General features: G+C 64.1%; 191 protein-coding genes, 1 tRNA gene and 2 pseudogenes (1 of these 194 cut by a window edge). 87 read left to right on the plus strand and 107 right to left on the minus strand.

All coding sequences use genetic code 11. The features are described 5' to 3' along the window. Together AC6LJY_RS02645 and AC6LJY_RS02650 are read left to right on the plus strand one after the other, a co-directional pair. Positions 1 to 762, plus strand: partial view of a sensor histidine kinase gene (locus AC6LJY_RS02645; protein WP_498135229.1) — the 3' portion only. Its footprint begins 666 nt before the window's first position; only the last 762 of its 1,428 coding nucleotides appear in the window; its start codon lies beyond the left edge, outside the window; the stop codon is at positions 760 to 762. Further along, complete coding sequence (locus tag AC6LJY_RS02650) at positions 759 to 2,060, plus strand: sigma-54-dependent transcriptional regulator (protein ID WP_498135230.1); 1,302 nt, start codon at positions 759 to 761, stop codon at positions 2,058 to 2,060. The genes AC6LJY_RS02645 and AC6LJY_RS02650 overlap by 4 nt, the downstream gene beginning before the upstream one ends. Positions 2,061 to 2,118: 58 nt before the next feature. On the opposite strand, the gene AC6LJY_RS02655 is transcribed toward AC6LJY_RS02650, so the two are convergent. The 3 genes from AC6LJY_RS02655 to AC6LJY_RS02665 all read right to left on the minus strand — a co-directional run bounded on the left by AC6LJY_RS02655 (position 2,119) and on the right by AC6LJY_RS02665 (position 5,722). Continuing rightward, positions 2,119 to 4,551, minus strand: a complete 2,433-nt coding sequence (locus tag AC6LJY_RS02655) for a mechanosensitive ion channel domain-containing protein (RefSeq protein ID WP_498135330.1) — start codon at positions 4,549 to 4,551, stop codon at positions 2,119 to 2,121. Positions 4,552 to 4,733: 182 nt separating this feature from the next. After that, positions 4,734 to 5,171 (minus strand): GNAT family N-acetyltransferase, encoded by a 438-nt coding sequence (locus AC6LJY_RS02660; protein WP_498135231.1) that lies wholly within the window; start codon positions 5,169 to 5,171, stop codon positions 4,734 to 4,736. Positions 5,172 to 5,272: 101 nt separating this feature from the next. Then, the gene (locus AC6LJY_RS02665) at positions 5,273 to 5,722 is read right to left on the minus strand and encodes a YMGG-like glycine zipper-containing protein (protein ID WP_120156891.1); all 450 of its coding nucleotides are present in this window, start codon (positions 5,720 to 5,722) and stop codon (positions 5,273 to 5,275) included. A gap of 239 nt (positions 5,723 to 5,961) precedes the next feature. Here AC6LJY_RS02665 and AC6LJY_RS02670 point away from each other — a divergent pair, with 239 nt between their 5' ends. Beyond that, positions 5,962 to 7,047, plus strand: coding sequence for a calcium:cation antiporter (locus tag AC6LJY_RS02670; RefSeq protein ID WP_485802916.1), 1,086 nt, complete (start codon positions 5,962 to 5,964; stop codon positions 7,045 to 7,047). Between the two features lie 4 nt (positions 7,048 to 7,051). Here the strand turns inward: AC6LJY_RS02670 and AC6LJY_RS02675 are convergent, their stop codons facing one another. Continuing rightward, complete coding sequence (locus AC6LJY_RS02675; protein ID WP_314362664.1) at positions 7,052 to 7,318, minus strand: hypothetical protein; 267 nt, start codon at positions 7,316 to 7,318, stop codon at positions 7,052 to 7,054. Positions 7,319 to 7,442: 124 nt separating this feature from the next. On the opposite strand from AC6LJY_RS02675, the gene AC6LJY_RS02680 reads away from it, so the two are divergent. Together AC6LJY_RS02680 and AC6LJY_RS02685 are read left to right on the plus strand one after the other, a co-directional pair. Then, positions 7,443 to 7,835: a phage holin family protein gene (locus AC6LJY_RS02680; protein WP_046803858.1), complete on the plus strand. Its 393-nt coding sequence runs from the start codon at positions 7,443 to 7,445 to the stop codon at positions 7,833 to 7,835. Then, positions 7,810 to 8,301: a hypothetical protein gene (locus AC6LJY_RS02685; RefSeq protein WP_498135232.1), complete on the plus strand. Its 492-nt coding sequence runs from the start codon at positions 7,810 to 7,812 to the stop codon at positions 8,299 to 8,301. Before AC6LJY_RS02680 ends, AC6LJY_RS02685 begins: the two co-directional genes overlap by 26 nt. A 10-nt stretch (positions 8,302 to 8,311) precedes the next feature. Here AC6LJY_RS02685 and AC6LJY_RS02690 read toward each other — a convergent pair whose 3' ends face one another. Then, on the minus strand, positions 8,312 to 9,091 hold the full coding sequence (locus AC6LJY_RS02690; RefSeq protein ID WP_046803856.1) for an AraC family transcriptional regulator: 780 nt from the start codon (positions 9,089 to 9,091) through the stop codon (positions 8,312 to 8,314). Positions 9,092 to 9,189: 98 nt separating this feature from the next. On the opposite strand from AC6LJY_RS02690, the gene AC6LJY_RS02695 reads away from it, so the two are divergent. Next, on the plus strand, positions 9,190 to 10,155 hold the full coding sequence (locus tag AC6LJY_RS02695) for a DMT family transporter (RefSeq protein ID WP_498135233.1): 966 nt from the start codon (positions 9,190 to 9,192) through the stop codon (positions 10,153 to 10,155). Between the two features lie 74 nt (positions 10,156 to 10,229). Here the strand turns inward: AC6LJY_RS02695 and AC6LJY_RS02700 are convergent, their stop codons facing one another. Beyond that, positions 10,230 to 10,889 (minus strand): acetoacetate decarboxylase family protein, encoded by a 660-nt coding sequence (locus tag AC6LJY_RS02700; protein ID WP_498135234.1) that lies wholly within the window; start codon positions 10,887 to 10,889, stop codon positions 10,230 to 10,232. Positions 10,890 to 11,039: 150 nt separating this feature from the next. Next, positions 11,040 to 11,924, minus strand: a complete 885-nt coding sequence (locus AC6LJY_RS02705) for a LysR family transcriptional regulator (RefSeq protein ID WP_485857233.1) — start codon at positions 11,922 to 11,924, stop codon at positions 11,040 to 11,042. Positions 11,925 to 12,031: 107 nt separating this feature from the next. Here AC6LJY_RS02705 and AC6LJY_RS02710 point away from each other — a divergent pair, with 107 nt between their 5' ends. After that, positions 12,032 to 13,588: an MFS transporter gene (locus AC6LJY_RS02710; protein WP_498135235.1), complete on the plus strand. Its 1,557-nt coding sequence runs from the start codon at positions 12,032 to 12,034 to the stop codon at positions 13,586 to 13,588. Between the two features lie 74 nt (positions 13,589 to 13,662). Here AC6LJY_RS02710 and AC6LJY_RS02715 read toward each other — a convergent pair whose 3' ends face one another. The 8 genes from AC6LJY_RS02715 to AC6LJY_RS02750 form a co-directional block, all read right to left on the minus strand. After that, entirely contained in the window at positions 13,663 to 13,842 is a 180-nt protein-coding gene (locus AC6LJY_RS02715) for a hypothetical protein (protein WP_046803852.1), read from the minus strand. A gap of 250 nt (positions 13,843 to 14,092) precedes the next feature. Beyond that, entirely contained in the window at positions 14,093 to 15,508 is a 1,416-nt protein-coding gene (locus tag AC6LJY_RS02720) for an amidase (RefSeq protein WP_498135236.1), read from the minus strand. Continuing rightward, the gene (locus AC6LJY_RS02725; RefSeq protein ID WP_046803851.1) at positions 15,493 to 16,506 is read right to left on the minus strand and encodes an ABC transporter ATP-binding protein; all 1,014 of its coding nucleotides are present in this window, start codon (positions 16,504 to 16,506) and stop codon (positions 15,493 to 15,495) included. The genes AC6LJY_RS02720 and AC6LJY_RS02725 overlap by 16 nt, the downstream gene beginning before the upstream one ends. Next, entirely contained in the window at positions 16,503 to 17,576 is a 1,074-nt protein-coding gene (locus AC6LJY_RS02730; protein WP_498135237.1) for an ABC transporter ATP-binding protein, read from the minus strand. Before AC6LJY_RS02730 ends, AC6LJY_RS02725 begins: the two co-directional genes overlap by 4 nt. Before the next feature lie 9 nt (positions 17,577 to 17,585). Then, entirely contained in the window at positions 17,586 to 18,497 is a 912-nt protein-coding gene (locus AC6LJY_RS02735; RefSeq protein WP_046803849.1) for an ABC transporter permease, read from the minus strand. 19 nt (positions 18,498 to 18,516) lie between these two features. After that, positions 18,517 to 19,452: an ABC transporter permease gene (locus AC6LJY_RS02740; protein WP_046803848.1), complete on the minus strand. Its 936-nt coding sequence runs from the start codon at positions 19,450 to 19,452 to the stop codon at positions 18,517 to 18,519. A 35-nt stretch (positions 19,453 to 19,487) separates the two neighbouring features. Further along, entirely contained in the window at positions 19,488 to 21,071 is a 1,584-nt protein-coding gene (locus AC6LJY_RS02745; RefSeq protein ID WP_498135238.1) for an ABC transporter substrate-binding protein, read from the minus strand. Between the two features lie 57 nt (positions 21,072 to 21,128). Beyond that, on the minus strand, positions 21,129 to 22,568 hold the full coding sequence (locus tag AC6LJY_RS02750; RefSeq protein ID WP_498135239.1) for a M81 family metallopeptidase: 1,440 nt from the start codon (positions 22,566 to 22,568) through the stop codon (positions 21,129 to 21,131). Between the two features lie 406 nt (positions 22,569 to 22,974). Here AC6LJY_RS02750 and AC6LJY_RS02755 point away from each other — a divergent pair, with 406 nt between their 5' ends. After that, complete coding sequence (locus AC6LJY_RS02755; protein WP_498135240.1) at positions 22,975 to 24,222, plus strand: D-amino acid dehydrogenase; 1,248 nt, start codon at positions 22,975 to 22,977, stop codon at positions 24,220 to 24,222. Between the two features lie 29 nt (positions 24,223 to 24,251). Beyond that, positions 24,252 to 25,694, plus strand: coding sequence for a M81 family metallopeptidase (locus AC6LJY_RS02760; protein WP_498135241.1), 1,443 nt, complete (start codon positions 24,252 to 24,254; stop codon positions 25,692 to 25,694). A gap of 48 nt (positions 25,695 to 25,742) precedes the next feature. On the opposite strand, the gene AC6LJY_RS02765 is transcribed toward AC6LJY_RS02760, so the two are convergent. Further along, positions 25,743 to 26,462: an IclR family transcriptional regulator gene (locus AC6LJY_RS02765; protein ID WP_240434178.1), complete on the minus strand. Its 720-nt coding sequence runs from the start codon at positions 26,460 to 26,462 to the stop codon at positions 25,743 to 25,745. 179 nt (positions 26,463 to 26,641) lie between these two features. Here AC6LJY_RS02765 and AC6LJY_RS02770 point away from each other — a divergent pair, with 179 nt between their 5' ends. The 4 genes from AC6LJY_RS02770 (at position 26,642) to AC6LJY_RS02785 (ending at position 30,190) form a co-directional block, all read left to right on the plus strand. Continuing rightward, a complete protein-coding gene (locus tag AC6LJY_RS02770; protein WP_046803843.1) occupies positions 26,642 to 27,610 on the plus strand; it encodes a Bug family tripartite tricarboxylate transporter substrate binding protein in 969 nt (322 codons plus the stop codon). Positions 27,611 to 27,683: 73 nt separating this feature from the next. After that, complete coding sequence (locus tag AC6LJY_RS02775) at positions 27,684 to 28,367, plus strand: RraA family protein (protein ID WP_498135242.1); 684 nt, start codon at positions 27,684 to 27,686, stop codon at positions 28,365 to 28,367. A 2-nt stretch (positions 28,368 to 28,369) separates the two neighbouring features. Next, complete coding sequence (locus tag AC6LJY_RS02780) at positions 28,370 to 29,311, plus strand: NAD(P)-dependent oxidoreductase (protein ID WP_498135331.1); 942 nt, start codon at positions 28,370 to 28,372, stop codon at positions 29,309 to 29,311. A 132-nt stretch (positions 29,312 to 29,443) separates the two neighbouring features. Continuing rightward, positions 29,444 to 30,190, plus strand: a complete 747-nt coding sequence (locus tag AC6LJY_RS02785) for a hypothetical protein (protein WP_498135243.1) — start codon at positions 29,444 to 29,446, stop codon at positions 30,188 to 30,190. Positions 30,191 to 30,268: 78 nt separating this feature from the next. Here the strand turns inward: AC6LJY_RS02785 and AC6LJY_RS02790 are convergent, their stop codons facing one another. Next, positions 30,269 to 31,192, minus strand: coding sequence for a LysR family transcriptional regulator (locus tag AC6LJY_RS02790; RefSeq protein WP_319301333.1), 924 nt, complete (start codon positions 31,190 to 31,192; stop codon positions 30,269 to 30,271). Between the two features lie 133 nt (positions 31,193 to 31,325). Here AC6LJY_RS02790 and dsdA point away from each other — a divergent pair, with 133 nt between their 5' ends. From dsdA to AC6LJY_RS02805, 3 genes are read left to right on the plus strand one after another with little or no spacing between them, the layout of a single operon-like run. Beyond that, positions 31,326 to 32,732 carry a D-serine ammonia-lyase gene (gene dsdA / locus AC6LJY_RS02795; protein ID WP_498135244.1) on the plus strand — a complete coding sequence of 469 codons (1,407 nt, stop codon included), beginning with the start codon at positions 31,326 to 31,328 and terminating at the stop codon, positions 32,730 to 32,732. Positions 32,733 to 32,734: 2 nt separating this feature from the next. Beyond that, entirely contained in the window at positions 32,735 to 33,721 is a 987-nt protein-coding gene (locus AC6LJY_RS02800; RefSeq protein WP_104142085.1) for a Bug family tripartite tricarboxylate transporter substrate binding protein, read from the plus strand. An 11-nt stretch (positions 33,722 to 33,732) separates the two neighbouring features. Then, positions 33,733 to 35,295, plus strand: coding sequence for an amidase (locus AC6LJY_RS02805; protein WP_498135245.1), 1,563 nt, complete (start codon positions 33,733 to 33,735; stop codon positions 35,293 to 35,295). A 58-nt stretch (positions 35,296 to 35,353) separates the two neighbouring features. Here AC6LJY_RS02805 and AC6LJY_RS02810 read toward each other — a convergent pair whose 3' ends face one another. Next, positions 35,354 to 38,104, minus strand: a complete 2,751-nt coding sequence (locus AC6LJY_RS02810) for a sensor histidine kinase (protein WP_498135246.1) — start codon at positions 38,102 to 38,104, stop codon at positions 35,354 to 35,356. Then, positions 38,097 to 38,936: a response regulator transcription factor gene (locus tag AC6LJY_RS02815; protein ID WP_498135247.1), complete on the minus strand. Its 840-nt coding sequence runs from the start codon at positions 38,934 to 38,936 to the stop codon at positions 38,097 to 38,099. The genes AC6LJY_RS02810 and AC6LJY_RS02815 overlap by 8 nt, the downstream gene beginning before the upstream one ends. A 466-nt stretch (positions 38,937 to 39,402) precedes the next feature. Here AC6LJY_RS02815 and AC6LJY_RS02820 point away from each other — a divergent pair, with 466 nt between their 5' ends. From AC6LJY_RS02820 to AC6LJY_RS02830, 3 genes are read left to right on the plus strand one after another with little or no spacing between them, the layout of a single operon-like run. Next, entirely contained in the window at positions 39,403 to 41,046 is a 1,644-nt protein-coding gene (locus AC6LJY_RS02820) for a ShlB/FhaC/HecB family hemolysin secretion/activation protein (RefSeq protein WP_498135248.1), read from the plus strand. Between the two features lie 24 nt (positions 41,047 to 41,070). Further along, complete coding sequence (locus AC6LJY_RS02825) at positions 41,071 to 55,746, plus strand: filamentous hemagglutinin N-terminal domain-containing protein (RefSeq protein ID WP_498135249.1); 14,676 nt, start codon at positions 41,071 to 41,073, stop codon at positions 55,744 to 55,746. Positions 55,747 to 55,755: 9 nt separating this feature from the next. Further along, positions 55,756 to 56,514: a SapC family protein gene (locus AC6LJY_RS02830; protein ID WP_498135250.1), complete on the plus strand. Its 759-nt coding sequence runs from the start codon at positions 55,756 to 55,758 to the stop codon at positions 56,512 to 56,514. Between the two features lie 156 nt (positions 56,515 to 56,670). Here the strand turns inward: AC6LJY_RS02830 and AC6LJY_RS02835 are convergent, their stop codons facing one another. After that, complete coding sequence (locus tag AC6LJY_RS02835) at positions 56,671 to 57,453, minus strand: aldolase (protein ID WP_498135332.1); 783 nt, start codon at positions 57,451 to 57,453, stop codon at positions 56,671 to 56,673. A gap of 196 nt (positions 57,454 to 57,649) precedes the next feature. Here AC6LJY_RS02835 and AC6LJY_RS02840 point away from each other — a divergent pair, with 196 nt between their 5' ends. Further along, a complete protein-coding gene (locus AC6LJY_RS02840) occupies positions 57,650 to 58,666 on the plus strand; it encodes a helix-turn-helix domain-containing protein (protein ID WP_498135251.1) in 1,017 nt (338 codons plus the stop codon). A gap of 15 nt (positions 58,667 to 58,681) precedes the next feature. On the opposite strand, the gene AC6LJY_RS02845 is transcribed toward AC6LJY_RS02840, so the two are convergent. The 5 genes from AC6LJY_RS02845 to AC6LJY_RS02865 form a co-directional block, all read right to left on the minus strand. Beyond that, positions 58,682 to 59,995: an MFS transporter gene (locus AC6LJY_RS02845; protein ID WP_046803833.1), complete on the minus strand. Its 1,314-nt coding sequence runs from the start codon at positions 59,993 to 59,995 to the stop codon at positions 58,682 to 58,684. Then, entirely contained in the window at positions 59,973 to 60,641 is a 669-nt protein-coding gene (locus AC6LJY_RS02850) for a glutathione S-transferase N-terminal domain-containing protein (RefSeq protein ID WP_314362724.1), read from the minus strand. Before AC6LJY_RS02850 ends, AC6LJY_RS02845 begins: the two co-directional genes overlap by 23 nt. Positions 60,642 to 60,835: 194 nt before the next feature. Next, a complete protein-coding gene (locus tag AC6LJY_RS02855; RefSeq protein ID WP_498135252.1) occupies positions 60,836 to 61,726 on the minus strand; it encodes an NADP-dependent oxidoreductase in 891 nt (296 codons plus the stop codon). Between the two features lie 38 nt (positions 61,727 to 61,764). Next, positions 61,765 to 62,193, minus strand: coding sequence for a nuclear transport factor 2 family protein (locus tag AC6LJY_RS02860; protein ID WP_498135253.1), 429 nt, complete (start codon positions 62,191 to 62,193; stop codon positions 61,765 to 61,767). 29 nt (positions 62,194 to 62,222) lie between these two features. Then, positions 62,223 to 62,651, minus strand: a complete 429-nt coding sequence (locus AC6LJY_RS02865) for a DoxX family protein (protein ID WP_448705073.1) — start codon at positions 62,649 to 62,651, stop codon at positions 62,223 to 62,225. 93 nt (positions 62,652 to 62,744) lie between these two features. On the opposite strand from AC6LJY_RS02865, the gene AC6LJY_RS02870 reads away from it, so the two are divergent. Further along, positions 62,745 to 63,665, plus strand: coding sequence for a LysR family transcriptional regulator (locus AC6LJY_RS02870; RefSeq protein ID WP_485857219.1), 921 nt, complete (start codon positions 62,745 to 62,747; stop codon positions 63,663 to 63,665). 193 nt (positions 63,666 to 63,858) lie between these two features. Beyond that, positions 63,859 to 64,065, plus strand: a pseudogene (locus AC6LJY_RS02875) (alpha/beta hydrolase); the annotation flags it as partial. A 139-nt stretch (positions 64,066 to 64,204) separates the two neighbouring features. Here AC6LJY_RS02875 and AC6LJY_RS02880 read toward each other — a convergent pair. The 5 genes from AC6LJY_RS02880 to AC6LJY_RS02900 form a co-directional block, all read right to left on the minus strand. After that, positions 64,205 to 66,187, minus strand: a complete 1,983-nt coding sequence (locus tag AC6LJY_RS02880; protein WP_498135254.1) for a glycosyltransferase — start codon at positions 66,185 to 66,187, stop codon at positions 64,205 to 64,207. Next, positions 66,162 to 67,118 (minus strand): glycosyltransferase family 9 protein, encoded by a 957-nt coding sequence (locus tag AC6LJY_RS02885; RefSeq protein ID WP_314362729.1) that lies wholly within the window; start codon positions 67,116 to 67,118, stop codon positions 66,162 to 66,164. The genes AC6LJY_RS02880 and AC6LJY_RS02885 overlap by 26 nt, the downstream gene beginning before the upstream one ends. Before the next feature lie 169 nt (positions 67,119 to 67,287). Then, positions 67,288 to 68,508: a serine hydrolase domain-containing protein gene (locus tag AC6LJY_RS02890; protein ID WP_498135255.1), complete on the minus strand. Its 1,221-nt coding sequence runs from the start codon at positions 68,506 to 68,508 to the stop codon at positions 67,288 to 67,290. Between the two features lie 208 nt (positions 68,509 to 68,716). Beyond that, positions 68,717 to 70,024, minus strand: a complete 1,308-nt coding sequence (locus AC6LJY_RS02895; protein WP_498135256.1) for an ATP-binding protein — start codon at positions 70,022 to 70,024, stop codon at positions 68,717 to 68,719. After that, positions 70,017 to 70,718: a response regulator gene (locus AC6LJY_RS02900; protein WP_104142070.1), complete on the minus strand. Its 702-nt coding sequence runs from the start codon at positions 70,716 to 70,718 to the stop codon at positions 70,017 to 70,019. The genes AC6LJY_RS02895 and AC6LJY_RS02900 overlap by 8 nt, the downstream gene beginning before the upstream one ends. A 305-nt stretch (positions 70,719 to 71,023) precedes the next feature. Here AC6LJY_RS02900 and AC6LJY_RS02905 point away from each other — a divergent pair, with 305 nt between their 5' ends. Then, complete coding sequence (locus AC6LJY_RS02905) at positions 71,024 to 71,842, plus strand: class I SAM-dependent methyltransferase (protein WP_498135257.1); 819 nt, start codon at positions 71,024 to 71,026, stop codon at positions 71,840 to 71,842. A gap of 51 nt (positions 71,843 to 71,893) precedes the next feature. Here AC6LJY_RS02905 and AC6LJY_RS02910 read toward each other — a convergent pair whose 3' ends face one another. Genes AC6LJY_RS02910 through AC6LJY_RS02935 form a run of 6 tightly spaced genes read right to left on the minus strand, consistent with a single transcriptional unit; the run spans position 71,894 to position 77,568 of the window. Then, complete coding sequence (locus AC6LJY_RS02910; RefSeq protein WP_498135258.1) at positions 71,894 to 72,859, minus strand: Bug family tripartite tricarboxylate transporter substrate binding protein; 966 nt, start codon at positions 72,857 to 72,859, stop codon at positions 71,894 to 71,896. Between the two features lie 29 nt (positions 72,860 to 72,888). Further along, complete coding sequence (locus AC6LJY_RS02915; protein WP_498135259.1) at positions 72,889 to 73,809, minus strand: alpha/beta hydrolase; 921 nt, start codon at positions 73,807 to 73,809, stop codon at positions 72,889 to 72,891. 14 nt (positions 73,810 to 73,823) lie between these two features. After that, complete coding sequence (locus AC6LJY_RS02920; protein WP_314363416.1) at positions 73,824 to 74,261, minus strand: Rid family hydrolase; 438 nt, start codon at positions 74,259 to 74,261, stop codon at positions 73,824 to 73,826. 7 nt (positions 74,262 to 74,268) lie between these two features. Continuing rightward, a complete protein-coding gene (locus AC6LJY_RS02925; RefSeq protein ID WP_498135260.1) occupies positions 74,269 to 75,747 on the minus strand; it encodes a 2-hydroxymuconic semialdehyde dehydrogenase in 1,479 nt (492 codons plus the stop codon). Between the two features lie 51 nt (positions 75,748 to 75,798). Next, the gene (locus tag AC6LJY_RS02930) at positions 75,799 to 76,611 is read right to left on the minus strand and encodes a DODA-type extradiol aromatic ring-opening family dioxygenase (protein ID WP_498135261.1); all 813 of its coding nucleotides are present in this window, start codon (positions 76,609 to 76,611) and stop codon (positions 75,799 to 75,801) included. A 33-nt stretch (positions 76,612 to 76,644) separates the two neighbouring features. After that, positions 76,645 to 77,568, minus strand: a complete 924-nt coding sequence (locus AC6LJY_RS02935) for a DODA-type extradiol aromatic ring-opening family dioxygenase (RefSeq protein ID WP_314363378.1) — start codon at positions 77,566 to 77,568, stop codon at positions 76,645 to 76,647. A 251-nt stretch (positions 77,569 to 77,819) separates the two neighbouring features. Between AC6LJY_RS02935 and AC6LJY_RS02940 the strand changes: the two genes are divergently transcribed. Continuing rightward, the gene (locus tag AC6LJY_RS02940) at positions 77,820 to 78,377 is read left to right on the plus strand and encodes a MarR family winged helix-turn-helix transcriptional regulator (RefSeq protein WP_498135262.1); all 558 of its coding nucleotides are present in this window, start codon (positions 77,820 to 77,822) and stop codon (positions 78,375 to 78,377) included. Between the two features lie 248 nt (positions 78,378 to 78,625). Next, entirely contained in the window at positions 78,626 to 79,807 is a 1,182-nt protein-coding gene (locus AC6LJY_RS02945; protein WP_314363375.1) for an MFS transporter, read from the plus strand. 81 nt (positions 79,808 to 79,888) lie between these two features. On the opposite strand, the gene AC6LJY_RS02950 is transcribed toward AC6LJY_RS02945, so the two are convergent. Further along, positions 79,889 to 80,923, minus strand: coding sequence for a LysR family transcriptional regulator (locus tag AC6LJY_RS02950; RefSeq protein ID WP_498135263.1), 1,035 nt, complete (start codon positions 80,921 to 80,923; stop codon positions 79,889 to 79,891). A gap of 142 nt (positions 80,924 to 81,065) precedes the next feature. Here AC6LJY_RS02950 and AC6LJY_RS02955 point away from each other — a divergent pair, with 142 nt between their 5' ends. The 9 genes from AC6LJY_RS02955 (at position 81,066) to AC6LJY_RS02995 (ending at position 90,322) form a co-directional block, all read left to right on the plus strand. Beyond that, on the plus strand, positions 81,066 to 81,467 hold the full coding sequence (locus AC6LJY_RS02955; RefSeq protein ID WP_104142056.1) for a RidA family protein: 402 nt from the start codon (positions 81,066 to 81,068) through the stop codon (positions 81,465 to 81,467). A 152-nt stretch (positions 81,468 to 81,619) separates the two neighbouring features. Beyond that, positions 81,620 to 82,519 carry a helix-turn-helix domain-containing protein gene (locus AC6LJY_RS02960; protein ID WP_498135264.1) on the plus strand — a complete coding sequence of 300 codons (900 nt, stop codon included), beginning with the start codon at positions 81,620 to 81,622 and terminating at the stop codon, positions 82,517 to 82,519. Positions 82,520 to 82,646: 127 nt separating this feature from the next. Next, the gene (locus AC6LJY_RS02965) at positions 82,647 to 84,332 is read left to right on the plus strand and encodes a thiamine pyrophosphate-binding protein (protein WP_498135265.1); all 1,686 of its coding nucleotides are present in this window, start codon (positions 82,647 to 82,649) and stop codon (positions 84,330 to 84,332) included. An 84-nt stretch (positions 84,333 to 84,416) separates the two neighbouring features. Beyond that, entirely contained in the window at positions 84,417 to 85,418 is a 1,002-nt protein-coding gene (locus AC6LJY_RS02970; protein WP_498135266.1) for a Bug family tripartite tricarboxylate transporter substrate binding protein, read from the plus strand. A 107-nt stretch (positions 85,419 to 85,525) separates the two neighbouring features. After that, positions 85,526 to 85,843: an NIPSNAP family protein gene (locus AC6LJY_RS02975; RefSeq protein ID WP_046803815.1), complete on the plus strand. Its 318-nt coding sequence runs from the start codon at positions 85,526 to 85,528 to the stop codon at positions 85,841 to 85,843. 173 nt (positions 85,844 to 86,016) lie between these two features. Beyond that, on the plus strand, positions 86,017 to 86,913 hold the full coding sequence (locus AC6LJY_RS02980) for a LysR substrate-binding domain-containing protein (protein ID WP_104142319.1): 897 nt from the start codon (positions 86,017 to 86,019) through the stop codon (positions 86,911 to 86,913). Between the two features lie 186 nt (positions 86,914 to 87,099). Continuing rightward, complete coding sequence (locus AC6LJY_RS02985) at positions 87,100 to 88,293, plus strand: CoA transferase (protein ID WP_314363413.1); 1,194 nt, start codon at positions 87,100 to 87,102, stop codon at positions 88,291 to 88,293. Further along, positions 88,290 to 89,237: a hydroxymethylglutaryl-CoA lyase gene (locus AC6LJY_RS02990; protein WP_498135267.1), complete on the plus strand. Its 948-nt coding sequence runs from the start codon at positions 88,290 to 88,292 to the stop codon at positions 89,235 to 89,237. Before AC6LJY_RS02985 ends, AC6LJY_RS02990 begins: the two co-directional genes overlap by 4 nt. A 98-nt stretch (positions 89,238 to 89,335) precedes the next feature. Beyond that, positions 89,336 to 90,322, plus strand: a complete 987-nt coding sequence (locus AC6LJY_RS02995; protein WP_046803813.1) for a Bug family tripartite tricarboxylate transporter substrate binding protein — start codon at positions 89,336 to 89,338, stop codon at positions 90,320 to 90,322. A gap of 23 nt (positions 90,323 to 90,345) precedes the next feature. Here the strand turns inward: AC6LJY_RS02995 and AC6LJY_RS03000 are convergent, their stop codons facing one another. Then, entirely contained in the window at positions 90,346 to 90,744 is a 399-nt protein-coding gene (locus AC6LJY_RS03000) for a sensor histidine kinase (protein ID WP_498135268.1), read from the minus strand. 106 nt (positions 90,745 to 90,850) lie between these two features. Here AC6LJY_RS03000 and AC6LJY_RS03005 point away from each other — a divergent pair, with 106 nt between their 5' ends. The 3 genes from AC6LJY_RS03005 to AC6LJY_RS03015 all read left to right on the plus strand — a co-directional run bounded on the left by AC6LJY_RS03005 (position 90,851) and on the right by AC6LJY_RS03015 (position 92,120). After that, positions 90,851 to 91,153 (plus strand): autotransporter outer membrane beta-barrel domain-containing protein, encoded by a 303-nt coding sequence (locus tag AC6LJY_RS03005; RefSeq protein WP_219991088.1) that lies wholly within the window; start codon positions 90,851 to 90,853, stop codon positions 91,151 to 91,153. A gap of 78 nt (positions 91,154 to 91,231) precedes the next feature. Then, positions 91,232 to 91,618, plus strand: coding sequence for a DUF6152 family protein (locus AC6LJY_RS03010; protein ID WP_314363357.1), 387 nt, complete (start codon positions 91,232 to 91,234; stop codon positions 91,616 to 91,618). Positions 91,619 to 91,634: 16 nt separating this feature from the next. After that, a complete protein-coding gene (locus AC6LJY_RS03015) occupies positions 91,635 to 92,120 on the plus strand; it encodes a DUF6644 family protein (RefSeq protein ID WP_314363354.1) in 486 nt (161 codons plus the stop codon). 24 nt (positions 92,121 to 92,144) lie between these two features. On the opposite strand, the gene AC6LJY_RS03020 is transcribed toward AC6LJY_RS03015, so the two are convergent. The 6 genes and pseudogenes from AC6LJY_RS03020 to AC6LJY_RS03045 form a co-directional block, all read right to left on the minus strand. Next, on the minus strand, positions 92,145 to 93,566 hold the full coding sequence (locus AC6LJY_RS03020) for a DUF1254 domain-containing protein (RefSeq protein WP_498135269.1): 1,422 nt from the start codon (positions 93,564 to 93,566) through the stop codon (positions 92,145 to 92,147). Positions 93,567 to 93,657: 91 nt separating this feature from the next. After that, positions 93,658 to 94,473, minus strand: coding sequence for a hypothetical protein (locus AC6LJY_RS03025; RefSeq protein WP_498135270.1), 816 nt, complete (start codon positions 94,471 to 94,473; stop codon positions 93,658 to 93,660). Between the two features lie 103 nt (positions 94,474 to 94,576). Then, positions 94,577 to 94,705, minus strand: a pseudogene (locus AC6LJY_RS03030) (lipid IV(A) palmitoyltransferase PagP); the annotation flags it as partial. 209 nt (positions 94,706 to 94,914) lie between these two features. Continuing rightward, positions 94,915 to 98,004 (minus strand): efflux RND transporter permease subunit, encoded by a 3,090-nt coding sequence (locus tag AC6LJY_RS03035; protein WP_498135271.1) that lies wholly within the window; start codon positions 98,002 to 98,004, stop codon positions 94,915 to 94,917. After that, on the minus strand, positions 98,001 to 99,110 hold the full coding sequence (locus AC6LJY_RS03040) for an efflux RND transporter periplasmic adaptor subunit (RefSeq protein WP_498135272.1): 1,110 nt from the start codon (positions 99,108 to 99,110) through the stop codon (positions 98,001 to 98,003). The genes AC6LJY_RS03035 and AC6LJY_RS03040 overlap by 4 nt, the downstream gene beginning before the upstream one ends. 79 nt (positions 99,111 to 99,189) lie before the next feature. Next, entirely contained in the window at positions 99,190 to 99,804 is a 615-nt protein-coding gene (locus AC6LJY_RS03045; protein WP_120156942.1) for a TetR/AcrR family transcriptional regulator, read from the minus strand. An 89-nt stretch (positions 99,805 to 99,893) separates the two neighbouring features. On the opposite strand from AC6LJY_RS03045, the gene AC6LJY_RS03050 reads away from it, so the two are divergent. The 5 genes from AC6LJY_RS03050 (at position 99,894) to AC6LJY_RS03070 (ending at position 105,386) form a co-directional block, all read left to right on the plus strand. Further along, positions 99,894 to 101,354, plus strand: coding sequence for an efflux transporter outer membrane subunit (locus AC6LJY_RS03050; protein WP_498135273.1), 1,461 nt, complete (start codon positions 99,894 to 99,896; stop codon positions 101,352 to 101,354). 195 nt (positions 101,355 to 101,549) lie between these two features. Beyond that, a complete protein-coding gene (locus AC6LJY_RS03055) occupies positions 101,550 to 102,242 on the plus strand; it encodes a hypothetical protein (RefSeq protein WP_314363334.1) in 693 nt (230 codons plus the stop codon). A gap of 306 nt (positions 102,243 to 102,548) precedes the next feature. Continuing rightward, on the plus strand, positions 102,549 to 103,415 hold the full coding sequence (locus AC6LJY_RS03060; protein ID WP_046803800.1) for an RNA ligase family protein: 867 nt from the start codon (positions 102,549 to 102,551) through the stop codon (positions 103,413 to 103,415). A 10-nt stretch (positions 103,416 to 103,425) separates the two neighbouring features. Further along, positions 103,426 to 104,562 (plus strand): AAA family ATPase, encoded by a 1,137-nt coding sequence (locus AC6LJY_RS03065; RefSeq protein ID WP_314363329.1) that lies wholly within the window; start codon positions 103,426 to 103,428, stop codon positions 104,560 to 104,562. Positions 104,563 to 104,705: 143 nt separating this feature from the next. Next, the gene (locus tag AC6LJY_RS03070; RefSeq protein ID WP_498135333.1) at positions 104,706 to 105,386 is read left to right on the plus strand and encodes a substrate binding domain-containing protein; all 681 of its coding nucleotides are present in this window, start codon (positions 104,706 to 104,708) and stop codon (positions 105,384 to 105,386) included. A 43-nt stretch (positions 105,387 to 105,429) separates the two neighbouring features. Here AC6LJY_RS03070 and AC6LJY_RS03075 read toward each other — a convergent pair whose 3' ends face one another. Continuing rightward, a complete protein-coding gene (locus tag AC6LJY_RS03075) occupies positions 105,430 to 106,338 on the minus strand; it encodes a LysR substrate-binding domain-containing protein (protein WP_314363327.1) in 909 nt (302 codons plus the stop codon). Positions 106,339 to 106,440: 102 nt separating this feature from the next. On the opposite strand from AC6LJY_RS03075, the gene AC6LJY_RS03080 reads away from it, so the two are divergent. Beyond that, a complete protein-coding gene (locus AC6LJY_RS03080) occupies positions 106,441 to 107,607 on the plus strand; it encodes an enolase C-terminal domain-like protein (protein ID WP_314363324.1) in 1,167 nt (388 codons plus the stop codon). Between the two features lie 38 nt (positions 107,608 to 107,645). After that, on the plus strand, positions 107,646 to 108,626 hold the full coding sequence (locus AC6LJY_RS03085) for a tripartite tricarboxylate transporter substrate-binding protein (RefSeq protein WP_046803795.1): 981 nt from the start codon (positions 107,646 to 107,648) through the stop codon (positions 108,624 to 108,626). A gap of 306 nt (positions 108,627 to 108,932) precedes the next feature. Here the strand turns inward: AC6LJY_RS03085 and AC6LJY_RS03090 are convergent, their stop codons facing one another. Further along, positions 108,933 to 109,523 (minus strand): TetR/AcrR family transcriptional regulator, encoded by a 591-nt coding sequence (locus AC6LJY_RS03090; protein ID WP_498135274.1) that lies wholly within the window; start codon positions 109,521 to 109,523, stop codon positions 108,933 to 108,935. Positions 109,524 to 109,630: 107 nt separating this feature from the next. On the opposite strand from AC6LJY_RS03090, the gene AC6LJY_RS03095 reads away from it, so the two are divergent. Continuing rightward, positions 109,631 to 110,386, plus strand: a complete 756-nt coding sequence (locus AC6LJY_RS03095) for an SDR family oxidoreductase (protein ID WP_314363317.1) — start codon at positions 109,631 to 109,633, stop codon at positions 110,384 to 110,386. A 21-nt stretch (positions 110,387 to 110,407) separates the two neighbouring features. Here AC6LJY_RS03095 and AC6LJY_RS03100 read toward each other — a convergent pair whose 3' ends face one another. Continuing rightward, a complete protein-coding gene (locus AC6LJY_RS03100; RefSeq protein ID WP_498135275.1) occupies positions 110,408 to 110,821 on the minus strand; it encodes a hypothetical protein in 414 nt (137 codons plus the stop codon). Between AC6LJY_RS03100 and AC6LJY_RS03105 the strand changes: the two genes are divergently transcribed. The 12 genes from AC6LJY_RS03105 to AC6LJY_RS03160 all read left to right on the plus strand — a co-directional run bounded on the left by AC6LJY_RS03105 (position 110,820) and on the right by AC6LJY_RS03160 (position 122,910). Continuing rightward, on the plus strand, positions 110,820 to 111,569 hold the full coding sequence (locus tag AC6LJY_RS03105) for an NADPH-dependent F420 reductase (RefSeq protein WP_447991494.1): 750 nt from the start codon (positions 110,820 to 110,822) through the stop codon (positions 111,567 to 111,569). The genes AC6LJY_RS03100 and AC6LJY_RS03105 overlap by 2 nt on opposite strands. Before the next feature lie 630 nt (positions 111,570 to 112,199). Continuing rightward, positions 112,200 to 112,487: a co-chaperone GroES gene (gene groES / locus AC6LJY_RS03110; RefSeq protein ID WP_006221616.1), complete on the plus strand. Its 288-nt coding sequence runs from the start codon at positions 112,200 to 112,202 to the stop codon at positions 112,485 to 112,487. 37 nt (positions 112,488 to 112,524) lie between these two features. After that, complete coding sequence (gene groL / locus AC6LJY_RS03115; protein ID WP_104142010.1) at positions 112,525 to 114,165, plus strand: chaperonin GroEL; 1,641 nt, start codon at positions 112,525 to 112,527, stop codon at positions 114,163 to 114,165. A gap of 289 nt (positions 114,166 to 114,454) precedes the next feature. Beyond that, positions 114,455 to 115,378, plus strand: a complete 924-nt coding sequence (locus AC6LJY_RS03120) for a YihY/virulence factor BrkB family protein (protein WP_219991103.1) — start codon at positions 114,455 to 114,457, stop codon at positions 115,376 to 115,378. A 127-nt stretch (positions 115,379 to 115,505) separates the two neighbouring features. Next, positions 115,506 to 116,483, plus strand: coding sequence for a LysR substrate-binding domain-containing protein (locus AC6LJY_RS03125; RefSeq protein WP_046803789.1), 978 nt, complete (start codon positions 115,506 to 115,508; stop codon positions 116,481 to 116,483). Positions 116,484 to 116,657: 174 nt separating this feature from the next. Further along, the gene (locus tag AC6LJY_RS03130) at positions 116,658 to 117,209 is read left to right on the plus strand and encodes a 3-hydroxyanthranilate 3,4-dioxygenase (RefSeq protein ID WP_120156957.1); all 552 of its coding nucleotides are present in this window, start codon (positions 116,658 to 116,660) and stop codon (positions 117,207 to 117,209) included. Positions 117,210 to 117,237: 28 nt separating this feature from the next. Further along, a complete protein-coding gene (locus tag AC6LJY_RS03135; RefSeq protein WP_314363290.1) occupies positions 117,238 to 118,239 on the plus strand; it encodes an amidohydrolase family protein in 1,002 nt (333 codons plus the stop codon). Between the two features lie 57 nt (positions 118,240 to 118,296). Further along, complete coding sequence (locus AC6LJY_RS03140; RefSeq protein WP_498135276.1) at positions 118,297 to 119,472, plus strand: ABC transporter substrate-binding protein; 1,176 nt, start codon at positions 118,297 to 118,299, stop codon at positions 119,470 to 119,472. Positions 119,473 to 119,512: 40 nt separating this feature from the next. Further along, on the plus strand, positions 119,513 to 120,433 hold the full coding sequence (locus AC6LJY_RS03145; protein ID WP_498135277.1) for a branched-chain amino acid ABC transporter permease: 921 nt from the start codon (positions 119,513 to 119,515) through the stop codon (positions 120,431 to 120,433). A 10-nt stretch (positions 120,434 to 120,443) separates the two neighbouring features. Beyond that, complete coding sequence (locus AC6LJY_RS03150; RefSeq protein ID WP_498135278.1) at positions 120,444 to 121,430, plus strand: branched-chain amino acid ABC transporter permease; 987 nt, start codon at positions 120,444 to 120,446, stop codon at positions 121,428 to 121,430. Continuing rightward, a complete protein-coding gene (locus AC6LJY_RS03155; protein ID WP_498135279.1) occupies positions 121,427 to 122,203 on the plus strand; it encodes an ABC transporter ATP-binding protein in 777 nt (258 codons plus the stop codon). Before AC6LJY_RS03150 ends, AC6LJY_RS03155 begins: the two co-directional genes overlap by 4 nt. Beyond that, complete coding sequence (locus AC6LJY_RS03160) at positions 122,200 to 122,910, plus strand: ABC transporter ATP-binding protein (protein ID WP_498135280.1); 711 nt, start codon at positions 122,200 to 122,202, stop codon at positions 122,908 to 122,910. Before AC6LJY_RS03155 ends, AC6LJY_RS03160 begins: the two co-directional genes overlap by 4 nt. A gap of 10 nt (positions 122,911 to 122,920) precedes the next feature. On the opposite strand, the gene AC6LJY_RS03165 is transcribed toward AC6LJY_RS03160, so the two are convergent. The 9 genes from AC6LJY_RS03165 to AC6LJY_RS03205 all read right to left on the minus strand — a co-directional run bounded on the left by AC6LJY_RS03165 (position 122,921) and on the right by AC6LJY_RS03205 (position 132,992). Then, positions 122,921 to 123,973: an Ldh family oxidoreductase gene (locus AC6LJY_RS03165; protein WP_498135281.1), complete on the minus strand. Its 1,053-nt coding sequence runs from the start codon at positions 123,971 to 123,973 to the stop codon at positions 122,921 to 122,923. 12 nt (positions 123,974 to 123,985) lie between these two features. Next, on the minus strand, positions 123,986 to 125,506 hold the full coding sequence (locus AC6LJY_RS03170; protein WP_498135282.1) for a mannitol dehydrogenase family protein: 1,521 nt from the start codon (positions 125,504 to 125,506) through the stop codon (positions 123,986 to 123,988). 164 nt (positions 125,507 to 125,670) lie between these two features. After that, positions 125,671 to 127,206 carry a UxaA family hydrolase gene (locus AC6LJY_RS03175; RefSeq protein WP_314363275.1) on the minus strand — a complete coding sequence of 512 codons (1,536 nt, stop codon included), beginning with the start codon at positions 127,204 to 127,206 and terminating at the stop codon, positions 125,671 to 125,673. 40 nt (positions 127,207 to 127,246) lie between these two features. Continuing rightward, a complete protein-coding gene (locus AC6LJY_RS03180) occupies positions 127,247 to 128,113 on the minus strand; it encodes a fumarylacetoacetate hydrolase family protein (RefSeq protein WP_046803778.1) in 867 nt (288 codons plus the stop codon). A gap of 79 nt (positions 128,114 to 128,192) precedes the next feature. Beyond that, positions 128,193 to 128,939 (minus strand): SDR family oxidoreductase, encoded by a 747-nt coding sequence (locus AC6LJY_RS03185; RefSeq protein ID WP_498135283.1) that lies wholly within the window; start codon positions 128,937 to 128,939, stop codon positions 128,193 to 128,195. Between the two features lie 14 nt (positions 128,940 to 128,953). Then, positions 128,954 to 130,363, minus strand: coding sequence for a TRAP transporter large permease (locus AC6LJY_RS03190; RefSeq protein WP_046803776.1), 1,410 nt, complete (start codon positions 130,361 to 130,363; stop codon positions 128,954 to 128,956). A gap of 57 nt (positions 130,364 to 130,420) precedes the next feature. Continuing rightward, the gene (locus AC6LJY_RS03195; RefSeq protein ID WP_185975361.1) at positions 130,421 to 131,065 is read right to left on the minus strand and encodes a TRAP transporter small permease; all 645 of its coding nucleotides are present in this window, start codon (positions 131,063 to 131,065) and stop codon (positions 130,421 to 130,423) included. Between the two features lie 84 nt (positions 131,066 to 131,149). Further along, positions 131,150 to 132,124, minus strand: coding sequence for a sialic acid TRAP transporter substrate-binding protein SiaP (locus AC6LJY_RS03200; RefSeq protein WP_046803775.1), 975 nt, complete (start codon positions 132,122 to 132,124; stop codon positions 131,150 to 131,152). Between the two features lie 133 nt (positions 132,125 to 132,257). Beyond that, positions 132,258 to 132,992: a FadR/GntR family transcriptional regulator gene (locus tag AC6LJY_RS03205; protein WP_046803774.1), complete on the minus strand. Its 735-nt coding sequence runs from the start codon at positions 132,990 to 132,992 to the stop codon at positions 132,258 to 132,260. Between the two features lie 167 nt (positions 132,993 to 133,159). Here AC6LJY_RS03205 and AC6LJY_RS03210 point away from each other — a divergent pair, with 167 nt between their 5' ends. Genes AC6LJY_RS03210 through pyrF form a run of 3 tightly spaced genes read left to right on the plus strand, consistent with a single transcriptional unit; the run spans position 133,160 to position 135,752 of the window. Then, complete coding sequence (locus AC6LJY_RS03210; RefSeq protein ID WP_006221640.1) at positions 133,160 to 133,558, plus strand: diacylglycerol kinase; 399 nt, start codon at positions 133,160 to 133,162, stop codon at positions 133,556 to 133,558. Positions 133,559 to 133,606: 48 nt separating this feature from the next. Then, positions 133,607 to 134,926: an NAD(P)/FAD-dependent oxidoreductase gene (locus AC6LJY_RS03215; protein ID WP_498135284.1), complete on the plus strand. Its 1,320-nt coding sequence runs from the start codon at positions 133,607 to 133,609 to the stop codon at positions 134,924 to 134,926. Positions 134,927 to 134,933: 7 nt separating this feature from the next. Then, positions 134,934 to 135,752 carry an orotidine-5'-phosphate decarboxylase gene (gene pyrF / locus AC6LJY_RS03220; RefSeq protein WP_120156969.1) on the plus strand — a complete coding sequence of 273 codons (819 nt, stop codon included), beginning with the start codon at positions 134,934 to 134,936 and terminating at the stop codon, positions 135,750 to 135,752. Here pyrF and AC6LJY_RS03225 read toward each other — a convergent pair. From AC6LJY_RS03225 to ribBA, 6 genes are all read right to left on the minus strand, one after another. Then, positions 135,736 to 136,311 carry a CinA family protein gene (locus AC6LJY_RS03225; protein ID WP_046803773.1) on the minus strand — a complete coding sequence of 192 codons (576 nt, stop codon included), beginning with the start codon at positions 136,309 to 136,311 and terminating at the stop codon, positions 135,736 to 135,738. The two genes, pyrF and AC6LJY_RS03225, sit on opposite strands and share 17 nt — an antisense overlap. After that, positions 136,308 to 136,814 carry a phosphatidylglycerophosphatase A family protein gene (locus AC6LJY_RS03230; protein ID WP_046803772.1) on the minus strand — a complete coding sequence of 169 codons (507 nt, stop codon included), beginning with the start codon at positions 136,812 to 136,814 and terminating at the stop codon, positions 136,308 to 136,310. The genes AC6LJY_RS03225 and AC6LJY_RS03230 overlap by 4 nt, the downstream gene beginning before the upstream one ends. Positions 136,815 to 136,904: 90 nt before the next feature. Continuing rightward, on the minus strand, positions 136,905 to 137,870 hold the full coding sequence (gene thiL, locus AC6LJY_RS03235) for a thiamine-phosphate kinase (protein WP_314363262.1): 966 nt from the start codon (positions 137,868 to 137,870) through the stop codon (positions 136,905 to 136,907). Between the two features lie 139 nt (positions 137,871 to 138,009). Next, positions 138,010 to 138,519 (minus strand): transcription antitermination factor NusB, encoded by a 510-nt coding sequence (gene nusB / locus AC6LJY_RS03240; RefSeq protein WP_006227614.1) that lies wholly within the window; start codon positions 138,517 to 138,519, stop codon positions 138,010 to 138,012. Continuing rightward, positions 138,488 to 139,018: a 6,7-dimethyl-8-ribityllumazine synthase gene (ribH, locus tag AC6LJY_RS03245; RefSeq protein WP_046803770.1), complete on the minus strand. Its 531-nt coding sequence runs from the start codon at positions 139,016 to 139,018 to the stop codon at positions 138,488 to 138,490. The genes nusB and ribH overlap by 32 nt, the downstream gene beginning before the upstream one ends. Next, a complete protein-coding gene (ribBA, locus tag AC6LJY_RS03250) occupies positions 139,015 to 140,205 on the minus strand; it encodes a bifunctional 3,4-dihydroxy-2-butanone-4-phosphate synthase/GTP cyclohydrolase II (protein WP_498135285.1) in 1,191 nt (396 codons plus the stop codon). The genes ribH and ribBA overlap by 4 nt, the downstream gene beginning before the upstream one ends. Positions 140,206 to 140,353: 148 nt before the next feature. Between ribBA and AC6LJY_RS03255 the strand changes: the two genes are divergently transcribed. The 9 genes from AC6LJY_RS03255 (at position 140,354) to AC6LJY_RS03295 (ending at position 150,332) form a co-directional block, all read left to right on the plus strand. Continuing rightward, positions 140,354 to 141,190, plus strand: coding sequence for an HAD-IIB family hydrolase (locus AC6LJY_RS03255; protein ID WP_498135286.1), 837 nt, complete (start codon positions 140,354 to 140,356; stop codon positions 141,188 to 141,190). A 13-nt stretch (positions 141,191 to 141,203) separates the two neighbouring features. Then, positions 141,204 to 142,019, plus strand: a complete 816-nt coding sequence (locus AC6LJY_RS03260; RefSeq protein WP_046803767.1) for an IclR family transcriptional regulator — start codon at positions 141,204 to 141,206, stop codon at positions 142,017 to 142,019. 155 nt (positions 142,020 to 142,174) lie between these two features. Further along, on the plus strand, positions 142,175 to 143,173 hold the full coding sequence (gene phnD, locus AC6LJY_RS03265; protein ID WP_046803766.1) for a phosphate/phosphite/phosphonate ABC transporter substrate-binding protein: 999 nt from the start codon (positions 142,175 to 142,177) through the stop codon (positions 143,171 to 143,173). A gap of 6 nt (positions 143,174 to 143,179) precedes the next feature. After that, entirely contained in the window at positions 143,180 to 143,950 is a 771-nt protein-coding gene (gene phnC / locus AC6LJY_RS03270; RefSeq protein ID WP_046803765.1) for a phosphonate ABC transporter ATP-binding protein, read from the plus strand. After that, positions 143,947 to 144,831: a phosphonate ABC transporter, permease protein PhnE gene (phnE, locus tag AC6LJY_RS03275; protein WP_498135287.1), complete on the plus strand. Its 885-nt coding sequence runs from the start codon at positions 143,947 to 143,949 to the stop codon at positions 144,829 to 144,831. Before phnC ends, phnE (AC6LJY_RS03275) begins: the two co-directional genes overlap by 4 nt. Further along, complete coding sequence (gene phnE / locus AC6LJY_RS03280) at positions 144,828 to 145,652, plus strand: phosphonate ABC transporter, permease protein PhnE (RefSeq protein WP_498135288.1); 825 nt, start codon at positions 144,828 to 144,830, stop codon at positions 145,650 to 145,652. The genes phnE (AC6LJY_RS03275) and phnE (AC6LJY_RS03280) overlap by 4 nt, the downstream gene beginning before the upstream one ends. A 217-nt stretch (positions 145,653 to 145,869) precedes the next feature. Then, entirely contained in the window at positions 145,870 to 147,528 is a 1,659-nt protein-coding gene (locus AC6LJY_RS03285; protein ID WP_498135289.1) for a CYTH and CHAD domain-containing protein, read from the plus strand. Between the two features lie 368 nt (positions 147,529 to 147,896). Continuing rightward, complete coding sequence (locus tag AC6LJY_RS03290) at positions 147,897 to 148,091, plus strand: hypothetical protein (protein ID WP_104141982.1); 195 nt, start codon at positions 147,897 to 147,899, stop codon at positions 148,089 to 148,091. A gap of 36 nt (positions 148,092 to 148,127) precedes the next feature. Beyond that, complete coding sequence (locus AC6LJY_RS03295) at positions 148,128 to 150,332, plus strand: phosphocholine-specific phospholipase C (RefSeq protein ID WP_498135290.1); 2,205 nt, start codon at positions 148,128 to 148,130, stop codon at positions 150,330 to 150,332. A gap of 120 nt (positions 150,333 to 150,452) precedes the next feature. Here AC6LJY_RS03295 and ftsY read toward each other — a convergent pair whose 3' ends face one another. Next, on the minus strand, positions 150,453 to 151,544 hold the full coding sequence (gene ftsY, locus AC6LJY_RS03300) for a signal recognition particle-docking protein FtsY (RefSeq protein ID WP_498135291.1): 1,092 nt from the start codon (positions 151,542 to 151,544) through the stop codon (positions 150,453 to 150,455). On the opposite strand from ftsY, the gene AC6LJY_RS03305 reads away from it, so the two are divergent. The 5 genes from AC6LJY_RS03305 to AC6LJY_RS03325 all read left to right on the plus strand — a co-directional run bounded on the left by AC6LJY_RS03305 (position 151,427) and on the right by AC6LJY_RS03325 (position 154,684). Next, complete coding sequence (locus AC6LJY_RS03305; protein ID WP_498135335.1) at positions 151,427 to 151,675, plus strand: hypothetical protein; 249 nt, start codon at positions 151,427 to 151,429, stop codon at positions 151,673 to 151,675. The genes ftsY and AC6LJY_RS03305 overlap by 118 nt on opposite strands. A gap of 311 nt (positions 151,676 to 151,986) precedes the next feature. Then, a complete protein-coding gene (gene rsmD, locus AC6LJY_RS03310) occupies positions 151,987 to 152,553 on the plus strand; it encodes a 16S rRNA (guanine(966)-N(2))-methyltransferase RsmD (protein WP_498135334.1) in 567 nt (188 codons plus the stop codon). A 58-nt stretch (positions 152,554 to 152,611) separates the two neighbouring features. Next, positions 152,612 to 153,115: a pantetheine-phosphate adenylyltransferase gene (gene coaD / locus AC6LJY_RS03315; protein ID WP_046807920.1), complete on the plus strand. Its 504-nt coding sequence runs from the start codon at positions 152,612 to 152,614 to the stop codon at positions 153,113 to 153,115. 106 nt (positions 153,116 to 153,221) lie between these two features. Beyond that, entirely contained in the window at positions 153,222 to 153,473 is a 252-nt protein-coding gene (locus tag AC6LJY_RS03320; protein ID WP_006221659.1) for a YfhL family 4Fe-4S dicluster ferredoxin, read from the plus strand. Beyond that, positions 153,470 to 154,684 carry a benzoate/H(+) symporter BenE family transporter gene (locus AC6LJY_RS03325; protein WP_046807921.1) on the plus strand — a complete coding sequence of 405 codons (1,215 nt, stop codon included), beginning with the start codon at positions 153,470 to 153,472 and terminating at the stop codon, positions 154,682 to 154,684. Before AC6LJY_RS03320 ends, AC6LJY_RS03325 begins: the two co-directional genes overlap by 4 nt. Positions 154,685 to 154,696: 12 nt before the next feature. Here AC6LJY_RS03325 and AC6LJY_RS03330 read toward each other — a convergent pair whose 3' ends face one another. Further along, on the minus strand, positions 154,697 to 155,083 hold the full coding sequence (locus tag AC6LJY_RS03330; RefSeq protein ID WP_046807922.1) for an MOSC N-terminal beta barrel domain-containing protein: 387 nt from the start codon (positions 155,081 to 155,083) through the stop codon (positions 154,697 to 154,699). Continuing rightward, positions 155,080 to 157,578, minus strand: a complete 2,499-nt coding sequence (locus tag AC6LJY_RS03335) for an AsmA family protein (protein ID WP_498135292.1) — start codon at positions 157,576 to 157,578, stop codon at positions 155,080 to 155,082. Before AC6LJY_RS03335 ends, AC6LJY_RS03330 begins: the two co-directional genes overlap by 4 nt. A gap of 418 nt (positions 157,579 to 157,996) precedes the next feature. Here AC6LJY_RS03335 and AC6LJY_RS03340 point away from each other — a divergent pair, with 418 nt between their 5' ends. Both AC6LJY_RS03340 and AC6LJY_RS03345 read left to right on the plus strand, forming a co-directional pair. Next, positions 157,997 to 159,595, plus strand: a complete 1,599-nt coding sequence (locus AC6LJY_RS03340; protein WP_046807924.1) for an MDR family MFS transporter — start codon at positions 157,997 to 157,999, stop codon at positions 159,593 to 159,595. Positions 159,596 to 159,598: 3 nt separating this feature from the next. Then, positions 159,599 to 160,039, plus strand: coding sequence for a MarR family winged helix-turn-helix transcriptional regulator (locus AC6LJY_RS03345; RefSeq protein WP_314355582.1), 441 nt, complete (start codon positions 159,599 to 159,601; stop codon positions 160,037 to 160,039). Positions 160,040 to 160,072: 33 nt separating this feature from the next. Here AC6LJY_RS03345 and AC6LJY_RS03350 read toward each other — a convergent pair whose 3' ends face one another. Together AC6LJY_RS03350 and AC6LJY_RS03355 are read right to left on the minus strand one after the other, a co-directional pair. Further along, on the minus strand, positions 160,073 to 163,585 hold the full coding sequence (locus AC6LJY_RS03350; RefSeq protein ID WP_498135293.1) for a hybrid sensor histidine kinase/response regulator: 3,513 nt from the start codon (positions 163,583 to 163,585) through the stop codon (positions 160,073 to 160,075). Between the two features lie 77 nt (positions 163,586 to 163,662). Next, entirely contained in the window at positions 163,663 to 166,383 is a 2,721-nt protein-coding gene (locus tag AC6LJY_RS03355) for a hybrid sensor histidine kinase/response regulator (protein WP_498135294.1), read from the minus strand. 197 nt (positions 166,384 to 166,580) lie between these two features. Here AC6LJY_RS03355 and AC6LJY_RS03360 point away from each other — a divergent pair, with 197 nt between their 5' ends. Further along, complete coding sequence (locus tag AC6LJY_RS03360) at positions 166,581 to 167,255, plus strand: response regulator (protein ID WP_448706727.1); 675 nt, start codon at positions 166,581 to 166,583, stop codon at positions 167,253 to 167,255. Here the strand turns inward: AC6LJY_RS03360 and AC6LJY_RS03365 are convergent. The 16 genes from AC6LJY_RS03365 to AC6LJY_RS03440 all read right to left on the minus strand — a co-directional run bounded on the left by AC6LJY_RS03365 (position 167,252) and on the right by AC6LJY_RS03440 (position 184,513). Next, a complete protein-coding gene (locus tag AC6LJY_RS03365) occupies positions 167,252 to 168,511 on the minus strand; it encodes an EAL domain-containing protein (protein ID WP_498135295.1) in 1,260 nt (419 codons plus the stop codon). The genes AC6LJY_RS03360 and AC6LJY_RS03365 overlap by 4 nt on opposite strands. A 66-nt stretch (positions 168,512 to 168,577) precedes the next feature. Continuing rightward, positions 168,578 to 169,276: a response regulator gene (locus AC6LJY_RS03370; protein WP_448706729.1), complete on the minus strand. Its 699-nt coding sequence runs from the start codon at positions 169,274 to 169,276 to the stop codon at positions 168,578 to 168,580. 137 nt (positions 169,277 to 169,413) lie between these two features. Further along, positions 169,414 to 170,895, minus strand: a complete 1,482-nt coding sequence (locus AC6LJY_RS03375; RefSeq protein ID WP_498135296.1) for a metal-dependent hydrolase family protein — start codon at positions 170,893 to 170,895, stop codon at positions 169,414 to 169,416. A gap of 79 nt (positions 170,896 to 170,974) precedes the next feature. Further along, positions 170,975 to 172,588 carry a Na+/H+ antiporter gene (locus AC6LJY_RS03380; RefSeq protein WP_498135297.1) on the minus strand — a complete coding sequence of 538 codons (1,614 nt, stop codon included), beginning with the start codon at positions 172,586 to 172,588 and terminating at the stop codon, positions 170,975 to 170,977. A 141-nt stretch (positions 172,589 to 172,729) separates the two neighbouring features. Next, a complete protein-coding gene (locus AC6LJY_RS03385; protein ID WP_498135298.1) occupies positions 172,730 to 173,956 on the minus strand; it encodes a beta-ketoacyl-[acyl-carrier-protein] synthase family protein in 1,227 nt (408 codons plus the stop codon). Beyond that, a complete protein-coding gene (locus AC6LJY_RS03390) occupies positions 173,946 to 174,359 on the minus strand; it encodes an acyl carrier protein (RefSeq protein ID WP_448706733.1) in 414 nt (137 codons plus the stop codon). Before AC6LJY_RS03390 ends, AC6LJY_RS03385 begins: the two co-directional genes overlap by 11 nt. A gap of 166 nt (positions 174,360 to 174,525) precedes the next feature. Beyond that, positions 174,526 to 175,716 carry a fimbrial protein gene (locus AC6LJY_RS03395; protein WP_498135299.1) on the minus strand — a complete coding sequence of 397 codons (1,191 nt, stop codon included), beginning with the start codon at positions 175,714 to 175,716 and terminating at the stop codon, positions 174,526 to 174,528. After that, the gene (locus tag AC6LJY_RS03400) at positions 175,707 to 178,220 is read right to left on the minus strand and encodes a fimbria/pilus outer membrane usher protein (RefSeq protein WP_498135300.1); all 2,514 of its coding nucleotides are present in this window, start codon (positions 178,218 to 178,220) and stop codon (positions 175,707 to 175,709) included. The genes AC6LJY_RS03395 and AC6LJY_RS03400 overlap by 10 nt, the downstream gene beginning before the upstream one ends. Further along, a complete protein-coding gene (locus tag AC6LJY_RS03405; RefSeq protein ID WP_448706736.1) occupies positions 178,217 to 178,969 on the minus strand; it encodes a fimbrial biogenesis chaperone in 753 nt (250 codons plus the stop codon). The genes AC6LJY_RS03400 and AC6LJY_RS03405 overlap by 4 nt, the downstream gene beginning before the upstream one ends. A gap of 90 nt (positions 178,970 to 179,059) precedes the next feature. Next, positions 179,060 to 179,596 (minus strand): fimbrial protein, encoded by a 537-nt coding sequence (locus tag AC6LJY_RS03410; RefSeq protein ID WP_448706737.1) that lies wholly within the window; start codon positions 179,594 to 179,596, stop codon positions 179,060 to 179,062. Positions 179,597 to 179,830: 234 nt separating this feature from the next. After that, on the minus strand, positions 179,831 to 180,364 hold the full coding sequence (locus AC6LJY_RS03415; RefSeq protein ID WP_498135301.1) for a fimbrial protein: 534 nt from the start codon (positions 180,362 to 180,364) through the stop codon (positions 179,831 to 179,833). Positions 180,365 to 180,418: 54 nt separating this feature from the next. Then, the gene (locus tag AC6LJY_RS03420) at positions 180,419 to 180,826 is read right to left on the minus strand and encodes a hypothetical protein (protein WP_448706739.1); all 408 of its coding nucleotides are present in this window, start codon (positions 180,824 to 180,826) and stop codon (positions 180,419 to 180,421) included. Positions 180,827 to 181,013: 187 nt separating this feature from the next. Beyond that, a complete protein-coding gene (locus tag AC6LJY_RS03425; RefSeq protein WP_498135302.1) occupies positions 181,014 to 182,402 on the minus strand; it encodes an amino acid permease in 1,389 nt (462 codons plus the stop codon). 158 nt (positions 182,403 to 182,560) lie between these two features. Further along, on the minus strand, positions 182,561 to 183,103 hold the full coding sequence (locus tag AC6LJY_RS03430; RefSeq protein WP_498135303.1) for a fimbrial protein: 543 nt from the start codon (positions 183,101 to 183,103) through the stop codon (positions 182,561 to 182,563). A 261-nt stretch (positions 183,104 to 183,364) separates the two neighbouring features. Continuing rightward, positions 183,365 to 183,703: a hypothetical protein gene (locus tag AC6LJY_RS03435; RefSeq protein WP_498135304.1), complete on the minus strand. Its 339-nt coding sequence runs from the start codon at positions 183,701 to 183,703 to the stop codon at positions 183,365 to 183,367. A gap of 162 nt (positions 183,704 to 183,865) precedes the next feature. After that, positions 183,866 to 184,513 (minus strand): response regulator, encoded by a 648-nt coding sequence (locus AC6LJY_RS03440; protein ID WP_498135305.1) that lies wholly within the window; start codon positions 184,511 to 184,513, stop codon positions 183,866 to 183,868. A 1,177-nt stretch (positions 184,514 to 185,690) separates the two neighbouring features. Between AC6LJY_RS03440 and AC6LJY_RS03445 the strand changes: the two genes are divergently transcribed. The 4 genes from AC6LJY_RS03445 (at position 185,691) to AC6LJY_RS03460 (ending at position 187,510) form a co-directional block, all read left to right on the plus strand. Continuing rightward, positions 185,691 to 185,915 (plus strand): hypothetical protein, encoded by a 225-nt coding sequence (locus AC6LJY_RS03445; protein WP_498135306.1) that lies wholly within the window; start codon positions 185,691 to 185,693, stop codon positions 185,913 to 185,915. Between the two features lie 383 nt (positions 185,916 to 186,298). Beyond that, on the plus strand, positions 186,299 to 186,706 hold the full coding sequence (locus tag AC6LJY_RS03450; protein ID WP_498135307.1) for a hypothetical protein: 408 nt from the start codon (positions 186,299 to 186,301) through the stop codon (positions 186,704 to 186,706). A gap of 121 nt (positions 186,707 to 186,827) precedes the next feature. Continuing rightward, positions 186,828 to 187,034, plus strand: a complete 207-nt coding sequence (locus tag AC6LJY_RS03455; protein WP_498135308.1) for a hypothetical protein — start codon at positions 186,828 to 186,830, stop codon at positions 187,032 to 187,034. Positions 187,035 to 187,057: 23 nt separating this feature from the next. Continuing rightward, positions 187,058 to 187,510, plus strand: coding sequence for a hypothetical protein (locus tag AC6LJY_RS03460; protein ID WP_498135309.1), 453 nt, complete (start codon positions 187,058 to 187,060; stop codon positions 187,508 to 187,510). A gap of 272 nt (positions 187,511 to 187,782) precedes the next feature. On the opposite strand, the gene AC6LJY_RS03465 is transcribed toward AC6LJY_RS03460, so the two are convergent. The 21 genes from AC6LJY_RS03465 to betI all read right to left on the minus strand — a co-directional run bounded on the left by AC6LJY_RS03465 (position 187,783) and on the right by betI (position 211,581). Next, a complete protein-coding gene (locus tag AC6LJY_RS03465; RefSeq protein WP_498135310.1) occupies positions 187,783 to 188,823 on the minus strand; it encodes a restriction endonuclease in 1,041 nt (346 codons plus the stop codon). Between the two features lie 165 nt (positions 188,824 to 188,988). After that, entirely contained in the window at positions 188,989 to 189,981 is a 993-nt protein-coding gene (locus tag AC6LJY_RS03470) for an Abi family protein (RefSeq protein WP_498135311.1), read from the minus strand. A gap of 204 nt (positions 189,982 to 190,185) precedes the next feature. Next, on the minus strand, positions 190,186 to 193,176 hold the full coding sequence (locus AC6LJY_RS03475) for a type I restriction endonuclease subunit R (RefSeq protein WP_498135312.1): 2,991 nt from the start codon (positions 193,174 to 193,176) through the stop codon (positions 190,186 to 190,188). Continuing rightward, complete coding sequence (locus tag AC6LJY_RS03480) at positions 193,173 to 194,399, minus strand: restriction endonuclease subunit S (protein WP_498135313.1); 1,227 nt, start codon at positions 194,397 to 194,399, stop codon at positions 193,173 to 193,175. Before AC6LJY_RS03480 ends, AC6LJY_RS03475 begins: the two co-directional genes overlap by 4 nt. Next, a complete protein-coding gene (locus tag AC6LJY_RS03485; RefSeq protein ID WP_498135314.1) occupies positions 194,392 to 196,032 on the minus strand; it encodes a type I restriction-modification system subunit M in 1,641 nt (546 codons plus the stop codon). Before AC6LJY_RS03485 ends, AC6LJY_RS03480 begins: the two co-directional genes overlap by 8 nt. Then, positions 196,020 to 197,522: a type I restriction-modification system subunit M gene (locus AC6LJY_RS03490; RefSeq protein ID WP_498135315.1), complete on the minus strand. Its 1,503-nt coding sequence runs from the start codon at positions 197,520 to 197,522 to the stop codon at positions 196,020 to 196,022. The genes AC6LJY_RS03485 and AC6LJY_RS03490 overlap by 13 nt, the downstream gene beginning before the upstream one ends. 288 nt (positions 197,523 to 197,810) lie before the next feature. After that, positions 197,811 to 198,680 carry a site-specific integrase gene (locus tag AC6LJY_RS03495; protein WP_498135316.1) on the minus strand — a complete coding sequence of 290 codons (870 nt, stop codon included), beginning with the start codon at positions 198,678 to 198,680 and terminating at the stop codon, positions 197,811 to 197,813. 182 nt (positions 198,681 to 198,862) lie between these two features. Next, the gene (locus AC6LJY_RS03500; RefSeq protein WP_342066279.1) at positions 198,863 to 199,699 is read right to left on the minus strand and encodes a hypothetical protein; all 837 of its coding nucleotides are present in this window, start codon (positions 199,697 to 199,699) and stop codon (positions 198,863 to 198,865) included. Then, on the minus strand, positions 199,635 to 199,832 hold the full coding sequence (locus AC6LJY_RS03505; protein WP_342066246.1) for a helix-turn-helix transcriptional regulator: 198 nt from the start codon (positions 199,830 to 199,832) through the stop codon (positions 199,635 to 199,637). Before AC6LJY_RS03505 ends, AC6LJY_RS03500 begins: the two co-directional genes overlap by 65 nt. A gap of 123 nt (positions 199,833 to 199,955) precedes the next feature. Then, positions 199,956 to 200,816, minus strand: coding sequence for a hypothetical protein (locus tag AC6LJY_RS03510; protein ID WP_498135317.1), 861 nt, complete (start codon positions 200,814 to 200,816; stop codon positions 199,956 to 199,958). Further along, the gene (locus AC6LJY_RS03515) at positions 200,813 to 201,982 is read right to left on the minus strand and encodes a tyrosine-type recombinase/integrase (protein WP_498135318.1); all 1,170 of its coding nucleotides are present in this window, start codon (positions 201,980 to 201,982) and stop codon (positions 200,813 to 200,815) included. Before AC6LJY_RS03515 ends, AC6LJY_RS03510 begins: the two co-directional genes overlap by 4 nt. A gap of 218 nt (positions 201,983 to 202,200) precedes the next feature. Beyond that, a complete protein-coding gene (gene ychF, locus AC6LJY_RS03520) occupies positions 202,201 to 203,292 on the minus strand; it encodes a redox-regulated ATPase YchF (RefSeq protein WP_046805048.1) in 1,092 nt (363 codons plus the stop codon). Positions 203,293 to 203,387: 95 nt separating this feature from the next. Beyond that, positions 203,388 to 204,167, minus strand: a complete 780-nt coding sequence (locus tag AC6LJY_RS03525; RefSeq protein ID WP_498135319.1) for a CPBP family glutamic-type intramembrane protease — start codon at positions 204,165 to 204,167, stop codon at positions 203,388 to 203,390. Continuing rightward, positions 204,164 to 204,763 (minus strand): aminoacyl-tRNA hydrolase, encoded by a 600-nt coding sequence (pth, locus tag AC6LJY_RS03530; protein WP_104141975.1) that lies wholly within the window; start codon positions 204,761 to 204,763, stop codon positions 204,164 to 204,166. The genes AC6LJY_RS03525 and pth overlap by 4 nt, the downstream gene beginning before the upstream one ends. 97 nt (positions 204,764 to 204,860) lie before the next feature. Continuing rightward, on the minus strand, positions 204,861 to 205,472 hold the full coding sequence (locus AC6LJY_RS03535; RefSeq protein WP_046805051.1) for a 50S ribosomal protein L25/general stress protein Ctc: 612 nt from the start codon (positions 205,470 to 205,472) through the stop codon (positions 204,861 to 204,863). A 148-nt stretch (positions 205,473 to 205,620) separates the two neighbouring features. After that, entirely contained in the window at positions 205,621 to 206,571 is a 951-nt protein-coding gene (locus AC6LJY_RS03540; RefSeq protein WP_006227587.1) for a ribose-phosphate pyrophosphokinase, read from the minus strand. Between the two features lie 140 nt (positions 206,572 to 206,711). Next, positions 206,712 to 206,788 (minus strand) — tRNA-Gln (locus AC6LJY_RS03545). 1 nt (position 206,789) lies between these two features. Further along, positions 206,790 to 207,689, minus strand: coding sequence for a 4-(cytidine 5'-diphospho)-2-C-methyl-D-erythritol kinase (gene ispE, locus AC6LJY_RS03550; protein WP_046805135.1), 900 nt, complete (start codon positions 207,687 to 207,689; stop codon positions 206,790 to 206,792). A 32-nt stretch (positions 207,690 to 207,721) separates the two neighbouring features. Continuing rightward, the gene (gene betA / locus AC6LJY_RS03555; RefSeq protein WP_219991117.1) at positions 207,722 to 209,395 is read right to left on the minus strand and encodes a choline dehydrogenase; all 1,674 of its coding nucleotides are present in this window, start codon (positions 209,393 to 209,395) and stop codon (positions 207,722 to 207,724) included. 78 nt (positions 209,396 to 209,473) lie between these two features. Then, positions 209,474 to 210,940 (minus strand): betaine-aldehyde dehydrogenase, encoded by a 1,467-nt coding sequence (gene betB / locus AC6LJY_RS03560; RefSeq protein WP_046805053.1) that lies wholly within the window; start codon positions 210,938 to 210,940, stop codon positions 209,474 to 209,476. A gap of 17 nt (positions 210,941 to 210,957) precedes the next feature. Next, positions 210,958 to 211,581 (minus strand): transcriptional regulator BetI, encoded by a 624-nt coding sequence (gene betI, locus AC6LJY_RS03565; protein ID WP_498135320.1) that lies wholly within the window; start codon positions 211,579 to 211,581, stop codon positions 210,958 to 210,960. Positions 211,582 to 211,867: 286 nt separating this feature from the next. Here betI and AC6LJY_RS03570 point away from each other — a divergent pair, with 286 nt between their 5' ends. Beyond that, positions 211,868 to 213,454, plus strand: coding sequence for a BCCT family transporter (locus tag AC6LJY_RS03570; protein WP_498135321.1), 1,587 nt, complete (start codon positions 211,868 to 211,870; stop codon positions 213,452 to 213,454). A gap of 90 nt (positions 213,455 to 213,544) precedes the next feature. Here the strand turns inward: AC6LJY_RS03570 and lolB are convergent, their stop codons facing one another. Further along, a complete protein-coding gene (gene lolB, locus AC6LJY_RS03575; RefSeq protein WP_498135322.1) occupies positions 213,545 to 214,135 on the minus strand; it encodes a lipoprotein insertase outer membrane protein LolB in 591 nt (196 codons plus the stop codon). 11 nt (positions 214,136 to 214,146) lie between these two features. Further along, complete coding sequence (locus tag AC6LJY_RS03580; RefSeq protein ID WP_104141967.1) at positions 214,147 to 216,033, minus strand: tetratricopeptide repeat protein; 1,887 nt, start codon at positions 216,031 to 216,033, stop codon at positions 214,147 to 214,149. Here AC6LJY_RS03580 and mutM point away from each other — a divergent pair. From mutM to AC6LJY_RS03600, 4 genes are all read left to right on the plus strand, one after another. Beyond that, entirely contained in the window at positions 216,032 to 216,859 is an 828-nt protein-coding gene (gene mutM / locus AC6LJY_RS03585) for a bifunctional DNA-formamidopyrimidine glycosylase/DNA-(apurinic or apyrimidinic site) lyase (RefSeq protein WP_498135323.1), read from the plus strand. The two genes, AC6LJY_RS03580 and mutM, sit on opposite strands and share 2 nt — an antisense overlap. 136 nt (positions 216,860 to 216,995) lie before the next feature. Beyond that, a complete protein-coding gene (locus AC6LJY_RS03590) occupies positions 216,996 to 217,949 on the plus strand; it encodes an MBL fold metallo-hydrolase (protein WP_046805058.1) in 954 nt (317 codons plus the stop codon). A 116-nt stretch (positions 217,950 to 218,065) separates the two neighbouring features. After that, positions 218,066 to 219,745, plus strand: coding sequence for an FAD-dependent oxidoreductase (locus AC6LJY_RS03595; protein ID WP_498135324.1), 1,680 nt, complete (start codon positions 218,066 to 218,068; stop codon positions 219,743 to 219,745). A gap of 19 nt (positions 219,746 to 219,764) precedes the next feature. Further along, positions 219,765 to 219,965, plus strand: a complete 201-nt coding sequence (locus AC6LJY_RS03600; RefSeq protein ID WP_046805060.1) for a DUF2783 domain-containing protein — start codon at positions 219,765 to 219,767, stop codon at positions 219,963 to 219,965. A gap of 38 nt (positions 219,966 to 220,003) precedes the next feature. On the opposite strand, the gene AC6LJY_RS03605 is transcribed toward AC6LJY_RS03600, so the two are convergent. Beyond that, positions 220,004 to 220,918 carry a LysR family transcriptional regulator gene (locus AC6LJY_RS03605; RefSeq protein ID WP_314355574.1) on the minus strand — a complete coding sequence of 305 codons (915 nt, stop codon included), beginning with the start codon at positions 220,916 to 220,918 and terminating at the stop codon, positions 220,004 to 220,006. Between the two features lie 162 nt (positions 220,919 to 221,080). Between AC6LJY_RS03605 and hmgA the strand changes: the two genes are divergently transcribed. Further along, positions 221,081 to 222,379 carry a homogentisate 1,2-dioxygenase gene (hmgA, locus tag AC6LJY_RS03610; protein ID WP_314355573.1) on the plus strand — a complete coding sequence of 433 codons (1,299 nt, stop codon included), beginning with the start codon at positions 221,081 to 221,083 and terminating at the stop codon, positions 222,377 to 222,379. Positions 222,380 to 222,414: the final 35 nt, after the last annotated feature.

The raw sequence follows: 222,414 nt of genomic DNA on the forward strand, positions 1-222,414 counted from the left end.
GAACTCAAGGAACTGCTGTCGGCCTACAACTGGATGGTGCAAAGCGCGCAGCAACGCGAAGCGCTGACCGAACGCAATGCGCGCATCGAACGCGAAGCGGTGTTGGGGCGGATGTCGGCCGCGCTGGCCCACGAAGTGCGCAACCCCCTGGGCGGGCTGCGCACCGCCGTGCAGACGCTACGGCAATTCGGCGAACGGGAGGACGTGCGCAGCGAATCCCTGGGCTTTATCGAACGCGGCGTGCAGGCGCTGCAAGCGGTGGTGGACGCCAGCCTGCGTACCTTTCGCCCCGGCGCCGCCCTGCTGCACCAGGAAGATATCGCCGACATCCGGCTGATGGTGGGCGCACAGGCCAACCGGGCGGGCGTGCGCGTGGAACTGCATTGCGAAGGCATGCAGGACCGCCGTCTGGCGCTGCCCGCGGGCGCCGTGCGGCAGGTGTTGCTGAACCTGGTGTTGAACGCCATCCAGGCCTCGCCGCGTGGCGAACTGGTGCAGGTGTTTGCGCGCGCGGGCCGCCAGGCACTGACCTTGCACGTGGCCGACCGGGGCAACGGCCTGCCGCCGGCCGCCAAGCGCGCGCTGATGGGCGCAGCCACCGACGGCGACGGCATGGGCCTGGGCATCGTGGCCGATCTGACTACAACCATGCACGGCCGTTTGCGCGCAACCCGCATGGCAACCGGCATGGCGACCGGCATGGCAACCGGCACGCGCATTTCCGTGCGCCTGCCCTACGGTCCACAGGAAGATACGGCGTGAACGACATCCAGGTTTTGCTGATCGAAGACGATGAACTGCTGGGCGGCGCGCTGCTTCAACGCCTGCGGCTGGAAGGCATCACCACGCAATGGGTGCAAAGCTGCGCGCAGGCGGTCGAAGTGTTTCGCCGGACCCGCATGCGTCCGGCGTTCCTGTTGGCCGACATCCGGCTGCCGGACGGCTCCGGCGAAGATCTTTACCGACGCTTGATCCCGCATCTGTCCAACACCACCGTGGTGTTCGCCACCGCCTATGGCGACATTGCGCAGGCCGTGCGGCTGGTGTCGGCGGGCGCGAACGACTACCTGACCAAGCCGTACGACACCGATGCGCTGGTGGCCCGCATCCGATCGGTCATCGCCGCGCAGCCGGCCGGCCAGCAAGACGAGGTCTTGGAGAACCCCTACGCGCTGCACGATGAAACCTATCCTTTGGCGCAAGAGCTTGAACGGCTGGCCACCAGCGCCCTGCCCGTGTTGCTGGAAGGCGAAACGGGCTCGGGCAAAGACCGCGCCGCCCGCTATGTACATGCGCGCTCGGCCTATGCGGCCGGCCCCTTCGTTGCCGTCAATTGCGCCACCTTGGCGTCGGACCTGATTGAAAGCCTGTTGTTCGGCCACGTGAAAGGCGCCTTCAGCGGCGCCGGGGCCGCGCGCGACGGGCTGTTCTCCCAGGCGGAGGGCGGCACGCTGTATCTGGACGAAGTGGCCGAGCTGACACCCCGGGCGCAAGCCGCGCTGTTGGGCGTGCTGGAAAACGGTCAGTATCGTCCGCTGGGCGACAGCACCGCGCGCCACACCCATTGCCGCATTCTGGCCAGCACCTGCGCCGACCTGCCCGCCGCGATGGCGCAGGGTACGTTTCGCGCGGATCTTTTTTATCGGCTGGCGGTGGCAAGGGTCGCGGCGCCACCGCTGCGCGAGCGGCCCGGTGCGTTGCCCAGCCTGGCACGGGCGTTGCTGGCCGCGCAATCCGCCACGGGCGCGACGCTATCGCCCGATGCCATCCAGGCGCTGCACGACCACCCCTGGCCAGGTAATGTGCGCGAACTGAAAAACCGTATCGCGCGCGCGGTCGTGATGGCGGACGGCGCACACGTCCATGCCGAGGACCTCTTCCCGGAAACCAAGCTGGCCGATAAGCCAGGCCTGGCCACCACGCGGCTGGACGCCGAGCAGCGCGCCATCCAGCAAGCCATTGCAGAGTCCGGCGGCCATATGGGCTTGGCGGCAAAGCGGCTGGGCATCTCGCGCACCACGCTATGGAAAAAGCTGCGCGCGGCGCGGGATGGCGGGTAGAGGCGCGCGGGCCGACAGTCCCGTCGGTGACATCCGCGCGCGGGGGTAGCCCTCTACCCTACGCGCGCCGCGTGCCTGGCTCCGGCGATTCCGCCCGGGCGCCCGCCTCCTCCAGCCCTTCCTCTCGCGCCTCAAGCTCGTTGCCCAACACCTCTGCCGAATCGTCCTGACTGGTTTCCGGCTTGAAGCGGCGTCGAGTATGCCCGGCGGCGCGCGCGTCCTGGCCGTCGTCCGGCCGCTCGGCTTGGAGCGTGACGTTGGCCGCCGGCGCATAGCCGCGCTTGTCCTGCCCGAAGTACACCACCGTGTGCGGGTACGGCAGCTCGATACCGGCCGCGTCGAAGTGCTTTTTCAACAAGCGGTTATAGCCGCGCTGCACGGCCCATTGCATGCCCGGCGTGGTCTTGATGAGGATGCGGATGGTGACGCCCTTGTCGTTGACGGCGGTAACGCCGGCCACCGTCATTTCCTCCAGGATCTCGGGGCCTAGCACCGAGTCGGTCATCAATTCGGCGAACGCCGCGCGCAAATGCTCGATGGCGTCGTCCACGCTTTCGCGGTGCGCGATGGTGTATTCACCTAAGTGATACGAGAAGTCACGCATGTGATTGGCGACCACATCCACCGACGAGAACGGCACCAGGTGGTAACCGCCGTCCAGCGTGCGTATGCCGACCGAACGGATCGTCATCTTCTCCACAGTGCCGAACACGCCGGCAACCTGCACCACGTCGTTTTCGTTCATGCCGTTTTCAAGCTGGATGAACACGCCCGTGATGATGTCCTGCACCAACTTCTGCGCCCCAAAGCCGATGGCCAGGCCCACTACCCCGGCGCCCGCGATCAGCGGCCCGACGTCGATGCCGATCTGCGACAACAGCACCATCAGCGTCATGGTGACGATGACGATCAACGCGGCATTGCGGAACAGCGACAGCAGCGTGCGTTCGCGCGCACTGGGCATGCCGCGTCCTTCGCTTTGGCTCAGGCGGTGTTCGATGATGCTGGCGATAACGGTCCAGGCCAGCGCCGCGATCAGCAGCACGATGACCACGTTGACCACCATCTTGATGGCCGCCCCACCGGCGTCAGACGACAGCCAGCGCGACAGGTCGAAGGCGTGCCAGGCGTCCAGCACCAGCAACACGATGACGATGCGAATGATCCAGCCCACGCTTTTCAGCATGGCGGGCACATAGGCGTTCACGCGCGCTTCCAGCATGGGCAGGCGCCGACGCAGGTCGTCGGACAGCCGAATGGGCTTGGCCATTACCGTGTTCAGCAACAGGATCAGCAGGCTGCCCACGCCGATGACCAGCAGGGTCTGCGCGGTGGCGCGCGCCATGAAGGGCAGCGCGTTGGTCGGGTCGATCTGGCTGACGATGAGCAGCACGGTGAAGTAGCCGATGCCCAGCACGTGCCAGATGCGCGACAGGAAGTGCAGCCGCGACCCCATGAACGTGGCCGCGTTGGCGGCATGATGGTTCATGCGATCACGCACCGAATGGCGGTTCTGCCAGATGATGCGCACGGCGTACACGTACACCACCAGCATGATGACCATGCTGGCCAGGCGACCCAAGGCGGGCGACAGCGCTGCCGAGATCACCGGGTCCACCAGCAGCGTGCCATAGCCCGCCGCCGCGACCACGCGCACCAGCCACGCGTTCCAGTACCGGGCCAGCTCGTCGGACATGGGCAGCAGGCGCAGGTGCGGATGGCGCACCGCGAATACCGTGCGGATCAGCACCTTGACGATTTCCACCGCCACGAAGGCACGCAGGAATACGGCCGCCAGGGTGTCCAGCGTGCCGCGCTCGGGCGTGCCCCACAGGGCCGCCGCCCCACCCGCCATCGCGGCCAGCAGCACAACGCCGGCATCGATGGCAACCGCGCCCACGATGGCGCCCAGGCGCCGGTACAAGGCCCGCATCGAGGCAGGCGCGCGGCGCGCAGTGCCGGGGTCGTGAACGGTCGCCGCCTCGGAAGGGCTGGCATGTTCAGCCACCCAGCGGTCGATGCGCGTATAGATGCGCATGGCGATCATCCGCAGCAGCAGATAGGCAATGACGGTTGCCAAGCCCGCCAGCAGCAACGGCAGCAGCGCATTGCCGGCAGTGGCGCCGTCCATCCGCAGGCTGCGCCCCGAGGCCAGCGCGCGCATATCGTCCACGCCCTGCCCCATGTCGGCGGCCACGCCGGTCAGGAACTGTTGCACGCCATCGGCCATGCGTTCCTGTAAACCGGGCTTGGTCGGGGCCTTGGGGGAAGTGGCCGCACCCGGCGCGGCGGATGCGGCGGGCGGCTTGCCGGCCGCCTGCGCCCGTAACGCATCGACCAGCGCCTTGCGTGCCTCGGGATTGTCCAGCAGGTCGGCCAACGCATCGGGCGCCAGCGCGGATGCCGATGCGGCGGGCGGCTGCGACTGGGGTTGCAGCGGCGACGCCGCGAACGCCTGGGCCGGCCAGTTCAACAACACGCAACTGAGCATCACCACCAGCAGCCACACCGCCTGCCATGGCCTCGCGCGTCGGTGCCGCCAAAGGCGCGCGGACTCTTCGCGGGGCGGATAAAAAAGGGATGCTGTCGTTGCGAATCGAACCACTAATAAAACTCCTCTGCGATCAAGGCCAGGAACGCGGCGCGCGATCGCAGGGACAACGCCGCCATGGGCTAAATGATAAAGCCCAGCCGCTTCATCAGATATTTAGGCGATTCTTCATACCCTTGGCGGTAGTAGAAGCGGTGCGCATCCCCGCGGCGTTCGTGGCAATGCACTTCGATGCGGTCGCAGCCGCGCGCGCGGGCTTCTGCTTCGGCCGCCGCTTCGAGTTGACGGCCGACGCCCGCGCTGCGGGCCCGGTCGTCAACGCAGAAATACGCGATGCGGCAGAAGTCGCCGGGCAGCGCCAGCTGGATCATGAAATGCAGGTTGATAAAGCCCAGCAATTGTCCGGCATCGTCGTGAGCCACCAGCAACAGGGCATCGGGATGCGCCGATAGCAGGGCGATTTTTTCCGCCATGAAGGCGGTGGTGCCGGGATAGCCCAGTTGCGCCAGCAAGGTGGCGATGGCGGGGCCGTCCTGGACGGTGGCGGGGCGTAGGTGCATGTCGGTTTCCGGGCGGCGTGTGCAAGACTGCGCGGAAATTTATGACGGCATCGTGTCCGCCTCATGACAAGCGCGCGGCCCCGCGCCCCCGGCACCTTCAATCAGGGCGTGACCTGATAGCCGCGCTGCTGCATGCAGCTGGTGTATGCGGACGACGCCGCGCTGCTGGTCTTGGCCTGCTCGCGACGGTCCTGCCGCTGGCGCGACCCACCCACCACGGCGCCGGCCACCGCCGCGTCCTTCGCCTGGTTTTGACGGTATTCCTGCTTGACGTCGTCGTCCATGCGGTCATAGGCCTCTTCGTGCTGCTGGCCACGCGCGCCGGCCACTGCCGCGCCCGCGACAGCGCCCGTGGCGGCGCCGCGCGCACGACCGCCAGACTGCGTGGTGTCGGTGGTGCCGGTGCCCCCCGCCTGGGACTGGCAGGCGGCGACGTCTTGCTGTGTGGTTTCAGGAGACTGCCCTTTCATCGGCGTAATGGTCTGTGCGGTAGCGGTCAGGCCGATGGTCGAGAGCAGCAAGGCAACGCAGGGAATGATGGACTTTTTCATAGAAAACTCCACGTGCGGTTAAGAACCCTGGACCTTGCAATGTAGTCCCGCATGCCGTGCTTCGGCCCATGTCCGGAATACCCAATATTGGGTATGGCGATATGGGGCGGCACGCCGCTTGACGGCTCCGCGCACGGCGCGAAAAGGCCGCGGCTAGCAAGCGCCATACCTGACGATACGCCCGGACGGCTGGCTGATGACATGCTAGGCTGGCACTATTTCCCGCCCGTCCTACCCAGATGAAATCCTTTCTCCAGTCCGAGAAGTTTCTACTCTTGGCGTGCGTCATCGCCGTTGCCGGATACGCCGTCGATTCACAGCTGCGCGACGTTGGCCGAATGGCCAGCCTGGCGGAAACCACCATCCTGATCGCCGCCATCCTGTGCGCCTCGTTAAGCGTGGCGCGCCATGCCGAGCGCATCGCGCAAAAGCTGGGCGACCCTTACGGCAGCATGATCCTGACGTTGTCGGCGGTGCTGGTGGAAGTGATCGTGCTGGCCATCGTGTCGTCCAAGGGCGGCTCGCCCACGCTGGTGCGCGACAGCATCTACTCGGCCGTCATGCTGGACATCAACGGGATCCTCGGCGTGGCCGCGTTGATTGGCGGATTCAAGCATGGCGAACAGGCCTACAACGATGATTCCGCGCGCACCTACAGCGTGATGATCCTGACTGCCGTGACGGTGTCGATGATCGTTCCGGAATTCGTGCCGCAAGCCAGCTGGCGCGCGTACAGCGCCTTCACCATCGTGGCGATGTTGCTGCTGTACGGCGTATTCCTGCGCATGCAGACCGGCCCGCACAGCTACTTTTTCAGCTACAGCTATCCGGAAAAGAAAACGCGCCGCAACCTGCCCGCGGCGGCGCAGACCAGTTGGCGTCCGTCGGCCGCGATCATGGCGGCCGGCATCATCGCGGTGGGTTTCCTGGCGGAACTGATGTCGCATTCGCTGGACCGCAGCCTGGAAGGCGTTGATGTCCCAATCGGCCTGATTGCCTTGATCGTGGCGGGCATTTCCGCCGCGCCCGAGATGCTGACCGCCCTGCGCGCCGCCCTGGCCAACCGCATGCAATCCGTGGTGAACATCGCCTTGGGCGCGTCGCTGTCCACGGTGATCCTGACCGTGCCCGCCATGGAGGCCATGGCGTTGATCTCTGGCCAGCGCATCGTCATGGCAATGACGCCGCTACAGACGCTGATGATGCTGGTGACGTTGCTGGTCGCCGCCATCAACCTGAATGACGGCCAGACCAATGCCATTGAAGGCATGACGCACTTTGTGCTGTTCGGCGCCTTCCTGATGCTGCTGTGCTTGGGTTTGTAGGACTTTAAAACCGCTGATGCTGCCCAAAGGGCACCTCGGCGTCGGTCGGCTTTTCGAAGGTGGGCGCCTCGCCGTTCAAGTCCGCCGCGTGGATGCGCGCCAGCCGCGTCGCCTCGTCAATTGCCGTCTGCGCCGACGAGTACTTGGTTTCGATGGCGATGCGTTCGCCCGGCTGGGGTTCGCCGGCAAACGTCAGCGTATAGCCGATGCGCCATGCCCCGCCCTCTTCAACGGGCCGCTCGATCTGAAAATCCCACTTTGGCTTTTCCATGATTCCTCCTGTTGAAACGCCCCATGCTACCGCGATTGCATGCGGCAAAAAATGGTCCCGGCAGCGCGGGCGACGGGCATGGCAATTGCTGCACAGCGGCTTTCACGGCCCCCGAGGAGACGCCATGATTTCCGAACGATTGCGCAGGTTGCGGCACATCGCGAAATTCGCTGCGGAACGTTCCGGCGATTACGTAGAGCTGGTGGGCATCGAGTTATCGCTGTACCGGGGCGCGTTGATCTCCACGCTGATCAGCGGGGTGGCATTGGTGTTCTGCGCCCTGGGCACGTTGGGGTTCATCTCGGTTGCCGCCATCGTCACCTTCTGGGACACCGAATACCGCATGCTGGCCGCGTGGCTGGTTGCCGCCGCCTGGCTCGTGGTGACCCTGATTTCGCTTGCCATCGCGCGCTACAACGCGCCCAAGGGTTCGCCCTTTGCCGAACTGAGCCACCAGGTCCGACTGGATACCGCCGCCGCACGGAGCCACTATGCCCAAGACCACCACCCAGGCTGATAAAGACGCGCTCTTGGCCAAGATGGAGCGCGACCGGCAGGTACTGCGCCGCGCCGGCATGGCAAGCGCGCGTTCGCCCTCGTTTGGCCAGGCGGGCGCGGCGTGGGCCAAGACCACCGCCCTGGCCGCCGGCGCGGCGCTGGGCTGGCCACCATTTCTGAAGCAACCGCTGCGCGCCATGACGGTGGTGGCGTTGCGCTCCCGTGTCGCCGAACTGCTGGACCGCCGCAATACCCGACGCGTCAGCGGCATCTTGCCCGCGCCCGAGGTTGAGCGATTGACGCGCTTGATCGCGGAGCTGCGCGCGTCGATGGCGCGGCTGGAAGCGCTGGGGCCGGAGGTGACGACGGGCGCGGATGCGATAGGAGCCGAGCGCCTGCGCATGCAGCTGGACGAGCACGTGCAGCGGCTGCGCGCGTTGCAAGACGGGATGTCGGCGGATGCCAGCAAACCCTTGCCACCTTGAACGGCTGCTGTCACCCCTGCCGGTAGAACGCTGCCGGTGACACGCCAAAGTGCTTCTTGAACATGGCCGCGAACGCACTTTGGCTGGTGTAGCCGTGTTCCAGCGCCACATCCACCACGCGCGCCCCGCCGGCAAGATGCTCCAACGCCAAGAGCAGCCTCGCCTGCCGTCGCCACTGGCCCAGGCGCATGCCCGTCTGTTGCAGAAACTGCCGATGCAAGGTGCGGGTGGACAGGTGCAGCCGGGCCGCCCATTCGTCTAACGTCAACGCCGCGTCCGGCTGGCGCATCAGCGCATCGCAAAACTTGCGCAGCCGCGCGTCCGCCGGCATGGGCAGATACAGCGGCAACACCGGCAGGCTGCGCAATTCCTGCAATAGCAGGTGCAACAAATGCCAATCGCGCGAGCCGGGGCGCTTGGGCGCGGCGACATCCATGTCGACCGCCGCCACAATCAACTCCCGCAGCAAAGGTGAAATATCCAACACGCAACTACGCGCGGGCAGTTGCGCCGTGGCGCGGCTGTCGACGAACACGGTGCGCACACGCACCGCGCCGCTCATGCGCACCGAATGCGCCACGTCGGCCTCCAGCCAGACGCCGCGCGTGGGCGGCACCACCCACCTGCCGCCCTGCGCTTCGATCGTCATCACACCCTGGATGGCATAGAGCAACTGCGCCCGGTCATGGTGGTGGGGCGCGATGACATGGCCGTGCGGGTAATCCACCGCCAAGGCGGCGGCGGGCGCGCCCGAGGCCACGAATGCGCTGTAGAAAGGGGAATCTTCCATACGTTCAGATTGGCAGTTTTGCGATAACTGGCGACATAGTAGCGCCAGACGGACGCGGCGGCGCCCGGCACCATGAACGGCTCGTTTCGGAGACCTTCATGTCCATCACTTCCCTGCTCTTTCCGTTCATGGCCATCGTGCTGTGGGCGGGCAACGTCATTGTTTCCAAGTTGGCCGCGTCGGCAATTTCGCCCACGGCCATCACCTTCTATCGCCTGATCCTGGCGCTGGCGCTGATGTCGCCCTTCGTGCTGCGGCCGCTGCTGCGCAACTGGGCGTCGGTGCGGCCGCACCTGGGCAAGATGGCGATCAGCGGCCTGCTGGCCATGGCGCTGTTCCAAAGCCTGTCGTACCGCGCCGCCGAAAGCACCACGGCCACCAACATGGCCATCGTGACCGCGCTGGTGCCCTTGCTGACCGCCATCCTCAGCGTGATCGTGCTGGGCGAAGCGCTGACCGTGGGCATGGCCGTGGGCGGCGTGCTGTCTTTCGTGGGCCTGTTGTACCTGGTGGGCCAGGGCGACATTGCCGCCATCGCGCGCAACGGCGTCCACGCAGGCGACCTGCTGATGCTGCTGGCCTCGTTGTCGTATGCGCTGTACGGCGTGCTGCTGCGCCGTTGGCGCCTGACCATTCCGGCGTGGCAGGCGGTGTACCTGCAAGCCATCGCGGCACTCGTGTTCATGCTGCCGTTCTTCGTGATGCTGCCGGCGGGCACCGCGTCGCTTGACGCCCGCACCCTGCCGCTGATCGGCTACGCCGGCATCGGGTCGTCCATCCTGTTGTCGTTTTGCTGGATCCAGGGCGTCAAGCACCTGGGCCCCAACCGTTGCAGCATCTTCATCAACCTGCTGCCGGTGCTGACCGCCGTGCTGGCCGTGGCCATGCTGGGCGAACAGATGCACGCGTATCACGTCATCGGCGGCAGCATGAGCCTGGTGGGCGTGCTGATCGCGCAGACGGTGCATCGGCCGCTGCATGCGGGCGCGGCCCCCTCAAGGCTTGCCGCGCAAGGCAGTGCGACGCTGCCGGCCGCGGCCGCCCAGGCACGTCGCGCGCGCTAGCGCTGATCATGGTCTGGCGGGTACGACGCTTGCGTGGGCGGCGCGTATCGCAAGCGCCAAGGAAGCCCATGACGCTACACGCCGAAGCGCGCCGACAAGCTTTCCAGTCGCGCGCTGGCCAGCGGTTCACGGCCCGCCAGGAATGACAGCGGACCGTCCGGCTCGAAAAACCATCGCGCGGCGCCGCGACTCATTCGACCGCGCAACATACAGCGCGTGCGGATGGGGCCCGAGTCGCCGTCTTGTATCGTCCAGAGCGGCAAGCGCACCGGCACCCGCAAGCGCGACGGCGGCTGATATTGCAGCGTTGCCACCCGCCGGCCATCCACCGTCATCGACGCCGTGGCGCCGTCAGCAAACCCGGGCGACGGGCCGTCAGACGACCCGGCCTGGAACACACCCATGCGCTTCGGAATTCCCCATAGCGTTCGGCCACCCGCCGCCGCCGCGTCGTCGTCCACCCAGATAGGACCGACGGTACACGCCGGTGCCACGACGCCCGACGATTGCACCGCCACGGCAAAAAGCAGTTCGTTATAGGCCAGCGTACCGCCGGGTTCGTAGCGCGCCCACACCGTCGCGCACAGCGCCTGGCGACCCAGCGACACGAGGCGCGCGCCGTTGGCCGCCGCCACCGGCAGCGCATCCAGCGGCACGCGCCAGATGCTGATCAGCGCCGAGCCCTGCAAGGACCACGGCGCGCGCGGAAACGGTGTTGCGGCTGGTGTAGACATGGGCGTTGCTCTCGGGTGTAACGGACGCAGGCCTGAGCCGGGCAGCGGCACGTTGCATGGCAGGGATTTGCCGGTGCAAGGCGCTTGCAGCAAGCCGTGTGCCGGGCAATGCGCGGCGCGGGCGTCGGCCGGCTACGGCCCCGGCTACGGCTACTGTGGTGCATCCCCGCAGCGCTGTCCCATGAAATCCACAAACACCCGCACCTTGGGCGACAGGTTTCGGTTCGACGGCCACACCAGCTGGAAGCGCCCCGCGCCGTCGGTGTGTTGTGGCAGCACCTCTATCAGCTGGCCCGTTGCCAGCGCATCGCGCGCCAGGAAATCCGGCATGCAGCCGATGCCGAAACCTTGCATCACCGCGCCGCGCAGCGCTTCCATGTTGTTGCACGTCAGCGCGGTACGCAGCCCGGGGCCGGGGTCCGCCAGGGGCCAGCGCTGGACGTTTCCAGAATTCGGAAAGCGGAAGCGAACCGCGGCATGCGCTTGCAGGTCAACGGGCGATTGCGGCGTGCCGTGCGTCGCCAAATAAGCGGGGCACGCGCATAGCAACATCCGAAACCGGCTCAACGGCCGGGCCATCAGGCGGGAGTCGGGCAGATCACCGCTGCGGATGGCGACGTCGACCCGTTCGCCGATCAAGTCAACCACGCGATCATTGAAATCCAGGTCAAGCTCAACGCCGGGATAACGCGCGGCGAATTCCGGCAGTACCGGCAGCAGGAAGTGGTAGCTGATCAGCGGCGCGCTGACGCGCAGGCGGCCGCGCGGTTCGTCGCGCGTGCTGGACAGCATGGCGTGAGCGTCATCAAGATCGTCAAGAATGCGTTTGCAGCGCTCGAAGTAAAGCCGGCCTTCTTCGGTGAGCTGCATGCGGCGCGTGCTGCGCTGGAACAGTCGCACGTGCAGATCCCGTTCCAGGCGGGCTACGGCCTTGCCCACGGCGGAGGGCGACAGCCCCAGGTCCCGGCCCGCGTCGGCAAAGCTGCCCAGCTCGGCGCTGCGTACAAAGGGCATGAGAGCGGCAAGTCGATCCATGTCGATTCAAGAATATTGTTCCGTAATGACCGGATTATTACCCCATTTATCGGCGGCGTCCGCCCGATTATCTTGAAATCCCTTTCCTTGGATTTCGACAATCAACGATGAGCAAGCCCGTTTCAACCTCTTGTGGGGCGCAGCAGTGGGTGCTTGCCGCCGTATGCCTGGGTGCGCTGGTCATGCCGCTAAGTTTCACGGGTCCGGCAGTCGCGCTACCCGCCTTGGCGCAGGCGCTGCATGCCGGTCCGGAGGCGCTGGCCTGGGTCACTAATGCGTTCATGCTTGCGTTTGGCAGCACCTTGTTGGCAGCCGGCGGTCTGGCTGACCGGCATGGGCGCCGGCGCGTCTACCTGTGCGGCGCAGCGTTATTCGTGCTGGCGTCGCTGGCGCTGATCGCGGCGCCGGGCATCGCGGTGTTCAACCTGTTGCGGGCAGCGCAGGGTTTGGGCGGCGCGGCAATTCTGTCGGCGGGCGCGGCGGCGCTGGCCCAGGAATTCGATGGTGCTGCACGCACGCGCGCCTTCAGCCTGATGGGCACGAGTTTCGGCGTGGGCCTTTCGTTCGGGCCGATCCTGTCGGGCTTGCTTGTCGCGCAACTGGGCTGGCAAGGCGTGTTCGGCCTGACGGGTTTAATGGCGCTGGCGGCGCTGGGCCTGGGATGGCGCTACCTGCGCGAATCGCGCGACCCTGACGCGGGCAGGCTGGATTGGGCTGGCGCGATCACGTTTTCGGGCGCCCTGGCGTTGCTGACGTGCATGGCGCTGCGGGCACCGGCCGCCGGGTGGACCCATCCCGGCACCTTGGGATTGCTGGCCGCTTGCGTGCTGTCGTTCACCACCTTCGTAATGATCGAATTACGCTCCAAGCGGCCATTGCTTGATCTGACGCTATTTCGTCATACGCGGTTCGTGGGCATTCAGCTCTTGGCCGCCGCGCCGGCGTACGGCTTCGTGGTGCTTTTGATCTTGCTGCCCGTGCGTTTTATCGCGGTGCTGGGGCTGGACGAAGTTCATGCCGGCCTGCTGATGACCGCCTTGTCGGCCCCGCTGATGGTGATGCCGATACTGGCCGGGCGCCTGGTGCAACGGTTTTCGGCCGCGAGCCTGTGCGCCATCGGCCTGCTGGCAAACGCCATCGGCCTGGCATGGTTAAGCCAGGTAACGCTACAGGCCGACGTGTCCGCCAGTGTGTGGCCGATGCTGCTGATCGGCGCGGGCATCGGCCTGCCTTGGGGGCTGATGGACGGATTGGCGGTAAGCGTCGTGCCGAACGAGCGCGCCGGCATGGCGGCCGGCATTTTCAGCACGTCGCGTGTGGCGGGCGAAGGTCTGGCGCTGGCGATTGTCAGTGCAGTACTGGCCGCACTGACAACCCATTATCTTTCGGCGGCCGCACCAGAGCGGGCAGCAACAGTGGGGGCAGCGGCCCAGCGCCTGGTGGCGGGCGACGTTGCAGGCGCGATGACGCTACTGCCGTCAACGCCGCATGCGGCGCTGACCCTGGCATCGGGGCAAGCGTTTGCCGCATTGCTATACGTGCTGTGCGCCGTCACCGTTGTCACGGCGGTGGCGCTTTACGGATTCATCGGCCGGGAAGATCGCAGCGGTGTCGCACCGATACCCGCGCGTGGCCCACGTTGCGCGGGCGCGGTGGGTGATTGAAGGGAAGGTGTTGACGATCAAGGTGCCAGAGGGCGATCACCACGGCATCGCAGTCGCCCCTCCATGGCACGCCGTCACGACGGCGCATCCACCTCATTCTTTTCCTTCTCCTTCTTCTCCTTTTTTTCTCCATCGTAGTGAGACTTGATGGCGAGAAACATGCCCGTGCCCAACACCAGAAGCTTGAACGTACCGAAGACTACAGGGACCCAAAAGTTCATCATTTCCTCAAAACGCTGCTTCAGCAGCCTCATGTACTACTCGTGCCAGGCAAGTCGATCGGCAAAGCGTGCGACATCCGCGACGCGGATCATGATACGTGCGCCGGACGACCCATGCACTTTCAGAATTATCCCGTGATCCTGATCTACCGATCTGCACCGCATGAAAACGCTGCCAACTGCACCGTTTTTCTCGGCCGGCCCCGCTTGGCGGGCGTCTCGCGCATGATCGCCACGAACGCGTCGATGGATGGGTTGGGGTTGTCGGGGTGCCGGGCGGCGGCTAGGCCACCGCTTGAACAAAATCCCGCGCCGCGCGCAGCAACCGCGCTTCGCTGCCCGCCGCGCCCAGCAGTTCCAGGCCAACCGGAATGCCGCTCGGCGTGAAGCCGATGGGCAGGCTCAGGGCAGGCAAGCCGGTAACCGAAGCCAGCAGCCCGTTGCCGCCGGTCTGTGCTTCGCCCAGTTGTACCGGCCCACCCCGCACGCTGGGATAGGCCAGCATATCGAAGTCGCCGGACGCCATGGCTGCGAGGGCCTCGGCGCGAATTGCGGCGGCACGGGCCAACGTTGCCTGACGGCCGCTGCCGTCCGGATCCTGCATCGCATTGCGTTCGCGCAAGACCGTCATGACTTCCGGATGCGGGTAGGCGCCGTCCAGGATGTCGCCCAGGCTGCTCACCGGCACGTCGGCGTCACGCAGGCACTGCGCCAATGCGTCGCGAAATTCGTAGCCCGTGACGTTGGCGGCGGAAAGGCGCGCGTCGTCGATAGCCAGCGGCGCCTGCCGCACCGACGCACCGGCCGCCTGCCAGCGCGCCAATGCCGCCTGCACATGCGCGGAGACTTCCCGCTGCGCCGCACCGCTGCCGAACAAGGCATTGACGGTGCCGATGCGCCAGTCGCTACGCTTCGGTTGCGACGCCGCATCGCCGTCGTCGCGGCCGGCCATGACCGACCAAAGAATCTCCAGGTCATCCACACAACGCGCCATGGGGCCTACCGTGTCCAGCGTGGGCGACAGGGGCACCACGCCGGCCGTGCTGCATCGCCCTGCCGTGGGCCGCAACCCCAGCACCTGGTTGAACGCCGCTGGGATGCGGATGGAGCCGCTGGTGTCGCTGCCGATGGCGGCCGCCGCAAAGCTGGATGCCACGGCCACCGCGCTGCCGCCGCTGGACCCGCCCGGTACACGCGTGGCGTGATACGCGTTGCGCGTGCGGCCGGACATCGACGACACATTGGTGATGCCGCAGGCCAGTTCGTGCAAGGTCGTTTTGCCCAGTACGATTGCGCCTGCCTCGCGCAAGCGCCGCACCACGTCGGCGTCCTGCCGGGGCAGCCGCCGCGCCAAGGCGCGCGAGCCGGCCGTGGCCGGCATGCCGATGGCGTCGATGTTGTCTTTGAACAGCAGCGGCACGCCGTGCAGCGGGCCGCGTACCACGCCCGCGCGGCGCTCGGCATCGCGCAAGGCAGCCTCGCTGGCCGCCTGGGGGTTCAAGCAGATCAGCGCGTTAAGCGCCGGCCCGGCCTGGTCGTACGCCGCAATGCGCGCTTGATACGCGCGCACCAGGTCGACGGCCGTCAAGCGCCCCGCCCCCATCGCCGCCTGCAACGCGGCGATGGCTTGCCCGAACACCGCGTCATCGTCAGGCAGCGGCCCGGCCAGCAATTGCGGCATGTTCATCGAAAATGGCACGCCACCCACTGCTGGCCGGTGGCGGACGCCACGGGCCGTTCCGTCAGCGCGGGCTGTGTCTCGCGGCAGATGGGCTGCGCCAGCGGGCAGCGCGTGTGAAAGCGGCAGCCGCTGGGCGGGTTCGCGGGGCTGGGCGGATCGCCTTGCAACAGCTTGCGCTGCGCGGGCTTGTGCGGATTGGGCACCGGCACGGCCGACAGCAGGATCTCGGTGTACGGATGCCGGGGCTGCGAGAACAAGGTGTCGCGGTCGGCCACTTCAACGATGCGGCCCAGGTACATCACCGCCACGCGATGGCTGATGTGACGCACCACCGCCAGGTCATGCGCCACGAACAGATAGGCGATGCCCATCTCTTGTTGCAGGTCCATCAGCAGATTGATGACCTGCGCCTGCACCGATACGTCCAGCGCGGACACGGGCTCGTCGCAGACGATCAGCTTGGGCCGCAGCGCCAACGCGCGCGCAATGCCCAGGCGCTGGCGTTGCCCGCCCGAGAACTCGTGCGGAAATTTCTTCATGGCTTCGGGGCGCAGGCCGACCTTGTCGAACAGCCAGGCCAGCTCGTCCACGCGCGCGCGGCCGCCCGACATCGGGTAGTTGCGCAGCGGCTCGCCCACGATATCGCCCGCCGTCATGCGCGGGTTCAAGGACGCATAGGGGTCCTGGAAGATGATCTGCATATCGCGACGCCGGTTGCGCATCTGCTCCGGCGTCAGCGCCAGGATCTCTTCGCCTTCCAGTTTGACGGAGCCGGACGTGGGCTGGATCAACCGCAACACCGACTTGCCGGTGGTGGTCTTGCCGCAGCCCGACTCGCCCACCAGCGCCAGCGTTTCCCCACGAGCAACGCTGAACGACACGCCGTCTACCGCCTGCACGACTTTACGGCGCGGCGTGAACCAGCCGCCCGCGCCGGGGTAGTGCATCTTCAGGTCGCGCACGTCTAGCAACGGCGCCGTCGATGCAACCACCGGCGGCTGAGGGTGGGCGCTCATGCTTGAACTCCGGTCAGGGTGGCGCCGGGCGCCACGGAAGTCGCGGCCAGCAGGCCGGGTTGCGCCGCCACGCGCGCCACTTCATGGCACGCCACCACATGGTCGACGCCATGCGTGGATAGCTCGGGCGCTTCAACGTGGCAACGCGGCGTGGCGTACGTGCAGCGCGGCGCAAAGCGACAGCCTTTGCCCAGTTCGCTGGGCGCGGGGACCATGCCGGGAATTTCGGCCAGGCGTTGCGTCGAGGCGTTCATGGACGGCATCGACCCCATCAGCGCGCGGGTGTACGGATGCAAGGGGCGGTCGAACAGTTCGGTGACCGGCGCTTCCTCGACCTTGCGGCCGGCGTACATCACCGCCACGCGGTCGCAGCATTCCGCCACCACGCCCAGGTCGTGCGTGATCAACACGATGCCCATGCCCAGCGTCTTTTGCAGGTTGCGCAGCAGGTCGACAATCTGCGCCTGGATCGTCACATCCAGCGCGGTGGTGGGCTCGTCGGCAATCAGCACTTCGGGGTTGCAGGCCAGCGCCAGCGCGATCATCACGCGCTGACGCATGCCGCCGGATAGCTGATACGGGTACTCGTGCACGCGGCGTTCGGGCTCGGCAATCTGCACCAGGCGCAACATCTCTTCGGCACGGCGGTACGCGTCGCGGCGGCTCAGCTTCTGATGCACCATGACCGTCTCGGCAATCTGCCGGCCCACGGTCAGCACCGGGTTCAGCGACGTCATCGGTTCTTGAAAAATCATCGAAATCCGGTTGCCGCGGATCTGGCGCATCTGCTTTTCCGTGAGGCTGAGCAGGTCGGTGCCGCGATAGCGGATCTGGCCGCCGGCAAAGCGCCCGGGTGGCGTCGGCACCAGGCGCAGGATAGACAGCGCCGTCACGCTCTTGCCGCAGCCGGATTCACCGACCACGCCCAGCGTGCGCCCGGCGCGCACCTGATACGACACGCCATCGACCGACCGGACGGTGCCCGAGACGGTGTCGAAGTAGGTGCGCAGGTTGTCGACTTCAAGCAGCACGTCGCCAGGGGCAACGGCGGTGGCGGGGGATAGGGCCATGGCGTCCTCCTAGCGTTGGTTGGTCAGGCGCGGGTCCAGCGCATCGCGCAGGCCGTCGCCCATCAGGTTGATGGCCAGCACGGTGATGGCCAGCAGAATGCCGGGGTAAAGAATGGTGTAGAAAGCCACGGCCACGTAGTTGCGCGCGTCGGCCATCATGTTGCCCCAGCTGGGCACCTGGGCCGGCACGCCGACGCCCAGGAACGACAGCACGGCTTCCGTCAGCACGGCGGTAGCGGCGATGAAGGTTGCCTGCACCACCAGCGGCGTCACCATGTTGGGCAGCACATGCCGGCGCAGGATGACGGGCAGGCGCGTGCCGATGGCATGCGCCGCCTCAACGTACAGTTGCTCGCGCAAGGTCAGAGCCAGCGAGCGCACCAGCCGCACCACGCGCGGCACCTGCGGAATCGCGATGGCGATGATGACCGTAGTCAGGCTGGCGCGAATGACGGCCATCAGCGCAATGGCCAGCAGGATGTCGGGAATGGCCATCATGCCGTCCATGATGCGCATGATGATGGCGTCGGCCCAGCGCACAAAGCCGGCCAGCAGCCCCAGCACCACGCCGATCACGCTGGCCACCAGCGCCACCACGATGGCCACGACCAGCGACACGCGCCCGCCCCAGACCACGCGGCTGAACACGTCGCGGCCCATCGCGTCGGTGCCGAAGTAATGCTGGGCCGAAGGCGGCTTCAGGCGCTGCAAGGGGTTGATGGTGATGGGGTTGTGCGTAGCGATCCACGGCGCGGCAATCGACAGGCCCGCCACGATCAGCAGCAGCACCAGGCCGATGATCAGCGTGGGATGCTTGCGCACCCAGCGCCAGCGCCGGCCGCTGGCCGTGAGGGCCTCGTGCAGCAGGATGGGCGCAGCGGGCGCGGTGGGCACGCTGGGGGAAATCAAATTTTCTGACATGGTTCTTTCCCGCGACGGCTCAATAACGGATACGCGGATCGAACAGCCGGTAGCTGAGATCGATCAACAGATTGATCAGCACGTAGGCGCCCGCCGAAATCAGCAGCACGCTCTGGATGACCGGGTAGTCATGGTGCTGGACGGCGTCGATCACCAGCCGGCCGATGCCCGGAATAGCGAACACGGTCTCGGTGACGACCACTCCGCCGATCAGCAAGGCGATGCCCACGCCCACCGTGGTGGCGATGGGAATGGCGGCGTTGCGCAATGCGTGTTCCAGCACCGGCAACACCGCCAGGCCCTTGGCGCGCGCCGTGCGGATGTAGTCTTCGTGCAGCACTTCGACAACGGTGGCCCGCGTCATCCGCGTGATCAGCGCGATGTACACCAGCGCCAGGTTGATACACGGCAAGGTGAGGTTGCGCAGCCATGGCCCCACGCCGCTGGACAGGCTGACATAGCCCTGCACCGGCAGCCATTGCAGCTTGACCGCAAACCCGTAGATCAGCAGATAGCCCACCAGGAACACCGGCAACGAAAACGCCAGCACCGAAAACAGCATGACCAGGCGATCGATCCAGGTGCCGGCGCGATATGCCGCCAACACGCCCAGCGGCACCGCCACCAGGATCGATACCAGCATGGTGATGGCGGCGATCGACAAGGTGGGCTCCACCCGCTGCGACAGCAACTGCGTCACGGGCACTTGCGTGAAGATCGACGTGCCCAGGTCGCCTTGCATCAGCTTGGCGGCCCACAGGCCGAACTGCCGCCACAAGGGCTCGTCCAGGCCCAGCGCCGTATGCAGCTTGGCGATGTCCTCGGCCGTGGCGAAGTCGCCGGCGATCAACGCCGCCGGGTCGCCGGGCGACAGGTGGATCAGCAGGAACACGATCACTGCCACCACCGCCATGACGGGCACGATGGCAAGCACGCGCCGAATGATGTAACCCATAGTTGTCTCGCGTATCGGTAACGGCGGGCGCCGGATTACTTGTCCAGCACCCAGAGGTTCGGCAGGCTCCAGATCTTGTCCGTGTTCTTCAGGCTGTTATGCGCGGCAAACGCTCGCGAATACTGGCCGATGGAAATGGCGGGAAAGACCTCGTAGGCGCGCTCCTGAAACAGATCCAGCACGCGCTTGCGTTCGTCCGAACTGGTGGCGGCAATCCACTGTTCGCGCAGTTCGTCCAGCTTCTTGTCGCACGGCCAGCCCGGCAGGCTGTTGCCGCACACGGCGCCCAGATACGTATTGCTGATGGGCGAGTCCACGTTGAACTCGGACGCGGCCGACAGGAAGATGTTCCAGCCGCCCTTGTCCAGCGTTTCCTTGCGCGCACGGCGTGCGGTCAGCGTGGCCCAATCCATCGACTGGATGTCCAGATTGACGCCGATGTCCTGCAAGGCCTGGATGGCAACCAGCGTTGCGGAATTCAGATAGGCCAGGTCGGTCGGCAACAGGATGGCAAGCTTTTCGCCCTTGTAGCCGGCTTCGGCCAACAGCTTCTTGGCCAGCGCCGGGTCAGGCTTGGCGTAAGGCGCGGCGCCCGCCGTGCTGTCGTTGGGACCGCCGCAGATGAAGACCGTGGCGCAGTACTTCATGCGCAGGTCGTCCGGGTACCCCATGGCAGCCGTGAACTTGTCCTGATCCACCAGATGCGCCACCGCCTGACGCGCCTTCGGGTTATCAAACGGCGGCATCGACTGGTTCAGGATGATGTAGCCCTGCGCGCGTTCCAGCACGCCGATCTTGACGTTCTTGTTGGCGCGTAGCGCGTCGATGTAGTCGGCGGGCGCTTGCTCGATCATGTCCACTTCGCCGTTGGTCAGCGCGGCGGTGGCGCTGTTGGAGTCCGGCAGCACACGCCATTCCACGCGCGGAATATGCGGCGTCTTGTCGCCCGCCAGGCCGTCGGCCGCCATCTTCGGCCCCAGGTAGTGCGGGTTCTTTTCGAACACGATCTTGCTGCCCGGCACCCATTCATCGCGCTTGAACACGTAAGGGCCGGAGCCCACCACTTCGGTCAGCGGCTTGGTTGCCGGCTGCGACGCCAGCCGCTTGGGCAGGATGAAGGCGGGGTAGCTGGACACCTTGGCCAATCCGTCCAGCACCAGGTCAAAGGGCTGGTTCAGCGTCAGCTTGAAGCGGCTGGCGTCCAGCGCTTCCCACTTGCCGCCGGCGCGTGTGATGGCTTGACCGATGTTGTCGCGCGCGGACCAGCGTTGCAGCGATGCAATCACATCGTCCGTCGTCACGGGCTGGCCGTCGCTAAATTTCAGGCCGGCCAAGAGCGTGAACGTCCACGTCTTCTTGTCGTCGCTGGCCTCGTATTTTTCGACCATCTGCGGCTGCGGCTTGCTGTGCGTGTCCATCGCAAACAGCGTGTCGTACACCATGTAGCCGAAGTTGCGCGTGATGTAGGCGGTGGTGAAGGTCGGGTCCAGCACCTTCAGGTCGGCGTGCGGCACAATGCGCAGGGTCTTGGCCGGCTGCGCGCTTGCGGGCACGGCGCCCAGGGTGCAGGCCAGGCCCAGCGTGGCGGTCGAGATCAGGCAAAGCAGGCGGTTTTTCATCGCACTAGGTTCCCGTCAAATAAGTGGATTCGCCGGCGGCCATGCGCCGGCGGGATCTTAAAGCGGCCACTTCGGCAGCCGGATGTTGCGATACGTCAGCGTCTTCCAATCCGGCGTCGCCACGCCCTTGCCACCCACATAGATGATGTGGCGCGCGACCTTTGAAAACGAGGCGTGGAAATGCTGCGCGGACTTGACCACCACGATCTTGCAGGCCGATAGATCACAGCCCAGCTGGGTGAACAGGTCCATGTTGATGGCCTGGTTACGCACGGAAGTCAGCACGATCTGTACGCCCTGGGCCTGCACCAACACGCAGTCGCCCATCGGCGCCGGTGCGCCGGACAGGCCGGTCATCACCAGGTCCGCCTTCACGGCAAGCACGGTGCAACGCAGGTCGATCGGGTCGCCTGACAACGGGCCGACCTTGCCGCCGATGCGCAGGTCAAGTTCGGCGCCCACGCCCGCATCGAAGGCGATGCGCGCGGCCACCGGGTCCCACAGCGGGCCCAGCGCCACATTGCTTACGCCGCGCTCAAGCACGCGTTGCAGCACGAAGGTGGCGTCACCGGGCGCGCCGCTGCCGGGGTTGTCGGGGCGGTCGGCCAACACCACCGGGCCACCGTCGAACGCCAAGGCTTCGTCCAGCGCTTCGTCGACGCTGCGGTACGGCACCATCAGTTGTTCGCGCATGCCGATCAGTTCATCGGCAAGCGCGCGTGCAAGCGTCTGCGCGGCGGCGGCGTCGCCATCGGCATAGACCAGCACCTTGGTGCCCATCTCGGGCACGTCGCCCGTGGCGAAGCCCTGCGCGGCCGATATCGACAGAATGCCGTCGCGCCCTTCCAGCGCCTTGATACGGCTGACAAAGCCGCGCGCCGGCTCGCGCGTGGTGTGCATGGGCACGATCATGTGGCAATCGATCAGCGCCGCCACGGGACGCGTGCGGCCCGCGTGCGCGTCCAGGCACAGGGCCAGCAGGTCTTCGGCGCGTTCGCGGATATCGGTGTGCGGGTATTCCTTGAACAGCACCAGTACCGTGGCCTGTTCCACCATCAGCGGCGTCAGGTGCGCGTGCGGGTCCAGCTCGGCGCCCACCGTTACGTCGGGGCCGACCAGTTCACGCACACGGTGCAGGATGTCGCCTTCGCAATCGTCATAGCCATCGGCCACCATTGCGCCGTGCAGGCCCAGCAGCACCATGTCCACCGGCATCGCGGCGCGCAGGTCGGCCAGGATCTGGTCGCGCAAGGTTTCGTAGGCGGCGCGCGTGGTGATGCCGCCGGGCTGCGCGGAAGCCACCAGGCCGTCCACCAGCGTCCAGCCTGCTTCGCGGCCTTGCAGGCGCGCCACGAAGAGCGGCGCACCGGCGAAGGTGACGGAATCGGGATGCGTGCCGGCCGGGTAGTAGTCGCGTTCCTGAAAGGCCGCAAGGCTGGTGGGCATGGGTGCGAAGGTGTTGGTCTCGGTGCCCAGACCGGCGCAGAAGACCTTCATGGCTGCGCTCCGGGACAGGCTGGCGCAAGCGCCACGGCTGCCGTGGCGTTCCGGTAAGACGTCATCATTTCCCCTTGTATAGGCCGGCTATGTCGTCAGCGCCTGCGTGTTCGGCATGGCGTTGCGTTCCGTAAGCGGATCATCGGCGGCACACCGGCGCGGCACAAATAGCTAACGTGGGCCTATGGATAACCCAAGGTTATGGTGTGGGCGCTTTTGCCCTGAAAACGCAGGGAAAACGCAGAAAAAGCGAGGTTGATGCGCACCACCGCTAGGGAAAACGATAGGGCGGCAACGCCGCGCGGGCGCACATATCGCAAGGTTATGGATGGGACGCGATTTGGAATTTGCCCGGCCCCGGTGCGCGGATCAGAATCGTGCCCTACCTGAACCTACGAGGCGAGTCATGCGGGTATGCGTAATTGGGGCGGGCGTGGTCGGCGTTACGACGGCGCACCTGTTGGCGCGGGCGGGACACGCGGTGGTTTTGGTGGACGAACGGGCAGAGCCCGCGCTGGGCAGCAGCTTCGCCAACGGCGGGCAGCTCAGCTATAGCTATGTGGCGCCGTTGGCGGGACCGGGCGCGTTGGCCGACATGCCGGGCTGGCTGTTCCGACGCGATTCGCCGCTGCGCCTGCGCTATCGCTTCGACGTTTCGCAATGGTTGTGGCTGGCGGGCTTTTTGCGCGCGTGCCGCGCCTCGGTGTCGCGCGCGTCCACCGCCCAATTGCTGTCCCTGTCCTACCTCAGCCGCGACACGCTGCACGCGATGCTGGCGGAGGCGCCCATGGATTTCGGCCTGTCAAAAACCGGAAAGCTGATTGTGTACCGCGATGCCGGGCAACTGGACAAGGCCGCGTCGCTGGTGCGTTACCAGGCGGCTCACGGCACCGACCAGCGCGTGCTGTCACGCGACGAAACGCTGGCGGCGGAACCGGCGCTGGCCGGCATGGGTGCGCGCATTGCCGGCGCCGTCTACACGCCCAGCGAAGAAACCGCCGACTGCCATCGCTTTACCGACACCCTGTTTCAGCGGCTGCGGCGCAACGCCAACGTCAGCGTCCACATGAACACGCGCGTGCAACGGCTGCGGCGCGAAGGCGGCCGCATCGTCGCGGCGCAGACGGATGCCGGCGACCTGCAAGCGGATGCGTTCGTGGTGGCCTCGGGCATCGGCAGCCGGCCGCTGCTGGCGGCATTGGGCCAACGCGTGCCGTTGTATCCCTTGAAGGGCTATAGCCTGAGCGTGCCGATCACGGCGGACACCGCCGATATTCCCGCCATCAGCGTGACCGATTACGAACGGCGCATCGTCTACGCGCGCCTGGGCAATGTGCTGCGCATTGCGGCCATGGTCGACATCGGCGCCAAGCATGGCGAGGTTGACGCGTCGCGGATGGCGACGTTGCGGCATCAGGTCAAGGAAGCTTTTCCGCGCCTGGACCTGTCGCGCGCGCAGGCCTGGGCGGGCGTGCGGCCGGCCACGCCGACCAGCAAGCCGCTGATCGGCAAAAGCCGCGCGGCCGGCAACCTGTGGCTGAACATCGGCCAGGGCGCTTTAGGGTTCACGCTTGCCTGTGGCAGCGCCGCCTTGCTGACCGCGCAAATGAACGGCGAACCCGTGCCGATCAACGCCGCGCCCTTTCAACCGTAGGCGCCGCGCGCGCCCCCAGGAGCCGTCCCATGCGTATCTTCACCGGCGCTCTCGCCACCGAGACCAACACGTTTTCCCCTTTGCCCACCGGCCTGGCCGCGTTCACGTCGCGCGAGTATCTGCGCGCGGGCACCCACCCCGATCACATGACGTTTTACGGCGGGCCGCTGTGGGTCGCGCGACAGCGCGCCGCGCAACAGGGCTGGACGGTGATCGAGGGCCTGGTGGCCTCGGCGCAACCGGGCGGCACCACCACGCGAGCCGCCTACGAGACATTGCGCGACGAACTGCTGGCTGACCTGCGCGGGGCCTTGCCGGTGGACATGGTGCTGCTGGGCCTGCATGGCGCGATGGTGGCCGACGGCTATGACGATTGCGAAGGCGACATCCTGCGCCGTGTGCGGGAGCTGGTCGGCCCCGACGTAACGGTCGGCGCCGAGCTGGACCCGCACGCGCACCTGACGCCGTTGATGGTGGAGCAGGCGACGGTGCTGGTGCTGTTCAAGGAATATCCACACGTTGACGTCTACGAGCGCGCCTGTGAACTGGTGGACCTGTGCCACGCGGCCCACCAGCGGCGGCAGCATCCCGTTGCCGCGCTGGTCGATTGCGACATGGTCGTGCCGATGCACACCACGCGCGAACCGGCGCGCGGTTTTGTCGCCCGCATCAAGGCGCTGGAAGGGCGCGACGGCATTCTGTCGGTGTCGGTCGCGCAAGGCTTCGCCACGGGCGACGTGCCCGAGATGGGCACCAAGGTGCTGGTCTATGCCGATGGCGACGCCGCCGCCGCGCAGACGCTGGCGCGCACGCTTGCCGACGAACTGATCGGCATGCGCGAACAACTGATGGTGCCGTACCGCGGCGTGGACGAAGCGCTGGACGAAGCCTTGGCGTTTGGCGAGGGTCCCGTTGTGCTGGCCGACCGGTCCGACAACCCGGGCAGCGGCGCGGCCGGAGACTCCACCTATCTGCTGGCGCGCATGCGGGAACGCGGCATCCGCAACGCGGCGCTGGGACCGATGTGGGACCCGGTGGCCGCCCGCATCGCCTTCGATGCGGGCGTGGGCGCCGAGCTGGACCTGCGCATCGGCGGCAAGGTCGGCCCGCTGTCGGGCGCGCCCGTGGACGCGCGTTGCCGCGTTGTGGCAACCCACGCCGATATGTTCATGACGGGCAATTCCGGCACGCGCATCGCGCTGGGCGACTGCGCGCTGGTCGATGCCGACGGCATCCTGATTGCATTGGTGTCACTGCGCACACAGGCCTATCACACGGACCTGTTCACGCAGTTGGGATGCGACCTGACGGCGCAACGGCTGATCGTGGTGAAGTCGGCCCATCACTTCCATGCGCAGTACGCGCCCTTGGCGCGCGCCGTGGTGTACGTGGCCGCCCCCGGCTCGGCCAGCCCCGACTGGCGCAGCCTGCCGTACCGCAAGATACGGCTGCCCAAATGGCCGATCGGGTGATGCTGGCCCCGCGGATGTTTGCCGCCTCAGAGATGCCCAGCCCGTGCCCTAACCCGCGCCGCCTTGCCGCGCGCCCATCATCGACCGCGACAGCCGGCTGGCCGTTGAAAGAATGGCTTCTTTATGGCCCAGCAGCACCGCTTCGTTCAAGCGCGAGATCGGGCCAGAGATGCAGATCGCGCCCAGCAGGGTCCAGTTGATGCCGTAGACCGGCGCCGAAATGCTGGAGACTTCGGCGTCGCGCTCGCCCAGCGAAATCATGTAGCCGGCACGTCGTACGGCCTCGTACTCGTCGCCCGCCTCGCCTGAAAACGCCAGCAGCACGCGGCCCGGGCTGCCCAGGTTCAAGGGCAGCGCCGCGCCAACCCGAACGTGGTGGCGGATGGACTTCGGGCCTTCGACACGCGCCATGCAAATCCGCTGATTGCCTTCGCGCACATAGAACGTTGCGCTTTCCCCTGTGGCGCCGGACAGCTCGCGCAGCACGGGCTGCACCAATTCCTGCACGTTGAACGTGGCCTGGTAGCACGCGCCCAGCCAACCGGCCGCGCGCGCCAGGCGCCACGTGCCGTCCGGCCGCTGGGCCAGGTAGTCGTCCATGGCCAGGGTGCGCGCCAGGCGCAGCACGGTGGACCGATGGCAGCCCGTGCGGCGGCTGAGTTCAGCCAGCGTCAGGTGGGCGTCGTCCACACCGAAGGCCTCCAGGATGCGCATGGCGCGCCGGACGGCGACCACGCCGTCTTCGGCGCCGTCGGCGTCATTTTCTATTCCTGCGCTGCCGCCGCCTTCGCGGTCTTTGCCGTCATTGCCGTCGTCGTTCAAGCCTCGCCCCCCAGTCTTTTAAATCAACCGCCGTACGAAACGTGTTCCGTACTGCGAACCTGGATTGTATTAGGCGGAACACGCTCGCACAATGCGCGGATCAAAACAAAGACTGGAGACAAACCATGAAAGTGATTGCGCGCGTGTTGTCGGGCCTGGCGCTCGTTTGCGTGGCGGGCATCAGCGCCGCCCAGGGCTACCCCGACAAACCCATCCGCCTGATCGTGCCCTTCCCTCCGGGCGGCGGCACCGACGTGCTGGCCCGCGAAGCCGCGCTGAAGGTGGCAAAGAACACCGGCTGGAACATCGTCACGGAAAACCGCCCGGGGTCCGGCGGCAATATCGGCGTGGACGCGGTGGCGAAGTCGGCGGCGGACGGCTATTCGCTGGTGCTGGGGCAGACCAGCAACCTGGCCATCAACCCCACGCTGTACGCCAAGCTGCCCTACGACCCGGAAACCGACCTGTCCGCCATCGGCCTGATTGCCGACGCGCCGCTCGTGCTGGTGGTGCCGGCCAATTCGCCGTTGAAATCGTTCAAGGACATGATCGCCGCGGCCCGCGCCAAACCCGAGGCGCTGAACTACGCCAGCTCGGGCAACGGCACCGTGGCCCACCTGGCCGCCGTGCAGTTGCAGAACGCCGCCGACATCAAGCTGACGCACGTGCCGTACAAGGGCGCCGCCCAGGCGTCCAACGACCTGATCGGCGGTCAGATCGACATGTACCTGTCGTCGGTGCCCACGCTGATCGGCCACGTGCGCAACGGCAAGATGCGCGCGCTGGCGGTGACCTCGGCGCAACGCGTGCCCGACATGCCCGACGTGCCGACCATTGCCGAAAGCGGCTACCCCGGCTTCGAGGCCGTGACGTGGTTCGGCCTGGCCGCGCCGGCCGGCGTGCCGCAGGACATCGTGCAGCGTCTGAACGCGGAATTCAACAAGGCGCTGCAAGCGCAGGACCTTAGTACGAAGTACCAGGAACAAGGCGCGCGCGTGCTGACCAGCACGCCTGAACAATTCGCCAAGCTGATCCATGACGACCGCATCCGCTGGGGAAAGATCGTGAAGGACTCGGGCGCCCGCGTCGAATGAGACCCAGGCCGCGCAGGCACCGCCCGGCCAAAAAAACCGAACCCAACATCGTCTTCTTCAGACAGGAATTTCCATGGCAAACCCCGACATCATCAAAGACTTTTCCCGCGTCCCGGCCGACATCGTGCGCCGCGCCGCGTCGTTGCAGCCGGCCATCCTGGCCGATGTGGCGGGCCGGCGCGGCGCGCTCAGTGGCCGCATTCGGCCGCTGGACCCCGGCATGAAGCTGGCCGGCACCGCCTTCACCGTTGAGGTGCGGCCCGGCGACAACCTGATGATTCACGCGGCCATCTCGCTGGCCAGGCCCGGCGACGTGCTGGTGATCGACGGCAAGGGCGACCTGAGCGCCGCGCTGATGGGCACCATCATGATGACCGCCTGCCGCCAGCTGGGCATCGCCGGCGTGGTGATCGATGGCGCGGCGCGCGACACCACCGAAATCATCGACATGGGGTATCCGGTATTCGCGGCCGGCGCCAACCCCAACGGCCCGACCAAGAACGTGCCCGGCCGCATCGGCCACCCCGTCTCGGTGGGCGGCGTGACGGTCCACCCCGGCGACTTCATCATTGGCGATGCCGACGGCGTGGTCGTCGTCGAGCGCGAAAAAATCGAAGGCTTGCTGCCCGCGGCGGAAAAGAAAGTGCGCGACGAAGCCGCCCGCATCGCCGCCATTCAGGCCGGCGACACCGCAGCCACCTGGCTGACGGCCGCGCTGCGCAGCGCCGGCGTGCTGAAGGAAGGAGAGGCGCTGTGACCATGCCTGCTGCGCCTAAACCGGCGTTGGTCGTTACCGCCGCCGACCTGGCCACCGAAGCCCTGGCGCTGCTGGACGGGTTCAACATCGTCTACGCGGGCAAGGCGCCGTCGGAAGACGACATCGTGGCGCTGTGCCGCCAGCACGATCCGGTGGCCATCATCGTGCGCTACAGCAAGGTGGGCGCCGCCGCGATGGACGCCGCGCCGTCTTTGCGCGTGATCTCCAAGCACGGCAGCGGCACCGACACCATCGACAAGGCTGCCGCCGCGCAACGCGGCATCGAGGTCGTGGCGGCGGCGGGCGCGAACGCGGCGGCCGTGGCCGAGCACGCGCTGGCGCTGCTGCTTGCCGCCGCCAAATCGGTGGTGCCGCTGGATGCGCGCATGCGGGCGGGCCATTGGGACAAGGCCACGCACAAAAGCGTGGAGCTGGACGGCAAGACGGTCGGCGTGGTCGGGCTGGGCGCCATCGGCCGGCGCTTTGCGGCGATGGCGCACGGCATGAACATGCGTGTCATTGGCCACGATCCCTATGCGCAAGACCTGCCGCCTTATATCCAGAGCGTGGCGTTGCCCCGCATCTGGCAGGAGTGCGATGCCGTGTCGTTGCACTGCCCGCTGACGGACGACAACCATCATCTGGTCAACGCCGACACGCTGGCGCAGTGCCGGCCCGGCGTGATCCTGGTGAACACCGCGCGGGGCGGCCTGGTGGACGAAGCGGCGCTGCTGGCCGCCGTGCGTAGCGGCCAGGTGATGGCCGCGGGCCTGGACAGCTTCGCCGTCGAACCCATGACGGCGGGACACCCGTTTCAACAGGAGCCCCGCATCCTGCTCAGCCCGCACATCGGCGGGGTGACCCGCGCGGCCTACGTGAACATGGGCGTGGCGGCGGCGCGCAACGTGCTGGCGGGTTTGGCCCGCAGCGGGGCGGCGGTTTAGGCCACGGCGCCGTCCCACGGCGCCGTCTTCATACCCTCCGGACCGCGTCGTCGTGGCGCCTTGACGGCGCCGCACCGCCCGCCCCCAGCTGCGGTATAAACGAACCCCCTTCGTTTCCAAGCAGGCGCCGCCTTGTCGCAAACATTCGGAGCACGTCGATACTTCTTTGCCACGGCCAGCGTCATCCGCCATCAGGGCCGGGCCATGCTGGCCGCCGCGCCGTGGTCGCTCGCGGCCTTTCTGTTGTCGCTGCCATTCGCCATCCTGGCCGCGACGCTGGCCTGGACCGGTAGCGCGCTGTATTTGTTGCTGGCGCTGATCAACCTGATCGCGTTCGCGCGCGTGACGTTCGCCTGGCATCGTGTCGTGGTGCTGGGCAGCGGCGCCAACCCCGACGCCACGCGCGGCGGTTCGGCCGAGGCGCGGCACCTGATGGTATTCAGCGTGCTGGTGCTGATCGTGGCCGTGCTGGCGCGCGCGACGGGCGACCTGCCTTATGTGCTTTACATGATGATGAACGGGCCGGGCACCAACAAGTTCCTGGCGGCACTGGTGCCGGCCGTGCTGGTGGTGTGGCTGCCGGTGCTGTTTTGCGTGGCGGTGTTGGCCTTGAGCCTGCCGCGCACCGCCGTCACGGGCGACGCGAGCTTGCAAGGTATCCGCGCCGCCATGCCTTATCCGCGCTGGCCGCTGGTGTTGGCCCTGGCCGTGCTGGTCAGCCTGGGCGGCTTTGCCCACAGCGGGCTGACGGAATATCTGCACTACGCCACGAACGCAGGGCTGTTGTGGACCGCCGGGTATGTCGTGCTGTTCGCGGTGATGACGTTCGTGGTGGCGGCGATGGTGGCGGTGGCGTATCGGGATGGCGTGCGACGCTGATCCGCGCACTGATCACGGCGCACTGATCACGGCGCAGCGGTCACCGCGCATCAATCGCCGCACATCAATCGCCGCGCATCAATCCACCACCCCGCCCTCCGCTTCCAGCTGCGCTCGCAGGCTGGCGATGAACGCCTTGGCGGCCTCGGGCAGCACGCGTCCGGCCAGCGTCTGGACCTCGAAGTGGCGTTCGTTCATTTCGCGGTCGCGCAGCGGCACGGCCACCACCTGCTTGCCGCGCAACCGATAACGGATTGCCAGTTCCCCGCAGAACGCCACGCCGCCGCCCGCCCCCGCGAACGCCACCAGCGCATCGACGCTGCGGCTGGAGAACACGGGCTCGCACTGCAATTGCTGGCGGCTGCAACTGATGTCGATCAACTGCCGCAGCGTGGAATCGGCGTCGGGCAACGCCAGCGGATACGCCATCAATTGCGCCAGCGACACTTCGGATTGCGCAGCCAAGGGATGGCCCGCCGCCACCACCGCGCGCACCGGCGCGGGCATGCGCAATTCCACGCGCACGTCTCGGTGTGAGGTCAGGCTGAGCGTGATGCCGATATCGGCCGCGCCGTCGCGCACCCGGACAGGAACTTCACGCTGCGAGCACACATCCAGCGTGAAACGAATGCCTGCATATTGCTTGCGAAATTCCGCGATGGCGGCGGGCACCACGTCGTGCACGAAACCCTCGGTGCACACGACGCGCACCAGCCCCTGACGCAGGCCGCGCAGGCTCATGATTTCACCGGTCACGCGGTCCACGTCCTGTTGCGCGCGCTTGGCGTGCGCGGCCAACAATTCGCCGGCCGCGTTCAGCGCCATGCCACGCGAGCGGCGCTCGAACAGCAAAGTGCCCAGCTCGCGTTCCAGCCGGGCGATCTGGCGGCTGACGGCCGACGGCGCCACTTCCAGCCGCTCGGCCGCCACGCTGACGGAGCCGCAGCGCGCCACTTCCAGGAAGTAGCGCAGGGCCATTTCTTGCAGAATCTGGGGGTTCATCGGGTTTGCCCTTGGTTTGCGCAAAACGCAACAGACAATTCTATCAATTCATATTGCGGCAACGTTAAGGGCGAGCCTAGGATGTGACCGTTAGATGACGTCTTCTGGACGCCCCCCTTAGGCAAGCGCAGTCATGATCCCGTCCCCCGCTTCTGTTTCGTCCCTTTCCTTGCAGGCGTTGCGCGCGGCGCGGCCCGTGTTGTGGACTCGCCCGGCCGTGGGGCTTGCCCCCGTTGCCGCCCCCGTCGCCGCGCCCACCGTTGCCCCCTTCAGCCTGGCCGATGTGCAAGCCGCGCAGGACCGCTTCACGCGCTTCGCACCGTTACTGGCGCAGCGCTTTCCAGAGCTGCAAGCCACCGCCGGCGTGATCGAATCGCCGTTGCTGGAAACCCCCGCCATGCAGGACGCGTTGGGCCTGCCCAAGGCGTCGGGGCGGTTGTGGATCAAGGCGGATCACGCGTTGCCCGTGGCGGGGTCGATCAAGGCGCGCGGCGGCATCCACGAAGTGCTGGAATTCACCGAAAAGCTGGCCCTGGAACGCGGCCTGATCGCGCCCGGCGATAACTTCATCAAGCTGGCCTCGCGGGAGGCCCGCGCCTGTTTCTCTGAATACCAGGTAGCCGTGGGCTCAACCGGCAACCTGGGTTTGTCCATTGGCGTGATTGCATCGGCGCTGGGGTTTCGGGCCGCCGTGCACATGTCGGCGGACGCCAAGGAATGGAAAAAAACCCGGCTGCGCGCGCGCGGGGTCGAGGTGGTGGAACACCCCGGCGATTACGAAAAAGCCGTGGCGGCCGGACGCCGCCAGGTCGAGGCCGACCCCAAGGGTTACTTCGTTGACGACGAACGCTCGGCCTCGCTGTTCCTGGGTTATGCGGCAGCCGCGCTGGCGCTGCGCGAGCAGATGGCGCAAGCCGGCATCGTGGTCGACGCCGAGCATCCGCTATTTGTCTACCTGCCTTGCGGCGTGGGCGGCGCGCCGGGCGGCATCGCCTTTGGCTTGTCGTTGCTGTTCGGCGCGCACGTGCACTGCTTCTTTGCCGAGCCGGTCCAGTCGCCGTGCTTTCTGCTGCGCATGATGGCCGGCAATGGCCAACTGCCCGGCTTGCCGGTGCCGCCGTCGGTCTACGACATCGGCCTGACTAACCAGACCGAGGCCGACGGCCTGGCCGTGCCGCGCGCGTCGGACCTGGCGTATGCCGCCGTGGGCGACCTGCTGGCCGGCGTCTACACCGTGGCGGACGATACGCTTTACGGCGACCTGGCGCGCCTGCATGACAGCGAAGGCCTACGCATCGAGCCCTCGGCGGCAGCGGGCTTTTCTGGCCCGCGCCACTTGCTGGGCAGCGTCGCGGGCCAACACTGGCTGCGCCAGCGCGGCTTGCTGCCGCACCTGCCGCGTGCCACGCATCTGGCCTGGACCACGGGCGGGCTGTTCGTGCCGGCCGAAGAATATGAGCAATTCCTGAGCCGCGGGCAACGACTCGCGGCCGACCCTCAGGCGCCGACACAAGCGCCTTCTCTCCACCACTCTCGTTGAGCATGACCATGAAGACTGCCTTGATTGCCCTTGGTGTCACCCTGGCGGGCACCCTTGCCGCCTCTGCCCCGGCCGCCGCCCAGACCGGCTACCCCACGCGCCCCGTCACGCTGGTGGTGCCCTTTCCGCCCGGCGGCGCCACCGACGTGCTGGGCCGCGTCATCGCGCAAAAGCTGGGCCAGGAATTGGGCCAGACCGTGGTGGTGGAAAACCGCGCGGGCGCGGGCACCGCAATCGGTGCCGGCTTCGTCGCCAAGGCCGCGCCCGATGGCTACACGTTGCTGGTCAGCTCGGGCACCACCTTCACGGTCAACCCGGCCATCCAGAACAAGCTTCCGTACGATCCGGTCAAGAGCTTTGAACCGCTGGGCATCGTGGGCCGCACCGGCCTGGCGCTGCTGGCCAACCCGCAGGTGCCGGTCAAGGATCTGAAGGAACTGGTGGCCTACGCCAAGGCGCGCGACAAGGAGCCGCCGGCCTACGGTTCGTTCGGTGCCGGCACCACCGCGCATTTTGTCGGCGAAGCCTTCCTGTCGGCCGCCGGCATCAAGATGATTCACGTGCCCTACAAGGGCAGCGCCCCCGCCATGACCGACCTGATCGGCGGCCAGATCCCGTTCTCGGTCGACACCGTGGCGGCCGCGCTGCCGCAAAGCAAGCAGGGCAAGGTGCGCGTGCTGGCGGTGTCGGCCCCCACGCGTTCGGCCTTCCTGCCCGACGTGCCGACCTTTGCCGAACAGGGCTATCCGTCGGTGGCCATGGACACGTGGTTGATGTTCACCGCGCCGCGCGGGCTGCCCGCCGACGTGAAGACCAAGCTTGAGACCGCCTTGCGCGCCACGGTGGCATCGCCGGACGTGCGCAAGAGCCTGGAGGCGCAGGGCTTTGAAGCCGCGTTCTCCAGCGCGGCCGAAGGCGAAGCGCTGATCCAGAAGGAACTGCCGCAGATGCGCGACGTTGCGCAGCGCGCCAATATCAAAATCGATTGAAGGAAGTTTTCATGACCCTGGACGATTCCCTCGTCTCGCTGTCGGCCGTGGAGCTGCGGCGCCTGATCGGCGCGCGCCAGCTCTCGCCGGTGGAATTGCTGGACGCGTGCATCGCGCGTATCGAGGCGGTCAACCCGTACATCAACGCCGTCACCGCCACCGCGTTCGAACGCGCGCGCCTGGAAGCGCGCGCCGCCGAACAAGCGGTGATGGCAGGCGACGCGCTGGGCCTGCTGCACGGCCTGCCGCTGGGCGTGAAAGACCTGGAGCCCACCGCCGGCCTGTTGACCACCTTCGGGTCGCAGATTTATCGCGACCACATCCCCACCGAAGACGTGACGCTGGTGGCGCGCCTGCGCCGCGCCGGCGCCATCGTCACCGCCAAGACGAACGTGCCGGAAATGGGCGCGGGCGCCAATTCGCGCAACACCGTGTGGGGCGCAACCGGTAACCCGTTCAACCCCAACCTGAATGCCGGCGGATCGTCGGGCGGGTCGGCCGCCGCGCTGGCCAGCGACATGTTCCCGGTCTGCACGGGGTCGGACACGGGCGGCTCGCTGCGCATTCCGGCGTCCAAGTGCGGCGTGGTGGGCTTTCGCCCTTCGCCGGGCGTGGTGCCCAGCGTGCGCAAGCTGCTGGGCTGGACGCCGATCTCCGTCGTCGGCCCGATGGGCCGCACGGTGGCGGACGCGTGTTTGCAAATGGCGGCCAGCGCCGGCCCCGACGCCGGTGACCCGCTGAGCTATCCGCTGGACCCGCTGCAATTCTTGACGCCGGGCATGGCCGACCTGGGCCGCCTGCGCGTGGCCTACACCGAAGACTTCGGCCAGTGCGAGGTGGACGACGGCATCCGCGCCACCTTCCGCGCCAAGATCGCGGCCATGCGCCATCTGTTCGCGGCCTGCGACCCCATCGAGCTGGACTTCGGCGAGGCCCATCGCTGCTTTGACGTGCTGCGCGCCGAGGCCTTCGTGGCGGGCATGCGCGACGCCTACGAGAAAGACCCCAACAGCCTGGGCCCCAACAGCCGCGCCAACTTCGAGATGGGCGCCGCGATGAGCCTGAAGGATTGCGCCTGGGCGCAAGCCGAACAGACGCGCCTGATCAAGCGCTTCCAGCGTGCCTTTGACGACTACGACCTGATCCTGTCGCCCACCACGCCGGTGTCGCCGTTTCCGTGGACGCAGCTGTACGCTGAATCCATCAACGGCCGCCGCCAGGAAAACTACTATCGCTGGCTGGCGCTGACGTATGTGGTGACGTTGACCACGCACCCCGCCCTGACGCTGCCTTGCGGACTGGACCACCAAGGCATGCCGTTTGGCATGCAGATCGTCGGGCGCTTTCGCGGCGACCGCGAGGTGCTGGCGGCAGCCCAAGGCATGGAGCAGGCCTTTGCCGGCAACGCCGAACTGCAACGTCCGCGTCCGGACCTGGCGGCATTGAAGCCCGCCAGCCCGTCGCTGACATCGATCGTGACCGTGCCGCCGGATGCGGCGGCCGCCACAACGGCGGGCGTACCCGCGGCGGGCGAACCCGCTGGAAAATCCACGGGCAACGTGTCGGCGGTATAAGCCGACGCGTCACGCAGGGGCCGGGCAACCGGCCCCTTTGCGTTTCCGGCGCGGTCGTTCAGCCGGCGCGCATGGTTTCGCACAGCTTGCGAATCGCCCCGATGTCGCCCTGTTTTGCCAGGCGTTGCAGCGCCGCGCAAAAGTCCTTGAATGCCACATTGCGCGCCTGCAACGCGCGCGACCAGTCGATCAGGTCAGAGATGGCGCCGCTATCCAGCAGCACTTGCACCTGCGCCAGCTCGGCGCCGGACAAACGCGGCGCAAACGTGGGCGATGACGCAGGCTCGCCCTCGTCGCCGACGGCCTTGATCGTCAGGTTCAACAGCCTGCCCAACACATGCCGCAACTCGACCAGGCTGATGGGCTTGAGCAGGCTGGCGTCATAGCGCGCGCCGCCCAAGGCCAGGGTGTCGTGCGGGGTGGCCGACACCGCCACCACGGGCAGGTCCGGCCAGCGCGCGCGCGCCGCCGCCAGCACCGCCGAGCCATCCACGCCTTCCATCCGGTGGTCGGTCAGGATCAAGTCGGGGCGCCGCGCGTCCTGCGCCTCGATGCGCGCCACCATGCCCCGGCCATCGGCTTCGCTGTCCACTTGAAAGCCCATGCTGGCCAGTTCCTCGACCAGGAATTCGCGGATCTCGGGCGTATCCTCGGCCAGCCACAGATGCTTGCCCGACCCGTCCAGCGTTGGCAGCACATGCGGCGCGGCGGCGATGTAGTGATGCGAAATGCGGGACTCGTCCATCTTCCTGACCGGCAACGTCACGCTGATCAAGGTGCCCAGGCCCACGTGGCTTTCCACACGGATATCGCCGTCCATGCGCTCCACCCACTGCTGGACGATGGCCAGGCCCAGCCCCACCCCCGGCTGGTTATCGGCGGCCGCGAGCCGGTGGAAGGGTTCGAAGATGCGCTGACGATCGCACGGCGCGATACCGCAGCCCGTATCGCGCACCGACAACACCAACTTCCCCGCAGCGTCGACAGCAGCAGGGCCAGACGCCGCGTAATCGGCCGTCAACGTCAGCACGCCGCCCCGGGTGAACTTGGCCGCGTTGTCGATCAGGTTGGACAACACCTGCCGCACGCGCTTGCCGTCCATTTCCAACACGGCGGGTACCGAGTCCGACACGCGCAATACAAACTGGTTGTTATGGCGGGCAGCAATGGGCGCCGATTCCTTGGCCACGGCATCCAGCAAGGCGTGCACGTATTCCGGCGATACGCGCAGCGCCTGGCCGCCGACGCCCGCCGCGTAATCGATCAGGTCGTTCACCATGCCCAGCATGTGATCGGCGCTGCGTCGAATGATGGCGCCGCGCGGCGCATCGTCGCGCCCGCCCGCCTGGATCAGATCCGCGAAACCGATGATCGAGGTCAGCGGCGTGCGCAGGTCATGGCTGATGCGCGCCAGGAAGTCCTGGCGCACGCGGCCCGCTTCGTCGGCCTGGATCAATGCTTCCTGCAAGGCCTGCGTGCGTTCCCTGACGGCGTAATCCAGGCGCTGGTGCTCGCGTTCACGCGCCTGCGTGAGCTCGGCTTGGACCGCCAGCTTTTCCTGCCGATGCTGGCGCGTTCGTCCGTGCACCAGCACGGCCAGCATCAGCGACACCGACAACAGGTCCCACGCCACCTCGGGCCCGCCTTCCCACCGGCCGGGCAGCAGTCCGTTGATGAATGCCAGCCGCAGGAACAGGCAGGCGCAATACACCGCGAACGACAGCAGGAAGATGCGCGCGTTGGCATGCCCGCGCCGCCAGCCATCAGCCATGGAAACCGGCCAGACCAGCCCCCACAGGAAGATCAGCCCGACCAGCGCCTGCGCGCTGGCGCGATACTCGCCAAACGCCGCCCAGACCGAGCCCACAAGGCCCACGGCGATCAGCGCGCCGTACACCCAGCGCCACAACCGCACCCGATGCAGATCGGCGAACAGCATGACCGAGAACCCGAACACCGTGGCCGCCAGCGTGCCCAGCACACTGGGCGCGCGCAACACCACTTCGCCGCCGCCCGTCACCACATAGCGGTACAGCAAGCCCTGGTACGAAATGCTGTAGAGGATTTCGGTAATGATGGCGGCGGACAGCAGCAGGAACACCAGGTCGCGCTGGGCCACGCCCAGCACCCCCGTGTAGATCACCACCATCAGCAGCGCGCCGATCAGCAGCGCCAGCACCAGCGTGCCGCGCTGCGCCGCGCCCACGAACGCGCCCGGCGTCCACAAGGTGGGTTCCATGCTGATGGCCGAGCGGCTTTGCACCCGCACCAGCACCGTCATGCGTTCACCCGGATTGAGCAGCAGCGCGGCCACGGACACCGACGACGGCACTTGTCGCGATGCGAGCGGCTCGCGGTTGCCTGCCAGGATGACTTGGGAAGGCTCCCGCTGTCCGGCGGGATACAGATAGAACCGCACGTCTTCCAGCCTGGGGACGCCGAACGACAACCAGCGTTCAACAAAGCCCTGCGTGGGGTTGCTGACGTCCAGCTTCAGCCAGTACACCGATTTCGAAAAGCCCCGATTCAGCCAGGCGGGCGCCACGGGCTGCCAGGGCCCGTCCAGGATCTGGCCGACGTCCTTGGACGCGGTCGTGTCTTCCTGCCCCAGCAATTCGTGGTTCAGGGGCAGCTTGCCGGTCACGGCGTTCAAGTCGACGACGGGCGTTGCAGGCGGTATGGGCTGTGCGTGCACGGGCGACATCACGCATGACAGGACCCCTAGCAACAGCAACAACAACGGCAACATCAACGGCAACATCACGTTCAACGGCAGCCTGCCCGGCAAGCCCAGGCGGCGATCATGCATAAGGATCATGCTCCTGGCGCAAGGCCGTGGGGGGCATGCCGAAGCGCTCGCGAAAAGCCGTAGAGAAATTACCCCGATTGCCATAGCCCACCGCCTGCGAAATGGCCTGGATATCCAGGCTGGTTTCGCACAGCAAGCGGCGCGCCTCGCGCATGCGCTCTTCGCGCAGGAATTCAAAGACCGTCGTGCCGGCGCAGCGCCGGAACGCCTGGTTCAGCCGGCGCGCGTTCGTGTTCAGCGCCTGCGCCAGCGCCATCAATTCCGGTGTGTGGTCCAGCCGTTCGCGCAGCAGCTTGCGGGCGGCGCGAAACAGCACGCCGTCCAGCGTCGCACCGGCCGCGGCGGCCGAGGTGCCATCGTCCGCATGGATTTCGGCCACGGTGGGAACAGGGGTCGGCGTGGCGTTGGGCGTGGCCCCTACCCGCAGATGAATCAGCAGGCGCAGGCGCACTTCCTCGAAGTCGAAGGGCTTGGCCACGTAATCCACCGCACCGGCCGACAGACCCGCCACGCGTTCGCCGGGCAGGCTAGCCGCCGTCAGGAAGATGACGGGGATGCCGCGCGTGGCCTGGTCGGCTTTCAGCAGGCGGCAGGCGGCCAGGCCGTCGCACACCGGCATGGTCACGTCCATCAGGATGATGTCCGGCTGCACCAGCTGCGCCTTGCGGTAGCCGTCATTGCCGTCCTCCGCCACATAGACGCGGCAGTCCTGGCTGGTCAGGAAATCGACCAGCAGCATGCGGTCTTCGGGGCGGTCCTCCACGACCAGTACGCGTAAGCCCGCGAGCTGGCCCGGAGCCATCGAAAAGAAGGCGTCGTTCATGCCGCGCATTCTTTCATGCTGGCCCGCTTTAGCGTTGGTAACACGAGACAAATCCGGGCCCTGGACTCGAATAATTTTCCTTGCGGCAAACCTGCCTGACATTCCAGCAAACCTCGGTAATGGAATATTTGCGTACTTACGATAATGTTTGTTACAGCGCGAAACTGGTCGGCGAAGGGATGTTTTCGTGTCGTTGTGGCGTTGCCGCCACAGACCCACGACACCGGGATTCCCCTGTATTTGCCCGCTCTACCGGTGACGGCGTCACGAGCGTAGGCATATCCCAAGGCTTGGAAGTTGCAAAAATTCTGTGTACCCAAGCGTGACAAATATGTCAAATAGCATCTATTAAATCCGAATGTAACAAGCCGCCGTCCGAGTACTCATGCGCCGTTTATCCCGATTTTGCCGCCCCGTTGTCCTCTGCCTCTCCCCCCTTTCCCTGCATGTCGGCCTGGCCTTAACGGCCCTGGCGTTGGCGACCAGCCCCGCCGCCGCGCAAAGCGTGCGCCCGCAGTTGCCGTCCGCCGCCGAGCCCGGCCGCGCCCTGCCCCAGCCGGCCATGCCGGAAAGCATGACCACCGCCCCGGAAGTGACGGTGCAGCAGGGCAGCGCGTCCGAGGCCCCGGTGGGCGCCGACAAGCTGAGCTTCACGCTGGCCAACATGCGGGTGGAAGGCGTGACCCACTACGCGCCCGAGACCATCAGCGCGTTCTACCAGGGGCTGGTCGGCAAGACGATCACCGTGGCCGATGCCTTCAAGGTGGCCAACGACATCGAACTGCTCTACCGCAATGACGGCTACGTGACCACGCGCGTGATCGTGCCGGCGCAGACAGTCGATGGCGGCGTGTTCCGCATCGTGGTGGTGGAAGGCTATGTGTCGGACGTGAAGTACGACGGCGATATCGGCCCCGCCCAAGCGGCGGTGGAAAAGCTGGTGCAGCGCCTGCGTGGCGTGCGCCCGATCAACGTGGCCGAAGTCGAACGCCAATTGCTGCTGGCCAATGACTTGAACGGCCTGGTGGTGCGCGCGTCGCTGGAGGCCTCGCCCAAGGAAGTGGGCGGCTCGGTGCTGGTGGTGCATAGCGAACGCAAGCCGGTCGATGCGCGCCTGGGCATTGATAACCGTGGCTCGCCCTACCTGGGCTGGAGCGAAATGACCGGCCAGGTCACGCTGAATTCGTTCGGCGCCCGCGCCGACACCTTCACGCTGAGCGGCCGCCTGGGCTTTCCGGCCTACCGCAGCCAGGCCGTTGCCGCCAACTACGACATGCTGGTCAGCGACAGCGGCATGACCTTCGGGCTGGCCGCCAGCTACGCCAAGAGCGAGCCGGGCCGCGACCTCGCCCCGCTGAACGTGGCCAGCGACGTGCAGGCCTACACGGCCACCGTCACCTATCCGCTGATCCGCTCGCGCCTGGAAAACCTGCGCGCCTTCGGCATGTTCGACGTGCGCAACGTGGCTACCGACATTACCGAGACGCCCTTTACGCGCGACCGGCTGCGCGTGCTGCGCGCGGGCCTGAGCTATGACCGCACCGACAGCTGGAACGGCATCACCGCCATTCGCGGCACGGTGCACCAGGGCCTGGACGCGATGGGCGCCACACAAGAAGGCGCCGAGCTGGCCTCGCGCGCCAAGGGCCGGTCGGACTTCCTGAAGCTCACCGCCGAACTGACGCGCCTGCAACAGCTGACCGATCGCCTGTCGCTGGTGGCCACCTTTGCCGGCCAGTACAGCGCCAGCCCGCTACTGGCCAGCGAGGAATTCGCGCTGGGCGGCCCCAACTTCGGCCGGGGTTATGACGATGGCGAAATGTCCGCCGATTCCGGCCTGGCCGGCTCGCTGGAACTGCGCTACGCCGTGTCCACCGACAACTTCCTGCCGCACGGTGCGCACGTTTATTCGTTTGTTGACGGCGGCCGCATCTGGTCGCGCAGCGAAAGCGCGCCGCTGACGCGCGCCAACGTGTCGTCCATTGGCGCGGGCATGCGCGCCAACCTTAACAAGACCCTGTACGCAACGTTTGAAGTGGCCAAGCCCACAAGCGGCGACGTCCTGACCCAGGGCAACAAGAATCCCCGCGTATTTTTCAGCATCTCGGCGCAGTACTAAGCAGCGAACGACAAGAGACCGACCATGAATCGCAAATCCCGCAGCCTCGCCCAATCCGCTCGCCGCATGCGCATAAAGAAAGACACCGCCCTGCCCGCGCTCAGCACGCTGGCCGTGCTGATCGGCTCGCTGGCCTCCGGCGGCGCGCACGCCAACCCCACCGGCGGCAACGTCGTGGGCGGCGCCGCCACCATCAATGACCGCGGCAACGGCACGCTGGACATCAACCAGTCCAGCGGCAAGGCGATCATCAACTGGAAAGACTTCAGCATCGGCGCCAACGAAACGGTCAACTTCCGCCAGCCCGGCGGCAAGAGCGTCACGCTGAACCGAGTGGTCGGCAACGACCCGTCGGCCATCTTCGGCAAGCTGAACGCCAACGGCACCGTGATGCTGGTCAACCCGAACGGCGTCGTGTTCGGCAAGGGCGCGCGCATCGACGTGGGCGGCCTGGTCGCCACCACGGCAAACATCAGCGACAAGGACTTCCTGGCCGGCAACTACAAGTTCAACCAGGCATCCACCAAGGCCAATGCCCGGATCGTCAACGAAGGCACGATCACCATCAAGGACAGCGGCCTGGCCGCGCTGGTGGCGCCGTCGGTCAGCAACTCGGGCGTGATCCAGGCCAAGCTGGGCCGCGTGGCGCTGGCGGGCGCGAACACCGTCACGGTGGACTTCCAGGGCGACGGCCTGCTGTCGTTTGACGCCACCTCGACCGTGGGCGAACTGCCCAAGGACGCCAGCGGCAAGCCGGTATCGGCACTGGTCACCAACACCGGCGTCATCCGCGCGGACGGCGGCACGGTGCTGATGACGGCGCGCGCCGTCAAGGGCGTGATCGACAACGTCGTCAATACCGACGGCATCATCAGCGCCCAGTCGGTGGGCACGCAGAACGGCAAGATCGTGCTGTCCGGCGGCGACGCCGGCACCGTCAAGATCGCGGGTACCGTCGACGCCACGGGCGCCGGCGCGGGCCAGCAAGGCGGCAAGGTCGTCGTCACCGGTGAACACGTGGACGTGGCGCGCGGCGCCGCCATCGACGTGTCCGGCGCGGCGGGCGGCGGCGAGATCGCCCTGGGCAGCCTGGGCGTTACCCCGGACGACGGCTCGGCCGCGTTCAGCGGCAAGTCGTCCACCGTCAAGGTGGCGGCGGGCGCCACGCTGAAGGCCGATGCGCGCGTCAACGGCAACGGCGGCAGCGTCACGATGTGGTCCAACGAGGCCACCGCCTTTGCCGGCAGCCTGTCGGCACGCGGCGGCGAGCAAGGCGGCGACGGCGGCTTTGCCGAAGTCTCCAGCAAGAAGAACATCGGCCTGACCGGCTCCGTGGACATGCGCGCGCCCAAGGGCAAGACCGGCCTGTTGCTGATCGACCCGACCGACCTGCGCATCGTCGATTCCGGCAGCGGCTCGGGCGCGCTGGACGGCAGCGCGGGCGACGGCATGCTCAACAGCGGCGACGCCAACGCGGCCAACAACACCGTGTCGCGCGGCCTGTTGGAAAGCCTGGCCGGCACCACCAACATCAAGCTGGAAGCCACCGGGCAGATCACGATTGCGGACATGGCCGCGATCAACCTGAAGACGACCTCGGGCAACAGCTTCACGCTGCGTTCGACGCAAACGGGCGGCATCCGCTTCGAGAATTCGAACACCGAAATCAGCACCCAGGGCGGCGCCATCACGCTGGAAGCGCTGGGCGTGGGCAGCACGCTGAGCAACATCGGCAAGCTGACCAGCCGGGGCGGCGCGATCACGCTGAACGCCACCGGCGACATCAACCTGGCCAACGTCATTGACGCCGGCAGCGGCGCGGCGCTGGTCCGCACCAGCGCGGGCAGCATCCGCAACGTGGGCGGCGCCAACCAGGTGGTGGCGGGCAACACCGTCACCCTGGACGCCAGCGGCGGCAACATCGGCGAGGCCGGCAACGCGGTCAACACCCAGACATCGCGCCTGGCGCTTGCCACCGGCGGCAACCTGTTCGCGGCCAACCGCTCGGTACTGAGCACGCTGGACATCACCAGCCGCCACGCGCAACCGGGCGTCAACAACACGTACCAGCTCACCTCGGCGGGCGGGCTGGATTTCTCGCTGGCAGACAACGGCGGCTATCAGCTGAACTCGGTCGTGCAAGACGGCCTGGGCTTCTCGTTCACCGGCGACCGCACGATCCGCGTGGGCACCGTCTCGTTGGGCTCCGGCACGCTGGCGCTGACGTCCACGGCCGGCGACATCCTGGCCAGCAACATCCCGGGCAGCATGAGCGCCGGCAGCATCGCGCTGAAGGCCAGCGGCAGCAACGGCAACAACGGCGCCATCGGCAGCGCCGGCCAGGCCCTGAACACGCAGACCGCCACGCTGACGGCCGCCAGCGGCGTCGGCGGCGTATACCTGAACAACACCGGCGCGCTGAACCTGCGTTCCGTTGAAACCACCGGCCCGCTGTCCGTGTGGAGCAGCGGCCACCTGACCGTGGGCGCCATCAAGGCGGGCGCATCGACCTCGTTGGCCTCCACCCTGGGCAACATCGTGGACGACGGCGACGACGCCACCACGATCTCGACCAACACGCTGGCCTTGTCGGCGCAGAACGGCGCCATCGGCGCCGCGTCGCGCAGCCTGAAGACCAACGCCGGCAACGTGTCCGCCACGGCGGGTCCGGGCGGCGTGTACCTGGACAGCAGCAACACCAGCCTGACCATCACGCAGGCCCAGGCGGACAACGCCGCCATCGCAATCACCGGCGCGGGCAGCGTGTTGGCCAACAACGTCAGTTCCGGCGGCGGCGCCGTCAACCTGACGGGCAACAGCATTTCCGCCGGCCAGGTCAGCGCGGGTTCGGGCAACGTCACGCTGACCGCGCGGGCCGGCAACATCACGGGCACGTCGGCATCGCTCATCACCGGCAACGTCGTCACCCTGCTGGCGCCGGCATCGAACAGCAGCTACACCGTGGGCACGACGGGGACCTACCTGCGCACGGCCGCGGGTGAACTGCACGCCACGGGCGGCAGCATCTACATCAACCAGGCCCAGGGTTCCGTGCTGCTGGATGACCTGAAAGCCTACAACGGCATTTCCGTCATCGGCGTGGCGGACCTGACCGCGAACAAGGTGGACGCCGGCCTGGGCACCCTGTGGCTGAACGCCCAGGGCGGCAACATCCTGCGCGCCAATGCCAACAGCGAACTGCTGGGCAACGCCATCAACCTGCAAGCGCAGCAGCACATCGGCACGGCGGGCGACCACATCAAGACGGCCACGACCAGCCTGACGCTGGGCAGCGGCGGCGACATCTACGTCGACAACCCGGGCAAGACGCTGACCTACCTGGCCGTCAGCAACACCCACGCCGACCCGCTGCGCAAGAACGTCCTGCAAGTCTCCGCGCCCTTCCTCGCGTTCGACGTCAACGACGATGTGGGCAATGCGTATGAATTGAAGCAGGTCTATAGCTCGTTGCTGAACCAGTTCGTGTTCAGCGGCGACCAGACCCTGAAGCTGGGCAACATCCGCGCCGGCAGCGGCGTCACGCTGACGTCCACCCAGGGCAGCATCCTGGATGACGGCATCGCGGACACGCGCGTCACCGCCAGCTCGGTCAGCCTGACCGCCGCCCAGGACATCGGCACCAACGCCGATTTCGTCTCGGTCAACGCGCCGCTGCTGTCGCTGGACACGCGCGGCAACCTCTACGCGACCAACATCGCCGACCTGAACAGCTTGACGGTGACCGCTCGCCACAAGGGGCCGGACGATCACTACGTGCTGGACGTGCGCGCCCCGTCGCTGCTGTTCAACATTACCGACGATGCCACCGGCCACACCATCCACCAGGTGCGCGACAGCAACTCGGTGACCTTCAACTTCGCCAGCGACCGCGACATCACGGTGGGCAGCATCGACGCCGGCTACAGCGGCGCCATCACGCTGAACACCACCGGCTCCATTGCCGACGACGGCAACAAGAACACCCAACTGCTGGCCAATCTGGTGAGCCTGTCGGCCGGCCGCGCCATCGGCGCCACCGGCACCGGCTATCTGGACATCCTGACCAGCAGCCTGTACGGCTCGGCCGGCAATGGCGGCTTCTACGTCCAGTTGCCCAAGCCCACGGGTTCGAGCAACACCACCGGCGTCATCACGCTGAACAACATCACGGCCACCGACGCGGTGCGGATCGACGCGCGCCAGGGCGACCTGCTGGTGTCCGGCACGGTGCGCAGCGCAAACGGCGACGTCACGATCAACGCGGCCAACGGCTCCATCCTGGGCAACGGCTCGGGCAATGTGTACGCGGGCGGTGGCGATATCTCGTTGACCGCAACCGGCTCCATCGGCGGCAACTACGGCGGCGGCGTGCGCTATGTGGGCGTGGGCGGACCCAGCCAGGTCAACGTCCTGGCCAACGCAGGCGGCGACCTCTATCTGAACGGCACCTACGGCAACATCAAGCTGGCCTCGGTAACGGCAGGCGGGCAGCTTGGCTACACGCAAGGGAACGGCACGACTCTGATCGGCAACGTGCAGGCCGCCGGCCCCGCGTCGCTGGCCAACAGCGCGGGTTCCATCCTTGACGATGGCGACGCCGCCACGAAGATCCAGGCCAGCAGCATCGCGCTGTCGGCCGCCGGATCGCTGGGCGCGGCCGGCGCCGCGCTGACCTTGCAGGCCCCGGACGTCAGCCTGACCAGCGGTGGCGACATCACCGTCAACAACGAGACCGGGCTGACGCGCCTGGCCGTCACGCGCAATGGCTACGTCTATGGCTCGTACGCGATCACCGCACCGAACCTGTCGGCCTTCACGCTGACGGACGACGCCAACGGCATCCACCTGAAGGACATCGCCAGTTCCTCCGACCTGGATTTCGGGTTCACGGCCAACGGCAAGAACCTGTGGGTTGGCAACATCGATGCCGGCGCGGGCGGCAAGGTCAGCCTGATCGCGGGCGGCAACATCGCCAACGACGACCTGGCCAACCCCGGCACGATCCGCGCGGCGAATGTCGCGTTGACGGCGGGCGCCAGCAGCTCGATCGGCTCGTCGGCCACGGGCGGCACGCTGGCCCTGGCCGGCACGTCCGCGTTGAGCCTGTCGGCGGGCATCGACTTCTTTGTCGCCAGCGACACCGTGCTGCGCAGCCTGGCGATCAACAGCCAGCGCGCGTCCGGCGCCACCAGCACCATCGCCATCGGCGGCGGCGCGGGCCAGACCATCCGCATCACCGACGACGGCACCACGCAGTACCTGGAACAGATCACGGGCGGGCTGACGGACTTCAGCTTCAGCGGCCGCAAGAACATCCAGGTGGGCGCCATTACCGCCAGCAACCTGGTCAGCCTGACCACGGCCTATGGCGGCGTCAATTCCAGCATCACCAGTGACGCCGGCTCCGGCCGCATCACGGCGGGCACGGTCAAGCTGTCGGCCACCGGCAGCGACAGCTACACCGCGCGCGATGCAAACACCGGGGCCATCGGCGCCGCCGGCCGCGCGCTGCGCACCACGACCGCCAACCTGGCAATTACCAACAACGGCGACATCTTCCTGAACAACGGGAACCAGGCGCTAAGCAGCATCGACCTGAACCTGAGCCGCCGCGATGCGGGCAGCACCACCAACTTCGACACCAACGCCTATGCCTTCAGCGGGCTGGGCGGCCAGACGCTGTCGATCGCGGGTGGCACCAGCCTGACGATCGCGGCAGACATGAACGGCGCCGCACTGGCCGTCAACGCCGATTCCGCCATTGCCACCGGCACGATCAATACCGGCGCCGCGGGTTCCGTGACGCTGACCTCGCGCTACGCCAACACGTCGTTCCTGCCAACCATCAGCCGCAGCTCGGGCGTGATTACCGGCAACAACGTCAGCCTGAACGCGCTGGGCACGAACGGCAGCGTCGCCGCTTCGACCAGCGCGAACAATCTGTCGATCGCGTCGGCGGGCAACGTGTCCGTCTCCAACGACAAGCAGCTGACGTCGCTGTCGCTGACCGCGAACCACGCCAGCTCGAGCGGCTCGCAGAACAATTCGTACAGCATCTCGGCCACCGGCCTGACGTTCTCGCTGAGCGATTCGACCGGCACCTCGGGGCTGACGCTTAGCAACGTTTCCACCGCAGGCAACCTGGCGCTGTCGATCTCGTCCGACCGCGCGCTGACCGTCAACAATGTGGCCACCGGCGCGGGCGGCTCGGTCACGCTGGGCAGCAACAGCAACATCTACGGCAACAGCAGCAGCGCCAGCAGCCCCAACATCACCACGGGCGCGCTGACGCTCAATGCCAGCTCGGTCACGGGTACGTACAACACCAACCAGCCGCTGTACGTCAGCGTGGACAAGCTGTCCTCGAACCTGCGCGGCAGCCTGTGGATCTCGAACAACAAGACCCTGACCCTGGGCAACAACAACGTCGCCAGCTCCGCGCAGGTGAACGTCACCAACGGGTCGATTCTTCAAGGCGCGGGCAGCAGCTTCGTCGCCCCCTCGCTGACGTTGACCGCCACGCAGTCCATCGGCGCCGCCGGCAATGCGGTGCAGGCCGACACGCGGCAACTGACCACGCAGACCGGCAAGGATCTGTACCTGAACAACGCGTCGAACCTGTTCAGCCTGAACGTCACGGCCAATCACGCCAACCCGTCGGCGGACAACGTGGTGCAGGTCGCGGCGCAGGGCCTGACGTTCAACGTCACGGACACCGGCGGCTACAACCTGTTTGACGTGCGCGACACCACCGGCCTGAACTTCTCGTTCTCCGGCGACCGCACGGTGTACATCGGCAACATCGACACCGGCCCCGCGCATGCCGTCAGCCTGGCCGCCAACGGCGCGGGCAGCAACTTGCTCAACCTGTCGCCCGCCTCGCACGTGACGGGCGATTCGGTGTCGCTCTTTGCCACCGGCCAGATCGGCTCGGGTCCGGCCGACAAGATCAACACCACCACCAGCGAGCTCTACCTGACGAGCGGCAGCCACGTCTACGTGAACAACGACGTCGACCTGGCCAGCCTGTCGTTGTATGCAACGGGTGTCGCGCCTTCGACCTACGACGTCACGTCGAACGAATTGCTGTTCGATGTGGTGCATGACGGCCGCCTGCAAGTCAACAATGTCCGCGACAACACCGGCCTGAACCTGATGCTGTCCAGCAACGTTGGGCAGGACATCGGCATCATCGACACGCAGTCCACCGGCACGGTGCGCCTGTCCAGCAACAACAGCATCCTGGGCAGCGCCGATGACAGCCAGCGCATCACGGCCGCCCAGGTTTCGCTGACCACGCAGGGCTCGGGCGCCATCGGCGGCACGGGCCGCGAGATCAATCTGTCGGCCCCGCTGCTGAACATCCAGAACGCCGGCGACGTCTATATCGATTCCAACCAGCACATCGATGCGTTGTCGCTGTATTCGACGGGCAGCGGCGCGCGTTCCTACAGCATCAATTCCCCGACGCGCGACGGCCAGGGCAACATCGGCTTTACCGCCACCGACGGCGGCAGCGGCAGCACGGCCGGCCTGGTGCTGGGCAACATCACGGACGCGGGCGGCCTGAACCTGACCGTCAGCAGCGACCGCAACGTCACCGTGGGCACCATCAACGTCGGCTACGACAACGTCTCGCTGACCTCGCGCAATGCGTCGCTGCTTGGCGATGGCGATGCCAACACCAAGATCGATGCCGCGTCGCTGAACCTGACCGCCAACGCCGCCATCGGCGCAAGCGGCGTTGGCAACGCCATCGACACCCGCGTCAGCACGCTGAGCGGCCGCGCCGTCGGCGGCGGGGCGTTCATTACGGTGGAAGGCAACACCAGCCTGCCCAGCCTGACCTCGACCGGCGCCAGCTCGGTCAGCAACACCGTCGGCGACATCGAGCTGGGCTCGGTCAACACCAACGGCAACAGCTTCACCGTCAACAACTCGGGCGGCTCGATCCTGAGCGGCACGATCAGCAACGCCACCACCGTCACCCTGACGGCCAATGGCTCGATCGGCAACAAGAGCGCCATCCGCACCACCAACCTGAGCTCGGGCGGCACGACGATCGTCAACCTTAGCGCCACCAAGACGGCCACGGCGGACGGCAGCATCGCGCTGATCGAAACCTATGGCCTGCAGGCCGCCTCGGTCACCGGCGACGGCAGCATCACGCTGACCGCCGATACCGCCCGCGGCGGCCGCGACCTGGTGGTGGGCAACATCAGCACCAGCAATGGCGCGGTCGCGTTGTCGACCAGCACGGGCAACATCGTCGGCGCAAACAACAGCAACCGCATCACCGGCAACAGCGTCACGCTGACGGCCGACTACGGCTCGTCGCGCAGCATTGGCTCGGGCAACGCCAATCGCATCCATCTGGACACGCCGTCGCTGACGCTGAACACCCCGGGCAGCATCTACGTCGACAACCTGGCTGACCTGACCGACCTGACCATCAACCGCAACAACGCGCAGGGCAACCAGTACGGCAGCTACGGGTTCCTGACCATCGACGCCCAGAACCTGACGTTCAGCGGGGCCGACACCAGCAACAACACCGCGCTGACCATCGTTCGTGACACCACCGGCCTGAACTTCACGTACCAGGCCATCGGCTCGATCACGCTGAACGACATCGACGTCACGGCCAATGGGTCGGTCAACCTGTCGACCAACCCCTACTACTACACCGGCGGCTCCATCCAGGGCATGACCGGCACGTCGAAGATCACGGCGGGCAACCTGACGTTGTCCACCGGGTCGGGCGACACGCCCAACGCAATTGGCTCGTCCACCCGCGCCCTGAACACGCAGGTCAAGAACATCGCGGCCACGGCCTCGGGCGGCATCTGGTTGAACCAGGCGGGCTCGATCAACCTGGGCAACCTCAACGCAGGCGAAGACCTGTCCGTCACGACGACCACGGGCGACATCCTGGTCGGCTCCGTTCGCTACGGCAGCAACAAGACGCTGACGCTGAATGCGCAGAACGGCAGCATCCTGGACGGCGGCGGCGCCATCTCCGGCTCGGGCACCGGCGCCATCACGCTGACCGCCAAGAACGGCATCGGCACCACCGACGCGGCGATCAAGATCGCGGCCTTGAACAACGCCGTGTCCGCCAGCGTCACCGGCGCCGGTTCGCTGTACCTGGACAGCGTCGGCAGCATGCAAGGCGGCCTGAGCACCTCGGTGGCCAACGGCGAAACGCGCATCACGTCGTCGGGCAGCCTGTTCCTGACCAGCATGACGTCGGGCACGGACGCAGCGGGCAACGGCATTTCGGTGAAGGCGACGGCGGGCAGCATCTTCGTCAAGAACGTGCAGGCCGGCGCCACCCAAGGCCAGGTCACGCTGAACGCCGAGAACGGCGCCATCCTGGCCGACGTGGGCGGCGCCAATATCAAGGCGTACGGCGTCGCGTTGAACGCGCGCAGCGGCATCGGCGTCGACACCGCCAACGGCCGCATCAACGCCAGCGGCCAGCGCGTCGAAGCGACCACGCTGGGTGGCATGTATCTGGCGGCGGACAACAACGCCGTGTACTCGTACCTGTCGGGCGGCACCATCGACATCGCGGCGGCCGGCAACCTGCAAATCGCCAACGCCGTCGCCAGCAACGGCAGCGGCACGATCAAGATCGTGGGCAACGGCACCAACAGCCAACTGGTGGCGGGCAACATCGACGCGGGCACGGGCACGGTCAACATCGACTACAGCAAGACCGGCAGCACCATCGTTGACGACCGCGAGGAATCCACGCGCATCATCGGCAACTCGGTCACGCTGAAGGCCGGCGCGGGCATCGGCGGCGCCGAAGGCTCGGCCGACAACGTGCAGACGACCGCCGCCTTCATCAACGCGGAAGTCACCGGCAACGGCTCGATCTTCCTGGACGACAACCGCGCGGCCGGCACCACGCTGAACGCCATCGCTACGCAGAACGGCGCCATCGGCATCACCACCGCCGGCCCCACGCTGGTGAATAGCGCCGTCACCAAGACCAACTCGGCAACCAACGACATTTCGATTGCCACGTCCAACGGCGACCTGTTGATCAACACGATCGACGCCTTGGCCTTGGGCGACGTCACCCTGAAGGCGGCCGGATCCATCCTGGGCGCGATTCCCGGCAACCTGGTCTTCGGCAACAGCCTGACGGCCACGGCGGGCGGCAGCATCGGCACGGTGGGTAACCTGGCGACCGGCCTGGGCGGCATCGCGCTGCGCACCAACGTTGCGTCGCTGGGCGACCTGACCACGGGCGCCGACGGCGCGGTCATCGCGCTGAACAACGTGGGCACGCGCGCTTTGACGCTGAACGGCGACGTGACACAAACGGGCGACAACAGCTCGGTCTACCTCCGTTCGTCGGGCGACCTGGACGCGCGTTCGGGCCTGTCCAATACCGCCGACAACGTGCTGCTGTCCTCGAACGGCACGCTGACGGTGGCAGGCACGGGCGTGCAGGCCAACGACACCATCACCCTGGTGGGCCTGCAAGACGTGGTGGCAGCGGGCGCCACGCCGCGCAACATCATCGCGCGCGGCGATACGCTGAACGTCACCAGTGGCGCGGCGGGCGGCAACACGGCGCTGACCACTGAAGTGGCCAACGCCAACGTCAACCTGACCGGCGTCACCACGCCGGCCAACCTGACGCTGAACAATACCGGCGCGCTGACCGCCTCGTTGTCCACCGCCAACGGCAACATCACCGCCAACGCCACCGGCACGCTGGACGTGTCGGCCACGGCCGCCGGCAACAACCGCGGCATCGACCTGAGCTCGCAGCATGGCGACGTGGTGGTCGGTACCATCAACGCTGGCGCTGCGAACGGCACGGTCGTGCTGGCCGCCGCCGAAGGCTCGTTGGTGGCCCTGGGCAGCAACGTCACGACCAACAGCCTGGACCTGACCAGCAAGAACGGCATCGGCGACAGCAACGCCGCCTTCACCACGTCGGCGCGCTATCTGAAGGCCAACGTGCTGGGCGCCGGCGACATCGTCGTCGAGGCCACCGGCCCGCTGACGCTGGGCAACATTGCGACGGCGGACGGCAGCATCCAGATCGCCGCCGACGGCGACCTGATCAGCAGCGTTGGCCTGACCGCCGGCAATCACGGCGACGTGTTGCTGGGGTCGTCCTCGGGCAACGTCGGCATCAACCACGCCATCACCAACAGCCAGGTCAACAACCTGACGGTGATCGCCGCGCAGATCGGCACGGCAGCCGTCGACACCGCCGGCGCGCAAACCTACAACGGTAGCGTCACGCTTGGCGGCGACCTGACCGGCGCGTCCATCGACATCTCGGGCAACGCCACGCTGACGGGCGGCAAGCGCACGCTGACCGCCAACGGCGACGGCGGAAATGTCAACATCTCGGGCGCGCTGAACGGTGGCAACCAGAAAGCGGTGATCGTCGCCAACGACGGCAACGTCACGCTGGGCGGCAACGCCGTCAACCTGGCCGGCCTGAGCATCGACGGCGCCAACATCAGCCTGCAAAACGTCGCGACCAGCGGGGCCCAGCAGTACAACGGCGACACCACGCTGCGCGGCCTGTACACCACCGGCAACGGCGCTTTCGGCGTCGATGGCGACACCGTGTTGGCTGGCGGCGTCAACGTGTACACGGGCAACGGCGCGGTTACGTTCACGGGCGACGTCTCGGGCGCGAACGCGCTGACCGTTCTGACGGCCGGCGCCACCACCTACGGCGGCGCGGTCAACACCGCATCGCTGAACCAGGTCGGCACCGGCGTCACTGCGCTTAACGGCGGCAGCGTCACAACGACCGGCATGCAGTCCTACAGCGCCGCTGTGGTGCTGGGCGCCGACACGACGTTGAGCGGCAGCAGCGTCACGCTGGCCGATGGCGTAGACGGCGCGTACGCGCTGACTGTGGACGGCCCGGCCACGCTGGCCGGCGCCATCGGCGCCAACACCAAGCTGGCCAGCCTGACCGTCAACGGCCCCGCCACGCTGACCACCGGCAGCATCGCCACCACCGGCAGCCAGCACTACCAGAACGACGTCACGCTGGGCAGCGACCAGTCGCTGTCCACCACCACCGGCAACGTCGCGTTCGACGGCGCGCTGATCGGCGGCCGCAACGTCGTGATCAACTCCACAGCGGCGGGCGACATCAGCTTTAACGCCGTGGGCACCGCGGGACAACGCCTGGGCAACCTGACGGCCAACACCGCCGGCGCGACTACGTTCAACGGCGCGGTATACGCCGCGTCCGCGCAGACGGACGCCCCCGGCACGGTCGCGATCAACGGCGGCCTGGTCGACACGACGGGCACGCAAACCTTCCGCGAACGGGTCTCACTGGGCGCGGATACGGTGTTGAAGGGCAGCAGCGTCAACCTCTTGGGTGGCGGCAACGGCAAGCACGACCTGACCATCGACGGCGACGCCGTGTTCAAGGGCGCGTTCGGTGCGCAGGACGCGCTGGCGAGTCTGACGGTGAACGGTACGTCAAGCCTGGACGGCAGCATCGGCACGACCGGCAAGCAGTCGTACAACGGCGAGGTCACGCTTGACGGCGACGTTGCGTTGACGACCCAAGGCGGCAGCATCACGTTCAACGACAAGGTCGCCAGCAGCCAGGGCGACGGGCACGATCTGGCGCTGTCGGCCGGTGCGGGCAGTGTCACGTTTACGGACGCCGTGGGCGACGACGCGGGTGGGCGACTGGGTGACATCACCATCGCCAGCCAGGGTGCGACCGCGCTGAACGGCGCGGTGTACGCGGCGTCGGTCACGTCGGACGTAGGCGGCACAATCGGCATCAACGGCGGGCTGGTCGACACGACCGGTGCGCAGTCCTACGGCGAACGCGTGGTGCTGGGCGGTGACACCGTCCTGAAGGGCAGCACGGTGGGCCTGTTGGGCGGCGCCGACGGCTCGCATGAGCTGACCATTGACGGCGACGCCGTGCTGAAGGGTCCGATCGGTGCACAGAATGCGCTGGCCGGCCTGACGGTGAACGGCAAGTCCACGCTGGGCCAAGGCAGCATCGCGACCACGGGCGACCAGTCGTACCAAGGCGCGGTCACGCTGGGCGGCGACGTTACCGTGGCCAGCCGCGACGGCGACATTCGCTTCAACGACGCCGTTGACGGCGGGCACGACATGACTGTGTCGGCCGACAAGGGCAACGTCGAGTTTGCAGGCCCGGTCGGCCAAGGTTCGCGCCTGGGCAACCTGACGATCAATGCGTCGGGCGACACCGTTCTGGACGGCCCGGTCCGCACCGCGTCGCTGCAAACCAGCGGCAACGGCGACCTGCTGATCAACGGCGGTTCGGTCGACACCACGGGTTCGCAGCAGTATGGCCAGCACGTGATCCTGTCCGGCGTGGACACCACGCTGACCGGCACCAACGTGCAACTGAAGGCCGGCGTGGACGGCACCGAGTCGGGCCAGCAAGGCCTGATCATTGCCGGCAACGCCGACATCCAGGGCGACATCGGCGCGACGACGCCGCTGCGCGGCCTGGCGATCGAAGGCACCACCACGATGGGCCCGGGCAAGGTCGTCACGACCGGCGACCAGGTCTACACCGGCGCGGTGACGTTGACCGGCGACCGCGACCTGACCAGCACCACGGGTTCGGTCGTGCTGGGCAGCAAGCTGGACGGCAACGGCAACAACCTGGCCATCAACGCGGGCAAGAACGTGCAGGTGGCGGGCGACGCCACCGGCCTGGGCTCGCTGACGCTGCGCGCCGTGGACACCATCGTGTTCAACGGCGACGTCAGCGCCTACCGCGTGCAGCAGCTGGAAGCCAAGTCCGCCAGCTACAACGGCAACGTGCGCGCCTCGGGTCCTGACGGCATCGACATCAAGGGCGGCAAGGTCGCGTTCGGCAAGGACGTCACCGCCGACACGGGTCCGATCCGCATCACCAACACCGACCCGACCGGCACGACGACGTTCGCCGCCGGCTCGACGGTGAAAGCCGCCACGGGCTTCACGCAAACCGGCGGCGCCGGGCTGACGCTGCCCGCGCAACTGCTGGTGACCCAAGGCCCCATCAACCTGGGCGCACCCGCCACGCTGCAAGGCGCGAATGCCACCATTAGCACCAACGGCGACATCACCGCGGTTGGCCTGATGGGCCCGCAAACGGCGTTGACGCTGGCCGCCGGCCCGTTGGGCGCGCTGCGCATCGGCCTGAACGACGCCGATCTCAGCCACAAGCTGAACGTGGCCTCGTTGACCGTTCCGACCGCCGGTTCAGCCGACGTGTGGGGCACGGTGGGTGGCAAGACGGGCGCCGTGGCGGCCGCTTCCATCAAGAGCTCGCTGGTGGGCTCGCCTTATTACCTGAACGGCACCACGTGGGGTCCGACGGGCGTCATCGACCGCCTGTCCGCCATCACCGCGCCGCAGCCGGTCATCCCGACCACGCCTACCGCGTCATCTTTGTTCCGTGGTACGGTCCCGTCTGATAGTTTCGGCCCGGACCCGTTGGGCGCCTACGCCGATCCGCAGGTGCTGAAAGTGGCCTCGGCCACCTTCAACTGGCAACTGCCTTCCGGCGACAACGCCATGCTGAACGTTCCGAACGGCAACACGTCGGTACTGCAAGCCCCAGCCGCCAATCCGCAACAACCCGTCGCCGAAGGCAGCCCGTCTTCCGACGACGAGCGTCGCGACAACGACGCGCAATCCCGCACTCTTTGATTCGACACCATGACTACGCAGACTTCGCTTCCCCTGTTCTACGAACAACCCCGTCCCCTGGCTGCCGGCGTGCACGCCAACCTGTCGCTGGCCGGCAACACGGGCTTTGCCTATGCCGCCACCACCAACGCCGTGCCGTTGGTGGCCACCGAGCTGCCGACCGCCTGCCGCCACTTTCCCATCGTCTTCACTGACGGCGATCAGCCCACGCCCGTCGCGGTGCTGGGCGTGCGCGGCCAGGAAAACCTGTTCGTCGACGCCGACGGCCAATGGCGCGCCGGCACCTACATCCCGGCTTACGTGCGCCGCTATCCCTTCATCTTCATGGAGAACGAAGACCGCAGCCAGTTCACGCTGTGCGTCGACGAGAAGGCCGCCTCGGTGGTCGAAGGCCGCGACAATCCGTTCTTCGACGAAGCCGGTGAGCCCACCGACCTGGCCCGCAGCGCGCTGGAATTCTGCCGCGACTACCAGAACCAGCACGCCTACACGATGGAGTTCGCGCAGGCCCTGGCCGCCGCCGATCTGCTCATCGAGAACCGCGCCGACATCACCCTGCCCGATGGCCAGCGCCTGGCCATGTCCGGCTTCAAGGTGATCGACGAAGCCAAGTTCAACAAGCTGCCGGACGACGAGTTCCTGCGCTGGCGCGCCAATGGCTGGCTGCCGCTGGTGTACTGCCATCTGCTGTCGATCAACACCTGGCCCGCGCTGATTAACCAAGTGCAGCCGACGGCTGCGGTTGAGGAAGGCGCCGCCGACGCGTAAGCAGTGTCGTGGTGGATCAAAAAGGCCGGCCCGCTCTTTGCGGCCGGCCTTTTTTGTTTTGAGGCGGCCCTTTGGTCTGGGGCCGTTTCGCTGCGGTCTTGTTGCGGTCTTGTTGCGGTCTCGTTGCGGTCTTGTTGCGGTCTTGTTGCCTTTCGCCTAGGGCTTTGCGTATGCCTGCGCAATGCCCTGCCGTTCGATACGACGCGCAAACATGGCAAAGCTGGCTCGCACGATGCTGGGCTTGAGCAGAAAGTCGTGCGACTCGGCCGCCAGTGCATCGTCCACCGGCTTCACCTCGCCGTAGGCGGCAGCGGCCAGCAATTGATTACGCGCGGCGCGCTCGATCAGCACCGACAGATACAGGGTTTCTTCCACAGAAGCGGTGGCCGCCAGGAACCCGTGGTTGGCCAACAGCACGCAGCGCTTTTTGCCCAAGGCGGCGGAAATGATTTCGCCCTCCTGGTCGGCGATCGGCAAGCCCGGCCATTCCTTCAGATGTGCACAGTCGTTGTGAAACGGCGTCGCGTCCATGTGCGACACCACCAGCGGGCGCCCGGTCATGGCCAGGGTCGACACATAAGGCGGGTGGGTATGCACGATGCAGCGCACATCCGGCCGGTTGCGATAGACCCAAAAATGAAACCGCACGGCGGGATTGGGCGTGCCCTCTCCTTCCAGCACGTCCATGTCGTCGTTGATGCGAATCACCGTGTCGGGCCGGATCTCGTCGAAGGCCTGGGCCAGCGCCGTCGTGTAGTAGGAGCCGTCATCGTTCTTCACGGTGATCTGCCCTGCCAGCGTCTCCGAGTGCCCTTCCCTTGCCAGGATGCGGCAGCTTAGGGCGATTTTTTCCCGCACGTTCCAGTTGCCAAAATCCAGCTTGTCGGCCGAGCGCTTGAAAAACGCGTCGGACTGCATTGCCTTGTCATCCACACTCATCTCCTGAAGCCTTGCCGGGTGGCACACCCTTGCCATTACATCCGGCAGCGGTTTTCCGGGCCTTGCCCCCAACTGCACAGGGCTTGTCCTAGAGTGCCAGGGCCTAGGGTAAACGGCAGGTGCGTGCGCGATCAGCGTCGATACAATGATTTCGCGGGCGCTTGGCCCGCCCAGAAAGTCGGGTTCATCCATCGACATGCAAGCCGTCCCTTCGCTTCCGCCTGCCGCTTCCCAGCAAGAGCCGGACCTGAATTTCGCCCCCCGTTTTCGTCCCTTTTACGAGGCCGAACTGTCCGGCTATCAGGCGCGGCTGAACAAGCTGGTGCTGCCGGGAGACTTCCTGCCGCTGACCCTGCAACCGCGTCTGCATTTGCAGGCATGCCGCCTGCGCGCGGGCGGCCTGGCCGTGAACCTGGAATCCACGCCCATGACGGTGCAGCACCGGGCCGAACACGCGGCCGATGCGCTGCGGGCGGAATTCCTGGCCAGCTTCATCATCGAGGGACACGGCACCATCAGCCAGAACGGCGCGAGCCTGCCCGTGGAAACGGGCGACATCATTTTTCGTACCACCGCCCTGCCTTCCGAAGTGCGCATGCTGACGGACTCCAGGCTGGTCGTGATCAAGGGGTCCTTGCTGAACCTGCTGGGCATGCACTTGCAGGATATCTCGCAGTTCACGGCGCAACGCGCGGCATCGACGCTGCCGATGGTGCGCACGGCCCACCACTGCCTCGGGCATGTTTTTTTTGAGCAGCCCGACGCCGCCAGCCCCACGTCCAGCATGTTTGCGGAACAGGCGCTGATCTCTTTGCTGGCGGCCATCTACACCAGCCAGGCGCTGGAGCAATTGCCGACCACCGAGCGCGGCCCCATCGAAAGCTGGCAGGCGATTACCAGCTACGTGGATACGCACATCACCGACAACGACTTGTCCGTGGCGGCGGTGGCGCGCGCGCTGCGCGCTTCCAGCCGCTGGGTGCATCGCTTGTTCCAGATGCGCGGCATCCAGTATGGCCAGTACGTGCGCGAGCGCCGGCTGCAACTGGCCCGCAGCGCACTGGAAGATCCGTGCAGGGCGCATGTCCCCGTCAAGGACATTGCGCTGGCCTGTGGGTTTCAGGACGCCAGCCACTTCAGCCGATGCTTTCAGCAACGCTTCGGCAGCCCGCCGAACAAATATCGTGCGGCGGCGCTGGCGCGGGATCAGTAATCGGCCGGCTGAAGATCAGGGCGCGGAGCGTGCCCGGGTGGTGGGCTTCATCAAGAACGCCGACGTGCCCGCAACGACGCCCAGCACCGCCAGGTACGCGCCCACGGGCACGATGCTATCGAACCGAGCCACCAACATTGCCGACACCATCGGCGCCAGGCCACCCCCGATTGCGGCGGAAAACTGCACGCCGATCGACAGGCCCGAGTAACGCAGCTCTGGCGGAAACTGGGCCGCGTAAAGGCTGGACTGAGGCGCAATCATCATGGCGTAGTTCAGGGCCATGGCGACGAACGCGGCCACGCTGTAAGCAAACAGCGAGCCGCTGCCCACGGCCATGAAAATCGGCACTGCCATCACGGCCAGCAACAGCCCACCCCATCCGCAAACGCGTCTTGCGCCGAAGCGGTCGCCCAACATGCCGAAGACGGGAATGGTGAACGTCATCACCGCCGCGCCGTAAAGCAGCGCTTGCAGCGCGTCTGATCGGCTAAAGCCCAGCGTGGATACCGCATACGACACGGAGAACACGAGGAAGGTGTAGATCAACGTCACTTCGGCCAGCTTGCATCCCACGCACAGCAACAACGCCTTGCCATGCTTGCCCAGCAATTCGGCCACGGGCAGTTTTACCTGCGTCTGCTCGGCCTTGACGCGGGCGAAATCCGGCGACTCGTCGATGCCACGGCGTATCAATATCCCCACCACGATCAACACCGCACTGGCCAGGAACGGCAGCCGCCAGCCCCACGCCAGAAAGTCTTCTTCAGGCAGCCGCGTGACCAGGGCGAAGGCGCCCACCGACAGCAGGATGCCCAGCGGCGACCCCACTAAAGGCAGGCTGCCAAACAAGCCCTTCCATCGCGGTGGCGCGTGTTCCACCGCCATCAGCATGGCACCGCCCAGTTCGCCACCAAACGACAGGCCTTGCCCGATGCGTAGCGCCACCAGCAAGATCGGCGCCCACACGCCAATTTGCTCGTAGGTGGGCAACAGCCCGATCAGCACCGTACAGATGCCCATCATGAGCAGGCTAAGCGTCAGCATGGACTTGCGCCCGATGCGGTCCCCGAAGTGCCCGAACAGGATCCCGCCGATGGGCCGCGCCAGCATGCCGCTGGCAAAGGCGGCAAACGCCGCCAGCGTGCCGGTCAAGGGGTCGAACTGCGGGAAGAAGAGCTTATTGAAAACCAGTGCGGCGGCGGTGCCGTACGCCAGAAAATCAAACGCTTCAACGGCTGTGCCCACTACCGTGGCCACAGAGATTCGAAGCAGGTTCGGCTTTTTTCCAGCCCCTACGTTCACGTCAGGTCGAGAGATCGCTTCCATGTTTTTCCCCAGTGTGTTTTGTGTTGGTGTGTTGTGGCGCGACGTAACCCGGCAGTTCTTCGATGCGCCGGCGCCAAGCCGACAGGGCGGGATAGCCGTCCAGATCGATGCCGGCCTCTTCTGCCAATGCCAGATAGCCATAACAGGCGATGTCCGCGACGCTGCGTACGGTCGCCAGCCAAGGGCTGACGCCAAGGCGCTTTTCCAGCTGGTGCAACAGCCGATCCGTTCGCTGCTCCAGCCCCTGCACATCAAGCAGCGCTTCACTGACGCCCAGGTGATGCGCGGCCTCGGCATGGCTGACCACCTTGGTCAGCCGCAACGGCTGCAAGCTGTTGGCAATTTCGTTGGCCGACACCGACAGCCACGCGTGCATCTGCGCGCTATGAGGAAGCGGCGCCAGCCACTGCGGGGCGTGCTTCTGCGCCAGGTACATCAGGATGGCGTGGCTGTCCCAAACGGCCAGACCCTCGTCATCGATCGCCGGGACCTGCCTCCACGCGCTGATGCGTTCGAACGCCTCGGTCTGGTTCTTGCGCGCCAGCACATCCATGAACTCACGCCGATAGGGCAATGCGATCAACGCCAGGAAGAGGCGCACCTTGTAGCAATTGCCGGATCGGGGATGGTCGTAGAGCGTAATCATGGGGAGCGGGGCCGGATGCCTGTCAGATAGCCTGCACGGGGAGATGCAGGGAATCTTAGGGGCGCCCGCTCGGGGGGAATTGACAAGACGCGCACGGCGATTGACCGGAAGCGACAGGCGTTGGCGGTCGGAAGCCGGCAACGGGACGCTTGCCGACCTGCCGCTGCCGACAAGCGCCTTCGCACCCCGTCGCGTCAAGCCGACATATCAAGAATGACCTTCCCGCGCACGTGGCCGCCCATGCTGCGTTCGAGGGCACGGTTTGCCTCCGCCAGGGGAAAGGCCGAATCCAGATGGGCGTGCAGACCACCGGATGCGTATAGCGCCGCCAGATCCGTCAACAGCTGCCCGTCGGAGCGGGTTGTGAAGTGCTTTCCGGTTGCCCCCGCCGGGATGTCGGCATGGTCGGTGTCCGGCCGGCTGACCGTCGACACCAGGGTGCCTCCCTGCTTCAGTACCGACCACGAACGCGCCTGCGTGCTTGCGCCGACCAGATCAATCACAAGATCAACCTTGGGCACCTGCTGGGAAAAGTCGCCTGCCCGATAGTCGATGAATTGCGTGGCGCCAAGTTCAAGAACATAGTCGCGGTTGCTGGCCGACGCGGTGCCGATCACCTGCGCGCCCGCCAGGCTGGCCAACTGAACCGCTGCGCTTCCCACCCCTCCGGCCGCCGCATGAATCAAGACCGACTGGCCCGATTGCAGCGCGCCGTGTTCGTGTAGCGCCTGCCAGGCCGTAAGCGTTGCCGCGGGCATGGCGGCCGCCTGGGCAAAACTCAGCCCCGCCGGCTTTCGCGCCAGCCGGGCCGCATCGACGACTACCCTGCTTGCGTAGGCGCCAACGATGCCGATGAAGCCCATTACCTCGTCCCCCGGCGCCAACGTAGTGACATTACGTCCGACGGCGACGACGGTACCGGCGGCATCGACGCCCGGGGTGAACGGCAGCGCCAGCTTGATGAACGCCTGCATCGAGCCGCTGACGATTTTCCAGTCAATCGGGTTTACCGCCGCCGTGGCGACGTCGATCAAAACTTCGTTTTCGCCGGGGACGGGATCGTCCACTTCGGCCAGGGTCAGCATGTCGGGGGTGCCGTAGGCAAACACACGGATGGCTTTCATCAGATGCTCCTTGAAGGAACGCCCACAATCGGGGCATCGAAGGCCAACGCGGCCTTCACCGGATCGAAGTACTCACGCAGCCGGGCAATACGCCCGTCGCGCACGGTCAAAAACACCACGTACTCTTGTTGATAGTGCCGTCCCGTCGCCGCAACCTTGCCTTCCGCCTGCACTCGGACGACGGCATGGTGCGCGTCGTCGGTGGCGACGATCTGGGTATCGAAGAAGCGGAAGTCGCTCACCGCGTCCACGAACCAACCCGCGTGGCGCAGGACGGCATCGCGGCCCTCAAGTTGCAACGGGTGGCCCAGGCTGGGCGCATAGGGCAGGTCCCACACGATGTCGTCATGAATCAGTGTCTGCCACGTCGGGTTGTCGTCAACCAGCAATTGCAGGTGTTGCCGTAGCAGTTCTGTCGCGATGGTCATGATGGTTTCCTTTGTTCCGGTGGATGCGATCAGGCCAGCGCGCGCTTGGCTTGCGCACGGCGGTTGTCCACGCTGAAGCCGCCTGCGCCGAATGCCACGACCTGTAGCAGGCCGCCTGCCATGGCCAGGTTCTTCAGGAAATGAAACATCTGGTTCTGGTCGGCCAACGCATGGTGGAAGATCAGCGCGGTCACCAGGGCGTAAACGGCCAACAGCAGGGCGGTCGGCCGCGTGCGGTAACCGACTATCAGCAACAGAGAGCCACCCAATTCCAGCGCCGCGGCGGCCACCAGGCCCAGCTCCGGACTGGGCAGCCCCAGCGACCCGATATAGGCCAAGGTGGCGCCGGGGTCCATCAGCTTGCCGATACCGCTAAGCAGGAAGATTGCCGCGATGAAAGCGCGGCCGATAGCCGGGATGGCTGGGTGGGCATTGAGGTTCGAGGTCATGTGAATCATCCTTTCCAAAGAGTTGATGTCCGCAGAATAGAGACTTGACAGGTATCCACATAGCCTATATTTCTAGATGCAATCCATCTACTTCATCGATATATGCTCGACGCCGTTTCGTTAGACCAGTTGCGCACTTTCATTGCCGCCGCTGACGAAGGAAGCTTCTCAGCCGCGGGCCGCAAACTCAGGCGTGCCCAGTCGGTGGTCAGCCACACGCTGGCGAATCTTGAAAACCAGCTTGGCGTGCGTCTCTTTGACCGCAATGGCCGCTATCCCCGCCTGACCGAAGAGGGCGCCGCGCTGTTGGCGCAAGCGCGCCTGGTGGTCGGCGGCATGGACGGGTTCAAATCCAAAGCCCGCGCGATTGCCGAGGGGCTGGAAGCTGAACTGTCGGTGGTGGTGGACGTCATGTACCCCATGGCATCGTTGACGGACACCGTTGGCGCTTTCCGCCAAGCGTTTCCGCACACGCCGCTGCGGCTGTATGTCGAAGCCCTGGGCGCCGTCGTGCAACCGGTGCTGGAACAGGCTTGCCGGCTTGGCATCAGCGGTTCGATGCCGGCGGTGCCGGATCTGCTCGACGCAGAAAAGCTGTTGGACGTGCCCATGTTGACGGTGGCCGCACCGTCACACCCGCTGGCGTCGCATCAGGGTCTTATCCGCACGCGCGACCTGGAGGAACACGTGCAACTGGTGCTGACAGACCGCACCACGCTGACCGAAGGCGCGACATTCGGCGTGCTTTCGCCCCAGATCTGGCGGCTTGCCGATCTTGGCGCCAAGCACGCGTTCTTGCGTGCCGGCTTCGGATGGGGCCACATGCCCACGGAAATGGTGCAGTCGGACCTGGAGGCCGGCGCGCTGGTCAAGTTGCGCATCGAGGCTTTTCAACCGCGCACCCCGCCCATCGCCATGTTCGCGATCTACCGGAAAGACACGCCACCGGGGCCGGCGGGCAGATGGTTCCTGAAGCGGCTGAAGGGGCCACCGGAAGAGACGGCGCACGCGCTGGGTCGGTAGATAAGGGAAATACCGCCTGTTTTGCATCGCTGTATCCGTCTGCCGGGACGGTACATTGCGACACCCGACACCATCGCGCAGTCCCTATAAATCGTTCGCAGCCCGTCCAAACCCGCGAACTTTTTCAGGAGCTTTCACGATGACCAAACCCACTGACCCGCAGCGCCGCCGCCTGCTCGCCACCACATCGACACTGGCCGCCGCTCCGAAGATCACCGTACCCACGATCACGCTGGAAGGGGACGCCAGCGGTGCCCCGCACCCGCCACCCGCCGCCTACGCCAAGCAGTTCACGGGCAAATACCAGCACCGCACGATCACCGGCGGTATCGGTCACAACCTGCCGCAAGAGGCGCCGCGGGCGTTCGCCGACGCGGCGCTACAGGTGGCGGGGCGTTGACGGGAATCGGCGCCGACGGGCTGGCCGAACCTGCACACGTTTGCAGAGCGTCACACCGTGATTCATTGCCTGGGCTTTGCAGCATCGAGGACGCAAAGTGATCGGTCGTCGCGCTGCAATGGCCTTGCCATCCCGCCCGTCACGCCACATTGACGGCCTCCTGACCCGCCGGCGTTTCCACGATGTCGTTGACGAACGCCGCTACCCGCGCGGTCACGTCGTTGCGTTCGAGGGCAAGCGGGGTCATTGCGTTGCGGTTGTCGTCCAGCAAATGCAGGGACACGTTTGCGTTGCAGGCGCGCTTCACAATGTCGAAGGCGTTCGAGACCGAGGCGATGTCATCGTTGCGCGCGTGCAAAACGAGGCACGGGGCGCGCAATATATGCATCCGTCGCCATACCGACACCGCGAGTTTTCGCGCCTGGGCCAGCGACCACCAGGGGATGCGGGGCAGCGACGTGTCGCGGTTCGCAATCACGCGATGGCGACCGATGCGCAGAGTATGCAAAAGCGTATGCAAAAGCGGCAACAGCAAGCCCAGCCTCGCGTAGCGCCGCAAGCCTGGGCCGTCGTGACGGAACACGGGGGATAGCGCCAGTACGCCGGCCACGTGCAGCGGGCGTTCCTGCGCCAGGGCCAGGGCCAGCATGGCGCCGACCGCCTGTCCGCCCACCACCAGGTGGTCGACGCGGCTTGCCAGCAGGTCGGCACCGCGCCGCACGCTTGCAAGCCAATCCAGCCAGCTTGTGCGCACCAGTTCATCCAGCGTGCCGCAATGACCGGCCAGCTTGACAGCCAGCACGGTGTAGCCGCGACGGTGCAACCCCAGCGCCAGCGCACGCATGTCTTCCGGTGTGCCCGCCAGGCCATGAACCAGCAGGATGCCCGTGCGGCCGCGCGCGCCTGTGCCGGTCAACAAATAGTCGTGCGCCTGTACCTCCAACGGTTCGATATAGGCCGGGACGGCGCACACGGCTGACGGCGAACGGTAAGCACCCGCGCGCAAGCCCGGCTCCATGGCGCGGCGGTACGCGTCCAGCGTGTGGAACATCTTTTCGCTCAGCCGGAAATTCGTCTCGGCGTATGTCCGGGCGCGGGTCACGACCGCCTGCGCATCGCAGGCGTTGCGTCGGATTTGCAGGATGCGGTCGACATAGCCCGCGATGTCACCCGGCGCGGCCAGCCAGCCGGTCTGGCCGGGCACGACAATTTCGGGCAGGCCGCCGACGTCGCTGGCGACAACGGGCCGGCCCATGGCGTAAGCCTCGGGCACCACGCGCGACCAGGCTTCCGCTGCCGAGGGCACCAGCACCACGTCCGCCGCCCGGATCATGTCGGGCACATCGGTGCGGTGTCCGGCGAACACCGCGTGGTCCGAGATGCCCAGCTCTATCGCCAAACGGTAAAGCTCGTACGCATAGGCGCGGGTGGCGGCGGTGGGCATGCCCACGACGAGAGCCACGGCAGGCACGCCCAGCGCGCGCAGTCGATGCACCACACGCAGCAGATCGGCCTGGCCTTTTTCCGGACGCAACATGCCCACGGTGGCAATGACGTATGCCTCGTCCGGGGCCGGCATCTCCAGGCCTCGGCGAATGCGCAATGACGCGTCCGCGTCCTCGGCCTGGCGGAAGAACTCGTCGCCCGCCCATTCACCCACGACACTGATGCGGTCGTCGCGAAACAGCCGCGCCGCCAGCAGTTCCTGCTTGCCCACGTTGCTGGTGGCGATGACGTGATCGCAGCCGAAGCGCCATTCCAGCCGCCGGCGTGGCGACGTGCGCATGGGTTTGGCGAAATGCCGGGTTCGAACCACCGCGCACAGGTCGCGGCACAGCGCGGCGGCTTTACCGTCGGCGCGACTGTGGCTGTCGATTACCTGGATATTCAATGCCTTCACCGCGCGGCGCAATGCCAGCACGGTCGACGGCGTGTACGCCGGCTTGAAGTCGATGTCCACGGTTGTCAGGTTGCGCTCGCGCGCCGCGCCACTGACGGCGCTACCCGAGGGTGCTGCGATAGCTACGTCGTAGCCATGCCTTTGCAGCCAACTTGCCTGTTCCAACGTGCGAAATTCCAGCCCGCCAAGACTGGGTTCAGCCAGCGTGTGCAGGATGCGCATGATGCTCCAGTACATTGCGGCAGGCAGCCAGGACCTCGTCGGGCGTGATGGCGTTGATGCCGTCCTGAGGGCGGCGCGGCACCACAGCGGCCGAGCCGGGCCGCTGCCAGAACCACTCAGGATTCGTTTCGTTGAAAATGCCCACGTAGGGCACACAGGCGCCTTGCGCGATATGCGAGGGCCCGCAGTCGTTGGCGACCACCAGGCGCGCGTGCAGCATGATGGCGCTTAGCTCTGGAATCGAGCGGCAATACGCAACCGCAAATTCCGGCCGCTGCATCGCCTGCAAGGCGTCTCGCTCAGCGGCCTCTTGCTGGCCCAGCACGAAGAGGAAGCGGGCGCCCTCGCCCATCACGCGCTTCAGGCCGTCTGCCAACTGCACATAGTTGGCCAGGCTCCATCGCTTGAACGCGCCCGAACCGCCGCCGGGAATCATCACCACATCGGCACTTTGCGCGGTGCGCAAATGCGAGCCCGCCAGCGCTTCAAAACAGGCGCGCGGCACGCGCTCAACGTCAAAGGGACGATAGGAAGCCAGCATGTTCAAGTTGGCCTGCCCGATATATTCGGCGATGTTCTTGCGGTGCCAATGCGTCCACACGATGTCGGTCAGCCGTCCGTGGCGAAAGCCCAGGCGGATGGGCGGCAAGCGCAGCAGATTGACCAGGCCGAAACGTTCGCTGCTGTGATGCAGGCTGACGGATACCTGCGTCTCTTTTTTCAGGCAGCGCAGATAGCCGCCAAGTGTCGAGGTGCGCACGAATTCATCCACCCACGGCAGCGCCTGGTAGAACGCGCCCACATCGTCACGCGCAACCACGCTGATTCGTCGAGACGGCCACCATTCTTTCAGCTGATATAGCGTTGGCATGGCAACGATCTGGTCGCCCAGCTTTTGCTGGCTTCTGACATACACCACGATTTCCGACATCGGCGTCCTCCATGCTTGTCAAAGCGGCCGATTGGCCGCAGGCGGCAATGTATCGAGACGAGAGCGGAAAAGTTCTCGGATCTCATTAACCTTTGTAAAGAAAGGTACGAGGGCACTTAAAACGTCTACACAATTTATCAGACGCCCCGCCTGCCCACACGTACGTTTTTCATCCCTGACCGGCGCCCTGCCGGGCCTGGCGCATCATGCGCATCGCCAGGGTGGCCACCGCCGCCACCAGCGCCTCGCTGGAATCCGAATTGCCCATGACCAGCACCGCCAGCTTGTCCTGCGGCGCCAGCACCCAGCGCGAATGAAACGCTTCCGTCGCCCCGCTGTGTTCGCGCAGGGACGTGGCGGTGACCACGCCGTCGTCACAGGGCGCGGCCAGCCACGACAAGGCGAATCGGCAATCCAGGTCCAGCCCGTCGCCCGCCACCGTTTGCAGCCCCAACAGGGTTTGTGCGGATTGCGCCGTCAGCACGCGCCGGACATCGGCGCTGACTTTGGCGCTGACTTTGGCGCTGACATCTGCGCTGACATCGGCGCTGACGGCGGCGCTGACGTCGACATTGACCTCGGCCCTGCCTCCGGGATTTCCCGCAGCCCGGCTTCCGTAAGCGCCGCCCGCGAACAACATGCTGCTAAACCGCGCCATCTCGGATGCGCTGACCCATAACCCGTCCGCCGCCTCGTTGGGCTGTGGCGCTTCCGGCCAAGGCCGGCCGCGCCGGTAGCCCACCGCGCGTTGCTCCAGCATGCGCTCGTGCGGTCGAAACCCGGCGCGCGGCATGTTCAAGGGTTGAAGAATTGTGCGGCGCACATAGGCGTCGAACGGCTCTTCGGACACGTGCGCCACCATGTCGCCCAACAAGGCGTAAGCCATGTCGGCGCGGGCGCGGCCCATCGTGTCTTCCAGCGTGCCGGGATGCAGATTCAGCAAGCTTCGTGCCGTGTAAGGCGCGGCGCCCATCCACTGCATGGCGTTGCGGCGCGGCTCGACGTGCCAATCGGGCAAGGCGCCCGCAGCCGGCGCGTCCAGCGACAACCGGCCATCGTCGGCAGCATGCAGCACACCGGCCGCCGTGACGATTTTGCTGATGGCGCCCACGCGATACAGCGTGTCCCCGGTGGCGCGGCGGTGCCGCGACGCATCCGCCACCCCAAAGCCCGTGCTCCAGACTATGCGCTGGTCCTCAACGATGGCGATCGATACGCCGGGCACCTTGGTCAGGGCCATGTCGTAGGGAATGCGCTGGGTCAGGTAGCTCACGACCGCCGCGTAATCGCCTTTGGCGATCGTGGCGGGCGCGGCGGGCGGCAGCGTCTGGCAACCGCCGCCGGCAAGCAACAGCGATCCGATGGCGACCAGGCGGCTTAGCGAAAACATGGAGGACGCATACCCTGCGAAAGAGGAATGCCGTGATGCTATCCATGCCGCGTCGCGGGATCTTTCCCGGTTTGTATGGAGTTTGTGAAGATCTTTGTCGTGACGCGCGCGACCTCGTCGGCGGCGCGTTCGGTCGGGCCGCGTTCGGTCGGGCCGCGTTCGGTCGGGCCGCGCTCGGCCGGGCCGCGCTCGGCCAGACAGCGCCAGGTCAGGCGGCGTTCCAGCTGATCACGAAGCGGGCGCCGCCCAGGGGGCTGTCGGCCACCTGCGCGGCGCCGTTGTGCCAGTGCGCCACGCGGCTGACGATGGCCAGCCCCAGCCCCGTGCCGCCCGTGTCGCGCGCCCGGCTTTCGTCCAGCCGGATAAACGGTTCAAAGATTCGTTCGCGGTCGGCGGGCGGCACGCCGGGTCCGTCGTCGTCCACCGTCAGCACATAGTGCTGCGGGGCCGGGCTGGTCAGCCCGACCTGTACCCGTTCGCCCGCGTGCCGGATCGCGTTTTGCAGCAGGTTGAGCAAGGCGCGCGTCATGTAGCGCGCGTGCAGGTGGACGTCATCCGAGTCGCACCGCGTCACCTCGCAATGCACGCCCAGCAGCTCGGCCTCGAACGCGGCATGCTGCACCACGGCATCCAGCCAGCCGCGCGCGTCCTGCGCTTGTAACGGTACGTCTGCACTCTTGTGCTGCAAGCGCGCATACATCAGCAGTTCCGAAGCCATGCTGTCCAGCTCGGCCACGTCGCTTTTCATGTCCTCGACCAAGCGCTTGCGCGCCTCCGGGTCCGCCTCGCGGTCGATCATGTCCAGCTCGAACGACAGCCGCGCAATGGGCGTGCGCAGTTCGTGCGACACCGCGTTGGTCAGTTCGCGCTGATTGCTGATCAGCGCGGCAATGCGATCCGACATCTGGTTGAACGTATCGCCCAGCCCACGGATGCTGGAATAGCGCGACAGGCGGGCGCGCGCCTGCAAATCGCCCTGCCCCATGCGGTGCGCGGCGGTTTTCAGCGCTTCCAGATCGCGCCAGATCGGCAGCGCCCACACCAGCATGAAGCCGCACAGCAGCAAGCCCAGCGCGGTGTAGATAGCCACGATCACCCAGGTGCCGACAAGCGGCTCGGGCGGCATCTTGACCATCAACCACTGCGCGCCCGGCCCGGGCAGCGCGGACACGAAGCTCATCTGCTTGTCACGCAGAAAGAAGCCGCCCGCTTCGATGGTTCGCCGCTCGTCGTCAGTCAGCGCGAAGTCGGGCGAGTTGTAGTCGGCGGGGTCCATCACCCGCAAGGCCAGACCGTAATGCGGGGCCAGGGTATCGCGCACATAATCGCGGCGCGCCTCGGGCGGCACATTGGCCAATTCCAGCTTCAGGCTGTGCAGCTGCCCGCGCACTGCTTCGCGTGTGTAGTTCGCGGTCTCGGGCTCGAAAAGGTAATTGGCCACCCGATCGACCACTTCGTTCGACAGCACAAAACCAATCGCCAGCACCACGAAGATGCGCAGAACGAACTTAAGCATCGCCGAGCTCGTGCGCCTTCGGAGAAAACAGGTAGCCCTTGCCCCAGACGGTCTTGATACGTGCCGGGTCGCGCGGGTCATCGTCCAGCTTGCGGCGCAGTTTGCTGACGCACACGTCCACACTGCGGTCCAGGCCATTGAATTCAATGCCGCGCACCGCGTTCAGCAGATCGTCGCGCGTCAACACCTGGCCGGCCTGGCTGGCCAACGCCCACAGCATCTCGAATTCCATGGTGGTCAGATCGACTTCCACCCCGGCAAGGGCCACCGAACGCGTCTGGCGGTCAATCGACAGCGGACCGAACGCCAGTTGATCCGGCTGCGCGTCCGTCTGGTTGTGGCGGCGCATCAAGGCGCGAATGCGCGCCAGCAGCACGCGCGGCTCCACGGGTTTGATGACGTAATCGTCGGCGCCGGACTCCAGCCCCAGAATCTGGTCCAGATCGTCTTCACGCGCGGTCAGCATCAGGATGGGCGCGGAAGAAAACGCGCGCAGGTCGCGGCAAACCTGCAAGCCGTCGCGGCCCGGCAGCATCAGGTCCAGGATGGTGATGGCCGGGTCATGGCGCCGAAACGCTTCCACCGCCTGGTCACCGCGATAGGCCTGGGCGACCTTAAAACCGTGTTGCTCCAGAAACTGCGCAATCAGGCGCGAGAGCTTCGGATCGTCTTCAACTAACAAGGCCTTGATCATGGTGTCGGGACAAGAGGAGATCGGAAGATAACGGACCGGATGGCAATGGCTACCGGCATTTTTGCCCGGCAAGCATACACCGAATAAAACGGTGCCTCGGCGCCCCCTTCTTGAGGGTGGCAACGCCATGAAAGTGGCCCAGGCCGCATCGGAAACGGGATTTTCAGGCGTACTATCGTTGGTGTTCATGCATGCGCGTAAAGCCATCACTACAAGGCGGGCGGCATGACGTCGTCGCACACAGCGGCAACCGCGCCGCCCACAACTTCGGGCGGCCTTATCGACCTATTGTGGAGTCGATCATCATGAACACGTCCAGTGGCGAACGCGCCTTTGCCGGACCCATTCCCCAGCTATACGAGCGGTATCTGGTGCCGATGATTTTCGACGGATATGCGCGGGACATAACGCGGCGAGTCGCCGCCCTGGCCCCGTCATCCGTGCTGGAAATCGCCGCGGGCACCGGGGCGGTCACACGCCATCTGGCGGCCCAACTGCCCGCCGGCACCTCCGTCGTATCGACCGATCTTAGCCAGCCGATGCTGGAACATGCCATGAGCCTGGGCACGAGCCGCCCCGTCACGTGGCGCCAGGCCGATGCCATGAAGCTGCCCTTTGCCGATGGCGCTTTCGATGCGGTGGTATGCCAGTTCGGCGCCATGTTCTTTCCGGATAAGGCGGTGGCTTTCTCCGAAGCGTACCGGGTGCTGCGGCCAGGTGGCGCATTCCTGTTCAACGTGTGGGATCGCATAGAAGACAACGAATTCGCCGACTGCGTCACGCAGGCAATGGCTGCGCTGTTCCCGGCAGACCCGCCCCGGTTCATGGTGAAAGTGCCGCACGGCTATTACGACCAGGCGCAGATCCGCAGCGCGCTGGCGGCGGGCGGGTTCACCGGGGCCATCACCTTCGATACGATTGCCATGCAAAGCCTGGGCGAGTCACCCCGCAGCGTCGCCGTCGCCTATTGCCAGGGCACGCCAATGCGCGCCGAACTGGAAGCGCGCGACGCCGGCATTCTGGAGAAGGCAACGGACGTTGCCGCTTCGGCGATTGAAGACCGCTTTGGCCCGGGCGGCATCACGGGCAAGATTCAGGCGCACGTTGTTGTGGCGACGCGATAGGCAGTCCCCCGGCGTGTTCGCTCCCCGCGTTCGCCACCCGCGTTCGCACCCCTACTCTGCCCTGGCCCCCGACACCTTGACCGTCTCGGCCCACCGTTTGGTCTCGGCCGCGATGAATGCCGTAAATGCTTCCGGCGTCGAGCTGATCGGGTTCAGCGACATCGCGGCGTTGGCTTGCACAACTTCGGGCGTCTTCAACGCCTGGCCGATCGCCTCGTTCATGCGATTGATGATGGCCTGCGGCGTGCCCTTGGGCGCCACGACGCCGCCCCAGGCCACCGCTTCAAAGTTGGGAAACCCGGATTCGGCCATCGTCGGCACGTTGGGCATGGTGGGCAGACGCTTGGGGCTGGTGACGGCAAACGCTTTCAACGTTCCGTTGTTGATGAACTGCTGGACGCCGTTCACGTTATCGAACATCACGTCGACCCGGCCGCTGACCACGTCGGACAGCGCCATCGACCCGCTTTTGTACGGTACGTGCGTGATATCCAGGGCGCCGACCGCTTTCATCATTTCACCGGTCAGGTGGCTGCCCGAGCCCACCCCGGTTCCCGAGGCGAAGTTCACCTTGCCGGGGTTCTGCTTCACATAGGCCATGAACTCTTGAATTGAATTCGGCTTGAAGTCCTTGCCGGCGACAAGAATATAGGGGTTGTCGAAGAGCAAGCCGACGGGTGCGAAGTCTTTGATCGGGTCATAGGGCAGGCTGCGATAGAAGCTGGCATTGACGGCCAAGGTGATGTTGTTGCCAAAGCCGAACGTGTACCCGTCCGGTGCCGCCTTGGCCACCGTGCGGGTGCCCACGATGCCGCCCGCGCTGGCCAGGTTTTCCACGATCACCGGCTGCTTCAGTATTCGCCCGATCTGCTCGGCGACGGGACGCGTCGCCACGTCGGGGCCGGACCCCGCAGCATAGGGAATGATGAGCTTGATGGGCTTGTTCGGCCAGGACTGCGCCTGCACGGCCGTCGACAAGGTAAGGGCCAACAGCGCCAAGCATTGGGAAATTTTCATCGGATTCTCCGGGTCTTCCTAAACAGGGCTCATCCCTGCATGATTTGAATCAGGCGCTTCATCCAGGGCGAATCCGCCTGCCCTGCCGCGATTGCCGGCGCAAAATGATCTCCCGCTAACACCATGGTTTCCACGGGCCGACCCAGCCGACGCAGCTCGGCTTCCATCGTTTGATTGCCCTTGATGATGCGAGGCAGGTCCTCCCGGGCGTACGCCAGCAACATCGGCGGCGTGTCCTGATTCACCCGACACACGGGGCTTGCCGATTCGGCCTCCGATACGTCATCCAGCAGGTTCTGATGCGTGCGCTCTTCGCCGCTGCCCGGCGTGCGTTCGGGATACCGGATATCCAGCGGCGCACACAGGGGCAAGCACGCAATGATCGACGACGCGGGAATACCGTGGCGGTGCAGGCCTTGCGCGCTTAATGCGGCAAGCGTCATCAGATGACCACCGGCGGAATGGCCTCCCACCGCGATGCGAGCGGGGTCTGCGCCATATTCGTGAATGTTCCGGACCACCCACGACAGCGCGGCATGGCAGTCGTCCAATAGCGCCTGCCATTTGAAGCCTGGCGCGAGTCGATACGATATCGAGACAAACGTAATGCCCGCGGCGACCAAGGCAGGAGCCATCAACGCCACCCATTCCTTGTAGCCATTCGTCCACGCGCCGCCATGGGCGAAGACCAGGATCGGGCTGGTTTGCCCCGCTTGTTTTCGGCTTGGGTACACGTCAAGTTTGTGCGAGGCAGTGTCGCCGTATTGAATGTCGGCAATGCGTTCGCAGCGCTGTACCGCCGCAGCCGAAAGCGCCAACGCCGCGCGTGCGTAGTCCTCGGCTTCGGCGGGATACAGCGGGGGTTGTGGGGCAAGATTGGCAAAGCTGATGTCTGTTGCCGACGCTTGGTGAGCGATCTTGGCCGGCTCTTCGGGGTGTTCGGGGATCACGATACGACCTTTCTCTAAGCGTTGGAACCAATCGGCTTGTACGCCACGGCCTTGATTTCGATGCGCAGCAGCGGATGCGGCAGCTGGTGCACGGCGACGGTGGTTCTGGCGGGGCCGTCGTAGTCGAAGTACTCGGCGTAGACCTCGTTGTAGCCCTTGAAGTCGCCCATATCGACCAGGTACGTAGAGACTTCGACCAAGTCTTTCAGGCTGGCGCCCGCGCTTTCAAGAATCGCCTTGATGTTCTCGATGACAGCGCGCGTCTGCGCGCGGATGTCGGCGTCCAGCACGCCCATGGCGTCGGCGTCGGCGCCTGCAAAGCTGTTGTCGGGGCGGCGCGAACTGGTGCCCGATACAAAGAGAAAGTCTCCGGCACGCTTGATGTGCGGGAACTTGCCGCGTGGCTGCGCGCGCCCTTGGACGACGGCGGAGGACAGCTTGCTTTGGGCCATGGGTTTCTCAGTCATTGACGGCGTCCGGTGCATCCACGTGAATGCAAACGTTGGTGAGTTCGGAGTAGAAGTTCAGGGAATGCAGCCCGCCTTCGCGGCCGATGCCCGACAGGCCGCTGCCGCCAAAGGGCGTGCGCAAGTCTCGCAGGAACCAGGCGTTGACCCAGGCGACGCCTACGTTCATGGACTGCGCGACGCGGTGTGCCTTGTTGACGTTGCTGGTCCAGATGGTGGCCGCCAAACCATACGGCGTCGCGTTGGCGCGACGGATGACTTCCGCTTCCGAATCAAACGGCGTGACGTGGCCGATGGGGCCGAATATTTCTTCCGACACGCATCTGGCGTCATCGGCCAGGCCGGCGATCAAGGTGGGCTCGACCCAGAAGCCGCCATCCAGCGCGTTGCCAAAGTTTGGCGTGCCACCGCCCACGATGAATTGCGCGCCCTCTTGCCGCGCCAGCGCGTAGTAGCTCAGCACCTTGTCGCGATGGGCGGCCGAAATCACCGGTCCCATGTCGGTCGACGCGTCCGTGGGATCGCCCAGCTTGATGCGCCGGGCGCGTTCGGCAAGCGCGCCCACGAAGCGGTCGTAGATGGGCCGCTCAACGAAGATGCGCTCGGAGCACAGGCAGACCTGGCCACTGTTCAGGAACGCCGCGCGCGCCATGCCTTCCACGGTTTTCTCAAAGTCGCAGTCGGCGAAGATGATGGCCGCGTTCTTGCCACCCAGCTCGAACGACACCGGCTTCACGCCGGCAGCGGCGGCGTGCATGATGGCCGTGCCGGTTTTTGATTCGCCGGTAAAAGTGATGGCGCTGATGTCCGGATGCCGGGTGATGAATTCCCCCGCCGAGTTCGGGCCAAAGCCGTGCACCAGGTTGAACACGCCGTCGGGCAAGCCCACCGACTGCATTACTTCGGCAAGCAGCGTCGCGGTGCCCGGTGTTTCTTCGGAGGGCTTGGCCACTACCGCATTGCCGCACGCAAGCGCCGGCGCGACTTTCCAGCTGAACAAAAGCAGGGGCAGGTTCCACGGCGAAATGATGCCTACCACCCCCAGCGGCTTTCTGACGGCGTAGTTGATGGCGTGGGCACCGCCCGCCAGTTCGGTGCGAAACGTCTCCAGCGGGGCTGTCTTCAGGATGTCCGCAAAAATACGGAAATTGGCCGCGCCACGCGGGATATCAAGCTTGGATGCCAGCGACACCGGCTTGCCCGTATCGCTGACTTCGGCGTCCAGGAAGTCGTCCGCGCGGCGATCGATCTCGTCGGCGATGCGGTAGAGCATGTCGGCGCGGTCGGCAACCGACGTGGCGCCCCAGCTGCGTACCGCCCGGTGGCCCGCTGCGACGGCCTCGTCGACCATCGCTTGCGTGGCCTCGTGCACGTCGGCAAAGCGAAGGCCCGTTGCCGGGTTGATGCCGGCAAACCGCTTCTGGCTGTCTTGGAACCGGCCATCAATGAAGTTTCTGTACTGCTTGAACACGACTGCTCCTTGGCAAATAAGGGCTGGCCTGGCCGGCCCTGCGGAAACGCGCTACTGGAGCTTGAACTCCACGACAGCGCCGCCGCTGCCGTATAGCGGTGCATACCCATGCACGATTGCCTGCTTGAAACTTCCGCCCATCGCGCCCAGCAACCAATGGAACTGCTTGAGGCCCATGTCCGGATGCGCTTCTTTGGCATAGTCGGGCAGGCTTGCGCGCAGGGCTTGGACGTCGCCGCTTTCCATCAGGGCAAGCAGGCGCCGGTTCCACGCGTCATCGGCGTCGGAAAGAATGTGGTCTTCCTGAAGGTCGATGGTTTCGCGGAACATGCTGTTGGACAGGCCCCCGATTCCCACCACCGCCACACGCTTGTCCTGCAAGGCGGACGCGGCGATGGCGCCCAGCTGCTCGGTCTGCTCGGGGCTGTGATAAAGATTGTTGGCGGCGATGACGACGGGAAGCGCGGGCGTACCGAAGTTCATCAGCGTGGTCACGGTGATCGTGCCCGTGTCGATCGGAAACTGGTCATAGTCGACGCCGCGTGTCTTGATGCCGGCGTCATTGCAAGCCTGCACGCAGCGGTGCGCCAGGGCGGCATCCGAATAGATGTCGAACGCCTGCTCGCCGAACTCGTGCCAGTTTTCATCGACATGCAGGCCGGTACTGCGTGCCCGGGTGATCCATAGCTGGTCCAGCACGGCGAACCATTGCGTCGAATAGACCAGCACGCAATCGGGTTTGGATTCGGCCAGCGATTTGCCTGCTTGCGCCAAGGCGTCTCGAAGGCGGCCCCACGGCGCCACGTCGGGGCGCAACTGCGGCAGCGGACTGCCCGGTACAAGAAACGCGGATACGATGCTCATGTCATTCCCCTTTTTCTTTTGCAGACGGTGCGATCAGGCGGCCTGGGCAGCCGGCGCCAGGCGTGAAAGGCCCGCGTCCTGAAGGTTCCATTCGATCACCGCGTTGCCGGTGCCGATGACGGTGCCGTAGCCATGCAACTTGCCGGCCAGCTCGGGATAGCCCATTGCGGCATGCATCCAGGTGAAGGCGCCGGACTTCACTTCGGCAAACGCTTCATCGATAAACTGCGGCAACAGCTGGAAGGTCTCTTGCATGCGGCCCTGCCGCATCAGGTTGATCATGCGCACGTCCCACTTGTAGCCGTCATAGCGTTCGGGGTGCTCTTTGGTCATGTCTTCGGGCAGCTCTGGCTCTTCATGAAAATGCCAGTGGGACAAGGTGTTGCTGGCCAGCAGGACGGCGCGGCGTCCGGTTTTGCGGATGGCCTCGCGCGTGGCCCGGCCCAGCAAGTCCATCTCGCCCTGCCCTTCCTTGGTGTTCAGGAAATACGGCGTGTTGTTGGCGGATATCCCCACCACGGGAATGTCCCATTGCGGCCGCACCATGTGCAGCGTGGTGATCGTGCCGTAGTCCGGACGGAACTTCGGGTTGCGCATCATCTTGCTGACCAGCCCCAGGTTGGCGGCCTCTGCACAGCAGGCCTCGGCCAGTTCGACATCCACGTCCATGCCGAAGTCGTAGCGGAAGATGTTGGGGAAGATCGGGTCAACGGATCGTCCCGCCAGTCTGGGCACGCCAAGAAAGTGGTGCCCGACCTGCGTGATCCAGTGCGGGGAATGGACCAGCAGCACGTCGGGCTTCAGGCGTTCGATGCTTTCGCGTGCGTGCTCATACGCCCAGCGCAGCGGCTCCCAGCCGCCTTCAGAGCGCGGCTCGTTCTGGGGCGGGTTTTCGCCATAGACCAGATGAGGCGGATGGGGCGCCAGGAAGCCGGAAAGAATTTGACCTTCGCTCATGGTGAAGCTCCTTACCTTGACAGTTGAAGCCCACCTCGGTCGCGGCATCCGGCGGGGCGGCTTTATAAGACGTATGCGTACTATCGTAGGGCGGAGCGACACACCAAGAAACGCGGAATTACCCTATATTCTTCGCTTAAAACGGATCAGATGGGTGTTTGAAACGCGCTTATCTTGTACGTGTACGTGTTATTGTAACTACGCAGGGACCCATCCTAATCGAGACAACGACCGTAGAAGACTCCATCACAATGGCCCGATCACCTACCTCCAAGACAGCCCGACCCACGTCCGCCCGCACGTCAGCGCCGGCGGGCGCTTCGCTATCGGCCGCCGAGGCGCAAGTCGAATCCCTGCTGCGAAATTTCCGCCTTGAAGAGGTGCCGTCGCATCTGCTGCGGCGCGCGCACTTCAAGGCCGAGGAAATCTTCGCGGCGACGTTTGCGGGCGAAGGGGTAACGCCCCGGCAAAAGGCCGCCTTGGTGCTGCTTTACCAAGAGCCCGGCCTTAGCCAGAATTCCTTGGCGGAGCGCTTGGCCATGGACCGCAACACCGTTGCTGAAATGGTCAGGCGCATGCATGGCGGCGGGCTGATAGAACGCCGGCCGTCACCCACGGATGCCCGTGCTTACCAGTTGTATGTCGCGCCGGCCGGCTTGGAGCTGCTGTGCAGGGTGATGCCGCGCGATGTGGTGGTGGAAGACCAATTGCTGGCTCGGCTGCCCGAGGAATACCGTGGCCTGTTCGTCAAATGCCTGCGCATGATTGCCGAGTCCGGTAACGAGACAGAGGCGTCAAAGCCCGATTGATGGGAGCGCGTTGGGCGTGACCGGGGCGCGTCTGCGACTGCCGGTCGTCAGCACGATTGTCGGCCGGCTTTTCAGCCCGGTTTTCAGTCCGGCTTTCCGCCCATTTTTCAGCCCCACTGTCAGCCGCCTGACAGGCAGCCGCGCAGGGCTACCGCTACACTCTCGGAATCCCGCATCCATGGTCGCCGGGCCAGCCCCGCGCCAGCGGCAAGGTGGTCGGCAGACGGCCAAGTTCCCACCGTTCCTTCATGTCGCACTCTGATTCGTTCAATCTGAAGCGCATCGCCGTTCCGGCGTTCGGCCCGTCGCTGCTCTACGGCATCAGCAACGGCGCCATCCTTCCCGTTATCGCACTGACCGCGCGCGACCACGGCGCGTCGGTAGCCACTGCCGGCTTGATCGCCGCGTTGATCGGGGTGGGTTCGCTGCTGTCCAACATTCCGTCCGCCCTGATCACCGAACGCTTCGGCGAGAAGCGGGCCATGGCGGGCGCGGCACTGTTAAGCGTGGTTGGCCTGGCGCTGGTGATCGGCCTCCCGCACCTGTGGGTGCTGGCGGTGGCCATGCTGATGCAGGGCTGCGCGCAGTCGGTGTTTCAGCTGGCGCGCCAGAGCTACATGATTGAAGTCGTGCCGCTGGCCTATCGCGCGCGGGCGTTGTCCACGCTGGGCGGCACCACGCGGATCGGCACCTTTATCGGCCCCTTCGCGGGCGCGGCGCTTATCCATTTCGTGGGACTGGACGGCGCCTATTGGATTGCCATCTGCGCCATGCTGGGCGCGGGGCTGATCGCGATCAAGGCGCCCGATATCGAACCCTCGGGCAGCGCGCACAAGGGCGGCCCGCGTGCCCGCATCGGCGAGGTGGCGCGCGACCATCGCGGCGTGTATGCCACGTTGGGCGTGGGCGTGATGCTGATCAGCGCGCTGCGCGCGTCGCGCCAGGTGGTGATCCCGCTATGGGCCGATCATTTGGGTCTGGACGCCGCCACCACGTCGCTGGTGTACGGCTTGGTGGCCGCGGTGGATATGTCGGTGTTCTATCCGGCGGGCAAGGTGATGGACCAGCGCGGCCGCCTGTGGGTGGCGCTGCCCTGCACGTTGCTGATGGGGTTGAGCCTGATGGCAATCCCGCTGACCGGCGGCGTGGCCAGCTTCATCCTGGTGTCGGCGCTGCTGGGCTTTGGCAACGGCATCGGGTCCGGCATTGTGATGACGCTGGGCGCCGACGCCGCGCCGCCCGGCGCGCGCACGCAGTTCCTGGGCATCTGGCGCTTCATGGCGGACCTGGGCGCCAGCGGCGGGCCGGTGGCACTGTCGGTGCTGACCGCCTTGGTATCGCTGGGCGGCGCATCGTTCGGCGTGGGCACGCTGGGGCTGGTGGCGGCCGGGGTGTTCTGGCGCTGGCTGCCCCGGCGCGCGCAGGGTTGAGCTTGTTCGCGCCCTGAAGCGGGGATGCAGGCTTGTGATGTCGGGGCGATCAAGTCGGCGGATCGTCCCTATTCTGCGTCCCTATTCTGCGTCCCTATTCTGCGTCTCTGATCGCGTCGCTGCCTGCGCTGCTGTCTGCGCTTTTGCCTTCGTTGCCGACTTCGCTGTTGCCTTCGTTGCCGCCGGTGCGCCGGCCGCCGGTACGCCGGCCGCCGGTGCGTACTGCCCCATCAGCGCCACCACCCAATCGATGAACACCCGTAGCTTCGTGCTGACGTGCCGGTTGGGCGGAAATGCAATGGTCAACGGCATCGGGTCCAGCCGCCAGTCCGGAAACAGCGGCGTCAATTCGCCCGTCGCCACATGCGGCTCGGCCATGTATTGGGGCAGCCACAATACCCCCATCCCGGCCAGCCCCGCCGCCAGGTACGCGTTGCCGTCATCCACCGCCAACACATAGCGTCCATGCACCCGCACATGCTCGTCGCCGCGATGCATGGCGTAGGGAAACGCCTTGCCCAGCCGCTGCCACAGGTAGCCGACCACGCGGTGATGCGTGTTTTCCAAGTCGTGCGGATGCGTGGGGTGGCCGGCGCGCTCCAGGTAGCTGGGCGCGGCGTACACCGCCAATTGCAGATCGCCCACGCGGCGCGCCGTCAGCGACAGGTCGGTCAGCTCGCCGCCCCGAACCACGCAGTCCACGTTGTCGGCGATGACGTCGACGATGCGGTCGCTGACGCCCATGTCCAATTGAATGTCGGGATACTGCGCGTGAAACGACGGCAGCGCGGGGATCAGCACCATGCGGGCCAGCGGGCTGGGCACGTCGACTCGCAAGCGCCCCCGGGGCAAGGCCGAGGCCACCGACAGGCTGGTCTCGGCATCATCCATGTCAGCCAGCAGCTTGATGACGCGCTCGTAATAGGCCGCGCCGTCGGCGGTCACGTTCACCCGTCGCGTGGTGCGGTTGAACAGCCGCACACGCAGGCGCGCCTCAAGCTGCTGCACCAGTTGCGTCACGGTGGTCTTGCTGATGTGCAGCGTTTCGGCCGCCTTGGTGAAGCTGCCGGCCTCCACCACGCGGGCAAACGCCTGCATTGCATCGAAACGGTCCATCGTCGGCCCCCGCCGGTTGAAGAATGTTTGGATTCTACAAACAGTGATGGACAAGCTTGCGCGTTTATCGGCCGTGGGCGCGTCGTTACAGTGAACTCATCGCTAACGACGGGCCGTGCCGGCCCGATTGAAGGAGCTTTCTATGACGACGCGAGACCCCGTTTTTCCGCCTGACCGCCACGCGCTGTACGCGCGCCACCGGTATTCGCCCGCCATCCGGTCCGATGGCTTTCTCTTCGTATCCGGGCAGGTGGGCAGCCGCGCGGACGGCACGCCAGAGCCCGAGCTGGATGCGCAGGTGCGGCTGGCGTTTGACAACCTGAACGCCATTCTCAAAGCGGCGGGCTGCACGTTCGACGATGTGGTGGATGTGACCGTCTTCATGGTCGACCCGCAATCGCACTTCGAACGGATCTGGACCGACGTGGTGCCGCACTACTGGGGCCAGGCGCCGTATCCCACCGCGACGGCCGTGGGCGTAACGTGGTTAAGCGGCTTTGACTTCGAGATCAAGGTGATCGCGAAACTGCCCGAAGGGTCGTAAGGCGACCCCGGGCAGCCTCGGGCGGCGCCGGCCCGCCACCGAAACGCCAGGGCGGGCAATACCGGGTTTACGGCAACCGCGGCTGGGCACGTTTGGCGATATCATGGCAAAAAAATCGAGCCGCCTCGCGCGCCGCCAAGGAGACTTCCCGCTTGTCCGCAGGCCCGCACACGCCCAACGCGCAACCCTTCCCCACCTTTGAAACCTCCGATTTCTCGGGCGAGGGTTCGTTCTATTTCGATCTTGTGCGCTTGCAGGACCGCGACGATATCCCGCGCGGCTTCCTGCATCGGCACAACTACTACCACTTGCTTTGGATGAGCCAGGCCAGCGGCACCCACATGCTGGACTTCGAGCAGCACGAGGTGCGCGACCACTCGGTATTTTTCCTGTCGCCCGGCCAGATCCATGCCTGGACCTCGTCCGTCAAGCCGCGCGGCTACGTGTTGAATATCAGCACGGACTTCTTCGCCCACATGTTCCCGCGCGCGGACGACATCGCCAAGTTTCCCTTTTTTCACCTGGCCGGCGGCTCGCCGGCCATCTATCTGTCGCGCGAACAGCACGACGGCATGCTGCCGCTGCTCAATGAAATCGAACGCGAAACGCGCGACCGCCAGACCGGGCGCTTTGACGTGGTGCGTTCGTACCTGCTGATCCTGCTGACGCAGCTGCGCCGCCTGTACCCGGCCGACGAGCGCGAGACCACCGCCGGCCCCAGCTATTCGCTGGCCAAGCGGTTCACCATGCTGGTCGAGGAACACTATCTGGACTTCGACGCCATCCGCCAGTACGCCGACGCGCTGTGCGTTAGCGAACGCCAGCTTAATGATGCCGTCAAGCGCAGCGTGGGGCGCACCGCCAGCCAGCTGGTGCAAGAGCGCGTTGCGCTTGAGGCCAAGCGCCTGCTTAGCAATACGGGCCTTGGCATCGCCGAAATCGCGTTTCAGCTGAACTTCGAAGACCCCTCGTACTTCGCCCGCTTCTTCAAGAAACACACCGGCAGCACCGCGGGCGATTTCCGCAAGAAGTACGACCGCCCGATCGGCTGACGGCGGCGCGGGCAGACGCGCGAAAAAGTGCAATACAAGCTCTGATCTGTCCTAACGCGCCCGCCGCCGGGCTGCGTACAGTTCATCCAGACCCAACCCGCCGCCTTGCGGCCTGATTGAAACTGCGATGAACGACACCCCAACATTGATGACGGGCGGCCAGCATGTGGTGCGCGCGCTGCTGCAACACGGAGTGGACACGGTATTCGGCGTGCCCGGCGAAAGCTATCTGGACGTGCTGGACGCGTTGTACACGGAACGCGAGCGGATACGCCTGGTGTCCTGCCGCCACGAAGGCGCGGCCTCGTTCATGGCCGAGGCGCACGGCAAGCTGACCGGCCGACCGGGCATCTGCATGGTCACGCGCGGTCCCGGCGCGACCAACGCCAGCATCGGCGTGCAGACGGCGTTTCAGGATTCCACGCCGCTTATCGTGCTGGTGGGCCAGGTGGGCAACGACATGGTCGAGCGCGAGGCGTTCCAGGAAATCGATTACCGGCGCATGTTCGGCCAGTTCACCAAATGGGTGGCGCAGATCGACAGCGCCGCGCGCGTCACCGAATACCTGAACCGCGCGTTCTCGGTCGCGATGTCTGGCCGGCCCGGCCCCGTGGTGTTGGCGCTGCCCGAGGACATGCTGACCGAGCTGGCCGCGCCGCAGGACTGCGGCACGATCCAGTTTCCGCAGGCGCATCCGGCGCCCGACGCGCTGGCCGACATGCGCGCCCTGCTGGCCCGCGCGCAGCGGCCACTGATGATAGTGGGCGGGTCCGGGTGGACCGACGCCGGCCTGGACGCCCTGGCCCGCTACGCCGGCCGCAATGGCCTGCCGGTGGCCTGCTCTTTTCGCCGGCAGGATCTGTACGACAACCACCACCCGCAATACGTGGGCGAGGTGGGCATAGGCGTCAACCCGGAACTGGCTGACGCCGTGCGCAACGCCGACGTGATCCTGGCGGTGGGCGCGCGCCTGGGTGAAATGGTGACGGGCGGCTATACGCTGCTGCAAGCTCCCGTGCCCAGGCAGACGCTGATCCATGTGCTGGCCAGCCCCGAGGAGCTGGGGCGGGTGTATCAGCCCACCCTGAAGATACCGTCGGGCCTGGACGCCTTCGCCCACGCAGCCGCCGCACTGGAGCCGGTGGACGCCGCCCCGTGGCGCGGCTGGCTGGAGGGGCTGCGCCAGAACTACCAGCGCTATACGGAACCGCCCGCCAGCGATCTGCCCATGGACCCGGCGCGTGTCATCGTTGCCCTGCGCGAAGGGCTGGACGCGCGCGCCATCCTGACCAACGGCGCGGGCAACTACAGCGCCTGGGCGCATCGCTATTACCGCTTCAGCCACCCGCGCACCCAGCTTGCGCCCACCAGCGGCGCCATGGGCTACGGCGTGCCCGCCGCCATTGCGGCCAAGCTGCGCCACCCGGAACGGCAGGTTGTCTGCCTGGCGGGCGACGGCTGCTTTCTGATGACCTCGCAGGAGCTTGCGACCGTCAAGCAGCACCGTCTGGCCATCGTCTTCATCGTGTTCAACAACGGCATGTACGGCACGATCCGCATGCATCAGGAAAAGAACTACCCGGGCCGGACCATCGGCACGGACCTTTGCAACCCCGACTTCGTGACCTACGCGGAATCGTTCGGCGTGCCAGCCGAACGCGTGGACAGCCACGAAGGCTTCGCGCCCGCCTTGACGCGGGCGCTGGACAGCGGGTCGCCCTATCTGATCGAACTTTGTCTGGACCCCGAGGTGATCACGCCCCGGGCCACCCTGACGAGCCTGCGCAAACAAGCGCAGCTTGCCGCTTCCTGACGTTCAGGATCGGATTGCCGCGCAGCAGTCGCAAGAACGGCGCGCGGCGACCCCATAAAAAATATCCACACCTGGAGAGAGACTATGAATACCCCCCTGCCCGCCCTGCGGCGGCTGGCCGTGGCCGCCTTGCTGGCCGCCTCGACCCTTGGCGCTGCATCGTTCGCGGCATCCTCCGACACCGCCTCCGCCTACCCCGAGCGGCCCTTGCGCATCATCGTGCCCTTCGCCGCCGGCGGCGCCACCGATGTGATTGCGCGCACGGTGGCGCAGTCCATGTCCACCCGCCTGGGCCAGCCGGTGGTGGTGGAAAACAAAGCGGGCGCCAACGGCAACATTGGCGCCGTCATGGCGGCGCGCGCCGAGCCGGACGGCTATACGCTGCTGATGGCCACGTCCAGCCATGCCATCAATTCCACGCTGTATCACAAGCTGGACTACAGCCTGACGGGCGACTTCGCGGGCCTGTCGAACCTGGCATCGGTGCCCTTGCTGCTGGTGGTGAACCCGTCGGTGCCGGCCAAGACGCCGGAAGAACTGGCCGCCTACGCCAAGGCAAGCGGCAACCGCGTGAACTACGCCTCGGGCGGCACGGGCACGGCGTCGCACCTGGCGGGCGCCCAGTTCAATTCACTGGCCGGCGCGCAGATGACGCATGTGCCCTACAAGGGCGGCTCGCAGGCGCTGAATGACCTGATGGGCGGCCAGGTCCAGATCATGTTCGCGAATTTGCCCGAAGTGCTGTCGCAGGTGCAGGCCGGCCGCTTGCGGCCCATCGCCGTCACCGGCAAGCAGCGCCATACGGCGTTGCCGGACGTGCCGGCGTTTTCCGAAACGTCCTACCCCGCCATGAACGCCCGGTCCTGGTTCGGCCTGTTCGTGCCCGCGGCCACGCCCGCGCCCGTGGTGGAAAAGTTGTCGCAGGCCATCACCCAGGGCGTGGCCGACCCCGCCGTGCAGGACAAGCTGAAAGGGCTGGGCGCCGATCCGGTCGGCGACGGCCATGCCGCGTTCCAGCAGTACGTGAACCAGGAAGTCGATCGCTGGAGCGTGCTGGTGAAACAGTCCGGCGCCACGGCGGACTGACGATCGATCAGGTCCTGCAATGCGCGTTGCAACGCGCGTTGCAACCCGCATTGCCCCCTTCGCAATCCCCATTGCAATCCCCATCGCAACCCCTCAAAGGAAACACCATGCTTTACGACGTACGGACCTACACCTGCCGCGCCGGCACCATCAAGAAGCACCTGGCGCTTTATGCAGAGCACGGCTATGCGGTGCAAAGCCGCCACTTGGGCAAGCCGCTGGCCTACATGCAGACCGAGACGGGCGACGTCAACAGCTACATGCACATCTGGGTCTATGACAGCGCCGCCGACCGCGAAGCCAAGCGCCTGGCGCTGCAAAAAGACCCCGCCTGGGCCGGCTACCTGACCAAGAGCGCCGAGGCCGGCTATCTGATCCGCCAGGAAAACCGGCTGATGACGCCCACGGCGTTCTTCCAGCCTTGATGGCCCAAGGCCCAGGCCAAGGGCCAAGGGCCGAGGACCGTCCTCGGCGGCGCAACGCGCGGTTGAGCCGCAACGGGCGGGAAGAAAAAATTCGGACATAATTATTGCCCTGGCACCCCGGCAGTCGCCTTGCGCCCGCCACCCGCCCTGGCCTATCCGTGCCCGATTTTTCCATGAACCTTGCCCGCATCGACCTCGTCACCCTTGCCTTGTTTGTTGCCGTTGCGCGCCAGGGCAGCATCTCGGCCGGCGCGCGCCAGTCGCATCTGGCGGTTGGGGCGGCCAGCAAACGCATTTCCGACCTTGAGGCCGCCCTGGGCACCGCGCTGCTGTACCGCAACGCCGCCGGGGTAGAGCTGACCGACGCGGGCCAGGCCTGCCTGGTCCACGCGCTTCGTGTGTTGCAGGAAGTCGAGCAGATGACGGGCGCGCTGTCGGACTTTGCCCAAGGCGTGCGCGGGCAGGTTCGCATTGCCGCCAATACCTCGTCGCTGACGCAGTTTCTGCCCGAAGACCTGGCCGCCTTCATGGACGGACACCCGGCCGTGCGCATCGACCTGGAAGAGCAGAACAGCAGCGACATCGTCACCGCCGTGCTGGAGAACCGCGCCGATATCGGCGTATTCGCCGACCGGACGGCGGCCGAGGGGCTGTCGACCTTTCCGTATCGGCTGGATGAACTGGTGCTGATCGTGCCGCAGCGCCATCCGCTGGCCGCCGAGGTGCAGGTGGCGTTTGCCGAGACCTTGGCCTACGACTACGTGGGCCTGCCGCCCGCCACGTCGCTGGCCACCCGCTTGTCCGAAGAAAGCGGTCGCCTGGGCCGGGCAATGCGGCTGCGCATCCAGGTGCGCAGCTTTGACGCGATCTGCCGCATGGTCACGGCCACGGGCGGCGTGGGCATCCTGCCGCGCATCGCGGCCGAGCCGCATGCGCGCTCGATGCCGCTCAAGCTGATCCCGCTGACCGACGAATGGGCGCGCCGCTGGCTGCTGCTGGGCGTGCGCGATGCCGACACGCTGACCGTGGGCGCCCGCCTGTTGCTGGCGCATCTGCGCGGCGACCACTAAGGCGGCGATCACTAAGGCGACGATCAAGAAGGCGGCGACAAAGAAGGCGGCTGCCGCTGCGGGTTTGCCCGGGGTTTCTCGTTCCAGGAATACCCCTTTCCCCGATTGTCCATTCCGCTTCCCGCCGCTTCGCGGGCACACTGCCGCCTGTCGATCATCAATATCAAGCGTTGCCAAGGAGGCGAAATGGCTGGGCAGATTCTTGCTGGCATCCGCGTGCTGGAGCTGGGCCAACTGATAGCAGGGCCGTTCGCCGCCAAGACCCTGGCGGATTTTGGCGCGCAGGTCATCAAAATCGAACCCCCTGGGCAGGGCGACCCGCTGCGCAAATGGCGCTTGCTGCACGAAGGCACGTCGGTGTGGTGGGAAGCGCAGTCGCGCAACAAGCAGTCGGTATGTGTGGACCTGCGCCAGCAGGAAGGCCAGGACATCGTGCGTCTGTTGGCGCAACAGGCCGACGTACTGATTGAGAACTTTCGCCCCGGCACCCTGGAAAAATGGGGCTTGTCCTGGGAAGCCCTGCATGCGCTGAATCCGCGCCTGATCATGCTGCGCATCTCGGGTTACGGCCAGACCGGCCCCAAGGCGCGCGAACCGGGCTTTGCCGCCATCGGCGAAGCCATGGCGGGGTTGCGCTACCTGAACGGCGAGCCGGGTCGCGCGCCGGTGCGCGCGGGCCTGTCGCTGGGCGACACCATCGCGGGCCTGCATGGCGCGCTGGGCGTGATGATGGCGCTGTACCAGCGCGATGCGCGTGGCGGCGTCGGCCAAGTGATCGATGCGGCGCTGTACGAAAGCCTGTTCAACCTTAGCGAAAGCCTGCTGCCCGAATATTCCGTGTTCGGCGCCGTACGAGAGCCCGCCGGGGCCGCACTGCCGGGCATTGCACCGTCCAACGCCTATCCCTGCCAGGACGGCTACGTGCTGATCGCCGGCAATGGCGACGCCATCTACACCCGGCTGATGGCGCGCATCGGCCGCAACGACCTTGGCCAGGACCCGGCCTTGGCGCACAACGACGGCCGCGCCCGCCGGGTTACCGAGATCGACGCCGCCATCGGCGCATGGACGCAGGCCCGGCTGATCGACGACGTGTTGGCCGCCATGCGCGAAGCCGACGTGCCGGCCGGTCGCATCTATTCCGTGGCGGACATTGCCGCCGACCCGCACTACCGCGCCCGCAATGCCATCACCACCGTGCAATCGGCCGCCGGCGTGCAAGTGGAAATGCCGGCCGTCTTTCCGTATCTGTCCACCAATCCCGGCGCGGTGCGCGAACGCGCGCCCACGCTGGGCGAGCACACCGATGCCGTGCTGGCGCAGGCGGGCTTGTCGAACGAACAACGCGACGCGCTGCGCGCCAAGGGAGTGATTGCATGACCGCCGGCCCCGCCAAGATCGAGATCAACGAAGTCGGCCCGCGCGACGGCCTGCAAATTGAAAAGAACTTGGTCGCCACCGATGACAAGGTCGCCTTTGTGGACGCCCTGTCCGACTGCGGCTTTGCGCGCATCGAAGTCACCAGCTTTACCTCGCCCAAGGCCATCCCCGCGCTGGCCGACGCCACGGAGGTGATGCGCCGCATCCGCCGCCGCCCCGGCGTGATCTATACCGCGCTGGTGCCCAACATCCGCGGGCTGGAACGCGCGTTGGAAGCGGGCACCGATGAGATGAACCTGGTCATGTCGTGCAGCGAGACGCACAACCGCGCCAACCTGCGCATGACGCGCGATCAGTCGCTTGCGGAACTGTCGCAGGTGCTGGCCGCCGCCGCCCGCAGCGGCACGCCGTGCAACGTGTCGCTGTCCACCGCCTTCGGTTGCCCGTTTGACGGTGACGTGGCCGTGGACCAGGTGCTGGACCTAGCCGCACGGCTGGCGGACGCGGGCGCCACCGGCATCACGCTGTGCGACACCACCGGCATGGCGTATCCGACGCAAGTGGCCGCGTTGTGCGAACAGGCGTCCGCGCGCCTGCCAAGCGTGGCGCTGACCGTGCACCTGCACAATACGCGCGGCATGGCGCTGGCCAACGCGATGGCCGCCTGGCAAACCGGCATCACCCGCTTTGACGCGGCGGCCGGCGGCCTGGGCGGATGCCCGTACGCGCCCGGCGCAAGCGGCAACGTCAACACCGAAGAACTGGTGCACATGTTCGCCTGCATGGGTGTGGACACCGGCGTGTCGCTGGAGCCTTTGCTGGCCATCGTGCGCGGCTTGCCGGCGCTGGTGCAGCGCGACCTTAGCAACGCCCTGCTGCAAGCAGGGCCACGTTTGGCAACGCATGCCGCGCCCGCCTGGCTGGCCGAGAGATTTCCGCAGTAGCAGTGATGCAGTGAAGTACGACGCAGCGCGGCCCAAAACCCGCAACCGTTTCATCCGTTTGTTTTGACCACACCTATAAAAAAGCAAGGAGACATCCCATGACATTGCCCAGCCTGCCCACCCTCCTGCGCGCCGGTATCGCCGCCGCGCTAGCCCTCGGCGCCAGCGCAGCCAGCGCGCAAGCGGACTTTCCCAATCGCCCCATCACGCTGATCGTATCGGCCGCGCCCGGCGGCACCACCGACATTGCCGCCCGCCTGATCGCCCAGCCCCTGGGCACGGCGCTGGGCCAAAGCGTCGTCGTCGAGAACAAGCCGGGCGCCTCCGGCGGCATCGCCGCGCAGGCAGTCGCCCGCGCCAAGCCCGACGGCTATACGCTGCTGCTGCAATACTCGGGCTTTCAGGTCATCACGCCCCACGTGACGCCTGCCGCCGGCTGGGACCCCATCAAGGACTTCGCCCCCGTCGCCAACGTGCTGTCGGCGCCGCAAGTCGTGGTGGTGCGCCCGGACCTGCCCATCAACTCGCTCAAGGAACTGGTGGCCTACGCCAAGGCCAACCCGGGCAAGCTGAACTACGCGTCATCCGGCAACGGCTCGCTGCAACAAGTGGCCACCGAACTCTTGAACCAGATGGCCGGCACGCAGATCACGCACATCCCGTACAAGGGCACCGGCCCCGCGCTGAACGACCTGCTGGGCGGCGCCGTGGACATGACCATCACCACGCCCCCGCCGCTGCTGGGCCAGATCGCCGCCGGCAAGCTGCGCGCACTGGCCGTCACCGGCAACACCCGCCTGCCGTCCCTGCCCAACGTGCCCACCGCCGCCGAAGCCGGCTACCCCGACCTGATCGTGTCATCGTGGTTCGCCATGTACGCGCCCAAGGACACGCCCGCGCCGGTCGTCGACAAGATCGCCGGTGAAATCCAGAAGATCATGAAGACCGACGCCTTCCGCCAGAAGGCCGCCGAACAAGGCGCCGAAGCCATTTTCATGGGGCCGAAGGAACTGGGCGCGTATACCCAGTCGGAACTGGACCGCTGGGGCAAGGTCGTCAAGGCCGCGAACATCACGGCGAATTGATTGGGGGGCCTGGTTCCTGGCTCCTAGTTCGCCACGAGACTCTGGCCGCTTTTTTTCTGCTGCTGACCGTAGTGCTGGGACAAGGGCAGCCACAGCTTGAACAGCGTGCCGCCCGGCAGTGGCTGCCAGGCGCACCGCGCCCCAAGTACCGTCACGCGATTGCGTATATTCGCCACGCCCCGCCGCCCCGGCAATGCCACCTCGGGCGGCGGTGGCATGAACGGTCGGCCGTTGTCCTGCACGCACACCCACACGCCGATCTCTTCCGAGCCGCCCACGGCCGCCGTCGCTTCGGCGGTGGTCACGGTGATCTCCGTCGCGTCGCTGTGCTTGACGATATTGGTCAGCACCTCTTGCAGGATACGCAGCACGTGTAGCGCGCTTTGCGCGTCGAGCCACTGCAATGGCGGCAGATCGCTCATCCGCCAACGCAGCGCGATCCCGGCCCCGGTCAACCTCGGCCCCAATCGAAAGCGCAAGGCCCCCAACAAGGCCAACAGGTCGGCATCGGTGCTTTCCAGGGAATCGATGGCGATCTTCAGGTCGTCGAGCGAGCTACCGCAGGGCGCCGTGTTGCGGCCGTTTGCCTACGCAGGCGTGTCGCTGCTGTCGGAAGACGGCTGGAAAACCAAGTCCAAACTCGCGGGCGCCCCCGACAGCGCGGGAAGCTTCACCACCACGATGCCCACCGACAATGTGGTCGGACGCATCGGCGCGGGCTTCCAGGTCACGCACGCCAATGCGCTGGACTTCAGGCTGCAATACGACGGCGAGTTCGCGTCGCGGGGCAACAGCCATTCGGGCTCGCTGAAGCTGGCTTATCGGTTCTAGAGGTATGCTTTGCTCACTGGCCGCCACGCCGCAGCGCGGGCCGTGGCGACGGCCCCACCGCAACCCAGGAGCATCGACATGAAGCTATCGAAGCGCGCGTTATTTGCAGGGCTGGCGCTGTCCGCGCTGTGCGCAGTGGCCCCCACGGCCATGGCGCATCACGGTTGGTCATGGGCGGAATCCGAACAGATGACCTTGCAAGGCACGGTCGAGCAGGTGCAGGTCGCGCCGCCCCATCCCACGTTAAAGGTGCGAGCCGATGATGGCGTCTGGGTGGTCGAGCTGGGCAATCCCACCCAGACGAAGGAAGCGGGATTCGCCGAGGGTTCCGCCAAGCCGGGCGACGCCATCACCGCCATTGGCAACCGCGACCAGGACGCCGGCAACAAGCGCATGAAGGCCGTCCAGGTCACGGTGGGCGGCAAGACCTACGACATCTATCCCAGCCGCATCAAGAAACCCTGAGCCACGGCTTTCACCCATGCCTGAACCGCTGCGGCTGGCGCTGGACGCGCTGACGGCCCTGCCCCCGGCGCTGTGGCTGCGACGATCCGGAACGCTTTATCTTCTGGTCAACGCCGCCCATATCGGCGCCATCGGCCTGTTGATCGGTTCGATCGTTCCGCTGGACCTGCGGCTGCTCGGCGTGCTCAAGCCCACATCCTTGGCGCTTCTGGCGCCTGTGCTGGCGCGCACCGCCGCGGTTGGCCTTGCGCTGGCCATACTGACCGGCGCAACGCTGTTCACCGTGCGGGCGCAGGAATATCTGGAAAATCCGGCATTCGTGGTGAAGATGGGCCTGTTGGGCGCGGGGCTTATCAACGCCTGGCTGGTGCGCCGGAGCGGGGCATGGGGACAGGTACTACAAGGCGGCCCCGCGTCCACCGCGCTGCGCTGCCAGGCTGCCGTCTCGCTGCTGCTATGGACGGGCTGCCTGGTAGCGGGCAGATGGATAGGGTTCCTGTAGTCGGGAGTCGCTCAGTGCAATGCGCTACATCACCTTGACGATCTGGGGAGGACTCCACGTGCCATTCCCGGGAGGCAGGATGGAAGGCGCCTCGGTCTTCGGCCAGTACAGGCGCATGACCAGGTACATGAGATCGTTTGGTGCAGGCAGCCAGTTGTTCTCTTTGTCCGCGCCGGGTGACGTTTTCTGAAGGTACAGCGTCAGCGAGCCATCCGCGTTTTTCGTCATGGTCGAGAGCATCGGCGAATTAATGAGGTACCGATCGATGGCGTTCTCGATCAGCAACTGCGTCTTGCCGTCGTACATCGTCACCGACCAGAAAGCATTGACCGGCGGCAGCTGCCCCTCGCGAAAGGTAATGGTGTAGTTGTGTTTACCAGCATCCAGCGGCTCGCCATCGGGCAAGGTCGTGGTCAGGGGGTAAGTGGCTTCCGCAGCGTCGTTGGCGTATATGCCCGCCTGCGCCACCGCGGCCCGCTTCAGCCAGTCGCCGTGGTAGAAGGCGCTGTCGCCGCCGGCCCCCACGATGTTCCAGCCATTGACCTTCGTGCCCAGATTCTTGATAGCATTTTCGACCTTGGCATGCCCGTCTTGCATGCCTTTGACGACGGCGCTCTTTTGCTCGGCGGACAGCTGTTCGAAGCTGAACTTCTTGTCGGCGCCAATGCCCAGACGGGCAAGCTTCGCACGAATTGCCACTTCTTCCGGCGCGGCCGGGCCGAATTGCAAGGCGAAACCCAGGTATGTGAAAAAGTCGGTCTTTGCCAGATCGTTATTGATTCTTGGAAAGTCGATGGCAGGCGCGGCAGGAGGCGCCGGCTGTTTGAGATATGCAGAAAGCGGCTGTGCTTTGTAGCCCGATTGAATCGCTACGACGTTGGGCATGTCGGCCGGGTTGAACAGTTGAGTCCGAAAGATCGCGAAGGGAAGCTGCGTTTCGGATCGAAAGACCTTTCTTATGCCTGGTGGCATTACGCCTTTCCAATCGGGGCCCACGATCATGTAATCGCCAGCCTCGTCCCCGGTGGAGCGACTTCCGATGTAGCCGAAATTGTAGGTACTGCCGTCAATAAGCTGAACCGAGTAGTACCGAGGCTTTGTCACTGCCGGTACCGATAAAACGATCGGCTCGCTGCGTAAGTCCATGAACATCATGGAATACGGCGTGTCGCTGTTCGGCGAGATGATGGCCGTGTCCTTGTAGCTCGCGACATGGTGCAGGCTGCGGATCTGGTTGAACGGTGCCTTGTACTGGCTCGAGTTCTTGTCGACCGCGTACTCGTACATGATTGCGTAGTTCATCACAATAGGAAGACCGTAGATGTACCCTTCCTCGGCGATGGCCCGCGTTTCGGAGAGACTGATTTCCGCGCAGGCATAGGACGATGTGAAGGACGCAATCACCAGCATCGCGCGACAAACTGCTTTTGGTAGTTTGATGTCCATGAGGCTCTATTCCATCTGTTAAGTCCAGCGGTGAATCGGCTCGCCACTGACTGACGACAGGGTGCGTCGAAGCGAGTCTGACAAGCAGCCTTTAAAAACGAATGGTCAAGCCGGCCATTGGGCCGTGCAGCACTGCGTCGAACTTAAAGCCGCCGGCGCTGTAATCCACGCCCACAGCGCGGTAGCCGGCAGTCGCTGAGACGCTCTTGCTGAAGTTGTATCCCATGCCGATTCCAACATCCCAATCCGCATTCGCGCCGCCAGCGCCTATCAGGCCCCAGCCTGTCGCGTACAGTTTTGTAGTGAAAACGTAGTTGCCCCGCACCCCTACGACGGCATCCACCCACGTGGCGCCATCGCTGCTTTTCCTGCCATTCAGGCGTGCGCCCTTCAGCGTGATGTCGGTGTCTACGGACCAAACGCGTAAACCCGCCACGACGTCAAGGCTGTGAGGTGACTGATCAAGGACCGAATACCCTGCGCCCAGTAGACCGGTGAAGGTCTTGCTGTGGACGTCCGCAGTGGTTGCCACAACTTCACGGGGCGTGTCGCCCTGAGCGCCGACCTTTGCATAAATCAGATCGCCGAAAAGGCTGTACCGGCCCTTACGTGCTTCGCCGCTAAGCATGGCCGCGAAATCCAGGTTTTCGAGAATCTGATCAAAGCTCGTGTCTACATCGATGACTGGCAACCGTCGGTGCGACACCTTTCCAGACAGCGCCGGTGCCCAGACATAGGGCGTGACTGAAAATTCCCATTCGCTTGATCGCCGACCGTCGGACACAGGCGTATCAACCTGGTCCGCGCCAAAACTCGATCCGGCGTAGAGCAGCCCACCAACCAGACATCCAAGCATGCGCTTTATCATCGTCCCGCCTCGGCCCGCAAGAGCCAGTGAATTACTCACGGCGGCCCCCAAAAGGGGCCCTATCGAAACGACATCAGTCCGCTACCTGCAAATTCAAGCCCGGCAAATCTGCCCGTCCGTGGCGGGGCGCGGGACCGAGGCGTTAGAAGCGCCAGCGGCCGAATATGAAAAGGACGTTACCCGTGCCGCTTGCACCTGGGATATAGGTGGCGTAGAGCATGGCTCCCTTGTAGCTCGCGCTGACCAGTGGCAGGATGCCGGGGAAAGGTACATAACAGCGCAGCGACGCGCTTCACCCTACTTCCCGGCAGAGGAATAATCCATACCTCATGTTGGGTACGGCAACAGGCGACCAAACGGTTCTTGCTTTTTCGGATGAGTCTTTGATTCAAGACGCCCGGCGCGAAAGCGTTGCGCCATGGCTTTGCTGTAACGAGGGCGGGGCGGGAAACCAAATAACGCCATCTCCCGCCGCCCGCATTATGCGTGCTGAGCCTCTTCGATCTTTCCGCCCTGCTCCGCGCGAATTTTGAACCAGATGGAATACATCGCCGGAAGGAAGACGAGCGTCATGATCGTGCCACCCAGCGTGCCCCCAATCAGGGTATAGGCCAGCGTTCCCCAGAACACCGAATGCGTGAGCGGAATGAAGGCCAAAATGGCTGCCAGGGCGGTGAGCAACACCGGACGCGAGCGCTGCACCGTGGCTTCAACCACCGCATGGAACGGGTCCAGCCCCTCGTTCTCATTGTGGTGTATCTGCCCAATCAGAATCAGCGTGTTCCGCATCAGGATGCCCGACAGAGCGATCAGGCCCACCAGTGCGTTGATCCCAAACGGTTGCTGGAAGATCAGTAGAGTCGGCACCACACCGATCAGCCCGAGCGGCGCAGTGAGGAAAACCATGACCATGGCCGACATCGAACGCACTTGCAGAATGATGATCAGCAGCGTCAGGGCGATCATGATCGGGAACAGTGGCAGCATCGCCGTGCTGGCTTTGCCGGACTCTTCAATCGACCCGGCCTGCTCGATCCGATATCCATTGGGAAGCTTGTCGATGATCGGTTGCAGGTCCTTGGCGATTGCCGAGGAAACGTCCGGCGGCTGTAGGCCTTCGGCAATGTCACCCCTTACCGTCATGGTGGGCGTGCGGTCGCGGCGACGCAGAATGGGATCTTCCATGCGAACCTCGACTTCCCCCACCTGAGACAGAGGAATGCGCTGGCCAGCGGAACCCACCAGGGTGAAACCTTCAATCTTGGCCGGATCGAGTCGGATATCGCCCGCTGCGCGCCCCATCACCTGGACCGAACGAATGTCTTCGCGAACGGACGTGATCGGCACGCCCGTGAGCAGGAATTGCAACTGCTGGGCGACGGCCGAGGACGTCAGCCCAACGGCCTGCAAACGATCCTGATCCAGCGAGAAATGCAGTGTCGGCACTAGCGGGCCCCAGTCAGTATTGACCGTGCGCATCATGGGGCTGGCTTGCATTACCTGCTGCACCTGGCCGGCGATATCGCGCAACTTGGACGGATCAGGTCCCATCACACGGTAGGCCACCGGGAACGGCGAATACGGGCCGAACACAAGCTGCGAGACCCGCACACGGGCTTCCGGCGCAAGTCCATCAGCCGTGGCTTCGCGCAGGCGCAGCTTGAGCTTGTCGCGCGCCTCCTGGCTGTCGGTAAGCACAACGATCTTCGCAAACGAGGGATCGGGCAGCTCAGGCGCCATGGCCAGATAGAAACGCGGCGCGCCCTGACCGACATACGCGGTGACGATCTTCGCTTCTTCCTGCTTTTGCAGCCACGCTTCGATCTTCGCCGTGGTGGCGCTCGTCTGTTCAATGGAGGTGCCATAAGGCATCTGCACCTCTACCAGTACTTCCGGACGATCAGAGTTTGGGAAGAACTGCTTCTTGACCACGCCCATGCCGGCGATCGCCACGATAAATGCCACGATTACCGTTCCGGCCACCAACCACTTGCGGGCGATGACCCGGGTCAGCACCCTGCGGAAGCGGTTGTAGCGAGGCGTGTCGTAAATCGCCGCGTGCCCCCCTTCGACCTTCTTTATCTCCGGCAGCATCTTCACGCCGAGGTAAGGCGTAAACACCACGGCGACGACCCAAGAGGCGATCAGGGCAATGCCCACGATCCAGAACATATTGCTGGTGTATTCGCCCGCCGTCGACTGGGCAAAGCCGTTGGGCATGAAGCCAACTGCGGTGACCAGTGTGCCAGAGAGCATTGGTGCGGCGGTGTGGCTCCAGGCATATGCCGAGGCTCTGATCCGGTCGTAGCCTTCTTCCATTTTCACGACCATCATTTCGATGGCAATGATGGCGTCATCGACCAGCAGGCCAAGCGCCAGAATCAGAGAACCCAGGGTTATGCGGTCAAAGTTCTTGCCCGTGGCCGCCATGATCACGAAGACCACCGCCAACGTCAGCGGCACAGCCGCCGCCACAACCACGCCTACGCGCCAGCCCATGCTGACAAAGCACACCACCATCACCACCAGCAGGGCGACGAAAAATTTGACCATGAATTCGTCGACCGCCGAACTGATGTTGACAGACTGATCGGTGACCTTGGTCAGGGTCATGCCCAGTGGCATGTCCTCATTGATTTTGACTACCTCTGTATCGAGCGCCTTGCCGAGATCCAGGCCATTCCACCCCTCGCGCATGATGACGCCCAGCAGCAAGGCTTCTTCGCCGTTATTGCGCACCAGGAACGTCGACGGGTCTTCATACCCGCGCTCGACGGTTGCTACATCCGAGAGCTTCAGCGTGCGTCCGCGAGCTACGATGGGCGTATCGCGGATCTTTTCCAGTTTGTCGAAGGCCCCGTCAAGCCGCAGGAAAATCTGTGGCCCTTCGGTATCAATGGAGCCGGCCGGGGTAAGTACGTTCTGACTGTTCAGGGCAGAAAAAATATCCTGTGGCGAGACCCCGAGCGTCGCAAGACGGTCATGCGCAAACGAGACGAATATACGTTCGGCTTGCTCGCCAATGATGTTGACTTTCTTAACACCCGGCACGTGCAGAAGACGTTGTCGCAGCGATTCGGCATCTCGCACCAACAGCCGCTGCGGCTCGCCCTTTGCCTTAAGCGCGAAGAGCGCAAAGGTCACATCCGAAAACTCGTCGTTGACCATCGGCCCGATAACACCGGCCGGCAACTTGCCCGATTCGTCGCTGAGCTTCTTGCGCGCCTGATAGAACTCCTCCTGGACTTCGGAAGGCGGCGTCTTGTCCGCAAGAGACACCATGGTGAAGGCCAGGCCCGGACGGGTGTAAGTTTCCGTTCGGTCATACCACTTCAGCTCCTGCATGCGCTTTTCGAGCGGCTCGGCCACCTGGTCTTGCATTTCCTGCGCCGTGGCACCGGGCCACGCGGTAATGACTGTCAGCTGTTTGACGGTGAAGGGCGGATCCTCGGCGCGGCCCAACTTCAAGAACGCCAACGTTCCGGCAATCGCAATCAGAAAGATCAGAAATACCGTAATCGAGCGCTCACGAACTGCAAGCGCGGATAAATTGAAACGTCCCTCGCTCATGGACGGCTCCCCGCTACGCTGGAAACGCCCTGAGACGCCACCCGAACCTGCTCGCCCTCATGCAGCAGATGGGCACCCAGCGCGATAATCTGCTCGCCGGCTTTCAGGTCGCCGGACACGCGCGCAGCATCATCGCCCAGGCTCAAGACGTCCACGGGTCGCCAAGTCACTATGGCCGGGTTGCCCGCAATAGCCCACACGCCCGTTCCCTTGCCGGCGTTGTAGACGGCAGCGATCGGCACCTGAAGCACCTGCTTGTTGGCGGGCCCGTCGGGAATATCAAGAGTGACCGTCGCGCCCAGTGGCGCGTTAGCCAGCGCGCCTTCCAGCACATAGCGCGCCTCGAACGTCCGAGTAAGGCGGTCCGCCGACTCAGACAACAGCCTGAGCTTGGCGGATACCGCACCGGCGTTGCTGCCATATAACGTCGCTTGCGCCGTGGAGCCAGGAGGCGGGCGCAGCGTCTCCGGCAGGTTCACGATCGCTTCTCGCTGGCCAGCCCGCGCCAGTCGAACCACGGGTTGCCCAGGGCTGACGACCTGCCCGGGCTCAGCCAATGTCTCCATAACCACACCGTCGGCGTCGGCCAGCAGCACGGCGTAGCCCGAGGCATTGCGGGCCACATCGGCCTGTGCGATGGAGGCGCTGAGCTGCGCCTTTGCCGAGTCGGCAGCTGCCTTGATCTGGTCATACGCCGATGCCGACACGGCGCCGGCCGCGACCAGGTCACGATAGCGCGCCTCGTCATCGGCGGTTTGCCTGGCGCGTGCCCGCGCGGCCGTCACCGCCTCTTGCTGCGCGCGCGCCTGGAGACCCAGGTCAATGGGGTCCAGCCGCATCAGGGGCTGACCGCGCTTGACGGTCTGTCCGGTATCGACCAGCCGCTCAAGGACCTTGCCCGAAACGCGAAAACCCAAGTCGCTCTGCACCCGGGCGGCGACAGTGCCGGTGAACGAACGGGATATGTCGGAAGAATGTTGGACCGCTGTCGATCTCACGAGTGGAGCGCGCGTGCGTGGATCGTCGGCCTTGGAGGACTCGCCACACGCCGTCAAGACGAAAGGCAGCAAGCAAACGGCAATAGTGGCAGGTCGAAGCCGGAGCATGGGTTCCCTTACTTAAATGAGTAGAACAGGAACCGCATTCTCAAACTAGTGACTATTAAAGTCAACAGTCACTGCACATTCAGGGCGACAGGCTCCTCAAGATGAGGGCGGAAAGCTGCACTGCCGACTCGGTCGCCATGTCGAGGTTGTACTGAAGCTGTACGGGATTGATATAAGGCCGCATGACCAGATAGATTGCGTTGGACGCTTCGTCCAGCGGCGTCTTGCGCTCAAATTCGCCGGATTCGCGCCCCTCTAGAAGGATGCCTTGGATCACCTGACGCAAATGCGCCTCCAGGGCGCGCACGGAAGGCCACTGGTCGCGTGCGGCAACGGCAGCGATGTCGTAGAGCTTGCGATCATGGAAGAAAAGATCGCTGCCGGTCTCGGTCAAAGCGCGGAAAAGCCTGCGCAATCGCTCTGAAGCCGTGGGCGAATCAGCGATCACAGAGTCAACCACCTGCATGATGATCGCAAGCCGGTTCGAGCAAATCACCTCGCCGATGGCCTGCTTCGAGTCGAAGAATTTATAGATATAAGCCTTGGAGAATCCGATCGCCTTGGCCAGATCGGACACTGTGGTCTTCTCATAGCCGTAGTGGCTGAAGTGCTCGGTCGCCGCCTCGACGATCTGGTCGCGTACGTTGTGCTCCGAAGGCCCACGCGAGTGGGTGGTAGTGCCGTTTTCAGTCATTTAATTAGCTTAGCCTGACGAACTGTGATTGACAACGAGTGACCATATAGTAATATCGTCACCTCAGATTGCTCATTCAAGGATCCCCCATGCTTTCCCCTCGCTCTCTCGCCCTCGTCATGAGCGCCTGCCTGATGACGGGTTGTGCGGTGGGTCCGGACTATCACCGACCGGATACTCCCCTTTCAGAGCACTACATGGGCCAGCGCGCCGTCGAAAATCGGGCAGCAGCGACCCCCGCTAGCCTTGCGATCTGGTGGGAGGGCTTTGGAGACCCAGTACTGAGTCACTTCGTCACAAGGGCGCTTGAGCACAACCTGGATCTGGCCCAGGCCATGGCCAGGGTGACTCAGGCGCGCGCCGGCCTCGGCGCTGCGACAGCCGCATTATTGCCCACCGGGAATATCAATGGCCAAGCAGGACGTTCTTATCAGTCTATTGAAACTCCGCTCGGGCAGGTGCTGAACGCCACCCCGGATTTTGACCGGTACGGCAATTCGTACGAGACCAACCTGGGAGCAAGCTGGGAACTGGACGTGTTTGGAGGGTTGCGCCGCGAACGCCAGGCCGCGATGGCCGAATACCAGGCATCCGAGGCGGGTGCTGCCGCTACACGACTGGCCGTCGCCGCGCAGACCGCCGACATTTACATCACCATTCGCGGATTGCAGGCGCGCCTGGACATTGCGAGCCACCAGGTGAAGACGCAACGTGGGTTATTGGAGAAGGTTCGCTTACTACACAGCAAGGGCCTTGCCGCCGAGTACCAGGTTCGGCAGACCGAGGGCTCGCTCGCCCAGGTGCTGGCAACGGTTCCCGTAATCCAGACCGGCTTGGACGCCGCGATGAATGCACTGGACGTAATGCTAGGCAGCCCGCCGGGCACCAATCGCGCGGAACTGGCGGCCACCGGAGTTATCCCCAAGGCGCCGCGGATCACCTCCACAGGGACGCCCGCGGATCTGTTACGCCGCAGGCCCGATCTCATCGTGGCAGAACGTCGGCTTGCCGCGTCCAGCGCGCGCATTGGCGTGGCTATCGCCGAGTACTACCCAAAATTCTCCCTGAATGCCTTGCTGGGTAGCGCCACATCCATTTCCAGCGGCAACCTGTTCTCCAGCGGCGCCAGCCAGTCGGCGGCGGTTCTAGGTCTACGGTGGCGGCTTTTCGACTTCGGTCGTATCAACGCGCAGATCGATCAGGCCAAGGGACAGGAAGCAGAAGCCCTCGCGGCCTACCGCCAGTCCGTGCTGCGCGCCACCGAAGACGTCGAGAACGCCTTCTCCGCCCTGGTCAACCGCGAGACGCAAGCCACGACGCTTACCGGTGGCGAAGATTCTCTGACCCGTGCGCGTCAGTCGTCATTCATGGCCTACGAGAAAGGCACAGCCAGCCTGATCGATGTCCTGCACGCAGACGAAACGCTGTTGCAGGCTTCGGATGCCCGAGCGCAAGCGCAGACCGATTCGGCACGGGCGGCCATCTCGGTGTTCAAGGCGCTTGGCGGCGGCTGGCAGCCCCCTCAATTCGAATCCGTGGCGGTTCGATGACGGGCATCCTGTACCACTACGACAAGCCCCTTGAGGCAGGTAGAGCTCGGCCCGCAAGGTCACGGTGCGCTCCACGAAACGCTCATCAGCTTCACCCAGCATGTCGGCGCCGGTAATCGGATCGGCGATGCAGAAGCTGACGTTCAATTCGTGGCAAACTTCGACAATAAATGCCTCCCATAGGAAACATCGACATTGTCGCGCGCTCTTCGATATCTTTCGTCGCCAGCCTTACGTTGGGCATTGCCAACGCTAGCCCTGCTGGCCACCGCCGGGTGCGGGTCCAGTAACGCCGATAGCACGGCCAAGGCACCGCTGCGCAAGCTGAACCCCGCTGCGACGCAGGCTTATGAGATACGGCTCACACTTGCCAATGCGTCCGATCTATCAAGCGCAGGCGACGGCAAATCGCCGTTTACGGTAGCAGAGGGCACTGTGCAGTTCGACGCCAGCAACGGCGCCCGCTGTGGAAAATCCAACGCCCTGTCCGGCCACGTGCCGACATTGTCCAGCCACGAACCGTTCCGCCTTTCCCGTATATCCGCCACCGAGTACGTGGGCACCGTGTATGCCGACATGCTGCTCGATGAGGACTATTACGGGCGCGGGGTATGCCATTGGGCATTGACGGAAGCGCGCGTCGCTTTGCAAGCGCGGACGGATAATGCCGATACGCGATTCGTAGCCGGGCTGCCCGCGAAAAAAATGCTCGCGGGCGGTACCCAGGCGCGCTATTTCTGGAAAGGGTATTACCCTCGATTCGAGGGCGGGCAACATACCGATTACGGAACGCACCAGCTGGATACCGTTTCGGCCGAAAAGCGAAACGAGTTTTTCACCGTGACGCTGACGGCAAGGAAGATCGCTGGCGACGCGCAAGCCAAGTAAACGTCTATCACCGGCGTCATGCCTCGCATTGACAAAACCCTTTTCGATGTCTTAGGATCCCGCCTCTTCTTCAACCCGCTTTTCCATTTGAGTGCAACCGTGTCTGCCATCCGTCACTACGCCTAAACGCCGACGACTACCGCCCTGGTAATCGCGGTCTGCCTGCGCGCCCCGTGCTGCTCGACGCCTGAGTCTTGAGCGCACGCCATGGGGTCCAGGCGCGGTTCCAGGAAGCACACACCCACTCGCTTTCCTTTCCCGTCCAGACTGCGTCGTCGGCTTTTCCATCACACTGGAGAAGATCCCATGACGCAAGATTTCTGCGCTTACGCGCAATCGCTGGACCTGTTTCGCTATCCCCGCACTCCCCACCTGGAAGGCTCGCGCCTGCAAGACGGCGACGAAGGCCACGACCACGTGCCGTACCGTCAATTAGCCGGCCTGCACCTGGTCGTCGAAGAAAAGCTCGACGGCGCGAACACCGGCATCAGCTTCAGCCCATCGGGCGAACTGCTGCTGCAATCGCGCGGCCACTACCTGGTGGGAGGCGGCCGCGAACGGCAATTCAGTTTCGTAAAAGCCTGGGCCGCGGCGCACACCGACTGGCTGCTTGACCGCCTGGAGGATCGCTACGTGATGTATGGCGAAACGCTGTCGAAGAAGCACTCGGTTTTCTACGACGCCTTGCCGCATCATTTTTTCGAGTTCGATGTCCTGGATCGTCACAGCGGCGAATTCCTGTCCACCCAGGCGCGCCGCGTCTTGCTGGCCAATGGCCCCGTGCTGTCGGTGCCCGTCCTGTATGAAGGCGTGGCGCCGCCCAGGCTCGACACGCTCAAGGCCCTGCTGCGGCCGTCGCTGGCCAAGACGCCAGACTGGCGCAAGGCTTTTGAAGCCACCGTGCAGCGAGAAGGCTTGGACGTGCAGCGCGCCTGGAAACAATGCGACAAATCGGACCTGTCGGAAGGCCTGTACGTCAAAGTGGAAGCCGACGGCAGGACGATCGCCCGCTACAAGTGGGTAAGACGAGATTTCGTTCAAGCCATCCTGGATTCGGACAAACATCATTCCGAGCAGCCCTACGTGCCCAACCAGTTGGCGCCCGGCGTTGATCTCTACGCGCCGCGTCTCGCGGTGGACTGGGACACACTGCGCGGCGCCGCCGGACAATAAGGAATAGATCATGCAATACGAAGCACTGCGGGCACTTACGCCTGCTCCGGGCAAGGCGCCCGATTTCAATGCCTGCCTGGCGGCATTTCCGGCGCTGGAGCTGGCCAAGACCACGCCGCAAGACCCGCGCTATCACGGCGAGGGCGATGTCTGGACCCATACGAAAATGGTGGTGGAGGCGCTGCTGGCATTGCCGCAATACCAAACGGCGGATCGGGCCGACCAGGAAATCGTATTTCTTGCCGCGCTGCTGCACGACATCGCCAAGCACAGCACGACCGTCATCGACCCGGTCACCGGCGCCATCGGCCAGCCCGGCCACTCCCGCAAGGGCGCCATCGACGCGCGTATTGCGCTGTGGGATGCAGGCGTGCCCTTTGCCGTGCGCGAGGCCGTGTGCCGGTTGATCGCGGTCCATCAGGTGCCGTTTTTCGCATTGGAAGGCTCGCGTCGCGGCAAGACGCCCGAGTTCATCGTGCGTGAACTGTCCTGGCACGTCGACATTCCATTGCTGGCCATGCTGGCCGAAGCCGACATGCGTGGACGCATCTGCCCGGACGGTCAGCGCGTGCTGGACAACATCGCGCTGTTCTGCGAGCTGGCGCGCGACGAACGGTGCTTTGGCCAGCCACGCGCATTCGCCGATGCCCATACCGCAGTCAGCTATTTTCGCGGCGCCGACGTGCACCCCGATTACCCGTTGTTCCAGGAACCTGGATCGCGGGTGATTGTGATGTCCGGATTGCCCGCGTCGGGCAAGAACACCTGGGTGAGCCGGCATCATCCCGAGTTGCCGGTGATTTCGTTCGACGATGCGCGAGAAGAACTGGGCCTGCGCCACGGCAAGAACGAAGGCATGGTGGCGCACCTGGCTATCGACCGTGCCCGCGAACTGCTGCGGCGCAAGGCGCCCTTCGTCTGGAACGCCACCCACCTTAGCGAGCTGATGCGCAAGAAGACGTTGGATCTGCTGTATTCGTATCATGCGCAAGTTGAACTGGTCTATCTGGAACAACCGCGCGCCGAGCTGCTGCGCCGGAACACTCGGCGCGACACATCGCTATCGAACAAGACGTTGACCAGCATGCTGCACCGCTGGGACCTGCCGCTGCCGACCGAGGCGCACCGGGTGACGTATGCGGTTTGACACGACGGACCTACCGTGCCCGCCCCGGGAAGAGCACCAGAGAAGCACCGGGAAAGCACAAACAAAAGCCGCGCGGCGGTTGCGAAGGCGGGTCGGTCGCCGGTGCCTACTGTCGAAGTTCGTCGAAGGGGGTTGCCTTGGCGGTGCCGGAGGAAGTGCAGGAGCTAGCGACCGGCGGCAACCAGGAACTGAGCGGCACCATCCGCCTGACCGCGCCCACTCCGTTCGGGCGCAAGTTCGTGGCCCCGGCGATCCACGATTTCTGCCGCCCGCATCCCCGCGTTGGCTTCGACCTGCGCCTGTCCGACCAGGTGCAGGATCTGTATAGCGGCGACCTCGACTTGGCGATCCGTATGGGCGAGTTGGCCGATTCGCGTTTGGTGGCGCAGCGCGTGGCCGACAACCGGCGCATCCTGGCGGCGTCTCCCGCCTATCTGGAGGCGCAGGGTCATCCGGGGCAACCGGAGGAACTGGAACGGCACAACTGTCTGGTGTTCGCGTATCCGGGGCTGCTGCAAAGCACCTGGCCGCTGCGCAAAGGCCGTCGGGAGAAGCCTATTGCAGTCAGTGGCACGCTGTGCAGCGACAGCGGTGACGTGCTGCATGCGTGGTGCCTGGCGGGGTTGGGTATCTCGCTGCGCGAGACCTGGGACATTCACGAGGAACTGCGCGACGGGCGGCTGGTGCGCGTGTTGCCGGACTGGGAAGCAACTCCCTCGAAGATCAGCATCGTGCGGGCACGGCGCGAACCTGTGCCGCGTCGGCTCACGGCGTTCAGTGATTTCCTGCTGGAACGCTGGCAGAACGCGCCTTGGGATCGCTGATCCCATTCGCTGCCTTTGGCTAAAATTGTGAGGTTCCAGACACTCACCCCTCGGTTACGTCGGTAGCGGACTGCCAAAGTGCCTCAGCCGCGCGCCCAATCATTGCCCGATCTCGGTAGAGGCGAATCTCCAAGTCCACCATCCAGTCTGTGCTTGCTGCGACGACGAGCCGCTCCGCGTCAAGGTCCTCTTGGATCAACGATTTTGGCAACCAGGCAATGCCGCGTCCGTCCAGGGCCATTGAGCGAAGGACAGACGCCAGATGGGCTGTGAGCACTATGTGAACCGGGGTTGATTCCAGTCGTCGGCCTTGCACCGCGCGCAGGATCCTCCCCAACCCTGACTCATCGGTATAGGCCAGCACCGGAACGTGGTCATGTTCCGGTCTGTCCAAACGGTGCTGTGGATGCCCCTTCAGCGAAGGCTTAGACACAGGAAGCAATTGGTCATGACCGATCACCGCCGACTGGTACGCGTCTGAATCCATCGCACCATGCATACGACTGTGCGCGTGACTCAAAAGGAAATGAACCTTGCCTTGCTGCATTTGAAACTCGCAGCGCGCCAGTACATCTGACATCAGTTCCACGGCGCCCAACGTCAGCCTCGACTCAAGACTTCTAAGCCAGCGCGGCAGGAAGGTAAATGAAAGAGCGTGCGTGCTAGCAATGCGCAAGGTCGTCGAACTGGCTTCGGCCACATGCTTGGCTTCCCCAGGCATTCGGGCGGTTCTGGCGACCATATCCTCCGCAACTCCCTTGAACCATTCACCGACTTCGGTGAGCTGGGCGGGCTGGCTGCTGCGATCCACCAAAGGTGCGCCGATCCACGCCTCCAGTGCGCGAATCCGTCGGCTAAATGCGGGCTGCGAGCTATGCCGTTCCTCCGCCGCACGGGAGAAGTTACCACTGGCAGCGAGCGCGAGAAAATCACCGAGCCAGATGAAGTTCATCGGCGGTTCTTCCACTGCATAGAAGTAGCCAAAATGAACATTGGGGTGGGAGGCTCCAGAGGAAGAAAATCAAAGCCTCGGTATCTTTTGTACAGAGGCATCATGAAGATCGTCGAAATCCGTGAAAAAACTGTCCCGATCAGTTCGGCTATCCGCAACGCCTATATCGATTTTAGCAAAATGAATCTCAGCCTCGTGGCCGTTATCACTGACGTTATCCGCGATGGCAAACCTGTGGTCGGCTACGGGTTCAATTCCAACGGCCGCTACGGCCAGGGCACGTTGATGCGCGAGCGGTTCATTCCCCGCATTCTCGAAGCGAATCCCGAATCGCTGGTGGACAGCACCGGCAACAACCTGGACCCGCACAAAGTCTGGCAGACAATGTTCACGAACGAGAAACCCGGTGGGCATGGCGAACGTTCCGTGGCCATCGGGACCATCGACATGGCTATCTGGGATGCGGTTTCGAAAATCGAAGATAAACCTCTGTTCCAACTTCTAGCCGACCGTTATGGCGATGGTAATCCCAATCGCAAGATCTTCGTCTACGCCGCTGGCGGCTACTACTATCCTGGCCAGGACTACCGCAAGTTGCAGGACGAGATGCGCAGCTACATTGATCGCGGCTATACGGTAGTCAAGAAGAAGATCGGCGGTGCGTCGCTAGACGAGGACTTGCGCCGGATCGACGCAATCATGGAAGTTTTGCAGGACGGTCAGAGGCTGTGTGTGGACGCAAATGGTCGCTTCGACCTCGACACCGCCGTCGCTTACGCCAAGGCGCTCTCGCAGTACGACCTGTTCTGGTACGAAGAGCCGGGCGACCCGCTCGACTTCGAGTTGCAGGCGACGCTACGCAATTACTACAAGAACCCGATGGCCACTGGCGAGGATCTGTTCTCAATGCAGGATGCGCGCAATCTGATCCGCTACGGCGGCATGCGTCCTGACCGTGATTGGTTGCAGTTCGACTGCGCTTTGAGTTACGGATTGGTGGAATACCTGCGCACTCTGGAGATGCTCAAGGAGCACGGTTGGTCACCCAGCCGCTGCATCCCCCATGGTGGGCACCAGATGTCGCTCAACATTGCGGCTGGGCTGGGACTGGGGGGCAACGAGTCATACCCGGACCTTTTCCAGCCATATGGCGGTTTCCCTGATGGCGTCAAAGTCGAGAACAGCTACGTCACGCTGCCCGACTTACCCGGCATTGGCTTCGAGGGGAAGGCCGATCTTTACCGTGAGATGCAGACATTGTCTGCATGACGCTCAAGTCAACGACAACAACATAGGAGACACAAGCCATGAAGAAGCTTTGGCGCGTTGCTACGGGCATTGCTCTGCTTGGAAGCACAGTTGCCGCTCATGCAGACTTCCCGAACAAGCCCATCACGTTGGTAGTTCCGTTTGCAGCTGGGGGGCCGACCGACAAAATTGCACGGGACCTGGCCGAGGCATTACGCAAGCCACTGGACGGCACGACTGTGGTTGTCGAAAACGCCAGCGGCGCGGGAGGCACAATTGGCGCCGCCAAGGTCGCTCGGGCAAACCCGGATGGTTATACGCTGCTTGTACATCACATCGGCATGGCTACCGCGCCATCCCTGTATCGCAAGCTAAGTTATAAGGTGCCGGACGACTTCGAGACGCTCGGCCTGATCAACGAGGCGCCGTCGGTCATCATTGGACGGCCTGGCCTGCCGGCCAATACGTTTGCGGAACTCAGGCAGTGGATCAACGCGAGCGGAGGCAAAGTCAACCTTGCCAATGCCGGCCTGGGCTCGGCATCCCACTTGTGCGGACTGATGCTTCAGAGCACGTTGAAGGCCAGCATGACGACTGTTCCATACAAAGGGACTGGGCCAGCCATGAACGATCTGCTTGGCGGGCAGGTTGACATCATGTGTGAGCAGGCGACCAATGCTGTTCCACAGATAGAGGGCAAGAGGGTTAAGGTCTTCGGTGTGACTAGTCTGCAACGTCTCTTACTACCTGCTCTCAAGGATACGCCCACGCTGGATGAGGCTGGACTCACCGGCTTCAATGTGCAGATCTGGCACGGACTATACGCACCGAAAGGAACCCCGCCGGATGCTATCGCCAAGCTGAACAACGCGCTTCGCACCGCCTTGAAGGACCCGGTATTTATCAAGCGGCAGGAGAGTCTGGGCGTGACGGTAGTGACCGATGAGCGCCTGGAGCCTGAGCAACATCGGAAGTTCCTTGAAGGCGAGAAGACGCGCTGGGCTAAAGTCTTCCAGGACGCAGGCGAATATGCCGATTAGAGCGGAAACAAACCTCTTCGTTATTTGAAGATGTGTCTGGCGAAGCGGCCTTGGGCAAGGTAATTCAAGCGCTAGCAAGCAGTGAGATGTCTGAGCAAAGCAGAACAGGTACGAACAGACCACGGAGTTCAGAAAGCACAGGACTGGCATGGAGGCTTACGGCGCCTTCCATCTTACTAAACAGCATACTGCTCGTACGTTCTGATCATGCTTACCAACAATGAGCACTACCTTGTTTGCCTGCTTCGCATCCGTCATCAGCATCGAAAGCCGATAGTTGAATCGCGGGGAATGCAACCTAGCGTCTTACGCGGACCGCGCCGGCGCGCCCGCGCGTAGTCCTTCCATAACAAAGTCCATGAGCCAGACGAGACGCGGTTTCCACTCATCGTTGACATTGATCTGCCAAATACCCGCAATGGCCAGAAAAAAGTCATCCGTGGTGGTGCCAGGACGAATGGTGCCCGCCCTCTCGTTTGCATCAAGTAAGGACTGGGCTGCGTTGACCACGGGAGCATAGCTCTCCTTTCCCGCACAGCTCCCCACATTCGACACCTCGCGAATTGCATTGGCCAAGCCAGCCTTGTTCATGGCGTACTCGGCGAGGCGAGTCATCCATTCTCGTAATGCCTGGTCGGGCGCGCGAGTCTGAAGCAGGTGTTCAGCATATTTTGCGACCTGCAGCATCTCGTAGCGATAGACCTCCATCACCAGCGCCTCTCGGGTCGGAAAGTGGCGATAGAAAGTCCCTTGTCCTACGCCGGCCTTCCTAGCGATCGCGCTTAGGGGAACGTCTGCACCCTGGGCCAGTTCCTCCAAGGCGACCGCCAAGATGCGCTCGCGGTTAAGTAGTGCGTCGGCGCGTGCAGGGCGCTCAACCTTTTGTGACTGTGCCACTTGTGCTCCTCCAAGGCGCCATTGATAAACGGACAATTGTCCGGTAAACTTTTTTCCGGACAATTGTCCGTTTAAATTCTAGCCGCTCTACCACTTCGGAGAAGCATATGAAGCCGTCCGGCAATACCATCCTTATCACGGGTTCCACTTCGGGCATAGGGCTCGGTCTAGCGATACGGTTACATAAGGCGGGCAACAAGGTTCTCGTCACGGGGCGGCGCAATGCGTTGCTACAGCAGATCACGACCGATCACCCCGGAATCGAGGCTATCGAGCTTGATGTGGCCGATGCCACGTCCATCGCCCGAGCGAGTGAGCTAGTGGCCGCCCGTTACCCCGACCTGAATGTCTTGATTAACAACGCTGGCATCATGCCACGCGAAGATGCGATGAATCGCGAGTCGCTTAGGGCTGCGGAAGATACCGTCGCGATCAACCTCTTAGGCACCATCCGGATGACCTATGCTTTCTTGCCGCAACTTGCGAAACAGAAAGATAGTGTCCTCATCAATGTTAGTTCCGCATTGGCATTTGTTCCATTCCCCATAGCGATGACATACAGCGCCACCAAGGCGGCTGTTCATTCGTTCACCGAAGGCTTGCGTGCGCAGCTCGCCAACACCTCCATACGCGTCATTGAACTGGCGCCGCCTGGTGTGCAAACGACGTTGTTTGGTCAGGAAAACGACGAGCATGCTATGCCTCTGGAAGACTTCCTCGACGAGACGCTCGCCCTTTTGCATGGCGAACCCACACCGCGAGAAATCATCGTGGAGCGGGCCAAATATTTCCGTACTGCCGAGGCTGCTGGTAACTATGAAGCAGCCTTGGCAATGCTGTCCGCATGGCAGGACCCAAGCTGAAGCATTAAGTCATGAATCAGGTCATTGCACAGCAATAAAGTTGACTACGCCGACCGGTGACTGATCCGGCTGAGGTGCCCGGCCCCGCGAAGTCTCGGCGAACGGCTCACGGATCAGTTCATCCAAACGGCGGGATGCCGCGAACAGGAGCAGTGGGGAATCAACATGTCCAGGCAAAAGCTCCAGCCGATCAATCTGAAAGGGCGCCATGTGGCTGCCAGCGGTCTGCTTGCGCTCCCGCCTCCGGAACAGGCCCAGCCCGTGATATTCCAAGCCGGCGCCGCTGATGGCTTCCGGCTGATCAAGCTTACCCAATCCGCCGTCGATGGAATCTAAGTGACCGGCAAGAACTAAGAACTGCGGGACACGATTGTCTCCGGTTCCTCTGCAAGTTTGCACAGCAAGATGAACCAAGTGAAAGGGAGTAGGAATCATGAAAGTAGGCATTCTGGGCACCGGCAATATCGGAAAGACACTTGTCCGTGAATTGACCAAAGCTGGTCATGAGATCAAGGTTGCGAACTCCCGTGGCCCTGAAACAATCGACAAGCAGCTACTGGCTAACGGCGCCCGCGCGACAACCGCTCAAGACGCGGTGAGGGACGTGGACGTGATCATCCTCTCGATCCCGTTTGCGAGCCACTCGAAAGTCAAATCCCTTCTCGCGGGCGTCCCGGAAGAAACGGTGGTGATCGACACAGCCAACTATTATCCAGTGCGGGACGGCGCGATCGAGGCGATTGACGCGGGCCAGGTGGAAAGCCTCTGGGTAGTGGAACAATTAGGCCGGCCGATCGCCAAGGCGTGGAACGCGATAGGGGCGCAAGCATTCGCCGAATTTGGAATGGCGCCGGGCAGTCCAGATCGTATCGCGATACCCGTTGCTGCCGATCGCACAATCGATCGAGAAGTGGCGATGCGTCTGGTCGAAGAGACGGGCTTCGACGCATTCGATGCTGGATCGCTCGCGGATTCGTGGCGCCAGCAGCCTGCTGCGCCGGCTTACTGCACCAACCTTAAAAAGAAGGAGATGGCAGCGGCTCTCGCAGCGGCCGAGAAGGCTCGCCTCCCGAAACGCCGTGATTTGGTGTCCGCGATTGTGCAAGAACGCTTCGGTCTTGCGAACTTGAGCAATTCCGATGCCGACTTCCTCGAGAAGCTCAACCGGCTCATCTATATGTAGGCCGCTGTGTCGGCTGTCTTTGAGCAACTGGCCTTTTTCGCTTAACAACGAGTGAAGGAGTCCACTTGCTCCGTTAGAGCCCCCTGTTTCTCACGCTGTGTACGCCCCGATTCCCTAGATACCTGTTCGTGTCTTCTCCGGTTTGGGGCTATGTTGAGCAAGTGACTTGCCGACGAGTTCAAGGCCAAGGCGATCCTGCTCACCAAAGGGGCCTACAGGTGAACTTGCTGGTGAACAAGTCGGCGCGCTTGTGGTAGCCGATGATCTGGAGGGCGATCTCGAACAGCAGCTTTGCCACGAAGAGCTCCTACTTGGAGCTCTTGTCTTTTATGGCCCTAGTCCAAGCCAATTTGCTGCGAAGTGCCTTGCCATGATCTGCAAGAGCCGAGGCTGGTGTTGCTTAGCTACCAACTTGAATGAACCCAATCTCAGGTTGAATGAAATTCGACATGAGGCTCGGTGGCCGGCTTCGACAAATGGGGCCACCCCCCAAATATGTAACAGCCGCCCCTCCCCCCCTTGAACCCTGCAACATCATCCCTATAATTAGCACTCGACACCGGTGAGTGCTAACAGCCCTCCCGGGGCTAACCGATCATTCACTTTCATTCAAGTAAACAGGAGTTCCTCATGGCCTTGCGTCCCCTGGGCGATCGCGTGATCGTCAAACGCCTCGAAAACGAGCGCAAGACTGCCTCGGGCATCGTCATCCCCGACAGCGCCGCTGAAAAGCCTGATCAGGGCGAAGTCGTGGCCGTCGGCCCCGGCAAGAAGACCGAAGACGGCAAGATCCTGCCGGTCGACCTGAAGGCTGGCGACAAGGTTCTGTTCGGCAAGTACGCCGGCCAGTCCGTGAAGGTTGATGGCGAAGAACTGCTCGTCATCCGCGAGGACGAAATCCTCGCCGTGGTTCAGTAAACCCCGCCTCAAACGAATTTTCGAAGGAAGCTAAGAAATGGCTGCCAAGCAAGTATTGTTCGGTGACGACGCCCGTGTGCGTATCGTCCGCGGCGTGAATGTTCTCGCCAACGCTGTTAAGACCACCCTGGGCCCCAAGGGTCGCAACGTCGTGCTGGAGCGCTCGTTCGGCGCCCCGACCGTGACCAAGGACGGCGTGTCCGTCGCCAAGGAAATCGAACTGAAGGACAAGTTCGAGAACATCGGCGCACAACTGGTCAAGGACGTTGCCTCCAAGACCTCCGACAACGCCGGTGACGGCACCACGACCGCCACCGTGCTGGCTCAAGCCATCGTCATGGAAGGCCTGAAGTACGTTGCCGCCGGTTTCAACCCGATCGACCTGAAGCGCGGCATCGACAAGGCTGTCGCCGCTGCCGTGGCTGAACTGAAGAAGCAATCCAAGCCGGTCACGACCAGCAAGGAAATCGCTCAAGTCGGTTCCATCTCGGCCAACAGCGATGCCTCCATCGGCCAGATCATCGCTGACGCGATGGACAAGGTTGGCAAGGAAGGCGTCATCACTGTCGAAGACGGCAAGTCGCTGGAAAACGAGCTGGACGTCGTCGAAGGCATGCAATTCGACCGCGGCTACCTGTCGCCCTACTTCATCAACAGCCCGGAAAAGCAAGTTGCCGTGCTGGAAGATCCGTATGTCCTGATTTTCGACAAGAAGATCAGCAACATCCGTGACCTGCTGCCCGTGCTGGAACAAGTTGCCAAGTCGAGCCGTCCCCTGCTGATCATTGCAGAAGACGTCGAAGGCGAAGCGCTGGCCACCCTGGTTGTGAACAACATCCGTGGCATCTTGAAGACCACCGCCGTCAAGGCGCCGGGCTTCGGCGACCGCCGCAAGGCCATGCTGGAAGACATCGCCATCCTGACGGGCGGCACGGTGATCTCCGAAGAAACCGGCATGTCGCTGGAAAAGGCCGGCCTGGCTGAACTGGGCCAAGCCAAGCGCATCGAAGTGGGCAAGGAAAACACGACGATCATCGACGGCGCTGGCGACAGCAAGTCGATCGAGGCTCGCGTCAAGCAAGTCCGTATCCAGATCGAAGAAGCCACGTCCGACTACGACCGTGAAAAGCTGCAAGAACGCGTGGCCAAGCTGGCCGGCGGCGTTGCTGTGATTCGCGTTGGCGCTGCCACCGAAGTCGAAATGAAGGAAAAGAAGGCTCGCGTCGAAGACGCCCTGCACGCTACCCGCGCCGCAGTGGAAGAAGGCGTTGTGGCTGGTGGCGGTGTTGCACTGCTGCGCGCCAAGCAAGCCATTGCTGAACTGAAGGGCGACACGCCTGACCAGAACGCCGGTATCAAGCTGATCCTGCGTGCTGTGGAAGAGCCGCTGCGCACCATCGTCACGAACGCCGGCGAAGAAGCCAGCGTCGTGGTCAGCAACGTGCTGAACGGCAAGGGCAACTACGGCTACAACGCTGCAACCGGCGAGTACACCGACCTGGTCGAGCAAGGCGTTCTGGATCCCACCAAGGTGACCCGCACCGCCCTGCAAAACGCTGCCTCCGTCGCCAGCCTGCTGCTGACGGCTGAAGCCGCCGTGGTCGAACTGGCCGAAGACAAGCCCGCTGCTCCGGCCATGCCGGGTGGCATGGGCGGCATGGGCGGCATGGACTTCTAAGTCCCGCTTTCCTTGCACGGCCTCCCCGGCGTCAAAACCGGGGAATGCAGTATCTGAAAAACCCCCGGACCTTCGCCCCGGGGGTTTTTCTTTTTGTGCGCCCATCCTGTTGTGCGCTCCTGCCCGCTACCGACGACGGATTCGGCGGCCGGCCACCGCACACATTGCCTGTTGTTTCCAGCGCACCCGTTATCGCCCGGCGCGAACACGTTTGCGCACAAACTCGCGGTTTCCCCCAGGCGCATGCGTCCCTACAATGAAGATTCCTTCGCCCACGCCGCCCAGCCCTATGCGCCTACCCCAGAGCCTGCGAGCCTTGCGTCCGTCCGAGATCGGCGGGCTGCTGATGGACTCCGCCAACCAGTGGTCAAACCACCGCGCCTCCAGCAAGGGCGCCGCGCTGGCGTTGTACATGGTGTTTTCATTGGCGCCGATGCTGATCCTGGTGATCGCCGTGGCCGGCGCGTTCTATGGCGAAGACGCGGTACGGTCAGAGCTTTTCTTGCAGATGCGCGACCTGACCGGCGAACGCGGCGCGGAAGTCATCCAGACGGTGTTGGCCAGCGCGCATGAATCCGGCGGCGGGTGGATCGCCGCGCTGATTTCCATTTTTGTGCTGATCTTCAGCGCCACCACCGCCTTTGCCGAACTGAAGGCCAGTCTGGACGATTTGTGGGAAGTGCCCGCCAACCAGAAGGGCGGCATCCAGGGCATGGTGCGCAGCCGCATGCTGTCGTTTGGCCTCGTGCTGGTGCTGGCGCTGTTCCTGTTGGTGTCGTTGACGGTGAATGCCGCGCTGGGCGCTGCGCAAAAGCTGTATGGCGATCTGTGGATGGCGTCCACCGTCGCCAGGGTGGTGGATTGGGCATCGACGCTGTTTTCGTTTTCGGTGGTGGTCGCGCTGTTTGCGGTGATCTTCAAGTTGCTGCCCAGCGCAAAGATATCCTGGCGCGACGTGATCCCCGGCGCCATCGTGACCGCCGCGCTGTTCCTGGTGGGCAAATGGGGCATCGGGCTGTACCTGAGCCGGGGCGCGGCCGTGTCGGCCTATGGCGCGGCGGGTTCGCTGATCGCCCTGCTGCTGTGGATCTACTATTCCGCGCAGATCTTCTTCTTTGGCGCGGTGTTCACGCGGCAATTCGCGCTGCGCTTCGGCGATGCCGCAAAGCCTGCCGTGTCGGACCCGGCCCCGGCGGCACCCCCACAACCCTAGACCGGTAGATACAATCGCGTCTACCGCGAGTTCTTCGACGCTGATGGCCCCGCCCGCACACGCGCTGCGGTGCATCCGTTGCCGCACCCGCACTTGCTGATTTCAATCAAGGCGGGCGCCTCCAAGCATGTCGAACTTCCGCATCACGCCCAATGCGCTCAGCCATAAGCTGAAGCTGCATCAATTGCAGATCTTTGAACGCGTGCTGGCGCGCCGGTCGCTATCGCGCGCGGCCAGCGAACTGCATCTGACCCAGCCCACCGTCACCAAGGCCATCCACGACCTGGAAGCCTTCTTTGGCGCGACCTTGTTCGAACGGTCGAACCGGGGCGTTACGCCCACGGAGCTTGCCCTGGTGCTGGGCCGTCGGGTGCATGCCATGTTGGCCGAGGTGCGCTACATGGCCGACGACATCGACGCGGTACTGGGCGGCGCCAGCGGCCACGTGGTGGTGGGCACGCTGATCGCCGCGTCCGCCAAGCTGCTGCCCGAAGCCATTGCCCGCATGATGACCGACCACCCGGGCATCCAGGTCACCGTGCGCGAAGGGCCGTCGGCCCAGTTGCTGCCCGCGCTGGCCACGGGCGACGTTGACATCGTCGTGGGCCGGCTCCCCGGCGCCGACATGGCGTCGATATCGGGCGTGGCGGTCGACCATCACAAGCTTTATCGCGAAGCGCTGTGCCTGGTGGTCGGCGCGCAGCATCCCATGGCCGCCGCGCAAGAGGTCACGCTGGCGGACCTGGCCGACCACATCTGGATTCTGCCCGCGCCCACCTCGCCCCTGCGCGCTTCGGTTGAGCGCACGTTTTTCGACGCGGGCCTGCGCCTTCCCGCGCGCCACGTGGAATCGCTATCGCTGCTGACCAACATCGGCATCCTGATGCACAGCGACGCGCTGGCGCTGATTCCCTACGACGCGGCAGCGCAGTTCCTGTCCATGGGCTTGCTGGCGCGCCTGCCTACGACAGTGTTCGGGGACTTTGGCGACGTGGGCTATTCCGTGCGCGCCGATCGTCCGATGACGCCCGCTTGCCAGCGGCTGGTGCAATACCTGCAAGCCATCACGGCGCAGCGCGAACCGGGATCGGCCCGCCGCGCATAACGCGCGAATATCGCGCGAATATCGCGCGGATAACGCGCGCGGGCCAGGCGCGCCCGTTTCCCTACGGGAAACCCCGCGATAGATAAGCCGCATATCCAACCGCGCAATTTCTATTATTCCCTCGGCGCGCTCGCCCCCTAGACTTCATCAAACCAAGCCTCCCCGGAGATCCTCATGCCCGCCTACGGCCCGCCGTTGAATTTCCAGCGCTGGATCGACGATCACGCGCATCTGCTCAAGCCGCCCGTGGGCAATCAGCAGATCTGGCAAGACGCCGACTTCATCGTCACCGTGGTCGGCGGCCCCAACCACCGCACCGATTATCACGACGACCCGCTGGAAGAATTCTTCTACCAATTTCGCGGCAACGCCTGGTTGTCGCTGTGGGTAGACGGCAAGCCCGAACGTGTGGACTTGAAGGAAGGCGACATCTTCCTGTTGCCGCCGCATGTACGCCATTCGCCGCAACGACCCGAAGCCGACAGCGCCTGCCTGGTCATTGAACGCCAGCGCCCCGTGGGCCTGCTGGATGGCTTTGAATGGTATTGCCCGCATTGCGGCCACCTGGTGCACCGGGTTCAAGTGCAGTTGAAAAGCATCGTCACCGACCTGCCACCGCTATTCCAGGCGTTCTACGACAGCACCGACAAGCGCACCTGCCCCGGCTGTGGCCAGGTCCATCCCGGCAAAGGACACGCGCCCGCCGGACAAGCCGTGCCCGCCTAGCACCCCAACTCTTGCGAAGCCGTTATCCATGATTCAGAAAATCGACATGCACGCCCATTTCTTTCCGCCGATCACGCGGCAGGAAGCGGCGGCGCTTGATCCCGTGCACGCGCCCTGGCTGCGCCCGGACGCCGACGGCGCCACCGGCCAGATCATGGCGGGCGATCGCGAGTTCCGACCGGTGGACGCCACGCTGTGGGACCCGGCGCTGCGCATCGAGCAGATGGATCGGCATGGCGTGGACGTGCAGATCCTGTGCGCCACGCCGATCATGTTCGGCTACACCTACCCCGGGCAACTTGCCGCCGACTGGGCGGCCCGCATGAACGACCTGGCGCTGGAACACTGCGCCCATGCGCCCGCGCGCTTGAAAGCGCTGGCGCAGGTACCGCTGCAAGACCTGGACCTGGCTTGCAAAGAAGCGTCCCGCGCACGCGCCGCCGGCCACCTGGGTGTACAGATCGGCAACCACGTCGGCCCGCGCGACCTGGATGACGACACGCTGGTGCAATTCCTTATCCACTGCGCCAACCACGGCATCCCGGTGCTGGTGCATCCGTGGGACATGATGACCGATGGCCGCATGAAGAAGTGGATGCTGCCCTGGCTGGTGGCCATGCCCGCCGAAACGCAGCTGGGCATTCTGTCGTTGATTTTGTCCGGCGCCTTCGAGCGCATTCCGCGCAGCCTGAAGCTGTGCTTCGCGCACGGCGGCGGCAGCTTCGCCTACCTGCTGGGCCGCGTGGACAACGCCTGGCGGCACCGCGACATCATCCGGCAAGACTGCCCGCGCCTGCCCTCTTCCTATACCGACCGCTTCTACACCGACAGCGCCGTGTTCGACCCGCGTTCGCTGCGCCTGTTGATTGACGTGATGGGCGAAGACCGCGTGCTGCTGGGTTCCGACTACCCCTACCCGCTGGGCGAACAGGAAGTGGGCCGCCTGGTGGCGCACGCGGAACTGGTGCCCGAGGTGCAGCAAAAGATCCTGTTTCGCAACACCATGACGTTTTTTGGATTGCAGCCGTAACCCCTGCGCGGGGCAAGAGACCACGACCGTGACACACGGCAACTCAAGGGAAAAAACATGAAACGCACCACCACACTGGCCGCCGCCGCGGCCCTGGGCCTGGCCCTGTCGGGCGCCGCGATGGCCGACGTGAAGATTGGTTTGTTGACCACATTGACCGGCCCCGGCTCCGTGCTGGGACAGGACCAGCTGGACGGTTTCATGCTGGCCGTGGACCAGGGCGGCGGCAAGCTGGGCGGCGTGCCGGTGCAGGTCATCAAGGAAGACGACCAGTTCAAGCCCGAAGTGGGCGTGCAGGCCGCGCGCAAGCTGGTGCAAAGCGACAAGGTGCCGATCATTACCGGCGTGGTGTATTCCAACGTGATGCTGGCCGTGGTGCGGCCCGTCACCAGCGCGGGCGTGTTCCTGGTGGGGTCCAACGCAGGGCCGACCAACCTGGCGGGCAAGGACTGTTCGCCCTATTTCTTTTCCACGTCCTGGAACAACACGCAGCGCCATGAAGGCAGCGGCGAAATGGCCAACCAGATGGGGTTCAAGAAGGTCTACCTGCTTGCCCCCAACTACCAGGCGGGCAAGGACGCGATGGCTGGTTTCAAGCGCTTCTACAAAGGCCAGATTGCCAACGAAGTCTTCACCCAGGTCAACCAGCCCGACTACTCGGTAGAGCTGGCGGCGCTGGCCGACGCCAAGCCGGACGCGGCGTATGTGTTCTTTCCTGGCGGCATGGGCGTGAACTTCATCAAGCAGTACCGGCAGGCCGGGCTGTTCGGCAAGATACCGCTGTTGTCGGTGGACACCATCGATGGGGCCACGCTGCCCGCGCTGCAACAGGATGCGCTGGGCGCGGTGACCAACGTGCCGTATTCGCCGGACTTGGACAACGCCGCCAACAAGGCGTTTGCCGCTGCGTTTCGCCAGAAGTACGGACGCGAACCGTCCAGCTATGCGGCGCAATCGTTCGACGCGGCCCAGCTGATCGGCTCGGCGTTAAAGAAAACGGGCGGCAAGGTCGACGATAAGGACGCGTTGCGCAAGGCGCTGGAAGCGGCCGATTTTGCTTCGGTGCGCGGAGAATTCCGCTATCAGCCCAATCACTTTCCGGTGGCCGGATTTTTCCGCGCCGACGTGCAGGCCGGTGCGGACGGCAAGGTGGCGTTCGTGAACAAGGGCCCCATCTTCGCGGACCTGTCCAAATTGTCCGACCAGTACGCCGCGCAATGCGTAATGAAGTGATGCGCAGGGCCGCGCCGGCCCCGCGCCAAAGGTGACGACCATGTCCGCGACGCTGCTGCTTGTGCAGGCCTTGAACGGCTTGCAGCTTGGCATCCTGCTGTTCCTGCTGGCCGCCGGCCTGACGCTGGTGTTCGGCATCATGAACTTCATCAACCTGGCGCACGGGTCGCTGTACATGATGGGCGCGTTCGTCGCGGCCACCGTGTTCCGCCACACCGGGTCATTTCTGCTGGCCGGCGCCGCCGTCATCGCAGGCATGGCGGCGCTGGGCCTGCTGCTGGACCGCATCGCGCTGGCCCGGCTGTATCCGCGCGACCACCTTGACCAGGTGCTGGCCACCTTCGGCTTAATCCTGTTCTTCAATGAGCTGACCCGCATCATCTGGGGCCCCGCGCCCATCAGCATGGGGCTGCCGTCGTGGCTGTCGGGCACCATCGACATCCTGGGCGTGACCTATCCGCTTTACCGCTTTTTGATCATCGTGGTGGGCTTGCTGGTGGCCGGCGGCTGCTATGTGCTGATCCACCGCACGCGGCTGGGCATGTTGATCCGCGCGGGTTCCACCGACCGCATGATGGTGGGCGCGCTGGGCGTGAACATTGCGCGGCTGAACACCTTGCTGTTCGTGCTGGGCGCCGTGCTGGCCGGGCTGGCGGGCTTGATGGCAGGCCCGATCCTGTCGGCGCAAACGGGCATGGGCGAACCCATCCTGATCCTGACGCTGGTGGTGATCGTGATCGGCGGCATCGGTTCGGTGCGCGGCGCGTTTCTGGCGGCGTTGATGGTGGGGCTGATCGACACGCTGGGCCGCGCGCTGTTGCCCACCCTGTTGCGCGCCACGCTGCCACCCGCCGCGGCCAATGCCGCCGGGCCCGCCATTGCGTCCATGCTGATCTACGTGGTGATGGCGCTGGTGCTGGCCATGCGGCCGCAGGGCCTGTTTCCCGTCAAGCATGGATAAGGGGAATCGCATGCACATTCCGTCCGCGCGCCTTCTGGTTGCCGCCGCCTTGCTGGTGCTGCTGGCCTTGGTGCCGGTGTATGCCCACTGGCAGGGCGAACCTTTCCTGCTGGCCTTGTTCGGCCGCGTGCTGGTGTACGGCGTGGCGGCGCTGGCCCTGAACCTGTTGCTGGGCTTTGGCGGCATGGTCAGCTTTGGCCATGCGCTGTACCTGGGCCTGGGCGCGTATTCGGTGGGGGTGATGTCGCACTACGGTATCGAAAGCGGCTGGCTGCATCTGGCGGGCGCGCTGGGCGCGTGCGCCGTGGTGGGCTTGATCAGCGGGTTCGTCGTGATGCGCACCTCGGGCATCGCCTTCATCATGATTACGCTGGCGTTCGCGCAGATGTTCTACTTTCTGGCCACAGGGCTGGACGGCTTTGGCGGCGACGACGGCATGTCCTTGTTTATGGGCAGTGACTTCGGCGCGTTCCGGCTGGATACGCCGCTGGCGCTGTACTACGCGGCTTTCGGCGTGCTGGTGTTGGTGCTGGCGCTGATGCATCGGCTGATCCACGCGCCGTTCGGCATGGCGTTGCGCGGCTGCCAGGCCAACGAACGGCGCATGCGCGCGCTGGGCTTTCCCACGCTGCGCTACCGGTTGGCCGCCTACGTGTTGTCGGCCATGATCTGCGGCGTGGCGGGCGTGCTGCTGGCCAACCTCACGATGTACGTGTCGCCGTCCTATCTGGCATGGACCACGTCGGGCGAATTGATTGTGATGGTGGTGCTGGGCGGCATCGGCACGCTGTTCGGCCCCGTTGTCGGCGCGCTGGCCTTCCTGCTGTTGGAAGAAGGGCTGAAGCTGTTGACCGGGCATTGGATGCTGATCATGGGGCTGTTGATCGTGGGCGTGGTGCTCGTGTCGCGGCGCGGCGTGTATGGCAGCTTGCCCGACACGCCCTGGCGTCGCCACCCCGCCGCGCCGCTGGGTCAGCCTTCCGGAGAACCGCAATGAGCGCCTTGCGTGTTGAAAACCTGGTCAAGCGTTATGGCGGATTGACGGTAACGGACAACTTGTCGCTGGACGTGCAAGCGGGCGAATTGCATGCGGTGATCGGCCCGAACGGCGCGGGCAAGACCACGCTGATCGGCCAACTTAGCGGCGAACTTCGGCCCGATGCCGGGCGCGTGCTGCTAGATAACCGCGACATTACCCGCATGCCCGTGCACACGCGGGTGCGCCATGGCCTGGCCCGCTCGTATCAGATCACCTCGGTGTTCAAGCCGTTCACCGCTTTGGAGAACGTGGCGATGGCAGTGCAGGCGCGGCGTGGCCACAGTTTTCGCTTCTTCAAGCCCGTGCTGGGCACGCCCGCGCTGACGGAGCCGGCCCGCGACGCGCTGGCGCTGGCCGGCTTATCGGCCCGCGCCAACACCCCGGCAGCCAAGCTTGCGCATGGCGAACTGCGGCAACTGGAGTTGGCGATGGTGCTGGCGTGCCAGCCGTCGCTGCTGTTGCTGGACGAGCCCATGGCGGGCATGAGCCAACACGAATCCGAAGCCATGACGCGCCTGCTATTGCAGCTGCGCGGCCGCTACACGATCTTGCTGGTGGAACACGATATGCAAGCCGTCTTCGCGCTGTCAGACCGCATTACGGTGCTGGTCTACGGCAGCGCGCTGGCTTGCGGCACGGCCGACCAGATCCGCAACGACCCGCACGTGCGCGAATGCTATCTGGGCAGCGAACGCGCCAGCGCCCGCCGCAAGCAGGAGGCCGCCGCATGAGCCCCCTGCTATCGCTGCGCGGCGTGACGGCGCACTATGGCGCCAGCCAGGCACTGTTCGGCATCGACCTGGACATTGGGCCGGGCCAATTCGTGACACTGCTGGGCCGCAACGGCATGGGCAAGTCCACCACCGTGAAAACCGTGATGGGCCTGGCGCGCGCCACCACGGGCAGCATTGTTTTTGATGGCCAGGACATCAGTCGGCTGCCGTCCTACAAGGTGGCGCAATGCGGCATCGGACTGGTGCCCGAAGGGCGGCATATCTTCCCGAACTTGTCCGTGCGCGAAAACCTGATTGCCACCGCGCACAACCGCCAGGGCCTGGCGCAACCGTGGTCGTTGGACCGGGTGTACGCGCTGTTTCCGCGCTTGGCCGAACGCGCGCGGCATCTGGGCAGCCATTTGTCCGGCGGCGAACAACAGATGCTGGCAATCGGGCGGGCGCTGTTGACCAACCCGCGCTTGCTGATTCTGGATGAAGCCACCGAAGGGCTGGCGCCCGTGGTGCGCGAAGAAATCTGGCAAGCGCTGGACAGCCTGAAGCAGACCGGGCTGGCCGTGCTGTGCATCGACAAGAACCTGGAGCCGCTGCTGGCCACCGCCGACTATCACGCTATTGTCGAAAAGGGGCGCGTGGCGTGGACGGGATCATCGCAGGCGTTTCTGGATGACGAGCCCCGGCTGTTGCAGTACCTGGGGGTGTAGGTCCGCTTGCTCAGACACGTTGCGCGGGCAGCGGCACGCCCAGGCGCAGGCTCCAATCCTGCATCTGCGCCCACAAGGCGGGCGGCACGGGAATGCCGTCTTGCCGGCGCGCGGCTTCGGCCGCCGCTTCAGGGTCGCCCGGCATGCGCGGCGCGCCCGGTTGCGCCGAGAGTTCCATCGCCATTGCCGCCACCACGCCCGCCAGCGCCGCGCCACCCGCGAAGCGCTCCGGATCGATCACGATAAAGAACGCACCCAGCTCGCGCGGGCGCTGCAATTGTTCATACATGGGCGAGATATGCGGGCCGAACGGGTTGCCGTTCAACGGGCCGCACAGCAGCTCGATCATCATCGCCAGGCCGTAGCCCTTGTAGCCGTATTCTTCGCCGCCCAAAGGCCGCAGGGCGCGCACGGCGTCTGCGTCCGTGCAATCCCGCCCCGCGGCATCAAGCGCCACCCCGGGCGGCAACGCCACGCCATCGCGGCGCGCGTTCATGACGCGGTTCCACGGAATGGCGGTGGTTGCCATGTCCAGACACAAGGGCTGCGCGCCTGCGCGCGGAAACGCCAGCGATATCGGGTTGGTGCCAAAGAACGGCTGATGGCCGCCATGCGGCGCGGCAATCGAATCCGAATGGGTGAACGCAATGCCGATCAAACCTTGCCGTGCCGCCGCGCGGCTGTACAAACCGACCGCGCCGCAATGCGAAGAATCGCTGACGCCCACGGCGGCGATGCCCGCTTCGCGCGCCAGCTCAATGGCCAGCGCGTTGGCCCGGTGCGCCACGATGATGCCCTGCCCTTGCCCGCCGTGCAGCTGCGCCGTGCCGGAGCCGGTCCGTTCGATGCGAATGGCGGGGCGCGGCACGATCGAGCCGTGCGCGACGCGGTTCAGGTAGTGCGGCAACCGGGCGATGCCGTGCGAATCAATGCCCCACAGGCTGGTCTGCGCCAGGCTGGCCGCCAGGCTGCGCGCGTCTTCATCGCTGAAACCTTGTGCGTGCAGGCAGGCGCTGCCCCAGCGTTCCCATTCATCGGCATCCACTCGGCTTTGCCCAGACATGCGGCGCTCTCCTCAGGTAGCGGCTTGCACGGCGTACAGCACGCCATGCTGGCGCAGGTTTTCCAGATGCGTGCCTAGCGCGGCCACGAAGTCGGGCACGCGGCCCAGGTTGCCGAACACCGGCTTATAGCCCGCCAGCACCATCGCGCGGCGGTGCGCCGATTGCGCGGGCGCGGACGCGCGGGCAGCGACCTCGGCGCGCGACAGCAGCTTGGCAAGCCGCGCGGCCAGCGGGTCGTCGATGGGGTAACGCCCGCCTTGCTCGTCCTCGCCACGCAGATAATGCAGCCACGCGGCCACTGCCAGGGATAGGCGCTGGATGTCGTCGCCCGCGCGCAAGCGGTCGCGTATGGTTTCCAGCAGCCGCTGCGGGATTTTTTGCGAGCCGTCCATCGCCACTTGCGGGATCGGATGCGGCAGCGCGGGGTTGGCGACCCGTTCAAGGAAGCGGCGGCGGTATTCCTCCAGCCCGCCGTCCGGAATGCCCTTCAACGTAGGCGCGATTTCCAGCCGCATCATGGCGTCCACGAACGCATGCAGCGCGGGCGTCTGCACGGACTCGCTGACCGTGCGGTGCCCCAGCAGCGCGCCCAGGTAGGCGAAGGCGGAATGCGGGCCGTTCACCATTCGCAGCTTCAAGCGTTCGTAGGGCGCGGCGTTACGCACGAAGGTGGCGCCGCCCTGCGTTTCCCAAGCCGGACGGCCGGCGGCGAACTTGTCTTCGATCACCCAATTCAGATAGGGCTCGCCCACCACGGGCCAGGCGTCTTGCACGCCGAGCTTGCCCGCGATGCGCCGACGGTCATCGTCATCCGTGCCCGGCACGATGCGGTCCACCATGGAATTGGGAAAGGTGCAGTGCTTGTCGATCCAGCCCGTCAGCGCGACGTCCACACGCAGCGCAAAGGCCAGCACCAGGTTGCGCAGCAGGTCGCCGTTGCCGCGCAGGTTGTCGCAGGACATCAACGTGACGGGCGGCAAGCCGCGCTCGCGGCGCAGCGCCAGGCCATGGACCAGAATGCCGATGGTGCTACGCGGACGATGCGGGTTTTCAAGGTCGTGCAGGATGTCGGGGTCATCCCAGCGCAGGTGGCCCGTGGCCGGCTCGTGGCTGTAGCCCTTTTCGGTCACGGTCAGGCTGACGATGCGGGTCTGCGGATACGCAATCCGCTCAAGCACGGCGTTGGGGTCTTCTTCGGCCACCATCACGCGCAGCACCGAGCCCACCACGCGCAGCTGCTCGCGCGCCTGGCCGTCGGGGCCGCCGTCGCGCAGGGCCAACGTGTACAAGCCGTCTTGGGGCGTCAGCGCATCGCGCGTGTCGGGCCGGCGCAACGACACGCCCAGAATGCCCCAGCTAAGATCGCCGCTGGCCTCCATGGCCAGGTCCGTCATCACCGCCTGATGCGCGCGATGAAAGGCGCCCAAGCCCAGATGCACGATGCCGGGCGTGAGCCGGCTGCGGTCATAGATGGGTTTTTCCACGTCTGCGGGCAGACGCGGCAACGACTCCGTATTCAAACGTTCAAGCATGGTTGACCAGGGGCGGAAGGCGCCATGCACCTGTCGGATGACCGGCCAGTCGGCGCGCGGGTGAGGATATCCGCAGACGCAGAATTGTTCGATGCCTGGGCAGTGACAAAATGCAACAACACCCTCTTCATGATCCTCGTCGCCGGTCTGCGTGGGCCGTTCGCCTACATCACCGCGCCCAGCTGCCACGGCACGAATTCGTTCTGGCCATAGCCGTGTTCTTCGCTGCGGGTGCGCCTCCCCGAAGCGGTTTGCAGCATCAGCTGGAAGATGCGTTCGCCCATCTGCGCCACGCTTTGCGCGCCGTCCACCACTTCGCCGCAATTGATGTCGATATCGTCGGACTGGCGCTGCCACAACGCGGTGTTGGTCGACAGCTTTAACGACGGCGCGGGCGCGCAGCCATACGCCGAGCCGCGCCCGGTGGTAAAGCAGATCAGGTTGGCGCCGCCCGCGACCTGGCCGGTGGCCGATACGGGGTCATAGCCCGGGGTGTCCATGAACACCAGCCCGCGCGAGCGCACGGGCTCGGCGTATTCGAACACGTCGGTCAGGTTGGTGGTGCCGCTTTTGGCGATGGCACCCAACGACTTTTCCAGAATGGTCGTCAGCCCGCCCGCCTTGTTGCCGGCCGACGGGTTGTTGTCCATCTCGGCATCATTGCGGGCGCAGTAGTCTTCCCACCAGCGCACGCGCGCCAGCAGTTTGTCGGCCACGGCCGGGGTTTGCGCGCGGCGCGTCAGCAAGTGTTCGCCCCCGTAGATCTCGGGCGTTTCCGACAGGATGGCGGTGCCGCCGTGGCGCACCAGCAGGTCCACCGCGGCGCCCAGCGCGGGGTTGGCGCTGATGCCCGAATAGCCGTCGGAGCCGCCGCATTGCAGACCCACCGTCAGATGGCTGGCCGGCACGGGCTGGCGCTGCACCTGGTTGGCCTGCTCCAGCATGCGTTCCACCAGTTCGATGCCGCGCGCCACCGTCTTGCGAGTGCCGCCGGTGTCCTGGATATTGAAGGTGTGCAGCAGGCCGCTTTCACGCAGGCCCTCTTGTTCCATCAAGCCGCCGATCTGGTTGGTTTCGCAGCCCAGCCCCACCACCATCAGCCCGCCGAAGTTGGCATGGCGTGCATAGCCGCCCAGGGTCCGGCGCAGCACCTTCAAGGGTTCGCCCTCGCTGCCGGTGGCGCAGCCGGCGCCGTGCGTCAGCGCCACCACGCCGTCCACGTTCGGACAGGCGGCCAGCGCATCGGGATGGATGTCGCGGCGGAAGTGGTCGGCGATGGCGCGCGCCACCGTGGCCGAACAGTTCACGCTGGTCAGGATGCCGATGTAATTGCGCGTGGCGATGCGGCCGTCGGCGCGCACGATGCCATCGAAGGTGGCGGGTTCGGCCACGTACTCGGTGGGGTGCGCGCCCTGTCCCACGGCGTAGTCGCGCTGAAACGCCGTGAATTCCAGGTTCTGGGTGTGGACGTGCTGCCCGGCCGCAATGGGCTGGCGCGCCACGCCGATGATCTGGTTGTACCGGCGCACCGGCTCGCCCGCCGCGATGGCGCGTACGGCCACCTTGTGGCCGGGCGGCACCAGCCCTTGCACCGTCACCCCTTCGCTTTCCAGCCGCGTGCCGCTGACCAGCTGGCGCCGGGCGATCACCACGTTATCCGCCGGGTGGATGCGTATGACGGCCGTATCGTTGTGGGACATGAAGACTCCGGAAAGTAAGGGGTGCGGGGCGGACGATCGATCAGCCGTCGATCAAGGCCGGGTCCCAGGCATGCACGCGCTGGCGCTGCTCGCCCAGGCCGGCGATGCCCAGCTTGATCTCGTCGCCCGCCTTCAGGTACACGGGCGCGGGCTTTTGCCCCATGCCCACGCCGGGCGGCGTACCGGTGCTGATCAGGTCGCCCGGATACAGCGTCATGAAGCGGCTGACATACGCCACCAGCTGCGCCACGCCAAACACCATGGTGCGCGTGCTGCCGTTCTGATAGCGCTTGCCATTCACTTCCAGCCACATCTCCAAGTCTTGCGGGTTGGGGATTTCGTCGGCGGTGGCCAGCCATGGGCCGATGGGGCCGAAGGTGTCGCAGCCCTTGCCCTTGTCCCAGGTGCCGCCGCGTTCGATCTGGTATTCGCGTTCGGACACGTCGTTGACCACGCAATAGCCGGCCACGTGCTTCATGGCGTCGGCCTCGCTGACGTAGCGCGCCTTTTCGCCGATGACCACGCCCAGCTCGACTTCCCAATCAGTCTTGATGGAATCCTGCGGCAGCACGACGGGGTCGTTGGGGCCGACGACGGCCGACGTGGGCTTCATGAAGATGACGGGCTCGGCCGGCACGGGCAGGCCCGATTCGGCGGCGTGGTCGGCGTAGTTCAGGCCGATGCAGATGAACTTGCCCATGCCGCTCCAGGGCGGCGCGATGCGGCCCGGGTTGGCCACCAGCGGCAGCGTGGACGCGTCCAGCGCGCGCAGCTCGGCCAGGCGCGCGGACGTCAGCGTTTGCGCGGTGATGTCGGGCAATACGGAAGACAGGTCGCGCACCTTGCCCTGGTTGTCGATCAGGCCGGGCTTTTCAGAGCCCTTGGGGCCATGGCGCATCAGTTTCATATCGGTTCCTTGTTGCGGAAATAGAAATAGGAAATAGAAATAGGAAAGAGGAAAGAGGAAAGAGGAAATAGGGAAAGCTTCAGTTCGTCCAGCCGCCGTCGATCACCTGGGTGGTGCCCGTGGTGAAGGCGGATTCGTCGCTGGCAAGATACACCGCCAACGCGGCGATTTCATCCGTACGGCCGATGCGGCCCATGGGTTGACGGGCGGTGAACGCGGCCTGCACGGCGGCAATCGTCTGCCCGCTAGCCGCGGCCTGCGCTTCAATGCGCTGATGCAGCGATGGCGATTCGACGGTGCCCGGGCAGATGGCATTGCAGCGGATGCCTTGCGCCACGAAGTCGGCCGCCACCGCCTTGGTCAGCCCGATGACGGCGGCCTTGGTGGCGCCGTAAGCACAGCGGTTGGGCGCGCCCTTGATGCTGCCGGCCACCGACGCCATGTTCACGATGGAACCGCCGCCGCGCGCCAGCATGCCCGGCAGGCACGCGCGGATCAGCCGATACATGGACCGCACGTTCAGGTTGAATGAAAAGTCCCACGCGTCCTCGTCGCAGTCCAGGATGGTGCCGGCGTGCACGAAGCCGGCGCCGTTGAACAACACGTTGACCGGCCCCGCGTCTTGCGCCAGCGCGGTAATGGCGCGCCCGTCGGTCACGTCCACCACTTGCGTGCGGCAGCCCGACAGCGTCTGTAGCGCGGCCGGGTTGATGTCCACGGCCAGCACGTTGGCGCCTTCTCGCACAAACGCCTCGGCCACGGCGCGGCCGATGCCCTGGCCGGCGGCGGTGACGATGGCGGTCTTGCCTTGCAGTCTTTCCGACATGAGTGCGTCCTTTTTTATTTGCCGGCCATGCCCATTGCGGTGGGCAGCCACAGGGTGATCTGGGGGATGTAGGTAATGGCGATCAGCGCCACGAACAGCGGCACCAGCCACGGCAGGATGGCCATGGTGGTGCGTTCAACGGACAGCCGCGCCACGCGCGCCAGCACGAACAGCACCATGCCCATGGGTGGATGCAGCAAGCCGATCATCAGGTTCAGCGTCATGATCAAACCGAAGTGAATCGGGTCGATGCCCAGCTTGAGCACAATGGGCAGCAGGATGGGCACCAGGATCGTGATGGCGGCGATGGTGTCGATGAAGCAGCCCACGATCAGGATCAACACGTTGGCCATCAGCAGGAACACCCACTTGTTCTGCGTCACGCTGAGGATGGCGTCGGTCAGCGCCTGTGCCGCTTGCGTGGTCGTCAGCAACCATGCAAACACCGACGCGGCCGTCACGATGAACAGCACGGACGCCGTGGTCTCGATGGTGTCGAAGGTGGCCTTGGCCAGCGTGCGCAGCGTCATCGAGCGGTAGCGCACCAGGCCCAGGAACAGCGCCCAGATCACCGCCGCCACGGCCGCTTCGGTAGGCGTGAACCAGCCCAGCGTCATGCCGCCGATCAGGATCACGGGCGCCATCAACGCCATCACCGCCGAAAAGTTGAAGCGCCAGTCCAGCACCAGCAATGCCACGAATGAAATTCCCGTGGCCACGTTGGGCGACACGCCGGCCAGCGTCATCAGCCAGATCGAAAAAGGAAACGCCAGCACGATCAGCACTTCCAGCCCGGCGCCGGCCAACCGCTTCCAGTTGAAGGCGACGTCGCCGCCCCAGTTGTTGCGGCGCGCGTAGTACGCCACGGTCAGCATCATCAATATCGTCAACACGGCGCCCGGAATCAGGCCCGCCAGGAACAGCGACCCAATCGACACGTTGGCCATCATGCCGTAGATGACAAACGGCAAGGACGGCGGAATGATGGGGCCCAGCGTGGCCGACGCGGCGGTGACGCCCACGGCGAATTCGGTTTCGTAGCCATGGTCTTTCATGGCCTTGATTTCGATGGTGCCCAGGCCCGCCGCGTCGGCGATGGCGGTGCCCGACATGCCGGCGAAGACCACCGAGCCGATGATGTTGACCTGCCCCAACCCGCCGCGCATCCAGCCCACCAGCGCCACCGCGAAGTTGTAGATGCGGCCGGTGATGCCGGCAATGTTCATCAGGTTGCCGGCCAGGATGAAGAACGGCACGGCCAGCAGCGGAAACGACTCCACGCCGGCGATCATGCGCTGCGCCACCACCACGTCGGGCACGCTGCCCGAGATCAGCACGAACAACAGCGACGCGCCCGCCATGGACACCGCCACCGGCAGGCCCAGAATCATCAACAGCAGAAAGGTTCCAATCAATGTGCCCATGGCATGCTCCTGGAAAGGCACTGCAACGTCATAGGGGCCAAGCCCCGGCGTGTCGGATCAATCCTGCGACTCGTAGGCCGCGGGATTTTCCAGGATGGAATAGCCTTGTCGCCAGTTCTGCACGGACACCTGCATCGACCGCACGAACATCATGGCAAAGCCCGCCAGGGCCAGCCAGTACACATAGGACTTGTTCCAGAACAGCGTGGTCATGGGCTCGTCGCCCACCAGCACGATGTAGCGATACGTGAGCCACACGGCATAGCCGAAGAACACGGTGCGCAGGATGTCGATGACGGTGGCCAGCACGCGCCCCACCGGCTTGGGCAGGTAGCGGTAAAGGAAGTCGACCTGAATGTGGCGGCAGGCGCGCACGCACATGGCGGCGCCCAGGAACACCACGCCGATCAGGCAGTACACCGCCAATTCCTCGGTCCACGCGAACGAATCGTTCAGCACGTAGCGGGAAAAAAATTGCAGGAAAACCAGCCCGGACATCACCCAGAAAATGCCCAGGCAGATCCAGTCTTCCGGCTGATAGCCTGCCAGGCTGACCTCGTGCTGGTCGGCCTCTTCGAAGCTATGGACGATGTCGTCCACGCTGGTCTGGTGCGGGCCGGAAGATGACGTTGCGTGGCTTTGCGGCGGCGTCGGGCCGTGGCTCACGGCCGCCATCGGCGCCGCTTTCGCGTTGGAGTGCATGACGTTCCCCTGATCGGAATGGGTAAGGTGGGGCGGGCCGGCAAGGCCCGCCCACGCGGGCGCTTACCGGGGGCGTACCCGGACTTACTTCACCGCCTGGATCTTTTCCCAATCCGATTTCTGATAGCCGTACTGCTCGAACGGCACCTTCTCCAGCACGGTCTTGCGGAAGTCGTCGATGTTGACTTCGGCCACGTTCAGACCGCGTTTCTTGAACACTTCAACCATCTTCTTTTCGCTGGCGGCCACTTCGGCCGACGCCTTTTCGGCCGCCTGCTGCGAGACTTCGGCGAAGATCTTCTTGTCTTCGTCGGACAGGCTCTTCCACAGCTTGCCCGAGATCACCGTGTTCAGGTGATCGACGATGTGGCCGGTCAGCACGATGTTCTTCTGCACCTCGTAGAACTTCTTGGCCTCGATGGTGGTCAGCGGGTTCTCCTGCGCTTCCACGGTGCCGTTCTGCAAGGCCAGGTAGACCTCGGCGAATGCAATGGGCGCGGTGTTGGCGCCACAGGCACGCGGCATGGCCAGGTAGGCGGCCACGTCGGGCACGCGGATCTTCATGCCCTTCATTTCAGAGCACTTGGTGAAGGCGCGGTTGGACGTGGTCTGGCGCGTGCCGTAGTAGGTGGTGGCGACGATGTGGTTGCCGCTTTTCTGGTCGTAGCCGCCCGTCAGCTCTTTGTAGATGTCGCTTTTGGTGTAGGCGATCAGGTGCTCGGGGTTGCGGAAGGTGTAGGGGTAGTAGGTGACGCCGATACGCGGGAAGCTCTTGGCGGCGAAGCTGGAGCCGGAAATGATCATGTCCACCGTGCCCAGGGTGAGGCCCTGGTTGATGTCGTTTTCCTTGCCCAGCTGAGAGGCGGGATAGACGTCGATGTGATAGCGGCCGTTGGTGCGTTTTTCGATTTCCTGAGCCGCCCACACCGACGAGGTATGGAAGGGTTCGGAGGTCTCGTACACATGCGCCCATTTCAACTTGGTTTGCGCCAGCGCGCTGCCACTGACGGCCAGCGCGACGGCGGCAAACAGCACTTTGATAGCGTTGCCTTTATTCATGTTGTCTCCTCTCTTTGAGGTAGCGGGCGCGGCGCAGGATGGGGTGGCCGACCCGCCTTATGTTTCACATCGGAATTTCACATACGTGGTGCACCTTGGTACTGCGACTGCGACTGTGAGAACCCCGGCGGCGTCAGGACGCCGCCGGTTCTTTGCTATCGATGCGCATCGTCTCGGCCGCGCCCGGCCAACTGGCGGTCAAGCGGTCGAACGAGCAGGAAAGATGGTGATGCATGGCCGCGCGCGCGGCAGGCTCATCGCCCGCCGCGATGGCGGTGATGACGCGGCGGTGCTCGGTGATGGCGACGGCCCAGCTGTCCGGGTTTTCAAAGTAGTCGCCCAGTTTCACGGACAGGGGGTTGTGGCGTTCGTCGAACAGTTCGCCCACCACGCGCACCAGCACGGCGTTGTTGGCCATTTCGGCCACGCGCAAATGAAACAGCCGGTCGCCGCGGATGGGCACAAAGCCCGCGCGGGCTTCGTCTTCCATGGCGCCCACGGCTTCCAGCAGGCCGTCGACCAGCGCCGGCGTGGGGCTGCGGGCGGCCTGGGCGGCAAGTTCGCCTTCGATGGTCCAGCGGGCGCGGATGGTTTCCAGGGGGCTTTCGGCGGTCAGGCTGGCGCGCGGCGAGCCCGACAGGCTTTGCACGTACACGCCCGACCCCATGCGCACTTCCACCCAGCCTTCGACTTCCAGCGCGATCAACGCCTCGCGCACGGACGGGCGCGACACGCCCAGCTTCAGCGCCAGGTCGCGCTCCGGCGGCAAGCGCGCGCCCACGGGAAATTCGCCCGCTTCGATCAGCAAACGCAGCTGGTCGGCGATCTGGCGGTACAAGCGGCGCGGCTCGATGGTCTGGATCGGCATGGTGGGTGGGGTGAAACCGGACGGGTAAAGTGGCCTTACCAATTGACCAGAATCCTGCGCCTGCCGGCCATGCGTCACAATTAGGGTTTGCCCATAGGTTCGCGCCGCGTCACGCGGGCAACCCATATCTGTTAAAAAGCCGCCACACCCGGCCTTCCTACGCGCACATGACCCACGACCCGCAACACTCGCCCTTCAAAAGCTCCGGCGGCTTGCGCCGCATCCTGAATGCGCTGCGCTACTCGTGGCAGGGCTTGCAGGCGGCCGTCAAATACGAGGCGGCGTTCCGCCAGGAACTGGCCTTGGCCGTGCTGATGATCCCGGCCGCGTTCTTCCTGGGCCGCACCACGGTCGAGGTGTTCTTCCTGGTGGGCACGGTGGTGATGGTGCTGGCGGCAGAGCTGCTTAATTCCGCCATCGAGGCGCTGGCCGATGCCTTGTCCGTGGAACGCCACCCGCTGCTGGGCCGCGCCAAGGACCTGGGCAGCGCGGCGGTCATGTTGCTGCTGATTTTTGCAGGCGCCGTCTGGATCGGCGTGGCGATCAGCCGTTTCGTCATGCATTGAAACGGTCAGCATCCCGTGGGGGATGCGGCCGTCTTTATACTGGGAGCCATGATGCCTAATTCGACGTCAACACGCTCTGAACGCATCGTCATCGTCGGCGGCGGTGCGGGTGGCCTTGAACTGGCCGCCAAACTTGGCCGGGTCCACGGCCGCCAGCACATCACGCTGGTCGACAGCCGGCCCTTCCACATCTGGAAGCCGTCGCTGCATGAAGCGGCCGCTGGCACCCTGGATATACACCAGGAAGGCCTGTCCTACCTGATGCTGGCCCACATGAACGGCTTTTCGTTCGCGCAGGGCCGCCTGGTCAGCGTAGACCGCGAGCGCCGCCAGATCGTGGTGGACGCCGTCAACGATACGCAGGGCCTGGAAGTTCTGCCGCGCCGCGAACTCGGGTACGACACCCTGGTGCTGGCCCTGGGCAGCACGTCCAACTTTTTCAACACGCCCGGCGCGGACGAACACGCCGTCACGCTGGACACCACCGAAAACGCCGAACAGTTCCGCCTGACCATGCTCAAGGCCATGGCGCTGGTGGACCAGGCCAAGGTGCACAACCCGTCCGCCCGGCTGGACCTGGTGATCGTGGGCGGCGGCGCCACCGGCGTGGAATTGGCCGTGGAACTAACGGAAGCCAGCCACGTCGTCAGCGCCTACGGCCTGCCTAACTTCCGTGCCGAACGCGACCTGGCCATTACCTTGGTGGAAGGCGCGCCGCGCATTCTGTCGGCGCTGCCGGAAAAGATCTCAGAGGCCGCCACCCACCGCCTGACCGAACTGGGCATCGGCGTTGAAACCGCCTGCCGCGTGTCGGAAGTGACCGGCCACAGCGTCAAGACGGCCGATGGCCGCGAATTCCCCGCGCAGCTGTGCATGTGGGCCGCCGGCATCAAAGGCCCGGCCCTGCTGGCCGACCTGGGCTTGCCGCTGAACAAGCTGGGGCAGGTGGAAGTGAACGAACGTCTGGAAACGCCGGACCCGAACATCCTGGCCCTGGGCGATTGCTGCTCGGCGCCTTGGCGCGACGGCCGCAGCGTGCCGGCCCGCGCGCAAGCCGCGCACCAGGAAGCCGACTACCTGGCCAAGAAACTGACGGCCCGCCTGCGCCACAAAGCGGAGCCCACCGAGCCCTACGTCTACCAGGACCACGGCTCGCTGGTGTCGCTGGGGCAGGACGCCGGCGTGGGCAGCCTGATGGGCAAGCTTGCCGGACGGGGACTGTTCGTAAGCGGTACACTGGCGCGCTTGATGTACATGAGCCTGCACCTGATGCACCACAAAGCGGTATTGGGCATTTCGCGCACGGCCTCCCTTGCCCTGGCTCGCCTGCTGATGCGGCGCACGCGCCCCCGGGTCAAACTGCACTGAACTCCCCATGAATTTCCTGCAAAAACTCGAACACGCCTGGACCTCCAGCAACTCGCTTCTGCAAGTGGGCCTGGACCCCGACCCCCAACGCTTTCCGCGCGAATTGCAGGACAAGCCGGATGCCATCTTCCAGTTCTGCCGTGACATCGTCGACGCCACCGCGCCGTACGCTTGCAGCTTCAAGCCGCAGATTGCGTACTTTGCCGCGCACCGCGCCGAAGACCAATTGGAAGCGCTGTGCCAGCACATCCGCGACAAGCATCCCGACCTGCCGATCGTGCTGGACGCCAAGCGTGGCGACATCGGCTCCACCGCCGAGAACTACGCGCGTGAGGCGTACGAACGCTACCAGGCGCACGCGCTGACGGTCAGCCCGTACATGGGGCTGGATTCCGTCGAGCCCTACCTGGCGTGGCGCGACCGTGGCGTGATCGTGTTGTGCCGCACGTCCAACCCGGGCGGTTCGGATCTGCAATTCTTGAAGATGGATAACGGCGAACCGCTGTACCTGCACGTTGCCGGTCTGGTTGCCGACAAGTGGAACGCCAACGGGCAATGCGGCCTGGTGGTGGGCGCCACGTTCCCGAACGAATTGGCGGCGGTGCGTCAGCGCATTGGCGACGCCCTGCCCCTGCTGGTGCCGGGCATCGGCGCGCAAGGCGGCGACATTACCGCCACGGTGAACGCCGGCGCCAACGCGGCGCGCAGCGGCATGATGATCAACTCATCGCGCGCCATCATCTACGCCAGCGGCGGCGACGACTGGCGCGAAGCCGCCGGCCAGGCCGCCAAGGGCCTGAGGGACGCCATCAACGCAGTGCGTTGATTTCCTGATCAGCCCCCACGAATTCCAGCAAGCCGCGTAACGCAAACTCCACGGCGGCCTGACGCACTTGCGTACGGTCGCCAGGAAACACGTGGGTGGCGGCGCGGCTGGTGATGCCGTCGCCCACCCGCATCGCAAACCCAAACGACACCATGCCCACCGGCTTGCCCGGCGTGGCGCCCCCCGGCCCCGCAATGCCTGTCGTGGACACGGCCACGTGCGCGGCGGGCGCAACCAGCAACACGCCGTTGGCCATCTCAAGCGCCACGGGTTCGCTGACCGCGCCAAAGTGATGCAGCGCGTCGGGAGAGACGTCCAGCTCGGTCACCTTGGCATCGTTGCTGTAGGTGACGAAGCCGCGTTCGAACCAATCGCTGGAACCCGCCACCGACGTCATCGCGCCTGCCAACAGCCCTCCGGTGCACGATTCCGCCGTGCCCAGCATCCAGCCATGGCGCCGCATTGCGTCGCCCAGCCGCTCGGCCAAGCCGGCCAGTGTGGCTTCCGACAACTGCGCCGCCGACAGATTCGAACGGGTATTTCCTTGCAGTTCGCTCATCCCAAGACTCCTGTGCGCGCGACCAGCACCATGACCAACAGGGCATAGCCCGCCGCGACGATATCGTCCCACATGACGCCAAAGCCACCCTTGATATGGGCGTCGAAGAACTTGATGGGCGGCGGCTTGACGATGTCGAACGTGCGAAACAACGCAAACGCCAACAACTGCGACAACCAACCCGCCGGCGTCAGCCACAGCACCAGCCAAAACGCCACCATCTCGTCCCAGACCATTCCGACATGATCGGCCTGCCCAAGTTCACGGCCTACGCGATGGCAAGCCCAGCAGCCATACAGAAAGGCCAACGCCAGGAACACGCCAATCGCCAGGTCGGATGCCGCGGGCGCGGCGGCAACCCAGATGCCCCAAGCAAGTAGCGTGCCCCACGTGCCCGAGGCCGGCCGGATCAGGCCGCTGCCCAGGCCAAAGGCGATCAGGCGGCCAGGGTCACGGCACACCCACCCAAGCGTGGGATACGCAGCCCGCGAGCGTTCGCGCATGGACGGGGAGGACTTATCGGAAGAGGACATGGTGCCTGGGCCGCTTGAAAGAGGAAAAGGAAAACGGAAACCGGAATCGGCTATTCACATTCAAGCCGCCGGAAAATGATCGAAGCCGGCGGGCAGGTCGGCCAGCGGCTGACCTTGCGCATCCAACACGCGCAGCCCGGGTTGGGCCAGTGTGTGGCCAACGCGCGTCACCCGCGCTTGCGCCTGATCGGCGGCCTGTTGCACGGCCTCGCGCCGCGCGGCGGGCGCGGTAAAGCACAGCTGATAGACGTCGCCCCCGCCCAATACGGCGCGGCGACGCGGCGCATCGTCCAGCGCCGCCAAGGCGGCGGCCACCGGCATGCGGGCATATTCCAGGTTGGCGCCCAGGCGGCTGGCGGCCAGGATGTGCCCCAGGTCTTGCAGCAAGCCGTCCGACAGATCGATGGCGGCGTGGGCAATGCCGCGCAGCGCCAGACCCAGCGGCACCTGCGGTTGCGGCCATTCCAGCGCGGGGCGGGTTGCGGCCAGCAAGGCGTCGTTGGCGGGATACTGGCCGTCCAGCAATCGGTAGGCGACATCCGCCGCGCCCAGTTCGCCCGACACCCAGATATCGTCGCCCGCCTGCGCGCCGTCACGCCGCAATGCCTGCCCGGCGGGCACCGCACCGAACACCGTCACGCTGATGGCCAGATCGTGCGCGCTGCGGGTGGTGTCGCCACCGATGAGCGGGCAGCCGTGGGCATCGGCCAGTGCATGGAAACCATCCGCGAAAGCAGCCAGCCAGGGTTCGTCCAGGCGCGGCAAGGCCAGGCCCAGCACGCACCCAATCGGGCGCGCGCCCATGGCGGCCAGGTCGGACAGGTTCACGGCCAGCGCCTTGTGGCCCAGGGCGCGCGGGTCCACGTTGGAAAAGAAATGCCGGCCTTCCAGCAGCAGGTCGGTGCTGGTGGCGACCTGCTCGCCGGGCGGCACGGGAAACAACGCGCAGTCATCGCCCACGCCCAACAAACCCACAGGCGCGGTGCGGGTGAAATAGCGCGCGATCAAGTCAAATTCGGACGCCACGGCAACTCCGAGACGCCGGCCGGCGGCCGGCTGGAAAACACATAAGAAAGGGGTCAGGCGCGGACCACGCCTGGCGCACCGTACAACGATGCGCGCAGGGCAGCCCGCGCCTGACCCCTTAAGAGGCCATCAGGCGGGGTCAGCGTCGCTGCTGCGCCGCCGCCTGGACCTCGTTGGCGCGCACGTCGGCAGCCAGTTTGTCGAGCACGCCGTTGACGAACTTGAAGCCGTCGGTACCGCCGAACGACTTGGCCAGTTCAACGGCTTCGTTGATGGCAACCTTGTACGGCACTTCGACATGATGAATCAGTTCGAAGCTGCCGATCAACAGGATGCCGTGCTCAACGGGCGACAACTCGGCCAGCGGGCGGTCGACATAGGGCGTGAAACGCTCGCGCAGCGCCGGGGCTTCGCGCAGGACACCATGCAGCAAGGTCTTGAACCATTGCGCGTCGGCCTCGGAAAAATCCTCGGTGTCGCGCAGATGGGCGTCGATCTCGCCGGCGTCCTGCGTGCCTTCGCCGCCGCGCAGCAGCCACGCGTAAACGCCTTGCAGCGCGAATTCGCGTGCACGGCGGCGTGCGCTGCGCGCGTTGGCGCGGGCTTGCGCCGCGCTATCAGCGCTGGTCGTCGTCTTCTTCGTCGTCAAAATCTTCGTCCTCGTCGTCTTCGTCTTCGTCTTCTTCCTCGGGTTCCAGCGCCGCCACCAGGTTGGCCATTTCAACGGCCACCTGGGCGCAATCGCGGCCCTTGCCGGCGGCGCGGGCTTGCGCCTGCTCGTCGGTGTCGACGGTCAAGACGCCGTTTGCGACGGGGATGCCGGTTTCCAGGGAGATACGGGTGATTGCAGTGGCCGTTTCATTGCTGACCACTTCAAAGTGATAGGTCTCGCCACGGATGACGGCGCCAAGCGCGATCAAAGCGTCGAATTCAAACGTTTCGGCCATGTGGGACAGGGCCACGCCCAGTTCCAGGGCGCCCGGGACGGTGGTGACCATCACGTCGCGTTCGTCCACGCCCAATTCGGCCAATTCCTTCAGGCACGCTTCGAGTTCGGCCTGACCGATTTCTTCGTTGAAGCGAGCGCGAACGATGCCGATGTGCAGCCCTTCGCCGTTCAGGTCGGGGGTAAGGATGTAAGGGTTCATGTGTCGGCCTTAAGTGTTGCGGGAGTATTCTGCGGGTCGCAATCGTAACCCGTAATGGTCAGGGAGAAGCCCGCCATGCTGGGCATCTTGCGGGGCCGGGCCAGGAGCCTCATCTGGCCCACATTCAGGTCACGCAGGATCTGCGCGCCGATGCCATAAGTGCGCAAGCCGAAGCGGTCGGTGCTGGCGGCGGCGTCGGCCTGGGCCTTGGGGTCGCTCCAGCCAGCAATCTGGCCAAACAGGTGTTCCGTGGACGACTGGCAGTTCATCAGCACCAGCACGCCGGCCGGCGCGGTGGCAATGGCTTCCAGGGCCTTCGCCACGCCCCAGCTATGCGGGCTGGCGCCGGTGTCCAACACGTCAAGCACGGAAGCCGGTTCATGCACGCGCACCAGCGTTTCGACGTCGGGAGAAACGTTACCATGCACCAGCGCCAAGTGGGCGGAGCCGGTGGCGGCGTCTTCGTAGGCCACGGCCTCGAAGGTGCCCCAGGCCGTCTGCATGGGCCGCTTGCCCACGCGCTTGACGATGGATTCGTGTTCGCTGCGGTACTGGATCAGGTCGGCGATGGTGCCGATCTTCAGGTTGTGCTGGCGGGCAAATTCCACCAGGTCCGGCAAGCGGGCCATGGTGCCGTCGGGCTTCAAGATTTCGCAGATGACGGCGGCGGGCGTCAAGCCGGCCATGGCAGTCAGGTCGCAACCGGCTTCGGTGTGGCCGGCGCGCACCAGCACGCCGCCGGGCACCGCGCGCACCGGGAAGATGTGGCCGGGCTGGACCAGGTCGGACGGCTTGGCATCGCGCGCCACCGCCACCTGGATGGTGCGGGCGCGGTCGGCGGCCGAAATACCGGTTTCAACGCCTTCGGCGGCTTCGATCGACTGTGTGAAGTTGGTGCCGTAGCGCGTGCCGTTGCGGGCCGCCATCATGGGCAGCTCCAGCTGGCGGCAGCGTTCTTCGGTCAGGGTCAGGCAGACCAGGCCGCGGCCGTGGGTCACCATGAAGTTGATGGCTTCGGGCGTGACGAATTCGGCGGCCATGACAAGGTCGCCCTCGTTTTCACGGTCTTCTTCGTCAACCAGGATGACGATGCGGCCGGCGCGAAGCTCGGCGATGATCTCGGCAACTGAAGCGATACCGAAGGATTCCGGCTCGGAGCCGGGCAAAGAGGACAACTGGACGGACATGGCGGGCACGCAAACCAGGCGGGAAAGCCCGGATTTTACCGCCCCTGGGCCCAGAACCCCTATTGGTCTGCAAGAAGCCCGTTCGGCGGGGGTCATACGGTTAAACTTTCGCCCGGAGATCCCCCTTAAAACTCGAAGGAAAAACCTCATGCAAGCCCTTGCGGCCATGCCTTTGACCGTGGCGGCGGCGGTTCGCGTCGTCCTGACCGACATCGACGACACGCTGACCACCGATGGCCGCCTGCCGGCCGACGCCTACGCCGCGCTGGAACGCCTGGAGGCGGCTGGTATCCAGGTAGTGCCCATCACCGGCCGCCCGGCCGGCTGGTGTGACCATATCGCGCGCATGTGGCCGGTGCGCGCCGTGGTGGGGGAAAACGGCGCGTTCTACTACGCGTATGACCGCCAGGCCCGCCGCATGACGACCCATTACTGGACGGACGCCGCCTCGCGCCAGGCCAGCCGCAAGCGGCTGGACGCCATCCGCGACCGCGTGCTGACCGAGGTGCCGGGCTGCGCGGTGGCCAGCGACCAGGATTACCGCGTGGCCGACCTGGCCATCGATTTCTGCGAAGACGTGCCCGCCCTGCCCGATTCGGCCGTCAGCAAGATCGTCCAGATCTTCCAGGACGCCGGGGCGCAGGCCAAGGTCAGCTCAATCCACGTGAACGGCTGGTTTGGCGACTACGACAAGCTGACCATGACGCGCACGATGTTCCAGCGGGAATTCGGCCAGGACGTGGCCGACGCGCTGGACAGCACGCTGTTCATCGGCGATTCGCCCAACGACGAGCCCATGTTTGCGTACTTTCCGATTTCGGTCGGCGTGGCGAACATCCAGGCGCAATTGCACCGCCTGAAGGACCGCCCCGCGTTCGTGGCCGCCTATCACGGCGGCACCGGGTTCGTCGAAATGGCCAACCGACTGCTGGCGGCGCGCCAGCAACCGCAGGCCGCGCAATCATCCCCAGCCCGATCGGCATAAAAGCAGACACACCGTGGCCACCTCCAAGACCCCCGCGGCGCCCGCCAATGATGGCCGCCGCAGCATCCAGTCCATCGAAGTGGGCGTGCCGTTGTTGTCCGCCCTGGTCGACGCCGGCAAGCCGCTGACCCTGCGCGACCTGGCGGCGGGCGCCGGCATGACGTCCGCCAAGGCGCACCCCTATCTGGTCAGCTTCATCCGCGTGGGGCTGGTGCAGCAGGATGCCGTTACCGGCCAGTACGAGCTTGGCCCCTTCGCCTTGCAGATGGGGCTGGTCAGCCTGCAACGGCTGGACCCGGTGCGCATCGCCATGCCGGAGATCGCCAAGCTGCAATCGGACATCGGCCACACGCTGGGTATCGCCGTGCTGGGCTCGCACGGCCCCACGATGATCCACATGACCGAAGCCAGCTACCCGGTGCACGTGAACATGCGCAAGGGCACGGTGATGTCCATGCTGCACACCGCCACGGGGCTGGTGTTCGCGGCGTGGCTGCCGCCCAAGGTCAGCGAACACTACATCGCGCGCGAAGAAGGCGACACCGCCGTCATCGCCAGCGTGCCGCCGCCGCGCAAGGCGTCGCGCGCCAATATCGAAGCCCAGCTGGCCGACATCCGCGTGCACGGCATGGCGCGCGCGCTGGGCAACCCGCTGCCGGGCGTGGATGCGCTGTCGGTGCCGGTGTTCGACAACACCGGCAACATCGTGCTGGCACTGACCAGCCTGGGCCCGACGGGGCTGTTCGATGTGTCGTGGGACGGCACGATTGCCAAACCGCTTTTGGCCTGCGCGCACGAAATCTCGCGCAAGCTGGGCTATCGGGGCTGATCCCCCGGCCTGTGTTCGCAAACAAACGAACATAAAGCGAACAATTCGAACAAATCCCGAAAAGAAAGGCAGGGACTTTCCCAGGTGTGCCTGTCCCCTCTTGTGTGTTTGAATTCAGCAAATATTCAAATTCATCCCAAAGAGGAGACAAAACCATGCACGCGATGCGTCTAATGCAAGCGGCCGCCCTGGCCGCGTTCGCCGTTGGCGGTTCGGCCGCCAACGCCGCCGACACCTGCTCGAACCGTGGCGATCTGGACCAGATGTACTGCGACGCCAACAAGGATCTGGTGGCGGACACACCCTCCGACGCCTCCAAGCTGAAGACACCGTCGACCCTGGTGTTCACCTACACCCCGGTGGAAGACCCGGCCGTTTACGAAGACATTTTCAAGCCCTTCACCAAGCACCTGTCCGAATGCACGGGCAAGCGCGTTGTGTTCTATCAGGTGCAAAGCAACGCCGCTGAAATCGAAGCCATGCGCTCGGGTCGCCTGCACGTGGGCGGCTTTTCGACCGGCCCCACCGCCTTCGCCGTGAACATTGCCGGCGCGGTGCCGTTTGCCGTCAAAGGCTATGCCGACGGCTTCCAGGGCTACAACCTGATCGTCATCGTCAAAAAAGACAGCCCCTACCAGAAGCTGACGGACCTGAAGGGTAAGAAGCTGGCGCACACCGCGCCGTCGTCGAACTCGGGCCACATGGCGCCCGTGGCCCTGTTTCCCAAGGAAGGCCTGACGCCGGACAAGGATTACAAGGTGATCTTCTCGGGCAAGCACGACCAGTCCGTCATGGGCGTCAATTCCGGCGACTACGACGCCGCCGCCGTGGCGTCGGACGTGTTCAAGCGCATGGTTGAACGCGGCCAGGTCAAGGAAGCCGACTTCCGCGTCATCTACCGTAGCGAAAAATTCCCGACTTCGTCGTTCGCCTACGCGCATGACCTGGAGCCCAAGTTCCGCGACCAGATGCTCAAGTGCTTCTACGACTACCGCTTCCCCGCGGAAATGTCCAAGGCCTTCGATGGCGCCGACCGCTTCTATCCGGTGACCTACCAGAAGGACTGGGCCATCGTCCGCCAGGTGGCTGAATCGGGTGGCGAAAGCTTCAACCGCGCCGCCTACGACCGCGAATCCGCCAAGAGCAAGAAGTAATCCAGCATGACGACGTCGCTACGCATTTCCGGCCTGGTCAAGGAATACCGGGCCGGCCGGCCGGTTCTCAATGGCATCAACCTTGAAATCGCCGGCCAAGGCCTGACCGCCATCATCGGCCCTTCCGGCACCGGCAAAAGCACGCTTCTGCGTTGCATCAACCGGCTGATCGAACCCACCCAGGGCGAGATCGTGTTGCAGTCCAAGGAAGGCGCCGTGGACCTGGCCCGCGTGCGTGGCGCGTCGCTGCGCCGCGCCCGCCGGCGCATCGGCATGGTGTTCCAGGAATACAACCTGGTCGAACGCCTGACCGTGATGGAAAACCTGCTGACGGGCCGGCTGGGCTATACCTCGGCGCTCAAGGCCTGGATGCGCCGCTTTGAGCCCGAAGACATCGAGCACGCCTACAAGCTGCTCGATACCGTTGGGCTGGCCGGTTTTGCCGACCAGCGCGCCGATGCGCTGTCGGGCGGCCAGCGCCAGCGCGTGGGCATCGCCCGTGCCCTGATGCAGCGCCCGCAGCTGCTGCTGGCCGACGAGCCGACCTCGTCGCTGGACCCGAAGACCTCCGTTGAAATCATGGAGCTGCTGTCCGACCAGGGCAGCGCCACCGGCATCCCTGTCATCGTCAACATCCACGACGTGGAACTGGCGCGCCGCTACGCCACGCGCATCGTCGGCATGTCCGGCGGGCACGTGGTCTACGACGGCGACGGCCAGGGGCTGGACGCCACCATGCTCAAGACCATCTACGGAGGCGAGTCTTGGCTGGAATGACGCCCCCCCGGGGCAGCCGCCCCTTTGCCATGTCCGGGCGCGCCAAGGCGGGCCTGGTGTTGCTGGTGATCTACACCCTCTATGCGGGCGCGCAGCTGGATTTCAGCTGGGCGCGCTTTGAAACCGGCATGGGACACGCGTCGACGTTTCTTTCGCGCATGTTTCCGCCCAATTTCGAAAAGCCCGCCACCTTGTGGAAGGGCATCGCCGAAAGCCTGGAAATTGCCGTGCTGGCCTCGGTGCTGGGCATTCTGTTCGCCCTGCCCGTGGGCCTGCTAGGCGCGCGCAACATGATGCCCGCCTGGGTGTCCTGGCCCGCGCGTTCGCTGGTGGCCCTGTGCCGCGCGCTGCACCCGGTCATCGTCGCCATCCTGTTCGTGAAAGCCGTGGGCTTTGGCGCGCTGGCGGGCATCCTGGCGCTGACGGTGGCGTCCATCGGTTTCATCGGCAAGCTGTTCACCGAGGCCATCGAAGAGATCTCGCTCAAGCAGGTGGAAGCGGTGCGCGCCAGCGGCGCGTCGTTCGCCAACGTGATCATCTTTGGCGTGCTGCCGCAGGTGTTCGCGCGCTTTATCGGCTTTGCCACCTACCAGTTCGACTCAAACCTGCGCAACTCCACCATGGTGGGCATCGTGGGCGCGGGCGGCGTGGGCGGCACGCTGTTCTCGGCGTTCCAGCGCTTTGACTACGACTTCGTCAGCGCCATCCTGCTGACCTTGATTGCCATCATCATGCTGGGCGAAATCATCGCGGGCTTCGTGCGCGCCGTATTCCTGGACAACCTGGGGTTCGACCGCATCCTGCAAGGCCGCTTTGCCGGCGCGCGAGGCATCGGTACCGGCAAACCGCCGGTGGCCCGCAAGGCGGAGGTGGAAGAATGAACGCCCACGCCTCAAGCCTGAATCCGCCCGGCTCGCCGCGTGTGTGGCAGCGCTACAGCATGGGCCAGCGGCTGCTGCGCTTTGCGCTGTACCTGCTGGTGGTGGCAGCCATCGCGCAGGCCATACGCGGCGTGGAGATCATACCGGAATTCCTGTATGACGCGCCCGAGCAGATGGCCGACCTGTTCCGCCGCATGTGGCCGATCGACTGGGCCTACTACCCGGACGGCGTGCACAACGCGCTGATCGAAACGCTGCACATCGCCACCCTGGGCACCATCCTGTCCGTCTTCATGGCGGTGCCGGTGGGCCTGCTGGCGGCCAACAACCTGACGCCCAGCAAAACCATCAACATGCTGGCGCGATTGATCCTGGTGTCCAGCCGCTCGGTCAATTCGCTGGTATGGGCGCTGCTGTTCATCGCCATCTTCGGACCGGGCGCGCTGGCCGGCACGCTGGCGATTGCGTTCCGCTCGATCGGGTTCGTGGGCAAGCTGGTGGGCGAAGCCATCGAGGAAGCGCAGCGCGGGCCGATCGAAGCAGTTACCGCCACGGGGGCCAGCAAGGCGTCCGTGCTTTGGTATGCCTACTGGCCGCAGATCCGCCCGGCGTTCTGGTCCATCGTGCTGCTGCGCTGGGACATCAACGTGCGCGAGTCCGCCGTGCTGGGGCTGGTGGGCGCGGGCGGTATCGGCATGGCGCTGGATACGGCGCTGAACCTGTTCCAGTGGGATCGCGTGGCGCTGGTGCTAGCCGCCATCTTCGTGGTGGTCGTGCTGGCCGAAATCATCATCACGCAGGCGCGCAAGCGCATCCTGTAAGCCCTGCTTCCTGATTACGCTTGTCGGTTTCCCCTGACCAGCGCTCCTTGGCGCCGCCCTTGAAAAAAGGCGGCGTTTTTCTTTTGTCCCGGCAACAGTGGCTTGTTGTGCACTGCGAATGGCGACTATGCTCGATGTGACCAAAATATGAACCGTCATCAAATCCGCCCCTTTGCTTGATTAAGATCTCGGCTTTTGCCGTCGGACACCCACCGCCATGTCGGAACAGGAATTGAAACTGCACGTGCCCGCCGCGACGCGCCAGGCCGTCCAGAACGAAGTCAAGCAACGCGACGCCACGCGCATCCGTCTGCACGCCATGTACTTCGACACGCCCGAACGCGAGCTGGCGCGGGCGCGCATTGCCATCCGGCTGCGTCAGGAAGGCCCGGACTGGGTGCAGACCCTGAAGATGCCCGGCATCAACGCCATTACGCGCATCGAACTGAACCACCCCCGCCCCGGCCCCGTGCTGGACCTGTCCGTCTATGCCGGCACCGAAGTCGAAGAGGCGCTGGGCGCAATCAAGGGCGAACTGGGCCTGCGCTATGAAACCGACGTGCTGCGGCTGCTGCGCAAGGTCCGCACCCGTTACGGCACGGTCGAACTGGCCTTCGACACCGGCATCCTGCGCGCGGGCGCGCTGGAGCTGCCGATTTCCGAACTGGAATTCGAGCTGATGTCGGGCCGCCCCGCCGCCATCTTCGCGGTGGCGCGTGGCTGGCAACAGCGCCACAGCCTGGTGCTGGACCCGCGCAGCAAGTCCGAACGCGGCGACGCGCTGGCGCAACTGGCTCACAAGCTTGCCGTTGAAGACGCCAACCCGGGTGACGATCTGGAAGCGCGCCGGGCCCAAGCCATTGCGCAATTTTGGGCACCGCGCGGCGCGGCGCCGGTCAAGCTGCGCGAAGACATGACGGCCCCACAAGCCCTGGGCCGCATCGCCGCCGAATGCCTGGACCAGATCGCGCGCAACGCCGCCGTGTTGGCCGAAGTCGATACCGAAGGCGTCTACCGCGCCGGCAATTCCGAACACGTGCACCAGCTGCGCGTGGGCGTGCGCCGCCTGCGCTCGGCCTGGAAGCTGTTCGACGGCTGGGTCGCGCCGGTGCCGGACACGCTGCTGCAAGGCGTGCGCACGCACTTTGCCGCCTTTGGCGCCAACCGCGACCAGGACGTGCTGAACGAAACGGTGGCGCCCGCGCTGATCCACGCAGGCATGCCGGTGATTCCGATGGAAGCCGCGCCGCCTGAACAGGACGCGCGGACGATTGCCGCCGGCAAGGCGTTTCAGGCCTGGCTGCTGGAGCTGCTGGAATGGAGCCTGGATGTGCCGCCCGCGTTGCCATCCGGAGGCGCGCAGGCCGTGGCCAATGGCACGCCCAGCGATGCCGCGCCCGAACCGGCCATCCGGCTGGAAGGCGGCCTGGCCGCCACCAGCGTGAAGCCCACCATCATCCCCATGCTGGCGCCCGAACCCGACCCGCACCAACTGCGCAAGCAGCTGGCGCGGCGCCTGCACCGCTGGCACAGCAAGGTGGCGGAACAGGGCACGCAGTTCGCCAAACTGGATATCCCCACGCGCCATGAATTGCGCAAGCGCGGCAAGCGGCTGCGCTACAGCCTGGCGTTTGCCGAATCGCTGCTGCCGGCCGCCAAGCTGCGCGGCTATCGCAAGCTGTTGTCCCGCGTGCAGGACGTGCTGGGCGAAATCAATGACCTGGCCGTCGCCAAGGACTATTACGAGTCGTGCACCGCCACGCATCCGCAAGCCTGGTTCGCGCTGGGCTGGATCAGCGCGCGCCTTGAAGAGCTGGCCGTGGACGCACAAAAGGCCTTCGACGCCCTGGCGAAAAGCAAGCCTTTCTGGCGCTAGGCCAGGCCACGCGCGGCTGCGCCACGCGCGTCGGCGCGGTGGCCCCTGCGTGCGCGAATCGGTTGCGGGGGCAGTGCCTGACGGGTGCGTCGGCGCCTCGGCCCGTCTACCGCATCTTCGCGACAAACGCCCGCGCGCCTTGCACCTGGACACGCATCTAGCAAGGCGTTTCAAAAAAGGGGCCAGAGTCAGCAACGGGTCAGCTTGCTGTCAATTTGTCGACATTAACGGCGTCAATACTGGATCGCTGTCGCCCGGCCGCCCTGCGCCGGTCGCATTCGTGGCCCGCAGCATCCCGCCCGACATTCGTCCTGTGTGACGGCACGACGGCCCTTGCGGGCCGTCAGCCCATCCACAACGACCGAACCATGGAAACCCAATCCCCCTTGCTCGCCCATGCAAGACGAGGCCTTGCGGCCTTATGCGCCTTGTCGCTGGTGTTCGCGCTGTCCGCTTGCGGCGGCGACGACAACGACTCTGACGAACCGGCTCCTGCTCCGCCCACCACGACGCCCACCCCGCCCGCGCCCCCTGCCGCGTGCGCGGTGCACTGCGCGCCTTGAGCCCGTTTCCCATCGATCACCAGGACAGACAAGCCAATGACGTTCGACGCATCCAAACGAAAGTTCTTCAAGACCACCGTGGGCGCCACCGCCGCGGTCAGCGCGCTGTCGATGTTTCCGCCCAGCATCCGCCGGGCGCTCGCCATTGAAGCCAGCAACGCCACCGGCACGATTCAGGACGTGAAGCACGTCGTGATGCTGATGCTGGAAAACCGTTCCTTCGACGGCTACTTCGGCACCTTCCCCGGCGTGCGCGGTTTTGGCGACCGCTTTCCCATTCCGCTGGCCAACGGCAAATCGGTATTCCACCAGACGCGCAGCGACGGCACCGAGGAATTGCCCTATCACCTGGACGCCGCGCAGGGCAACGCGCAACGCGCCGGCAGTACGCCGCACTCGTGGCCCAATTGCCAGGCCGCGTGGGACCACGGCCGCATGAACAAGTGGCCCAGCGCCAAGCAGCCGCTGTCCATGGGCTACTACGAAACCGCCGAAGTGCCGTTCCACCGCGCGCTGGCCGACGCCTTCACGCTGTGCGACAACTACCACTGTTCAATGCACGCCGGCACCATCCCGAACCGCCTGTTTTTCTGGACCGGCACCAACGGCCCGTCGGGCGACAACGTGTCGGTGGTGATGAACGAATGGAACGACGGCGCCGACGTGGGCCCGTCCACCGAAGGCTGGACGTGGACCACCTATGCCGACCGCCTGCAAGCGGCCGGCGTCAGCTGGAAGGTCTACCAGAACATCCCCGATAACTTCGGCTGCAACGAGATGATGAGCTTTCGGCACTGGCGCGCCGAGATCGAAAAAATGCCGGCGGACCGCCGCGTAACGAATCAGGGCGGCCCCGCGTACAACCCGGCCATCGACGACCAGTACAGCCCGCTGGCCAAGGGCTTTGGCAACACGATGGCCGACGGCGGCTTCCTGCAAAGCCTGCGCGACGACGTCGCGAACGGCACGCTGCCCGAAGTGTCGTGGATCATTCCGCCGGCCGCCTACAGCGAGCACCCCGGCCCGTCCAGCCCCGCCAAGGGCGCGTGGTACATCCAGGCCGCGCTGGACGCGTTGACACAATCGCCCGAGGTCTGGAGCAAGACGGTGTTCCTGGTGACCTACGACGAAAACGACGGCTTCTTCGACCACATGCCGACGCCCTCGGCGCCGTCGCGCAACGACGATGGCACGCTGGCTGGCAAGTCCACGCTGACCGACGCGCAAATGGCGTTCGAGTATTTCGACTACCCGCCCGCCACGCCCAAGCAGCTGACCGCCGACGGCAAGCCGTTCGGCCCGGGGATGCGCGTGCCGATGTGGGTGATTTCACCGTGGAGCCGGGGCGGCTGGGTCAATTCGCAAGTGTTTGACCACACCTCCGCGCTGCGCTTTCTGGAACAGCGCTTTGGCGTCGTGGAACCCAACATCAGCGCGTTCCGCCGTGCCGTGTGCGGCGACCTGACCACCACGCTGGACTTTGTGACGCCCAACAGCGCCCGCCTGCCGACCCTGTCGGGCCGCACGACCAAGACGGACGCCGACGGACTGACGACCTGGCAGGAAGCGCAGCCGGCCATCGCCATCCCCACGCAGCAAACGCTGGCCCCGCAGGCCTCGGGCACCCGCCCGTCGCGCGCACTGCCGTACGAGCTGCACACCAGCGCGCGCGAGCAAGCCCGCGAGAACCGCGTGCAGCTACTGTTCGCCAACGCAAGCGGTGCGCAAACGGCAGCGGTCTTTCACGTGTACGACAAGCTGCACCTGGACCGCATTCCGCGCCGCTACGTGGTCGAAGCGGGCAAATCGCTGGATGACGTCTGGGACGTGTCGGGCGACAGCGGCCAGTACGATCTGTGGGTGCTGGGCCCCAACGGCTACCACCGTTCGTTCTCGGGCGACTTGATGCGCGCGGCCGGCGCACAGCCCGAAATCCAGGTTTGCTACGTGCCGTGCGACGACGCCCAGGTGCAGGTGAAGCTGCACAACAATGGCACGCAGGACTGCGTCTTCACGGTGCAAGCCATGGCCTACCGCAACGATGGCCCGTGGACGGCAACGGTGGCGGCGGGACAGGTCGGCGAACTGAGCTGGCCGGTCACCAGCAGCGGCCAGTGGTACGACTTCACGGTGGGCTGCGACACCTACCCGGCATTCAAGCGGCGCTTTGCGGGCCGCATGGAAACGGGCAAGCACGGCATCAGCGACCCGGCGATGGGGCAGCTGGACAGCGGAAAATAAAACGGGACGGCGCCTTGGGCGTCGTCCCGTTTTGCGGTCCGGCGGGCGAGCGATCGGCTGCCGGATCAGCGCCGGATCAGCGCCGGATCAGCGCCGTATCAGCGCCGTATCAGCGCCGGGTCAATCCGCCAGCAAGGCGCCCGCGAATTCGTCCGCGACGAAGGGTTGCAGGTCTTCCAGGCTTTCGCCCACGCCGATCCAGTACACCGGAATCGGACGCACGCCCTGGCTGCCCGCCGCCACGGCGGCCAGCGTGCCGCCCTTGGCGGTGCCGTCCAGCTTGGTCACGACCAGGCCGGTCAGGTTGATGGCGGCATCAAAGGCGCGGATCTGGGCCAAGGCGTTCTGGCCGGTGTTGCCGTCCACCACCAGCAGCACTTCGTGCGGCGCCGATGCATCCGCCTTGCCGATGACGCGGCGGATCTTTTTCAGTTCTTCCATCAGGTGCAGCTGCGTGGGCAGGCGACCCGCCGTGTCCACCATGACCACGCCCATGCCGCGCGCGCGGCCGGCGTTGACGGCGTCAAAGGCCACGGCGGCCGGGTCGCCGCCATCTTGCGAAATGACGCTGACGTTGTTGCGGCTGCCCCATTCCACCAGTTGTTCGCGCGCGGCAGCGCGGAAGGTGTCGCCCGCTGCCAGCAGCACGCTGGCGCCCTGGCGCTGGAACGTGTGCGCCAGCTTGCCGATGGACGTGGTTTTGCCCGCGCCGTTCACGCCGGCGATCATCACCACCAGCGGCTTGGCGCTGGTCAGGTTGAAGCCGCGCTCCAGCGGCCGCAGGTGGTCGGCCAGCAACTGACGCAGTGCGGTCTTGACCTTGGCGGGGTCTTCAATGCGCTCTTTCTTGACCCGCGCACGCAGCGCGGTCAGCAGCTTCTCGGTGGCCTCCAGGCCCGCATCGGCCATAATGAGCGCCGATTCGAGTTCCTCGAACAGGTTTTCATCGACCTTCACGCCGACGAAAATGCCACCAATGCTCTGCCCCGTGCGCGACAAGCCTTGCTTCAGGCGCGACAGCCAGGAGGATTTCTTGGGCGCTTCGGGGGCCGGGGCGGGTGCGGGGGCGGGCGTCGGCGTCGACACGGGCGCCGGTGCAGGCGTTACGATCGGCGCGGGCGGCACAACCGGCGCTGGCGCGGCGGCTGGTGCTGGTGCTGCTGCTGGTGCCGGTGCCGGGGCTGGTGCTGGTGCTGGTGCGGCGGCTGGCACCGTTGCGGGCGCAGGCGCGAATGCCGAAGGGGTCTGAGGCGCGGCAGCCGGTGCAGGCGTGGACGATACCGTCGGCGCCGACATCGGCAACGGTGCACGCACGGATTCGGCGGCGGGCGCGGGCGGTGTAGCCGGTGTAGACGAGACAGCCGGCGCGCTCGGGACGGCCGGCGTTGCCACCGTAGGCGCTGCGGGCGATACCGGGGGCGTAATCTGCGGCGACGGCGCGGCAGGCGCAGGCGCGGTACCCGGAGCGGGAATCGGCGCGGGCGCCGGGCTGACTGGCGCCGGGCTGACTGGCGCCGGGCTCACGGGCGCCGGGCTGACGGGCGCGGCAACGGGTTCCGTGGGCGCAACCGGGGCGTCCACGACCTCAGGCGGCGGCGCGGGCTGGGCCGGCGCGGCGGGCGGAGGGGTTTTTTTCTTGAAGAAGCGGCTAAACATGGGTCACAAGTATATTCGTATCGTCGGGGGCCAATACAGGCGCACCCCCATCGCCGTTCCCGACGTGGAGACGCTGCGCCCCACGCCCGACCGGGTTCGCGAAACGCTGTTCAACTGGTTGAATCATCTTTGGGCCGGCGAGTTCGCCGACAAGCAGGTGTTGGACCTGTTTGCCGGCAGTGGCGCGCTGGGCTTCGAGGCGGCCTCTCGCGGCGTGGCGCATGTGCAGATGGTCGAGCGGGACAAGACCGCCGCGTCCGCGCTGCGGACACTGCGCGACAAGCTCAAAGCCGACATGATACGCATCCACGTGGGCGACGCCATGCAGGTCGCCGAACGGATGGATGCGTCCCGCTTTGACCTCATCCTGTTGGATCCGCCCTTCGGACAGGGTTGGCTGCCGCGCCTTTGGCCGATTCTGCCCGGTATCCTGAGCCCGCACGGACTCGTCTACGTCGAGGCGGAAACGGCCATCGAAGCTCCCGAAGGTTTCCAGATCTTGCGGCAGGACATGGCAGGCGCGGTCCACTACCATCTGCTGGAATTTGCTGCATTGCGGAAATAGATCAATAATCCGAGCTTCGGAGGATGGTGTACACCACTAATAACGGTACGGAGCTCGCATGATCATCGCTGTATATCCCGGCACTTTCGACCCGCTGACCCGGGGCCACGAAGACCTGGTCCGCCGTGCGGCCACGCTTTTCGACAAGGTCGTGGTGGGCATCGCCCACAGCCGCAACAAGAAGCCTTTCTTCAGCATCGACGAACGCGTTGAAATCGCGCGCGAAGTGCTGGGCCACTATCCCAACGTGGAAGTGCAAAGCTTTGGCGGCCTGCTGAAGGACTTTGTGCGCGACCAGAACGGGCGCGTCATCGTGCGCGGCCTGCGCGCCGTGTCCGACTTCGAATACGAATTCCAGATGGCCGGCATGAACCGCCACCTGCTGCCCGACGTCGAAACCCTGTTCATGACGCCGTCGGACCAATATCAATTCATCTCGGGCACCATCGTGCGCGAAATCGCCCAGCTGGGCGGCGACGTCAGCAAGTTTGTGTTCCCGTCCGTGGAACGCTGGTTGCAGGAAAAGGCCAAGGAACGCCGCGAGCAATCCTGGCCGGGCTGATCCACCGGCACGGCACCATCCCGAAGGGCGCGATTCGCGCCCTTCTTGCGCTGGGCGGGCCGGCAGTACAATGGCAGCCGCCCCCGGCTTTACACCGTTGCCCACCATGGCCTTGCTCATCACCGAAGAATGCATCAATTGCGACGTTTGCGAGCCCCAGTGCCCGAACGACGCGATCTCCATGGGTGATGACTATTACGTCATCGACCCCGACAAATGCACCGAGTGCGTCGGCCATCACGACGAACCGCAGTGCAAGGTGGTGTGCCCGGTAGAGTGCATTGAACTGCACCCTCAGTGGAACGAAGGCCAAGAGCAGCTGATGGCCAAGTACCGCCGCCTGACCGGTGCCGCATGAGCGACGCCACGCAACACGGCATTCCCCTTCCCCCTGGTTCCCACCAAGCCCGCCGCGATGTCTCGGCATCGGCGATTGCCGCCGGCGTGGTCGCGGTGCTGGTCAGCTTCGGCGGCACCGCCGTGCTGATGGTGCAAGCGGGCCACGCAGCCGGGCTGGACGCCGCGCGCATCGGGTCGTGGATCGGTTCACTAAGCCTGGCATTCGGATTTGGCGGCGCGTTCTACAGCCTGCGCACCGGCCTGCCCATCGTGATGGCGTGGTCCACGCCCGGCGCGGCGCTGCTGGTGACCGCGCTGGTGGGCGTGCCGTTCAATGAAGCCATCGGCGCCTACATCCTGGCGGCCGGCCTGACGCTGGCCTGTGGCCTGTTCGGCTGGATCGACCCCATCCTGCGCCGCATTCCCGGTGAAATCGCCGCCGCCATGCTGGCCGGCGTGCTGCTTAACTTCGGCATGGGCATCTTCAGCAACGTTGCCAACCAGCCCGGCCTGGTGCTGGCCATGTGCGCCACGTACCTGTTGTGCCGACGCTGGGCGCCGCGCTATGCGGTGCTGCTGGTGATGATCGTTGCCATTGCGCTGGCCTTCGCGCTGGACATGATCCGGCTGGACCTGCTGGACTGGAGCCTGACGCAGTTCGTCTGGACCACGCCCGAGTTCAGCGCCCAGGCCGCCGTCAGCCTGGGCATTCCGCTGTTCGTCGTGGCCATGGCATCGCAGAACCTGCCCGGCTTGGCGATTCTGCAAGCGGCGGGCTATCGGCCACCAGCCTCGCGCATCGTGGCCGCCACGGGCTTTCTGGGCCTGCTGGCCGCGCCGTTTGGCGCGCACAGCGTCACCATGGGCGCGATCAGCGCCGCCATCTGCACCGGCCCCGAAGCGCATCACGACCCTTCGAAGCGCTACATCGCCGCCGCCACCTACGGCTTGGGCTATGTGGGCCTGAGCGTCGTGGCGGGCGCGGTAGCCGTGTTCTTCCAGGCCCTGCCCGCCGCCCTGCTGGCCGCGTTGGCCGGCTTGGCGCTGTTGGGCACGATCATGGGCGGCATGTCGGCCGCCATGGTCAACCCGCAACGACGCGAAGCCGCGCTCATCACCTTGCTGGCAACGGCGTCGGGCTTCAGTTTCTGGGGTATTGGGTCGGCCTTCTGGGGCCTGGTGGCGGGCCTGCTGGCCCATGCCGCGTTCGAGTTCAAGCGGCGTCAGTAAGGGCGCTGCCCTTCAGTCCGGCCAGGAGGCCACGGGCGTGTCGGGGTGCACCTTCATGATCCGGCAGGGCACCTGCACGAAGTTCGAGATCCAGGCCGCGGCCAGTTCCCCTTCGTCGATCACATCGATGGTCTGGTCGCCCACCTTCATGCTGTAGCGGACGCTGTCGTCGTCTTCGATAACGTCCAGCGGGATGTCCATGCGCAGCATGCCGGGCGCTTTCAACACCAGGTAGCCCAGGCGCAATTCCACCGCAACGTCGGCCAGCCGTGGGCACAGCTCACGATTCAGCCATTGGCCGGAATCGTTGGCGATGAGCCATTGGCGGTGATAGGCCGCGGCGGCCGGCTGCGCCGTGACGCCGCATTGCGCGATGGGTTGAAAGCTATCGGTGCTCATTTACCTAGCAGTCCTTTCAGGGCCTTGTCCACGGCCGCGCCGTTGCCGTTCTTGCCCGTGACGGCGTCGCGCAGCTTGTTTTCCAGGCTGCGCTTCAGGATGGCGCCGATGGCGTCTTTCCACAGCAGCGTGTACGTGGGCTTGTCGAACGGGCCCTTTATTTGCACGGGAATCGTCACGTCTTTCAGGTCGATCAGTTCCTGGCCTTCGGGGTTGGCCGCCGGGTTGACGACGCGCGCACGCGCCACCAGGTCCAGCTCGCTCTTGACGAAGTCGATGTTGGCCGGATCGCCCTGCGTCACGCGCAGCAGCGGCGACACGATGTTCAGGCGCTTGACGGCCGCCACGCCCTTGGTGAAGGCCAGGTCCGCGTCCATTTCCGAAAACTCGGTCTGCTTGCTGGTGTCGGCGGGCACGGTTTCGTCTTGCGATTCCGGCTTGAACGCCGCCTTCAGTTCGCGCAGCGTCTCGGTCAGGTTGATGCCCTTGACCGCGCCATCGCGCAGGCGCACCTGCATCGTGCCGCCCAGCGCACTCTTCATGGCGTAGGCATTGGCGCCGGCCGTCTTCAAGTCCAGCGCCAGGCTGCCCGTGCCGCTGAGCACGTTGCGGTTGGCCAGGTCCATCAACAACGGTTCGATCGCGATACCCGCCAGCGACATCTTGCTGGCCAGCTGGTTGCCTTGCGCCGCGTCCACCGACAATGCGCCCGCCAACTTGCCGCCGTACAGGCCGGCGGTCAGGCTGGAGATTTCCAGCTTGCCTTTGTCCAGCTTGACCACGGCGGCCACTTCATCCGCCTTCAGGCCACGCACCACCAGCTTGCCGACCTTCAACGTGCCGTTGACGCTGGGGCCAACCAGCGCGGACAGGTCGATGGTGTCGTCCACCGGCGCGGCAGGCGCGGGCGGCGCGGCGGGCTTGGAATCATCCTTCTTGCCATCGGCGGGGGGCTTGGGCGGCGCGGCCACCACGGGCGGCACCAGCTTGTCCAGGTCCAGCGTGTCCACCACCAGCGCGAACTTCACCGCAGGCGTTTGCGACAGCTTGGTGATGTCGGCGCTAAGGTCGAACTTGCCGCCTTCCAGCACGGCGTTGATCTTGCTGCTGGCCTGGTCTTTCAGCAGGTCGGCGTTCAGGCTGCCGATCACCGGAATCTGCAAGCTGCCCTTGGGCAAGCCCGGGTCGGTGATATTGACGTCGCCGCGCAGCGCCGACAAACCGCCGCTACGTTGCAACAGGTTCAAGGTCAGCGGCGATGCAAAATTCAGCTTCACGACGCGGTCGCCATTCTTGGACGTGCTGTCCAGCTTGGCTTCCTTGATGTCGAGTTCGGCGGCGTTGCCGCTGATGCCGTTCAGGCCAAAGCTGGCATCCAGGCCGCTGATGCGCACACGGCCGGTCAGCGCTTCACCGGTGGCCGACGTGGGCGAAATGTTCAGCGCGGGCGCGTCTACGGCGAATTCAAACGGGCGGTCGGCCGAGCCGCCCTTGGCACGCACGGCGAGTTTTTCGATTTGCAGCTGGCTCTTGTGCGGGTCGATCGCCAGCTTGGGCATGGCCACGCTGGCTTCCACATTGGTGGCGCGCGCGGCCGGGTCCGTGATGTCGCCCTGGAAAACCACTTCCAGGCCCGCCACGTCCAGCGCGGATTTCTGGCCGTTGAAGGCCAGGTTGCCGCGCACGGCCAGGCTTTTGGCCTCGGCGCCGGGCAGCTTGCCGTCCATGCGCAGGTCCAGCTTTTGCGCCGCGTAGCGCTTGGCGGACGGGTCCAGCGTCAACAGGGCCTGCCCCGTCAGGTTGGCGTCCACGCGCGGGTTGCCGCCTTCCACGCGCGCCGTCAGGCGCACATCAAAGGGTTGGTTGAACGTGACGCGGCCGGTATTGGCGTTGATTTTCGTGACCGCCACCGCCATGCCGGAAATCTCGTCCTGCAACTGCACTTCGCCGTCCTTCAAGTCCAGGCCGGCGATATCGATCTGCATGTTGTTGCGGTTGGCCGGCAAGGTGCCGCTGGTGATGGCCTGGGCCGCCGTCTGCGCCGCGCCCACCAGGGCTTCTGCCGGGTTGGATGGCGCGGTGGTGACGGTGGACGCGCCGCCGACCAGATTGCTGAAGTTGAATTGGCCGTCCTTGCCGCGCACCACCCGGGCCTTCAGGCCGCTGATGGCCACGTGGTCGACCACGAAGCTATTGGACAGCAACGGCCAGACGGCAACCGCCAGGCGCGTGCTTTCAATGGAAGCGAAGGTGTCCGTGCTGTTCGGCTCGGACAGCGACACGCCCTGCACGGACAAGCCGATGCGCGGAAAGAGCGATAGCTCGATCTCGCCGTCGATCGTCAATGTGCGGTGATAGCGTTCCTGCACAAGCTCTTCCAGCTTGTACTTGTACGCGTTGGGGTCGAATGTCAGCAAGAAGATGGCCAGGCCAACGACGGCCACGACAACCAACACAACCAGGCCTATCAAAATGCGCTTGAACCACGTTTTCATTGCTGCCCCGTCGGTACCTCGACTGGAAATTCTTGGATGCCGCCCACCGCGCAACGCGCGGGGATGGTGCTGTAGCGGCGGAAAACCCACGCGCCAGTTGGAGCTGTCTGCCTTTCAGGGCGAGCCCTCGCTCCTGCCGGAAGCTTGTGGCCGCGGCGTTTGGAAAGAGGATCTACCAAGGAAGGCGTGCTGAAGACGTTGGAATCACCAACGTGCAGATTTCGCTATCGTAACAAATCGGGCCGCCTTAAAGCGGCCTTGTCAGACCATGACACCAAAAACGCGATAAGTCATGGATGGAATTAATAACGGAGTGGGGTCACGAGACCCGTCCGCCCCGCCGTGAAGCTGACAATTTTCTGTCCGGCGGATTGTAGGACTAGAATGATTGATCCATCAATCATTGATACATCCAACAATGCCCGCCCCCACTCCCAGCACCCCGCATTCGCCCGGCCAGGTGCTTCCCTTCCGGCAGACGCTGCTGGCCATGCTGGGCATGTGCTTCGTCATGATGATGGTCGCTATCGACCAGACCGTGGTGGGCACCGCGCTGCCCACCATCGTGGCCGAGCTCAAGGGCTTTGAACTGTATGCGTGGGTTGCCACGTCGTACCTGCTGACCTCGGTGATCACCGTGCCGATCTTCGGCCGCCTGGGCGATTATTACGGCCGCAAGCCGTTCGTGGTGGCGGCCATCATTCTGTTCACGCTGGCATCAGCGCTATGCGGCGCGGCCGACAGCATGCTGACGCTGGTGCTGGCGCGCGCCTTGCAGGGCATCGGCGGCGGCATGCTGGTGGGCACCGCGTTCGCCTCGATCCCCGACCTGTTCCCCGACCCGCACGTGCGCCTGCGCTGGCAGGTCATGCTCAGTTCCGCCTTCGGCATCGCCAACGCGGTCGGCCCCACGCTGGGCGGCGCGCTGACCGAGCACTATGGCTGGCGATCGGTGTTCTACGTGAACCTGCCTATCGGCATCCTGGGCCTGTGGTTCGTATCGCGCTACCTGCCGCACCTGCGCAATCACACGTCCGGCAAAGTGCGGCTGGACTGGCAAGGCGCGCTGCTGATCGCGCTGGCGCTGGGCAGCCTGCAACTGCTGGTCGAGCTGCTGCCCAAGGAAGGGTTCAGCGGGCCCATCGTGCTGCTGGGCGCGGGCAGCATTGCCGCGTTCGGCCTGCTGATCTGGTGGGAAAAGCGTTGCCCGCATCCGCTCTTGCCGCTGGACATGTTCCGCAATCGCGGCCTGGCCACGCTGTTCACGCTGGCGCTGCTGGTGGGCGTGACGATGTATTCGCTGCTGTTCTACGCGCCCTTGCTGCTGCAAGGCGGCTTTGGCCTGTCGCCGCAGGACGCGGGGCTGTTGATTACGCCGATGGTCGTTTTCATCACGGTAGGCAGCATCATCAACGGCCGCATCATCACGCGTATCCGCAACCCCAACCGCATGCTGTATGCGGGCTTTTTGCTGATGGCGCTGTCCTGTATGGGCATTGTCACCACGCACAACTACACGTCGCATGTGCTGATTGGCGCGTACATGCTGATGGCCGGCCTGGGCATGGGGTTCATCATGCCCAACCTGACCGTGTTCGCGCAGCAGACGGCGGGCCGCACGCACCTGGGCATCGCCACGGCGCTGTTGCAGTCGCTGCGCATGATCGGCGGCATGCTGGGCACGGCGGTCGTGGGCACCATGGTCAGCCACAGCTATTTCAGCGGCGTCGAGTCCACGCTGCGCGGCGCGTCGGCGCAATGGCTGCCTGAATTGAACGACCCGCAGATGCTGGTGAACCCCGCAGCCCAGACACAGTTCCTGGCACAATTGGCGCATCAAGGCCAGGACGGCACGTCGCTGATCGAGATCGCGCGAGTCGCGCTGGTGGGCGCCATCCATGAAGGCCAGCTCATCGCGCTGGCCGTCGCCATCTTCGCGCTCTGGTGCGTGCGACGCGTGCCGCTGGTGCAACTGGCCCGCCCCACCAAGGCGGAGCCCGCTGGCGTCGGAGAATAGCTTTTGCCCAGACAACAACAAGGCCTGCAAGTCATCCAGCACATGGGGCAGACGTACCGCGTCATGCAAAGCGCATTCAGCAGCAAGGTCGGCCACGCCCTGCCCCGCTGGCGCATCCTGCTGGCGTTGCATGAGAACGGACAGTGTTCGCAGAAGCACCTGGCCGAACGCTGCCGGCTGGACCCGGCATCACTGACCCGGCAATTGCAGGCGATGCAGAAGCTGGGCTGGATTTCGCGCGCCGTGGATGCCCAGGACAACCGGCTGACCAATGCCACGCTGACCGCCACAGGGCAGGCGGTGGTGAACGAAGCGCTGCCTAAACGGGCAGCGTTTTTCGAAGAGGCGTTGAAGGGGTTGTCAGCGGCGGATGTGGACACGCTGAACCGGGTGCTGAGCGTGCTGGAGTCGAATTTCTTGAGGGCGGCGGGGGATAGGGGGTAAGGGATAAGGCGGGGGCTGAAGCCGTGCACGGCTTCAGGTTCGCTTGATGTTCATTGCCCCCGACGCGTCTTGCCTGCCGAGCGGCTGCGCGTCCAAACCCGCCCGCAGCGTTCTTGCCAGCCGCGCCAGGCGCGCGGCGTCCGTTTTTTCCTGGCCGGCGTCCAGCAGCGCAATGATTTGATCAGCCAGGTCGATCAGCGTCGACGGCGCTTGCCGCGCAACGCCCAGCAGCGCGTCCGCCAACTCGCGGATATCGTCCGCGCAGGCGCGCGCTCCCTTTGCGGATAGCGACCAACCCAGTGCCGTGCAGCGCTGCGCGATGTCGCTCAGCCCAAACACGGCGCACGCGCCGCCCAACGAATGCAGTTCCGCCAGCAATCCGGGCACATCTTCGTTGCGCAGACCTTGGTGCAGCGTCTGCACGCCGTCCAGACAGGATTGGACAAACGCTTGCCGGGTCTCATCGGCCATGGGTCGGCCACCCAGCAAACTACCGTCAGAGACCGCCTCGCGCCGCAGAGGGGGCAGCCCCGCGATCTCGGACAACGCTTGAGCCAGATCGGCCAGCGACAACGGCTTGCCCAGCACGCGCGCCATGCCCGCGCGTTCGCCCTCTTCACGTTGTTGCGGCGTCACGTTGGCAGTCGCGGCCATCACCGGCATGGCGGGCCATCGCTGCCGCACTTGCCGCGCCAGCGCGAAGCCGTCCTCGCCCGGCATGGAAAGGTCCGTCACTAACACGTCAAACGTGTCCCGCTCCAGGCAGGACAACGCCTCTTGTGCATCCGTGACCGCCGTGGGGACGCAGCCCAGCAGCGCCAGCTGCTCTTCGAACAATTTGCGGTTCACGGCGTTATCTTCCGCCACCAGCACTTTCAAGCGCTTGCCCAGCACCATGCCTTGCGCTCTAAGCTCGGACAGCGGGCGCCCTTGTAGGGCATATCGCAAGCCGTTCGCCAGTCCCTGCAACCCGAAGACGGACGCATTGACGATGCGTCCGCGCGCCGCGGGCTGAGCCGGCCCATCCTGGGCGCAGTCCACCACCCACGACGCCTCCTGCACCAGCCTGTCTTCGTCATCGGCATGCCAGGTCTGGCGGTCTCCCCAAAAGATCAGCGCCTGGGCATCCCCCGCGTCATCCAAAGTGATCAGCGCCGGATGCGGATAGCCATGCACCCGCAGTCCCCATGCCATCAGCGCGCGGCTCAACCGAGACCGCCATTCCGGCGACGCCACCACCAGCAGCACGGTCTGCCCGTCGAAATGCGGTGTCTCACCCACCGGCGTATCGGCGCGCACCGGCAGCCGCAAGGTAAAGCGGCTGCCGACGCCGGATTGGCTATGCACATCCAACCGGCCGCCCATCGCCTGCGCCAGACGACGCGACAACGCCAGCCCCAGACCGGTTCCGCCGAACCGCCGGTTGATCGTCGAATCCGCCTGACTGAAATCCTGGAACAAGCGCGACACCTGCTCGGCGTTCATCCCGATCCCTGTGTCTTCGACCTCGATCAGCATGCGCGATGTCTCGTCGTCGCGCGACAGGCGCAACGTGACTTGGCCTCGGTCGGTAAATTTGATGGCGTTGGACAACAGGTTGTTGATCACCTGTCGCAGCCGCGCGGGGTCGCCATGCAGGGGAACGGAGACGGCTTCACCCAGCTCGCCCGCCAGCGCCAGGCCTTTGGCCGCCGCCACCGGGGCAAAGACGATCAGGCTGTGCGAGGCTAACGCCAGGGCGTCGAACTCCTGGTCTTCCAACTGAAGCTCACCCGCTTCGATCTTGGAGAAGTCCAGCACATCGCTCACCACAGTCAGCAAACCATCCGAGGCGTTGCGAATGATGTTCAGACGGTCGCGTTGCCAATCGTCCAGGGGGGAATACGCCAACAGCTCCAGGTTTCCCAACACCGCATTCAGCGGCGTACGTATCTCGTGGCTCATGGCCGCCAGAAACGCCGACTTCGCCGCATTGGCGGAGTCGGCGGCCTGCCGCGCCACGCGCAGCCCCTGTTCCAGCTGCTTGCCGGCAGTGACATCCGTGAACGCGGTCACCAGCACTTCCTCGTCCTGGTACCGGGCGCGCACCATGCTGACCGACAGATCCAGGCGCTGGCCGTCGCGCGTGTGAAAGGTCAAGTCGTCCTTGATGAGCGATCCCTGGCTTGGCGAGTGCGATCCGGGCGGCGCGGCGCCTGCGGCAAGACGCTCGTGCTGCAAGTAATACCGGGACAGCACATAGGAAAGACTGGGGCCGTCGACCACGACGCGATCGGCCGTTTCGATCATGGCAGGGCTGCGCAGCAATGGCTGGCCACTGTGCACCGTGATCAGCCCCAGCCCGACCGGCGCCGTCTCGACCAGCGTCCCACTCAATTGCTCGCTGTCGAAAACCCGTTGCGACTGACGCACCGCCGGTACGAACACACGCCATTTGACCAGCAACAGCAATACCCAGGTCAGCGCGATGATGGCGGCTGATGTCAGCGCGGCAAGAATCACCTGCGGGCGCACCCCCGCCGCTATTTCCCGCCAGGACTGCGCATGCACCAGCGTGCGCCCCGATGGCGCCAACGGCCATGCGGAAAGGACGTATCCGTTCTTGAACACCGTCTGCGCGCTCTTGCCCAGGCCGGCGGCCACCGACTCGCCGGCAAGCCGCTGTAGCTCGGCAGCCGGCGCGCCCGGGCGGGCGACAACCAGTGAACCGTCAGCCGCAAGCACCATGCTGGTGCCTGCAAAGCTGGTTTCTGGAAGGCTCGCCGCCAACGTGCCCAGGGGCATTTCATACACCAAGGTTCCGATTGGTTCGCCGTTCGCGGCCCACAACTGCGTAGCGATGCGCTCGGCTTGGCGGCCGGTCAGCGGACTTTGATACGGGGGCAACCACTGAAGCCGCGGCCCTCGGCTTGCCGCATTTCGCCAGCCGCCTTCGGGCGCTGCAATAGGCGCGCCGTCCGACGAGGTCAGCGCCGCGAACAGGGCGCCCCGGTCGGCCGTCACCTTGTCCTGCCACGCAACGCCGCCCCAGGGCAGCACCGACATGACCAGAGTCTGGCGGTCCGGACTATAGAGGTACACGGCTAGCTCGCCCGCATTGCGCGCGGCGATGACGGCGGTTGTCCCGGCCATTTTTTTCGCCAGCCCGACGTAGCCCCATGCCTTGTCGGCGCCATCCGGCGCGTTGTTGCGCAACACCAGCAACGGCGGACCATCCGGGTCGGGCTGCACCCGCAACGCCCCTGTCTGCCCGAATGACGGCTCGCCGCCCTGCCCGTCCGCGGCCGCATCTTGCCAAGCCAGTTCTATGTTCTGTGCGCTGTTGCGTAGTGTTGCCACCGTCCGGGTGGTCAAGTCCAACGATCCGCGCACGTCGATCGAGACTTCTTCTTTCATGCGTGCAAGATACGCATTGATGGACGCCGCGACATCGATCACACCCGCCGCCAATACCACCACGGTGATGGCGGTGGCGCCCCCCATGACCAGCACCTGCTGATAACGGCGCAGGCGGGCCAGTAAACTGCCTTGTTCGGATGTGGTCATGTCGCTTGTTCCAGGACGGCGCCGGCCTATGTCTCCGGACAGGCCTGTGCGCGGTCGATTATGACGTGAGGCTTGCCTTATGGGGAAGAGGCGCGGGCCAAGCCTTCCTGTAAGGCATCCAGCCATTGCCCCGCCGCGTCCAGCCCGCCGCCGGCCTTCAGACAGGCTTCGGCATCCGCGGCAAATCGGCTCAGGCCATGGGCTCCGAACGCATCCAGCATCCCGCGAAGCTTGTGCAGGTGCGCCAGCAGTTGCGCCGTGTCCTCCGCTTGCCGGCCCATGCCGATCTCGGCCAAGGACGTTACGCAGGCTTCGCGGAACGTGCGCTTGAGCTCTTCGCTCATTGGGCGCCCTGCCAGGAAGCCGCTCGCGCCGTCCACCTGCAACGTCCGGCAGTGCACGCCGGTGACTGCCGACAGCGCCTGCGCAAGCCGGTCCAGCGGCAAGGGCTTGCTCAGCGCCAGCGCCATGCCCGCCTGCCGACAGCGGCGCTGGTCTTGGGGCGTTATGTTGGCGCTGGCCGCCACGATCGGCATGCCTGGCCAACGCGCTTGAACAAGCTGCGCAAGCGCATAGCCGTCCATCCCTGGCATGGCAAGGTCCGTCAGCAGGACATCGAAGGGCCCCTGTTCCAGGCATTGCACCGCTTGCGCGCCGCCCTCCACCGAAGTTGGGGCGCAATCCAGCAGCCTGATCTGTTCGGCGAACAGCTGGCGGTTCACGGCGTCGTCTTCCACCACCAACACGCGCAAGCGGCGGGCCAACACCGGGCGGCGCAGGTCAGGCGCCCTTAGCGGACAAGCCTCCAGGGCATGCTTCAACCCACTCTCCAACCCCTTGAGGCCGAACGTAGAGACACTCAGCACCCTGCCCATCGCCACGGGGTCCACAGGTCCGTCCGCGTCACAATCAATGACCCAGCGCGCCTGCTCCACCAAGCGGTTCTCGTCCTCGGGAGGCCAGGCATGCCGTTCGCCCCACAACACCACCGCCGCCATGTCGTCCAGCGATTCCGCCGGCAATAGGCCCGGATGCGCATAGCAACGGACGTCCAGGCCCCACGCGCGCAGGATGCGCCCCAGCTCGCTGCGCACCGACGGTGCCTCGGCAAGCAACGCCACCTGCTGCCCCTTGAAACGCGGCGTCTGGTGATATTCACGGCACTCCCCAAGCGGCAAGCGCAACGTAAAGCAGCTACCTTGCCCGGCTTCGCTTTGCGCGGACAGCACGCCGCCCATCGCCTGGGCCAGGCGTGAACAAAGCGCCAAACCCAGCCCCGTTCCGCCAAACCGCCGATTGATCGTCGGGTCGGCCTGGCTGAACGCACGGAACAAATCCGCCATCTGTTCCGGCGACATGCCGATGCCCGTGTCTTGAACTTGCACCATCAAAACGCCCTGCCCTGCATCGAAGGACAGGCGTAGCGTGATCGTCCCCCGCTCAGTGAACTTGACGGCGTTGGACAGCAAATTGTTGATGATCTGCGCCAGCCGGGTGGGATCACCGCGCATGGGAAACGTCACGGCGTGGCCCAGTTGGCCGACCAGCGTCAAGCCCTTATTGCGCGCCACCGGCGCAAACATCCTCAGCGCGTGCGACGCGACTTCCAGTACGTCGAAGTCGATGGCCTCAAGCTGCAACTCTCCCGCCTCGACTTTCGAGAAATCCAATACATCGCTGACAATCGCAAGCAGCCCGTCGGAAGACGTTCGGATCGTGCGCAAGCGGTCGCGCTGCGCCGCATCCAGCGTCGAATACGACAACAGTTCCAGGTTGCCCAGCATGGCGTTCAGCGGGGTGCGAATCTCATGGCTCATTGCAGCAAGAAATGCGGACTTCGCGGCATTGGCTTTGTCCGCGGCCTGCTGTGCCTTGCGCAGCTGTTGTTCCAGGCTGTTTTTCGCCGTCACATCCGTAAACGCGGTCACCAGCACGTTCCTGCCCTGATAGCGCGCCCGCACCATGCTGACCGACAAGTCCACGCCAATCCGGTCCCGCGTTTCAAACCGGAGGTCCTCGTTGAATGTGCCGTGTCGCCAGCTGATATCTCCACGCGCCACATGTGCCTTGTGCAACTGCACGCAGGCCTCGGGCAGCGTGCGGTCGCCGGGCGCGATGCGCGCGGCGATCTCCGCCATCGCGGGGCTGCGCAGCAGCACTTCGCCGGTGTCCAGCGATATCAGTCCCAGTCCGACCGGTGCGGTGTCTATCAGTGTCCGGTTCAGCTTTTCGCCTTCGTAAACACGCCGGGACCAGTCCAGCAATGGACGGAACACGCGCAGCTTCAGGGAAATCAGCAGCAACCACATCATGAACAACGTGGGCAAGGTCAGCATAAGATCCACGACCACATCCTCGCGGACGGCCTGCACAATGCTGCTGAAGGCATACGCATACACCAGCACCGAACTATCGTTCAGCGGCTGAGAGATCAGGAACAGCCCCGGCTCATGCCAGTCCTTGGGCCCGTCGTTACCTTCGCGCGCCACGCGTCGAAGCGTATCCGTCGAAGGCGCCCGTTCGTCGGCGCAACAGTCGCCCACCGCGGCAATCGCTATTCCGTCGGTGCCGACGATCATCGCCATGCCCCGCATGCCCGTAAACCGCGCCGGTTCGGCAAGCGCCGCGCTTCCAAACTTCGCCACCATCGCGTGACCCAGCGCGAAAGCCCGCCGCTGGGCCTCCATCTGGGCGTCGACGCCTACGTGCACCCCCACGCCAAGAATCATCAAGGCGATAAGCGTGCTTAACAGGCCGCCGCCAAACAACAGGCGCCGCTGGTAGTGGCGAAGGTTCATCAGGGTTATAAGATTGCTGTCGGACGCCAATTGCACTGCCCCGGGAGCCCTTGCAGGCGCCCCTTCCATGTCATGTCATGTCAAAAAAATGATGCCGCCAGGCGCCACGCGCCAGACGGCGGCGCGGCAACAGCGGATTACGCTATATTCGATTTCTTCTTTTCTGACTCGCGGCCCATGCGGGCCGGCCCGTATCCATGAAGATTCGTGTCCTGCTCGCCGATGACCATCCCGCCCTGTTATCGGGCATCCAGCATGAACTGGGTCAGATCCCTTCGATTGCCATTCAAGGCACCGCTCGCGATTCCGGCCAACTCATCCAGCTGCTGAACAACATGCCGTGCGATGTCCTGGTCACCGACTACGCCATGCCCGGCGGCGCCCATGGCGACGGCATCGCCTTTGTGTCGTACCTGCGACGCCACTTCCCCGACCTTAAAATCGTGGTCTTCACGATGCTGGATAACACCGCCATCGTGCAGGAGCTCTCCAAGCTGGGCGTGCATTCGGTGTTGGGCAAGGCGCGAGAAACCAGCCATCTGATTTCTGCCATTCATGCGGTCTACGCCGGCGCCCGGTACTTTCCTTCCGAATCGGCGAGCCGACCTTCAACCCTGTCAAGCAACGTCGGCCCCAGCGGCCCCGATCTGACCAAGCGCGAACTGGAAGTTGTCCGGCTCTATGTGTCGGGCATGTCCATCAACGAAATCGCCGCGCAGCTCAGTCGGTCCAAGCAAACCATCAGCTCTCAGAAAAGCAGCGCCATGCGCAAACTTGGCATCGATCGGGACGCGGATTTGTTTCGCTTCGCCTTTGAAACCGGTATTGCCGTGACGTCGGATTCCGGTGACAACCAAACAGAGCCCGGCTAACGCCGCGCAGAGGCGTCCGAGGATGCCGATAGCATTTCATCCACGAACGCGCCCATCTCCATGGGGCGCGCCAAGCCGAACCCCTGGCCGATCAAGCAGCCCAACGATCGCAGCAGGCTAGCTTGTTCCGGCGTTTCAACGCCCTCGGCAACCACCGCCAGGCCCATTGCGCGCCCCAGCCCCAATGCGGCCGATACGACGGCATGAGAGGCCGGCTGGGATTGAATCCGCTGCACGAAGGTCTGATCGATCTTGATCTCGTTGAACGGCAGGCGGCTTAAGCGATCGAGGTTGGACGCGCCCGTTCCGAAGTCGTCCATGCTGACGCCAAACCCGCAAGCGCGCAGCCGTTGCAGCCCGGCCTCCAGCGCCGTCTTGTCCTGGACGGTTTCTGTCTCGGTGATCTCAATAGTGATCTGATCCGGGGCAATTCCCCGCCGTAGCGTGCGTTGTTCCAGACTGAGCGCCACGCCGGGCAGAGATAACGTGGACACGGCCGCATTGACCGAGATTCGCACGGACACACCGCGCTCGGCCAACCGCATCTGCACGTCCAGCACACGCTCCGTGATGACGTGAAAGAGTATCGAGTCCAGGGAAAGGCGGCTGATGGCTTGCACGACCTCTGACGCCGGGATTTCTCCCGCCCGAGGATGGCGCCATCGCGTCAACGCTTCGGCGCCCAGGATCTTTCCCGTGTTCAAGTCCACCTGCGGCTGGAACACCACGCGAACCCCGTCTTCGGCGTTCAGGGCCAATATCAGGTCTGCATCGTCGAATCGGGGCGCCACCGCGTCTTCCCCGTCATCCCCGCCTGCCAGACGGCAAAGCGAGGCAGCGACGCCGGTGGCGGTGGTTGCGGGGGTCGCAATGTCCAGCGCCCCGCCCGCGGTGCGAAAGGAATCAGCGCACGCATCCAGAATGCTCAACGGCAGATCGCTGATCCACAACACCGCGGGCAGGCGTGGCAGCGTGCCCGCTTCGAATTCACGTTGAAGACGGGCAGGCAATTGCAAGCCCTCGCAGGGAACGCCACGCACCTCGCACAGAACCACATCGGCATCCTGTTGGCCCAGCGCTTCCATCAGCGTTTCAAGCCCGTTGGCGGATCGCGCTTCGCGCAGCACGCCGCTGCCCAGCAGCGCGTCCAACGCGTCGGAAGACAAGGGCGCCGGACCGAGCGTAATCAGCGCCAGCCCCGGCGCATGCCCCCACGAAGAAGCGGGTAGCGGAAGAATCGTATTGAAGTCTCGCATAGTGAACCCAGTATGATCCGACGCCCATGGCCGAACAATCGGACCAGTACCAAAACCGCTTGCACGCTATTGCGGTTGAATTCGCACATTGGCCTCGGTATGGTCTTCGTTCTGCGTGCCCCCCTCGGTCAGCAACCCGATTTCGTACGCGAAGCGAAAAAGCTCCACGTCGCGTTCAATACCCAGCTTGCGCATTGCGCTGGTTTTCTGCGAACTGATCGTCTGCTTGCTGCGGTTGAACTGGCTTGCAATCTGGTTGATCGACACACCCGATACATACAGGCGCACCACCTCCGTCTCGCGCCGGGTCAACCTTTGCGCAGAAGCCGTCTGCGCTGCCTGGCCCACCGATGCCGACGACGACCGGAACTTGGGAGAAAAATAGGTTGCTCCGGCATACACCGCGTGGATCGCGGAAATCAGGTGCCCGATCACGTCGACTTTGCTCAGTACCGCGTGAGCGCCGATCTTGACCATCTCGGCCACCATCGCCCGGTTGTCGATCGTCGTGAACACAATGATCTTCAAGTCGGGATAGCGGCGGCGCAGGAACGACAGCATGGTCATCCCGTCACCGAACTCTCCACCGGGCATGACGTAATCGGTCACCAGCACATCACAGGGCGACTTCGCCAGCAGCTCGAATATCTCCGTGGAATTGCTGGCGGTTCCCGCAATAGCGATGGTGTGGAACTCCGCCAGTTCATGCTTGACGCCGGTGATCAAGGCGGGATGATCATCGGCGATGATGAGGGATATTTTCATGGTGCATCTGCGCTCTCGGGATGGAGAGGCCCAAATGCAGCCAATGTAGTATTCGTCTTGCCCGGTTTCCTTCGTACTTGTCCGTCAATGCGCAGGGACGATACAGACCAGTACGAAATCCGCAAACAGGGCGCGCGTCACCCCTGGGCTTGTTTACAGATTCGGCCGTCCTTCATGATCAGTACCAGGCTCTGGTCTGGACGCGCCAGCAATTGAAGGTCTTCCAGCGGATTGCCATCCACCAGCAACAGATCCGCCATGGCGCCCGCCTGCACCACGCCCAGCTTGCCCGGGTAAGGGTTACGTGGCCCGGACAACGCGCACAGCGCGCCGTTGACGCTGGTGGCCATCCGCAAGACATCGGCCGCGCCGTACCACCGGCTCATCTTGGCCAACTGCGCCCCTTGGCGCGTCGCCAGCCGGGCATCGAACAGCGTGTCCGTGCCCCACGCCGTTTTGATGCCCAGCCGCTGCGCCAGCTCAAATGCCCGATCGGTGCCGCGCACCATCGTCAATTGCTTTTGCCGCGACGCCGGCGATTGCGTTGGCACCGCGTCCTCGTCGTCCAGAAATGGCTGCAAGCACCACCACACACCCAGGTCCGCCATCCGCCGCGCGGTTTCTTCGTCAATCAGATGGCCGTGTTCGATGCAGCGAACCCCCGCGTCCAGCGCCATGCCGACCGCGCGCGATGTGTACGCATGCACGGTCACGTATGTGCCCCAATTCTCGGCCGCGGTGACGGCCGCCTTCAGCTCTTGCAGCGACCCCTCGGTGACATCCAGCGCGTCATAGGACGACATCACGCCGCCGCCCGCCATGTACTTCAATTGGGACGCGCCCCGCATTAGCTGCTCGCGGGCACGCAGCAGAACCTGGTCCGAGCCGTCGCAGATGGCGGTGACGCCCACATTCTCGGCGTAGGTCAGGCCCGCCTCCGGCGACCGGGGCAGATCGGACAGCAGGCGAAAGTCGCCGTGGCCCGACGTCTGGCTCAGGAAGGCGCCCGACGGATAGATGCGCGGCCCCGGAATCAGCGCCTCGTCGATAGCCCGCTTCAGGCCGAAGGCGGGACCGCCCATGTCCCGCACCGTGGTGAAGCCGCGCATCAGCGTGGCCCCCGCCTCGACCACGGCCAAGGTGTGTACGTAGTTGAAGTCCGACGTCATGGCCATGAGTATGCTGGGCCGCGCCAGGATCGAATGCCAATGGGCATCGATCAGGCCGGGCATCAGCACGGCGCCCTTGCCGTCAATCAAGCGGCAACCTTCCGGCAACGGCAGTGACTGTGGTTCCACGGCCGTGATCCGCGACCCTTGCACCACCACGCGCATGCCGGTCAGCAATTGATCCGACACGCCATCGAAGATGCGTACATTGACGAAGGCAGATGGCGCGCTTGCTGCATCAGCCGGCGCTGCGGCGGCGTGCGACGCGATACCACCAGCGACGCCGGGGCTTGCGGCATGCGAGGCCACACCGGCGGTTGCGGTTGTGGTCGCCCCCGACACGGCTTCGTGGACGGCGTACAAGGCATTGATCCGAGCAGCCGCGGGATGATGACAGCCGCAATGGACGGCGCTCAGCCGGTTGATGGACGCTGAATCCACATCGAACATAAGGACGACTCCAGAGTTTCAATCATTGTGAAATGCACAGGCGACGATAGATGCGATGCCGATCTGATGCGTCGGAGCGCTAGCGCAGTTGCGCCTCATGCAGATCCAGCAACCGGACCTGTTCGCGTGCCAACGCATCTGAAATCCGGTGCGTGCGAGCCAAATGGAAAACGGCTTCTCGCGATGCGGCAATCGCTTCCAGGCGCAATTGCCGTTCGATTTCAGCCTGCTTGGCGACGTCTTCGGCCGATGCCCCGTCAGGCGTCTCGCCCGCCTGGCGGCGCAAGGTGGCGATCAAACTATCGGCAACCTCCATATAAAGAGACGCCTGGTCCGGGTGCTCGGCAACCCGCTGCTTGGCGCCCTGCGCCACACTGTCCAATGCCGCCTGAAGCATCGCTTCCTGCGCCAGCGAAGCCTCGCGCTGCACCCGGCTGTTGGCGGGGAAGTGCAAGCCGCGCATCAAACCGGGCAAGGTCACGCTGGCAAGCAACAACGAAAACACAATGACCATGGCCGCCAACGACACCGCCAGGTCCCGCGCGGGAAACGGGGCCCCGCTGTCCAGGGCAAAGGGCAACGTCATGACGCCGGCCAGCGTCACCGCGCCGCGCACCCCGGCCACCGACACGGCCAGAATCACGCGCAAGCCCACCTCGGGCGGCGGCAGGCCGCGGCGCCGGGCAGCCATGGCACTGAGCTTGAGTGACACCGTCACCCACAGCAACCTGCAAAACACCAAACCCAGGCACACCGCCAGGCCATAGACCGGCAGCCAATACAGTGACTGGCCACCGGCCTGCCCCGCTGCGCGCGACAAGCCGGCCAGGATGGTGGGGAACTGCTCGCCCAGCAGCACGAAGATCATGCCGTTAAGCGTGAACTGCACCATGTCCCAGACCGCCCGGCGTTCCATGCGCGTGGCGGCAAGCGCCCGGCCAGACAGCTCGGAATAGCTCATCATGATGCCGGCCGCAACCGCGGCGAGAATGCCGGAGGCGTTCGCGTGCTCGGCAACGAAGTAGACGAAAAACGGTGTCAGCAGGCTTAGCAGCACTTCGGCGCCCGGCTCTTCGCCCAGCCGGCGCGTGATGAACGTTCTTAGCTGCATGACCAGCCACGTCAACCCGGCGCCAATCGACAAACCGGCAATCGACACCCAGAAAAAAGACAGCGTCGCCTGCGACAGCGAAAACGTACCGGTCGCGGCCGCTGCCACGGCAAAACGAAAGGCAACCAGGCCGCTCGCGTCGTTGAACAACGCCTCGCCTTCCAGAATGGCCATCATGCGCCGGGGAATGTGGACGCGGCGCGAGATCGCCTCGACCGCAACAGGATCCGTCGGCGAAACGATGGCTGCAATGGCGAAGGCCACGGGCAGGGGCACCTGCGGAATCATCCAATGGATCAGGTATCCCACACCGATCACGGTGAGGAACACCAGGCCGAACGCCAGCTGCAAAATGGATGACGATTCGCGCAAAACCGCCAGCTTGGACACCCGCCAGCCGTCCAGGAACAACAAGGGCGGAAGGAAGAATAAAAAGAAAATGTCGGGTTCGATCAACACGCCCCGCTGAAACACGGCGGCGATCAGGAACCCCAGTGCGATCTGCACAAAAGGCAGGGGGACGGCAAGGGGAATCAAGCGGACCAGGACGCCGCTGAGCAAAACGGCGACCAACATCGCCATGACAACCGTAAAAGTCCCCAACGCTTATCCCCGAAAGCGGGCGCCCTGTCGGCGCTGACGATGCGACATTAACCTTGCCTGGACCGGCACGCAATTGCGTTCGTTGTAATGCCGCATCGCGGGCGCGGATGACCCGATGCGTCAGCTCAGGTTTGCCTTTCTGAACGCCAGCACGGCGTTATTGCCGCCCATGCCGAACGAGTTGCTGATCGCCGCATCCAGCGCCGGCAACGGCCGTGCGGCGTCAGGCACATAGTCCAGATCACATTGTTCGTCGCCGGCTTCAAAGAACAGTGTGGGCGGTACTATCGCGCGCGCCACCGACATCGCCGTGATGGCCGCTTCAATGGCGCCGGCTGCGCCGATCGTATGGCCGAGCGCGCCCTTGATGCTGCTGACCGGCACGGCGCCCGCCTGATCGCCGAACACGCGCTTGATGGCCGACGTCTCGATCCGGTCGCCCACATAGGTGCCGGTGCCGTGCGCGTTGATGTAACCGACGTCCCCGGGGGCCAGCCCGGCATCGGCCAGGCATCGCGACATTGCCAGCGCCTGCCCGACGTCGTCGGGACGCAACGGATGCGTGCCGTCATTGCTGACGCCGTAGCCGACCAGCTCGGCAATCACGACGGCGTTGCGCGCGCGCGCATGCGCTTCGGATTCCAGCACCAGCATGGCTGCCCCTTCCGCCAACGCAAATCCCGAGCGCCGAGCACTGAACGGGCGGCAGCCGCCCGCGCTGGAGTCCTCGGTCATGTCCGCGCAAAGCACGTGCAGCTGCCTCCATGCCTTGACGATGATCTCCGTCAACATGGATTCCGTCCCGCCCGCGATGGCCACATCCAGATAGCCGTCACGGATGCGGCGAAACGCTTCACCGATGGCCACGGCCCCGGCCGAACAGGCGGTGGCGTAAGTCTGCGCCTCTGCGGTGGACTTCAACGTTTGGGCGATTTGCGCCGTGGCGGCGTTGGGCATGACCGATGGCACCACCAGGTAGGTGCGCCGGGGCGACAAGCCATGATGGATTTCGACGGCTTCGGTCAGCGAAGACACGCCGCCGATCCCCGTTCCGACAAACACGCCGCATTCGCTTTGCTGCTCACGGGTCAGCGCGGCCTGGGCTAAAGCCTGGTCGGCAGCGTACTGTGCCAGCAAGGCAACACGATCCATGGATCGCAGTTGGCTGGGCGAGGCGTCCACCACGACAGGCTCGCGGACGAAGCCGACCTGCTTGTCGACAGCCATGTCGGGATGCTTGCCGACGCCGCATCGGCCCGCGACCAGCGCATCGAACGTTTTCTCCGCTGTGTCGCCCAGTGGCGAGGCCATGCCGATAGCGGTGATGAAGACTCTGTTACGCGGCATCGCTGGCCCCCCCGCCTGGCGCTTTCGGCGTCTCAGCGGCGGCAGGCACGGCGTTTGCAGCCGCGGCCGCCTCCTGTCTGGCGGCATCGATGCGCGCAACGACCGCGCGCATGTAGGCCATCAGGCTGTTGAGGTCTTCGGGAAAGGAGTTCGTGATTTCCTGCGGCTGGTACGCGCCATCGGTCGGCAACATGTCGTCGGTCGTGATCTGGAATTCAGTTTCGACCTCCAGCAATATTTCCAAAATAAGAATGGAGTCGAAATCGCTCATCACCTGCACGAAGGGCTTGCCTTCAAGCAGCGCATCGCGATCGCAGCGGCCGATCGACGATATGATCGTCGCCAGCGTTTCCCGAAGCTGGGGGTCCTCTGGCAAGGGCGGAATATCAGGCAAGGTTCGCATTCAAGCACCATTAGTTTGCATTGTCGTTAACTGTCATCCGGGTGTCGTGTCACCGCGGATAGTCCCAGGCTCGGCGGACGAACCCATGGTGCTGACTGCTTGGCAACCCTACAGAAGGCGGTCCGCACCGATACCGCCCTCTGCCTTGCATCCCCCTGCGATGCCGTCAACTATACGTAAAGGTTACGGTGGCCGTCGACTTGACCGTGCCGGCGCTGATGGCGCCGCCCACGCGCAGATACGAAGCACCAAGCTTGTAGGACCACGCCGATGTGGGCTTGGCGCCAATGGCGGTGCCTCGATTGGCGTCGGTGGTATTGAACGTCGCCATGCGATGTTGACCGATGGCCGGGTCATACAGCCACAACCGGACGCCCACTCCCTTCGCGCCATTCGCATCCTGGTTCAACAGTGTGCCCGGATAGGATGCGCCGGCGACATAGATGGAAGACAGCCTGACCGTGGGAGACGCCTGACTGGCAGCCGAGCATTCCACCTGCAACTCGGTTTCATACAGTGCGTTCTCGCCTGCGCCGCTGTTCATGGCGGCCATGCTGACGTCATTCAGGTTGATTACCAGGTTGCCCGGATTCTTGACCGTGCAGGTCGGCGTACTGATGGTGATGTTGCGATCCAGCCCCACCCGGAACAGGCCCGGCAACCCATTAACCGCCGCCGACACCGAAGCCGTGCCGTAAACGTTGCTGGAATTGATTGTTCCCGGCTTGATCTCGGCGCCGGTCGCGACAAAATCGATCCGCGTCCGGTAGTACCCCCGCGTGCTCGACGACATGGGAAAAACCAGCGCACCCTGCGAATAGGAGTTGCTGAACTGCTGAGGCGCAGCCAGTTCCTCGCCTTCACCGATGTAGTAATAGACACGGTATCCAATGCCTTGGAGGCCGGTCGCATAGCTTCTTGAGGCGGCGTCATACGTGCCGTTGCCGGTGAAATACTCCACCGTTCCCATGGGACAGTTGTAAAGCGGGGCCGCCAAGCCCTGCGATTCCCCTTCAAGCGTGGGATAGGAGCGCTCGGCCGTCGAGAAAAGCACGTCGCCGCGCGCTCCGGACGTGGGCAGGGGTTGTGCCACCCGAAGGGGCGACACCGTGTAGCGGTTGCTCGTGGCCGAGTACGCCAGATACTTGTTCCCCTTGCCGGTGGTGCCGCCGTTGTTTACGGTACATGCCACGGCCCGCGTGTCCAACGGGCCGGCGCTCGCGTCCTGCGCAATGCCGCCCAGGCAGGCCGCCAACGTCACGGCGGCCAGCAAGGAATGCCCGGTTACGGGCCGGACGGGACCGCCAAAGCAAATTTGTGGGCGCCCGTTGGGGCGCATTATTCCGATCAGGCGCATGTCAATTCCTTTTTCACCTCTTCGGTCTTCAGCTCTTCGACCGACACGTCAATTTCAAAGGCGCAGTGCCGTTCCTGCTGCGTGCCCCACTTCACGACGAAGTGATTCGCGCCTTGCAGACCGGTCAACCACGCGCGCCCAACAGGTCCCACGACGCCGCGCTGCTCTCCCTTGGCGTCGTAGATTGCCGCGCCAAAGGGAAGATCCTGTCCGTCCGACCCGCGCAACGTCGCGATAAGCGTGCGTCCGATTGCCGTGTCAAAGCGCGCCACCGCGATAGCGCCCCGCGTCGGCACGACGGTCTGCACGTTCTGCTCGATCGTGGCCGCCTGATCGTCAAGGTTCGGCGTCAGCGAGATCCGGTTCTCCCGGTACGGGCTGGCATACGGAATCAAGGCTCGGCCGGAACCATCGGTACGCACACCGGGATAGGAATCCACCTGCACGCCGGCAGCCCCGGGGGCCTCGACCACTACGGCGGTTTCGCCCAGCGATTGCCCCAGCAACACGCCCTTGCTGTCCACGACCATGGCGCCGCTGAAGTCGACGTTGGTATTCGAGTTACGGCGAGAATAGGCGTGGCTAAGGTTGCCCTGGCCTATTGGCGAGGCATAGCCGACTGACCCGTAAGCGTGGGCGCCGTTATCGCCGCCGCCGGAACTCACGCCCGTCTGCAGGGCATAGGTAGCCGAATAGTCGTCATTCAAGGCGCCATTCAAGTTGACGTCATGGCTCGTGCCCTGGCCGGAGCTGTGGTTCATCGAATAGCTTGCCGTGTGCGAGCCACCCAGCGGAATGCTCAACGTGAACATGACCGTGGACTGCCGGTCCTGCCATGGGCTTTTGTTCACGCCCAGGTTCACGGAATAGCCGACCCGGCCAATGGCACTGGAAAAGCCCAGCTGCATGTATTCCGATTTGCGCGACGCATTCCGGTAGCCGATACCAAAATAGTTGAACGACAGCGAGCCGACGCTTCCCATCCGTTGCGACAACGACAGCTGATACTCGTGTTGGCGCTGGTAGCCCTGGAAGAAGCCGCTATCGGTACGATCGCGGATGGCGTCTTCCAAGCTACGAAAGCCGGTTGAGTTATAGCGGTAGCCGGCCAGCGTGAAGTCCGTGCCGCTGCCCGGAAAGGACTTGGCGTACTGGACGCGCGCGGCGGTGCCGACCAGCGTCTTTCCGTCGGCCTGTCGCGAGCGCGAGCTGGTGGTATCCACCGACACCGCACCCAGCGATTCCATGTTCAGCGCCAGGCCCAACGCGCCCGCGTGATAGCCGCGCTCGGCCGTTGTCCAGCCGCCGTAGGCGGTCAATCCGTAAGGCAGGCCATAGGCCAGCGTGAACTGCCCCAGCATGGGCTTGTCCTCGCCATAGTTGGGCCGGTGCTGGCCCACCGCGAAGTTGTAGTTCCAGATACCCTCGCGCATCATGGCGGGCAAGGCGGAAAACGGCTGGAAAAACCGCGTCGTGCGGCCGCCCAGCTCCTCGATTTCGACCTCCAGGTCGCCCGCGCCCGGCGTTGAGTACAGATCGTCGATCACGAACGGGCCGGCCGCCACGAACGTGGAATAAATGACATGCCCGTTCTGGCGAATGGTCACCTTGGCATTGCTCGGCGCAACGCCGCGCACGACAGGCGCGTATCCGCGCATGCTGTCCGGCAGCATGCCTTCATCAGATCGCAACTGCACGCCGCGAAATCGGGTCGATGTAAACACGTTGCCCGACGTCGAACTATCGCCCAGGCGAAGCCATCCGCGCCAAGCGGCGACGTCGCGCTCTGCGTAAAAATCGCTCCAATCCCATTTGGACCCGTTGTCGCTCTGAAAATACGTGCCATTGGCCCGCAGGCGCCAGGCATCCGCGTTGAATCCGTTGCGCAAGCTGAGAAAGCTGCTTCGGTTATTGGAATTGCCCGAGCCACCCGAGCTGCGCATATCGTTGTATGAAAAACGGTAGGACGACCAGAACGCCGTCTCGCCCACGTCCCAAAGCTCCTGCGACACCACTCCGCGCGCCTGGCGCACCAGTGCGGCCTGCGGGATGGACAGGGTCAACAGGTTCTTGTCGGCATCGAAAGCGGCCGAGGACGACGGAATGAGCGCCAGGGTTTGCGTGCATTCGATGTCCTTTGCCTGCGCCAGATACGGGAACGCGAGCATGTTGACGCCGATTGCTTCCAACAACGACACAGGCAGGCATGGCTGGGCATCTTCCTTGCCCGGAACCGTCACGAACTCGATCTCCTTGGCGCCTACAAACTGACCGTTCAGGCGCAACGACACCGACTTCATCCCCGGCAGCACCCGGTTGGAAAAGGCAAATACCGACAAGTCCACATCGGGCTGATTCTTGCCTCGATACAGAAAGCTATTGTCGAATGCCGTGGCGGCCTGCGTCGGCTCGGCCGCCCGGACGGACGGCTCTCCCGCCAAACCCAGAATCACCACCGTGCCCACAGCCATACAGCGGCCCGGCAGCTTGCGCCCAAGTTTCACTTCGCTTCTCCAGCCGCTGCCTCGATGGTTTTCGCTTCGCGTTCGCCGGCGGAGACGGTGGGCCACGCGTCAATGACACCGTAGTCGTTGACGACTTGCGGCGTTACCGACAGCGCGCCCGCCGGGCACTTGCCCAGAGGGATGTAGGTCGTTTCCAGTGGCTTCGCGATGACGGCCTTGCCCAGTTCTTCCGGCTCTCCGGGAACATCGATGCGGGCAAAGTTGATGGTGTAAGCCGAGGCGTTGTCCACGGCGAGGCGGCAGCTCTTGCCGTCTCGCACGACAGACCACTTCGACTGCTCGGCGCCGCGCGGCAGCTTCTGAATGGCTTCCGGGCGATAGAACAGCTTGATGCGGGTGCGCGTAGCCAATGTCAGGCTATTGTCCGCAGAGTCGCCTTTCTGCGGAATCTCCAGCACGTTTACCCAGTAGTACGACTCGCGGTCCTTGGGGAAATCATCGCCCACGCGCGTGATGTTCAAACTGCGCTCGCTGGCCGGATCAAAGCGGCTCAATGGAGGCGTAATGAAGAACGGCGTCTCCATCTCCTCGGCGTCGCCATCGATCCAGGCCTGCACCACGTAAGGTGACGTCGTCAGATTCTTGGCAAAGAGCGCCACGTTGCGATCTTTCTCGTTCATGATCGCTCGGGTGCTGGACAGCTGAATGGCGGCGTGGGCGGCGCTGCCGGCGATCAGGCAGGAGGCGGCTACGCACGCCGGAAGGATACGTCTGAAGAATAGGGTCATGGCTCGATCCAGCGAATTCGCGCGCGCCAGCGCGCATGGGCTAGGGAAGAAAAGTGGCGCACCCCGAGGTTGTCAGGATGCGAAACGTGATCAGGCGTAGGTGAGCGTCACCGTTGCCGTGGCGTTGGCAACACCGGGGCGTTGCGTCGATCCGACTTTCACGTAAAACGCCTGAAAGGCGAATGTCTTCTTGTTTGACGTCACGTTGAAACTGAACGGATTGGTTCCGTTGAAATAGACCGTTTGGCTGGTCGCGGCATGGGTTGAATCGCTGCTCTTCATCATGACGCCGAAGCCCTGCGCAGCCCCTGTTCCGCTTGTCAATGCAAGCGTCATGGAGTCGCTTGCGAGCGTGCCGTTGAACCTGATGGACGCCGTGCTCAAGGTGTTCAGCTCGCACCCGCCCAGCGTGATGTTGAAGGTCTTCCAGAACTTTTGCGGCAACACGATGCCGCTCGTGAAATCGCTGATCGAAACGTCGCCGAGATTGACGGCGTCTGCCTCGATCGTGCAGGGCGTGTTGGTAATTCTGCCCGTGACATTCAGCGTTGCCGACTGTGCCTGCACGGCGCCTGCGGCCAGGCACAGCGCCACCATGGCAAGAGGCTGTTTAAGGTTGAATTTCATAGATGTGGGCCATAACGGACGCGCACGCCGGATGCTCAGCAACTGCCGATGCGCGCATGCGATTGAATTTGGGAATTCGTGCCTGCCTCGCGCCGGACACTTGGGCTTGGCGACATCTGGCACGTTGTTTTTCGGACCGCGTCAATGCGGTCGACAACGATCCACCTGGACGGGAGGCGGAACCCGGGCTCACCCGGATTCCGCCCAAAGGGGCGCGAGGCCCCTTCCGGGTGCTTACGAGTACTGAACTTCGAACAGGGCCCGGGCGTTGGCCTTACCGGCGGTCACGGCCGCATCGGTGGCTTCGTAGAACGCCTTGAAGTTGAAGTTGTTGGTGCCCTTGACCAGGTTGTACGAAGCGCCGGGGCCACCCACTGCGATGGTGGTGCCGTCTTCGGCCACCAGGCCAACTGCCACGCCCTTGGCGCCGCTGCCGTTTTCCAGGCTCAGCAAACGGTTGCTGATGACGCTACCGGCGCCGGGACGGAAGGCGATAGAAGCGGACGTGGACACGGTCGTGTCGCAGCCCAACAGCGCGATCGTGAAGTTGGTTTCCGGGCCCTTGGAGCCGACGCCGGAGAACATGTTCGTCGAGATGCTGCCCATCTTCACAACCATGTCGGCGCCTTGCTGACCGCCACCGATCGAGCAAGCCGACTGGGTGATGTCACCCTGGAAGGAGATGTTGCCGGAATCAGCGGCGGCAGCGGTGCCGGCGGCGACCATAAAAGAGGCGGCCAACAGAGTGCTGAGAAGAGTCTTAGTCATGATTTTTATGAAACCTGGTTTGAGTTACGTCGTTAAGAGAAATATTTTCGCCAATCAACCGCCAACGCCGAATTGCGGGGAATGGTGTACTTGCGAAAGCCTGCCGACTTGCGCGATGACCGCCAAACTGCCGACTAACAAGTTGGCGGGCCAGAAAACGCCCCGCCGAATAATCAAACCCATTAAATGCGGTTTATTATTTACGCCTCGTTGATATTTAATATCAGCCACCATCCCCCGGACAGCATGGGCAAGAACACGAGACAGCAGCGGATGCTTACGCATCAACCGCAGACACGGCACTGCCCAAAGGCGGTATCCCTGGTAAGACGTCGCAGAAAACCTCTGTGCGCAATCGCTTGCGTCGTAAGCCCAATCCGAAACGGAAATTAGCGCTTGGCGACGCAGTTCGGTGCAGACAATCTTCTGTTGATAGTCGACCCAGATACCTAACTTGCTCATTCGATTTACTCGACGTGTTGATTTAACGAAAAGGCTTTTGCCTTGCATCGCTCCACAATCTGAGCGTGATGAAATAATAGATTGCGTGCGAGTTTATTAATATCAGTCCAGAACGAAATAACGGTAGTACCACGATCAAAACTAGTACCCGTCCTATTTTCTGAGAAATCCTTTCAGACCTTTGCGTTTATGACGGGATTTCCCGGCTTGACATCGGAAGGGCCGGCGCTACGGTTGGCATGGATGCGCAGACGCCGGAAGCCCTGGGCGCGCATAACGCCAGCATCGACAAAAACGGAATGCCATATAACAGCGCGGGCGCAAACGCTTGGATCCATAGCGTGGATAGCGTCACCGCCCCGATCACAAGTGCACCCAGCGCGCCATGCCAGCCGCTCCAGCGCCGCGCGGCATTCTGCGGCAGGCGCCGGAATTGGACATAGGCCAGAAATATAGAGATCCATATCCCCAGCATGGCGGTGATGGCGATGGAAGACACGGCGACGTACACCACGCCGGGAAAAGCGTGATGCGCGGCGTAAACCGCCACCGCCAGCAACGTCACGGCAGTAACCGGCGCTCTAAGCTTGGTGCCTTGCGCCAGCACTGCGGGCGCCTGACCCGCGCGAGCCATGCTGAACAGCATGCGCGAACCGCCATAGATCTGGCAGTTCAAGATCGACACGACGGTCACCACCATCAACACGTTGAATGCCAGCCTGGCCCCGGGCACCTGCGCAAGCTCAAGCAGGAACACAAAAGGCGCCATCGCGGGCGGCGCAACTTCATACCATTGGAACCACGCGGATGCCGCCACACCGGCCACGACAAGCAGGGCGACCACGCGCGTCGCGGTGCGCATGCCGTGGCCGACGGACGCGCTGCGCGCATGAGTCTCCGAGGCGGCGACAGACACGATTTCCAGACCAATGAAGCCCATCGTCGCAATGGCGAAGGCCTGCCATAGCGCTGGCGCATGCAGGTCCTGCATGAAGTCAGCGGAGGCGATGCGCACAGCCTCGGGTGAAACGTCCGCTGCGCCCATCGCGTAATGGCTTGCCAGGGCGATAAGCGCCACCAGTGCCAGCCCTTTTATCGCAACAAGGGCCGATTCGACCCAAACGAACACGCGCGCGCCTGCCAGGTGCATAACGTTCAGCCCTATCAGCAGGCCGACCGCGACTACCACCGGCGGCAGTGGCGCGAACCAAGCCGCGAAGGTGGACTCCAGCATGGCAATTTCGGTGCCGACGATTGCCACGACGGACACGACATAAGCGGCACGAACGACAAAGCCGGTTCGGCGCCCCAAAAAGGCTTCAGCATAGGAGCCGAAGGCGCCCGGTGTCGGGTGCGCAGCCGTCAATTCCGACAGGCAGCGCATCAACAGCATGGCGACCAGCGCGGCCGCGCCATAGCTCAATACAGCGGCGGGGCCCGCCACCATGAGCGCAAACCCGCTGCCTGAAATAACGCCGTAGCTGAGGACGGCGCCCAGGGCGATAACCGTAAGCTGGCCTGGCGAAAAGACAGCGGGCAGGCCGGCATCCCGGCGAATGATCTGATTGATTTTCATGATGAGATAAATGTGGGTTCATCACGAGTTTGCAGGACGCGAACTGCACGTTCAATCAGACGGGTACGAAGCACAATGCGGCAGTGCCGGCCGGGGGCAAGACGGGCGCCCTAAATCAGAAGGTGATGCCAAGAAGGTGATGCGGACCGCGGGGGGGGTTATGAATAGCTGAGCGTTACCGTCGCGGTCGCGTTGGCGATGCCCGCGCTGCGCACCGGTGAAGAAGGCACAACAATATATCGGGCCAGAAAGCCAAAGGTGCTTTTTTTGGAGCCGATATTGAAGCTGTAGGTTTCGCTGCCATCGAATCTGATAATGCGGCCGTTGTCGCCATGGCTATAGTCGTTTGTAACGACTTGCACGCCTATGCCCTTCGCCGCGCCCGTACCCGCCGTCAAGGCCAGTACGCCGTTGTTCCCTGCGGGGGTGCCATTGAATCTTAGCGATGCCGTCGTCAAGGTGTTGATATCGCACTCTTGAAGGCGGACGTCGAAACCCTTGGAATACCGCGCCGCGGGAACCGAGGCGACGGCGAATTCAGTAATCGGAACATCACCCAGCGATACCGCATCCACCGTAATCGAGCACGGCTGAATGGTGACCCGACCATTAACGGTCATGGTATAGGATTGCGCCTGAACGCCGGCAACGGTCAGGCTTAGCGCCAGCAAAATAAACGGGCGCTGAAGATAGATTTTCATTTTTTATAATCCGGGCAGTCGTCAACGTGCCGGCAATTGCGGCGCGACGCGTGCGTCGCCGTAAGTCAACGCACATTACTTTTTAGTTTACCCAGGGGCCCCAAGGCTTTGAATCGTATGGGACTCAAAAAAACGCCATAAAGCCGGATTTATCGTACCCGTCCTATCTTTTCGGCATTTTTTTTGGGGCCAACGGTCGGGATAGACCGCTGGCCCCGCGCGTACCGCGCTTACCTCGGCCGCAAGACGGGCCGGTATGGTCTACAGATAGGACAACGTCACAAGTTGACCGTAGCGCCCGGGTTGAACGTCGGAGCCGGTATTGGCTTTGGTGCTGGAGTTGCCCAGCGCCACTTGTTCGACGCGCTTGTCCACGCTTCGCGACTGCAATTCAGATTGGCTGATAGCAGCGACCCCTGATCGGGTTTGGCAATGCAACTGCGCCACTGCCTCCTTACCCACCCGCACGGCGGCCACCTGGCAATTGGTGGCATCTACGATGGCGCCTTGAAAGTAAATCCTTCCCCCTTCGGCAGCAGCCAACGAGGGACTCAGGGCGACAACGAGGAGGAATGTTCGGACGGATCCATAACGGGCCATGACATCTCCTTTTCGCAAACAGGCAGAGAAGGCGAGATGCCCTCTCTTACCCATTTACGGCGCCTTTGCCCCAAAGCTTTAACGGTGCGCGGCGCGGTCCGTCGATTGGCGTGTGCACGGCTTGCCAAAGCGCACGGACGGGTATGTCCGGTGGCGCCAGCGTTACGCCGCCAGCCCCGATCTGATGCCGTAGCGAACCAGGTCAATATCGTTGTCGACGTCCAGCTTGCGCATAGCCGCGCGCTTGTGCGCACCGACCGTCTGCTTGCTGCGGCTGAACTTCATCGCGATCTCACTTAGTGAAAGGCCAGCCAGAAAATGCCGCAACACTTCCATCTCACACCACGTCAAGGATGCGAGTCGATCGACACGCGGCTCCCGCACTTCGCGTTCCAGTGCCGACTGGATCTTTGGCGATCGATAGGACTGCCCGTTGTGCGCGGCGCGCAATGCAAGATGCAACTGCTCGGGCTGATCGGCCTTGCTGACGATCGCCTTGACTCCCAGGCGCTCCAGGGCAAGCAGCACGTTGCAATGGATGATTGAAGTCAACACGACTAACTGCACGCGGGGATAGCGACGCCGTATTCTCGCGAAAAGGCTAAGGCCATCTCCAAAATCGGCGCCCTGCATGACGTAATCGCTAACCAGCACATCGCACTCATGCTGCTTAAGAACGTCGAACAGTTCAGTCGAGTTGAAGGCGCATGCCACCACCTTGGCGGCGTCTGCCGTCGCAATCTCGACTTGCACACCCTTGACGCAGATCGGATGCCCGTCTGCGAGAACCACCCGGATGACGTCTTGCATGGCATCCCTCATGCGGTCCGGACGTCAATGCGGCGCCACGGTTCGCGCCCGACAGCGTTAGGTTGGTCAGGCTGCCGAGCGGCGGAGATACCACGATGACGAATTGGCCTGACAGACAGAGCGTGCGATAGATTGCTCATGCAAATTCCTGATGGTCCGCTGAAGAAAGTACGTCGAGCCTATCCACAATAGGCAAGCGCGACAATCGGACTCGAACGAAGGGTTCGACAGGGCGCATGGGACTGGCCAACATTGGCCGGGCGCCGCGCGCAAGCATGCACTCCGATCAGCGAAACGCCGCATCAGAAATCGATAGACATTCAGGGGGGATGTTTGATCCAGGATCCGCGCGTTGACTGCGGCCATGGAATCGAGAAGGATGAAGATGTGAGCCTAAGCTCACATCTTCGACGGGTGCTTTCCCGCGGGTGGCTGCCTAGCAAGCAGCGGCACCCGCACGGGCGGCGGGCCGCCGGAATCAGACGTTAAACGGAAAGTTATGGACTATCTATTTAATTTTAATGGGGAACCAAAGGTCGCCAAGGCATTTGTACTCAATTTTATACTCATTTTTCGGATAGGTAGACTGACGCTTCACGTCCTGCCTCCTAACATCCTGATTTTTATGCCTTTTACCTGTGGAAGCACGAACCGATAAATTTACAGGTAAGCACGATAGAAAGTTTACCCATCGCCCGCGCCACTCAGGAGGGTTCTTAGAGAGCGAATCGAAGACAGCCTGGGCTGACGCATCCAATAGGAGGTCTTGCCATGGGACCGCCCTTTCCCCCATCGTCTCAGAATTTGAGACCGAAGACCAAGCGGCGAGCTATGACCGCTGGTTCCGTGCAAATATTAGCCAGCATGGCCGAGCCGCGCCAAAGTGTTCCTCACGATGAAGCGATGGCCCGGAAGGACGCCCTCATCGAATCAGCGAAGAATTACCTCAGGATTGTTAAGAAGGTTGAGCGCAGCCCACAGGCGACGCGCATAATCAGGCAGCCCATCGAAAGCGCCGTGTTGCCCGCCGACGAACATCTTACTTGCACCGGCTTGGCGGGGTGCCACACACGCGTGAAATCGTGCCCTCCCCCGAACTACACAATGGTTTAAACGGTCATGAATACTGCCATTGAAGTGCTCAATGTGGTGCACGCCCGCACGGAGTATCCCTGATATGCCCGGCCAGTCCAAGACCACCTACTTTGGCCTGCCGGTCGTGCGTGACCGAGTACGAGTGGCGGACATTCGTCGCCTGCCGTTCTTCAATTTCTGGCAAGAAAGCGCCCAAGGCTCAACGATGGTTTGCGACGACCAGGGCGAGCCGTTCGTGCCCCTGTACGACTGGGAAGCCTTCGCCCGCCTATTCATCGAAACTGGCAAACACCGATACAGCGAGTAAAGCTCCTTTCTCGCAACGGAGGAGCCCTCGTCCCGGACAAGGCCAGAAAGTCCAGCACCGCGATGAGGCTGAACCAACGGACGGCCATCACATCAATGCTCATGGTTTGCTTGGATAGAGAAAGGTGTGGTTTATGTAGCAATGACCCGGCGCGCGGTCCCCCAACGTGCCCAGCTGCGTTGCAAGACTTGAAATGTCCGACACCAGGCCCATCCCGTCTGTCACAAACGATGATGAAGGGATCCCTCGAAATATTGGAATTGGAACCAGCTTGGGTCATGCTCCCTCGTTCAGGAAAGGTTCGTAACGAACTTTTGGAACGTGGAGCGTTGCGTGGCTGTGCCGCAGACAGCCATGTGCGAGATTCCAACCAGGACCAGCCCATGCCAGAGAAGCTAGACCAGTTACGTCAGCGATATCCCGCCATCTTTGCAAATCTCCGCTGGGGATTCATGTGCAATGACGGATGGTTTGACCTCATCGACGTGCTTTGCGAGCAGCTTCAATTCGCCACGGACCGCAACGGCGCGCCGCAGGTTGTCGCGGTCCAGGTGAAAGAAAAATTCGGCACGCTGAGCTTCTACACCCAGAATGCGAACAAGGCGCAGCGCGGAATGATTGCAATGGCTGCGGCAATGTCGGCGCGCCTCTGCGAGACGTGTCGCCAGCCAGGCCGGACGCTGGTGGCGGGAGCCTTCTGGCAAACGCGATGCGCGGCGCATACGCCGGAGGAGGCGGAGACGGCAGAGGAATTTCTAGCGAGTCGTGGCGTGTCGGGGATCGCGCCATAAGGACAAAAATTGGGCCGCCTCTCGAGTAAGAAAACGTCCTGAGAGCTACACCATTCTCACCGTCAGCGCGGGCGACGATCTCCTCTTCAAGCACTACCACCAGCCCAATAAGGGAAAGCGCATGGACATGCTCCTGCCGGAGGGCGCCTATGCCGAGTGGCTCACGGCCAGTGCCACGCAATGCCGGGGTTTTATGGTGCCCTTCAACTCCGACAAGCTGCTTGCCACACTCAAGGCCCGACCCCGTTTCCGTTGCCACAAGCTTTTCACCGCATTTCCCAAACTCTCCGTTCAGCTCCGAGCGGCGAATGATGGTCTGCGGCTTTGACTAGATCTACGGCTGCCGCCACGATGAAATACCAACAAGCCCGCCGCGCCACGCGCTTCTATCCTATTTGGAACAACTCCAGGCCGGGCTGCAATTTTTATGTGCCAATGAAAATCGCCGCCCAGCTATCGTCGTCGCTCCACGGCGGCCCACGGAAGGTTCCACGCTCATTCATCGTCACGGAGATGAATAGTGATGATCCAAGACAGAAATTAATTCGCCACTTCGAACACGATGAAATACCAAGACATCATCCGCCCGTGATGTCGGAGCTCATTGCGCCTCTTCAGTCTGAAGTCAATGTTGGGATTCGACGGCATCGTCGTAAATTCTCAATCGCCGAGGCGACAGCGCGGCTCATGGCCGCAAGCAGGTATCACAAGCCGTCTTCCTGGACGCACCGTAGAATGGGCTGTCCCCATCCGCCGCAGTGCATGATTCCTGAGGGCATCAAGCTCAGCGGCCACATTCTTTGAGCTCCAAGAATGCAGCTCAAAGAATGTGCAGACGCCGGGGACAAATAATATCCATGCGTCCATTTCGGATGCCGCATGGTGACAAATCTACGTGAACCAGGCGGGAACATCGTGTGCACATACAGGAATCAATGTGTGCACTGCGTGGCAACAACGAGGCAATTGACTGTGTGAGTAGTGTGGGAACAGTCCGCTCGAACGTGTAAACAGTATGGTAGCAATGTGCAAGGAATGAGCCGTCACTTCTTTCGATCTGACGGATCCCTGCACCCTCAGACTGTGTCTTCCTGAGAGGCAACCATCCATACCCGCTTCAGCGGCAACTCCGCCTTCAAGTCCTCGTCCAAACGCTCATATTGCTCAAACAATTGTTCGAGCAATTCTTTTTGCGTCCACAAACGAAGCCGGAAAAACTGGGAAGCCAGTTCCTTCTGTACATTCCCTTTGAAGCCACCCCATGCCACAAATAGCCCTTGATCGGCATTGAACTTTGTCATGGCACCAAGTAGCTTATCCACAGGCTCGCGGCCGATCGGTAAATCCTCTGATTTCACTTCAACACACAACCGTGGCGCGATGAAGCCCAACGGGCCTGCCCCCGCAAGAATGTCAGCACCACCATCAGCGCCTTCGGGGCTTCGATAGGTGGTGTAACCCTGCGCCTTCAGAATGCCCTCAACAAGGCGAGTTAGCCCATGCCCCTTGAAACGTGCAGATATCAGTGCCGCAATTTGGTCACGAATCAACTCGTCCAAGTCAGTGTCCGCCACCACTTCCTCATCAGTCGCCTCTATCGGCGCTTTTGCTGCGGCGGCCAAGGTCTCTGTTTTCCAATTGTTGGCGCGCATAGAGGCAATCCGCTGCTCAGCGTTGTTACGTCGGATCCGGCAAATGGTGAGGAACGCGCCGAACGAGAACAGTAAGTCCTTGCCAAAGTGTGTACGGGGTACAGCTTCGCCGATCCATTTGATGGCCCGAGAATGGAAGAAGGGATCAGGCCCCGCAACGTCCGCCTTGTAGTCGCCGATCAGCTCGCCGATATAAACGACTGGCTGTGTCTTCATCGGAAGCACAACCAGATCTCCCTTCTTCATTTCATGCGCAAAAGGCCAAATCTGACTTACCCAGTTCTGCAACGTTTTAGGCTTGGCCTCGGGATAGCGTTGCGCCATGACTGCCGTAAGTTCGCTCCGCTGCTGCAACTTGGAGAGATCTACGTTCAGGCCGCCCCACGTCACATAGACACGATTTTCCTGGATGAACTTTTGTTCGTATTCGCCGTGCGAACCGGCGCGAATGAGCCAAATTGCCATATTTCCCTTTCCTACCACCACGTTTTTGGCCCAGGCCCTCGTCGTCGACCTGTCACTGATCTTGACGAGCAGGGGCTCTTCAGCCTAGAATTGACCTCAACACGGCCCCTCTCAGTGACCTCGCCCCGGCGAGGAAGCTGCTGAGGGGTTTTTTATTGGGCCGCCCTACCAGTGCCTTTCCCAGTCGCCCGGAGCTCCCATACCGCCAAGGTTTAAGCCAAGGTGGTTCAGCTGGGGAAACGCCTGCAAATGCGACCTTATCCGATCTGGCCAGCTTGACCGGGGATTGACCACGCTCAGGAGATGCCGCGTGATCCTGAGCAAAAGGAAGCAGCGCGCACGCGCATGGGGATCAGCTTCAAATGGCGCAACCCACGCCAACTCGGCTGTTGTCGACAACTTCGGTTGATCCACAATGTTGCGGTTCCAGAGGCGGCTATGATGCGCGCAGACGTTACGAAGGTAGTTCAGGCTGCGCAGCCACGTAGCGAACACTCGACCATTCTTCACCCCATAGCGGCCCGCGATAGCATCCTGCTCGGACTCGCGCATTCCGTTGTATAAGGTCGAGAGCGTGCCAAAGTCCCAGACTTCGCAGGCGACCCAAATTGCCAACGGCAAGCCATATTTGGCCACGCTGTGACGCACAAACTCTTCTTTGGAACGACCAATCAGGTGGGCATGCTTTCCAAGCCAACCATGATGTCGCGTGACACCCGAAGTCGTGTCAAGCTCAACGCTAAACTCGTTATGGAACAGCTCGGGTTTGAGATAGGCAAACCGGTCAAGCCTGCCCAAGGTGTGAGACAGATCCACGCGCAGCGCCACCTCAACACGTTCAAGTGCGTCCATCACCAACAGACGCAGCTGTTTGTCGAAGACGTACAGGTCCACAGCATTCTGAAACGTCGCTCCCGCACGGAACGCATCTAGCGCGACCCGGTCCTCTTTTACCTTCTTTGGTTTCCTTCCGTGCTCGTCCAACATGCAGAGCAGCTCACTACGTTCGCGGAATGCAAACCAGTAGCCGCTTAACCGGTAGTAACCGATCCGTTCAAGACACCCGAGCGCGCGATCCCGGTCGGTAACAACCATTCCTCGAGCAACCAACTGATCCAGCTGGTCGGTGTAACTTTTCCATGGCTTTGCGTACGCCATTAACCCTCGCCATCGTCGCGTTGACCTTGATGCGAACGTTGCATCATTCTTACTGACCCTTAGCGCCTGACAGGCGTCCCCACATAACTGGAAAAATTCGCCTTGAGATGCTGGCGCATGGAAAAAGGGGCGAACTTTCCTCGACGCGCGGTGGAATTGCCCGATTGGCCTGCTGCCACCGTACCTCGTGCGGAATTCTGCATCTCAGTAGTATTGCCGGATGTAGTTGTATGCTTTCTCAAACAAATCTTCATCTGCATGAAGCTTGTATTTGAAGAGGGCTTTGCGCAGTGCCTTCTTGACCTCTCGTTCCCCCGCTTGGGTACTTTGCCAACCGGGAAAGCGGACAAGACGCACAATCTCGTCTATGTCTGCCACCACTCGCTCTACCATAATGGGAGTTTCGGATGTTTTGACCTCGTTGAACAATTCGGTCAACGCCGCTTTGCCTCGATCCTCGTCTTCTTCGGGGGGCACCTCGTTCTCGGCTTGCAGCGTTTGCTTAGCAATTTCGAGCAGCTGCTTTAGGAACTCGACGCTATTTATCTGTCCAGACTCGAATCGATCTCTTAGGGCATCAAGCCTCTCAGACAGCTTCTTGAACCTTGAGTTCACTCCCTTCCCGCGCAGCCTACGCTTGAGCTTGATCTCGATCTCCTTGGCCTTTTTCGGATCGGGATTCGAAAGTACCGCTTCAAGCAAGTCAGCATCTAGAACTAATGTTTCGAGATCATCCCGCACCGCATCCACATGCACGTTCTGATGAATCAACTCAATAGTCTTGGCACCTAGCGAATGCCAGATCAGCTTGCCGTGCCCGCTCGATGGCTGCACCGACTGATAAACCTGCGACAACCACTTGTAGTCTGCTTCGTACGGATTTAAAACCGCATCTGGCGACAGCGCCTCCCAAATCTTGTTGAGCACGCTGTACTCGGCGGCGAAGCCATCTCGCACTTCGTTAGTGGGCAAGCATTGTTGCGCGGCGATCAAGCCCTCATAGCCCAGCAAAGTCCGGTCGCAACCGACAAAAAAGGCCAAGCACTTCTGCATGGCCTGAGGCAGCTTATCTTTTAGCTCCTGAATGTTGCTGACCACTTGTTTGACGCTCTTGTCGTCAAATTCCAGCGCTGCCGCCACATCATCGAAGATGCCGAGGTAATCCACAATAAGACCATGAGTCTTCTGCTCGGAGTAGGTGCGGTTGACCCGGCAGATGGCCTGCAGCAGCGTGTGATCGCGCAGCGGCTTGTCCAAGTACATGGCCTGCAAGATCGGCGCATCGAAGCCGGTCAGCAGCTTGGCCGTAACGATGATCAGCTTCAGTGGGTCGGCCGGGTCGCGGAAGCGATCGAGCAGCCGTTCTTCTTCATCGCGTGAACGATCAAAGGCCGCATACTCTGGATGTTCCTTCTTGTCGGACGCCTGCACCGACATCACGATGTCTGTAGCCTCGGGCGGCAACAGCCTGTCCAGCTCGGCCTTGAACAGCAGGCAGGACTCCCGGTCGAAGGTGACAATCTGGCCCTTGAAGCCATTGGGCTCCACCTTGGTCTGGAAGTGCTCGACGATGTCCTCGCACACCTTGCGGATGCGCTCAGGCGTCTTGACCAGCACGGCCATCTTGGCGGCGGTCTTCGCTAGGTTGTCCTTGTCCAGATCTGACAGGCCGCCGGTCAGATCTTTGTAGGCGGCGTCCAGCGCGGCCTTGTCGATATGCAGGTCGATCAAGCGCGGCTCGAAGTGCAGTTTCAGCGTAGCACCGTCGCGGATCGACTCCTCGAACCCGTACCGGCTCATGTAGCCTTTCTCGTCCTCGTCGGCACCAAAGGCGTAGAAGGTGTTGCGGTCGGCACGGTTGATCGGCGTGCCGGTCAGGCCAAACAGAAACGCATTGGGCAGGGCCTCACGCATCTTGCGGCCCAAGTCGCCTTCCTGTGTGCGGTGGGCCTCGTCCACCAGGGCAATGATGTTGCTGCGGTCGTTGAGGCTGCCTGTGGCCTCGCCGAACTTGAAGATCGTCGTAATGATGATCTTGCGCACATCTTGCGCAAGCAGCTGCTGCAGCTTCTCGCGGGTGTCGGCTTTCTCAAGATTCGGGATGTCCGCCCCAGTGAAGGTGCCGGTGATCTGGCTATCGAGATCGATCCGGTCCACCACAATCAGCACAGTCGGATTCCTCAACCCTGCGTGCATGCGGAGCTTCTGCGCGGCAAACACCATCAGCAGAGATTTTCCCGAACCCTGGAAGTGCCAGATCAGGCCCTTCTTGGGGTAACCCGCCAGTACGCGTTCGACAATCTTGTTGGCCGCTTCGTACTGCTGATAGCGGCAGATGATCTTGTTGCGCTGCTTTCTCTTGTTGGTGGCGAACAGAGTGAAGCTGCCTAAAATATCCAGCACCACATTAGGCTGCAGCATGCTCTCAGCGGACAGTTTGAGCGACTTCAGCGGGTGGTGCTGCCCCTCGTCGTCATCACCATCCAGATGCCACGGGCCCCAGTCCTTAACGGGCAGGCCGATGGAGCCGTAGCGATAGGCCTTGCCTTCGGTCGCCACCGAGAACACGTTGCAGACGAAGAGCTCGGGTACGAACTTCTCGTAGTCATCGTGCACCTGTACAGCACCGTCAACCCAACTGATGCACTTCTTGACTGGCGTCTTGGCCTCGATCAGCACCAACGGAAGACCATTGACCAGCAACACCAGATCGGCGCGGCGTTCGGTGGGGCCGGCACGATATGTGTATTGCTGGGTGACGATGTACTGGTTCTGCGAAAGGTCATCGAAGTCAATCAACCGCACCGGCACATGTTCGTTGTTGTGGCCGAAGGGCATCGAGCGCTCACCACGCATCCACGCGGTCATTTCCTCGTTGGCGCGGATCAGCCCATCCGAGCGCACCGAGAGCACGATAGCGCGCAGCTTGTAGAGCACCTCGTCGGCGCGATCGGGTTGAGAGACAATCTCCGGGTTCAGGCGGATCAGCGCCTCACGCAGCCACGGCTCGACCAGCACTTCCTGGATCTGGCGCGGTACCTCAGCAGGGGCGGCGTAGCGCCAGCCGATGCCTTTGGGGCTGGGGCCGTAGCTGGCCTGAGGTTCCTGAACGGTGTTGGGCTGGACAGCCTTGATTGGGCCGGCGAGCAGGTCGCGGACGTAGGCTTCGACGGTATTGGACTCTGTAAAACTCATCTCGAAGCCCCCTCAGTAAGAACTTGATTCCTTATCGCGATTGCTGCCTGTGCGCGCTTCTTGAGTTGGGGAATAGCGGTTACTACTGCGGATAAAGCATCCACGACCGCTCTTTGTGAATCAGTCGCAACCAGAGGAAACTTCATTTCGGCAAACCGCTGGACACCCAGGTGCGCAATTGATGTTGTCTGTTTTGAAATCTGGACGAACCGAGATGTGTACTGGCAATATTGAAAGTAGTAATGCGCAAATTCAGACAACACGTCTCTGTTCGGGCGGAATCGGATCAGTGTGTTCTGGAAGCAGCAGTCGGGAACTTCGTCACGGAATACGGCACTGCGGCCAACAAGCTCACGGCTTTGGCCTTCGTTCAACAGCACATCGCCACTCTGAAGCTTGAAAGTCTCGAATTCACTTTCATTGAAGTCCATTTCATTGACATCACTCGTGTCAATGAACCCGTCAAAGACATTGGCTACTCGCAGATACTTTTTTGTGTTCTTCCCAGTCTTGTATTTTGGCGACAGTTGGCGACCCATAAGAATCGCGCCCGCATCACGCGCCTTGACCCACCGGCAACTGACTTCTGTCGCTAGAAATGGAATACGGACCATATCGCTACCCTGTAGCGCATCAAAGGTTTCAAGAAGCAGTGACTTCCTCAGCTTCTCCGCATGAGTCGCCGCATCTTCTGCTGCGGTTCGTGCTACCTCAGCGCTCGTAAGAAGCCGAACAACTCGCTGCTGTTCCTCCATCGAAGGCAGCGCAAACTCGAACTTCGCCAGATCTGAGAAGTTGATGTAGGGATTGACTGAACCTTTGGAGTTCTTGACCGAGAAATCATTGAACGCATCGGTCTGCATCAGGAACGGCAAGAACTCCGGCAAGAGCTCCTCGGGGTTCTTCGGCTCCAGCACGAAGGTCGTGTTTGCACAGATGCCGTCGAAATCGGCAACCGCGACCTTTCGCAGATAGGTTCGGCGTGAGCCGTACAGTACTTGGCCAGGCTTGAACCGCATATGGAATGCAGGCCCCAAGTAGCCCGAACCAATCTCACCCCAGCGACGAAGGCGGAGGTCATTGGTATCCATGTGGTCGCCTGCGATGTAGCGTTCCAGGCCGGAGGTTTCCGGATCGGCCTTTTCTTTGCATTGGCGCACCACCTCGCCGAACCTCACCCGACGCCAGTAGGGCTTCAGGGCTTTATTGTTCTTGTCAGACACGCTCGATGTCCTCCGTAATCAGTCCATCCAGCGTTTCCACCAGCGCGTCCATCTGTTGCCAGAACGCGCGGCCATGGTTTTGCCATTGACCCCAGGCAGAGCGCAGCGATACCGCGTCACCATTGCTGTCGGTGGCGATGGCGGCGGCAATGCGCTTCACGTACAGCGGGATCGACAAGTTGCCGGCATTGGCGTCGATTTCCGCCACAGTGGCCACCTTGGCGAAACCTGGCACGTCCACAAGGGTCTTGTAGGCGGTCAGGATGCGCTGCTGGTGCTCGGGCTTCAGGAAGCTCTGCGCCCGTTCGCGGGTTACCTCGCTCACCGCGTCAATGAAGATCACCTTGCCCTTGCGAGACGCGACCTTCTTGCGGTTGCAGATGACGATGCACGACTCCATCGGAGAGTTGTAGAACAGGTTGGGGCCCAAGCCGATGACGGCCTCGACCCAGTCCTGCTCGACCATCTTGGCGCGCATGGTCTGTTCTTCATTACGGAACAGCACGCCGTGGGGCCAGAGAACGGCACTACGCCCCTTGGCGGTGAGGCTGCTCAGGATGTGCTGCTGGAAGGCGTAATCGGCGCGGCCCTGCGGGGGAGTACCCAGCGAGTTACGGCCCCACTTGTCACTGCTCCAGGCTTCGCGATTCCACTGCTTGATGGAGTACGGCGGGTTGGCCAGGATCACGTCGAACTGGCGCAGGCGGTCGCCTTCAATGTGCTTTGGTTCGGCGAGGGTGTCGCCCCGAATGATCTCAAAGTCCTCCACTCCGTGCAGGAACAGGTTCATGCGAGCGATGGATGAGGTAATGAGGTTGCGCTCCTGCCCGTAGAGTTTGAGCGTGCGGTACTCGCCGCCCGAGCGCTTCACTTCGTCCAAGGCCGAGATCAGCATGCCACCGGTGCCACACGTGGGATCATAGATAGACTCGCCCGCTTGCGGTGCCAGAAGTTGCGTCATCAAATGGACGACGGTGCGATTGGTGTAAAACTCGGCTGCGGTGTGACCGGAGTCGTCCGCGAACTTTTTGATCAGGTATTCGTAGGCGTTGCCCAGTTCGTCCTCGGGCACGTTGGCCACCGAGAGCGTTTCGGTCGAGAAATGCTCGATCAGGTTCTTCAATGTTTCGTCGGGCAGACGCTCGCGGTTGGTCCACGGCGCATCGCCAAAGATGCCGTCGAGCAGATCCGGGTTGGCGGTTTCGATGGCGCGCATGGCCTTTTGGATGGCGGCACCGACGTTCTTTGGGGTCTGGCGTATGTCGTTCCAATGCGCGCCCTCGGTAATCTGGAAGCGATGGTTCTCCGCGAACTGCGCGTAGGAAAGGTCACCGCCGGAGTTGGCCAGCGCCGCTTGGTATTCCTCGTCCCAGACATCCGAGACGCGCTTGTAGAACAGCAGCGGAAAGATAAACTGCTTGTAGTCTCCGGCGTCGATGAGGCCGCGTAGCAACACGGCGGCACCCCACAGGTAGCTTTCGAGTTCTTGTTGGCTGATGCGCTTGGTGGTACGAAATTTCTCGTCTGCCATTTGGGAAAACCTTTCCTTCAATCGAGAGCGCGCAGCATTCGCCATTTCTTCCGTGAATATTTTGTTGTCTTTGAATGGGCGGTCGGAACTCACTTCAGCCATCCCCCTTCAGTCATTACCTTAGCGAGACGTTCTTCGGCCGCGCGGCAAAGGGAGAGCGCGTCCTTGAACGCCGCTATTGCGTCGGGCAGAGGTGGGATGTCTTCTTGCAATGGGGGCAGGACATAGCGCGAGATGTTCAGCGTCCAGTCTTCGGCTTTGATCTCGTTGAGGCTGACCACGCGGACCGCGTCCTGCACATCGACAAAGCCGCGATACCAGCCGAGGATCTCGGCGGCGTGCTCGGGTTCCAGATAGTTCTGCGCGCGGCCCCGGCGGAACAGGCGTGACGCATCGGCGATCAGTACTTTCTTCTTGTGCTTGACCGGTTTGCGCTTGCGCAAGATCAGGATGCACGCAGCGAGGCCGGTGCCGTAGAAAAGGTTGGGTGCCAGGCCGATCACGGCCTCGACCAAATCCATTTCCAGTAGCTTCTGTCGAATGTTGCCTTCCACACCTTTGCGGAACAGGGCGCCCTGGGGCAGCACCACAGCCATCCGGCCGCTGACGTCAGCCATTGACTTGACCATATGCTGCACCCAGGCAAAGTCACCGCTGGATGAGGGCGGCAGGCCGGCAAAGTTGCGGCCGAAGGGATCGTTCAGCCACAAGTCCTCGCCCCACTTTTCCAGCGAGAATGGCGGATTTGCAATCACACAGTCGAACGTAGCCAGTCGGTCGCCTTCGAAGAAGGCTGGGTTGCGCAGCGTGTCGCCGCGCACCACCTGGAAATCTTCGATGCCGTGAAGGAACAAGTTCATCCGCGCGATGGATGAGGTGGTGAGGTTTTTCTCTTGCCCGTACAGCTTGCCCCACAAGCGCTTCACGTCGCCGTGCTGTTCCTTTACGTGTTGGACAGCGGCCAGCAGCATGCCCCCGGTGCCGCAGGCCGGGTCGTAGATGGTCTCGGCTTCTTTGGGGTCGAGCATGTCGATCATCAGCCGCACCACGCTGCGCGGAGTGTAGAACTCGCCGGCCTTTTTGTTCGTGGCGTCGGCGAACTTCTTGATCAGGTACTCGTAGGCGTCGCCAAGCAGATCCGAGTTGACGTTCTTGTTGCCAAACGGCAGTTTGGAGAAGTGCTCGATCAAGTCCTTGAGCAGGGCATCAGACAGCCGCTCCTTGTTCGACCACTGGGCATCGCCGAACACGCCGTACAGGGTGTCGGGGTTAGCCTTTTCGATCTCGCGCATCGCGCGCTGAAGGGCCGTCCCGACATTACTGGCCTTGGTGCGAACGTCGTTCCAGTGGCAGTCTTCGGGGATCTGGAAGCGGTGCGATTCCGGAAACCAGGCCAGTTGCTCGTCGCCAGTCTCATCGACGATATCCTGGTACTCTTCATCCCAAACATCGCAGATGCGCTTGAAGAACAGCAGCGGAAAAATGTAGGTCTTGAAGTCAGCGGCATCCACCGGGCCACGCAGAATGTTGGCGGATTCCCAAAGGTGGCTTTCTAGTTGGTTCGCGGTAATTTTTGCAGAAGAATCGGTCATTTGGATGATGGCCTCATAGCCGACGACAGGCTTGGCTCATCAGGCATCAATTTATGCAGTTCGGCATACTGCAGCACTAGTACTTCGACCATCGAGGCAACGGACCGCCGCTCGCGTTCGGCAGCAAGTTGCAGGAGATGTTTAATCTCGGAAGATGTACGTATAGATAGAGTTTCGTCCTTACGGCGCGGCATACAGTTCTCGCATTGGCAGGTACTGCCAATGTACTGCATGTGACTTTTCTTTACAAGAAAACTAATGCCGATCTGACACTCAACTCAAAGGCCGTCAGAGCACTCTCGGCCCAGAGCTTGCCCAATCAGGCACAGATTTGATGTGGCGCTCGGCAGTGACGGCTACTGGCTGAAGAAATCTCCCCTTCGACTGCCCCGCCTGCCCATAGTATCGCCGCGTCTTAGCTGACAGATGCCCCAGCCCTCGGCTGACCGAGTCGGTTGACTGCGTGCGCTTCAGATCCGCCGCCCATTGATGCCGGAAACAATACGCCGTTATCGAGTGAGGATGCGTGGGCCAAAGGCATTGTGCCAATCGACGAACCTCAACGGTGAAGTTGAGCGCTTTCTCCACCTGCACACGGCAGGCCCCGTTGTCGAGCCGCCCCTCTAACTCCTGCCTGATAGCGCGCACCAGCGGATGCGGATCATTCGACCGATAGCTGATGCACCGATGCGGCTGCCCTTGTCCTCCACTAACCTTAACGCCATCGATCATGAAATTGATCTGGCCAATTTCTTCGGAGCCCCCGCTCTCCGAAATAACGACGCCGCGCTCCAACTCCGCCGGACGACAACCTGTCAGGGCTGCCACCAACATGGCAAGACCGTATTTTCCGTTTTCTGAACGCCGGCAAATCTGCTCACGCCAATCTGCTCGCAGCCCCTGCAAGGCTTGCCGTTTGCTAACGCGCCTGCGTCGAGTCTGGATAAACCCCTTTTTCTGCTGGTCATGATATTGCTGAAGCAAATCCAAATGACGCTGCCACTTGCCGGTCGTGTCGGAATCCGAAAAATCTGCTGGGCGCGGGGTGGCACTCATCTCCAACAGCAATTGCTCATGCTGCCTCACCAGCACATATCGAATCGCTGCCATCCTCTTAAAGTATGTAGACGAGCGGGACGTGGCCTGTACCACATCCATCAGGCCGGCTTCGGAATGGCTGGCCCTGTTCACCAACGACAAGGCTAATTTTGCATAATCTACAGCGGTCCGCCTGGTCACGCGCCCTGAAGAACCTGTCTCCCCTATAGCTATCGCAAAAAGCCTTTGACACTGGCGGACAAGGTCAGTCTCCTCAGGGTGGTTATGCAACACAACCATCCTCATGCCCCAGAACTGGCGGGAAGCAGGTTCTTCGCCAGATGCATGGTCAATGGATATGCCGCTCTGGGACGATTCGCGGAGCGGTACAGCCGAGCCATCGCATCGATCACTGCCTGGGGGTCGTGTCTCAACGAACCGTTCCGCAACGCATCCTGGAGAGCCCTGTGGACATCATCGTGAAATTGAGGCGGGACGGCCGACATATCCACAGGTTGCTGCCTACACGAGCCTGTTGTCGTTTCATTTAATAGTTTTCGTTGTTCGTTAGCGTTACGCTGGCCGTTTCCTGATGCACTATCGATAGGGTATCCATAGCCCTCGCCTGAGGTATCTTCTGACTGCACGCAATCCTGATCCAGTCTCTTGCGCTGCTCTACAGTCAATCGGCTCAGGAAGTCTGCCCAAAAGCTATCCCGCCATGCCTGCGGAATATCGCGTATCTGCTCCAACGTTCGTCCCAGCAGTTTCGGGCCGACAGTTTGCCGCGCGTTATGGTGCTCCCACCACACCTTCACCCAGACCATCAACTGATGTTCGTCATAGCAAGCTAGGTCTCTGTCCTGGAGCCGACCCAACACGTGCAGCCACTGTTCAGCCGTCCAGCCCAGCTCTGCCCCGGCATGGCGAGGCACAAGCGCATAGACCCCGGTGATATTGCTCTTGGGCCCCGTTAACAGGTGTAGGAGCGCAAATTTATCTTCGGAGGTGCAACCCTCCAACCTCGGTGCATGCCAGAATTTCTCGTCATCGATCGTTCTCTGCCGCCCCATTTCAACCCCCGCGTGCAGAAGTCGAGCGTGCATCAGCCTGGCTTTCCAGCCAGTGGTCCACTTCATGCTCTAAAAACCCGATCGCACGACCTCCCAGCTTGATGGGCTTGGGGAAATCTGTTTGCTGGCACAACCGCCAAAGCGTGGTTCGACTCAGCGCGATTTTTTTGCAGGTTTCTTGGATACGCAGAACGTTCATGGTTTGCCTCGAAACGAGTTGAATGAGAGGCGATGATCGTCCGTTCAGAGAGAAAAGTCGCGAGCATTAATTGGGAAAAAGAGCAGGCTTTAATGCCCGCATCGCCAGTTCCAAACCTTCGTCTTAGTCGCCTCGACGATGGCCCTCGGGAATGAAATTTGGCAAGTCCTTCCAGGTTTCGCTCTCAACCTTTTGAAGGCGGATTTGATACCACTCGACTTCGTCGTATTCCCCGTCGAACGCACCCGCCCATTGAACGGGATGAGGCACCGAAGACTTGCGCAGCTTTCGTAAGGTAGTCATGGCCCGGCTTTCCGCCTGCCGCCCCTCGATTCCAGCCATCTCAAACACGGCGGCCAGACAGCGCACAACCTCGGGAAGCTTAGATCTCGTAGCGCCCTTCACCTCTCTTCCGCTATTCGACATTTTCAACGGAGCCCAGCCCGAGGCATGACAGATCCGAACGAACTCTCGCGCGGCCCAATGCTCTGCGTCCATCTCGGCGCGACCCAGCCGGGCACGTCGGGACAGATCTGCCGCAGCCATTTCCAGGCCCGCAAGTGCATCTGCGAATTGCGCTACCCGCTCGGGGCCGTGTGGCCAATCGTTCGAACGAAACTCCTCTCCACTCGCGCCTACGTCACTCGCACCATTGCATGCATAATGCGCTTTCAGGCCGCCGTCCAAGATCTTTACAGTCGCTGGCTCAAGCGCTGCCAATGAAGCACAAAATTTTCCCGCCAGGTTCGAAAGGCTCGCAAATTTGACTCGGGCATCATCCCTCTCAGCATGCTTGCGCTGCTGCCATTGATACTCCTTTGCCAACTCGATCATCTGTTCGCAGAAGCGCGCTCGATCCTTGAAGACGGGCTTACCTTTTTTCAACAGGCGAGCCTGCAAGCCGACCGAAAATTCGATGAACCGCAGCTGGGCAGCTGTTAGTGTCCCGTCGCAACCTTCGGGCAAATATGGTGAGTACGTCATAGTTCCTTCCATTCGTCCAAGCGGTCCGCCCATTGCTGCATCATCGCTTTGCGCTCATCAAAATACGTAGCGTGGTTGTACGTGCGACGCACATTGTTCTGATCAGCATGAGCGAGTTGGGCCTCGATCGCATCGGGCCTATATCCCATCTCGTTCAGCCGGGTGCTTCCAGTGGTGCGAGTGGCGTGGGGACTATAGGTCCCGCTCCAACCGACAACTTTGAGAGCCTGCCGGAGCGCAGCGATGGACATTGGTCCGTTGCGGTCGTCCCGTCCGGGAAAAACATGTTTGCGGTCACCAGTCAGCCCGCGAAGCTTTTCAAGCATCGCAATTGTTTGTCTGGGCAAAGGCACGACGTGGTCCTTCCTCGCTTTCATCCGAATTGCAGGAATGCGCCAAGTTGCAGCAGCCAGATCGAACTCCGACCACTCAGCTTCGGCAGCCTCGGAAGGACGCACGAGCGTCCACCACATGAGCTGCATGCAATAGTTGATCTGAAATGTGCAGCGGTGGCTGTCGAAGTCACGGAGAAGCTTGCCGATCTGCTCAACGGTGAGTGCCGTCTTGTGCTGGGTCTTGTTTGCCGGGATTGCCTTGCGGACAGGCCAGACCGGGTCCGTTTCGGCCCGCAAGGTCGCCACAGCGAACTCGAACACGGCCGACATCGTCCGCCGGGCCTCTGCCGCCACGGATGGCGCCCCTCGCTTGACCGTGTCCTGAAGAATACTCAAGACGTGCACAGGGGTGACATCTCGCACCGGCATCGCGCCGATCTTTGGAAAGACAACCCTGTTCATCATGTCCAAGCGTCTTTGCTTGGTGATCGTCTGCCAGTCCTTGGTTTGCAGCCACTCCTTGGCGACGAGCTCAAACGTATTCTTCGCCTCGCTGACCTGTCTGATCCGATCGATCTGTCGCTGTTGAGCCGGACTGATACCTTGCTTCACGAGCTTGCGCGCGCCCTCACAGAGCTGCCGTGCCTCAGACAGCTTGACGTCTGGATAGTCGCCCAACGCGTACATACTGGCATTGCCATGGAGCGTATATCGATACCTCCACGCCTTCACCCCAGAAGGCTTGACCTCCAGGTAGAGACCTTTGTGATCGTTGAGCCGATACAGTTTCTCCCGTGGCTTTGCATTGCGGCAATTCGCATCCGTGAGCATGAGTTGCCCCTTTAACAACAAAATGTCTGCGCAACTGTACTCACCTTTCCGAGGAGCAGCAAATTTTTGTACTCGATACCGTACTCACACATGACTCGGCAACCAGAGAACGATCAGGCAACCCCCTGAAACCAAAAAACCGCGTAAGTACGCGGTTTTTCAGACACTTCCGTTCTTTCACCGAGTTTCACGAAACGCCGTGAAATCGGCTTATCGGATCAGACGTTGAACAAGAAATTCATCACATCGCCATCCTGCACGATGTATTCCTTTCCTTCTGCGCGCATCTTGCCGGCTTCCTTGGCGCCTTGCTCGCCCTTGTACGTGATGAAGTCTTCGTACGCGATCGTCTGCGCGCGGATGAAGCCGCGTTCGAAGTCGGTGTGGATGACGCCGGCGGCTTGCGGGGCGGTTGCGCCGATGGGCACCGTCCAGGCGCGCACTTCCTTCACGCCTGCCGTGAAGTAGGTTTGCAGGCCCAGCAGCTTGAAGGCGGCGCGGATCAGGCGGTTCAGGCCCGGCTCTTCCATGCCCATGTCGGACAGGAAGGCCTGGCGGTCGGCGTCGTCCAGGTCGACGATTTCGGATTCGATGGCGGCGCAGATGGCGACGACCGGTGCGTTGCGCGCGGCGGCGAATTCGGTCAGGCGGTCAAGCAGCGGGTTGTTGGTGAAGCCGTCGTCGGCCACGTTGCCCACGTACATCGCGCGCTTGGCGGTGATGAAGCACAATTGGGCGATGTCGGCCTGTTCTTCGGGGCTGAGGTCCAGCGCGCGGATCGGCTTGGCTTCGTTCAACTGCGCCACGCACTTTTCCAGCACGGCCACGATGCGCTGCGATTCCTTGTCGCCGGAGCGGGCGGTCTTCTGGTGACGCAGCAACGCTTTTTCAGCGGTTTGCATGTCGGCCAGTGCCAGTTCGGTTTCGATGACTTCGATGTCGGCGATGGGGTCGATCTTGCCGGCCACGTGGATCACGTTGGGGTCTTCGAAGCAGCGCACGACGTTGACGATGGCGTCGGTTTCGCGGATGTGCGACAGGAACTGGTTGCCCAGGCCTTCGCCCTTGCTGGCGCCGGCAACCAGGCCGGCGATGTCCACGAATTCGACGGTGGCCGACAGGATGCGCTCGGGCTTGACGATTTCAGCCAGCTTTTGCAGACGCGGATCCGGCACTTCGACCACACCGACGTTGGGCTCGATGGTGCAGAACGGATAGTTCTCGGCGGCGATGCCGGCGCGGGTCAGAGCATTGAAGAGAGTCGATTTGCCAACGTTGGGCAGGCCGACGATGCCGCATTGCAGAGCCATGGGAATCCTGTGTAAGTACGGTATTGATCGTTAACGTTCTAGTTTACCCCGGGTGCGCCCCGTGGCAGTTTCGCCTGCGCGGCGATGCGACCCCGCTATTGGGCGATGGACGGCGCCCAGCGCATCACGGCCCAGATCATCAAAATGGGGCCGGCGTTGAACGTGGCGTGCAGCAGGATGGCCGCGCCGATGCCGCGACGCACGCGCATCCAGCCCAGCACCAGCCCGGTCAGCCACTGCGGCAGCACCAGCAGCGGCATCAGCCAGTACGGCGTCTTGCTATAGACAAAGTTGGTCAGGTGCACCGCCGCGAACGTCAGCGCGACCAGGTGAAACACCAGGCCAAAGTGCTTCAGGTAATAGCGCCGCCACGTCGTGTCCCACCCCGTCAGCAACGTTGCGCGTTGGCGCACGCCCCAGCATGCCAGGATCACGAAGGCGGCCAGCAGCAGCCCCGTCCACAGCTTCGGGCCATACAGCACGACCGGCATCAGCGCGGGCACCAGCCACAGCACTTGCAACGGTCGGCGCAGACCATAGCGGAACAACATTTCTTCGACCAGCGGCGCCCAGATCACCGCCGTCAACCACGGCAGGTTGGTGGGGTCGATACGGTGGGTGGCGCCGCCCAGGCCGGCGGCCATCACGGCAACGGGGCCCAGTGCGAAAAGATTCAGCGCCCACAGCAGCCCGGCCCAGGCCAACAGGCGCCCGGGGCGTATGCCCGGCCACCAGTCGGCCAGCAAACCACTGCCCGCCGCGCGGCCCGGCACGCGCGACAGCGAGCGTGGGTGCCGGATATACCGCCAGAAATCCGCGACTTCTGTTCGAAAGCGGGTCTTGGCGACGGGCTGGGACGGTGCGGGTTGGCTCATCCCGCGACGTTGCCGCTGTGCAATTGGCGCGTGGCCAGCGGGAAATCGCCCGCCAGCATCGCCGGCACGACGGCGCGGCAGCGGTCGATGACGGCTTCGATTTCCTTTTGCTCGTCGCGGCGCGGCGGGTGCAGCACAAAGTCGGCAACCTGTTGCGCCAAGCCCAGCGTGCGCGGGTGACCGATGCCGATGCGCAGCCGCCAGAAGTTCGGGCTGCCCAGCACGGCCTGGATGTCCTTCAGGCCGTTGTGGCCCGCATGGCCCCCGCCCTGCTTGAGCTTGACCTGCCCGGGCAGCAGATCCAGTTCGTCATGCAACACCAGCACCTGTTCCGGCGCCAGCTTGTAGAAGCGCGCCAAGGCACCCACAGCCTGGCCCGACTTGTTCATATAAGTGATGGGCTTGAGCAGCAGCACGTTGTCCGCCCCCAGGCGCGACTTGGCGACCATGCCGAAAAAAGATTTTTCAAGCGCAAAAGAAGTGCGCAGATCGTCCGCCAGATGGTCGGCCAGCCAAAAGCCGGCGTTGTGCCGGGTCGTTTCGTAGTCGGGACCGGGGTTACCCAATCCCACAATGAGGCGTATGGGAATAGACATGATGGAGGGTGTTTAAACCAAAAAACCCTGCGCATGCAAATGCACACGCAGGGTTTCGGGCACAAGCCGCGGAAAGCCCGAAGGCTTTCCAGCAGACTTAGGCAGCCGGAGCAGCTTCTTCGGCTTCGTCGGCAGCGGCAGCGCCGCCCTTGACGATGGCGGCAGCCAGCAGCGGGTTGTCTTCACCGCCGTGGGGCACGTACGTCACGCCCATGGGCAGCTTGATGTCGGCCAGGTGAATCGAAGCGCCGGCCAGGATGTTGGTCAGGTCGACTTCGATGAACTGGGGCAGAGCCTTCGGCAGGCAGGTGATTTCCAGTTCGGTCGTCACGTGGCTGATGATGGCGCCGGCCAGCTTCACAGCGGGCGAGATTTCGGCGTTGACAAAGTGCAGCGGCACCTTGGTACGCAGAGCCTGGTTGGCGTCCACGCGCTGGAAGTCCACGTGCAGGACTTGCGGCTTGTAGGCGTGCCATTGAACCGAACGCAACAACACTTGCTCATCCTTCGAGCCTTCGAGCTGCATTTGCAGGATCGATGCGTGGAATTCTTCCTTACGCAGGGCGTGATAGATCTCGTTGTGGTCGAGTTCGATGTTCAGGGGGGCAGCCGTACCACCATAGACAATGGCGGGAACGCGGCCCGCGCGGCGCAGGCGGCGGCTCGCACTCGAACCCTGGACGCTACGCGCAGTGGCGATGAATTTCATGGAAAACTCCAAAAACAAAATAAGGTGAAGAGGCTTCACCAGTTAACGGCACGGCGCGCAACATGCGCGCCGTGTTGATTGCGCCTTGCCGCGACCAGCAAGGTGCAAAAACTAAAGGTAGGCTGTGGCCTGACCGACGCGAATCGCGTCAGTCGACAAACAGCGAGCTGACCGATTCCGCGTTCGAGATACGCAGGATGGTCTCGCCCAGCAGCGCGGCGCACGACAACTGGCGGATCTTGCCGCTGGCCTGGCCTTGCTCGGAGAGCGGGATGGTGTCGGTGACGACCAGTTCGTCCAGTTCCGACGCTTCAATGCGGTCAATGGCGCCGCCCGACAGCACGGGGTGCGTGCAATAGGCGTAAACGGCGCCGGCGCCGCGGTCTTTCAGGGCCTGGGCCGCCTTGCACAGCGTGCCGGCGGTGTCGACCATGTCGTCCATGATGATGCAGGTGCGGCCGTCGACTTCACCGATGATGTTCATCACTTCCGACACGTTGGCGCGCGGACGACGCTTGTCGATGATGGCCAGGTCGGCTTCCAGCTGCTTGGCCAGCGCGCGGGCGCGAACCACGCCGCCGATGTCCGGGGACACCACGACCAGGTTCGAGAAATTGCGGCGCCAGATGTCGCCCAGCAAGATCGGACCGGCGTAGATGTTGTCCACGGGGATGTCGAAGAAACCCTGGATCTGGTCAGCGTGCAGGTCCATTGTCAGGACGCGGTCAACGCCAGCCACTTGCAGCATGTTGGCCACAACCTTGGCCGAGATCGCGACGCGCGCCGAACGCGGGCGGCGGTCTTGGCGGGCATAACCAAAGTACGGAATCGCGGCGGTGATGCGGCCCGCCGACGCGCGGCGCAGGGCATCGACCATGACCATGATTTCCATCAGGTTGTCATTGGTGGGCGCACAGGTGGGCTGCAGGACGAAGACGTCCTTGCCACGCACGTTCTCGTTGATTTCGACCATCACCTCGCCGTCGGAGAAGCGACCGACGGTCATCTTGCCCAGGGACATATCGAGGTGGTTGACTACGTCCACGGCCAGCCGAGTGTTGGCCGTGCCCGTGAAGATCATGAAGCTATCGTTTGCCATGATGGATGATGCGATGGTCGTTGTAAGACACTAACGAGTGATGCGGGGTGAAAACACCAGCGAATCCGGAAAATAAAAAAGCTGCTGAACCCGGGCCAGTGTCTTACAGGCGTGTTCAACAGCTTTTTTATGTATTCGGTTGGCTGGGGAGGAAGGATTCGAACCTTCGCATGCCGGAATCAAAATCCGGTGCCTTAACCAGCTTGGCGACTCCCCAACTATCTTGCAATCCAATTCCGCAACGGATGTTCAGTTAAACCAGTACAAGCCTGCACTAACCGAAACCGTGGATGCGTTGTGCTGTTTGTTTTAACAGCGCCGCGCATTATAGCGGATATTTCTGTTTTCGCCAAAACGGCTTCGGAGAGCTCTGAGAATTCGGCGAATAAACATGCGCCTGATCCCGACATGCGTACAGGATAACCCTGTTCTGCAAGCCACCGCGATGCCCTGAATACTTCAGGATAAAGACGGTGAACCACCGGCTCCAAGTCATTTTTCCCGAAGGAAAATGTTGGCGAAGCAAGAAAGTCCGCTATTGTGATGTAAGAAGAATCCCTTGTCAAATCGGGTGCCGAAAATATGCCAACAGTGGGCACGCTGGTGTCAGGTTGCGCTACGAGATACGCGCGTTCAGGCAGCGTCACAGCGGTCAGTGCTTCGCCCACGCCTTCGGCAAAAGCGGATTGCCCGAAAACGAATACCGGCACGTCGGCGCCCAACGGCAAGGCCAGGTCCATCAGCTGGCGCCGCGTGAGGCCGGTGTTCCATAGCTTGTTCAATGCGATCAACACCGAGGCCGCATCGCTGGAGCCGCCGCCCAGCCCGCCCCCCTGTGGAATGCGTTTTTCAAGGCCGATCTGCACGCCCTGGCGTGTGCCGGTGGCGCGTTGCAAAGCGTGCGCGGCCCGCAGGGTCAGGTCGTCGGCCTCCGACACGCCGGCAAGCTCGGTGGCGCGGCTGATGATGCCGTCGGCGCGCACGTCGAAATGCAGCGTGTCGCAAAGGTCGATGAAGCGGAAGACCGTTTGCAGCAGGTGGTAGCCGTCAGCGCGGCGGCCCACCACATGCAGGAACAAATTCAGCTTGGCGGGAGCGGGAACGTCGTACAGAGTCACATCAGGCAACCGGTGCGGGACAAGCCCACATTCTAGCTACGCGCGGGGCCCTGCGCCGTGTAGTACGGCACGTTGGCGCGCGGCAGCGGCTCGCGGCCACGCAGGTGGTCGGCCAGCTTTTCAGCCATCATGATGACCGGCGCGTTCAGGTTGCCCGTGACGATGTCCGGCATGATGGACGCATCGATCACGCGCAGGTTTTGCAGCCCGTGCACACGCCCGTAGCCGTCCACAACCGCCATCGGGTCCGACGACGCCCCCATCTTGTTCGAGCAAGACGGGTGATACGCGGTCTCGGCCTGCGCGCGCACAAAGGCATCCAGGTCCGCATCGCTTTGCAGGGCAGCGCCCGGCGAAATCTCGCGGCCCGCATATTGCGCCAACGCGGGTTGCGCGAAGAGTTCACGCGTGATGCGCAGCGCCGCGCGAAATTCGCGCCAGTCCTGCGCGTGCGACATGTAGTTGAACAAGATGCTGGGATGGTCATGCGGCGAGCGCGACCGAACGTGCACGCGCCCCCGACTGGGCGAACGCATGGAGCCCACATGCATCTGGAAGCTGTGCGCCTTGATCGGGTTGGACCCGTTGTAATTGATGGCCACCGGCAAGAAGTGATATTGCAGGTTCGGCCACGGGAAATCGTCGTGGCTGCGTATGAATCCGCCGGCTTCGAACTGATTGCTGGCGCCGATGCCCGTCCCCATCAACAACCATTCAGCACCGATCGCCGGCTGATTGCGCAACTTGAGCGCGGGGGCCAGCGACACGGGCTGCTTGCATTCAACCTGCACGTAAAGCTCCAGGTGGTCTTGCAGGTTTTCGCCCACGCCCGGCAGTTCATGGCGCACGGCGATGCCCAGGCGGCGCAGCAACTGCCCCGCGCCCACGCCAGACCGTTGCAGGATTTGCGGCGACGCGATGGCGCCCGCGCACAGCAGCACCTCGCGCCGGGCAAAGCTGCGGTGCTGCTGGCCGTGCTGCTCCCACGCCACGCCTTCGGCGCGCTGGCCCGAAAACAGAATCACGTCGGTCAACGCCCGGGTCACGATGGTGAGGTTGGCGCGCCCGCGCGCCTGATCCAGATAGCCGCGTGCCGTGCTGGCACGACGCCCGCGCGGGGTCACGGTGCGGTCCATGGGGCCGAAGCCTTCCTGCCGATAACCGTTCATGTCAGGCGTATGCGGATAGCCCGCCTGCGTGCCCGCCGCGACCATGGCATCGAACAACGGGTTGTTGTCCAGCTTGGGCGTGGTGACGCTGACGGGCCCGGCGCCGCCGTGATAATCGCAAGCGCCCACGTCGCGGCTTTCTGCCTTCTTGAAGTACGGCAGGCACGACAGGTAATCCCAATGCGCCAGGCCTTCGACGCGCGCCCAATGGTCGTAGTCCAACGCGTTGCCGCGGATGTAGCACATGCCGTTGATCAATGACGAACCGCCCAGGCCCTTGCCGCGACCGCAGTCAAGCCGGCGCCCGTTCAGGTGCGGCTCGGGGTCGGTTTGATAGCCCCAGTTGTAGCGCCTGCCTTGCAAGGGCATGGCCAGTGCGGCCGGCATCTGCGTGCGGAAATCGAAACGATGATCCTGCCCGCCCGCTTCCAGCAGCAGCACGGTGGTGCCCGGGTCCTCGGTCAGCCGCGTGGCCAGCGTGTTACCCGCTGATCCCGCGCCCACGATGATGTAGTCGTACTCCCGCTTGATCGACATGCCCTTCCCCCCTACACGTACAGAAAGCGGGCGGCCCGGCGTTATGCCCGGCGCCCGGCGCGATGTGCGACGGCCTCGTCAGAACACCGAGGCGAACTCGCCAAGTTCGACCTGGACCGACTTCGTTTGCGTGTATTGGGCCAGCGCCTCCAGGCCGTTTTCGCGGCCCAGGCCCGACTGCTTGTATCCGCCCACCGGCATTTGCGCGGGGGATTCCCCCCATGTGTTGATCCAGCAAATGCCCGCCTGCAAGCGATGCGCGATGCGGTGGGCGGCAGCCAGGTCGCTGCTGACCACGCCCGCCGCCAAGCCGTAGCGGCTGTCGTTGGCGCGCTGCACGACTTCGTCCTGGCTATCGAAAGACAGGATGGTCATGACGGGACCGAAAATTTCTTCCTGCACGATTTCCATGCTGTCGTCGCAGTCGGTGAACACGGTGGGGGCCACGTACGCGCCCTTGGCCAGCACGCCGTCCGTCAAGCGCACGCCGCCGGCCAGCAAGGTGGCGCCTTCGCGCTTGCCGATTTCAATCCAGCTCAGCACGCCGTCCATGTGCGCGGCGCTGACCAGCGGACCGAAGTTGGTGCGGGGGTCGAAGGGGTCGCCAACGCGAATGCGCGCCACGCGCTCCAGCACGGCGGCTTCGAATGCCGCCTTTTGCGATCGGTGCACGAAGACACGCGTGCCGTTTGTGCACACCTGCCCCGAGCTGAAGAAATTGGCCATCATGGCGATGTCAGCGGCGCGTTCAACCGAGGCATCGGGCAACACGATCAGGGCGGACTTGCCGCCCAGTTCCAGTGTCACGCTCTTGAGCGATGCCGCCGCCACGCCCATGACCTGCTTGCCCGTATCCACGCCGCCCGTGAAGGACACTTTTGCGACGCCCGGGTGGCCGGTCAGCCAGTCGCCGATGTCACGGCCACTACCCAGCACCACGTTGAAGACGCCATTGGGCACGCCGGCTTCGGTATAGATTTCGGCCAGCCGCAGCGCCGTCAGGGGCGTGATCTCGGCGGGTTTGAACACCATCGCGTTGCCCGTGGCCAGCGCGGCGGCCGACTTCCACATGGCGATCTGAACCGGATAATTCCACGCGCCGATGCCCGCGATCACGCCCAGCGGTTCACGCCGCGTGTAAAAGAAGCTGGACTCGCGCAGCGGCACCTGGATGCCTTGCACGGCAGCCGCCAACCCCGCGTAGTACTCAATGACGTCCACACCCGTGGCGATATCCACGGTGCGCGTTTCGGACAGCGGCTTGCCGGTATCCAGCGTTTCCAGTTCGGCGAGCTCGTCATTGCGTTCGCGCAGCAACTGCGCAGCCCGCAGCAGTACCTGGCCGCGTTGGGCGGGGGACCGCGCCGCCCATGCCTTCTGCCCTTCTTGCGCGCTGGCCACCGCGCGGTCGATATCCTGGCGGGCGGCCACCTGCACTTCCGCCAACACCGCGCCATTGGCGGGGTTCACCGTGGTGATGGTCTTGCTGCTGATGGCGTTGGTGCGCCGACCGTGGATGTAGAGTTGCTGGATGGGCAAAGGCATGGGAGTCCGTCCTATTGTCAAAGTGAGGGTGGGCCCAGGGCCGGCTCCCCCACCGATTGGCTGCGAGCTAGCAGCAGGTCTACATAGTCGTAAGCGACGGCGCGCGCTTGTTCGCCCGCGAAATCCACGCCCATCAAACCACCGCGCAACCACAGCCCGTCGATCATGGCGGCCAGGCCGCGCGCGGCTTCTCGCGCTTGCGCAAGCGGCAGCACGCGCTGGAATTGGCAGCACAGGTTGGAATGCAGACGGCGGTCATTGGCGCGTTGCAGGCGGCCCAGGCGCGGCTGGTGCATGCTGGCTGCCCAGAACGTCAGCCACGCGCGCATCGCGCTGCGCGAGACCTGCGTGGGCACGAAGTTGCCGTCGATGATGGCGTGCAGTTGCGCACGGGCGTCTGGCGCGGCGGCGACGCGCGCGCGCGATACGGAATCGCGCAGGTTGCGCAGCAATTCCCGCATGGACGCTTCCAGCAAACCATCCTTGTCGCCGAAGTAGTGGCTGATGATGCCGGTGGACAGTTTGGCCGCGCGGGCGATGTGCGCGATGGAGCTTTCCGCCAGGCCGACCTGGTCGATGGATTCAAGCGTGGCCTGAATAAGTTGATTGCAACGGATGGGCTGCATTCCGACTTTTGGCATGTTGCGCGGAGTTCCTGGGTGACATAAAGAAAGCGACGAGAAAGCGCCGAGAAAGCGACGAGAACGGCCGACGGCAATGACGGCAACGAGCTGTCGGCCGGGTGCGGTCGAGTCTAATTTATATTGATTGATCGTTCAATATAAAAACGGTAAGGTGCCGCAGACACATCGCCGACGGCCACATCGTTGGCAACAAACATCGACGGCAAGCACGCGCACAGCATGAACAGCGCGAACAACGACTCATCGGTAGCACCAGGCAGCATCACCACACGGGGAGACAGCGGTGCGGCATGAACGGATCACTTCGACGCGGTCATCGGCAAGCGCACCGGCCCGGCGCAGCTGGCTGGCGCATACCAATCCCATCGTTTTCCTCAGCGCGGCCGTCTCGGTGCTGGGGTTCGGCGCCCTGCTCATCTGGCAGCCCGATGCCGCGCAGGCATGGCTGCAAGCCGCGCAGTTGCTGGTGGCATCACACTTTGGCTGGTACTACATGCTGGCCATGACCGTCAGCGTGGGCTTTGCCCTGTGGCTGGCCCTGTCGCGCCACGGCGCGCTGCGCCTGGGCGATGACGACGAGTCCCCGGAATTCAGTTATCTGTCTTGGGTGTCGATGCTGTTTTCATCCGGCATCGGTATCGCGCTGGTCTATTACGGCGTCTACGAGCCCCTGGACCATTTCCTGTTGCCGCCCACCGGCGTGGGTGGCACGCAGGACGCGGCGCGTAACGCGTTGACGCTGACCTTTCTGCACTGGGGCATCCACGGCTGGACGCTTTATGCCCTGACCGCCACCGCGCTTGCCTATTTTGCGTATCGCCACAAGCAGCCGCTGGCGCTGCGTTCGCCCTTGCAGGGGCTGTCGGACAAACCGCTGCCCAAAGCGGTCGGCCATGCGGTGGATGGGTTCGGCGTGCTGGCCACGATCGTCTCCATGGTCACCAATCTGGGGCTGGGCGCCTTGCTGCTGCACGCCGGGCTGACCTACCTGCTGAACGTTCCGAACACCGCTGCCGCCCAGGTGCCCATCGTCATCATCATGATGGTGGTGGCCACCGGCGCGGCCGCGCTGGGCATCAAGCGCGGCATCGCCGTGCTATCCAACGTCAACACCGCACTGATGTGCCTGCTGTTGCTGTTCGTGTTCCTGGCCGGACCCACCCGCTTGCTGCTGGACGGCATGGTGCAGAACCTGGGCGACTACCTCAACGCGTTCCTGGGCAAGAGCTTCGACCTGTACCTGTACGACATGAAAGCCGTGCGCTGGACCAGTTCCTGGACCATCTTCTATTGGGCCTGGTGGATAGGCTGGGCGCCCTTTGTCGGCATGTTCATCGCGCGTATTTCACGTGGTCGGCGGATACGGGAATTGATCTTCGGGGTGATGCTGGTGCCGCTGGGCTTCACGCTGGCGTGGCTGTCCATCTTCGGCAACACCGCCATCAACCTCGTGATGAACGAGGGCGCGGCGGGGCTGGGCGACATGGCCTTGGCCAACCCGCCCATGGCGTTCTACACGCTGATGGAATACCTGCCGCTGACGCAGTGGGTGGCCGGCGTGGGCGTGGTGATGTCATTCATGCTGTTCTTGACGCCGGTGGATTCCGGCACGCTGATGATCGCCAACCTGTCCGCGCGCAACGCGGACGCCGGGCACGATGCGCCCATCTGGCTGCGGGTATTTTGGGCGTCGCTGACCACGATGCTGGGCGTGGGGCTGCTGCTGGCCGGCAACTTCAACGCAATGCAAACCGCGGTCGTGCTGTGCGGCCTGCCCTTTTCGGTGATCTTGCTGTGCTACATGGCCAGCCTGTACCGGGCACTGGTCCGAGACAACCCCGAGCCCAGCTCCCAGGCCGTCGCGCGCTGAGTGGCAAGCTCGCAGGCCTGCCGAGCTTCCGGCGTGCCGACTGGCCGACTGGCCGACTGGCCGACCCGCCTCGTGCAAACAGACCCGGACTCAGGGCTGGTTGACCACCAGCCGAACCATGATGCGGCGACCCGGTTCCTGGCGTTGCAACACCAGCATCTGCGGGCCCAGGTTGTCGTAGCGCGACAGGTTGGCGCGCCAGCCGCCTTGCTCGAAGGCGGTAGGCCGGCCCCGGTCGTCGCGGGTGATGTCCGACGCTTCCGGCTCGGCGGGCAACTTGCCGCGCAGCCAGTCACGCAAGCCCGACACGGGCATGCTGCTGCCCAGGGCTTCTTCGGCCAGGGCATCGGGGTTATCGGCTTCCAGGCGGGTGCCGTCGGCCTTGGTCAGGGTGGCCGCGCCGGGCCGCCCTTGCACGCGCGCTTCGGTTGAACCCAGCGGGTTGGTCAGGTCCAGCACATAGCGCTGGCCGTCATCCGACCACGAAAACCCGCCCTGCACGGCGTTTTGCTTGCCGCCTTCTTCGTTGACGGTGATCGCAAAGCGGCCGATGCGCGAGAACGCGTCGGCGCTGGCGCCTTCAATGGGTTTAGGCGTGGTGGTGCAGGCGGCAAGCGCCGTCGCCAGCAACGCCAAGAACGCCAGGCGCAGCCAGGCAACCATGCCGGGCAGGCGTCGCATTGCCAAAGCCATCACAGATTGACTCCCAGCCGCCGGACGACGTCCTGGACGGTCTTGTTCTTGGGGTCTTTCATCAGCGCCACGCGCAGCAGTTCAATAGCCTGATCGCGCTTGCCTTGGCTCCAGAGCACTTCGGCCAAGTGGGCGGCGATGTCGGCCTCGGGGCGCACGCTGTAAGCCCGGCGCAGATACTGCGCGGCGGATTCGGATTCGCCCATGCGGTACTTGACCCAGCCCATGCTGTCCAGAATGAACGGGTCGTTGGGCGACAGCTCAAGCGCCTGGGTGATCAGGTCCAGCGCTTCGGGCAGGCGCTGGTTGTGGTCGGCCAGCGTATAGCCCAATGCGTTGTAGGCGTGGGCGTGGTCCGGGTCCAGCGCGATGACCTGGCGCAGCATGCGCTCAAGATCGGCCAGGCGGTTCTGGCGTTCGTACAGCATCGCCAGTTCGTATTTGATTTCGACCGTGTCCGGCAGCGCCTGATCGGCGGCTTCCAGGGTGCTGACCGCTTGCGGCACGCGGTCCGCGTCGCGCAGGATCTGCGCCTTGGTCAAGACGCCCAGCGTGCGCTCTTCTTCGTCTTGCGGGCCGGCGGCGTCGATCATGGCCAGCGCATCGTCCACGCGGCCGCTCTTGGCGCGCAACGCGGCTTGACGCATCTGCACGGAATAACGCAGCGTCGGGTCGTCGATGCGGCCCAGTTCGCGGATGGCTTCGTCGTAGTTGCCCTGGTCTTCGGCAATGCGCGACAGCAGCACGTGCGCGTCGGCCGCGGCGGCGCCGGCATCGGTTGCGCCCGGCACCGTGGCGCGCTGGCGCTGCTGCTGCACGTCCAGATACTGTTGCAGCAAGGTCTTGGCTTGCGGCAGTTGGCCCGCCTTGTAGGCCAGTTGCGCCTGCATGAACAGCAGGTCGAAGTCTTCCGGCGACCGGCGCGACATGGCTTGCAGTTCGGACAGCGCGCCGTTGTAGTCACCGCTGTCGGCCAACTGGCCCGCCAGCATCAAGCGCACCTTGCGGGCGTTGGGATTGCGGTTGATATAGGCGCGGGCCTCGGCCTGGGCGCGCTGCGGGTCCACCTTGGAACCGTATTCCAGCAGGCGCTGGGCGGCGGGCTCGGATTTCGGGTCGCCGGCCAGGGCCGCGCGGGATTCCTGCGTGGCGCGTTCGTAGTCGCCGGCGGCCGAGGCCACGTCGGCCAGGGCCAGGTGGGCGGCAGGCAGCTTGCGCACGCTGTCGCTCAGGGATTCGTCAAGGATGCGCAGCGCCAGACGGCGGTCGTTCAGGCGGCTGAGCACGGCCAGCGCCTGGCCGATGGCGGCCGGCTTGTCGCGCGAGGCGTCGATGCGGTTGCGCAGCGCCTGGGCCAGGCCCTTGGTCTGGCCGTTGGCAGCCGCCAGGGCAAGCTCGGTGGAGCTGGCTTCGACGTCGTTGGGAGACAGGCGCGCCCACACGCGGGCGGCGTCCAGCGCACCGGCAAGATTGCCGCCGGCCAACTGGAATTCCAGGCCCCGTCGCGCCAGGCGAGGGTCGCCCGTGTCGCGGGCGAGGCCGACCATGGTGGTGGCCGCCGTGCCGTACATGCCGCGCTGGGCGGCGATTTCTGACGCGAGGACGCGGTAGAAGATGTCGGCGGTCAGCGAGACATAGGGCAACTGACCCGGCCGCAGGCGGATCACCTCGGTTTCCGGCTGGCGGTTCTGCGGGGCCATGCGAGGCCCGGTCGCATCACGCGTCCGGCTGTCGGCCGCCTGGGCCGGCAGCGAAAAACCTGTTGCCAGCGCAAGCGCCAACACGGCGATCCCGATATTCATTTGTTTGAAAGACGACTTCACGCGGCCCGTCCGGTTGATGGCACAATCTTCGTACACGCAATTGATGATCTTACACTGGCTCATGCCGGAACTGCCTGAAGTCGAAACCACGCGTCGAGGAATCGACGCCGTCATCACCGGCCGGACGCTCTTGCGACTGGTCATCCACGAAGCCCGCATGCGCTGGCCCATCCCCGCCGACCTGCCGACGCTGATCGCCGGGCGCGACGTGCTGGAATGCGCCCGCCGGGGCAAGTACCTGCTGCTGCGGTTCGAGCACGGCACCCAGATCGTGCATCTGGGCATGTCCGGATCGCTGCGCAGCGTGGCCCCTGGTGAATTCCTGCGCAAGCACGACCATGTCGAATGGATCTTCCAGGACGCGGTGCTGCGCCTGCACGACCCCCGCCGGTTTGGCGCGGTGTTGTGGCACGACCATGCCGACGGCCCCATCGACGCGCATCCGCTGCTGGCCAAGCTGGGCATCGAGCCCTTCGACCCGCGCTTTGACGGCGCCTGGCTGCACCGGCATTTCAAGAACCATGGCGCCGCCGTCAAGCAGGTGCTGCTGGCGGGCATGGCGGTGGTGGGCGTGGGCAATATCTACGCGTCCGAAAGCCTGTTCCGCGCGCGCATCAACCCCAAGACCCCTGCCAACAAACTGTCATTGGCCCGCTGCGAACGGCTGGCCGACATGGTGCGCGCCACGCTGGCCGACGCCCTGACCTCTGGCGGCAGCACGCTGCGGGACTACGTGGGCGCCACCGGCGAACCCGGTGCGTACTTCAAAATACACGCCGCCGTCTATGAACGCGAGGGCCGCCCCTGCCGCGTGTGCGAAACCCCGATACGGCGGTTCGTCCAAGGCCAACGGGCCACGTACTACTGCCCGAAATGCCAAAGGAATTAGCTCTAAGGCCCTGAAATCCCTGGGGAAATCCCTGCATGCCCTCGGCCATTTGTTTATAGCAAACGTATTGCACAAACACTAACGCCACGCTATATTCCTTCCACACACTATTCCTATAACAGTGGAAGGAGCCTCCATGAGCAAGCAATTCGCCTCGCACGCCGACATGGACGACAAGGTCGTCTCGTTCGAAAAACTGTCTGACAACGCCTATGCCTACACGGCCGAAGGCGACCCCAACACGGGCGTGATCATCGGCGACGAGGCCGTCATGGTGATCGACACCCAGGCCACCCCGGTCATGGCGCAAGACGTCATCCGCCGCATTCGCGAAGTCACCGATAAGCCCATCAAATACATCCTGCTGTCGCACTATCACGCCGTGCGCGTGTTCGGCGCGTCCGCCTACAACGCCCAGGAAATCCTGGCCAGCCGCGACACCTATGACCTGATCGTCGAACGCGGCGAACAGGACAAGGCCAGCGAAATCGGCCGCTTCCCCCGCCTGTTCCGCAACGCCGAATCGATTCCGCCGGGCCTGGTCTGGCCGACGATGACGTTCAAGGGCGAAATGACCGTCAACCTGGGCAACCTGGAAGTCAAGCTGCTGCAAGTGGGCCGTGGCCACACCAAGGGCGACACCATCGCCTGGCTGCCCGAGCAGAAAATCCTGTTCGCCGGTGACCTGGTCGAATACCAATCCACCCCGTATTGCGGCGACGCCTATTTCCGCGACTGGCCCACCACGCTGGACGCGCTGTCGGGCTTTGAAGCCGAAAAGATGGTGCCCGGCCGCGGCCCCGCGCTCAAGAACGCCACCGAAGTGCGCCAGGGCCTGGCCGGCACCCGCGCGTTCCTGACCGACCTGTACGGCGCCGTGAACCGCGGCGTGGCCGAAGGCAAGGACCTGAAGACGATCTACCGCGAGGTCTACGACTTCATGAAGCCGCGCTACAGCGACTGGGTCATCTTTGACCACTGCATGCCGTTCGACGTGTCGCGCGCCTATGACGAAGCTTCGGGCCACACGCACCCGCGCATCTGGACCGACAAGCGCGACCTGGAAATGTGGGCGCAGCTGGAAGGCTGACGCCGTCGGGCCGGCAGCCCCGGCCCGATTGATTGCAGCAAGAACCGAAGGCGCGCGTCGCAAGGCGGCGCGTGGCTACGCGCATAAAAACAAAATGACCCACACAGGAGACAACCGTGGGAGACATCGACTTTCAGGCGATGGAGTTCGCCTATGAAAAGCACGCCGACCAAAGCGCCGGCACGCCCCCCCGCCATCAGGTAGTGGTGGTGGGAGCCGGCCCGGTCGGCCTGACCACCGCGCTGGACCTGGCGCGCCAGGGCGTGCGCGTGGTGGTGCTGGACGACGATTACCGATTGTCCACCGGGTCGCGCGCGATCTGCTTTTCCAAGCGCACGCTGGAAATCTGGGACCGTCTGGGCGTTGGCCAGCGCATGATCGACAAGGGCGTGTCGTGGAACGTGGGCAAGGTGTTCTTCCGTGAACAGGAAGTGTGGCGCTTTGACCTCTTGCCCGAACCCGGCCATCGCCGCCCCGCTTTCATCAACCTTCAGCAGTACTACGCCGAAGGTTATCTGTACGAACAAGCCCGCCAGGAACCGAACATCGACCTGCGCTGGAAAAACAAAGTCGCCGGCGTCACGCAGACGGACGACGGCGTCACCCTGACCATCGACACGCCCGAAGGCGCCTACACGCTGCACGCCGACTGGCTGGTCGCCTGCGACGGCGCGCGTTCGCCCGTGCGCAAACTGATCGGCCAGGAAAGCCATGGCCGCATCTTCCGCGACCGCTTCCTGATCGCCGACGTGAAGATGAAAGCCGACTTCCCGACCGAGCGCTGGTTCTGGTTCGATCCGCCCTTTCATCCGAACCAGTCCGTACTGCTGCACCGCCAGCCGGACAACGTCTGGCGCATCGATTTCCAGCTGGGCTGGAATGCCGACCCCGTCGAAGCCGTCAAGCCGGAAAACGTGCTGCCGCGCATCCGCGCGCTGCTCGGGCCCGATGCGCAATTCGATCTGGAATGGGTCAGCGTCTACACCTTTGCGTGTGAACGCATGGACAAGTTCCGCCACGGGCGCGTGGTGTTTGCGGGCGACTCCGCGCACCGTGTCTCGCCCTTTGGCGCGCGCGGCGCCAACAGCGGCGTGCAGGATGCCGAAAACCTGGCCTGGAAACTGAAGCTGGTGCTGGCGGGCCTGGCCCCCGACACACTGGTCGACAGCTACAGCGTTGAACGCGAATACGCGGCCGACGAGAACATCCTGAATTCGTCGCGCGCCACGGATTTCATCACCCCCAAAAGCGACATCAGCCGCAGCTTCCGCAATGCCGTGTTGAACCTGGCCAAGACGCATCCGTTCGCCCGTTCCCTGGTCAATAGCGGCCGCCTGTCCCTACCCGCAACGTATGCCGCGTCGCCGCTGAATACGCCCGATACGGACGCATTCGCGGGCCGCATGGTGCCCGGCGCCGTCGCGCTGGATGCGCCGGTCACGCAGCACGGCGACAAGGACTGGTGGTTGGCGCAGCTGGATGGCGGCTTCGTGCTGGCCGTGTTCTGCGGCAACGCGCTGCCGGACGACGACACGCAGCGCGCGTTGCTGGCGATGCGCATGGGCCCCGTGCCCGTCAAGGCGGTGCTGGTGCTGGATGCGCAATGCGATGCCTCGGGCCTGGCTGCCGACCTGCCCGTGGTGACCGACGTGGAAGGCTGCCTGGCCAAGCGTTACGACGCGCAAGCGGGCACGGCTTACCTGATCCGCCCCGATCAGCACATCGCCGCGCGCTGGCGCGCCTTCAACGCCGACGCGGTCGCCGCCGCCGTCAAGCGGGCCACGGGCCACGCGTGAAACAAGAGGTCATCCCATCATGCTGATTACCGAAACCAACCTGAGCTCGCCCGACGACTTCTACGAAGCGCTGATCGAAACGCACCGCGACCTGAGCAACGAGCAAAGCCAGGAGCTGAACGCGGCGCTGATCCTGCTGCTGGCCAACCACCTGGGCGACGTGGCGCTGCTGCGCGAGGCCTTGCAGCAGGCCCGCGCGTCGGTAGTGGAACGCGCGTAACGGCGCGCCGCCTGCGCGGCGGCGCCCGCCACTTCCCTCTACCGCCCGCCGCCCACGCCGAACGTATCCACGATCAGCGCACGCAGCCACTGATTGCCGCTGTCCCGGTCAACGCGGCGTTGCCAATAGAGATTCGTCTGTAGCGCGGGCACCTTCACCGGCGGCGTCATGAAGCGCAGCCCGAAAGGCGGCGCGGCGCTGGCGGCCAGTTTTTCGGGCACGGTAGCCAGCAGATCGGTTGCGCTGACGATGTACGGCACCGCGGAAAAATGCGGCACGCTGAAGTGCTCGGCCAGCACGATGCCCGCGCGCTCCATCGACTGGTTCACCTGCCCGTAAGGCGCGGCGCGCGACACGATCAAGTGGCGCTCGGCGCGAAATGCCTTGATGCCCATGCCCGCGTGCGCCGTCGGGTGCGCTTGCCGGAACAAGGTGGCGTAGCCCTGGCGAAACAGCATGCGCTGCAATGTGCCCGCGCCCATTTCATCGAACGCGCCAATCGCCAGATCGACACGGCCGGCCTCCATCTCGCGCGGCAGGTCCGGCCCCTGGACCCGCACGGAATCGATGCGCACCTGCGGCGCCACCTGCACGCAGACTTCCATCAGGCGCGGCATGAAGTGGATTTCGCCCACGTCCGTCATCGCCACGCGAAAGCGACGGCTGCTGGTGGCGGCATCGAACACGTCCTGGTCTTGCAACGCCTGCGTCAGCATGGTCAGCGCCTCGCTGACCGGGCCGGCCAGCCGCTGCGCGCGCGGCGTGGGCAGCATGCCCTGGCCGGTACGCACGAACAACTCATCGCCAAAGGCGTCGCGCAAGCGGCGCAGGGCGTTGCTGACGGCAGGCTGCGTCAGGTCCATGCGGCGCGCCACGGCCGACAGGCTGCGGTCTTCCAGCAAGTGCTGAAACAAGATCAGCAGATTCAAATCGACGTTGCGCAGTTCGGCCATGCCGCCCCCGTTCTACTATTCACAAAATTTATAGTCTGTATTTTTGCATTCCCGTAGCCGTATCGGGGGTTTTTTCCGACAATGACGAATCGCCGCCGGGTTGCACCGCGGCACCCCATACCGAACGCGCGGCCATGCACCGCGCCGCCACAGGAGGATTCCATGGAACTGCAATACCTGACCGGGTTCGGCAACGATTGCGCCACCGAGGCTTTGCCCGGCGCGCTGCCCGTGGGCCGCAATTCGCCCCAGCAATGCCCGTATGGCCTGTATGCCGAACAACTGTCCGGCACCGCCTTCACCGCCCCCCGCAATGAAAATCGCCGTTCGTGGCTGTACCGCATTCGCCCGGGCGCGCAGCACAAACCGTTTGAACCGTTTGCCGGCGCTGCCCGCTGGGAAAGCACGTTCGGCCACGGCCCGGTCACGCCCAACCAGCTGCGCTGGAGCCCGCTGCCGATTCCCGATGCACCCACCGACTTCCTGGAAGGGGTGCAAACCTGGGGCGGCAACGGCGGCCCCGACGAACAGGGCGGCGTCGCCATCCACCTGTACGCGGCCAACAAGTCCATGCAAGGGCGCTACTTCTACAACGCCGACGGCGAACTGCTGCTGGTGCCGCAACAAGGCCGCCTGCGCCTGGCCACCGAGCTGGGCCTGATCGACCTGGAACCGCTGGAAATTGCCGTGATCCCGCGCGGCGTGCGCTTTCGCGTCGAGCTGTTGGACGCCGAGGCGCGCGGCTACATGCTTGAGAACTTCGGCGCGGCGCTGCGCCTGCCCGAGCTTGGCCCGATTGGCTCTAACTGCCTGGCCAACGCCCGCGACTTCAAGACGCCGGTGGCCTGGTACGAAGACATCGAAGGCGACTTCGAACTGATCGCCAAATTCACCGGCGGTTTCTGGCGCGCCCCGATCGACCATTCGCCGCTGGACGTAGTGGCCTGGCACGGCACGCACGCCCCGTACAAGTACGACCTGCGCCACTTCAACGCGATCGGATCGATCAGCTTCGACCATCCGGACCCGTCTATCTTCACGGTGCTGACCGCGCCGTCGGACACCCCGGGCACGGCCAACATGGATTTCGCGATTTTCCCGCCGCGCATCCTGGCCATGGAAGACACCTTCCGCCCGCCCTGGTTCCACCGCAACGTCGCCAGCGAATTCATGGGCTTGATCCAGGGCGTGTACGACGCCAAGGCCGAAGGCTTTGCACCCGGCGGCGCCAGCCTGCACAACTGCATGAGCGGTCACGGCCCCGACGCCGAAACGTTTGAAAAAGCCTCGCACGCCGATACGCACAGCGCGCACTACATCCGCGATACGATGGCGTTCATGTTTGAAACGCGCCGGGTGATCCGTCCGACCGCGCAGGCGCTGGCCTCAGGGCAATTGCAGAACGACTACTACCGCTGCTGGCAGGGCATCGTGAAGCACTTCAACCCGAACCAGGCGTGACGGCGACCCCCCGCTGATCCACGCTCACGGCGATG

This window comes from Achromobacter sp. RT286_PF, assembly GCF_059760425.1.

Bases quoted from the DNA above. Each gene is read 5' to 3' on its own strand.
- AC6LJY_RS03215 (WP_498135284.1), top strand. From the start codon at position 133,607: ATGATGCCTAATTCGACGTCAACACGCTCTGAACGCATCGTCATCGTC.
- AC6LJY_RS03190 (WP_046803776.1), bottom strand. From the start codon at position 130,363: ATGGGCACATTGATTGGAACCTTTCTGCTGTTGATGATTCTGGGCCTG.
- AC6LJY_RS02940 (WP_498135262.1), top strand. From the start codon at position 77,820: ATGGCCCGATCACCTACCTCCAAGACAGCCCGACCCACGTCCGCCCGC.
- lolB (WP_498135322.1), bottom strand. From the start codon at position 214,135: ATGCGACGCCTGCCCGGCATGGTTGCCTGGCTGCGCCTGGCGTTCTTG.
- AC6LJY_RS03370 (WP_448706729.1), bottom strand. From the start codon at position 169,276: ATGAAAATATCCCTCATCATCGCCGATGATCATCCCGCCTTGATCACC.
- AC6LJY_RS02965 (WP_498135265.1), top strand. From the start codon at position 82,647: ATGAACGACACCCCAACATTGATGACGGGCGGCCAGCATGTGGTGCGC.
- AC6LJY_RS03415 (WP_498135301.1), bottom strand. From the start codon at position 180,364: ATGACTAAGACTCTTCTCAGCACTCTGTTGGCCGCCTCTTTTATGGTC.
- AC6LJY_RS03500 (WP_342066279.1), bottom strand. From the start codon at position 199,699: ATGAAGTGGACCACTGGCTGGAAAGCCAGGCTGATGCACGCTCGACTT.
- AC6LJY_RS02980 (WP_104142319.1), top strand. From the start codon at position 86,017: ATGAACCTTGCCCGCATCGACCTCGTCACCCTTGCCTTGTTTGTTGCC.
- AC6LJY_RS03050 (WP_498135273.1), top strand. From the start codon at position 99,894: ATGCTTTCCCCTCGCTCTCTCGCCCTCGTCATGAGCGCCTGCCTGATG.
- AC6LJY_RS03020 (WP_498135269.1), bottom strand. From the start codon at position 93,566: ATGGACATCAAACTACCAAAAGCAGTTTGTCGCGCGATGCTGGTGATT.
- phnE (WP_498135288.1), top strand. From the start codon at position 144,828: ATGAACGCCCACGCCTCAAGCCTGAATCCGCCCGGCTCGCCGCGTGTG.
- AC6LJY_RS03410 (WP_448706737.1), bottom strand. From the start codon at position 179,596: ATGAAATTCAACCTTAAACAGCCTCTTGCCATGGTGGCGCTGTGCCTG.
- phnC (WP_046803765.1), top strand. From the start codon at position 143,180: ATGACGACGTCGCTACGCATTTCCGGCCTGGTCAAGGAATACCGGGCC.
- AC6LJY_RS03430 (WP_498135303.1), bottom strand. From the start codon at position 183,103: ATGAAAATCTATCTTCAGCGCCCGTTTATTTTGCTGGCGCTAAGCCTG.
- dsdA (WP_498135244.1), top strand. From the start codon at position 31,326: ATGATCCCGTCCCCCGCTTCTGTTTCGTCCCTTTCCTTGCAGGCGTTG.
- AC6LJY_RS02760 (WP_498135241.1), top strand. From the start codon at position 24,252: ATGCGTATCTTCACCGGCGCTCTCGCCACCGAGACCAACACGTTTTCC.
- AC6LJY_RS03135 (WP_314363290.1), top strand. From the start codon at position 117,238: ATGATTCAGAAAATCGACATGCACGCCCATTTCTTTCCGCCGATCACG.
- ribBA (WP_498135285.1), bottom strand. From the start codon at position 140,205: ATGTCCGTCCAGTTGTCCTCTTTGCCCGGCTCCGAGCCGGAATCCTTC.
- AC6LJY_RS03195 (WP_185975361.1), bottom strand. From the start codon at position 131,065: ATGCACTCCAACGCGAAAGCGGCGCCGATGGCGGCCGTGAGCCACGGC.
- phnE (WP_498135287.1), top strand. From the start codon at position 143,947: ATGACGCCCCCCCGGGGCAGCCGCCCCTTTGCCATGTCCGGGCGCGCC.
- AC6LJY_RS03065 (WP_314363329.1), top strand. From the start codon at position 103,426: ATGCAATACGAAGCACTGCGGGCACTTACGCCTGCTCCGGGCAAGGCG.
- groL (WP_104142010.1), top strand. From the start codon at position 112,525: ATGGCTGCCAAGCAAGTATTGTTCGGTGACGACGCCCGTGTGCGTATC.
- AC6LJY_RS03160 (WP_498135280.1), top strand. From the start codon at position 122,200: ATGAGCCCCCTGCTATCGCTGCGCGGCGTGACGGCGCACTATGGCGCC.
- ychF (WP_046805048.1), bottom strand. From the start codon at position 203,292: ATGGCTCTGCAATGCGGCATCGTCGGCCTGCCCAACGTTGGCAAATCG.
- AC6LJY_RS02845 (WP_046803833.1), bottom strand. From the start codon at position 59,995: ATGGAAGCGATCTCTCGACCTGACGTGAACGTAGGGGCTGGAAAAAAG.
- hmgA (WP_314355573.1), top strand. From the start codon at position 221,081: ATGGAACTGCAATACCTGACCGGGTTCGGCAACGATTGCGCCACCGAG.
- AC6LJY_RS02850 (WP_314362724.1), bottom strand. From the start codon at position 60,641: ATGATTACGCTCTACGACCATCCCCGATCCGGCAATTGCTACAAGGTG.
- AC6LJY_RS02830 (WP_498135250.1), top strand. From the start codon at position 55,756: ATGACTACGCAGACTTCGCTTCCCCTGTTCTACGAACAACCCCGTCCC.
- AC6LJY_RS02810 (WP_498135246.1), bottom strand. From the start codon at position 38,104: ATGCATGATCGCCGCCTGGGCTTGCCGGGCAGGCTGCCGTTGAACGTG.
- AC6LJY_RS03230 (WP_046803772.1), bottom strand. From the start codon at position 136,814: ATGCGCGAACGCTCGCGGGCTGCGTATCCCACGCTTGGGTGGGTGTGC.
- AC6LJY_RS03180 (WP_046803778.1), bottom strand. From the start codon at position 128,113: ATGAAACTGATGCGCCATGGCCCCAAGGGCTCTGAAAAGCCCGGCCTG.
- AC6LJY_RS02685 (WP_498135232.1), top strand. From the start codon at position 7,810: ATGCCCAAGACCACCACCCAGGCTGATAAAGACGCGCTCTTGGCCAAG.
- AC6LJY_RS02860 (WP_498135253.1), bottom strand. From the start codon at position 62,193: ATGACCATCGCGACAGAACTGCTACGGCAACACCTGCAATTGCTGGTT.
- betI (WP_498135320.1), bottom strand. From the start codon at position 211,581: ATGCCAAAAGTCGGAATGCAGCCCATCCGTTGCAATCAACTTATTCAG.
- AC6LJY_RS03225 (WP_046803773.1), bottom strand. From the start codon at position 136,311: ATGAGCGAACTGCAAGGAAATACCCGTTCGAATCTGTCGGCGGCGCAG.
- AC6LJY_RS02835 (WP_498135332.1), bottom strand. From the start codon at position 57,453: ATGAGTGTGGATGACAAGGCAATGCAGTCCGACGCGTTTTTCAAGCGC.
- AC6LJY_RS03540 (WP_006227587.1), bottom strand. From the start codon at position 206,571: ATGGCAAACGATAGCTTCATGATCTTCACGGGCACGGCCAACACTCGG.
- AC6LJY_RS02680 (WP_046803858.1), top strand. From the start codon at position 7,443: ATGATTTCCGAACGATTGCGCAGGTTGCGGCACATCGCGAAATTCGCT.
- AC6LJY_RS02700 (WP_498135234.1), bottom strand. From the start codon at position 10,889: ATGTCTACACCAGCCGCAACACCGTTTCCGCGCGCGCCGTGGTCCTTG.
- AC6LJY_RS03330 (WP_046807922.1), bottom strand. From the start codon at position 155,083: ATGAGCACCGATAGCTTTCAACCCATCGCGCAATGCGGCGTCACGGCG.
- AC6LJY_RS02815 (WP_498135247.1), bottom strand. From the start codon at position 38,936: ATGCGCGGCATGAACGACGCCTTCTTTTCGATGGCTCCGGGCCAGCTC.
- AC6LJY_RS03040 (WP_498135272.1), bottom strand. From the start codon at position 99,110: ATGCTCCGGCTTCGACCTGCCACTATTGCCGTTTGCTTGCTGCCTTTC.
- AC6LJY_RS03200 (WP_046803775.1), bottom strand. From the start codon at position 132,124: ATGAATAAAGGCAACGCTATCAAAGTGCTGTTTGCCGCCGTCGCGCTG.
- pyrF (WP_120156969.1), top strand. From the start codon at position 134,934: ATGAATTTCCTGCAAAAACTCGAACACGCCTGGACCTCCAGCAACTCG.
- groES (WP_006221616.1), top strand. From the start codon at position 112,200: ATGGCCTTGCGTCCCCTGGGCGATCGCGTGATCGTCAAACGCCTCGAA.
- AC6LJY_RS02670 (WP_485802916.1), top strand. From the start codon at position 5,962: ATGAAATCCTTTCTCCAGTCCGAGAAGTTTCTACTCTTGGCGTGCGTC.
- AC6LJY_RS03145 (WP_498135277.1), top strand. From the start codon at position 119,513: ATGTCCGCGACGCTGCTGCTTGTGCAGGCCTTGAACGGCTTGCAGCTT.
- AC6LJY_RS03465 (WP_498135310.1), bottom strand. From the start codon at position 188,823: ATGGCAATTTGGCTCATTCGCGCCGGTTCGCACGGCGAATACGAACAA.
- AC6LJY_RS03140 (WP_498135276.1), top strand. From the start codon at position 118,297: ATGAAACGCACCACCACACTGGCCGCCGCCGCGGCCCTGGGCCTGGCC.
- AC6LJY_RS03155 (WP_498135279.1), top strand. From the start codon at position 121,427: ATGAGCGCCTTGCGTGTTGAAAACCTGGTCAAGCGTTATGGCGGATTG.
- AC6LJY_RS03470 (WP_498135311.1), bottom strand. From the start codon at position 189,981: ATGGCGTACGCAAAGCCATGGAAAAGTTACACCGACCAGCTGGATCAG.
- AC6LJY_RS03490 (WP_498135315.1), bottom strand. From the start codon at position 197,522: ATGACCGATTCTTCTGCAAAAATTACCGCGAACCAACTAGAAAGCCAC.
- AC6LJY_RS03590 (WP_046805058.1), top strand. From the start codon at position 216,996: ATGAGCAAGCAATTCGCCTCGCACGCCGACATGGACGACAAGGTCGTC.
- AC6LJY_RS03335 (WP_498135292.1), bottom strand. From the start codon at position 157,578: ATGAAAACGTGGTTCAAGCGCATTTTGATAGGCCTGGTTGTGTTGGTT.
- mutM (WP_498135323.1), top strand. From the start codon at position 216,032: ATGCCGGAACTGCCTGAAGTCGAAACCACGCGTCGAGGAATCGACGCC.
- AC6LJY_RS02985 (WP_314363413.1), top strand. From the start codon at position 87,100: ATGGCTGGGCAGATTCTTGCTGGCATCCGCGTGCTGGAGCTGGGCCAA.
- AC6LJY_RS03485 (WP_498135314.1), bottom strand. From the start codon at position 196,032: ATGGCTGAAGTGAGTTCCGACCGCCCATTCAAAGACAACAAAATATTC.
- AC6LJY_RS02865 (WP_448705073.1), bottom strand. From the start codon at position 62,651: ATGATTCACATGACCTCGAACCTCAATGCCCACCCAGCCATCCCGGCT.
- AC6LJY_RS03130 (WP_120156957.1), top strand. From the start codon at position 116,658: ATGCCCGCCTACGGCCCGCCGTTGAATTTCCAGCGCTGGATCGACGAT.
- AC6LJY_RS02955 (WP_104142056.1), top strand. From the start codon at position 81,066: ATGACGACGCGAGACCCCGTTTTTCCGCCTGACCGCCACGCGCTGTAC.
- AC6LJY_RS02800 (WP_104142085.1), top strand. From the start codon at position 32,735: ATGACCATGAAGACTGCCTTGATTGCCCTTGGTGTCACCCTGGCGGGC.
- AC6LJY_RS02740 (WP_046803848.1), bottom strand. From the start codon at position 19,452: ATGGGTTACATCATTCGGCGCGTGCTTGCCATCGTGCCCGTCATGGCG.
- AC6LJY_RS02935 (WP_314363378.1), bottom strand. From the start codon at position 77,568: ATGAGCGAAGGTCAAATTCTTTCCGGCTTCCTGGCGCCCCATCCGCCT.
- AC6LJY_RS03510 (WP_498135317.1), bottom strand. From the start codon at position 200,816: ATGACGTACTCACCATATTTGCCCGAAGGTTGCGACGGGACACTAACA.
- phnD (WP_046803766.1), top strand. From the start codon at position 142,175: ATGCACGCGATGCGTCTAATGCAAGCGGCCGCCCTGGCCGCGTTCGCC.
- AC6LJY_RS03355 (WP_498135294.1), bottom strand. From the start codon at position 166,383: ATGAACCTTCGCCACTACCAGCGGCGCCTGTTGTTTGGCGGCGGCCTG.
- AC6LJY_RS02825 (WP_498135249.1), top strand. From the start codon at position 41,071: ATGAATCGCAAATCCCGCAGCCTCGCCCAATCCGCTCGCCGCATGCGC.
- AC6LJY_RS03285 (WP_498135289.1), top strand. From the start codon at position 145,870: ATGTCGGAACAGGAATTGAAACTGCACGTGCCCGCCGCGACGCGCCAG.
- ribH (WP_046803770.1), bottom strand. From the start codon at position 139,018: ATGAACCCTTACATCCTTACCCCCGACCTGAACGGCGAAGGGCTGCAC.
- AC6LJY_RS02950 (WP_498135263.1), bottom strand. From the start codon at position 80,923: ATGGACCGTTTCGATGCAATGCAGGCGTTTGCCCGCGTGGTGGAGGCC.
- AC6LJY_RS02920 (WP_314363416.1), bottom strand. From the start codon at position 74,261: ATGGCCCAAAGCAAGCTGTCCTCCGCCGTCGTCCAAGGGCGCGCGCAG.
- AC6LJY_RS03005 (WP_219991088.1), top strand. From the start codon at position 90,851: ATGGCGATCTTCAGGTCGTCGAGCGAGCTACCGCAGGGCGCCGTGTTG.
- AC6LJY_RS03350 (WP_498135293.1), bottom strand. From the start codon at position 163,585: ATGACCACATCCGAACAAGGCAGTTTACTGGCCCGCCTGCGCCGTTAT.
- AC6LJY_RS02745 (WP_498135238.1), bottom strand. From the start codon at position 21,071: ATGAAAAACCGCCTGCTTTGCCTGATCTCGACCGCCACGCTGGGCCTG.
- AC6LJY_RS03420 (WP_448706739.1), bottom strand. From the start codon at position 180,826: ATGAGCAAGTTAGGTATCTGGGTCGACTATCAACAGAAGATTGTCTGC.
- AC6LJY_RS03515 (WP_498135318.1), bottom strand. From the start codon at position 201,982: ATGCTCACGGATGCGAATTGCCGCAATGCAAAGCCACGGGAGAAACTG.
- AC6LJY_RS02690 (WP_046803856.1), bottom strand. From the start codon at position 9,091: ATGGAAGATTCCCCTTTCTACAGCGCATTCGTGGCCTCGGGCGCGCCC.
- AC6LJY_RS03320 (WP_006221659.1), top strand. From the start codon at position 153,222: ATGGCCTTGCTCATCACCGAAGAATGCATCAATTGCGACGTTTGCGAG.
- AC6LJY_RS03015 (WP_314363354.1), top strand. From the start codon at position 91,635: ATGCCTGAACCGCTGCGGCTGGCGCTGGACGCGCTGACGGCCCTGCCC.
- AC6LJY_RS02675 (WP_314362664.1), bottom strand. From the start codon at position 7,318: ATGGAAAAGCCAAAGTGGGATTTTCAGATCGAGCGGCCCGTTGAAGAG.
- AC6LJY_RS02755 (WP_498135240.1), top strand. From the start codon at position 22,975: ATGCGGGTATGCGTAATTGGGGCGGGCGTGGTCGGCGTTACGACGGCG.
- AC6LJY_RS03000 (WP_498135268.1), bottom strand. From the start codon at position 90,744: ATGAGCGATCTGCCGCCATTGCAGTGGCTCGACGCGCAAAGCGCGCTA.
- AC6LJY_RS03210 (WP_006221640.1), top strand. From the start codon at position 133,160: ATGACCCACGACCCGCAACACTCGCCCTTCAAAAGCTCCGGCGGCTTG.
- AC6LJY_RS02705 (WP_485857233.1), bottom strand. From the start codon at position 11,924: ATGGATCGACTTGCCGCTCTCATGCCCTTTGTACGCAGCGCCGAGCTG.
- AC6LJY_RS02840 (WP_498135251.1), top strand. From the start codon at position 57,650: ATGCAAGCCGTCCCTTCGCTTCCGCCTGCCGCTTCCCAGCAAGAGCCG.
- AC6LJY_RS03380 (WP_498135297.1), bottom strand. From the start codon at position 172,588: ATGGCGATGTTGGTCGCCGTTTTGCTCAGCGGCGTCCTGGTCCGCTTG.
- betA (WP_219991117.1), bottom strand. From the start codon at position 209,395: ATGTCGATCAAGCGGGAGTACGACTACATCATCGTGGGCGCGGGATCA.
- AC6LJY_RS02790 (WP_319301333.1), bottom strand. From the start codon at position 31,192: ATGAACCCCCAGATTCTGCAAGAAATGGCCCTGCGCTACTTCCTGGAA.
- AC6LJY_RS03170 (WP_498135282.1), bottom strand. From the start codon at position 125,506: ATGCTTGAACGTTTGAATACGGAGTCGTTGCCGCGTCTGCCCGCAGAC.
- AC6LJY_RS02905 (WP_498135257.1), top strand. From the start codon at position 71,024: ATGAACACGTCCAGTGGCGAACGCGCCTTTGCCGGACCCATTCCCCAG.
- AC6LJY_RS03435 (WP_498135304.1), bottom strand. From the start codon at position 183,703: ATGGCCCGTTATGGATCCGTCCGAACATTCCTCCTCGTTGTCGCCCTG.
- AC6LJY_RS03525 (WP_498135319.1), bottom strand. From the start codon at position 204,167: ATGAGCCAACCCGCACCGTCCCAGCCCGTCGCCAAGACCCGCTTTCGA.
- AC6LJY_RS02930 (WP_498135261.1), bottom strand. From the start codon at position 76,611: ATGAGCATCGTATCCGCGTTTCTTGTACCGGGCAGTCCGCTGCCGCAG.
- AC6LJY_RS03375 (WP_498135296.1), bottom strand. From the start codon at position 170,895: ATGTTCGATGTGGATTCAGCGTCCATCAACCGGCTGAGCGCCGTCCAT.
- AC6LJY_RS02880 (WP_498135254.1), bottom strand. From the start codon at position 66,187: ATGCGCATCCTGCACACGCTGGCTGAACCCAGTCTTGGCGGGCTGGAA.
- AC6LJY_RS03085 (WP_046803795.1), top strand. From the start codon at position 107,646: ATGAAGAAGCTTTGGCGCGTTGCTACGGGCATTGCTCTGCTTGGAAGC.
- AC6LJY_RS03095 (WP_314363317.1), top strand. From the start codon at position 109,631: ATGAAGCCGTCCGGCAATACCATCCTTATCACGGGTTCCACTTCGGGC.
- AC6LJY_RS03425 (WP_498135302.1), bottom strand. From the start codon at position 182,402: ATGAAAATCAATCAGATCATTCGCCGGGATGCCGGCCTGCCCGCTGTC.
- AC6LJY_RS02695 (WP_498135233.1), top strand. From the start codon at position 9,190: ATGTCCATCACTTCCCTGCTCTTTCCGTTCATGGCCATCGTGCTGTGG.
- AC6LJY_RS02855 (WP_498135252.1), bottom strand. From the start codon at position 61,726: ATGCTGACCCTGGCCGAAGTGGACGATCCCGTCCCCGGCGAAAACGAA.
- AC6LJY_RS02970 (WP_498135266.1), top strand. From the start codon at position 84,417: ATGAATACCCCCCTGCCCGCCCTGCGGCGGCTGGCCGTGGCCGCCTTG.
- AC6LJY_RS02730 (WP_498135237.1), bottom strand. From the start codon at position 17,576: ATGGCCCTATCCCCCGCCACCGCCGTTGCCCCTGGCGACGTGCTGCTT.
- AC6LJY_RS02945 (WP_314363375.1), top strand. From the start codon at position 78,626: ATGTCGCACTCTGATTCGTTCAATCTGAAGCGCATCGCCGTTCCGGCG.
- AC6LJY_RS03010 (WP_314363357.1), top strand. From the start codon at position 91,232: ATGAAGCTATCGAAGCGCGCGTTATTTGCAGGGCTGGCGCTGTCCGCG.
- AC6LJY_RS03440 (WP_498135305.1), bottom strand. From the start codon at position 184,513: ATGCAAGACGTCATCCGGGTGGTTCTCGCAGACGGGCATCCGATCTGC.
- AC6LJY_RS03060 (WP_046803800.1), top strand. From the start codon at position 102,549: ATGACGCAAGATTTCTGCGCTTACGCGCAATCGCTGGACCTGTTTCGC.
- AC6LJY_RS02805 (WP_498135245.1), top strand. From the start codon at position 33,733: ATGACCCTGGACGATTCCCTCGTCTCGCTGTCGGCCGTGGAGCTGCGG.
- AC6LJY_RS03035 (WP_498135271.1), bottom strand. From the start codon at position 98,004: ATGAGCGAGGGACGTTTCAATTTATCCGCGCTTGCAGTTCGTGAGCGC.
- AC6LJY_RS02750 (WP_498135239.1), bottom strand. From the start codon at position 22,568: ATGAAGGTCTTCTGCGCCGGTCTGGGCACCGAGACCAACACCTTCGCA.
- AC6LJY_RS03605 (WP_314355574.1), bottom strand. From the start codon at position 220,918: ATGGCCGAACTGCGCAACGTCGATTTGAATCTGCTGATCTTGTTTCAG.
- AC6LJY_RS02710 (WP_498135235.1), top strand. From the start codon at position 12,032: ATGAGCAAGCCCGTTTCAACCTCTTGTGGGGCGCAGCAGTGGGTGCTT.
- AC6LJY_RS03045 (WP_120156942.1), bottom strand. From the start codon at position 99,804: ATGACTGAAAACGGCACTACCACCCACTCGCGTGGGCCTTCGGAGCAC.
- AC6LJY_RS03125 (WP_046803789.1), top strand. From the start codon at position 115,506: ATGTCGAACTTCCGCATCACGCCCAATGCGCTCAGCCATAAGCTGAAG.
- AC6LJY_RS03495 (WP_498135316.1), bottom strand. From the start codon at position 198,680: ATGGATGTGGTACAGGCCACGTCCCGCTCGTCTACATACTTTAAGAGG.
- AC6LJY_RS02715 (WP_046803852.1), bottom strand. From the start codon at position 13,842: ATGAGGCTGCTGAAGCAGCGTTTTGAGGAAATGATGAACTTTTGGGTC.
- AC6LJY_RS02770 (WP_046803843.1), top strand. From the start codon at position 26,642: ATGAAAGTGATTGCGCGCGTGTTGTCGGGCCTGGCGCTCGTTTGCGTG.
- coaD (WP_046807920.1), top strand. From the start codon at position 152,612: ATGATCATCGCTGTATATCCCGGCACTTTCGACCCGCTGACCCGGGGC.
- pth (WP_104141975.1), bottom strand. From the start codon at position 204,763: ATGTCTATTCCCATACGCCTCATTGTGGGATTGGGTAACCCCGGTCCC.
- AC6LJY_RS02890 (WP_498135255.1), bottom strand. From the start codon at position 68,508: ATGTTTTCGCTAAGCCGCCTGGTCGCCATCGGATCGCTGTTGCTTGCC.
- AC6LJY_RS03475 (WP_498135312.1), bottom strand. From the start codon at position 193,176: ATGAGTTTTACAGAGTCCAATACCGTCGAAGCCTACGTCCGCGACCTG.
- AC6LJY_RS03340 (WP_046807924.1), top strand. From the start codon at position 157,997: ATGCCCGCCCCCACTCCCAGCACCCCGCATTCGCCCGGCCAGGTGCTT.
- AC6LJY_RS03455 (WP_498135308.1), top strand. From the start codon at position 186,828: ATGGACATGCTCCTGCCGGAGGGCGCCTATGCCGAGTGGCTCACGGCC.
- AC6LJY_RS02780 (WP_498135331.1), top strand. From the start codon at position 28,370: ATGCCTGCTGCGCCTAAACCGGCGTTGGTCGTTACCGCCGCCGACCTG.
- AC6LJY_RS03325 (WP_046807921.1), top strand. From the start codon at position 153,470: ATGAGCGACGCCACGCAACACGGCATTCCCCTTCCCCCTGGTTCCCAC.
- AC6LJY_RS02910 (WP_498135258.1), bottom strand. From the start codon at position 72,859: ATGAAAATTTCCCAATGCTTGGCGCTGTTGGCCCTTACCTTGTCGACG.
- AC6LJY_RS02990 (WP_498135267.1), top strand. From the start codon at position 88,290: ATGACCGCCGGCCCCGCCAAGATCGAGATCAACGAAGTCGGCCCGCGC.
- AC6LJY_RS02665 (WP_120156891.1), bottom strand. From the start codon at position 5,722: ATGAAAAAGTCCATCATTCCCTGCGTTGCCTTGCTGCTCTCGACCATC.
- AC6LJY_RS03185 (WP_498135283.1), bottom strand. From the start codon at position 128,939: ATGTCGGAAAGACTGCAAGGCAAGACCGCCATCGTCACCGCCGCCGGC.
- AC6LJY_RS03100 (WP_498135275.1), bottom strand. From the start codon at position 110,821: ATGATTCCTACTCCCTTTCACTTGGTTCATCTTGCTGTGCAAACTTGC.
- AC6LJY_RS02725 (WP_046803851.1), bottom strand. From the start codon at position 16,506: ATGAGCGCCCACCCTCAGCCGCCGGTGGTTGCATCGACGGCGCCGTTG.
- AC6LJY_RS02775 (WP_498135242.1), top strand. From the start codon at position 27,684: ATGGCAAACCCCGACATCATCAAAGACTTTTCCCGCGTCCCGGCCGAC.
- AC6LJY_RS03105 (WP_447991494.1), top strand. From the start codon at position 110,820: ATGAAAGTAGGCATTCTGGGCACCGGCAATATCGGAAAGACACTTGTC.
- rsmD (WP_498135334.1), top strand. From the start codon at position 151,987: ATGGGTCACAAGTATATTCGTATCGTCGGGGGCCAATACAGGCGCACC.
- AC6LJY_RS03535 (WP_046805051.1), bottom strand. From the start codon at position 205,472: ATGAAATTCATCGCCACTGCGCGTAGCGTCCAGGGTTCGAGTGCGAGC.
- AC6LJY_RS03075 (WP_314363327.1), bottom strand. From the start codon at position 106,338: ATGAACTTCATCTGGCTCGGTGATTTTCTCGCGCTCGCTGCCAGTGGT.
- AC6LJY_RS03395 (WP_498135299.1), bottom strand. From the start codon at position 175,716: ATGCGCCTGATCGGAATAATGCGCCCCAACGGGCGCCCACAAATTTGC.
- AC6LJY_RS02885 (WP_314362729.1), bottom strand. From the start codon at position 67,118: ATGTCGGAAATCGTGGTGTATGTCAGAAGCCAGCAAAAGCTGGGCGAC.
- AC6LJY_RS03460 (WP_498135309.1), top strand. From the start codon at position 187,058: ATGAAATACCAACAAGCCCGCCGCGCCACGCGCTTCTATCCTATTTGG.
- AC6LJY_RS02870 (WP_485857219.1), top strand. From the start codon at position 62,745: ATGCTCGACGCCGTTTCGTTAGACCAGTTGCGCACTTTCATTGCCGCC.
- AC6LJY_RS02895 (WP_498135256.1), bottom strand. From the start codon at position 70,024: ATGCTTAAGTTCGTTCTGCGCATCTTCGTGGTGCTGGCGATTGGTTTT.
- AC6LJY_RS03580 (WP_104141967.1), bottom strand. From the start codon at position 216,033: ATGAGCCAGTGTAAGATCATCAATTGCGTGTACGAAGATTGTGCCATC.
- AC6LJY_RS02655 (WP_498135330.1), bottom strand. From the start codon at position 4,551: ATGCTCAGTTGCGTGTTGTTGAACTGGCCGGCCCAGGCGTTCGCGGCG.
- AC6LJY_RS03080 (WP_314363324.1), top strand. From the start codon at position 106,441: ATGAAGATCGTCGAAATCCGTGAAAAAACTGTCCCGATCAGTTCGGCT.
- AC6LJY_RS03150 (WP_498135278.1), top strand. From the start codon at position 120,444: ATGCACATTCCGTCCGCGCGCCTTCTGGTTGCCGCCGCCTTGCTGGTG.
- betB (WP_046805053.1), bottom strand. From the start codon at position 210,940: ATGCCTTTGCCCATCCAGCAACTCTACATCCACGGTCGGCGCACCAAC.
- AC6LJY_RS03255 (WP_498135286.1), top strand. From the start codon at position 140,354: ATGCAAGCCCTTGCGGCCATGCCTTTGACCGTGGCGGCGGCGGTTCGC.
- AC6LJY_RS03365 (WP_498135295.1), bottom strand. From the start codon at position 168,511: ATGCGAGACTTCAATACGATTCTTCCGCTACCCGCTTCTTCGTGGGGG.
- AC6LJY_RS03390 (WP_448706733.1), bottom strand. From the start codon at position 174,359: ATGCGAACCTTGCCTGATATTCCGCCCTTGCCAGAGGACCCCCAGCTT.
- AC6LJY_RS03165 (WP_498135281.1), bottom strand. From the start codon at position 123,973: ATGTCTGGGCAAAGCCGAGTGGATGCCGATGAATGGGAACGCTGGGGC.
- AC6LJY_RS03405 (WP_448706736.1), bottom strand. From the start codon at position 178,969: ATGACCCTATTCTTCAGACGTATCCTTCCGGCGTGCGTAGCCGCCTCC.
- AC6LJY_RS03120 (WP_219991103.1), top strand. From the start codon at position 114,455: ATGCGCCTACCCCAGAGCCTGCGAGCCTTGCGTCCGTCCGAGATCGGC.
- AC6LJY_RS03600 (WP_046805060.1), top strand. From the start codon at position 219,765: ATGCTGATTACCGAAACCAACCTGAGCTCGCCCGACGACTTCTACGAA.
- AC6LJY_RS03290 (WP_104141982.1), top strand. From the start codon at position 147,897: ATGGAAACCCAATCCCCCTTGCTCGCCCATGCAAGACGAGGCCTTGCG.
- AC6LJY_RS03360 (WP_448706727.1), top strand. From the start codon at position 166,581: ATGAAGATTCGTGTCCTGCTCGCCGATGACCATCCCGCCCTGTTATCG.
- AC6LJY_RS02735 (WP_046803849.1), bottom strand. From the start codon at position 18,497: ATGTCAGAAAATTTGATTTCCCCCAGCGTGCCCACCGCGCCCGCTGCG.
- AC6LJY_RS02660 (WP_498135231.1), bottom strand. From the start codon at position 5,171: ATGCACCTACGCCCCGCCACCGTCCAGGACGGCCCCGCCATCGCCACC.
- AC6LJY_RS03505 (WP_342066246.1), bottom strand. From the start codon at position 199,832: ATGAACGTTCTGCGTATCCAAGAAACCTGCAAAAAAATCGCGCTGAGT.
- AC6LJY_RS03205 (WP_046803774.1), bottom strand. From the start codon at position 132,992: ATGCCGATCCAGACCATCGAGCCGCGCCGCTTGTACCGCCAGATCGCC.
- AC6LJY_RS02995 (WP_046803813.1), top strand. From the start codon at position 89,336: ATGACATTGCCCAGCCTGCCCACCCTCCTGCGCGCCGGTATCGCCGCC.
- AC6LJY_RS02900 (WP_104142070.1), bottom strand. From the start codon at position 70,718: ATGATCAAGGCCTTGTTAGTTGAAGACGATCCGAAGCTCTCGCGCCTG.
- AC6LJY_RS03175 (WP_314363275.1), bottom strand. From the start codon at position 127,206: ATGTCCCACAACGATACGGCCGTCATACGCATCCACCCGGCGGATAAC.
- AC6LJY_RS03295 (WP_498135290.1), top strand. From the start codon at position 148,128: ATGACGTTCGACGCATCCAAACGAAAGTTCTTCAAGACCACCGTGGGC.
- AC6LJY_RS02975 (WP_046803815.1), top strand. From the start codon at position 85,526: ATGCTTTACGACGTACGGACCTACACCTGCCGCGCCGGCACCATCAAG.
- AC6LJY_RS03450 (WP_498135307.1), top strand. From the start codon at position 186,299: ATGCCAGAGAAGCTAGACCAGTTACGTCAGCGATATCCCGCCATCTTT.
- AC6LJY_RS03445 (WP_498135306.1), top strand. From the start codon at position 185,691: ATGCCCGGCCAGTCCAAGACCACCTACTTTGGCCTGCCGGTCGTGCGT.
- AC6LJY_RS03385 (WP_498135298.1), bottom strand. From the start codon at position 173,956: ATGCCGCGTAACAGAGTCTTCATCACCGCTATCGGCATGGCCTCGCCA.